The 221,702-nt window shown below is 37.0% G+C and carries 207 protein-coding genes, 2 tRNA genes, 1 other RNA gene, 1 pseudogene, 1 riboswitch and 6 other annotated features; of the genes and pseudogenes, 173 read left to right on the top strand and 38 right to left on the bottom strand.

Annotated features, from left to right (window positions below; genetic code table 11):
- Positions 1-359: 359 nt before the first annotated feature.
- Positions 360-674 carry a PepSY domain-containing protein gene (locus ACE1TG_RS02285; protein ID WP_375050726.1) on the bottom strand — a complete coding sequence of 105 codons (315 nt, stop codon included), beginning with the start codon at positions 672-674 and terminating at the stop codon, positions 360-362.
- Positions 675-867: 193 nt separating this feature from the next.
- Here ACE1TG_RS02285 and ACE1TG_RS02280 point away from each other — a divergent pair, with 193 nt between their 5' ends.
- From ACE1TG_RS02280 to ACE1TG_RS02270, 3 genes are all read left to right on the top strand, one after another.
- Positions 868-1,935, top strand: a complete 1,068-nt coding sequence (locus tag ACE1TG_RS02280) for a M42 family metallopeptidase (protein ID WP_375050725.1) — start codon at positions 868-870, stop codon at positions 1,933-1,935.
- A 69-nt stretch (positions 1,936-2,004) separates the two neighbouring features.
- Positions 2,005-2,523 carry a DUF84 family protein gene (locus ACE1TG_RS02275; protein WP_375050724.1) on the top strand — a complete coding sequence of 173 codons (519 nt, stop codon included), beginning with the start codon at positions 2,005-2,007 and terminating at the stop codon, positions 2,521-2,523.
- A 212-nt stretch (positions 2,524-2,735) separates the two neighbouring features.
- The gene (locus ACE1TG_RS02270) at positions 2,736-4,436 is read left to right on the top strand and encodes an IS1182 family transposase (RefSeq protein ID WP_375050723.1); all 1,701 of its coding nucleotides are present in this window, start codon (positions 2,736-2,738) and stop codon (positions 4,434-4,436) included.
- A gap of 35 nt (positions 4,437-4,471) precedes the next feature.
- On the opposite strand, the gene ACE1TG_RS02265 is transcribed toward ACE1TG_RS02270, so the two are convergent.
- Entirely contained in the window at positions 4,472-4,912 is a 441-nt protein-coding gene (locus tag ACE1TG_RS02265; RefSeq protein ID WP_375050722.1) for a YtoQ family protein, read from the bottom strand.
- A 161-nt stretch (positions 4,913-5,073) separates the two neighbouring features.
- Between ACE1TG_RS02265 and ACE1TG_RS02260 the strand changes: the two genes are divergently transcribed.
- From ACE1TG_RS02260 to ACE1TG_RS02220, 9 genes are all read left to right on the top strand, one after another.
- Positions 5,074-5,613: a hypothetical protein gene (locus ACE1TG_RS02260; protein ID WP_375050721.1), complete on the top strand. Its 540-nt coding sequence runs from the start codon at positions 5,074-5,076 to the stop codon at positions 5,611-5,613.
- 181 nt (positions 5,614-5,794) lie between these two features.
- Positions 5,795-6,112, top strand: a complete 318-nt coding sequence (locus ACE1TG_RS02255; protein WP_375050720.1) for a thioredoxin family protein — start codon at positions 5,795-5,797, stop codon at positions 6,110-6,112.
- A 19-nt stretch (positions 6,113-6,131) separates the two neighbouring features.
- Entirely contained in the window at positions 6,132-6,938 is an 807-nt protein-coding gene (locus tag ACE1TG_RS02250) for a DUF1444 domain-containing protein (protein ID WP_375050739.1), read from the top strand.
- A gap of 15 nt (positions 6,939-6,953) precedes the next feature.
- Positions 6,954-7,556: a YtpR family tRNA-binding protein gene (gene ytpR, locus ACE1TG_RS02245; protein WP_375050719.1), complete on the top strand. Its 603-nt coding sequence runs from the start codon at positions 6,954-6,956 to the stop codon at positions 7,554-7,556.
- Positions 7,557-7,755: 199 nt separating this feature from the next.
- Positions 7,756-9,972 (top strand): DNA translocase FtsK, encoded by a 2,217-nt coding sequence (locus ACE1TG_RS02240; RefSeq protein WP_375050718.1) that lies wholly within the window; start codon positions 7,756-7,758, stop codon positions 9,970-9,972.
- Positions 9,973-10,056: 84 nt separating this feature from the next.
- Entirely contained in the window at positions 10,057-11,178 is a 1,122-nt protein-coding gene (locus ACE1TG_RS02235) for a nicotinate phosphoribosyltransferase (protein WP_375050717.1), read from the top strand.
- Positions 11,179-11,298: 120 nt separating this feature from the next.
- Positions 11,299-12,615: a UDP-N-acetylmuramate--L-alanine ligase gene (murC, locus tag ACE1TG_RS02230; protein ID WP_375050716.1), complete on the top strand. Its 1,317-nt coding sequence runs from the start codon at positions 11,299-11,301 to the stop codon at positions 12,613-12,615.
- Positions 12,616-13,307: 692 nt separating this feature from the next.
- Positions 13,308-13,715, top strand: coding sequence for a DUF948 domain-containing protein (locus ACE1TG_RS02225; RefSeq protein ID WP_375050715.1), 408 nt, complete (start codon positions 13,308-13,310; stop codon positions 13,713-13,715).
- Between the two features lie 24 nt (positions 13,716-13,739).
- Positions 13,740-14,165, top strand: a complete 426-nt coding sequence (locus tag ACE1TG_RS02220) for a YtxH domain-containing protein (protein WP_375050714.1) — start codon at positions 13,740-13,742, stop codon at positions 14,163-14,165.
- A gap of 456 nt (positions 14,166-14,621) precedes the next feature.
- On the opposite strand, the gene ACE1TG_RS02215 is transcribed toward ACE1TG_RS02220, so the two are convergent.
- Complete coding sequence (locus tag ACE1TG_RS02215; protein ID WP_375050713.1) at positions 14,622-16,754, bottom strand: cell division protein FtsA; 2,133 nt, start codon at positions 16,752-16,754, stop codon at positions 14,622-14,624.
- A gap of 145 nt (positions 16,755-16,899) precedes the next feature.
- Here ACE1TG_RS02215 and ACE1TG_RS02210 point away from each other — a divergent pair, with 145 nt between their 5' ends.
- The 4 genes from ACE1TG_RS02210 (at position 16,900) to motS (ending at position 20,760) form a co-directional block, all read left to right on the top strand.
- A complete protein-coding gene (locus ACE1TG_RS02210) occupies positions 16,900-17,973 on the top strand; it encodes a bifunctional 3-deoxy-7-phosphoheptulonate synthase/chorismate mutase (RefSeq protein ID WP_375050712.1) in 1,074 nt (357 codons plus the stop codon).
- Between the two features lie 131 nt (positions 17,974-18,104).
- A complete protein-coding gene (gene ccpA, locus ACE1TG_RS02205; RefSeq protein ID WP_375050711.1) occupies positions 18,105-19,100 on the top strand; it encodes a catabolite control protein A in 996 nt (331 codons plus the stop codon).
- A gap of 66 nt (positions 19,101-19,166) precedes the next feature.
- Positions 19,167-19,991 (top strand): flagellar motor protein MotP, encoded by an 825-nt coding sequence (gene motP / locus ACE1TG_RS02200; protein ID WP_375050710.1) that lies wholly within the window; start codon positions 19,167-19,169, stop codon positions 19,989-19,991.
- Positions 19,981-20,760, top strand: coding sequence for a flagellar motor protein MotS (motS, locus tag ACE1TG_RS02195; protein ID WP_375050709.1), 780 nt, complete (start codon positions 19,981-19,983; stop codon positions 20,758-20,760). The genes motP and motS overlap by 11 nt, the downstream gene beginning before the upstream one ends.
- Positions 20,761-20,798: 38 nt before the next feature.
- On the opposite strand, the gene ACE1TG_RS02190 is transcribed toward motS, so the two are convergent.
- From ACE1TG_RS02190 to ACE1TG_RS02175, 4 genes are all read right to left on the bottom strand, one after another.
- Positions 20,799-21,965 (bottom strand): acetoin utilization protein AcuC, encoded by a 1,167-nt coding sequence (locus ACE1TG_RS02190; RefSeq protein WP_375050708.1) that lies wholly within the window; start codon positions 21,963-21,965, stop codon positions 20,799-20,801.
- Positions 21,962-22,612, bottom strand: a complete 651-nt coding sequence (locus ACE1TG_RS02185; RefSeq protein ID WP_375050707.1) for an acetoin utilization AcuB family protein — start codon at positions 22,610-22,612, stop codon at positions 21,962-21,964. Before ACE1TG_RS02185 ends, ACE1TG_RS02190 begins: the two co-directional genes overlap by 4 nt.
- On the bottom strand, positions 22,613-23,266 hold the full coding sequence (locus tag ACE1TG_RS02180) for a GNAT family N-acetyltransferase (RefSeq protein ID WP_375050706.1): 654 nt from the start codon (positions 23,264-23,266) through the stop codon (positions 22,613-22,615).
- Between the two features lie 127 nt (positions 23,267-23,393).
- Positions 23,394-26,519 carry a transglycosylase domain-containing protein gene (locus ACE1TG_RS02175; protein WP_375050705.1) on the bottom strand — a complete coding sequence of 1,042 codons (3,126 nt, stop codon included), beginning with the start codon at positions 26,517-26,519 and terminating at the stop codon, positions 23,394-23,396.
- A 118-nt stretch (positions 26,520-26,637) separates the two neighbouring features.
- Positions 26,638-26,838, top strand: a binding site (T-box leader).
- 71 nt (positions 26,839-26,909) lie between these two features.
- Here ACE1TG_RS02175 and tyrS point away from each other — a divergent pair.
- Together tyrS and ACE1TG_RS02165 are read left to right on the top strand one after the other, a co-directional pair.
- Complete coding sequence (gene tyrS, locus ACE1TG_RS02170) at positions 26,910-28,181, top strand: tyrosine--tRNA ligase (RefSeq protein WP_375050704.1); 1,272 nt, start codon at positions 26,910-26,912, stop codon at positions 28,179-28,181.
- Between the two features lie 221 nt (positions 28,182-28,402).
- Positions 28,403-30,298, top strand: a complete 1,896-nt coding sequence (locus ACE1TG_RS02165) for a heavy metal translocating P-type ATPase (protein ID WP_375050703.1) — start codon at positions 28,403-28,405, stop codon at positions 30,296-30,298.
- Positions 30,299-30,407: 109 nt separating this feature from the next.
- On the opposite strand, the gene rpsD is transcribed toward ACE1TG_RS02165, so the two are convergent.
- Positions 30,408-31,010: a 30S ribosomal protein S4 gene (rpsD, locus tag ACE1TG_RS02160; protein WP_375050702.1), complete on the bottom strand. Its 603-nt coding sequence runs from the start codon at positions 31,008-31,010 to the stop codon at positions 30,408-30,410.
- A gap of 591 nt (positions 31,011-31,601) precedes the next feature.
- Between rpsD and ACE1TG_RS02155 the strand changes: the two genes are divergently transcribed.
- A complete protein-coding gene (locus ACE1TG_RS02155) occupies positions 31,602-33,479 on the top strand; it encodes a diguanylate cyclase domain-containing protein (RefSeq protein ID WP_375050701.1) in 1,878 nt (625 codons plus the stop codon).
- Positions 33,480-33,520: 41 nt separating this feature from the next.
- On the opposite strand, the gene ACE1TG_RS02150 is transcribed toward ACE1TG_RS02155, so the two are convergent.
- Entirely contained in the window at positions 33,521-34,003 is a 483-nt protein-coding gene (locus ACE1TG_RS02150) for a GAF domain-containing protein (protein WP_375050738.1), read from the bottom strand.
- 116 nt (positions 34,004-34,119) lie between these two features.
- Between ACE1TG_RS02150 and refZ the strand changes: the two genes are divergently transcribed.
- The 7 genes from refZ (at position 34,120) to ACE1TG_RS02115 (ending at position 42,365) form a co-directional block, all read left to right on the top strand.
- Positions 34,120-34,731: a forespore capture DNA-binding protein RefZ gene (gene refZ, locus ACE1TG_RS02145; protein WP_375050700.1), complete on the top strand. Its 612-nt coding sequence runs from the start codon at positions 34,120-34,122 to the stop codon at positions 34,729-34,731.
- Between the two features lie 326 nt (positions 34,732-35,057).
- Positions 35,058-36,749, top strand: coding sequence for a septation ring formation regulator EzrA (gene ezrA / locus ACE1TG_RS02140; RefSeq protein ID WP_375050699.1), 1,692 nt, complete (start codon positions 35,058-35,060; stop codon positions 36,747-36,749).
- Position 36,750: 1 nt separating this feature from the next.
- Positions 36,751-37,059, top strand: a complete 309-nt coding sequence (locus tag ACE1TG_RS02135) for a hypothetical protein (protein WP_375050698.1) — start codon at positions 36,751-36,753, stop codon at positions 37,057-37,059.
- Between the two features lie 204 nt (positions 37,060-37,263).
- The gene (locus ACE1TG_RS02130; RefSeq protein WP_375050697.1) at positions 37,264-38,403 is read left to right on the top strand and encodes a cysteine desulfurase family protein; all 1,140 of its coding nucleotides are present in this window, start codon (positions 37,264-37,266) and stop codon (positions 38,401-38,403) included.
- A gap of 6 nt (positions 38,404-38,409) precedes the next feature.
- Positions 38,410-39,612, top strand: a complete 1,203-nt coding sequence (gene thiI / locus ACE1TG_RS02125) for a tRNA uracil 4-sulfurtransferase ThiI (protein WP_375050696.1) — start codon at positions 38,410-38,412, stop codon at positions 39,610-39,612.
- A gap of 774 nt (positions 39,613-40,386) precedes the next feature.
- Positions 40,387-40,590 carry an alpha/beta-type small acid-soluble spore protein gene (locus tag ACE1TG_RS02120; protein ID WP_375050695.1) on the top strand — a complete coding sequence of 68 codons (204 nt, stop codon included), beginning with the start codon at positions 40,387-40,389 and terminating at the stop codon, positions 40,588-40,590.
- 167 nt (positions 40,591-40,757) lie between these two features.
- Positions 40,758-42,365, top strand: coding sequence for an amidohydrolase (locus tag ACE1TG_RS02115; RefSeq protein WP_375050694.1), 1,608 nt, complete (start codon positions 40,758-40,760; stop codon positions 42,363-42,365).
- A 436-nt stretch (positions 42,366-42,801) separates the two neighbouring features.
- On the opposite strand, the gene ACE1TG_RS02110 is transcribed toward ACE1TG_RS02115, so the two are convergent.
- The gene (locus tag ACE1TG_RS02110) at positions 42,802-43,602 is read right to left on the bottom strand and encodes an NAD kinase (protein ID WP_375050693.1); all 801 of its coding nucleotides are present in this window, start codon (positions 43,600-43,602) and stop codon (positions 42,802-42,804) included.
- Positions 43,603-43,737: 135 nt separating this feature from the next.
- On the opposite strand from ACE1TG_RS02110, the gene ACE1TG_RS02105 reads away from it, so the two are divergent.
- From ACE1TG_RS02105 to ACE1TG_RS02080, 6 genes are all read left to right on the top strand, one after another.
- Positions 43,738-44,310: a DUF2953 domain-containing protein gene (locus ACE1TG_RS02105; RefSeq protein ID WP_375050692.1), complete on the top strand. Its 573-nt coding sequence runs from the start codon at positions 43,738-43,740 to the stop codon at positions 44,308-44,310.
- A gap of 22 nt (positions 44,311-44,332) precedes the next feature.
- Positions 44,333-44,866 carry a GerW family sporulation protein gene (gene ytfJ, locus ACE1TG_RS02100; RefSeq protein ID WP_375050691.1) on the top strand — a complete coding sequence of 178 codons (534 nt, stop codon included), beginning with the start codon at positions 44,333-44,335 and terminating at the stop codon, positions 44,864-44,866.
- An 89-nt stretch (positions 44,867-44,955) separates the two neighbouring features.
- Positions 44,956-45,456 carry a thiol peroxidase gene (gene tpx / locus ACE1TG_RS02095; protein ID WP_375050690.1) on the top strand — a complete coding sequence of 167 codons (501 nt, stop codon included), beginning with the start codon at positions 44,956-44,958 and terminating at the stop codon, positions 45,454-45,456.
- A 119-nt stretch (positions 45,457-45,575) separates the two neighbouring features.
- A complete protein-coding gene (locus ACE1TG_RS02090; protein WP_375050689.1) occupies positions 45,576-46,562 on the top strand; it encodes a class I SAM-dependent methyltransferase in 987 nt (328 codons plus the stop codon).
- Between the two features lie 20 nt (positions 46,563-46,582).
- Positions 46,583-47,770: an acetate kinase gene (locus tag ACE1TG_RS02085; protein ID WP_375050688.1), complete on the top strand. Its 1,188-nt coding sequence runs from the start codon at positions 46,583-46,585 to the stop codon at positions 47,768-47,770.
- A 12-nt stretch (positions 47,771-47,782) separates the two neighbouring features.
- On the top strand, positions 47,783-48,298 hold the full coding sequence (locus tag ACE1TG_RS02080; RefSeq protein ID WP_375050687.1) for a MogA/MoaB family molybdenum cofactor biosynthesis protein: 516 nt from the start codon (positions 47,783-47,785) through the stop codon (positions 48,296-48,298).
- A gap of 34 nt (positions 48,299-48,332) precedes the next feature.
- Here the strand turns inward: ACE1TG_RS02080 and ACE1TG_RS02075 are convergent, their stop codons facing one another.
- Positions 48,333-48,767 carry a universal stress protein gene (locus ACE1TG_RS02075; RefSeq protein WP_375050686.1) on the bottom strand — a complete coding sequence of 145 codons (435 nt, stop codon included), beginning with the start codon at positions 48,765-48,767 and terminating at the stop codon, positions 48,333-48,335.
- A 133-nt stretch (positions 48,768-48,900) separates the two neighbouring features.
- Here ACE1TG_RS02075 and ACE1TG_RS02070 point away from each other — a divergent pair, with 133 nt between their 5' ends.
- The 3 genes from ACE1TG_RS02070 to ald all read left to right on the top strand — a co-directional run bounded on the left by ACE1TG_RS02070 (position 48,901) and on the right by ald (position 51,142).
- Positions 48,901-49,053: a hypothetical protein gene (locus tag ACE1TG_RS02070; protein ID WP_209479404.1), complete on the top strand. Its 153-nt coding sequence runs from the start codon at positions 48,901-48,903 to the stop codon at positions 49,051-49,053.
- Between the two features lie 109 nt (positions 49,054-49,162).
- Positions 49,163-49,921, top strand: a complete 759-nt coding sequence (locus ACE1TG_RS02065; RefSeq protein WP_375050737.1) for an SDR family oxidoreductase — start codon at positions 49,163-49,165, stop codon at positions 49,919-49,921.
- Positions 49,922-50,023: 102 nt separating this feature from the next.
- Entirely contained in the window at positions 50,024-51,142 is a 1,119-nt protein-coding gene (gene ald, locus ACE1TG_RS02060) for an alanine dehydrogenase (RefSeq protein ID WP_375050685.1), read from the top strand.
- A gap of 135 nt (positions 51,143-51,277) precedes the next feature.
- On the opposite strand, the gene ACE1TG_RS02055 is transcribed toward ald, so the two are convergent.
- Positions 51,278-52,375, bottom strand: a complete 1,098-nt coding sequence (locus ACE1TG_RS02055) for a M24 family metallopeptidase (protein WP_375050684.1) — start codon at positions 52,373-52,375, stop codon at positions 51,278-51,280.
- 158 nt (positions 52,376-52,533) lie between these two features.
- Here ACE1TG_RS02055 and ACE1TG_RS02050 point away from each other — a divergent pair, with 158 nt between their 5' ends.
- From ACE1TG_RS02050 to ACE1TG_RS02025, 6 genes are all read left to right on the top strand, one after another.
- Positions 52,534-53,046: a DUF4178 domain-containing protein gene (locus tag ACE1TG_RS02050; protein ID WP_375050683.1), complete on the top strand. Its 513-nt coding sequence runs from the start codon at positions 52,534-52,536 to the stop codon at positions 53,044-53,046.
- A 12-nt stretch (positions 53,047-53,058) separates the two neighbouring features.
- Positions 53,059-53,730 carry a PspA/IM30 family protein gene (locus ACE1TG_RS02045; RefSeq protein ID WP_375050682.1) on the top strand — a complete coding sequence of 224 codons (672 nt, stop codon included), beginning with the start codon at positions 53,059-53,061 and terminating at the stop codon, positions 53,728-53,730.
- Positions 53,731-53,931: 201 nt separating this feature from the next.
- Positions 53,932-54,576, top strand: coding sequence for a DUF4247 domain-containing protein (locus ACE1TG_RS02040; RefSeq protein ID WP_375050681.1), 645 nt, complete (start codon positions 53,932-53,934; stop codon positions 54,574-54,576).
- A 15-nt stretch (positions 54,577-54,591) separates the two neighbouring features.
- Positions 54,592-54,987 carry a DUF350 domain-containing protein gene (locus ACE1TG_RS02035; RefSeq protein ID WP_375050680.1) on the top strand — a complete coding sequence of 132 codons (396 nt, stop codon included), beginning with the start codon at positions 54,592-54,594 and terminating at the stop codon, positions 54,985-54,987.
- Positions 54,988-55,428: 441 nt separating this feature from the next.
- Complete coding sequence (locus ACE1TG_RS02030) at positions 55,429-56,979, top strand: polyamine aminopropyltransferase (protein WP_375050679.1); 1,551 nt, start codon at positions 55,429-55,431, stop codon at positions 56,977-56,979.
- A 71-nt stretch (positions 56,980-57,050) separates the two neighbouring features.
- Positions 57,051-57,731, top strand: a complete 681-nt coding sequence (locus ACE1TG_RS02025; protein ID WP_375050678.1) for a metal-dependent hydrolase — start codon at positions 57,051-57,053, stop codon at positions 57,729-57,731.
- A gap of 341 nt (positions 57,732-58,072) precedes the next feature.
- Here ACE1TG_RS02025 and ACE1TG_RS02020 read toward each other — a convergent pair whose 3' ends face one another.
- Positions 58,073-58,870, bottom strand: a complete 798-nt coding sequence (locus ACE1TG_RS02020) for a prepilin-type N-terminal cleavage/methylation domain-containing protein (protein ID WP_375050677.1) — start codon at positions 58,868-58,870, stop codon at positions 58,073-58,075.
- 60 nt (positions 58,871-58,930) lie between these two features.
- On the opposite strand from ACE1TG_RS02020, the pseudogene ACE1TG_RS02015 reads away from it, so the two are divergent.
- From ACE1TG_RS02015 to ACE1TG_RS01955, 13 genes and pseudogenes are all read left to right on the top strand, one after another.
- Positions 58,931-59,023: pseudogene (locus tag ACE1TG_RS02015) on the top strand (type II secretion system protein); the annotation flags it as partial.
- 24 nt (positions 59,024-59,047) lie between these two features.
- Positions 59,048-59,353 (top strand): hypothetical protein, encoded by a 306-nt coding sequence (locus tag ACE1TG_RS02010; protein WP_375050741.1) that lies wholly within the window; start codon positions 59,048-59,050, stop codon positions 59,351-59,353.
- Complete coding sequence (locus ACE1TG_RS02005; protein ID WP_375050676.1) at positions 59,350-59,781, top strand: hypothetical protein; 432 nt, start codon at positions 59,350-59,352, stop codon at positions 59,779-59,781. The genes ACE1TG_RS02010 and ACE1TG_RS02005 overlap by 4 nt, the downstream gene beginning before the upstream one ends.
- Positions 59,781-61,415: a GspE/PulE family protein gene (locus ACE1TG_RS02000; protein ID WP_375050736.1), complete on the top strand. Its 1,635-nt coding sequence runs from the start codon at positions 59,781-59,783 to the stop codon at positions 61,413-61,415. The genes ACE1TG_RS02005 and ACE1TG_RS02000 overlap by 1 nt, the downstream gene beginning before the upstream one ends.
- A gap of 12 nt (positions 61,416-61,427) precedes the next feature.
- Complete coding sequence (locus ACE1TG_RS01995; RefSeq protein ID WP_375050675.1) at positions 61,428-62,468, top strand: type IV pilus twitching motility protein PilT; 1,041 nt, start codon at positions 61,428-61,430, stop codon at positions 62,466-62,468.
- Positions 62,469-62,471: 3 nt separating this feature from the next.
- Positions 62,472-63,668, top strand: a complete 1,197-nt coding sequence (locus ACE1TG_RS01990) for a type II secretion system F family protein (RefSeq protein ID WP_375050674.1) — start codon at positions 62,472-62,474, stop codon at positions 63,666-63,668.
- 47 nt (positions 63,669-63,715) lie between these two features.
- Positions 63,716-63,800, top strand: a riboswitch (cyclic di-GMP riboswitch).
- A 56-nt stretch (positions 63,801-63,856) separates the two neighbouring features.
- On the top strand, positions 63,857-64,210 hold the full coding sequence (locus ACE1TG_RS01985) for a prepilin-type N-terminal cleavage/methylation domain-containing protein (RefSeq protein ID WP_375050673.1): 354 nt from the start codon (positions 63,857-63,859) through the stop codon (positions 64,208-64,210).
- A 111-nt stretch (positions 64,211-64,321) separates the two neighbouring features.
- On the top strand, positions 64,322-65,077 hold the full coding sequence (locus ACE1TG_RS01980) for a prepilin peptidase (RefSeq protein ID WP_375050672.1): 756 nt from the start codon (positions 64,322-64,324) through the stop codon (positions 65,075-65,077).
- Between the two features lie 36 nt (positions 65,078-65,113).
- Positions 65,114-66,007 (top strand): type IV pilus biogenesis protein PilM, encoded by an 894-nt coding sequence (gene pilM / locus ACE1TG_RS01975; RefSeq protein ID WP_375050671.1) that lies wholly within the window; start codon positions 65,114-65,116, stop codon positions 66,005-66,007.
- Positions 66,008-66,016: 9 nt separating this feature from the next.
- On the top strand, positions 66,017-66,562 hold the full coding sequence (locus tag ACE1TG_RS01970; protein WP_375050670.1) for a hypothetical protein: 546 nt from the start codon (positions 66,017-66,019) through the stop codon (positions 66,560-66,562).
- Complete coding sequence (locus ACE1TG_RS01965; protein ID WP_375050669.1) at positions 66,555-67,100, top strand: hypothetical protein; 546 nt, start codon at positions 66,555-66,557, stop codon at positions 67,098-67,100. The genes ACE1TG_RS01970 and ACE1TG_RS01965 overlap by 8 nt, the downstream gene beginning before the upstream one ends.
- Positions 67,101-67,192: 92 nt before the next feature.
- A complete protein-coding gene (locus ACE1TG_RS01960; protein WP_375050668.1) occupies positions 67,193-67,420 on the top strand; it encodes a hypothetical protein in 228 nt (75 codons plus the stop codon).
- A gap of 72 nt (positions 67,421-67,492) precedes the next feature.
- The gene (locus ACE1TG_RS01955; protein WP_375050667.1) at positions 67,493-68,800 is read left to right on the top strand and encodes a DRTGG domain-containing protein; all 1,308 of its coding nucleotides are present in this window, start codon (positions 67,493-67,495) and stop codon (positions 68,798-68,800) included.
- 39 nt (positions 68,801-68,839) lie between these two features.
- Here the strand turns inward: ACE1TG_RS01955 and ACE1TG_RS01950 are convergent, their stop codons facing one another.
- On the bottom strand, positions 68,840-69,130 hold the full coding sequence (locus ACE1TG_RS01950) for a YtpI family protein (RefSeq protein ID WP_375050666.1): 291 nt from the start codon (positions 69,128-69,130) through the stop codon (positions 68,840-68,842).
- A 173-nt stretch (positions 69,131-69,303) separates the two neighbouring features.
- Between ACE1TG_RS01950 and ACE1TG_RS01945 the strand changes: the two genes are divergently transcribed.
- Positions 69,304-70,251 (top strand): DHH family phosphoesterase, encoded by a 948-nt coding sequence (locus ACE1TG_RS01945; RefSeq protein ID WP_375050665.1) that lies wholly within the window; start codon positions 69,304-69,306, stop codon positions 70,249-70,251.
- A gap of 31 nt (positions 70,252-70,282) precedes the next feature.
- Here the strand turns inward: ACE1TG_RS01945 and ACE1TG_RS01940 are convergent, their stop codons facing one another.
- The 3 genes from ACE1TG_RS01940 to ytrH all read right to left on the bottom strand — a co-directional run bounded on the left by ACE1TG_RS01940 (position 70,283) and on the right by ytrH (position 71,448).
- Positions 70,283-70,480, bottom strand: coding sequence for a YtzJ family protein (locus tag ACE1TG_RS01940; protein WP_375050664.1), 198 nt, complete (start codon positions 70,478-70,480; stop codon positions 70,283-70,285).
- A 132-nt stretch (positions 70,481-70,612) separates the two neighbouring features.
- Positions 70,613-71,116, bottom strand: a complete 504-nt coding sequence (gene ytrI / locus ACE1TG_RS01935) for a sporulation membrane protein YtrI (RefSeq protein WP_375050663.1) — start codon at positions 71,114-71,116, stop codon at positions 70,613-70,615.
- Positions 71,116-71,448 (bottom strand): sporulation membrane protein YtrH, encoded by a 333-nt coding sequence (ytrH, locus tag ACE1TG_RS01930; RefSeq protein ID WP_375050662.1) that lies wholly within the window; start codon positions 71,446-71,448, stop codon positions 71,116-71,118. The genes ytrI and ytrH overlap by 1 nt, the downstream gene beginning before the upstream one ends.
- Positions 71,449-71,591: 143 nt before the next feature.
- Here ytrH and dnaE point away from each other — a divergent pair, with 143 nt between their 5' ends.
- The 8 genes from dnaE to ACE1TG_RS01890 all read left to right on the top strand — a co-directional run bounded on the left by dnaE (position 71,592) and on the right by ACE1TG_RS01890 (position 82,432).
- Positions 71,592-74,963 carry a DNA polymerase III subunit alpha gene (dnaE, locus tag ACE1TG_RS01925; RefSeq protein ID WP_375050661.1) on the top strand — a complete coding sequence of 1,124 codons (3,372 nt, stop codon included), beginning with the start codon at positions 71,592-71,594 and terminating at the stop codon, positions 74,961-74,963.
- 171 nt (positions 74,964-75,134) lie between these two features.
- Positions 75,135-76,343, top strand: a complete 1,209-nt coding sequence (ystJ, locus tag ACE1TG_RS01920) for an NADP-dependent malic enzyme (protein ID WP_375050735.1) — start codon at positions 75,135-75,137, stop codon at positions 76,341-76,343.
- Between the two features lie 25 nt (positions 76,344-76,368).
- A complete protein-coding gene (locus ACE1TG_RS01915; RefSeq protein ID WP_375050660.1) occupies positions 76,369-76,995 on the top strand; it encodes a FadR/GntR family transcriptional regulator in 627 nt (208 codons plus the stop codon).
- A gap of 120 nt (positions 76,996-77,115) precedes the next feature.
- Positions 77,116-77,979 (top strand): acetyl-CoA carboxylase, carboxyltransferase subunit beta, encoded by an 864-nt coding sequence (accD, locus tag ACE1TG_RS01910; protein ID WP_375050659.1) that lies wholly within the window; start codon positions 77,116-77,118, stop codon positions 77,977-77,979.
- Positions 77,976-78,932, top strand: a complete 957-nt coding sequence (gene accA, locus ACE1TG_RS01905; protein WP_375050658.1) for an acetyl-CoA carboxylase carboxyl transferase subunit alpha — start codon at positions 77,976-77,978, stop codon at positions 78,930-78,932. Before accD ends, accA begins: the two co-directional genes overlap by 4 nt.
- Positions 78,933-79,132: 200 nt before the next feature.
- On the top strand, positions 79,133-80,092 hold the full coding sequence (gene pfkA / locus ACE1TG_RS01900) for a 6-phosphofructokinase (protein ID WP_375050657.1): 960 nt from the start codon (positions 79,133-79,135) through the stop codon (positions 80,090-80,092).
- 22 nt (positions 80,093-80,114) lie between these two features.
- Complete coding sequence (pyk, locus tag ACE1TG_RS01895; protein WP_375050656.1) at positions 80,115-81,875, top strand: pyruvate kinase; 1,761 nt, start codon at positions 80,115-80,117, stop codon at positions 81,873-81,875.
- A 167-nt stretch (positions 81,876-82,042) separates the two neighbouring features.
- Entirely contained in the window at positions 82,043-82,432 is a 390-nt protein-coding gene (locus tag ACE1TG_RS01890; RefSeq protein WP_375050655.1) for an FxsA family protein, read from the top strand.
- A 6-nt stretch (positions 82,433-82,438) separates the two neighbouring features.
- Here the strand turns inward: ACE1TG_RS01890 and ytvI are convergent, their stop codons facing one another.
- Positions 82,439-83,548, bottom strand: a complete 1,110-nt coding sequence (gene ytvI / locus ACE1TG_RS01885; protein WP_375050654.1) for a sporulation integral membrane protein YtvI — start codon at positions 83,546-83,548, stop codon at positions 82,439-82,441.
- Positions 83,549-83,843: 295 nt separating this feature from the next.
- On the opposite strand from ytvI, the gene citZ reads away from it, so the two are divergent.
- The 23 genes from citZ (at position 83,844) to ACE1TG_RS01770 (ending at position 107,243) form a co-directional block, all read left to right on the top strand.
- Complete coding sequence (gene citZ / locus ACE1TG_RS01880) at positions 83,844-84,959, top strand: citrate synthase (RefSeq protein WP_375050653.1); 1,116 nt, start codon at positions 83,844-83,846, stop codon at positions 84,957-84,959.
- Between the two features lie 153 nt (positions 84,960-85,112).
- Positions 85,113-86,384 carry an NADP-dependent isocitrate dehydrogenase gene (gene icd / locus ACE1TG_RS01875; protein WP_375050652.1) on the top strand — a complete coding sequence of 424 codons (1,272 nt, stop codon included), beginning with the start codon at positions 85,113-85,115 and terminating at the stop codon, positions 86,382-86,384.
- Between the two features lie 169 nt (positions 86,385-86,553).
- A complete protein-coding gene (mdh, locus tag ACE1TG_RS01870; RefSeq protein ID WP_375050651.1) occupies positions 86,554-87,492 on the top strand; it encodes a malate dehydrogenase in 939 nt (312 codons plus the stop codon).
- A 226-nt stretch (positions 87,493-87,718) separates the two neighbouring features.
- A complete protein-coding gene (locus tag ACE1TG_RS01865; RefSeq protein WP_375050650.1) occupies positions 87,719-88,195 on the top strand; it encodes a MaoC/PaaZ C-terminal domain-containing protein in 477 nt (158 codons plus the stop codon).
- 248 nt (positions 88,196-88,443) lie between these two features.
- Positions 88,444-89,136: a response regulator transcription factor gene (locus tag ACE1TG_RS01860; RefSeq protein WP_375050649.1), complete on the top strand. Its 693-nt coding sequence runs from the start codon at positions 88,444-88,446 to the stop codon at positions 89,134-89,136.
- Positions 89,136-90,500, top strand: coding sequence for a two-component system histidine kinase PnpS (gene pnpS, locus ACE1TG_RS01855; protein WP_375050648.1), 1,365 nt, complete (start codon positions 89,136-89,138; stop codon positions 90,498-90,500). Before ACE1TG_RS01860 ends, pnpS begins: the two co-directional genes overlap by 1 nt.
- 381 nt (positions 90,501-90,881) lie before the next feature.
- Positions 90,882-91,007, top strand: coding sequence for a hypothetical protein (locus ACE1TG_RS01850; RefSeq protein ID WP_375050647.1), 126 nt, complete (start codon positions 90,882-90,884; stop codon positions 91,005-91,007).
- A 69-nt stretch (positions 91,008-91,076) separates the two neighbouring features.
- A complete protein-coding gene (gene polA, locus ACE1TG_RS01845) occupies positions 91,077-93,719 on the top strand; it encodes a DNA polymerase I (protein WP_375050646.1) in 2,643 nt (880 codons plus the stop codon).
- Positions 93,720-93,733: 14 nt separating this feature from the next.
- On the top strand, positions 93,734-94,561 hold the full coding sequence (gene mutM, locus ACE1TG_RS01840) for a DNA-formamidopyrimidine glycosylase (protein WP_375050645.1): 828 nt from the start codon (positions 93,734-93,736) through the stop codon (positions 94,559-94,561).
- A gap of 13 nt (positions 94,562-94,574) precedes the next feature.
- Entirely contained in the window at positions 94,575-95,180 is a 606-nt protein-coding gene (coaE, locus tag ACE1TG_RS01835; RefSeq protein ID WP_375050644.1) for a dephospho-CoA kinase, read from the top strand.
- Between the two features lie 185 nt (positions 95,181-95,365).
- Positions 95,366-96,397: a glyceraldehyde-3-phosphate dehydrogenase gene (locus ACE1TG_RS01830; RefSeq protein WP_375050643.1), complete on the top strand. Its 1,032-nt coding sequence runs from the start codon at positions 95,366-95,368 to the stop codon at positions 96,395-96,397.
- A gap of 160 nt (positions 96,398-96,557) precedes the next feature.
- Entirely contained in the window at positions 96,558-96,938 is a 381-nt protein-coding gene (gene speD, locus ACE1TG_RS01825) for an adenosylmethionine decarboxylase (RefSeq protein WP_375050642.1), read from the top strand.
- Positions 96,939-97,808: 870 nt separating this feature from the next.
- A complete protein-coding gene (locus ACE1TG_RS01820) occupies positions 97,809-98,210 on the top strand; it encodes a cytosolic protein (RefSeq protein ID WP_375050641.1) in 402 nt (133 codons plus the stop codon).
- A gap of 25 nt (positions 98,211-98,235) precedes the next feature.
- On the top strand, positions 98,236-98,706 hold the full coding sequence (gene nrdR / locus ACE1TG_RS01815) for a transcriptional regulator NrdR (RefSeq protein ID WP_375050640.1): 471 nt from the start codon (positions 98,236-98,238) through the stop codon (positions 98,704-98,706).
- 46 nt (positions 98,707-98,752) lie between these two features.
- Positions 98,753-100,087 carry a replication initiation and membrane attachment family protein gene (locus ACE1TG_RS01810; RefSeq protein WP_375050639.1) on the top strand — a complete coding sequence of 445 codons (1,335 nt, stop codon included), beginning with the start codon at positions 98,753-98,755 and terminating at the stop codon, positions 100,085-100,087.
- Between the two features lie 11 nt (positions 100,088-100,098).
- Positions 100,099-101,031, top strand: coding sequence for a primosomal protein DnaI (gene dnaI / locus ACE1TG_RS01805; protein ID WP_375050638.1), 933 nt, complete (start codon positions 100,099-100,101; stop codon positions 101,029-101,031).
- 429 nt (positions 101,032-101,460) lie between these two features.
- Entirely contained in the window at positions 101,461-102,318 is an 858-nt protein-coding gene (gene ytxC, locus ACE1TG_RS01800; RefSeq protein WP_375050637.1) for a putative sporulation protein YtxC, read from the top strand.
- Between the two features lie 65 nt (positions 102,319-102,383).
- Positions 102,384-102,605 (top strand) — a binding site (T-box leader).
- Positions 102,606-102,741: 136 nt separating this feature from the next.
- Complete coding sequence (gene thrS, locus ACE1TG_RS01795) at positions 102,742-104,688, top strand: threonine--tRNA ligase (protein WP_375050636.1); 1,947 nt, start codon at positions 102,742-102,744, stop codon at positions 104,686-104,688.
- Positions 104,689-104,844: 156 nt separating this feature from the next.
- Positions 104,845-104,970, top strand: a sequence feature (ribosomal protein L20 leader region).
- A 142-nt stretch (positions 104,971-105,112) separates the two neighbouring features.
- A complete protein-coding gene (infC, locus tag ACE1TG_RS01790) occupies positions 105,113-105,616 on the top strand; it encodes a translation initiation factor IF-3 (protein WP_375050635.1) in 504 nt (167 codons plus the stop codon).
- Between the two features lie 21 nt (positions 105,617-105,637).
- Complete coding sequence (gene rpmI, locus ACE1TG_RS01785) at positions 105,638-105,835, top strand: 50S ribosomal protein L35 (protein ID WP_209479354.1); 198 nt, start codon at positions 105,638-105,640, stop codon at positions 105,833-105,835.
- Between the two features lie 64 nt (positions 105,836-105,899).
- On the top strand, positions 105,900-106,256 hold the full coding sequence (gene rplT, locus ACE1TG_RS01780) for a 50S ribosomal protein L20 (protein ID WP_375050634.1): 357 nt from the start codon (positions 105,900-105,902) through the stop codon (positions 106,254-106,256).
- Between the two features lie 61 nt (positions 106,257-106,317).
- Positions 106,318-106,587 carry a DUF1294 domain-containing protein gene (locus ACE1TG_RS01775; RefSeq protein ID WP_375050633.1) on the top strand — a complete coding sequence of 90 codons (270 nt, stop codon included), beginning with the start codon at positions 106,318-106,320 and terminating at the stop codon, positions 106,585-106,587.
- A gap of 80 nt (positions 106,588-106,667) precedes the next feature.
- Entirely contained in the window at positions 106,668-107,243 is a 576-nt protein-coding gene (locus ACE1TG_RS01770; protein ID WP_375050632.1) for a TVP38/TMEM64 family protein, read from the top strand.
- Between the two features lie 479 nt (positions 107,244-107,722).
- On the opposite strand, the gene ACE1TG_RS01765 is transcribed toward ACE1TG_RS01770, so the two are convergent.
- Both ACE1TG_RS01765 and ACE1TG_RS01760 read right to left on the bottom strand, forming a co-directional pair.
- Positions 107,723-108,118: a TIGR02328 family protein gene (locus ACE1TG_RS01765; protein WP_375050631.1), complete on the bottom strand. Its 396-nt coding sequence runs from the start codon at positions 108,116-108,118 to the stop codon at positions 107,723-107,725.
- 14 nt (positions 108,119-108,132) lie between these two features.
- A complete protein-coding gene (locus tag ACE1TG_RS01760; RefSeq protein WP_375050630.1) occupies positions 108,133-108,525 on the bottom strand; it encodes a sigma-w pathway protein ysdB in 393 nt (130 codons plus the stop codon).
- 116 nt (positions 108,526-108,641) lie between these two features.
- Here ACE1TG_RS01760 and ACE1TG_RS01755 point away from each other — a divergent pair, with 116 nt between their 5' ends.
- Together ACE1TG_RS01755 and ACE1TG_RS01750 are read left to right on the top strand one after the other, a co-directional pair.
- Positions 108,642-109,127, top strand: coding sequence for a dUTP diphosphatase (locus tag ACE1TG_RS01755; protein ID WP_375050629.1), 486 nt, complete (start codon positions 108,642-108,644; stop codon positions 109,125-109,127).
- Between the two features lie 75 nt (positions 109,128-109,202).
- On the top strand, positions 109,203-110,288 hold the full coding sequence (locus ACE1TG_RS01750) for a M42 family metallopeptidase (protein WP_375050628.1): 1,086 nt from the start codon (positions 109,203-109,205) through the stop codon (positions 110,286-110,288).
- 119 nt (positions 110,289-110,407) lie between these two features.
- On the opposite strand, the gene ACE1TG_RS01745 is transcribed toward ACE1TG_RS01750, so the two are convergent.
- From ACE1TG_RS01745 to sspI, 6 genes are all read right to left on the bottom strand, one after another.
- Positions 110,408-111,022, bottom strand: a complete 615-nt coding sequence (locus ACE1TG_RS01745) for a lytic transglycosylase domain-containing protein (RefSeq protein WP_375050627.1) — start codon at positions 111,020-111,022, stop codon at positions 110,408-110,410.
- 65 nt (positions 111,023-111,087) lie between these two features.
- Positions 111,088-111,759, bottom strand: coding sequence for an ABC transporter ATP-binding protein (locus ACE1TG_RS01740; protein ID WP_375050626.1), 672 nt, complete (start codon positions 111,757-111,759; stop codon positions 111,088-111,090).
- Positions 111,752-112,870: an ABC transporter permease gene (locus ACE1TG_RS01735; RefSeq protein WP_375050625.1), complete on the bottom strand. Its 1,119-nt coding sequence runs from the start codon at positions 112,868-112,870 to the stop codon at positions 111,752-111,754. The genes ACE1TG_RS01740 and ACE1TG_RS01735 overlap by 8 nt, the downstream gene beginning before the upstream one ends.
- The gene (locus tag ACE1TG_RS01730) at positions 112,867-114,087 is read right to left on the bottom strand and encodes an ABC transporter permease (protein WP_375050624.1); all 1,221 of its coding nucleotides are present in this window, start codon (positions 114,085-114,087) and stop codon (positions 112,867-112,869) included. The genes ACE1TG_RS01735 and ACE1TG_RS01730 overlap by 4 nt, the downstream gene beginning before the upstream one ends.
- A gap of 18 nt (positions 114,088-114,105) precedes the next feature.
- The gene (locus ACE1TG_RS01725) at positions 114,106-115,683 is read right to left on the bottom strand and encodes a hypothetical protein (RefSeq protein WP_375050623.1); all 1,578 of its coding nucleotides are present in this window, start codon (positions 115,681-115,683) and stop codon (positions 114,106-114,108) included.
- Between the two features lie 131 nt (positions 115,684-115,814).
- Positions 115,815-116,036: a small acid-soluble spore protein SspI gene (gene sspI / locus ACE1TG_RS01720; protein ID WP_375050622.1), complete on the bottom strand. Its 222-nt coding sequence runs from the start codon at positions 116,034-116,036 to the stop codon at positions 115,815-115,817.
- A 160-nt stretch (positions 116,037-116,196) separates the two neighbouring features.
- On the opposite strand from sspI, the gene ACE1TG_RS01715 reads away from it, so the two are divergent.
- The 3 genes from ACE1TG_RS01715 to pheT all read left to right on the top strand — a co-directional run bounded on the left by ACE1TG_RS01715 (position 116,197) and on the right by pheT (position 120,742).
- On the top strand, positions 116,197-116,934 hold the full coding sequence (locus ACE1TG_RS01715; RefSeq protein WP_375050621.1) for a TrmH family RNA methyltransferase: 738 nt from the start codon (positions 116,197-116,199) through the stop codon (positions 116,932-116,934).
- A 332-nt stretch (positions 116,935-117,266) separates the two neighbouring features.
- The gene (gene pheS / locus ACE1TG_RS01710) at positions 117,267-118,316 is read left to right on the top strand and encodes a phenylalanine--tRNA ligase subunit alpha (protein WP_375050620.1); all 1,050 of its coding nucleotides are present in this window, start codon (positions 117,267-117,269) and stop codon (positions 118,314-118,316) included.
- Positions 118,316-120,742: a phenylalanine--tRNA ligase subunit beta gene (pheT, locus tag ACE1TG_RS01705; RefSeq protein WP_375050619.1), complete on the top strand. Its 2,427-nt coding sequence runs from the start codon at positions 118,316-118,318 to the stop codon at positions 120,740-120,742. The genes pheS and pheT overlap by 1 nt, the downstream gene beginning before the upstream one ends.
- 279 nt (positions 120,743-121,021) lie before the next feature.
- On the opposite strand, the gene rnhC is transcribed toward pheT, so the two are convergent.
- Positions 121,022-121,951 (bottom strand): ribonuclease HIII, encoded by a 930-nt coding sequence (gene rnhC / locus ACE1TG_RS01700; RefSeq protein ID WP_375050618.1) that lies wholly within the window; start codon positions 121,949-121,951, stop codon positions 121,022-121,024.
- A 145-nt stretch (positions 121,952-122,096) separates the two neighbouring features.
- On the opposite strand from rnhC, the gene zapA reads away from it, so the two are divergent.
- The 12 genes from zapA to uvrC all read left to right on the top strand — a co-directional run bounded on the left by zapA (position 122,097) and on the right by uvrC (position 135,702).
- The gene (zapA, locus tag ACE1TG_RS01695; RefSeq protein WP_375050617.1) at positions 122,097-122,360 is read left to right on the top strand and encodes a cell division protein ZapA; all 264 of its coding nucleotides are present in this window, start codon (positions 122,097-122,099) and stop codon (positions 122,358-122,360) included.
- A 3-nt stretch (positions 122,361-122,363) separates the two neighbouring features.
- Positions 122,364-122,918 carry a CvpA family protein gene (locus ACE1TG_RS01690; protein ID WP_375050616.1) on the top strand — a complete coding sequence of 185 codons (555 nt, stop codon included), beginning with the start codon at positions 122,364-122,366 and terminating at the stop codon, positions 122,916-122,918.
- A gap of 116 nt (positions 122,919-123,034) precedes the next feature.
- Positions 123,035-124,753, top strand: a complete 1,719-nt coding sequence (polX, locus tag ACE1TG_RS01685; protein ID WP_375050615.1) for a DNA polymerase/3'-5' exonuclease PolX — start codon at positions 123,035-123,037, stop codon at positions 124,751-124,753.
- Between the two features lie 29 nt (positions 124,754-124,782).
- On the top strand, positions 124,783-127,128 hold the full coding sequence (locus ACE1TG_RS01680) for an endonuclease MutS2 (protein ID WP_375050614.1): 2,346 nt from the start codon (positions 124,783-124,785) through the stop codon (positions 127,126-127,128).
- A 23-nt stretch (positions 127,129-127,151) separates the two neighbouring features.
- On the top strand, positions 127,152-127,559 hold the full coding sequence (locus ACE1TG_RS01675; protein WP_375050613.1) for a DUF350 domain-containing protein: 408 nt from the start codon (positions 127,152-127,154) through the stop codon (positions 127,557-127,559).
- A gap of 182 nt (positions 127,560-127,741) precedes the next feature.
- Positions 127,742-129,436, top strand: coding sequence for a long-chain-fatty-acid--CoA ligase (locus ACE1TG_RS01670; protein WP_375050612.1), 1,695 nt, complete (start codon positions 127,742-127,744; stop codon positions 129,434-129,436).
- 131 nt (positions 129,437-129,567) lie between these two features.
- On the top strand, positions 129,568-130,149 hold the full coding sequence (locus tag ACE1TG_RS01665; RefSeq protein ID WP_375050611.1) for a fatty acid metabolism transcriptional regulator FadR: 582 nt from the start codon (positions 129,568-129,570) through the stop codon (positions 130,147-130,149).
- A gap of 112 nt (positions 130,150-130,261) precedes the next feature.
- The gene (locus ACE1TG_RS01660; RefSeq protein WP_375050610.1) at positions 130,262-131,035 is read left to right on the top strand and encodes an enoyl-CoA hydratase; all 774 of its coding nucleotides are present in this window, start codon (positions 130,262-130,264) and stop codon (positions 131,033-131,035) included.
- Positions 131,036-131,055: 20 nt separating this feature from the next.
- The gene (locus ACE1TG_RS01655) at positions 131,056-131,829 is read left to right on the top strand and encodes an electron transfer flavoprotein subunit beta/FixA family protein (protein WP_375050609.1); all 774 of its coding nucleotides are present in this window, start codon (positions 131,056-131,058) and stop codon (positions 131,827-131,829) included.
- 27 nt (positions 131,830-131,856) lie between these two features.
- Positions 131,857-132,828, top strand: a complete 972-nt coding sequence (locus ACE1TG_RS01650; RefSeq protein ID WP_375050608.1) for an electron transfer flavoprotein subunit alpha/FixB family protein — start codon at positions 131,857-131,859, stop codon at positions 132,826-132,828.
- 613 nt (positions 132,829-133,441) lie between these two features.
- On the top strand, positions 133,442-133,756 hold the full coding sequence (gene trxA, locus ACE1TG_RS01645) for a thioredoxin (RefSeq protein ID WP_092492390.1): 315 nt from the start codon (positions 133,442-133,444) through the stop codon (positions 133,754-133,756).
- A gap of 167 nt (positions 133,757-133,923) precedes the next feature.
- Positions 133,924-135,702, top strand: coding sequence for an excinuclease ABC subunit UvrC (gene uvrC / locus ACE1TG_RS01640; RefSeq protein WP_375050607.1), 1,779 nt, complete (start codon positions 133,924-133,926; stop codon positions 135,700-135,702).
- 44 nt (positions 135,703-135,746) lie between these two features.
- Here the strand turns inward: uvrC and ACE1TG_RS01635 are convergent, their stop codons facing one another.
- Positions 135,747-136,187, bottom strand: coding sequence for a YslB family protein (locus tag ACE1TG_RS01635; protein WP_375050606.1), 441 nt, complete (start codon positions 136,185-136,187; stop codon positions 135,747-135,749).
- 658 nt (positions 136,188-136,845) lie between these two features.
- Between ACE1TG_RS01635 and ACE1TG_RS01630 the strand changes: the two genes are divergently transcribed.
- From ACE1TG_RS01630 to ACE1TG_RS01615, 4 genes are all read left to right on the top strand, one after another.
- Positions 136,846-137,466 carry a succinate dehydrogenase cytochrome b558 subunit gene (locus ACE1TG_RS01630; protein WP_375050605.1) on the top strand — a complete coding sequence of 207 codons (621 nt, stop codon included), beginning with the start codon at positions 136,846-136,848 and terminating at the stop codon, positions 137,464-137,466.
- Between the two features lie 29 nt (positions 137,467-137,495).
- Positions 137,496-139,244, top strand: coding sequence for a succinate dehydrogenase flavoprotein subunit (sdhA, locus tag ACE1TG_RS01625; protein WP_375050604.1), 1,749 nt, complete (start codon positions 137,496-137,498; stop codon positions 139,242-139,244).
- Between the two features lie 20 nt (positions 139,245-139,264).
- Positions 139,265-140,029: a succinate dehydrogenase iron-sulfur subunit gene (sdhB, locus tag ACE1TG_RS01620; protein ID WP_375050603.1), complete on the top strand. Its 765-nt coding sequence runs from the start codon at positions 139,265-139,267 to the stop codon at positions 140,027-140,029.
- Positions 140,030-140,189: 160 nt separating this feature from the next.
- Positions 140,190-140,648: an acyl-CoA thioesterase gene (locus ACE1TG_RS01615; RefSeq protein WP_375050602.1), complete on the top strand. Its 459-nt coding sequence runs from the start codon at positions 140,190-140,192 to the stop codon at positions 140,646-140,648.
- Between the two features lie 16 nt (positions 140,649-140,664).
- Here ACE1TG_RS01615 and ACE1TG_RS01610 read toward each other — a convergent pair whose 3' ends face one another.
- Complete coding sequence (locus ACE1TG_RS01610; RefSeq protein ID WP_010651078.1) at positions 140,665-140,889, bottom strand: helix-turn-helix domain-containing protein; 225 nt, start codon at positions 140,887-140,889, stop codon at positions 140,665-140,667.
- Positions 140,890-141,135: 246 nt separating this feature from the next.
- Between ACE1TG_RS01610 and ACE1TG_RS01605 the strand changes: the two genes are divergently transcribed.
- From ACE1TG_RS01605 to ACE1TG_RS01525, 17 genes are all read left to right on the top strand, one after another.
- A complete protein-coding gene (locus tag ACE1TG_RS01605) occupies positions 141,136-142,617 on the top strand; it encodes a potassium/proton antiporter (protein WP_375050601.1) in 1,482 nt (493 codons plus the stop codon).
- A 705-nt stretch (positions 142,618-143,322) separates the two neighbouring features.
- Positions 143,323-143,775, top strand: a complete 453-nt coding sequence (locus ACE1TG_RS01600; RefSeq protein ID WP_375050600.1) for a MarR family winged helix-turn-helix transcriptional regulator — start codon at positions 143,323-143,325, stop codon at positions 143,773-143,775.
- Positions 143,776-143,797: 22 nt separating this feature from the next.
- On the top strand, positions 143,798-144,610 hold the full coding sequence (gene racE / locus ACE1TG_RS01595; protein WP_375050599.1) for a glutamate racemase: 813 nt from the start codon (positions 143,798-143,800) through the stop codon (positions 144,608-144,610).
- Between the two features lie 265 nt (positions 144,611-144,875).
- Positions 144,876-145,961, top strand: a complete 1,086-nt coding sequence (locus ACE1TG_RS01590) for a GerMN domain-containing protein (protein ID WP_375050598.1) — start codon at positions 144,876-144,878, stop codon at positions 145,959-145,961.
- A 616-nt stretch (positions 145,962-146,577) separates the two neighbouring features.
- A complete protein-coding gene (gene rph, locus ACE1TG_RS01585) occupies positions 146,578-147,342 on the top strand; it encodes a ribonuclease PH (protein ID WP_375050597.1) in 765 nt (254 codons plus the stop codon).
- Positions 147,342-147,935: an XTP/dITP diphosphatase gene (locus ACE1TG_RS01580; RefSeq protein WP_375050596.1), complete on the top strand. Its 594-nt coding sequence runs from the start codon at positions 147,342-147,344 to the stop codon at positions 147,933-147,935. The genes rph and ACE1TG_RS01580 overlap by 1 nt, the downstream gene beginning before the upstream one ends.
- A 21-nt stretch (positions 147,936-147,956) precedes the next feature.
- A complete protein-coding gene (locus ACE1TG_RS01575; protein ID WP_375050595.1) occupies positions 147,957-148,469 on the top strand; it encodes a metallophosphoesterase in 513 nt (170 codons plus the stop codon).
- Between the two features lie 430 nt (positions 148,470-148,899).
- Positions 148,900-148,973: transfer RNA gene (locus ACE1TG_RS01570), tRNA-Gly, on the top strand.
- 3 nt (positions 148,974-148,976) lie between these two features.
- Positions 148,977-149,050 (top strand) — tRNA-Arg (locus ACE1TG_RS01565).
- A 136-nt stretch (positions 149,051-149,186) separates the two neighbouring features.
- On the top strand, positions 149,187-150,167 hold the full coding sequence (locus tag ACE1TG_RS01560) for a DUF3196 family protein (RefSeq protein WP_375050594.1): 981 nt from the start codon (positions 149,187-149,189) through the stop codon (positions 150,165-150,167).
- Between the two features lie 141 nt (positions 150,168-150,308).
- Positions 150,309-151,595 carry a trigger factor gene (tig, locus tag ACE1TG_RS01555; protein ID WP_375050593.1) on the top strand — a complete coding sequence of 429 codons (1,287 nt, stop codon included), beginning with the start codon at positions 150,309-150,311 and terminating at the stop codon, positions 151,593-151,595.
- 480 nt (positions 151,596-152,075) lie between these two features.
- Complete coding sequence (gene clpX / locus ACE1TG_RS01550) at positions 152,076-153,353, top strand: ATP-dependent protease ATP-binding subunit ClpX (protein WP_375050592.1); 1,278 nt, start codon at positions 152,076-152,078, stop codon at positions 153,351-153,353.
- 261 nt (positions 153,354-153,614) lie between these two features.
- Positions 153,615-155,945: an endopeptidase La gene (lon, locus tag ACE1TG_RS01545; protein ID WP_375050591.1), complete on the top strand. Its 2,331-nt coding sequence runs from the start codon at positions 153,615-153,617 to the stop codon at positions 155,943-155,945.
- Positions 155,932-156,519 carry a ribosome biogenesis GTP-binding protein YihA/YsxC gene (gene yihA, locus ACE1TG_RS01540; RefSeq protein ID WP_375050590.1) on the top strand — a complete coding sequence of 196 codons (588 nt, stop codon included), beginning with the start codon at positions 155,932-155,934 and terminating at the stop codon, positions 156,517-156,519. Before lon ends, yihA begins: the two co-directional genes overlap by 14 nt.
- 322 nt (positions 156,520-156,841) lie before the next feature.
- Positions 156,842-157,657, top strand: a complete 816-nt coding sequence (locus tag ACE1TG_RS01535; RefSeq protein WP_375050589.1) for a transporter substrate-binding domain-containing protein — start codon at positions 156,842-156,844, stop codon at positions 157,655-157,657.
- A 60-nt stretch (positions 157,658-157,717) separates the two neighbouring features.
- Positions 157,718-158,380: an amino acid ABC transporter permease gene (locus ACE1TG_RS01530; protein ID WP_375050588.1), complete on the top strand. Its 663-nt coding sequence runs from the start codon at positions 157,718-157,720 to the stop codon at positions 158,378-158,380.
- 14 nt (positions 158,381-158,394) lie between these two features.
- Positions 158,395-159,135, top strand: coding sequence for an amino acid ABC transporter ATP-binding protein (locus ACE1TG_RS01525; protein WP_375050587.1), 741 nt, complete (start codon positions 158,395-158,397; stop codon positions 159,133-159,135).
- A 297-nt stretch (positions 159,136-159,432) separates the two neighbouring features.
- Here ACE1TG_RS01525 and ACE1TG_RS01520 read toward each other — a convergent pair whose 3' ends face one another.
- Positions 159,433-159,915 carry a LiaI-LiaF-like domain-containing protein gene (locus ACE1TG_RS01520; RefSeq protein WP_375050586.1) on the bottom strand — a complete coding sequence of 161 codons (483 nt, stop codon included), beginning with the start codon at positions 159,913-159,915 and terminating at the stop codon, positions 159,433-159,435.
- Positions 159,916-160,133: 218 nt separating this feature from the next.
- Here ACE1TG_RS01520 and hemA point away from each other — a divergent pair, with 218 nt between their 5' ends.
- The 8 genes from hemA to ACE1TG_RS01480 all read left to right on the top strand — a co-directional run bounded on the left by hemA (position 160,134) and on the right by ACE1TG_RS01480 (position 169,348).
- On the top strand, positions 160,134-161,507 hold the full coding sequence (hemA, locus tag ACE1TG_RS01515) for a glutamyl-tRNA reductase (RefSeq protein ID WP_375050585.1): 1,374 nt from the start codon (positions 160,134-160,136) through the stop codon (positions 161,505-161,507).
- Between the two features lie 18 nt (positions 161,508-161,525).
- The gene (locus ACE1TG_RS01510; RefSeq protein WP_375050584.1) at positions 161,526-162,344 is read left to right on the top strand and encodes a cytochrome C assembly family protein; all 819 of its coding nucleotides are present in this window, start codon (positions 161,526-161,528) and stop codon (positions 162,342-162,344) included.
- 28 nt (positions 162,345-162,372) lie between these two features.
- Complete coding sequence (gene hemC, locus ACE1TG_RS01505) at positions 162,373-163,302, top strand: hydroxymethylbilane synthase (RefSeq protein WP_375050583.1); 930 nt, start codon at positions 162,373-162,375, stop codon at positions 163,300-163,302.
- Positions 163,302-164,075 (top strand): uroporphyrinogen-III synthase, encoded by a 774-nt coding sequence (locus ACE1TG_RS01500; protein ID WP_375050582.1) that lies wholly within the window; start codon positions 163,302-163,304, stop codon positions 164,073-164,075. Before hemC ends, ACE1TG_RS01500 begins: the two co-directional genes overlap by 1 nt.
- 6 nt (positions 164,076-164,081) lie before the next feature.
- Positions 164,082-165,062 carry a porphobilinogen synthase gene (gene hemB / locus ACE1TG_RS01495; protein WP_375050581.1) on the top strand — a complete coding sequence of 327 codons (981 nt, stop codon included), beginning with the start codon at positions 164,082-164,084 and terminating at the stop codon, positions 165,060-165,062.
- Between the two features lie 24 nt (positions 165,063-165,086).
- On the top strand, positions 165,087-166,376 hold the full coding sequence (hemL, locus tag ACE1TG_RS01490) for a glutamate-1-semialdehyde 2,1-aminomutase (protein ID WP_375050580.1): 1,290 nt from the start codon (positions 165,087-165,089) through the stop codon (positions 166,374-166,376).
- An 886-nt stretch (positions 166,377-167,262) separates the two neighbouring features.
- Positions 167,263-168,252: a stage VI sporulation protein D gene (gene spoVID, locus ACE1TG_RS01485; protein WP_375050579.1), complete on the top strand. Its 990-nt coding sequence runs from the start codon at positions 167,263-167,265 to the stop codon at positions 168,250-168,252.
- 76 nt (positions 168,253-168,328) lie between these two features.
- A complete protein-coding gene (locus tag ACE1TG_RS01480) occupies positions 168,329-169,348 on the top strand; it encodes a hypothetical protein (protein ID WP_375050578.1) in 1,020 nt (339 codons plus the stop codon).
- On the opposite strand, the gene ACE1TG_RS01475 is transcribed toward ACE1TG_RS01480, so the two are convergent.
- Positions 169,345-169,533 (bottom strand): hypothetical protein, encoded by a 189-nt coding sequence (locus ACE1TG_RS01475; RefSeq protein WP_375050577.1) that lies wholly within the window; start codon positions 169,531-169,533, stop codon positions 169,345-169,347. The two genes, ACE1TG_RS01480 and ACE1TG_RS01475, sit on opposite strands and share 4 nt — an antisense overlap.
- Before the next feature lie 117 nt (positions 169,534-169,650).
- Positions 169,651-169,972 (top strand) — a binding site (T-box leader).
- 57 nt (positions 169,973-170,029) lie between these two features.
- Here ACE1TG_RS01475 and ACE1TG_RS01470 point away from each other — a divergent pair.
- Positions 170,030-172,675 carry a valine--tRNA ligase gene (locus tag ACE1TG_RS01470; protein ID WP_375050734.1) on the top strand — a complete coding sequence of 882 codons (2,646 nt, stop codon included), beginning with the start codon at positions 170,030-170,032 and terminating at the stop codon, positions 172,673-172,675.
- A 556-nt stretch (positions 172,676-173,231) separates the two neighbouring features.
- Here the strand turns inward: ACE1TG_RS01470 and ACE1TG_RS01465 are convergent.
- The gene (locus tag ACE1TG_RS01465; protein ID WP_375050576.1) at positions 173,232-174,101 is read right to left on the bottom strand and encodes an ATP-grasp domain-containing protein; all 870 of its coding nucleotides are present in this window, start codon (positions 174,099-174,101) and stop codon (positions 173,232-173,234) included.
- Complete coding sequence (locus ACE1TG_RS01460; protein ID WP_375050575.1) at positions 174,098-175,003, bottom strand: ATP-grasp domain-containing protein; 906 nt, start codon at positions 175,001-175,003, stop codon at positions 174,098-174,100. Before ACE1TG_RS01460 ends, ACE1TG_RS01465 begins: the two co-directional genes overlap by 4 nt.
- An 84-nt stretch (positions 175,004-175,087) precedes the next feature.
- Here ACE1TG_RS01460 and ACE1TG_RS01455 point away from each other — a divergent pair, with 84 nt between their 5' ends.
- The 28 genes from ACE1TG_RS01455 (at position 175,088) to yajC (ending at position 200,894) form a co-directional block, all read left to right on the top strand.
- Positions 175,088-176,362 carry a bifunctional folylpolyglutamate synthase/dihydrofolate synthase gene (locus ACE1TG_RS01455; protein WP_375050574.1) on the top strand — a complete coding sequence of 425 codons (1,275 nt, stop codon included), beginning with the start codon at positions 175,088-175,090 and terminating at the stop codon, positions 176,360-176,362.
- 129 nt (positions 176,363-176,491) lie between these two features.
- The gene (locus ACE1TG_RS01450) at positions 176,492-178,219 is read left to right on the top strand and encodes a sensor domain-containing diguanylate cyclase (RefSeq protein WP_375050573.1); all 1,728 of its coding nucleotides are present in this window, start codon (positions 176,492-176,494) and stop codon (positions 178,217-178,219) included.
- Positions 178,220-178,877: 658 nt separating this feature from the next.
- The gene (locus ACE1TG_RS01445; RefSeq protein ID WP_375050572.1) at positions 178,878-179,816 is read left to right on the top strand and encodes an SPOR domain-containing protein; all 939 of its coding nucleotides are present in this window, start codon (positions 178,878-178,880) and stop codon (positions 179,814-179,816) included.
- A gap of 197 nt (positions 179,817-180,013) precedes the next feature.
- Complete coding sequence (gene radC, locus ACE1TG_RS01440; RefSeq protein ID WP_375050571.1) at positions 180,014-180,703, top strand: RadC family protein; 690 nt, start codon at positions 180,014-180,016, stop codon at positions 180,701-180,703.
- 247 nt (positions 180,704-180,950) lie between these two features.
- Positions 180,951-181,991, top strand: coding sequence for a rod shape-determining protein (locus ACE1TG_RS01435; protein WP_375050733.1), 1,041 nt, complete (start codon positions 180,951-180,953; stop codon positions 181,989-181,991).
- A gap of 12 nt (positions 181,992-182,003) precedes the next feature.
- Positions 182,004-182,885: a rod shape-determining protein MreC gene (gene mreC / locus ACE1TG_RS01430; protein WP_375050570.1), complete on the top strand. Its 882-nt coding sequence runs from the start codon at positions 182,004-182,006 to the stop codon at positions 182,883-182,885.
- Positions 182,885-183,424 carry a rod shape-determining protein MreD gene (mreD, locus tag ACE1TG_RS01425; protein WP_375050569.1) on the top strand — a complete coding sequence of 180 codons (540 nt, stop codon included), beginning with the start codon at positions 182,885-182,887 and terminating at the stop codon, positions 183,422-183,424. Before mreC ends, mreD begins: the two co-directional genes overlap by 1 nt.
- Before the next feature lie 31 nt (positions 183,425-183,455).
- Positions 183,456-184,142, top strand: a complete 687-nt coding sequence (gene minC / locus ACE1TG_RS01420; RefSeq protein ID WP_375050568.1) for a septum site-determining protein MinC — start codon at positions 183,456-183,458, stop codon at positions 184,140-184,142.
- A complete protein-coding gene (gene minD / locus ACE1TG_RS01415) occupies positions 184,135-184,932 on the top strand; it encodes a septum site-determining protein MinD (protein WP_375050567.1) in 798 nt (265 codons plus the stop codon). Before minC ends, minD begins: the two co-directional genes overlap by 8 nt.
- 220 nt (positions 184,933-185,152) lie before the next feature.
- Complete coding sequence (locus ACE1TG_RS01410) at positions 185,153-185,920, top strand: peptidoglycan DD-metalloendopeptidase family protein (RefSeq protein ID WP_375050566.1); 768 nt, start codon at positions 185,153-185,155, stop codon at positions 185,918-185,920.
- Complete coding sequence (locus ACE1TG_RS01405) at positions 185,907-186,773, top strand: site-2 protease family protein (RefSeq protein WP_375050565.1); 867 nt, start codon at positions 185,907-185,909, stop codon at positions 186,771-186,773. Before ACE1TG_RS01410 ends, ACE1TG_RS01405 begins: the two co-directional genes overlap by 14 nt.
- A gap of 69 nt (positions 186,774-186,842) precedes the next feature.
- Positions 186,843-186,918: a sequence feature (ribosomal protein L21 leader region), on the top strand.
- A gap of 14 nt (positions 186,919-186,932) precedes the next feature.
- Positions 186,933-187,241 carry a 50S ribosomal protein L21 gene (rplU, locus tag ACE1TG_RS01400; RefSeq protein WP_375050564.1) on the top strand — a complete coding sequence of 103 codons (309 nt, stop codon included), beginning with the start codon at positions 186,933-186,935 and terminating at the stop codon, positions 187,239-187,241.
- A gap of 12 nt (positions 187,242-187,253) precedes the next feature.
- A complete protein-coding gene (locus ACE1TG_RS01395; RefSeq protein ID WP_375050563.1) occupies positions 187,254-187,583 on the top strand; it encodes a ribosomal-processing cysteine protease Prp in 330 nt (109 codons plus the stop codon).
- A gap of 14 nt (positions 187,584-187,597) precedes the next feature.
- A complete protein-coding gene (rpmA, locus tag ACE1TG_RS01390; protein WP_209479285.1) occupies positions 187,598-187,888 on the top strand; it encodes a 50S ribosomal protein L27 in 291 nt (96 codons plus the stop codon).
- A 469-nt stretch (positions 187,889-188,357) separates the two neighbouring features.
- Complete coding sequence (locus ACE1TG_RS01385; protein ID WP_375050562.1) at positions 188,358-188,885, top strand: Spo0B domain-containing protein; 528 nt, start codon at positions 188,358-188,360, stop codon at positions 188,883-188,885.
- Between the two features lie 14 nt (positions 188,886-188,899).
- Positions 188,900-190,180, top strand: coding sequence for a GTPase ObgE (gene obgE, locus ACE1TG_RS01380; RefSeq protein WP_375050561.1), 1,281 nt, complete (start codon positions 188,900-188,902; stop codon positions 190,178-190,180).
- 43 nt (positions 190,181-190,223) lie between these two features.
- On the top strand, positions 190,224-191,075 hold the full coding sequence (pheA, locus tag ACE1TG_RS01375) for a prephenate dehydratase (protein ID WP_375050560.1): 852 nt from the start codon (positions 190,224-190,226) through the stop codon (positions 191,073-191,075).
- A gap of 786 nt (positions 191,076-191,861) precedes the next feature.
- Positions 191,862-192,926: a SafA/ExsA family spore coat assembly protein gene (gene safA, locus ACE1TG_RS01370; protein ID WP_375050559.1), complete on the top strand. Its 1,065-nt coding sequence runs from the start codon at positions 191,862-191,864 to the stop codon at positions 192,924-192,926.
- Between the two features lie 19 nt (positions 192,927-192,945).
- Complete coding sequence (locus ACE1TG_RS01365; protein ID WP_375050558.1) at positions 192,946-193,881, top strand: phosphotransferase; 936 nt, start codon at positions 192,946-192,948, stop codon at positions 193,879-193,881.
- Positions 193,882-193,913: 32 nt separating this feature from the next.
- On the top strand, positions 193,914-194,657 hold the full coding sequence (nadE, locus tag ACE1TG_RS01360) for an NAD(+) synthase (RefSeq protein ID WP_375050557.1): 744 nt from the start codon (positions 193,914-193,916) through the stop codon (positions 194,655-194,657).
- Positions 194,658-194,725: 68 nt separating this feature from the next.
- Positions 194,726-195,274 carry a YhcN/YlaJ family sporulation lipoprotein gene (locus ACE1TG_RS01355; RefSeq protein ID WP_375050556.1) on the top strand — a complete coding sequence of 183 codons (549 nt, stop codon included), beginning with the start codon at positions 194,726-194,728 and terminating at the stop codon, positions 195,272-195,274.
- Positions 195,275-195,754: 480 nt separating this feature from the next.
- Positions 195,755-196,486: a YebC/PmpR family DNA-binding transcriptional regulator gene (locus ACE1TG_RS01350; RefSeq protein WP_375050555.1), complete on the top strand. Its 732-nt coding sequence runs from the start codon at positions 195,755-195,757 to the stop codon at positions 196,484-196,486.
- A 104-nt stretch (positions 196,487-196,590) separates the two neighbouring features.
- On the top strand, positions 196,591-197,196 hold the full coding sequence (ruvA, locus tag ACE1TG_RS01345) for a Holliday junction branch migration protein RuvA (RefSeq protein WP_375050554.1): 606 nt from the start codon (positions 196,591-196,593) through the stop codon (positions 197,194-197,196).
- A 14-nt stretch (positions 197,197-197,210) separates the two neighbouring features.
- Entirely contained in the window at positions 197,211-198,212 is a 1,002-nt protein-coding gene (gene ruvB / locus ACE1TG_RS01340) for a Holliday junction branch migration DNA helicase RuvB (protein ID WP_375050553.1), read from the top strand.
- Entirely contained in the window at positions 198,209-198,409 is a 201-nt protein-coding gene (locus tag ACE1TG_RS01335; RefSeq protein WP_375050552.1) for a DUF2905 domain-containing protein, read from the top strand. The genes ruvB and ACE1TG_RS01335 overlap by 4 nt, the downstream gene beginning before the upstream one ends.
- Positions 198,410-198,428: 19 nt before the next feature.
- The gene (gene queA / locus ACE1TG_RS01330) at positions 198,429-199,457 is read left to right on the top strand and encodes a tRNA preQ1(34) S-adenosylmethionine ribosyltransferase-isomerase QueA (RefSeq protein ID WP_375050551.1); all 1,029 of its coding nucleotides are present in this window, start codon (positions 198,429-198,431) and stop codon (positions 199,455-199,457) included.
- A gap of 15 nt (positions 199,458-199,472) precedes the next feature.
- A complete protein-coding gene (gene tgt / locus ACE1TG_RS01325) occupies positions 199,473-200,612 on the top strand; it encodes a tRNA guanosine(34) transglycosylase Tgt (protein ID WP_375050550.1) in 1,140 nt (379 codons plus the stop codon).
- 18 nt (positions 200,613-200,630) lie between these two features.
- On the top strand, positions 200,631-200,894 hold the full coding sequence (gene yajC, locus ACE1TG_RS01320) for a preprotein translocase subunit YajC (RefSeq protein ID WP_375050549.1): 264 nt from the start codon (positions 200,631-200,633) through the stop codon (positions 200,892-200,894).
- Between the two features lie 90 nt (positions 200,895-200,984).
- Here yajC and ACE1TG_RS01315 read toward each other — a convergent pair whose 3' ends face one another.
- On the bottom strand, positions 200,985-201,368 hold the full coding sequence (locus ACE1TG_RS01315; RefSeq protein ID WP_375050548.1) for a TIGR04086 family membrane protein: 384 nt from the start codon (positions 201,366-201,368) through the stop codon (positions 200,985-200,987).
- Positions 201,369-201,507: 139 nt separating this feature from the next.
- Here ACE1TG_RS01315 and ACE1TG_RS01310 point away from each other — a divergent pair, with 139 nt between their 5' ends.
- Complete coding sequence (locus ACE1TG_RS01310) at positions 201,508-202,809, top strand: ArsB/NhaD family transporter (RefSeq protein ID WP_375050547.1); 1,302 nt, start codon at positions 201,508-201,510, stop codon at positions 202,807-202,809.
- Between the two features lie 322 nt (positions 202,810-203,131).
- Here the strand turns inward: ACE1TG_RS01310 and spoVB are convergent, their stop codons facing one another.
- Positions 203,132-204,685, bottom strand: a complete 1,554-nt coding sequence (gene spoVB / locus ACE1TG_RS01305; protein ID WP_375050546.1) for a stage V sporulation protein B — start codon at positions 204,683-204,685, stop codon at positions 203,132-203,134.
- A 122-nt stretch (positions 204,686-204,807) separates the two neighbouring features.
- Between spoVB and ACE1TG_RS01300 the strand changes: the two genes are divergently transcribed.
- From ACE1TG_RS01300 to dtd, 7 genes are all read left to right on the top strand, one after another.
- Entirely contained in the window at positions 204,808-205,110 is a 303-nt protein-coding gene (locus tag ACE1TG_RS01300) for a post-transcriptional regulator (RefSeq protein ID WP_375050545.1), read from the top strand.
- A gap of 49 nt (positions 205,111-205,159) precedes the next feature.
- Positions 205,160-207,430, top strand: coding sequence for a protein translocase subunit SecDF (gene secDF / locus ACE1TG_RS01295; RefSeq protein ID WP_375050544.1), 2,271 nt, complete (start codon positions 205,160-205,162; stop codon positions 207,428-207,430).
- 189 nt (positions 207,431-207,619) lie between these two features.
- The gene (locus ACE1TG_RS01290; RefSeq protein WP_375050543.1) at positions 207,620-207,940 is read left to right on the top strand and encodes a LapA family protein; all 321 of its coding nucleotides are present in this window, start codon (positions 207,620-207,622) and stop codon (positions 207,938-207,940) included.
- 57 nt (positions 207,941-207,997) lie between these two features.
- Complete coding sequence (recJ, locus tag ACE1TG_RS01285) at positions 207,998-210,328, top strand: single-stranded-DNA-specific exonuclease RecJ (protein WP_375050542.1); 2,331 nt, start codon at positions 207,998-208,000, stop codon at positions 210,326-210,328.
- Positions 210,318-210,830 (top strand): adenine phosphoribosyltransferase, encoded by a 513-nt coding sequence (locus ACE1TG_RS01280; protein ID WP_375050541.1) that lies wholly within the window; start codon positions 210,318-210,320, stop codon positions 210,828-210,830. Before recJ ends, ACE1TG_RS01280 begins: the two co-directional genes overlap by 11 nt.
- A 194-nt stretch (positions 210,831-211,024) precedes the next feature.
- Entirely contained in the window at positions 211,025-213,226 is a 2,202-nt protein-coding gene (locus ACE1TG_RS01275; RefSeq protein ID WP_375050540.1) for a RelA/SpoT family protein, read from the top strand.
- A gap of 62 nt (positions 213,227-213,288) precedes the next feature.
- Positions 213,289-213,744: a D-aminoacyl-tRNA deacylase gene (dtd, locus tag ACE1TG_RS01270; RefSeq protein ID WP_375050539.1), complete on the top strand. Its 456-nt coding sequence runs from the start codon at positions 213,289-213,291 to the stop codon at positions 213,742-213,744.
- Positions 213,745-213,935: 191 nt separating this feature from the next.
- Here the strand turns inward: dtd and ACE1TG_RS01265 are convergent, their stop codons facing one another.
- Positions 213,936-214,991 (bottom strand): N-acetylmuramoyl-L-alanine amidase family protein, encoded by a 1,056-nt coding sequence (locus tag ACE1TG_RS01265; protein ID WP_375050538.1) that lies wholly within the window; start codon positions 214,989-214,991, stop codon positions 213,936-213,938.
- A 93-nt stretch (positions 214,992-215,084) separates the two neighbouring features.
- Here ACE1TG_RS01265 and ACE1TG_RS01260 point away from each other — a divergent pair, with 93 nt between their 5' ends.
- The 4 genes from ACE1TG_RS01260 (at position 215,085) to ssrS (ending at position 219,171) form a co-directional block, all read left to right on the top strand.
- The gene (locus ACE1TG_RS01260) at positions 215,085-215,258 is read left to right on the top strand and encodes a hypothetical protein (protein ID WP_375050537.1); all 174 of its coding nucleotides are present in this window, start codon (positions 215,085-215,087) and stop codon (positions 215,256-215,258) included.
- A 65-nt stretch (positions 215,259-215,323) separates the two neighbouring features.
- Positions 215,324-215,542, top strand: a binding site (T-box leader).
- A gap of 271 nt (positions 215,543-215,813) precedes the next feature.
- Positions 215,814-217,103 (top strand): histidine--tRNA ligase, encoded by a 1,290-nt coding sequence (gene hisS / locus ACE1TG_RS01255; RefSeq protein WP_375050536.1) that lies wholly within the window; start codon positions 215,814-215,816, stop codon positions 217,101-217,103.
- On the top strand, positions 217,096-218,862 hold the full coding sequence (aspS, locus tag ACE1TG_RS01250; RefSeq protein WP_375050535.1) for an aspartate--tRNA ligase: 1,767 nt from the start codon (positions 217,096-217,098) through the stop codon (positions 218,860-218,862). The genes hisS and aspS overlap by 8 nt, the downstream gene beginning before the upstream one ends.
- 123 nt (positions 218,863-218,985) lie before the next feature.
- A non-coding RNA gene (gene ssrS / locus ACE1TG_RS01245) (6S RNA) lies at positions 218,986-219,171 on the top strand.
- Positions 219,172-219,367: 196 nt separating this feature from the next.
- Here ssrS and ACE1TG_RS01240 read toward each other — a convergent pair.
- Together ACE1TG_RS01240 and ACE1TG_RS01235 are read right to left on the bottom strand one after the other, a co-directional pair.
- Positions 219,368-220,021 carry an RsfA family transcriptional regulator gene (locus tag ACE1TG_RS01240; protein WP_375050534.1) on the bottom strand — a complete coding sequence of 218 codons (654 nt, stop codon included), beginning with the start codon at positions 220,019-220,021 and terminating at the stop codon, positions 219,368-219,370.
- Between the two features lie 182 nt (positions 220,022-220,203).
- Positions 220,204-221,472 (bottom strand): replication-associated recombination protein A, encoded by a 1,269-nt coding sequence (locus ACE1TG_RS01235; RefSeq protein WP_375050533.1) that lies wholly within the window; start codon positions 221,470-221,472, stop codon positions 220,204-220,206.
- Positions 221,473-221,702 lie beyond the last annotated feature (230 nt).

The raw sequence follows: 221,702 nt of genomic DNA, 5'->3' as shown, positions 1-221,702 counted from the left end.
CTTATTATGACGTTGCATCTTAGTCATAGGGAACACCCCAACGTTTAATCAGAAAAGCTCTATCAGTGGAGGCAGAATACGTAGACTCCTATGGGAACAGCACGTTCCGAAGACCCCGGAAGAAGCGTTCTGTGCTTCTGAGGAGGCTGAGGTCGTGCCCATGGAAAGCGAAGTATTCTGCCGGAACGAATTTAAGCACTCAACTATCATTAGAATAATAAAATATCTTCACTATGTCGAGGTTTATATCAATTACGTATTAGATTTAGCCATTGAAAATGAACGTTCCAAACAACTTATCCTGTTATTATTCGTCTTTAAAGTAGAAATTCTAGTTATGTCCCAGCCTCTTTTATTTCTTATGCTGTTTGTACGGCACCAATTACAGCGCCTGTTTCTACATCTACATAAAATTCATATTGTTTATTTTCTCCATCGATGTTTCGGGTCACTCCGCCACGATAGGCATTATACAATAGTCCGTTTTTCTCGACTTCTTCTGGTTTCATATAAATCCATGAGCCACTTATAGGACCCTGTTTTTTAAATGTTTCCTTTGCTTGTTTCAAAGCTTTTTCCGGGGTTATTTTCTGGTATTGATCGATTTGTTGCTTTGCAAGATATCCTACTGCAACACCCAAACCTGCTGCAAGAGCTGCTTTTTTTACATTCATTTTATCTTCACCTCTTGAAATTAATTTCTTTATATTAGTAACTAGAGTCTAATTTAATAATAAGTATAACTTAAATAAATTAAAATAGAAACTAATAAACAAATGTAGTTGATTGGTGGAAAGAAGAAGTCATTTTCCGTTATACTTATTATATTACATTACATAAAAAATAAATACAGATGGAGGAATACAGATGAATCAGGAAACAACAGAATTATTCAGAACACTCACAGAATTACAGGGAGCATCTGGTAATGAACATTTAGTCCGTAAATTAATGAAAGAAGAACTTGGGAAATATTCTGACGAGGTAATCCAGGATAATCTTGGTGGCGTTTTTGGGGTGAAAAACGGTGATGGACCTCGCGTTATGGTAGCAGGCCACATGGACGAGGTTGGTTTTATGGTAACACAAATTACCAAAAATGGAATGATCCGCTTTCAAACACTTGGTGGATGGTGGAGCCAGGTGCTACTAGCTCAGCGTGTTCAGGTTATGACAGAGAATGGACCTGTGACTGGCGTAATTGGATCAACTCCTCCACATAATTTAACGCCAGAACAACGGAAAAAACCAATGGAAATCAGTAACATGCTTATCGATATTGGGGCTGATGATCAGGAAGATGCGGAAAGAATCGGTATTAAACCTGGACAGCCTATTGTACCAATTTGCCCGTTCACACCAATGGCTAATGATAAAAAAATTCTTGCTAAAGCGTGGGATAACCGTTATGGCTGTGGTCTTTCTGTTGAATTATTAAAAGAACTAAAAGATGAAAAGCTTCCAAATCAATTGTTCTCAGGTGCAACAGTTCAGGAAGAAGTAGGTCTGCGTGGTGCCCAGGTAGCAGCAAATATGATTAAGCCGGAAATTTTCTATGCACTTGATGCTTCACCAGCTAATGATATGTCAGGTGATGATAAAGAATTTGGACAACTAGGCAAAGGTGCTTTGCTACGTATATTTGATCGCACAATGATAACACATCGTGGTATGCGGGATTTCATTTTGGATACGGCAGAATCTAATAATATCCCTTACCAGTATTTTGTTTCACAGGGTGGAACTGATGCAGGTCGTGTTCATTTATCAAATGACGGTGTGCCATCCGCAGTTGTTGGAATTTGCTCCCGCTATATTCATACGTCCGCTTCGATGATTCATGTGGATGATTATCAGGCTGCAAAAGAATTAATTGTTAAACTTGTTAAAGATACTGATAAGAATACAGTAGAGACAATCCAAAAAGCTAATTAATTTTTAAACTATGGAGCTGCTATCACATGTGATAGCAGCTTCAATTTAATAGATCGTGAGGTGTTTTCAATGGATGTGATCATTGGATCAAAAAACCCTACAAAGATAAAGGCAGTTCAGGAAGTCTTTTTAACCGATATCGTTACTGGTTATGATGTACCTTCAAAAGTGAGTGCGCAGCCCCTCTCGGACTCTGAAACAAGGGATGGGGCGATCAACCGTGCAATGCAATGTCTGGAAACTACTTCAGGTGAAGTTGGAATTGGTCTAGAAGGCGGTGTTATGCAAGTAAATGACCACCTTTATTTATGTAATTGGGGAGCGTTAGTTACAAGAGAAAATGAGATCTTTACAGCAAGTGGTGCTCGGATTTTATTGCCCAGGGAATTTAATGATAAGCTTCAGGCTGGAGCTGAGCTAGGTGACATAATGGACGCATACGCCAAGCGAAAAGATGTCCGAAAAAATGAAGGTGCCATCGGTATATTTACCAATGAACATATCTCCCGAAAAGAAATGTTCGTCCATGTTGTTAAGCTTTTATACGGCCAGTGGGAATACGAAATGAAAAGCAGCAGCAGTAATTAGCTAGCTGGTATCAGTAGAAAATAAGTGTCTGCGGACAGCGTCATATCCCCATCCATTGAGCAGAGGCTGGGACAAAACCCAGTAAATTAAAAAATAAGCGTGGTCTTCACCAACAGGTGAAAAGCCACGCTTATTTTTGTGTTTTAATAAACAAAAAGGACACCTTCTGATAAAATTAAAGTAACCACACAATAATCATCGGAGGTGTCCTTATGTTTAAACATTATAACATGAATCAAGTGGTTTTGCCGTTAGATTTGGAAATAAAACTTCAAGAAAACGATATTGCTTACGCTGTGAATGACTTAGTGGAAAATATTCCAGATGTTGCATTCGCTAACTTTTTGCGTGACACTGGTTGTCCAGCTTATCATCCGCGCATGATGATGAAAGTTATTTTATGTGCTTACACACAATCTGTTTTCTCCGGCAGAAAGATCGAGGGATTACTGAACGATAGTATACGTATGATGTGGCTGGCTCAAGGATATGAGCCAAGTTATCGAACCATCAATCGTTTCCGTGTTCATCCGGAGGTGAAGGAATTATTGCGTCAGTGCTTCGTGCAATTTCGCTGCCAACTTGTACAGGAGGAACAGATTGACGAAGAAGCGATTTTTATTGATGGCACCAAGATTGAGGCGAATGCCAATAAATATACATTTGTTTGGCGTAAAGCGACTGAAAACTACAGTTCAAAACTAGTAGAGAAGTCCAACCAAATGTATGATGAATTGTTGGAAAAGGAGATTATACCAGAAATAGAACGGGAAAGTTCTGAAGAACTAACCGCTGAAGAACTCACAAAAGTTGTTGAAAAGTTGGATGAGAAGGTTCAAGCATACGATAAGCAAATTGAAGCAAGTGAGTATGGCAGCGAACGGAAACAACTTCGCTCCGAACGCAAAGCACCGAAGCAATACCGCAAACAGTTCAGGGATTTTGTCGCGCGCAAACAGAAATATCAACAGGATATGGAAATTTTTGGAGAACGCAACAGTTACTCAAAGACAGATCATGATGCCACATTTATGCGCATGAAAGATGATCATATGAGGAATGGCCAGCTGAAAGCGGGTTATAATGTGCAGCTTGCCACAGAAGGTCAATATGCGCTCGCTTATGATTTATTTCCAAACCCGACAGATACACGTACATTTATCCCATTTCTGGATCAAATCGAGGAACGTTACTTTAAGCTGCCTAAGTATATCGTCGCTGACGCAGGCTATGGCAGTGAACAAAATTATGAAGATGTCATCGAGAATCGGAAACGCACACCGCTGATTACGTATAACCAATACCGCAAAGAAAAGAAAAAGAAGTTTAAGAATAACCCATTTCATGCAGTCAATTGGGAATATAACGAGGAAAATGATTATTTTATCTGCCCAAACGGCCAAAAATTAACGTTCCGTTACATATCCAATCGAACAGACCGATATGGTTATACAAGAACATTTAAAGTTTATGAGTGTGAAGACTGTTCTGGTTGTCCACTACGTTCCCAGTGCACCAAAGCTAAGGAAGGGAATAACCGGAAAATTTATTATAATGAGAAATGGGAAAACCAAAAAGCATATACAAGACAACAGCTTTCGGAGAAAGAAACTGGTGAAATTTACGGGAAACGTAAAATTGATGTGGAACCAGTCTTCGGCTTTCTGAAGGCTAATTTGTGTTTCACGCGTTTCTCCGTGAGGGGAAAAGAGAAAGTGAAAAATGAAATAGGATTTGCATTCATGGCAATGAATTTGAGGAAGTACAACGCCATGAATACAAATCCAACTATACCTAATCATAATAACTTAAACCAAAATGGTTCCAAACATCAAAAATTGATGATTGGAACCATTTTTAAGTTAATCTTGGCTGGTTATGTCCCAGCCACGTCAAATTGCACTGCAATTTGACGCTCCATTTGGTTTCAACTTAGAAACTACAATTATTACTCATAAATATATTGCAATACGTCTAAAGCTTGATCGACGGTCTCGACTGTTACATTTGCCTTGTTGGAAAGCTCTTTCAATGGATGTACTAGTGATTCTGGCCTGATAATTATTGTTGGTTTATCCATTGATATTGCTGCACTGGCATCCATCGCTGTATTCCACTGTTTATACTTTTCACCAAACAATGCAATAACAACATCAGATTTTTGCAATAAAACCTGAGTTCGAAAATTATTAATACTTGATGCTGCATCATCTTTATAAATAGTCGCTGGTTGTTTACCAATTATTTTTTCCCCCACATTGTCTGAACGCTCGTGATTTGTTTGTGGTCCAACAAATGTAAGTGGAAGATTATTTTCCTTAGCTTTTGATTTTACCGTTTCTCGCCAATCATCGTGAATCTGACCTGCCAAGTATACAGTTAGATCCATAAATACCCCTCCAAATCTGTTTATTATCTCAATTCTATATTATCTGTTTTTTTTGACAACGCAAATAAAGTGACTTACTGGAAAATAATTACCTTGAAATTTATTAAATTCGTAGTATTATAAAAAGAGGTAAAAAGTACTAGATCCAGGGGGAAAAAACATTGCGAAATTCAATATGGAATATTACGATAATTTCATTGCTCTTCCTTGTTGCACTAACTGGTTGCAGTATGCAAACAGAGGAGGAGGCAATTAAGGATGCAAAGGAATCTGCCAAAAAAATATTCAATTCGGACGAAAAAATTGAAACAAACCATAAACTGGACTCTTTTTCAATGTATTTGCCAAACAGTTTGGATGTAGAAGAAACAGATAAAAGTAATGTTATTTTAAAAGATGGTGACCAAACATATATTGTTTTTTATAATAATCTGGAGGATCCGTTAAGTAAGCTAAGCTATAAATCCGCAGCATCAAAAAGTAGTGAAGCGTTGCTTTTAGAGACATTTGAAGATCAGAATAAGTTCGGTTATATTCGAATACTTCCTCATAGTGAAGACGAATATGAATTACAAGTAGGTGTCGGTGGTGCAAAAATTACCACTTATACTTCCAGAGGAAATTTAGATAATGATTCAGAAGAACTTATGAAAATTGCCGAATCCATTGCAGTTCAGCAGACAAGCACTGTTCAAAAATAAAATCTGTAAAATATAAAAGAGTCAGCCAATTGAAATATTTCATTGACTGACTCTTTTCTTTGCGGAAGTTAATAATAATAATAACTTATCTTTGTTACCATAACTTCTGGGTAAGATTTTCAGTCAAGTTAATTGAATCACAGTAGAAACAAAGATATGATAGCAATGGAGGCTGATAACTTTGAAAACGTTAGAAACAGTTAATGAATTTAATGATCTGATAAATAAAGATAATATTATTGCTCTATTTTCTGCTGACTGGTGTCCGGACTGCAGAGTAATTGAACCGGTCCTACCGGAAATTGAACAGGATTTTCCGGAGTATACATTTGTTTTGGTTGACCGGGACCAGTTTATTGAGATATGCCAGCAATATGATGTGTTTGGAATTCCGAGCTTTATTGCGTTTAAAGGTGGTAAAGAAGCTGGCAGGTTTGTTAGTAAAGACCGTAAAACGAAGGAAGAAATTATTGAGTTTATCGAAGGGGTACACGGTTAAAAAGGAGAGTTTCACTACGATGAAAATGACTAGTCTTAAAATGAAGAAAATACTTGATGAAAGGTTTTCCAATCCCGAATTCAATACATCCTATAAGAGGGACGAAGATTCCTATCGTGTTGAGTGGAAGGAATCCAGGCGAGGAATGACAATTACACTGCCAAATGTTGTATCGAAATATAACAAGCGGGGCGAAACAGCTATAGACGAACTTGAAGATCATGTACTGGAAGCATTACGCATTATGAACGAAGAACACACTTTGACTGGGATGGAAAAAAATATTTATCCTGTCATTCGTGCAACATCATTCGCAACAGAAACTAACGCTGGCACTACATTGGTATCTAAGGAACACACTGCAGAGACTCGTGTTTATTATGCACTGGATTTAGGTAAATCCTATCGGTTAATTGATGAACCAATGCTCGAAAAAGAGCAATGGACTTACGATAGAATTGATGAAATTGCAACATTTAACATTAGATCACTGTCCAACGATTTTAAGAAAGATACGGTAGCTGATAATGATTTTTATTTCGTTGCAACACAGGATGGTTATGATGCAAGTAGAATTCTTAATGAAGCGTTTCTGGAAGAAATGCTTGCAAATAGTAAAGGGCAACTTGCTGTAGCTGTACCACACCAAGATGTATTGATTTTTGCTGACATACAAAATAAAACAGGTTATGATATATTAGCACAAATGACAATGAAGTTTTTTGCAGAGGGTAGTATTCCAATAACGTCATTGCCATTTATATATGACGATAAAACATTGGAACCAGTGTTTATTATGGCGAAAAATCGACCAGAACAGAAATAGAAAGGAATGAGTCAGATGGATGTATTTTATAATCCAAAGGGTGTTGGAGATGTCTTAATCGTTCCATTAGAAGATGGGAACCGCTATGAGGTTAAACACGATACTATTGGTGATATCACACGAATCACTGATAAAAACGGAGAAGTTATTGGTTATAATATCTTCCAGGCATCAAAGCATTTAGCATTAGAGAGTACTGGAAAAATCACAATGACGGAAGAACTATTAAATCAATTAAAAAAATTGTTTAATAAAAATAATCTGGCGGATTCACTTGAGTTTGATTTGAGCCCTAAATTTGTTGTAGGCTATGTTAAAGATAAATCCCCACATGAGAATGCTGATAAATTAAGTGTTTGTCAGGTTGATGTAGGGGATGAAATGCTGCAAATCGTATGTGGTGCACCAAATATTGATACAGACCAAAAAGTTGTTGTAGCAAAAGTCGGAGCAACTATGCCGAGCGGGTTAAAGATAAAACCGACAGAATTACGAGGGGTTCCATCGAATGGTATGATATGCTCACAGAAAGAATTAGGCTTGCCCGATGCACCAAAAGAGAAAGGAATTTATGTTCTCGAAGATACCTATGAAACAGGCGAACCGTTTATATTCTAAAAAAGGAGCAACCTAAGTCGATTGACAAGGGTTGTTTTTTTCGGCAGTTAAGAAAGTATAACTACTTTCTTACTGCATAAGTACAAATATTTTCAGCCATGAAAGCTTGGCGATAAGCCAAATTTTAATGCTACAATTTTACACAAAAACTGATAGAATAAATTATAGTGTTAATTTTTACGGAAATGAGTGAATTTATATGTGGGATCGTTGGAAAAAGAAAATAACTAATTTTCTCTTTGTAGAAACAGAGGAAGAAACTAATCAGTCACCAAAAAACCGAGATTACCGTAAACAGGATGTTCAAGCAAAAGTGATGTACCAATATCCTGATAAGAATTCATTTCGGTTTCCTGTTATCCCTGATCAACCCAAGGAAAAAAGAGTAGTAGAGACACCGGCATTTGAAAGAAAAAGAAATAGAAATAGAAATAAAACTTCATCTAAATCTGAACAGCAAAATTCCGAACAGCAAAGTCCTATACTTGAAAGGAAAAAGAAGGTGAATAAGCCTGAGTCAGGTGCGCCGTTTGAACCTAGTCAGGTTCCTTCACCGATATACGGATTCCAGCATCGAAAAAAGGATAAGGAGATAGAGGATGTCCCTGCATACAAACGAAAGCAATCAGATGTGCCAGAATTTAGTGTGGAACAAGATAACGAACCATTAATTAAAGATACTAGTGTGGAACAAGATGACGAACCATTAATTAAGAATACATATGCAAGTGATACAAATTCGTTTGAAAACACAAAACATGAAGAACCTACAACAGATCCGAAACCTGTCCATCAGGACTCCGGTCAGCCAAAAGAGGATATAACTCAACAAAACCAACAGGAACGTTCTGATAAACAAATCAAACGAAAACATTCAAGGAATAAAAAAGAGACTAATAATAAACCGAGCCCACCACCTTTTAATGTTATGATGTCAGCAAATGATAAACAGAGACAGTTGAATAAGCGGAACTTTAATAAAGACTCCAGCAAAGACACTGCAGCTAAATTACATGACAATACAGTGCCATACCATTTATTAAACGATCCAGTTCATAAGAGTGAGAAGGATCAGTTATGGATGAACAGTCAACAGGAACTTTTAGAAAAAACGCTGAAGCATTTTAATGTGAGGGCGAAAGTTGTTAAAGCAACACAAGGTCCATCGGTGACTAGGTTTGAAGTGCAGCCGGAACTGGGCGTTAAAGTAAGTAAAGTTAAAAATTTGAGTGATGATATTAAATTGAATATGGCTGCAAGAGACATCCGGATTGAAGCACCAATACCAGGCAAGAATACAATTGGAATTGAAATCCCTAATCCAAAGCCACAAATAGTCGGTTTACAGGAGATTTTTGAGACAGATAACTTTCAAAAAGGCGAATCACCATTAACAATTGGATTGGGATTAAGTATAGAAGGGAGCCCCCTGATCACCAATATCCAAAAAATGCCCCATGGATTAATTGCCGGGGCAACTGGGTCAGGAAAGAGTGTATGTATTAATACGATTTTAATCAGTCTCCTTTATAAAGCAAATTACCAAGATGTAAAGTTTCTGCTGATAGATCCTAAAATGGTTGAATTGGCACCGTATAATGGGATACCACATCTTATTTCACCTGTTATTACGGATGTTAAAGCTGCTACAGTTGCTCTGAAATGGGCTGTGAATGAGATGGAGGATCGATACGACAGATTTGTTCAGGAAGGCGTTCGCGATGTAGAGCGCTTCAATCAGAAAATGGTTAGGCAGAATCGTCCGGAAGAGAAAATGCCGTTTATTGTTATTGTAATTGACGAGTTGGCAGATTTAATGATGGTATCACCTCAGGATGTAGAGGATGCGATATGTCGTATTGCTCAAAAGGCACGCGCATGTGGAATTCACTTGCTTCTTGCAACACAAAGACCTTCTGTTGATGTTATCACTGGGTTAATTAAGGCAAATATACCTACAAGAATAGCATTTAGTGTATCCTCTCAGGTAGATTCCAGAACAATAATGGATACGAGTGGTGCAGAGAAGCTTTTAGGAAAAGGTGATATGCTGTTTGTCGAAAATGGTGCTGGTAAAAGCCTTCGACTGCAAGGTGCCTTTGTTTCAGACGAGGAAATCGAACGTGTTACAGACCATGTACGTCAGATAGCTGAACCAAGTTATGAATTTGAGCAGGAACAGTTATTGGAGCAGCTTGTAACGGATGATCACGAAGACGAACTGCTTCATGATGCAATTGAGTTTGTTGTGAAGCAGAATAGTGCGAGTACATCCTTACTGCAGCGTCATTTTAAAATTGGATATAATCGGGCAGCACGGCTAATGGACTCCATGGAAAGCAGCGGAGTAATCGGTGGTCAAAATGGTAGCAAACCGCGTGAGATTCTAGTATCTGGCGTACAAACGGAAAATTAAGCACTTGTTTAGTTACAGTTGTTTTTATATGATAGGAGAGTATGCAGTCACGAAACTTTATTATGAATACGAGGGGAAGCCGTTATGAAGGAAATTTCACAGAAACTGAATGGGGATATTAAACGCTTAACAAACAAAACATTTAAGTTTGATGAACGAATAAAAGAGGGTTGGTTTTCAGCGGTTTACTTTCTGAAGACAAAAGAAATGGCAGAAAAGAAACTACCATATAATCGTGTCACTATGCAATTTTTTCAGAAAAGCAGTAATGCTGTTTTATGTGGCACTGATGAAGCTATTGCTTTAGTTCACACGTTTGCAGATGAACCAGAGACACTGGAGATTCATTCATTAAAAGATGGAGATAAGATTAGTCCGTATGAAACTGTTCTGACCATCACCGGTGCATATCAACAGTTTGGTTTTCTAGAGGGTATTATTGATGGTATTTTAGCTAGAAGAACATCGGTAGCTACAAATGTATATAATGTCGTAAAAGCAGGCCGTACTTCTGGAAATCAAAAACCGATTATCTTTATGGGAGATCGTGATGATCACTTTACCCAGCAGGCTGGTGACGGCTATGCAGCGTTTATTGGAGGCTCTACAGCACAAGCAACACATGCTATGAATGAATGGTGGGGTAAAGAGGGGATGGGAACTATGCCTCATGCCATGATTCAAATGTTCCGCGGTGATGTAGTTGCAGCTTCACGTGCATATATCGAAATGTTTCCAGAAGATGATCTTGTGGCTCTAGTTGATTATAACAATGATGTGATTACCGACTCGCTAAAAGTTGCTAAAGCTTTTGGTGACGACTTAAAAGGTGTTCGTCTTGATACATCAAGAACACTTGTCGATAAATATTTTTTACGGAATCACCACTTAATGGGTACTTTTGATCCGCGAGGCGTGAATCCTGAATTAATTTTTGCACTTCGAAAAGCACTTAATGAAGAGGGCTTTTCACATGTAAACATTATGGCTAGCGGCGGCTTTACTGAAAAAAGAATTAGTCATTTCGAAACCCTTGGCGTTCCAATAGATATGTATGGGGTTGGTGGAAGCCTGTTAAAAATTAATATTGGTTTTACAGGTGATAATGTGTTGTTAAACGGTACTCAGGAAGCAAAAGAGGGGAGACGTTACCGACCGAATTCCCGACTTGAATCAGTGGAATATCATATGCAAAACAAAGAATAAGTAATAATTTATTTCACTCTTCTTAAACATTTGCTATAATGATTAAATAGCTGTTAAGATTCCTGCGAGATAAAAATTTTAGATAGCTGTTTGTACACATATATCTGGAGGTTCTTTTTTATGACAACTTACCATTTTATTGGTATTAAGGGGACCGGAATGAGTGCACTTGCACACATCCTTCATGATTCTGGTGAAAAAGTGCAAGGATCTGATGTAGATAAGCGCTTTTTTACGCAAGAAGCATTAGAGAATAAAAACATTCCAATCTACCCTTTCTCAGAAAGTAACATCAAAGAAGGCAACACCATAATAGCGGGCAATGCTTTTTCGGATGATCATGTAGAGATCAAAGAAGCAAAAAGATTAGGACTTACTTTTTATAGATACCATGAGTTTTTAGGAGAATGGTTAAAACAATATACAAGTATCGCTGTAACTGGTGCTCACGGAAAAACGTCTACTACTGGTCTGTTAGCTCATGTACTTGATGAGACATATCCTATTTCATATCTGATAGGTGATGGGACAGGGAAAGGCCATGTAGACAGTGAATATTTTGTATTTGAGGCGTGTGAATATCGCCGTCATTTTTTACGTTACGAGCCTGATTATGCGATTATGACAAATATTGACTTCGATCATCCTGATTATTTTACGAGTGTTGACGATGTTTTTGATGCATTTCAATCGATGGCTGATCAAGTAAAAAAAGGAATTATTGCTTGTGGTGATGATGAACAACTGCAGCAAATTCAAGCGAAAGTTCCAGTAATGTATTATGGCTTTTCCAGTACGAACGATTTTCAGGCACAGAATGTAAAAGAAACAGAGAACGGCACTGAATTTGATGTGTTTGTACGTAATACGTATTATGAAACATTTGAGATCCCAATGTTTGGTGACCATAATATCTTAAATGCTTTATCTGTAATTGCTATTTGCCATTACGAAGATATGAAAGCGAAGGATATTAAGTCTATTAGCACTTTTCAGGGTGTTAAACGCAGGTTTACCGAGAAAAAAGTTGGAGATCAGGTTTTGATTGATGATTACGCACATCATCCAAAAGAGATTACAGCAACAATTGATTCTGCTCGAAAAAAGTACCCGAATAAATCTATTGTAGCGGTATTCCAGCCGCACACTTTTACTCGAACTAAAACATTTTTACAAGAATTTGCTGATAGTTTAAGACTGGCTGACAACGTTTATTTATGTGATATTTTTGGATCGGCTAGAGAAGATAGTGGGAAATTGACCATACACGATTTGCAGGAACTGGTGGATGGCAGTACTGTTTTAGATATATCACATACGGATGTTTTAATGAACAACTCTAACAGTGTACTGATTTTCATGGGTGCTGGAGATATTCAGAAATTCCAGGAATCCTATGAAGAACAATTGGCAAATGTTAAATTAAGAAAAGCCTAGATGAGCCATAAATTTTTAGGCTCTTTTTTTTGGGTGATTTTCAAATGACTATCACTTTGCATTGAGGACCGATACTTGAATGTTATGACACAGCAGCTGCGAAAATACGCTTGGCTTTCTGGGGGCTTTGACTGATCCTCCTTGTCTTTGCTTTCATGGCCACTGGTTATTCAGGGGGAATTAATAGTATGCTTAAATTGACAGGACTTTAAAATAATGTAGATGATGTATTGCCATTCGAAATGAGGATCTGCTATATACACGAAGTGAATCCTCATTCCGTTAAAAAATGGATTTTTCAACAACAGGGCTTTTCTCTCCCAGAACTGACCTCATCACGGACCTTAGAAAGAGTCGAATGTTATGCTTTTTGTAAAGCTAGAATGCTTAAAGGGTTAAGTAAATAAAAAAGAAAATATTGCTTTTGGCAGTGATAAGTCTAATTTTTTTCAAAAAATAAAGGATTACATGTCATATTTGTCGAAATACTAACTAGAAACCTTTATAGTGAATAGTAAGGTGATATTGTGTTGAGTCATTGATAATCTAAGTACATTAGAATATGTTTAACTGAAGTTATTTAGGGTATATTCTAAGAAGAAACTTCTTATTTTGTGTTGCTTTTATACTAATGTATACTCTCCAAATCACTATTATTGAAGTCTATATAATTGAAGGAGTTGACCACCCATATGGAGAATTTATTGTACATTGCTGCAGTTATAGTCGCAGTAGCTTTTGCAGTGCTTGTAATCTATCTCGCAATGACCTTGAAGGCGACACAGCGAACGTTAAATAATGTTACTGATACATTAGGAAGTCTAGAAGAACAAATGCAAGGAATTACTACCGAAACAACCGAACTGTTAAATAAAACGAATAAGCTTGCTGAAGATGTTAACCAGAAATCATCAAAATTGAATAGTTTATTTGACGGAGTTAAAGGTGTTGGAGAGACAGTTAGGGATTTTAATGGCTCGTTACGTAAGTTGTCCAATAGTATATCGGATACAGCCTCACAAAATCAGGAGAAGGCTTCACAGGCAATAAAATGGGGAAACACAGTAATTGATTTTTGGAAAAAGAAAAAAAATAAATAAAGACAATTTAGAGGAGGAAATATCATGGGAGATAACAATAATAATAACAACAACAATAACATCAACAGTAAAGACTTTATGATTGGAACATTTATCGGTGGAATAGTAGGAGCTTCAGTAGCCTTACTTTTAGCACCAAAGTCAGGTAAAGAGTTAAGAGGAAATATTAATGAAGGTGCAACGGAACTAAAAGGCCGTGCCTATGAATGGAAAGATGTTGCTTCGGAAAAAGGATCAGAATGGAAAGATAAAGCATATGTAAAAGGTTCTGACTTACGAACAAAGGCGTCGGATTCCAAATCCAAGTTAACACAGAAAACGCAAGAACTAACAAAGAATGTTCAAGATAAATGGAAAGCAAAAACAAGTAGTGAAGAGGAAGCGGAAGAAGCAGCTGAAGAAGTTGCAGAAGCGATAGAAGAAGCAACTGAAGAAGTAGAGTCCAAATAAAAATAATCCACAAAAAGCTAGTGTATTCCACTAGCTTTTTTAGTTAAGAAACCAGCATGGCTGCCGAATGCTTATTGGAATGAATTTGTAATTGAATAAAAAATGAGTTCACATATAGCAAATTTGAGGTATTGCGGACATCAGGGACCTTATTTAGCGCAAATCCCTTCTATTTAACCATGATATATATACTGTGTCCGGATAACTTCGAAAAGGTCACTTTATAAATAGCGTCTCCTGTGTACGTTATTAAGCCTTTTATAGAAGTTAAAGGATCCCCATTGCTTCCTCATTACCTATCATGAAAATATTTTTTAATCCAGCTAGTGAAGTATTTTCTTATCAAAGTATAGATACTTTGTTACGACATAATTAATAATAGTACATTCACTATGACGGCCAAGTTTTCTAAAGCATAAGGGACTCTAAGAAAACCTCTTAGAGTCGCTTTAGTGTCTAGGTTTCCCAAACTATTTGAAGCTTGTCACCATGCTTAATAGATTCATAGAATGTTGTTGGCTGATTGTTATTATATAGCTGAAAATGACCAGTAGCATTAGCCATATCTATATCGACGTATCGAAATACATCCTGGAAAATAAACTCTTGCTGTGTTCGATCTTTTATTTCCAAGTGGTCATTAATCAATAATTCTGTATCTAAATCGAGTTCGATTTGATTACGTGAAACAGTTATTTGTTGCTGTTTAATTAAAACAGGTTTCTCATTAAATGTTACATTGATTGTGTTCCAATATTCTCTATTCAGTTGTATTAATAAATCATGGACTACAGGATGTTTAGCTGTTGTAATAGTAAGTTGATCATTTTGTTTTAAAGGTTGTGTGCGACTTACTTTTTTATCATTTAAGTAAATATGTGATTCACCTTTGTCAATTATCACTTTTCTGTTGTTTACAGAAACTGAAAATGGCTGAGTATATTGAAGTTTGTCCGTACTTTCGGATGCTAAAAAGTCTTGTATCGTGTTCGGCTGTTGCATAACTATTTTATCATTATCCTGGATAATATAGTTTTTTGGTTTTACTTGACCATTTACATAAAAAGTGTTTTCCAGTTTGCAGCTTCTATTATTGAAATTAATAAAGAAAGATACGCCTTCTCCGATAAGCTGTTCAATTGTAATTTGTGGTTCTTTTCCATCATCTCCTTTTGAAATTATAATCTCATTACCATTATGAATAACATCATCAACTTGTGCTTCATTTCCGTTTAAAATGATGACAGGGGGCTTCCCATATCCACCGGGCAAGGTTATTTCCTGACCATTAACAGTAACAATTGAAGCTATTCCGGGCTTTCCATATAGCTTTTTAAGGTCCAACCCAGCTTGTACAAGGCAGTCTCCAATGGTTAATTGCTTCATTTCAAACATTCTGATTGTATGTTCATTTACTGTCACAGTAATATAATGGACTGGGTTTTGTTTTGCAGCGATGGCAATTCCAATAGGTGTTACAAAGTCTGGACCTGGTGGTAAATTTTCTGTTTTTACAAGATTTTGTATTGCATCAATCCCCCTTGTTGCTACACGGTTTTCAGGGAGTTGCAGCTTATTTGCTAGAGCAGTAGTTATGTTAGGTGTTAAGCTTCCGCCTCCAACAAGCATTACAGCCTTAGGTGATTTTGAATTTAATTCAAGTATTTCTGCTGTTACGGAATCAGCAAGTTTCTCAAGACTCTGTTTTATGTCTTTAACCATTGTTTCGTATGTAATAGCAGTTTCAAAACCTAATATATCCTGAACAGTATCTTGTCCATTTTTTACAATGTTCTTTTTCGTTTGTTCGGCCATCGGAAAATCCAATAGGTATTGATCACTGATTGCTTCAGTTATTTCGTCTCCAGCCACCGGTACCATCCCATACGCCACAACTGTTCCCTTGTCCGTAATGGCGATATCACTTGTACCTGCGCCAATATCAATTAAAGCAACATTAAGTCTGCGCATGGATTCAGGTATTAACACATGAATGGCTGCTATTGGTTCTAATGTTAATGCTTCCATTTCCAATTCAGCTCGTCCAAGGGCTGCCAATAGAGATTCAACCACTACTTTTGGCAAAAATGTAGCAATTACTTCAGCAGTTGCCTGGTCTCCGCTTTGGTCAATAAGTGAACCAATCTGTTCGTTATCAAGCTTGTACTCCAATACAGAGTAACCCACACAATAATAGTTCGTATATTCATTGTTATTATCTATTGCAGCAAGCTTCAGTTGTGCAGCCTGAACAGCACTTAATTCCAGGTGTTTAATTGTATCATTATCTGTGATAGGGTGCTGGTCTAATTTTAGCGCTGCTTCTGCCTGACATGTTTTAAGCGCACGGCCAGCAGCTGCGACAGACACTTGATGTAACTTCCCATGATCTGACTCCAGCTTTTCCTTAACATCCCGAATAACCTCAGACACAGCAATTACATTATGTATTTGTCCATCACGCATGGACCTTTCATCGTGTTCTTTCATATAATAATCGATTAATGCAAATTTATCATCCTGTATTTCTAGTAGAATACCAGTGACCGATCGTGTTCCAATATCAAGCGCAAAAATCCTTCCACCCATATTAATTATTCCTTCCCGTTTGTATTACTGGAAAAGTTAGAAATTATTGATGACAATGAACTAACTTTTCGTTATAATTATCTCTAATTATTAAAATGTACCATATTTTTAAAGTATAATAAACTGTGTTCAGGAGGGGTTAAATATGAGCCATAACGAAATGGATGAATTACGTCGTCAATTAGATGATGTAAACACGGAATTACTGGATTTAATTACAAGCCGTGCAAAAATTGTACAACAGATAGGTAAAATTAAGCATAAGCAAAGTATTAAACGATTTGATCCGGTAAGAGAACGAAAAATGCTTGATGAGCTAACTGGTAAAAATAATGGCCCATTTGAAGATTCTACGATTGAACACATTTTTAAAGAAATTTTTAAAGCAAGCCTTGAACTCCAGGAAGATGATCATAGAAAAGCTTTACTTGTATCCAGGAAAAAGAAACCTGAAGATACAATCATCGATATTAAAGGTGAAAAAGTCGGCGATGGGAATACGCATTATGTTGTAGGTCCGTGTTCTGTTGAAAGTTACGAACAAGTAGCTGAAGTAGCGAAGTCTGTGAAAAGTAAAGGACTTAAACTATTACGAGGTGGAGCATTTAAGCCTAGAACATCACCATATGATTTCCAGGGTCTTGGGTTGGAAGGCCTTCAAATTTTGAAAAAAGTTGCAGATGAGTATGATTTAGCGGTCGTTAGTGAAATTGTAAATCCGGCACATATGGAAGAAGCAATGGATTATATTGATGTTATTCAAATTGGTGCACGTAACATGCAAAACTTTGAATTATTAAAAGCTGCAGGCGATGTGAATAAACCTGTTTTATTAAAACGGGGGTTATCAGCAACCATTTCTGAATTTATTAATGCGGCTGAATATATTATTTCAAGAGGTAACGGTAATATCATATTATGCGAACGTGGAATCCGGACATATGAAAAGGCAACTAGAAATACATTGGATATTTCCGCAGTTCCGATTTTAAAGCAGGAAACACACTTACCGGTTATGGTTGATGTAACGCATTCTACAGGTCGCAGGGATTTACTGCTCCCGACGGCAAAAGCAGCTATGGCAATAGGTGCTGATGGGATTATGGCAGAGGTACACCCGGATCCAGCGGTAGCACTGTCTGATGCAGCCCAACAAATGGATATTCCGATGTTCGACAACTTTATGAAAGAACTCGAATCATTTTCAACTCGTAAATAGATTCTTTTAAGGCTGGTCTTATGAAGATCAGCCTTAAGTTTCGCTGGTTTTTTTTTGTAATTTTTTTCATGGTGGGGTATCATATATGGAAAAGAGATCGTAATGGGATTTTTATTAGGAGGCATTAGAGCATGAATATAACAATATATGATGTAGCAAGAGAAGCAAATGTATCAATGGCAACCGTTTCACGAGTGGTAAATGGGAATCCAAATGTTAAGCCAGTAACACGTAAGAAGGTTTTGGCAACTATTGAACAGTTGGGTTATCGTCCAAATGCTGTAGCACGTGGACTTGCAAGTAAGAAGACAACAACAGTAGGTACGATTATTCCTGACATTTCAAGTATCTTTTTTGCTGAATTGGCGAGAGGGATAGAGGATATTGCAACAATGTACAAGTATAATATGATTTTGAGTAACTCGGACCAAAACAAGGATAAAGAACTTCAGCTAATAAATACGATGCTGGAAAAACAAGTAGACGGTATTTTATTTATGGGCGGTAATATAACGGACGAGCACGTAAAGCAGTTTGAAAGCTCTTCAATCCCAGTAGTATTAGCCGCAACTTATGATGAATCAAACAGAATTCCATCCGTAAATATTGACTATGAAGCGGCAGCATTTGAAGCAACGTCCTTTTTGATTGATAAAGGGAATGAGAAAATTGCATTTATTTCAGGGCAGGATGATACGCTTATAAATCAGCAAAAATACAATGGCTATCTGCGGGCGTTTAAGGAAAAATCGAATCCCATTGATGATGAGTATATCTTAAGAGGAGATTACTCTTATGATTCAGGTCTGGAGGCCGTCGAGCAATTGCTTTCGTTAAATAAAAAGCCTACAGCGGTATTTGTCGCGTCAGATGAAATGGCCCTAGGGGTTATCCATGGAGCACAGGACAGAGGGTATAAAGTTCCGGAAGATCTTGAAGTATTTGGCTTTGATAATACCAGACTTGCAACAATGGTACGTCCAACACTTTCAACAATTGTCCAGCCTATGTATGACATTGGTGCTGTTGCAATGCGTTTGTTGACAAAATATATGAATAAAGAAGAAGTAGAGGAGAAGAAAGTTGTTTTACCGCATCGAATTGTGGAAAGAACTTCAACAAAATAAATATAATGCCGATATAAACAACAGGTTATAGGAAGTTTTGCGAACAAGTTTTTAGGGAGCGAGATTATGAGGAAAAGAGATATACTAACTCCGATCGGTATTACATTGGGATTTATTATGATAATGCTGGCCATTCTTTCAAAAGGTGGCACGCAGGGGATGGGGTCCTTTCTTGACATTGCCTCCATCTTTATCGTAATTGGTGGACTATTTGCGTCACTATTTATTAATTTTAAATTAGATCAAATTAAGCTTACTTCTAAAGTTATGAAGGAAGTATTTCACCAAAGCGATCAACGACTTCCTGAATTAATCGGGTTATTTATACGTTTGTCTGAGCGTGCACGCAGAGAAGGTATATTAGCTCTTGAAAACGAGCTAGAAGAAGTAGATGATGAATTTATTAAGAAAGGTATCCTTCTTGCAGTTGACGGGATTGAGCCAGAGGTTATAAATGATATTCTGAATGCAGAAATAACTGCAATGGAAGATAGGCATTATAAAGGTCGAGCGATTATTGAAAAAGCCGGGGAATATGCACCAGCCTGGGGGATGATCGGAACATTAGTAGGGCTTGTTCTAATGCTAAATAGTTTAACAGACCCGACAACTTTGGGACCGAATATGGCTGTAGCACTGTTGACAACACTTTATGGAACTGTTCTAGCTAACCTTGTATTCATTCCGATGGCAAATAAACTGGAAACAAAAACGGAAGAAGAAATGTTTATTAAACAGGTAATCATCGAAGGTGTTATAGGTGTTCAATCAGGGCAGAACCCACGTATTTTGGAGGAGAAATTAGGTGCATTCCTTCCAAAAGAAACGAAGAAAAAAGATGAAGTTGATGAGGAAACTGCTTACGCAGGAGAGAGCGTAAATGAAGCGTAGGAGCACAAGGAGAAAGAGTAATTCCGGGGCACCTAAATGGATGGTTACATATTCGGACATGGTAACGCTTATTTTGGTCTTTTTTATACTGTTATTTTCCATGTCACAAATAGATCTAGTGAAATTTGAGGCTATTTCTGAATCGTTTAAGAATCGGATGATATTTGAATTCTACCCATCTCCAGTACCGATGGAGAATCCAACAGAAAACACGAGCAATCAGGAGAGCGGTAAGAATTCGAATGAATTTGAAAATCCAACCCAGATAGAAAATATTAATGACCGAGATGACACACCTGAAGAAGCTGAAGATTCCTTGGATAAATTGATGGGGGATGTTGGGCAATATTTGGACAATAACAGTTTAAATAATGTTGTTTCAGCAAGCAGAACTGAACGTGGGGTTGTATTGGTTTTGCAGGAAAGTATATTATTTGATTCTGGAAAGGCAGTAATTGTTGATTCGGGAAAACCTTTCTTAGATAAAATTGCGAAGCTTCTCTCCAATATACCTAATCATGTAAAAGTGGAAGGGCACACCGATAATCGACCCATCTCTAATTTTCGATATCCGTCAAATTGGGAATTATCCGGTGCACGCGCTAGTAGTGTAATACGCTACCTGATTAATGAAAAAAATTTCGATAACTCACGCTTTACTGCTGTTGGTTATGGGGCCACAAGACCTATAGTGCCAAACACTTCAGCAATAAACTGGAGTAAAAACAGACGAGTAGAAATGGTTATTATGGAAAATAATACAGAATAAATGAAAGGGAGATGATTGTAATAAATCATCTCCCTTTATTACTTGTTGTTTTGTATATTCTTTGCGTATTTTAAGGCACTTTGAAGTACTTTTTCATTTTTTTCAGTAATATCTGCTTTTCGTGGGATTATTGGCACAATACTTTTGCTATCATGCCAGTAATCAGGTAATGTAACAGGTGACTCTTTTTGCCACTTGGATTGCCAAGCAGAAGGCAGATCACCCTTTTGAACATCACCTGTTTTCATAACGCTCCATATTTGAGCCCATGCACGAGGAATAACTCTCCACATATCATATCCGCCACCACCTAGTGCAATCCAGCGTCCATTACAATATTGATGTGCTAACTCATGTGCTAATAAAGGAATTTTTTCGAAAATGCCCATCGTAGCACACAGATGTGTCAGCGGGTCGTATATGTGTGCATCTGCACCATTTTGTGTCAGGATGACATCAGGCTTGAAATACTCAACAATTTCCCGGAAAGCGGATTCATATAGATTGATAAATGATTCATCTTCGGTAAACGCATCGATCGGGATGTTAAAAGAAAATCCATGTCCTTCTTTTATTCCTCTTTCGTTAACGTTTCCTGTGCCAGGGAAAAGGTATCTGCCTGTTTCATGGATAGAAAAAGTACATACATTTGGATCATCATAGAATGCCCATTGAACACCATCTCCGTGATGTGCATCCGTATCTACATATAATACTTTCAAATCATATTTTTCACGAATGTATTTAATAGCTACTGCACCGTCATTATAAATACAGAAACCACTTGCTTTTCTTTTGAACCCATGGTGGAGTCCGCCACCTAAATTTAAAGCATGATCTGACTGCCCTTGTAACACGGTATCTATTGCAGTTAAGGTACCGCCGACCAAATAAGTTGATGCTTCATGCATACCGTCAAATATCGGCGTGTCTTCTGTTCCAATCCCAAATTCTAATCCTTCATTTGCCTGCAATTTTCCATTACTTGCTTTTTGAACAGCCTGGATATAAGATATGTCATGAAAAAGTGCAAGTTCATCTTCAGTAGCCTTGCGTGGTTCAATTATATCCTTATTAGTTAAAATGTTTATATCTTCTAATAATTCCTTTGCTAATAATACCCTTTTTTGATTAAATGGATGATCCGAATGAAATTGGTAGTTTAAAAATTTATTAGAGTAAACAAATGACGAGTTACAAGTCATACTTTTGGCCCCACGATATTGTTTGGCCACATCAGATCATAGCCAGCCTCTCGTAAGTCCTGCACAACTGGCATAGGATTCATGGTCTGAATACGGAAAACGAGAATTTTAAAATTCGGATCATCGTTATAAGGATATATTAAAACGGATGTAATATTAGTTTTGCGGGCACCAAAAATAGCTGCGACCTCTGGTAATATCCCTGGCTTATGTGGTACTTTTATTTCAATTTGTGAGCTTTGAAGGTTTGTACCTGTGAGCTGAATAAACGTATGAAGCATGTCTTTTTCAGTAATCATTCCAACTAATTTATTTTCTCTGACTACGGGTAAGCACGCGAATTCTTCATCGTAAAAAACTCTAGCAATTTCTTCAACAAAATCAAGTGGATGAACGGTTATGACATCCTGCGTCATAATCGACTGAATTTCATTTTCAAGTTCACTTTGGTCTGCATCTTGATTTAAAATAGATGGTGAAGCATCACGTACATCTCGATCAGATACAATCCCAATTACATAATAGTTATCATCAACGATTGGAATGTGTCTAATACGATTCTCATGAAGTAATTTTAATGCTTCGGCAATTGTTGCAGTTTTCGTCAGTGTAATGACTTCTTTTTTCATAATTTCCTCTACGAGCATTTATAATCTCTCCCTCATATTACGATATTGATGACGCTGTAAAAACCGAAGTTTATCAAACTGTTTAATTGATTCTTCCGGTACATTTTTCCCGATTCGAACCATTAGACAATTAGCCGGATGTGATATGATTTCCGGGTCATCCGTTGGGGCAGGAAGGAGTCCGCCTGCAGCCATCATTTTCTCCATTACTTTACGATAATTCCATATACTCAATCTAGTGCCTTCAAGATCCCAATGCCAATAATACTCGGTTGATATTAGGATATAATTCTCCATATAATCATCCATTATGGATACTTTTAATATGCCTGAGGCAATACCTGATCCACGATATTTTGGAATAATCTCAACTGCACCAAGTTCAATAAGGTCTTCCATATTAAACTCAGACCACCGTTCAAGTGGATCGGGATGTAAGTATGTTACATAGCCAACGATGGTGTCTTGGGTTCTTGCAATGATAATTCTTCCCTCTGGAAAGTCTGCAATACTTGAAATAGCTTCAAATTGTTTGGGGGCAGGTCGAAAAGCAGTTAATTGTTCATGGAAATGATACTTTCTTAATTCTGTGGATGAAAGCGGTCCTTCGATGATGACTGGGCCATTTGGAGTGTCGCGTGTGACAGAATGATACGTTTTAATATGATCCATTTTTTTCACCGCCTTGTTTTAAAGAAGTATTCTTTATATCTTTCTATTATACAGTAATATTGATGGCATTTTTAGTAAAAACTCAAAGAAAAACAGACGACGCCTTCATAGCGTCGTCTGATGGTTATTAGCCTGATCCCTCATTTGGTTTTTTATTAGCTTTGACAGTGAATGGGACAGGCTTGCTCGGTTTTCCATCCACAATTGCAGTTACTTTCCCCTTGTATTTTTTTCCATTTGGTTGAATATCTGGGAATGACTGACTCTTCTCTTGAGTTGTTTCTTTTTTATTATAACTTTCACCTGTTAACGTTATTTCGAACGTTGCCTTCTCACTATGGTTCCAAGAAACTGTGATTTTTTTGTTTTCATAATTCGCCGAGACATTTGTGACAGGTTCAACGGCTTTATCTTCCTTGTCAGGTTTATCACCCTCTGGTTCCTCAGGCTCTTCAGGCTCAGAAAAGTCACCAACAACAATTTCTTTGGATGCAGATGATTCTAATCCGAAGTAATCAACCGCTTTTACATGATAAACAGCCTTGCCTTTGGAAATACCAAAGCTATTCTCAGTTGTGTTACCAACGAGGCTAAAGCTATCTTCAGGACTATTTGCACGGTAAATACGGTAACCTACAACATCTTTACTGCTGGACTTTTTCCAGGTTATCTTATTTCCGGATCCTGCAACTGACGTAGGAGCAGAAGGTTTCTTTCCATCGTCTTCTATTGTACCGTCAGAGACTTCAGACTCTGGTAAACTGATTTTTTCCCACTTTTCACGATTGGTTCTTGGAAAAAGTTGGGTTAAATCATCCAGTTTGTCATAGCCCTTTCGTTTAAGAAATTCTGGGTTGAAGGTTATTCCATCTCCCTCAGTAAATTCTTCGGGTGTATTTTCCCCAGCTATAACTGCTTTACCATTTACCATTACATATGTTCCTTTTACAAGACTGTCATCTTCTTCGGTAGGCACATATTTGGCATTAAACAAGTCGCTTTTTATTAAGCCGGCTTTTTCACATAAATCTGATGGAAGCATACCCGATATTGCACAATAGCTCCGTGATACAATTCCACCTGGACGCTCGAAATTCTTTTTAGGTGCAACTAATTCTGGATTGACATCAGAAGCTGCGTTAATCAACTTTGCCCATAGTTTTACATTTCTGCTGCTGTACCCTAATGAGCAGCTTGGGCATTCAAGTGATTTTCCAATCTCATAACCCATCCATGTTCCAAAAGTTACATTTGGATTGGTTGCGACAAACCACGTATCTTTTTTGTCTTGTGATGTACCAGTTTTCCCAGCCCAATCTACTCCACTATACTTCAATTGGGAATTTAAATATGCTGCTGTTCCACCGCTAATTACATCACGCATCATATCAAGAGTTAGATAGTTAGTTTGTGGTGAATATACATCTACAGGTTTACTTTTATGTTCATAGATTACTTCACCATCAGTTGTGGTTATTTTTTCAATCATGTAAGCATCGACGGCTTTACCATTGTTGCCAAACGTACTGTAAGCATTTGTGTTTTCCTCAATTGAGATTCCATTGGTGGTACCACCGATTCCCAAAGAGAGGTTAGCATATTCATTTTCACCTAAGGTTGTAATTCCCATAGGCTTTAAAAATTCACTAACAGGATCCTGCGATCTGATTTGGTCATAAATTCTGATTGCAGGTATATTATAGGAATTTTTAAGTGCCTTTCGAGCAGAAACTAGACCATGATAGCCACCTGCATAGTTTCTAGGTGTATAGGAACCTCCAGGTGTGGAATAAGTTGTTCTGACATCAGCTAGTGGTGTCCCAGGTTGTATAACTCCTTTTTCCATTGCTGGAGCATAGGTGAGTATTGGCTTCATGGTACTGCCATTCGAACGAATTACATCTGTTGCATAATTTATTTGATCTTTCTCAGTATACTCACGGCCACCAACAAAGCTAATGATTCTGCCTGAACTGTTTTCAATTAGAATTCCACCTGTTTCGATAGGCTGGGTTATTTCTTTCTTTTCACCAGTCTCTTCATTTATAACAACTTTACCAGTCCAATCCGGACCATATGTGTCGTAATTTTTGATGACCTTTTTAAACGCATCATGTGTTTTTTTATCAATTGTTGTATGGATTTTGTAGCCATTTTTACGCAATGCACGGTCAGCTAATATTTTATATTCTTCCATTAACTTCTCGTCATTGTTCAGGTCTTCCATTGAGTACCCATCTTTTTTGGCAATATGTTTTAGTATTTTTTCTTTTGCCCGTTTTTCAGCACTAAAGGTTAAGTATGGATATTTTTCAATTGGTGATTGAGACTCTTCGATGAAATCAGCTACTATATCGTAACCTAATGCCTTCTCGTATTGCTTTTTTGAAATAGTATCTGATTCATACATTCTGTTTAGAACGGATTTCATCCGATTAATTCCAGGTTGCATCCCCTCTTTACTTTTTAAACCACCGCTGTTTTTGAAGGGGGTATACCTTGATGGACTCTGCGGAAGTCCTGCAAGGTAGGCTGCCTGTGGCAGATTAACCTCAGATGCATCAATACCAAATATTCCTTGTGCAGCGGTTTGAATTCCAGCGATATTCCCCCCAGAAGCATCTCGGCCATATGGGACAATATTTAAATATGCCTCAAGGATTTGATCTTTTTCAAAAAAACGTTCCAAACGCAGTGCTAACAATATTTCCTTTGCTTTACGTTCAAATGATACCTCATTCGTTAGAATCTGGTTCTTAATAAGCTGTTGTGTTAGCGTACTTCCTCCTGTTTTGACTGCTGCATTTGTCGCTTCCTGTACTAGTGCACGGACTATTGCTTTTGGAACAATCCCTTTATGGTCATTGAAATACTCATCTTCAGTTGCAATAACTGCATTCTTCAAGGTATCGGAAACATTTTCCAATTTAACTTCTTCTCTATGTATATCAGAACGGACGTTACCGAAATACTTATTCCCGGCAAAATACAATTTTGATGTTTCCTCATAATTATATATATCTTTTTCCATGCTGGCATAGCTCCGTACTGGTTCATCTTTGACAAGTGAAGCAAAGTAACCTGCACCTACACCACCTGCGAATAATAGACCAACAGCACCTACAATCACAAAAAATAATATTACATTCCAAAACACATCATATGTAATACGTGATGATTTTTGAACTTTTCCAGTTCCCCAAATTGTCTTTATTTTTTCTTTATATTTTTTAAATAATTGTTTATAATCCATAGTAAGACCTCCTAAATTCCAACATCAATTATAGCATAATCAATGTACTAGGTATAGAAGGAATTATGTGAATATATTGCGTTTGCCATCAGAATGTGATATGAATAAGTAATAATATTAAAATACATTGAAAGATCGAAGTAGCTTTGCAAATCAATTTTTAAGAGAGCTAACGGATGCTGAGAGTTAGCATATATTTGCTGGTGAATTACAATCCGGAGTTTCTTCCTTTAAAAAGAAGACGGTGACATCATCGTTAACAATTCCAAGGTGGCATGTGCAACAAGGGTGGTACCGCGAGCGTCAACTCGTCCCTTATTTATATTAGGGATGGGTTTTTTTATTTGCAGTTAAGAAAATATTAATAGTAAAAGATGGAGAGTGAAGAGAGTGGATATTTTAAAGGATTTGGAACAGCGTAATTTGATTCATCAAACAACTGACACCGAGGGTTTAACCAAGCATTTGGAAGAGAATCAGGTAACATTGTACTGTGGGTTTGATCCGACTGCTGACAGCTTACATATTGGACATTTGCTGCCTATCACAATGTTAAAAAGGTTTCAGAAAGCTGGACATCGACCTATAGCATTGATTGGTGGCGGAACAGGAATGATTGGTGATCCAAGTGGTCGTTCCACTGAACGTTCACTGAACGAAGCGACAGTTGTAAAAGGTTACAGTGAAAAAATTAAACAGCAATTAGCAAAATTGCTTGATTTTGATAGTGGGTCAAATGCTGCGGTTGCCCGTAATAACCATGACTGGCTTAGTAGCATGACTGTTATTGACTTTTTGCGGGATGCGGGGAAACATTTTGGTATCAATTACATGCTTGGTAAGGAATCTGTGTCAGCGAGAATTGAACAGGGGATATCTTACACAGAGTTCAGTTACATGATACTTCAATCTTTAGACTACCTAAAATTATACGAACAGGAAAATTGCACCATGCAAATTGGCGGCAGCGATCAATGGGGTAATATAACTGCTGGTATGGAACTGATTCGCCGCTCCAGAGAAGAAATGGACGAAGAAACGAAAGTGTTCGGCTTAACTGTTCCTCTGATAACAAAGGCTGATGGTTCCAAGTTTGGTAAAACAGCAGGTGGTTCTATTTGGTTAGATCCGGAAAAAACAACACCATATGAATTTTATCAATTTTGGTTTAATGCTGATGATTGTGATGTAATGAAATTCTTATATTACTTCACATTTATCGATAAGGAGGAATTGGACCAGTTACAAAAAGAAGTAGAGAACACCCCTGAGAACCGTGTGGCACAAAAACGGTTAGCAGAAGAGATGACTCGCGAAGTGCATAGTCAGGAAGCGCTGGAACAAGCGCAGAAAATATCAGCATCACTATTCAGTGGAAATTTAAAAGAATTATCTGCAGAAGATATTAAGCAGGGTTTTAAAGGTGTTCCAGCCCACGAAGCTTCTAAAGAAGAAATAGGTTTAATTGATCTTTTAGTTAACGCTTCTATATCATCATCAAAGCGACAAGCTAGAGAAGACATTAAAAATGGAGCAATTTATATAAATGGTGAGCGTCAGCAGGAGTTGCAGTACGTTGTAAGTGAAGAAGACCGTATTGACGATATGTTTACCATAATAAGACGCGGCAAGAAAAAGTATTTCCTTATAAGCTATAAATAGATCGTTTCACAATTTATAATGGGGATGTTTAAGAGTGCAAACACCCAAACAACATTCAATGCACACGCTATTTCATAATTGAAAATGGCGTGTGTATTTTTGTGCAATTAGTAATTTATTTAAAGAAAATCTCCTAATCTTGATGGCGGTCAATTTCCTTAGACAGAAAGAACTCTATAATAAAGGTATCAAGAAGATGATGATTAAAGGAGAGTAAAAAAATGATTAAAACAATAAATCAACACAAAAATCATATTACAGCAATTACCGCAATTCTCATTGTATTTGGTTTCACTTCTGAAATTATGGGAAATGCAGGCGTTAAGGATATAACGTTAATCATTGCGACAATTGTTGCTGGTGTTCCGATTTTTATGAAAGCCTTTCAGGCGCTTCGAATGAAGGCTTTCAGTATTGAATTGCTGGTTACTATCGCAGTCATTGGTGCTTTAATTATCGGTGAATACGTTGAATCAGCTGTAGTTACTTTTCTATTTTTATTTGGGGCATTTTTGGAAGCACGAACATTAGAGAAAACACGTTCATCCTTAAAAAAACTGGTCGATATGGCTCCACAGGAAGCTGTTGTAGTCCGTAATGAGAATCATGTCACAGTACCAGTTGAAGAAGTAGCGGAAGGGGATCATGTTATTATTCGTTCTGGTGGAAGTATTCCTGTTGATGGAAATATTATGTTCGGTCGTGCATCGTTAAATGAATCAGCTGTTACAGGTGAATCGATACCCGCATCCAAGAAGTTAAATGACAAGGTTTTTAGTGGGACTATTGTGGATAATGGTTATATTGAGATTGTTGCTGAAAAAGTTGGCAATGATACCACTTTTTCGAAGATTATCGAACTGGTGGAAGAAGCACAGGAGTCAAAATCAAAAACAGAGAAGTTTCTTAACAAGTTTGCCAATGTTTATACACCAGCAGTTGTTATACTATCAATTGCGGTCTATATATTGACAAGAGATCTACATTTAGCTATCACATTCTTAGTTGTTGCCTGTCCCGGAGCCCTGGTGATTGGAGCTCCTGTATCAAACGTCGCTGGTATTGGAAATGGTGCCAAAAATGGTTTCCTGGTTAAAGGTGGCGAAGTAATGGATACCTTTTCCAAGGTGGACACTCTAGTTTTTGACAAAACAGGCACACTAACAAAAGGAAAGCCGGAAGTTACCGACATTAAATTATTTAACTATCAGGATACAAATGAATTATTGCGTTTAGTTGCACAAGTGGAAACAATTTCGGAACATCATTTAGGTCAAACTATTGTAAAAGAAGCAAGTAATAGAAAGATAGATTTTAGAGGAGAACTTAAAGAAGGAAAAGTCATAAAAGGAAATGGAATTTCTGCAAAAGTTAACGATCAATCGCTTACTGTGGGAAATCGTCATTTAATGAATTCCGAAAATATTGAGGTGCCAGCAGAGGTTGCAGCGTATGCCGTGAACTGTGAAATGGCAGGTAATACTGCAATATATGCAGCAGTTGATGGAAAAGTAGCAGGTGTTTTCTCTATAGCTGATCAAATTCGGGAAGATGCTCCAAAAGCTTTAGCTGAAATGAGGAAAAACGGTATTAAGAAAATCGTTATGCTTACAGGTGATAACAGGCACACTGCTGCATTAGTTGCGAGTAAATTAGGATTAGATGAGTACCAGGCGGAATTATTACCAGAAGACAAAGTAATCTTCGTGAAGAAATTACAAAATGAAGGGCATGTCGTCGCAATGGCGGGGGACGGTATCAATGATGCACCAGCAATTGCTGCGGCTGATATCGGATTGGCAATGGGTGAAGGTGGTACAGATGTTTCTATGGAAACTGCCGATGTTGTCTTAATGGCAGATAGTCTTATGCAATTCTCACATGGCTATTCACTATCTAAAGCAACCGTTAGCAACATGAAGCAAAATACATTCTTTTCAGTGGGGATTGTAGTTGTTCTCTTAGCCGGTGTACTAGCAGGAACCGTACATCTTGCATCCGGTATGTTTATCCATGAAGCAAGTGTATTGCTTGTAATCTTAAATGCAATGCGGTTAATCCGCTTTAACCATAAAAGAAGAAGGGAAGAAGTAAATTTAAAGATTTCGCATGCATAAAGAAACTCTATCTTAGATAGTGAAAGGGGAGGATGAAGACGAATAGTATGCATGCACAAAGAAAAACTCCAAAACCCTTACTATATCAAGGGGTTTGGAGTGTCGTTTTTTAACGAGAGTAAAATTCAACGATAAGTGGTTCGTTGATTTCAGCTGGAAGTTCAGAACGCTCTGGGTAACGAGTGTAGCTTCCTTCCATTTTATCTGCGTCAAAAGAAAGGTATTCTGGAACGAAGTTATTTACTTCAATTGCTTCTTTAATAATATCCAGATTCTGTGACTTTTCACGTAGTCCGATTACCTGACCTGGCTTTAGGCGATACGATGGAATATCAACGCGCTTGCCGTCAACGGTTACATGACCGTGGTTTACTAGCTGACGAGATTGTCTGCGTGTACGAGCAAGTCCAAGGCGGTAAACAAGGTTATCTAGGCGAGATTCAAGTAAAAGCATGAAATTTTCACCATGAATACCTTTCATATTACCAGCTTCTGTAAAGAGATTACGGAATTGACGTTCATTTAATCCATACATGAAGCGAAGTTTTTGCTTTTCTTGTTGCTGTAAACCATATTCAGAAATTTTTCTGCGTGAATTTGGTCCATGTTGACCTGGAGCGTAAGGACGTTTATCTAGTTCCTTACCAGTTCCAGTTAATGAAATGCCGAGACGACGTGATTTCTTCCATATTGATCCAGTAAATCGTGCCATTAGACATTTCCTCCTTTATTAGTTTATTAGCATAAAATAAACAGTGTGTTCCAAATCCGCTATACATTTTATTTTCATGTACCATCGCTCCAGCAGCAGAGAGTTACACGATACACCTCATTTTTGAGGAATAAAATGACATAAACGTAGGTTCACGTAAGCTACCTTTTATTTTACACAAAGAATAGTATATAAGCTATAACAGTGAAAGTCAATAAAAACTTGATTAATTCACTAATAGCAGCTTTGTTCTTGGTTATTATCTAAAAAATTATTGCTGACTGCAGTTACTGCAGTTCAGTGTTGAAAAATAAATTAAGTGCTGTGATACCTCACTGTCCTGAAATACACCTCTTTTTCTCATACGAGTCTACGTGATTTACTTCGTTAGCTTGGTTATTTCCCGCTTCAAGCAGTCGACTCCCGCGGAAAGCGACTGTCCGAGGCTCAAAAACATTGGTCCAGTCCGTAATCATACCAATTATTTGTTAGAAAACAGCTTTTTTATTAAAACTGTATAGGAAATTGTCAGATGTTTCGATATAATATAGAAAAATCTAAAGAACGACGATATGATAGGTGATACTATAAATGATAACTCAAAAAGATTTACAAGAGAATCTAAGGAGTACATACTTTGAATTGATCTCTGATATTGCACATTTTTCATATGATGAACTTTTATCAACAGTTACGAATAGTTTGGCAACTATGTTGAATACAACGCATGCAGCAATCTATATATATAATAACTGGAATAAAAAGTATGAAATAAAGACGAATTCTAATGAAGTAAGATTATTAATGAAAAGTAAAGTAGATTTTCGTGATATTAACCAACAGCTTTTGCGATCTGACAGTGCAAACGGGCAATTAATTTTTAGAGAGAAAAATGAATTACTTTATTCTGTCATTATACCACTGGTTCCGAAATTTGGGTCTTCTGGTTTTGTATTTCTTTCTTATCCGAAAAATGTAGACACCCTATATGATGATAGTGTTAAGTTAATTAAACGGGAAACAGAGCAGTTATTAAAGCTGGTTAATTATTATAAGTTAAGTGAAAACAGTGTAAGTAAGAGTAAATTTTTATTTGATATGTCTACACGTTTATATTCCATGACTATTAAAGAGGATATTTTGAAAGATATTATTCAATCTTTACTTAAACAATACCCTGCATTTACATATTATTTATTATTATCCCAAGATTATGAAGCGGAAAGTTCGCTGCCCATTAAAACAATTGAATATAGTGACGCTGCCACGAAGCGAGTAAGTACACAGGCATTTCTATCCGGAAAAGTGCAGCTGGAAGATCGTGTGAAGGATAAAAATACTAGTATATATGCTCCTTTAAAAGGAAGGCAGGGGGTTTACGGGGTATTGCAAATTATTACACCGCACGCTGTTGATTTCACAGAGGATGAAATTGAATTCATTACGCAATTTGCAAACACAGCTGGTGCGGCGATCGAGAATGTAACACTATATCAGCATTCTAAACATCTTGTATCCGATCTGAAGTTAATAAACGAAGCTACACATACACTTAATTCGAATTTAAGGCTTACTGAAATTATTGCTATTGTACGAAAGCAGATAATGGAAGCGTGTCGTGCAACACAGGTAGGCTTTATTTATGTTGACGATGAATCTGATTATGCATACAGTATTTTGGCAGGCAGTACAAGTTACTTTGAAACTACAAAAGGCGAACTATTTGCTGAAGACATACTTATTCAGATGAAGGCAAATGCTGACCCGATGTTCAGTGGCGATTTTAAACGGGACATTCCGTATTGTTCTATTATGGCAATACCGATGAGACAATCCGGTAAGGTTTATGGGGCAGTAATAATTTTGCACGAGGATAAATACTTCTTTTCCTTTGAAAACTATAAGTTAATGCAATCCCTTGTTCAGCATTCTACCCTGGCGCTGACTAATTCTATTTTAAAAGATAAATTGGAAGAATCGGTAATTACTGATTATCTTACTAAGTTATATTCAAGGAACCATCTTGACGAAAAGCTGAAAGCACATATGCAATCAGATGAAAAAGGGGCATTAATTCTATTTGATATTGATGATTTCAAAAGAATAAATGATATATATGGGCACTATATTGGTGATGAGGTAATTGTCCAAGTAGCGAATATTATCAGAACCCAATTAGGACACGAGGACATCCCTGCCCGATGGGGTGGAGAAGAATTGGCTATTTATCTGCCCAACGCCAGTATTGATGATGGTGTAGTGCTGGCTGGTCAAATACGGACGCAAGTAGAAAGTTTCACCGAGCCTGGAATTACACTATCCTGCGGTGTATCATCTTGGATTGATAAGAAGCGGGATTCTGTAAGTGATGTCTTTATTCGTGCAGACAAAGCACTATATGAAGCGAAAGAGATTGGAAAGAACTGTGTTGTAAAGGAAAAAGAGTTAAAAAAGCATCCTAATATATAAACAAAAAGTGGCTGAATCATATTCTTCAGCCACTTTACTTTTTACCTGACTAATTCTTCTAATATTTCCGCAAACCTTTCGATGTAGGTTTGGTCTGTTTCATCAAATCGGTTCGTTATCGGACTATCAATATCGAGAACACCATAAATTTCATCATTTACAATTAATGGTACTACAATTTCCGATTTACTTGCACTGTCACAGGCGATATGACCTGGAAATGCTGTAACGTCTGCAACTCTTTGGGTTTTTCTTTCTTCTATTGCGGTTCCACAGACCCCCTTGCCATATGCAATTCGAATGCAGGCAGGTAGTCCCTGAAATGGACCAAGCACTAATTCATTTTCTTTCCATAAATAAAAACCGACCCAGTTTACTTCATCTAGAAATTGGTTTAATAATGAAGATGCATTCGATAAAATAGCAATATCATCTTGTTCACCCTCAGACAAAGCGGTAAGTTGTTTTAATAATAATTCGTAATCTTTAGCTTTATTTCCGGAATAGGCTGTTGCTTGAAACATATTCATTTCCCTTTCAAATGTGTATATTTCGACAAATAACATAATTAATTGTCGAGAGAAAAATGCAGGATAAATCCTCACTTTGTCGTAAAAGAGATGTAAGGAGTTGAAAACTGATGAAGAAAAATCCAACTAAACAAAAGGTTGTTGATGCAGCTTCTATATTATTTTTTCAAAATGGCTTTCATGGAACGTCAGTAAGAGACATTGCAGATAAAGCAACTGTCAACGTTTCGCTGATCAGCTACTATTTTAAGAGTAAACAGGGACTCTTAGAGCATGCTGTTACACAATACTACGAGTCTTATTTGAAAGCGATCGAAACAGCTATGTTGCATAATGAGTCCATTTCACCATTGGAACGTTTGAAAAGAATGATTGCAACAATTATACATTACAAACAGAGTAATCATCAATTCTCATGTTTCATCCATCGTGAGCTTTCACTGGACTCAGTGTTTGTGCGTGAAATGACGGTAACATATCTTGCTAAAGAAAATTATTTTATAAGCAACTCATTCTATGCCATTTTCCCAAAACAGAAAAAGAATAATCTGGATAGTCGATTTCTGTTAATGCAGCTGAAAGGAATGTTAATTACTCCGTACATATTACAGAATGAATGGAAAAATCAGGTGGTTGGGACAGATTCACATAATCAATTTGCAGATAATTATATTCGAACGATTGAGAAATGGTTAGATTACGTTGTCTCGCAAAATAACTAGTAGTAAACTAATAATATGTAAAAATGGCAAATAATTAACGCCATTTTTTATTTTTGTTAATAAAATTTGTCAAATCCTTAATTTATTTGAAATTTTTTAGCCAAAAATGTAAATTACATGGTATCATATGTATAATAATGAGATAATTATACGCTTTTTGAGTGTTAATTTATGAATATTTTTTCTTCAAACTTGGCTTATCCCAAGCTTTAATATAGATTAGCCTTAGTTTGCACTTATGCAGTAAGAAAGGATTTACTTTATACTTTCTTATCTGCCAACGAAAGGCTATCCTCTTATTCAGGAATGCAGTTAGGAGGCATTTTATGGCATATATCATAGGAATTATTCTAGTAATCATTGCACTAATAATTGTAGGGCTTATTTTACGAAAACGGGTATATGATGTTGTGGACCGATTGGAAGCATGGAAAATGGACATAATGAATCGGAATATCGCATCCCAGCTTGGGCGTATTAAAAGTTTAAATTTGTCTGGTGAAACACAAGTGAAATTTGAATCGTGGAAAGAACGATGGGAATATATCATAACAAAAGAGCTGCCTGATATTGAAGAATATTTATTTGATGCGGAAGAAGCTGCAGATCGGTACCGGTTCTCCACCGCTAAAAAAACATTGAGAAAAGTAGAACAGACATTGCAGTCAATTGAAACAGATATTGAAAAAATGCTTGAAGAACTAGATGAACTGATGGAATCTGAGGAAACAAGCCGAAAAGAAATTGAACAAATACAGCCTGATATTAAGGAACTGCGCAAAAAGCTTTCACAAAATCGTTATCAATATGGTAAGGCAGAAGTACGTTTTGATGTTGAGATAGATGAACTTGAACAACAACTTAATCAATATCATGACTTAGTTAGTTCAGGTGATTACTCCGAAGCACATCAGCTTGTTGAAGATCTCAAGCAAAAGTTGGATGAACTGCAATCACGCATTGATGCATTTCCAATGATTTATAAAACATGTAAGCATGATTTGCCAGCCCAGTTGGACGAACTTTTTAAAGGGTTAAGAGATATGAAGGAAGACGGTTACCGAATTGAACATCTTGGTTTTGAAAAAGAAGTACATAACTATCAGCGCCGTCTTTTGGATTGTGTGAATACCCTTGAAAAAGGAGATACTGCTGAAGCGAACATAGTAATAGAAGAAGTAAATGAAAGAATAGCGGAAATGTACCAATTACTTGAGAAGGAAGCTATTGCCAAAAGTTATGTCGAATCTAAGCTGCCAAGTTACCAGGAAGCATTGGATAGCCTAGAGGAAGATTTTCATATAACAAAAGAAGAAGTAGAAACGTTAAAGAAAACCTATTACTTTGAAGACAGTGATATGGAAAAGTACCTGTCATTGGAAAAGTCTATATTAAGATTAAGAAATCAGCTTGAAGAACTTTCAGCTGATATGGAAAGTGAAAACAATACACATTCTGATTTGCGCGTAGAATTGGAGAATGGACTCCAGCAAATTGAAGATTTGCAGCAGAAACTTGATGAATTTAAGAATCATATACAAAATTTAAGAAAAGACGAGTTGGAAGCAAAAGAGAAGTTAACAGATATGAAAAATGAACTGTATCATATCAATCGCAGGCTAAATAAAAGTAATATCCCAGGCGTTCCTGGAGCTATTTGGAATATCATGGAGGAAGCATCTGAAAAGAATGCCCGTGTACTTCAATTACTGGATAAACAGCCATTGGATATCGCAGAAGTTCAGCACGCATTATCCGACGCGAAAGCTGCGGTTGATCACGTAACAGAACAAACAGAATTGATGTTGGATCAGGCATATTTAACAGAACAAGTTATCCAGTACGCAAATAGATATCGGAGTCAATATCCAATTCTTGCTGCTAAGTTGTCCGAATCTGAACGTCTGTTTCGTTCCTATGAATATGATCTTGCTATAGAACAGGCAGCTAAAGCTGTTGAAGAAATTGAGCCAGGTGCATTAAAACGCATAGAAGCATATCAAAAGGCAGCAAATTAATATGCGTTTAGGCTATAGAGGGGTTCTGCTGCTCCTGGGTACAGGTACAATATGTGTTTGGGGAATTGCCATATTCATGTTTTTCACAGCTCAAAATAGCCCGGTGATTGCAAATGAACATGCAGCTTCTAGAAGCGTCATAATAAAAAAAAGTGCATTGTTTACGCAACCAGAAAGAAAAGCTGATAAAGTGTATGCAATGAAAAAGAAACAGCAATCTCCAACGACGAAGCTTGGTAGTGTTAGGCTTACGAATGAAGACAATAGAGTATCAATTGATGTGTTACTCGAGATGTTAGAAGAAAAATAATTGCAAAGGTTATTTATGGGAATGCTAATTCTTAACACTATAAGAAGAACTAATATTTATGATATAAGTGAAACTTTGTTTTTCGCTTTTAAAACTTGGTGAAAGCCAAGTTTTTCTAATGGAAGTAAGACTTTCCTACTTCATAAAGGAATGTCAAGTATTTATAAGTTGGTTTTCGCTTATCAAATCTAAGGAGTATTTAACATGATTTATTTAGATAACAGTGCAACAACTAAACCTGCTCAATCCGTTCTTGATAGCTTTTATCAAGCAACTGAACGATTTTTTGCTAATCCATCCAGTATTCATCAACTTGGTGGTGAGGCTGAAAAATTATTAATTAAGTCAAAGGAGCAAGCATCACAACTCCTCAATGTTCAACAGAATGAAGTCATTTTTACTTCTGGAGGAACGGAGGGGAATAATCTTGCGATAAAGGGTATTGGGCTTAAGCACCAAGGACGTGGAAAACACATTATCACAACTGAAATTGAGCATCCATCTGTTTTTGAAGCATGCAACAGTATGGAGGATTTAGGATTCACAGTAACGTATTTACCTGTAGATAAAAATGGTGTAATCTCTATAAAGGATTTAACGAATTCAATTCGAAATGATACGATTCTGGTCAGCATCATGCATGTTAATAATGAGCTGGGATCAATTCAACCAATTAAGAAAATCGGAGAAATTCTCAAAGAATACCCAAAGATATTTTTCCATGTAGATAATGTTCAGGGAATGGGAAAAATACCTTTAGAACTCACAAACAGTGGAATTGATTTATGCGCCATTTCAGGACATAAACTCCATGGGTTAAAAGGAACTGGGATTTTATATGTGAATAAAAAGACTACAATGTATCCGTTGCTACATGGTGGCAATCAGGAACATTCTCTTCGCTCCGGAACTGAGAACCTTGCTGGTGCAGTCTCGATTGTAAAAGCATTAAGGTTAATAAAAGAGCGGGAAAAGACAGAAGTTAAAGCCATGTATCAGCTACATGAGTATCTCCGGGAAAAACTGTCTGTAATGGATGGTGTGGTAATCAATACACCAGATGATGCAGCGCCACACATTATGAACATTTCTGTGCCGGGATTGAAGCCTGAAGTGATTATTCATATGCTTGGAGAAAAGCAAATATATATTTCAACCAAATCAGCCTGTTCTTCCAAACAGGCTGACGAGAGTAAAATATTAGCAGCTTGCGGTTATGACATAGATCGTTCAACATCTGCACTTCGCATCAGCATGTCGTATGATACTACAGAAAGTGAAATTAATACGTTTTTAATTGAATTAGAAGAAGCAGTAAATCAACTAAAAGCAGTAATGGAGTAGATAACTATGCAATATGATCATATTTTAATACGATACGGGGAAATGGCGCTTAAAGGTAAAAATAGAAAAAAGTTTATCGTTCAGCTACAAAGTAATATTCGCAGAAAGTTAAAGGCCTTTCCAGATGTACAAGTAAAACGTACACAAGGGAGAATGTTTGTCTTATTAAATGGCCATGAACCTGACCCGATTATAGAAAAGTGCAGTGAAGTTTTTGGAATTCAAAGCCTTAGTCTGGCAGTAAAGGTTCGTAACGATGAAGATGAAATTAAACAAGCAGCACTATGGGCGCTAAATAATAGTGAAAATGTCAATTCGTTTAAAGTGTCCGTCAAGCGAATTGATAAGAACTTTCCTGTTCGATCACAAGATATGAACCAGGTGCTGGGTGGGCATCTTTTATCTAATACAACTGGCTATACCGTTAATGTTCACCAGCCAGACCTGGAAATCAAAGTTGAAATCAGAACCGAAGCAACCTATATAACTTCTAGTATAATTCCAGGGCTTGGCGGATTACCGGTGGGTACATCAGGAAAGTCTTTGTTGCTTTTGTCTGGTGGAATCGACAGCCCTGTATCGGGATATCTTGCTATGAAACGCGGTGTTCAACTAGAGGCTATTCATTTTCATTCACCACCATTCACAAGTGAACGTTCGAAACAAAAAGTGATGGACTTAGCAGAGAAACTGACGGAATATGGAAATTCAATTAAAGTTCACGTAGTTCCTTTTACTAAATTGCAACAGCACATTTTTCGGGAGATGCCTGACGGGTATGCAATGACAATTATGCGTCGAATGATGTTACGTATTAGTGAGCAAGTGTGCAGGAATGAGTCTATATTATCGATGACAACCGGCGAAAGTCTTGGACAGGTAGCAAGTCAAACAATGGAAAGTATGAATGCAATAAATGAAGTAACCAATTATCCAATCATCAGACCATTAGTTTCAATGGATAAGAATGATATTATTAATATTTCCAGAAAAATTGATACGTATGACATTTCAATACGTCCTTATGAGGATTGCTGTACAATTTTTGTTCCAAAGTCACCAAAGACGAAACCTACTAGAGAAAAAGTAAATATGTTTGAGTCACAGGAAGACTTCTCTGCATTGATAGAAGAGACAATAAGTGGCATTGAAGTTGTTAAATTAACTAATCAATCAGATGCGAAAAAGGAATTCGAAGATCTTTTATAGACACTGTTTTCTAAAAGATTGTAGCAAACCCAGCAGAGGAAATACACGTAGACACTTGTGGGAGCTTTAGCCTAGATGAGGCTACGTAGTGACGTAGGAGCAAGGAGGCTTATCAGCCGCCCTAAGTAGTGCGCGAAGTTGTTTCCGGAGCGCCATAATAGCACTCAAACTTTTTAAAAAGTATTTTGCATTTTATATCAACTGCGAGATAAGAAGCAACTAAGCTTACGAATTACGATACAGTTTTGAGAGAGAAATATGTAATAACATTAGAAATCGCATAATAATTAGCTTACATTTCGCCTGTATTGTGTAGAACCCATTTTTAACGGAATGAGGATCCGGTTTACTGAGTTGGCGGATCCTCATTCCGTTATTTCCTTTAAAACCCTCGTTTTAAGCTTGGGTTCGGATCCTCGTTCCGCTATTTGTCATTTCTATATCAAATTTGGCTGATTTTCTGCTTTTAACGGAACGAGGATCCGTTTCACCCTCCCGAGAGCATCTTTTCTGCTAATTAGCGGAATGAGGATCCACTTCAACTATTTGCCGAATCCTCATTCCAAGTGTCAATACATAATTCCCTTACTGTATAATCCTACCAGTCAATGTAAATTCGGATATTAAAAACTAAGAAATATTGTTTTCTACCCTAAAACTAAACTCGTTAGCATAGGAAAAGAGCACTCATAAAATTTATCTTAACTAACAACAAATACCAGTTTAAAAACCCTTCTTGCTACACAATATAGGAGTATCAAGGAGGTGATGAACATGGCTAGAAACAATAGTTCAAACCAATTAGTTATACCTGGTGCACAACAAGCATTAGATCAAATGAAAACTGAGATCGCTCAGGAATTTGGAGTTCAACTTGGTCCTGACTCAACTTCTCGCTCTAACGGATCTGTTGGTGGAGAAATCACAAAACGTCTTGTTCAGTCTGCTGAACAACAATTTGGCGGAATGTCACAATAACAATATCATAATAATGGCTAGGGGCTATCCTTTAAGGGTAGCCCTTTTAAGAATGACTTTACCTTTACGCTTAGCTACGTTTCCTAATTTCTCTTTCTTGATTTTTCTGCTTTAAGTAGGTAAAGTGCTTATAAAAGAGTAGAATTTTGTGGATGGGAGTATTTAATATGGGAAGACTTTGGTTCGGTGGTTCAGTTTATACTATGGAAAATGAAGGCGATGCTGTTGAAGCTGTCTATACAGAGAATGGCTTCATAAAAGCTGTTGGTACTTATGAGAGATTATATCATGATTTCTATGACAAAATTGAGAATGAAGTTAATCTGAGAGGTAAAACGATGTTGCCGGGTTTGGTCGACAGTCATATGCATATAATAGGGTACGGTGAAAAGTTGTTGCATTTGGACCTGTCACAAATGAAGTCCCCAGAAGAAATAAAAGAGGCACTTCTTAATCGTACTGCTAACTTATCAGAAGGGGAATGGCTAATTGGAGAAGGTTGGAATGAAAACCAGTGGGATAATCCAGAAATTATTTCAAAAAAAGAACTGGATGAAATTTGCCCAGATAACCCTATGATGTTGACCCGTGTATGCAGACATGCGCTTTTAGCTAATACGAAAGCAATGGATATGTCTTACATAAATGATCAGACTCCAGATCCTCAAGGGGGAATTATCGTAAGAGATGAAAATGGTGATACTACTGGATTATTTCTTGATACTGCACAGGAATTAATTAAACAGGCAATGCCTGATGTATCACAGGAATTTTTACAGCAACTAATAAAAATAGCTGTCGATGATTTACTGGCAAAAGGTCTAGTAGGTGGACACAGTGAAGATCTTAATTATTATGGCGGTTTTCTAAAAACATACAACGCCTTTTTAAATGCAATTAACGGGAAAGACAAAAAATTTAAGGCACACCTGCTTGTCCATCATGAAGTTATGGAAAATATGATTAATCAGAACTTAGGATACTTGGATGGAACAGAATACATTGAACTTGGGGCTGTGAAGATATTCTCAGATGGAGCTCTTGGTGGTCGAACAGCATGGCTGACACAAGAATATACGGATGATCCTGATAATTATGGAGTAGCAATTCATAACACTGATTACTTGGAAGAAATTGTACGATCTGCCAGGGCACATGGTCTTCCAATAGCTGTTCATGCTATTGGCGATCAAGCTGTTGATGAAATAACAAAATTAATTAAAAAATATCCACTTCAAAATGGAGCCCGCGATAGGATAATCCACGGTCAAATTTTAAATGATTTTTCTTTGAAAATGCTTCAGGAATTGCCAGTGGTCGTTGATATTCAGCCGGCATTTGTTTCATCAGATTTCCCTTGGGCTGTCGACAGATTAGGTGAGGATAGGATTAAATCAGCATATGCCTGGAAAACGATGCTGGATAGTGGCGTGCTTTGTGCCGGCAGTTCAGATGCACCGATTGAGGATGCAAACCCATTACAAGGAATTCAGGCAGCAATGCTGCGAAAATCATATTATGATGGCGAGGTATACCAGCCAGAGGAAAGACTGTCCTTATTTGAATCGGTTCGTTTATATACGGTTGGTAGTGCAAGTGCAATTACACAGGAAAATAATCGTGGGCTCATTATTGATGGTTATACCGCAGATTTTACCATATTGGAAGAGGATATTTTCCAGGTTGACCCAGAGCGTATTCACGAGATAGAAGTTGCAATGACAGTTGTTGATGGTGACATCGTATATACTAATAATGCAGGATATGATGTTTAGAAGGTCATTTTTAATGTTGGATTTAATACGCAGATGATATAAACTGCGAATTAGTGAAGATTTTCTTTGTTCTAATGATGGCTTAGAGCTTACATTCGTTTCGGCAGAATACTTCGCTTTCCTTGGCACGACCTCAGCCTCCTTGCCCCGGCAAGGGGTATGCCGACGTTGTCCGCAAAGGACGGTTTTAGTCGGCCTTCGTTTAGTTGCTTCTTCCCGGGGTCTTCGGAACGTGCTGTCCCCATAGGAGTCTACGTATTCTACCTCCACTGGTGGAGATTTCTTTACTAGAGGCAGGAGTTTTCGCCATGGTTTAGTAGAATATTATCTAATCAGCAACAAATAAATCCGAACTAATTCGAATTCTATTTCAAGAATTTTGAATCATAGTTCGGATTTTATTTTGACTAAAACACTTTTGTCCTGGCCACTTTTTTTATAAAAATGTTCTCTTTACACGGTCCCAATAAGAGTTGTTCTTAAGTTTCACCGTTTTTATTACTTTGTCACTTAAGGTCACCGTTAAATCTTTTATATTTCGAATGGAATAGGCCTCGTTATCCAAGCCAATAACAGGATAATCGTTACCATCCTGAATGATATCTAATGTAAGCTTTCGATCCTTACTTAATACAAAGGAAGAGCCTAATGTACGATAGCGGTTATTATTAAGTGAAGCGAGCTCTGATACTTGAAAACATGGAATTTTCGGATCAATTATGGCACCCTGTGTTGATTTATTGTAACCAGTACTGCCTGTAGGAGTTGCGACAATTAGTCCATCTCCCCTAAATGTCTCAAACTGCATATCATCAATATAAACATCAATTACAATTGTTTTGATGATGGTGGAACGAATACTAACCTCATTTAAGCAATAAAATGAAGTTTCCCCATTAACCTGTACATTTATAACTGGAAACCGACGTACCTCCATCTCCTCATGAACCATTGAATGAAGCATTTCGTCAAAATTATCCATGTTAAAATCACAATACAGTCCTGACTCGTCAGACTGCGTTATTCCGGTATAAAGGCAATCCTGCCTGAAACCTGTTTTTCGAACAGCCTGTAAAAAAGCACCATCGCCGCCAATACTGATAATAACGTTAGCTTGTTTGTGATTATCAACAATAGTAAAGTTATTTTTTTGAGCCAGTTCTATTAGTGGCTGTAACTTATCTTCGAGGTCATTATTTTTTTGATAAAAGAAATAAATGTTTTTCCGATCAGGCATCGTTATCATACCTCCATTATTAGCAATTCTTGTTTTTTAAGAATATCATTTTTGTTTATTATTTCCTAGCAGATTGAAAGTGTATGAGTAAAAAAGGAAATTTGTAGCAAATTAATAATGTGGGGTGAGGAATTTATGTTTATCTTATTACTGATAGGCTTCATTTTAGTGATTATTTTACTGTTATTTTCAAAAATCAAGGTGATTAATACGGTTATTGTAAATCAGGATAAACAAACAGTTTTAATAGTTGTTTATTTCTATCGTATAAAATTAATGGATAGGATGATTGACTTATCTGATCAATCTTATGAGGAAAAATCAATTCGCGAAACACTGAAATTATTACATAATTATAGTGAAAACTTCCTTCAAAAGATGAATGATGTAAATGATGTGGTTACTATAATGCTTGGGCGAATTTATTTTCATAAACTTACATGGAGTACGCATTTTGGAACTGGAGAAGCAAGTGCTACTGGTATGGCTTCAGGAGGAATATGGGGAATGAAAGGGATAATATTAGGGATAATTTATGCAAAGAGCAATCTGATATGTGATCCATCTATCTCTGTTGTACCACTTTTTAATCAAAAATATATTGAATCAAAATTTGATTGCATTGTATCAGTGAGGATAGGGCAAGCTATATACGGAATTATTAAAGTGATACGCAAATATCCGTCCAAAAAAGAAGTGATTGTCTAAGTTTTTTAAAGGAGGAAATAATATGGATGAACATCCAATTCAGGGCCTAATGACAACAGCAATGGAAAATTTAAAAGATATGATCGAAGTCAACACGATTATCGGCGATCCGGTTGAATCTCCGGATGGGAGTGTAATTATCCCAGTTTCAAAAGTGGGATTCGGTTTTGCTGCAGGTGGGAGCGAATTTGGTTCAGGTAGTTCAGGACAAAGTAAGAGTGATTCAGGCAGTGGGGGCTCATTACCATTTGGGGGAGGTAGTGGCGGTGGTGTATCCATTACACCGGTTGCATTTTTGATTGTTAGTCCAAAAGGAATTAAGATGGTTCACTTAGATGAGAACACACATATTTATGAGAAGATGCTTGATTTTGCTCCAAAGGCAGTTGAGAAAATTCAGCAAATTTTAAAAGAGTCAGCTCAGTCCTCTAAAAATAAGCAAAAATCTGGTCGAGGTCAGCAACATTCAGACCAGCGCAATTCAAATCAAAACCAGGATAATCAGCGGCAACAGGATCAGCAGCAATCAGAAGATCAAACAAGATATGATATATAAAGGTTTTGCTCGATTAAAATAGTGGACATTGAATGGTAATAAATTCATAATGAAGTGTGCAGGGAAAATTATATTAGGAGGAATGATTTATGGCTAACGTTACATTTAATCAGGATCCTGTCACACTTCTGGGCAATGAAATTTCAGTAGGTGATCAAGCACCAAACTTTACTGTCTTATCTAATGATCTTAAAGAAGTGAAGTTGGAGGATTATCAGGACAAAGTAAAATTAATCAGTGTCGTACCATCTATCGATACTGGCGTATGTTCTGATCAAACACAACGGTTTAATAAGGAAGCAGAAGATATAGGTAATGTGCAAGTACTTACAATTAGTATGGACTTACCATTTGCTCAGGCTCGCTGGCGTGAAGTGAATAAAGTTAATGAGCTTGAAATGTTATCCGACCATCGCGATGCAAACTTCGGTGAAAATTACGGTGTATTAATAAAGGAACTACGATTATTGTCACGGTCAATTTTTGTAGTTGATTCAACTAACAAGGTTACATATGTGGAATATGTAAGCGAGGTAACGAATCATCCAGATTATGATAAAGCGTTGGAAGAAGCTAAAAAAGCAAAATAATATAGAATTTAAACTCTCCTGTTACTCGTTAGCAGGGGAGATTTTTGTACATATATATAGCTGATTTGTTACACTAGAAATGCTTTAGATAGATGGATTGAACGGAGGACTTATTAATTATGGAAAAAATGAATGTAGAAGTTTTATTTGAAAAGATAGATAATGCTACAGATACAGTACAACAGCATGCAAACGAAACATATTTGGATAGTCTAGCCATGACATTGGAAGTATTTTTCCACGAGCATGTTTCCGAGGAAATAGATGATGTATTAAAACATAAACTTCAATCGACTATAAAGGATATTAATATACACACATATCAAACAGAAGAAATTCGTAAAGCAGTACAATTGGCAATCCTCAAAGGAATGAAAGGGACAACGCAGCAACAGCATTTAATGACACCAGAAACAGTTGCTCTATTTGTTGGCTATTTAGCAGAGAAGGTAACTAATGGAAAAGAAACGCTACGCGTGTTTGATCCCGCCAGCGGTACAGGAAATTTACTTACTACAGTATTAGGTCATTTAAAGAACACCGAAGAAACGTTTGCCAGTGAAGTTGATCCTACATTAATTAAACTTGCTGTACTGAATGCAAATTTACAAAAGCAAGAAGTGGAGTTTTTTCATCAGGATAGTTTAACACCATTCCTGTTGGACCCAGTTGACTTAATTGTAGCTGATTTACCTGTTGGCTATTATCCTGATGATGTACGTGCGAATGATTTCGAACTAAAAGCAGATGAAGGTCATTCTTATTCCCATCATTTGTTTATTGAACAAAGCATGAATTATATGAAAGATGGCGGTTATTCCATTTTCGTTATTCCTGACTTTCTGTTCGATAGCGATCAATCGGATAAACTGCATGCCTTCATACAGGAGTATGCGCATATTATAGGTGTCTTAAGGCTTCCGGAAAGTATGTTTAAGTCAGAGAAGAATATAAAGAGTATTCTTATTTTGCAGAAGAAAGGTAAAGGTATCACAGCTCCAAAACAGCCATTGTTAGTTAAGCTTCCTTCATTTAAAGATACAAAAGCGATGAACGATATTTTAGGGCAAATGAATACATGGTTTTCAGCCAATATAAATAATTAGCTACAGGAGTTGAATTCACAATGCAGAATATTTTAGCTATTAATGCTGGCAGTTCATCTTTGAAATTTCAGTTAATACGGATGCCAGAAGAAAAGGTCTTAGCCAAAGGCCTTGTTGAACGAATCGGTTTGTCGGATTCTGTATTTACAATGGAAATAGGTGATAATAAAGAGAAAGTGTCAGCAGATATTGCTAATCATCAAATTGCCGTTGAATACTTAATGGACAACTTAAAAAGCTCGGGTGTTATCCAATCACTACAGGAAATTAATGCGGTTGGTCATCGTGTAGTGCATGGTGGGGAGAGGTTTAGTGATTCGGTACTTATTACTGAGGAAGTAACACGTATTATTGATGAGGTATCTGAATTAGCGCCGTTGCATAACCCGGCAAATTTAACTGGAATTCGTGCATTTCAAAAAATACTGCCTGATGTTCCAATGGTGGCAGTATTTGATACGGCATTTCACCAATCGATGCCTGAGAAATCTTATTTATATAGCTTACCGTATGAGTATTATGAAAAGTACGGTATTCGTAAATATGGTTTTCACGGAACTTCCCATAAATATGTCTCACAGCGAGCTGCGGAAATGTTAGGTATGCCAGTTGAACAATTACGATTGATCTCATGCCATCTAGGTAATGGTGCTAGTATTGCTGCTATTGATAAAGGCAGATCAATTGATACGTCAATGGGTTTTACACCGTTAGCTGGCGTAACGATGGGTACGAGGTCCGGTAATATTGATCCTGCTTTAATCCCATATATTATGGAAAAAACAGGAAAGTCTGCATTTGATGTAATTAATATTCTAAATAACAAAAGTGGAATGCTGGCGTTGTCAGGGTTTTCCAGTGATTTAAGAGATATTGAACAACAGGCAAACGAAAATGATCGTGCAGAACTTGCATTGGAAGTATTTGCAGCCCGTATACACAAGTATTTAGGCTCTTATGCGGCTAGAATGTCAGGAGTAGATGCTATTATTTTCACAGCTGGGGTTGGCGAGAATAGTGATACGGTCCGTGAAAAAGTGTTAACAGGATTAGAGTTTATGGGAGTATATTGGGATCCTGCATTAAATAAGATTCGTGGTAAGGAAGCATTTATAAACTATCCTCATTCTCCAGTGAAAGTTATTGTGATTCCTACTAACGAAGAAGTAATGATAGCCAGGGATACTGTTCGACTTTCAAAAGTATAGGAGGGAATTTGGATGGCAGTTCATGAGCACAAACAAAATAAGCATTTTGTTAGTTGTATGGTTCTAACGATAAGTGATACTAGAAATACGATGACTGACAAAAGTGGTGATTTGATGGTAACTTTATTGGAAAGGTCTGGACATCAAATTGTAGAGAAAGAAATAATTCCAGATGAAAGTGCAATTATAAAGGAAATCACTAGTTCAGGTATTGAGGATCCTAAAGTTGATATTATATTAATAAACGGAGGAACTGGTATTGCTTCTCGTGATGTGACAATTGAATCCATTCAACCATTGTTTGAAAAAGAATTAACCGGTTTTGGTGAGCTATTTCGAATGTTAAGCTTTCAGGAAGATATTGGTTCTGCGGCTATATTGTCTAGAGCTATTGCAGGTGTGAGGAAGAATACAGTCATCTTTGCTACACCGGGGTCAACTGGTGCAGTAAAGCTTGCCATGGAGAGACTGATTCTCCCTGAATTGTCACATATTGTCCATGAGATTAAAAAGGATATAAATGGTTAGAGATAATAACGCCTACAAAAGAGTCTGGCGTTATTTAGCGAATAACTAGTACGTCACAGCTGGCATACCTCGTGATGCTTTCCGAAACACTGCCAATTAAGAACCGTTCAACAGCACTCATACCAGTAGCACCACAAATTATTAAATCTGAATTAAAACTGACAGCGATGTCTTTAGCGATTTTTACCTTTGGTGATCCATATTCTACACATCTGACTAAATTGGTTACGCCTGCCGTTTTTGCATTTTCTACATAAGTATCCAGCAGTTCTCTTGCATATTCTTCTGCACGTTCAGCTAACGTTCTGTCATAAGCTTCAGCTGTAGCGAAGGTTCTTGAATCAACTACATGAGCCAGAATGATCCGTGCATCATTTCGTTTTGCAATATCCAAGGATTTTCGAAATGCCTTTTCAGAAGCCTCAGAACCATCAACAGCAACTACAATATTTTTGTATTCGAAATCCATATTACTCACTCCCCTTGTTATTATGTATATACCCTCTCTACTAACAACTATAACCCTTTTTAATACAGTTGGAAATAAAAATCTCCAGTAATGTGTCACGAACGTGCACATACTAAAAATGGAGGTGATTTTATTGTCAAGAAAAGAAAAATTCTTTGAAGATAAAAAAGGTGTCTCAACAGTGAAAAATCAATTAATCGAAAGTTATCAAAGCGGGGTTATTGAAGATAAAGAAAAACTCTCCAACAACCGAGGGATTCACAAGTACAATAATCAAAAAAATTAGTGCAGTTTTCAATCCATCTCAAAAAAAGGGATGGATTGATTTAGTTCTTTCCATTAGTATATTATGGTATAATTCCAATCATGATAAGTAGTTCAAGGAGGAACAGATGATGGGACATGCACTAATCACAGCAGGTACATCAGGATTAGGAAGAAAAGTGATCGAAGAATTTTTAAAAATGGGGCATTATGTTACGACAACATACCACAGCAATTATGAGAAAGCACAAGAAGTTAGACAGGAACTGGCACAATATAATCACTTATTACATATTGAGCAAGCTGATGTAACCAGTAAAAAAAATATTGAAAGTCTTGTGGAAAAAGCTGTAACACGGTATGGGGGTATAGATTACCTTATTAACAATGCTGGTCCTTTTATTTTTGAGCGAAAAAAGTTACTTGATTATACCGATGATGAATGGCATAAAATGATACAGGGAAATCTTGATGCCGTTTTTAATTTATTAAAACTGACCGTACCATATATGCGAAAACAGCGCTTTGGAAGAATAGTTAATTATGGCTTTCAGGGGGCTAACAGCGCATCAGGCTGGCCATATCGTGCTGCTTTTTCGGCAGCTAAAAGCGGGTTGGTTAGTTTGACTAAAACAGTTGCATTTGAGGAAGCGGAATATCAAATCACATCCAACATGGTCTGCCCAGGCAATATAGTTGGTGATATGAAAGAAGCGAGTATTGCACAAAGCAGACAGGTGCATGATGACGCAACCCCTGTCGGCAGGTCGGGAACAGGGGAAGATATTGCACGTACAATCATGTATTTATGTGATGCAGATTCGGACATGATTACTGGATCAATTTTTGATGTTACTGGAGGACTGGATGTAATTCATCGATACCGTTGATTGGATTATGGTGCTTTTTTGAGTAGTATTTGTTACAATGAACGTGTTTGTAATTACTATATTTATACATTTTAGGCAATTAAATAAAGGAGGGTATTTTCATTGAAAATTGGTGTACCTAGAGAACTGAAAAACAGTGAAAACCGTGTAGCAATGACACCCGCTGGGGTGCTTACGCTGGAGAAAGCTGGACATACGGTTTATGTAGAAACAGAGGCAGGATTAGGTTCTGGTTTTACCGATGAACAATATGCTGAAGCTGGAGCGGTTATTGTTCCCACGGCAAAAGAAGCTTGGGCACAAGAAATGGTCATGAAGGTGAAAGAGCCTCTGCCAGAAGAATACGACTATTTTTATGAAGGTCTGATTTTATTTACTTATTTACATTTAGCAGCAGAACCTGAATTAACAAAAGCATTAATTGATAATAAAGTTGTTGGAATTGCGTACGAAACAGTCCAACTGGAAAATAATTCATTACCTCTATTAACACCGATGAGTGAAGTTGCTGGCAGAATGGCTTCGCAAATCGGCGCACAATTCCTGGAGAAATCAAAAGGTGGAAAAGGTGTACTGCTTGCCGGGATCCCAGGTGTGAAACGTGGAAAAGTAGCGGTGATTGGCGGTGGAGTAGTTGGTACTAACGCTGCCAAAATTGCGATGGGCTTAGGAGCTGATGTTACCATTATTGATTTAAGCCCAGAACGATTACGTCAATTGGATGATATTTTTGGATCATCTATAAATACAATGATGTCTAATCCGTTAAATATCAGTGAAGCAATTGCGGAGTCTGATCTTGTTATTGGTGCTGTTCTAATTCCAGGTGCCAAGGCACCAAAACTAGTTACAGATGAAATGGTACAAGCAATGTCTGAAGGATCAGTCATTGTTGACGTTGCCATTGATCAAGGCGGCATATTTGAAACAAGCGACCGTATCACAACACATGATAACCCAACCTACACAAAGCACGGTGTACTGCACTATTCTGTTGCAAACATGCCCGGAGCAGTACCACGTACGTCAACAATTGGATTAACAAACGTTACTGTTCCATATGCACTTCAATTAGCAAAAAAAGGTTATCAAAAAGCTTGTTTAGATAACGAAGCATTATTAAAGGGAATTAATACGTTAGAGGGGTATGTGACATATCAAGCCGTAGCTGAATCTCATGACCTGCACTATGATGACGTTTATACGTTACTGAATAAATAAAAATTTAAACGAGTGGCTGGGACAAAAGGGGCTTAGTCAAGGTAAGTAAAATCCGAACTATGATTCAAAATTCTTGGAATAGAATTCGAATTAGTTCGGATTTATTTTGCATTTCTTGGTGGTAAGCCAAGTATGCTAGCCGATAATCTGAAATTCTTTAGGATATTTCGTTAGTGTCTCGGGTCCATTTCGGGTCATGAATATCATGTCCTCAATTCTCACTCCGCCAGTATTTGGTACATAGATCCCTGGCTCAATTGTATAGGACATCCCCTCTTGCAGTGGGAGCTTGTTGTTACTGTGCATGGAAGGATATTCATGTGTTTCTATTCCCAAGCCATGTCCGATTCTGTGTGTGAAATATTTGCCGTATCCAGCTTGTTCAATATGGTTTCGTGCTGCTAAATCAATTTCCCCAACAGGTGTCCCAATATTGGAAGCTTCGATTGATTTTTTTTCAGCTTCTAACACCGTGTTATAGATTTTTTCTTGTTCTGGTGTAATGGATTTATATGCAACTGTTCTGGTTGTATCAGAACAATACCCTTCAAAAATCACACCGAGATCAAATAAAATCATATCCCCCTTTTCAATTTTCTTCATGGAGGGAGTTCCGTGTGGAGAAGCTGTTTTAGTGCCCGATAAGGTCATCGTTGAAAATGACATATGCTGGATACCCTGTTTCTTTAACTCATACTCTATGTTTGCAATAACTTCGAGTTCACCCACTCCTTCACTTATTGCCTTCACTCCAGTTTCAACTCCGAAGTCAGCGAGGGAAGCAGCTTGTTTTAGTAGTGTGTATTCTTTTTTGCTCTTAATAGCCCTTAAGTTTGCCAATATCTCCTGTGCATCTGAAACAACTGCTTCAGGGAGTACTTCCCTTATTTGATGGTACCAATCCAGAGTTAGCTGGTTATGTTCAAGGCTAATTGTTTGAGGAATACTATTGTTCCGTTTAAGAAAATCTTGAAATAGCCCCCATGGATTTTCATGGTCCTGATATCCAATTATTTCATAACTCCAGCCTGCACTTTTTGCATCTTCTACTTCCATTGAGGGCACTATTAATAATGGATCATGATATTGACTGACATAAACAGCTATAACACGTTCATGTGGTTCTGTATAATAGTTGCTTAAGTAGTAAAAGTTTGCCTTGGATGTGACAAGCATACTATCAAGGTTATGCTTTTGTAGTTCGTCCAGTAATGTATCTAATCTGTTCGTCATAATTGCACCTCTTTTTCATTGATACTTCTATTATAACAAAAGTAAATATTGTTAAAACGTGTTACAATATAAATTAAAGTTTATTTGATGAAACTATTTTTAAATTGAACCGTATAACATAAAGAATAACCAGTTTGATTGGTATGTGAGGTGAGGCTATGGGTTTATTTTCAAAGCTTTTTTCAAAAAAAGAACAGCAGCGTCCTGCCCCAAAGGAACGAACAACACTGTCCATTGCAGTGGGTGATATTGTGACATATGACCTCAGAGACTATGAAGTAGTAGGTAAGATTACGTATCGGGATGGAAGTTATGAATGGTATGGCTATCAGTTACTGGAAGGTAGGGATACTATCTGGTTATCGGCGGAAATGGACGATGAACTGGAACTTGGTATCTATAAAAAAATACAATTTCCAATCTCTACTCCTTATCCAAAGGAATTAACTTACGATAATCAAACATACTATCTTGAGGAAAAAGGAACTGCAACAGTACAAGGTGAAGGAAGAAGCTCTAATCTTAAAGGTGCTCAGACAAACTACGCAGATTACAGTTCAGATGAAGGAGAGCATTTTTTAAGCTTCGAATCATGGGGAACAGAAATAGAAGCGAGTTATGGTTACCCAATTGAGTCATATGAATTAAAAATATTAGCTGGAACAAAATAGAGGAGGATAAATATGTTTAAATTTTTCAAACGTGTGTCAACTGTAGTAGGTTCGGAAATGAATGCAATGCTTGATAAGGCTGAAGATCCGGTGAAAATGCTGGATCAGTTTATGCGGGATATGGCTGAAGATATTCGTGAAGTTGAAACATCTGTCTCCAAACAAATTGCTAACGAAAAAATGCTGAAACGAAAAGCAGATGATGCTCTGGCAATGGTCGATAAACGCCAAAAGCAAGCGGAGCAGGCTATTGAAGCAGGTAATGAAGACCTCGCTCGTCGTGCACTTCAGGATAAAGGTGACCATGAAGGCCAAGCAACAATGCTTAATGAATCATGGGAACGTGCGAAAAATGATTCAGATGTATTACGAGATAAGTTAGATGAAATGAAAAAAGAATATCAGGAAATGAAATTGAAGAAAGATTCGTTAAAAGCACGTGCGGAATCAGCTAAAACGAGAACCAAGATGAACAGAACAATGTCTTCAATTGGTAATGATGAATCTAAACAAGGGTTTGAAAGAATGGAAGAGAAGGTCATGCAGTTTGAAGCAGAGGCTGACACAAGTGAGGACCTATCTCAGGAAAGCCGTACATTGGATGATGAATTTGAAGACTTAGAAGATAAGAATAACGTTGATGACGAACTTGCAGCGCTTAAAAAGAAAATGAATAAAGAATAACAAAGAGTGAGAAAATGGGACAGACTCTTTATTGGAGTTAAAACTTGGAGGTAAGCCAAGTTTTAACAATTAGAGTTGTCCCTAAAATTTGTGAGCAGTTAAGAAAGTATAAGTACTTCCTTACTGCATAAGTGCAGCTAAGGCTTTCGCCAATAAGCCTTGGCGAAAAGCCAAGTTTGCTAAGAAAGGGGTGAATACTTGGTGAGAAAGTGGCTCATATTTACAGGCCTAATATTAATCATGCTTATTATGACATCGTGTGCACCGTTAGGGCCTTTTTCAGATAGAGGAATGCAGGAAGAAGTTATTATCACGAAAGACGATGTTCCGCAAGAGCCTGATAAAGAATCTATCGTAAATGATTTGAACTCGAATAATAATAATGAAATAGATGATATGATTGAAGCAAATTTTCCGTTAATGGATGTTGTATCGAATGAATCAAATAAAGCAGAGATTTATGCAACTAACCGATTTGATTTGTCAGAGTTATCATCTGTTTTAACCTCAGCCAAGAAACCTGAAAACGAGAGTGAAGTTAAAGATGATCAGCAAATACTGATATATGATGATTCTTTCTTAACATTAAAGGAAAGTGAAGATGATAAAGATGTACTGCTTATTGAAGTTGCAAGCGATGAATTCGTCAGGCAAAATTATTCACCAAGTTTTTTAAGTACATTTTTTGCAATGAGTATTTTAAACAACACCTTTGGTTCAAGTAATTGGGGTTGTAGATCAGACAATTGTTATGGGGGTTATACCGGTAAAGGTTACTACCCAAATGGTGCACCAAAGCGTGGAGGTTCGATATTTCGTGGTGGTGGACCAGGTGCAGGAAAATAAAAGGAGTGTGTTAGAATGGGACCATTTATAGCAACGTTTGTTTATTTTGCAATCTCTATTGTAATTATATTGATTGGCTTAGTGCTTTTTGCAAACATAACAAGAAAATATAAGGATATGGATCAGGTTAAAGAAGGCAATCAGGCTGTAGCATTATCCATTGCCGGAAAAATCATGGGCATCGGCGTCATACTTGCATTTGCGATTTATAATAGTGATGTTATTTATGAAACAGTAATTTGGGGTGCGTATGGTGTAGTACTGCAAATGGTTGCTTATGTTTTATTTGAACTATTCACCCATAAATTTTCAGTTGAAGAACAGCTGTTAAAAGATAACCGGGCAGTCGGTATAATCTCCATGGCTGTTTCAATCGGGCTAGGATTTGTAATTGGTGCATCCATTACATAGAATTCACTAAAGCGACCAGCATGAAGCTTGGTCGCTTTATATTTTTTTGTTTAGGAAATTATAAAATTTAAGTGCTGTGGATAACTGGACATCAGAATCAGCGACGTCCAGCTCCGACGTACAGGACGTACTAGTGCCGGTGATGCCACAGGACGTGGCGTTCTCACCGGCCAGCGCCTAGCGCCTAGTGGACTTCCCTCCCCGTGTCTACGATAAGAAATAAAGGATGTTCGACTAAAACCACCACATCCTGTGGCAACGTCGAACTACCCCACGTCCTGTGGGGCAGCTTACGTTCTTCGTGTATCCTTTATCTCACACGGGAAAAGGAAGATCGACTAACACCGCCGCTTTGCGCGGCAACGTCGACCCACCCGCAGCGCTGAGCGCAGTCCATACGGCGCTGAACAGGCGCTTGCACTTTTGTACTGGAGTGGTAATATGAATGAAAAATCCATTCGGCAAAGCAATTTTATATACTGGGCGTCTGGAATTGTATCTATTTGTGGCATAATCTTTGAGGTGTTGTTTGGTGCGTTAGGGTCATACATATTAGGTGATGGCGTTAAACAATATACACTGACAATTTCCCTGTTCTTAACCGGTATGGGGATAGGTGCCAGTATAAGTGAAAGAGTTACGAAAAACTTAATCATATCATTTGTCTATATTGAGTTTGGTGTAGCAATTCTCGGAGGGTTCTCCAGTTTTACAATGTTTGGGATAACAGCTTTTGCTCCTGCGGGCACGGATGCTTTTTACTTGTATGTAATTACATTGTTAGTGGGTGCATTAACTGGGGTTGAATTACCAATACTTATACGGAAGGCAAATGAGATTGGTGTTACGCTAAATAGAAGTACAGCAAGGGTATTATTTTCAGACTATGCCGGTGGTCTTGTTGGTGGACTGTTATTTGTATTTTTGCTCCGCCCTCAATTTGGTATGGTTAAATCAGCATTTTTAGTCGGTTGTATTAATTTGGCAGTCGCATTAATTGTTTTATGGTTATTCCGTAAAGAAATACGGCGGTTTGCTGTACATGCTGTTATTGGAGTAAGCATTGGTATATTGCTTGTCATCGGGTTGTTTTTTGGAGAAGCAATGGCGTTTAGTTTTGAACAAAAATTATACAAAGATCCAATAATATATATGCAAGAAAGCAGCTATCAAAAAATAATATTAACACAGGATCAGGGTGATACACGTTTATATTTGGATGGATCACTGCAATTTAGCTCAACTGATGAATACCGTTATCATGAAGTTCTCGTTCATCCTACAATGGAATATGCAAAAAATCCTGAAAATGTATTAATTCTAGGTGGAGGAGATGGAATAGCTGCAAAAGAAGTGCTTAAATATGAAAGTGTTAAGAATGTTTCACTCGTCGATCTTGATCCAGCAGTTACAGCACTAGCTAACTCCAACCGGCAGATCCTTCAATTAAATGAGGGCTCATTACGTAGTGAAAAGGTAGACATTATTCATAAGGATGCTTTTCAATTTCTAGAGAATAGCGAGAAATGGTATGACGCTATTATAGTCGACCTGCCGGATCCCAATAATGAAAGTTTGAATAAGCTTTACACAAAAGAATTCTATTCACTGATTCGTAATCATTTGCTTCCAGGCGGCGCTGCTATGATTCAGGGAACTAGTCCTGTCTTTGCAACAAAGGTCTATTGGACTATTTCAGAAACAATAAAATCGACCGGGATGTATATAGAAAATCTTCACGCAGATATCCCAAGTTTTGGGAATTGGGGATTTGTGATGGCAAGCAGAGAACCAATTAAGCTTGATACGATTACCATTAATAAATCTACAAGGTTTCTGACAACTGATATGCTGACAAGCTTGGCTGAATTTGGGAAAGACGAAGACAGTCAGATTGTTGACGAAGATGGGGAAATATTTGATTTGGAAATTAATACGTTAATTGATCCAAATTTAATTCAATTATATGAGAATGCATGGAAAAATTATTAATCGGGTAAAGGAATATGAAAAGCTCTATCGAATGTATAGGGTGTAGACTAATTGTAAAAGGAGCGATAATTGTGAAAGTATCCTATCATGGACATTCAGTTGTCCGAGTTGAAACAGAGGACGATACTATTTTAATTGATCCATTTATTTCGGGGAATGAAGCATGTGACTTGGATCCGTCCACCATTGAAACAGACATTATTCTGTTAACGCATGGTCACAATGATCATGTTGGTGATACATTTGAAATTGCTAAGCGAAATGATGCATTAGTTGTCGCACCGAATGAACTGGCCGGATATCTCGGTTCTAAAGGATTGAACACACACCCAATGCATATTGGTGGTGCCCATGAGTTTGACTTTGGAAAAGTGAAGTTTACGCAAGCCTTTCACGGATCATCCTATACAGAAGAGGATGGAACCATTATTTATACAGGGATGCCGGGTGGTATTCTCCTTACCATTAACGGAAAAACAATCTACCATGTAGGCGATACGGGGCTATTTAGTGACCTGAAGCTGATTGGTGACATGAATGATATTGAGATTGCATTCGTTCCAATTGGTGATAATTTTACAATGGGACCTGAAGATGCCTTAATTGCAGCTGATTGGATTAATGCAAAGACGGTTGTACCGGTTCATTATAATACATTCCCGGTAATAGAACAGAATCCTGATTCATTTGCTGCTAAAGTGAAGACAGGTAAGGGATTAGCGATGAAGATAGGGGATTCAGTAAATCTGTAAATCAACATGAAACGTGGGCTGTGGATAGCTCACGTTTTTTCGTTTTCAAGAGTGATCAATTTCATCATTCATAAATAAAGTAGTAATTCTGAACTATCTGTGATTATGCTAACCCTTTGATTTTCACTGCAGGCGGATGCTTCTCAGAGGTCTGGATTGAGCCTCCTTGTCCCGGCAAGGGTATGCCGACGTTGTTCGCAAAGGACGGTTTTAGTCGGCCTTCATTTAGTCGCGTCTCAAGGCTCATGCTCATTCCGCTTCGCTTCAAAATAAATGATATTTATGAAATTGACTCGAGTAAGTTAATATCTTAAATATTTTTAGATTATGACACTATTAATCTAAGTCTGATTGCAACTAAAATCTATATCATAGTCACTTTCTGATTTACCATCTGGAAAGTGTATTTCTCCTTTAACACAAAGGTTTCCCGCTTTATTATTTCCGCCTTTTCCAACTATAGAAACGTTATCACTAATGTAAAGATTCTTTTCTACTACTACACTAACTTTATTTTTTATTTCAATATTTCCAGCTATCCATGCACTGCCGTAAATAGTACAGTCTTGTTTAAACATTACTTTCTCATTATTATCAGGATTTCTAAATCGAGTGTTTTGGTTATAGTCACAGTTAGCAGTCTTTCCATCCTCAGTAAACTCGTATCTTTCATCTTCGTCAGTTTTCACATTTATTATATATTCGGAATTATTTCTCCAAGTTGTTTTAATTGTCAAAGACTGATCAGAATCATTAACCGTTGTTATTTGTATCGGTAGAACTTCTTGCTTCGTCATTCCTATTATGCAATTATTATTTACTTGTTTCGTTTCTTGTTTATCATCTAAAAAAGTAATTACTTGTTCTACATCTAATCCATCAATTCTCTGATAGCAAATATTAAATTTTTCTGCATTTTCAACTTCATCACTTTTTTCAGTATATTCGCTCCGTAATTCACTAACTAAAACATTAGTTTCCTGGTTTAAAGAGATTTGTCCACTTGTATTATCCTCACTATTAATCATTTGAATAATTACAGTAGAAGATAATAGTATGACCACAGCAAATAAACTAAGTGCTGCTAGCAACTCTACTAAAGTTATGCCTTTTTCAGTTGAAAATTGTCGAAGTTTCATGTCTACACTTCCAATAAATGCTATAATAGGATAAAAGTCACGAGTAAGGTGTGAATTCTATTGTATACTAGATTTAAAAAAATAAATAGTAGCGGATTTACCCTTGTTGAAATTATAGCATCAATTGCGATTTTGGGAATGGTTATTGCGGTGTTATTACCTATTTTTCCACAAATAATGAGTTGGTCACAAAAAACAGATGATGAATTAGTGGCAAGTAATCTTTTAAGTGAAGTAGCGAACGAAGCAAAAGACATAAATGTTGTCGACTTATTTGGAAAAAATGTCACCAAGTGTGAGAATGGTTCAACTGAAGACGTAATTCTTAGAGAATATCAGTTAAACAGTGATAAATACAATGCCAAACTTAATGTTTGTAAAGAAAAAGATGTGAATTTATATCGTACTCATATTAAAATATATGCTACTGATGATAGATTAGCTAGTGAATCGTACACTTATATTCAAGGTGATCCAAAGTGATTAATTATAAAAGTGAAAATGGTGCGGCACTTGTACTTACATTGATGATCATTACATTATTTTTTATTTTCATTCTGACCCAATTTTACCAGATTACAAATACAACAAAACAAGTTACGACTATGGAAAAACAAATAGACGCCCGACTCGTCGCCGAAATGGGTGTTGATTACTATAGAGATGCTGTTCAAAACTATGTAGAAGATGCAGGACTGACAGAACCAGGTGACGTAAACATAGCTGAAATTACGCTACCGCAAAACCCAGTTAAATGGGATTCAGGGAAACGTAAATTTTTGATTAAAGATTCTTATATAAAAGAGAGGACAGAAGACCAGTTAACCGTTAAATTTATAAGTGTTGGTACAGCACTTAGTAAACAAAAGAAGATTGAGGATACCATTATCATTACATTCGAAAGTGAGTGATGACTTTGATAGCACGTAAGCGCCTTGGGGACCTTTTACTAGAGGCAGGTCTTGTAACTGAGAATCATATAAACCAAGCACTGGAACATAAAAAGGAAGATCAAAAACTTGGTGATGCTTTACTTGAACGTGGGGTAATTACTGAACGCCAATTGATCGAAGTCCTGGAATTTCAATTAGGAATTCCGCATGTTTCGTTATACCAATACCCAATCGATCAGTATGTACTAGGTTATGTATCAAAGGAAATGGCGCAGCAAAATTATATTATGCCTCTAAAAGTCGAGGATAATGCTTTGACAATAGCAATGAAGGATCCAATGGATTATTACATTATTGATGATTTAGAAATGGCGACAGGATTTAGCATATCACCAGTAATTGCAGCAAAAGACGATATTCTATTTGCCATTAATAAATACTATTATAAGAATGACTCTAAGCTAGCAGTAGAGACTAATGCTGAAAATGATGATGAGGCGCCAGTAATTAAGCTTCTTGACCAATTATTACATACAGGAATTCAGCTTAAAGCAAGTGACATCCATATAGACCCGCAAGAGAAGAATGTAAACATACGTTATCGAATAGATGGCAGACTGCAAACCGAAAAAATATTACCGCAGCAAATGCAAAATGCTTTAATTGCTAGAATTAAAATATTGGCAAACTTAAATATAACGGAAACAAGACTGCCACAGGATGGAAGAATTAAAACGAATGTAGGAGAAACACCGGTAGATTTACGGATATCCTGCCTTCCTACAGTTCATGGTGAAAAGATTGTAATTCGAATTCTGGACCTTAATAACGCGTTGATGCAGTTAAGTGAGCTGAATTTTTCAGAAGATAATTATAAGAAATATAAGCAGTTAATTACACAGCCATCAGGACTTGTCTTACTAACAGGACCAACAGGATCAGGAAAAACCTCAACATTATATGCGTCAATTAATCAGCTGAATCAGGAGAATGTGAACATTATTACGGTTGAAGATCCTGTTGAGTTCCAGCTGGAGGGCATCAATCAAGTTCAAGTTAAAAGTTCTATTGGGCTCACTTTTGCAAACGGGTTACGCTCAATATTAAGACAGGATCCGAATATTATTATGGTTGGTGAAATTCGCGATCAGGAAACAGCGGAGATTGCTATTAGGGCCTCCTTAACAGGCCACCTAGTATTCAGTACAGTCCATACCAATAGTGCAATTGATACGGTACCGCGATTAATTGATATGGGGATTGAGCCGTATTTAGTTGTTTCATCCTTATCGGGTATAGTTGCACAGCGGTTAGTTCGTAAAATTTGCCGGGATTGTATCACGGAACGAGGGCTAACTGAAATGGAGAAAGAAATTTTTGATCAAAATGGTATTGTAGCTGACTCTGTTTATTACGGAAAAGGGTGCAGCAGCTGTCACCAGCAAGGCTATCGCAGCAGAATAGCGGTACAGGAAGTGCTGGTAGTTGATGAAAAAATTAAAAGTATGCTGCTGAATAATGAATCTATAGCAGAAATTCGTTCCTATGCAAAACAGCAAGGCATGAGTTTTCTGATTCAGGACGGATTAGAAAAAATTAAACAAGGATTGACTTCCATGGAAGAAATTATGCAAGTTTCAATTAATATTTAGGGTGGTATTCAAATGAGTGAACAATTTGAAAAATGGTTAACAAATGCTTTCCACATGCAAGCATCTGATGTGCATTTAACAATTGGAAAAGCCCCTATATTTCGCATTAATGGTAATTTGATTGAGCAGGATCAACCAGCTCTCAGGCCTTCTGATACGCAAGAAATTGTTAAGGCGATTATTCCGAATGATCTTTTGCAACGACTGGAAGAGAAACGTGAGCTTGATTTCTCTTATGGAATTAGTGGGGTTTCAAGGTTTCGGATAAATGCATTTTATCAACGCAGTCAGCTGTCATTGGCAATTCGAATTGTTCCAACCAGCATTCCATCAATTGAGGAATTGCATCTCCCAACGATTACCAAGGATATTATGCATAAGTCACAAGGACTAGTGCTTGTAACAGGGCCAACTGGAAGTGGAAAGAGTACGACGCTTGCTTCCATGATTCATCATATGAACCAAACAATGCATAAACATATTATTACTTTAGAGGATCCAATTGAATATATGCATAGACACAACAAGTCAGTTATTGATCAACGTGAGATTGGTTTTGACACAAATAGCTTTGTTAATGGACTTAGAGCAAGCCTGCGACAAGACCCTGATGTCATTTTAGTTGGTGAAATGCGTGACTTGGAAACTATCTCAACGGCAATTACCGCCGCGGAAACGGGACATTTAGTTTTAGGTACCCTACATACAACAGATGCAGTATCAACAATCGAACGAATTATTGATGTATTTCCATCTGAACAGCAAATGCAAATCCGCATCCAATTATCATCCATCTTAAAAGCTGTTATCTCCCAGCGATTATTAGTTACAAAGGACAATATGGGGCGGCGTGCAGCAACTGAAGTACTAATTAATACACCTGCTGTTAAAAACTTAATCCGCAATGAAAAACTGCATCAAGTTCAGAATGTGTTGCAAACATCGAAAGAACAGGGCATGCACACGCTTGAAATGGATCTCAAACGGTTACTGAAAGAAGACCAAATTCCTTATGAAACGGCTGCTCCTTTTATGCAGGAAAGGGGTTTTTAATGGATGAACTATCAATATAGTGGAAAACTTGCATCTGGTCACAAAACAAAAGGAAAGATAGAGGCTGATTCAAAAAAAGATGCGCTAATACGGTTAGAGAAGGATAGTATAATCGTAATCAAAATAGATGAAACGAAATCGTGGAATAAGGAATTATCTATTAATAGAAGCATTAAGAATAAGGATTTCGTTATTTTTCTAAGGCAATATGCAACATTAATTCATGCTGGTATATCGATTTCAGAAGCTACGAAGACGATGGCGAGGCAAACGGATAATAATGCATTAAGGCAAGCACTGACAGCCATTGATAAACAACTTGATCAGGGTCAGGCCCTTTCAAAAGCAGTCGAAAGTCACCCGAAAGTCTTTCCTTCACTACTCGTCAACATGATCCGGGCGGGGGAGGCAAGTGGCAAACTTGACGACATATTAAACCAGATGGCTGATTATTATGAGAAAGAATATCGTAATAAACAAAAAGTGGTTTCTGCATTACTTTATCCTGGTGTTGTAGGAGTTATCACACTATTATTAAGTATGTTCTTGCTCGTATTCATTGTTCCGCAATTTGTTGGAATGTTTAATTCCTTCGGTGAAGAGATTCCGGCTTACACTCAGTTTATTTTAAGTTTGAGTGATTGGGTTAGTGCTTTTTGGTGGGTACTTATTGCTGTAGCATTGTTAGGTATTGCAATTTATAAGTCTCTGTTGAAGAATGATAAGTTTTCTTACCGTGCCGATAAGCTAAAAATAAAGTTTCCTTTTATAGGTGTGCTTGCACATAAAGGTGTCTTGGTTCGTATGACACAAACGTTGAGTACTCTAGTAAATAGTTCCGTACCAATCTTACAATCAGTCGAAATTACCGAAAAAGTCGTTGGAAATCGTGTGATTCAAGATGTATTAAAGCAATCCAGGAAGTCGATGGAAGTTGGCGAATCGATCGCTAATCCAATGAAAGAACACTGGGCATTTCCGGCACTAGTTGTTCAGATGATTCAAATTGGTGAAAAGACGGGTACCTTAGATCATATGCTTTCAAAAGCTGCAGCATTTTACGAAGAAGAGGTAGAACAATTGTCGAATCGGATCAAAACACTAATCGAGCCACTTATGATTATTGTGCTGACAATAATCGTAGGCAGCATCATTACCGCAGTTGTTATTCCAATGTTTTCTTTGTTTGAAAATATTTAGCAAACAAGGTAGATATTTGTCTGAAAATATATTATAGTGAATATAGGAATATAGTAGGATGCGATGATAAATTACCTGTAGTTTGGGCACTTTGGTAGTTTGGAGTAAGTAGTGCAACCGGCCAGCTAAGTTTAATAGACTTTTTATCTTATATATTAAGAGAGGCGGGGATTTTTATGCTAGAACGCATGAAAAAGATGATAAAAAAAGAAAAAGGGTTTACCCTTGTTGAACTGTTGGCGGTTATTGCGATATTGGCGATTATTGTTGCTATAGCAGTACCGACGGTTGGGAATGTTATAGGTGAATCTGAGAAAAAGGCACATGATGCAAATATAGAATTGATTGAAAATGCAGCAAGGTTAGCGGATGTTAGTGGTGATTATGATACGGATGGAAGTATATCGGTATCACAACTAGAGGACAAAGGGTATCTAGATGAAGTTCCTACAGTTCCAGGAACAGAAACCGAATATTCTGGTAAAGTTACTAAAGATGGAAATGGGAATTTTGAATACGATGGAGATGAAAGTGTTGACTAAAAACAACATAATTTAAAATGATTTTAAATATAACCTACGCCTTGCACCAATACTTGCAGGGCGTATTCTTCAATATATATTCTTCTAGCTTTACAATAAGGAGCCACACGAATGGACATTTTACTAATACTATTTTTTTTCCTCTTAGGCCTAATCTTCGGCTCATTTTTCAATGTAGTTGGATTACGCCTGCCAGAAAATATCCCCTTCGCAAACGACCGGTCAATTTGCCCCCACTGTAACCATCAATTGTCATGGTATGAGAATATACCGATTATTTCATTTGCCATCCAAGGGGCTAAATGTAGACATTGCCGAAAAAAGATTTCGTTTATATACCCTATAATTGAATTGTCTACTGGTATTTTATTTGCATTGAGCTACTCATTAATAGGATTAAACCTAGAAATTATTACGGCGTTACTTCTAGTTTCGATGCTTATGATTATATTGGTATCCGACATCACATTTATGTTAATTCCAAACAGAGTGCTTCTTTTCTTTCTGCCACTATTCATCATCATTCGTATCGCACAGCCTTTGGATCCGTGGTGGTCATCCATTCTTGGTGGTATAATTGGAATCACACTCCTTGCATTAATAATAATTGTCAGTCGTGGTGGAATGGGCGCGGGAGATATGAAATTGTTCGGCATCTTAGGCATTATTTTGGGAATTGATAAGGTGCTATTGGCATTTTTTCTTTCGTGTATGATTGGTGCAATAATAGGAATGATGCTGCTCTTCTTTAAGGTAATTGACCGTAGGCAGCCCGTTCCATTTGGTCCATATATAGTTGCTGCAACCCTAATTACATATTTTTACGGTGAAAGATTAGTAAACTGGTATTTCAATTTATTTTTGTAAGCAGGTGATAGTTTGGGAATTTTCAATAATGGTAGAGTGAACATTGTAATTACAAATAGAGTTTTACGGTATTCGTATCATAAAAGTTCTTCTATAAAAAGCTTAGTCAAACATGGTGAAGTGGAACTGCCTGAAGGGACAATTAAAGACGGAATAATTACCAGTAAACAATCTCTGCAAAAAGTTGTTAATCGGTTAGTTAAGAAAAATAAATGGAAAAGAAAGAAACTTTATTTTTGTATGCAGGATGATACAGTTGTCATTCGTCAGCTTCAAATTCCGGCAACACTGACAAAAGTTGAGGCGATTGGCTATGTAAAGACACAGATTGGCAACAGTTTATATCTGCCATTTGGTAATCCAACACTTGCAATTGAGTTTCTGGAGGAAGATGGTGAAAACAGAGACATTCTCTTATTCGCTTACCCGAAGGATAAAGTAGAATCATTTAAAGAAATCTTTGATGAGGCAGCTCTTAAATCAGTTGCAGCTGATCTTACTTCGTTATCGGTTTATCGGTTTTATTATTATTTATTCCAGGAATCGGACATTAATCATGTACTTCAAATTCACTGGAATCACGATGCACTCGTTTTGACTGCTTTTCAAAATCATAAAGCAATTTTCACCCGTTATATGAAACTACCAACTAACACGGATCAGTCTGAATTGGACGAGACTCTAGGAAAACAAATCATTGATGATTATATTATAGAAATTAATCGGTTTATCGATTTTTACCAGTACTCTTTAACGAAAGGGTCAGCAAGAATAAGTTTATTGCTTTTGGCTGGTGATTTTCCATTTCTTGATGATGTTAAAAAAGCTTTATCTGAAGCTGTTACAATAAAGTTATATAAGTTTCCTGAAGGGAAATTACAGGTGAAGTATGCTGATGTCCTTGGTCTGGCACTGAAACAGGATTCGTAAAGGGGAGTAATGATGAACACAGAAATTAATTTGCTTGAAAATCAATCTAAAAAACATATTGCTCCCCTTGTATTAGGCGTTGTGGGTATTATACTACTTGCTAGTGTAATTACTGTACTTTTGTATCAAAAATATTACTATGAGAGTCAAATAGAAGACCAAACAAATAAAGTATCACAATTAGAAACACGATTACTGGAAAAGCGGGATGAGTTTGCCGGGGAAAAACAGCTCCAGCAACTACAGCAAGATATATCAACGCTAAAAGGTGAGATGGTTCCCAATGTAGCCTTATATAATCAAATGCTTAACTTCCTGTCGTCGTCTGAACAGTTACTAAGTTATAATTTTACAAGTGAGAATCAGCTTATTATCGATACAAAATTTTCTACACTTAAAAATGTCTCAAATTTTGTAAAAGTAATATTAGGACAAGACTATGTCTCAGATACTGAACTAACCAGTGTGAGCAAAATGGATACCTCATATCAGGCAACATTAACTATTAGTTTGGATAGTGAAACTTTAGTGAAGGAGCTTGGTGAAAATGATTAAACAATGGACAAAGATTCATACATATTGGTTACTAGGAGTTTTATTAGCTACTTTTATTGTTTACGGGGTTTGTTATTTCACTGTAATTGCTCCATTGCAGTCTAAAGTGAGTACTCTTGATAAAAAGGTCTCTATGTATGAAAACCAATTTAAAAAAACAGAAAGCCAATCAAAAGAGAGTCCGAGTGAGGAGTTGTCAGCTCTTGCTCTACAAGTACCGAGGGAAAGTTCACCTGATGATGTATTACTAAACCTACAAACTATTGCGAGTGACACGAATGTAACAATTGATTATATTGAATCGGCTAATCAATCAGCAAATCAGGCAGCGGTTCAGCAGGAAGAAGAAGAAGCAACGGAATTAAACGAAAATTCATATTCACTAGATGCTACAGCATCAAAACTTAGTGATATAAATTCTTTCTTGGCTGAAATGACTGATAGCAAAAGGCTAATGATCATAGAATCAATTAATTTACAACAGGATGCGAAACAGGTTTATTTAACAGTATCATTTAAAACCTTTTACACAGGATAGTCTTTTATAAAGGCTATTCTTTTTAATTCTATGAATAGTAACTGTTCTTATCAATCTCAAATTATCATAAAGTATTTTGAGGAGGGAAATATATGCGCCAATATGCGATATTACGATTATTACTAGCTGGTTTTTTACTTTACTTTGCATGGCCAGTTATTCCAAGTGCGGCATCACAGTTGGAACTTGTTTTTTGGGGAGGATGGCTTTTGTTCTTAGTTCTGGTAGTCGGAGCTAATTTTGCAACACTTTTACACATCACCAAGCCTCCAGTTATGGAACAGGAAAGAGTAAGACGTCGACAAACGCTTAATCATTGAGGTTTCCGTGTATCAACTGTATACTAAACAGTATAGATATTGACTAGTACAGTTGAAAGTCGGTGAACGGAAATGGCAACTAAACATGAACAGATTCTGCAACATATATTATCATTAGAAATCGGCCATAAAATCTCTGTGAGACAAATAGCTAAAACGTTAAATGTTAGTGAAGGGACGGCATACCGAGCAATAAAGGATGCTGAGAACCAAGGCCTGGTTAGTACCATTGAACGTGTTGGCACAATTCGAATTGAGCGTAAGAAGAAGGAAAATATTGAAAAATTAACATTTGCTGAGGTAATCAATATTGTAGATGGACAAGTCCTGGGTGGTAGGAAAGGGTTACACAAGACATTAAGTAAATTTGTTATTGGTGCGATGCAGCTTGATGCAATGATGCGCTATACAGAAGCAGGGTCACTATTAATAGTTGGTAATCGTGTGAAAGCTCATGAATTGGCTTTAAGTGAAGGAGCTGCTGTATTAATAACTGGCGGGTTTGATACGAATGATGATATCAAACTCTTAGCTGATGAAAAAGAATTACCTATCATGTCTACCAGCTATGATACATTTACGGTTGCTGCGATGATCAATAGGGCTATTTATGATCAATTGATTAAAAAGGAAATTGTGTTTGTAGGTGATATTTATACACCGTCTGATAAATCGTATTATTTATATGCTAAAGATAACTTGAAGCGGTGGTATGAATTAAATGATCAGTCTACCCACACCAGATATCCAGTGGTGGATGAAAAAGAACGGGTAATTGGAATGATAACGTCAAAAGATATAATAGGAAGGGATCAAACGACATTAATTGAGAAAGTTATGACCAAAAACCCGATTGTTGTTCAGGATAAAACATCGCTTGCCTATGTTGCCCATATGATGGTATGGGAGGGAATAGAAGTTGTCCCCATTGTGGATCCATCTCAAAGACTTAAAGGTGTGGTGTCCCGTCAGGATGTATTAAAGGCCTTACAGCAAATTCAACGCCAGCCACAAGTTGGTGAAACAATCGATGATGTTGTTTCAAGGAATTTGCAAGCAATTGAGGGAGACGAAACAATTTTCCAGGCACATGTTACCCCGCAGATGACAAATCAACTTGGAACACTTTCAAACGGAGTATTTACTGCATTGATGACAGAAGCCAGCAGCCGAGTGTTGCGTCATATAAAAAAAGGCGACCTGGTAGTTGAAAATCTTACTGTTTACTTTATTAAACCAGTGCAAATAGATAGTAATTTAATAATTAAACCTGAATTGTTAGAAGCCGGGAGAATCTATGCTAAAATAGATATAGAAGTTTATAATGAAAAGAAAATGGTTGGCAAAGGACTGTTAATGGCACAATTAATTGACCGTTAAATCAAAAAGCTGACTAGTTTTTAGTCAGCTTCTCCATTATTAAGCATTTATTCGTTTCCATTCTTTGCTGTAATGTTTTGTCTCTCTAAAACCCAGATTAAGTTGCAGCCCGCCCAGAATTAAAAATACTATTCCGATAAACAATGAGATTTGTGTTTGATAGAATATGTATTGGTTAATGCCAAAGAAGAATAGAAAGCTTCCAAGACAAATACGTGATTTTGCGTTTAAATATGCTTGGGTTAACTTATCGCCAGTCTTTACTATTGCGACTTTATAGTATACATAAAATACAAGCGAGAGCACGATAATAATTGGAAAAATAATCATATAATCTACTCCTAAATTTAATGTCTTTATTTATTGTAGCTTGTTTTTAAGCGTTAAGGAAGTATAAACCTTCATATATTATGTGAATAGAAAATTTGGTTAATCGCGAAGCCTTTATATTTATTAGCCTTAGTTGAACTTACCAGTAATCTGTCAAGATAGGAGCCAAAAAAATGAGTTTAGAAAAAATAATTCAATCTATTAAAGAATATGAAACCATCATAATTCATCGTCACGTACGTCCAGACCCGGATGCATACGGGTCACAAGCAGGATTGAAGGAATTAATTTTACAGGCATTTCCAAAGAAGACAGTTTATATTGTTGGTGAAGAAGAGCCTTCATTAAATTTTTTGGTCAGAATGGATCGAATAAGTGATGATACATACAAAGATGCACTTGTAATTATCTGTGACACTGCAAATGCAGTCCGTATATGTGATCAGCGATATGAACTTGGTTCAATGTTAATTAAAATTGATCATCACCCAAATGTTGATGAGTACGGAGATATAATTTGGGTGGATACAACCGCAAGCTCCACTAGTGAAATGATTTATGACTTGTATTTGTATGGCAAAAATGAAGGGTTTAAGCTGAATGATCAAGTTGCCCGTCTTCTATATGCAGGAATTGTTGGTGATACGGGAAGATTTTTATTTCCTAGTACATCGAAAAAAACATTTCAGCATGCAGCTGAGTTAGTTACCTACAACTTTGATCGCTCAAGTTTATATGATGGTATGTACAGTATAAAAGACAACATTGCCAGACTGCGGGGATATATTCTGCAGCACTTTCAGTTAGCTTCTTCAGGTATGAGTACGATAAAGCTGACAAGACAAATCCTGGATGAATTTAAAGTTGACCCGTCAGATACCGGTCAATTGGTGGGGATTCTTGGCGATATTGAAGGGATTAAGGCGTGGGCATTCTTTATTGAAGAAACAGATCTTATACGTGTTCGATTACGTTCAAAGGGCCCAATAATTAACGAGATTGCCGGAAAATATAATGGCGGTGGCCACCCTATGGCAGCAGGGGCATCTGTGAGAAGTTGGGATGAAACGGAAAGTGTTATACAAGACTTGGAGAAAGCATGCTTAGCTTATACAAAATAAAAACAAAAGTGCTGAGATTAGCACTTTTGTTTTAACTGCTCTTGCTTTCTGGCATTGGTATAAACCAGCAACCTATATTTGTTTGATCATAATGTACGTGAAGATTATCTCGGTCAATAGAACGTTTCATTAGTCGAATCAGTTCTTCTGATTCGGCAAATGCTGAGCGACCTTCTTTTAATTGGGCAATTTTCTCATCGCGAATGTGCCTGGGATTCATAATAAGCATTGTAAACCAGCTCCTTTCAATAAAATTATTATATGAAAGTGGTTTTTAAAATGACTTTACTTCTATTTTAATTGTATTATGTTCCTGATGAAATTGCCACAAAATTTATGATATTTCATAAAATGTTCATAGTTAGTTGGAAATTTCTGCTTCGACTGTTATTTTTACAGTTGGTGAAATGACTAATGTATGAACTACAAACTTATATGTGAAATCATCTACCTTAAAATTTTTATTCTGTATGGTTGACTTCAATAGTTCGGAACTTTTCGATACTATTATTACATCTTGTCCGATGATTTCTTCAATTTCTTTTTTCATTAATTCTTCCAAATCGTGTATTATTAATCTATCCAGACGAAGTTCATCCTTGTTCGTAATCTCTATCTCAATTGAATCGACTGTTAAGGCTTCTTTTGATTTCTCGTCCAGATCCTTTTTATCCTTTAATAAAGCTTCATTTTGATTCTCCAGTTCATTCACCTTTGATTGAAGATCTCTGTTTTCTCCCAATAATTGCTCATACATGTACCCATGCATATAGACAAAAATAAAATAAGCTATTATTGCGCCAATGAAGGTACCAACAAGAAATCGCTGCCACCCTTTTCTCTTATGATATGGTGGGATATGCATTACCCTACATCCTCCTGTATTAGCCATCCAATTAAAATCATAGCTGTTTTAACGCCACCCATAGCAGATAAAATGAGTAAAATTTGTTTTACCATGTCAAGGGTTGAGTTATCATAGATTCCTTTTTCAAAATTGGCGATTGCATCGAATGTGCCGCCTATTGCAGCAACAATTGCCCAGATTCGTAAACTTTTCGCAATACGGCTGATCGAGGTAAATGGAGCATCACCTGTAGCAAACGACCCCATACTTCCTATAATTGCTCCACCGATAATTACGCCAAATGCTATAAAAAAACAATGTATAAATTGAGCTATGAATCGTTCCTCCATTATTTACGCTCCTTATGAATTTACTCCTAACATTGTATGATTGGTGCGGACAAGATATGTTACGATGCACTTTGGGATACAGTTGAAATTTGATGCAGATTCAGACTAATTTAGCTATAATAATGGAAGAGAGGTGGGATAGTATGTCATTTACGCATTTACAGGTACGAAGTGGTTATAGCCTCATGAATAGTACCATAACAATTAGTAAACTGGTTGATAAAGCACGTGAACTGCAGTTTGATGCACTGGCACTTACTGACGAGCAAGTTTTATATGGCACTATCCCTTTTTATAAGGCCTGTAGAGCAAATGGGATTAAACCTATAATTGGAATGACGGTGGAAGTTGCTTTTACTGAAGATGAAACAGAAACATGTGTCCTCTTGGCTAAAAATAACCAAGGTTACAAGCACCTTACTAAAATTAGCACACACATACAATTATCCAACAAATCGAGTATTGGTAAATCAGATCTCGAATTCTATAGCAATGATTTGATTTGTATTTTACCGGCTGTAAACAATACAATAGAATCACTTTTACTAACTGAAACACACGATATGGTGAAGGCTTATTTAGAGTCAGCATGGAATATGTTTCATTTGGATGACTTTTATATTGGCATTCAGAATCATGGGCTGGAAAAAGAAAGAAAAATTAATAACTCACTTAAGTCTTTCCATGAAATTTACCGTATTCCTGTTGCGGCCTGGAATGACGTTCGGTATCTGGATGAGAAAGATGATATTGCATATGACTGTTTACAAGCTATGAAAATGGATAGAGGGTGGTCACTACAAATTACTGACCCTGCTATTAAACAGCGCCATTTACGGTCAAAAGCAGAAATGGAACAGCTTTTTGGATCGTTTTGGCCAGAAGTGCTTACTGCAACTGATGTAATTAAAGATAAGTGTAACGTAACATTTGACTTTGAAAGAAGGATGCTGCCATCCTATCCTGTTCCGGATCAATTGGATGCTCATACATATCTTGAGAACATGTGTTGGATAAACGCAGAACAAAAATATGGTTCTATTACGAATGAGATTGCTGAACGTTTACGATATGAACTCAATACTATTCAGTCAATGCAGTTCAGTGATTACTTTTTAATTGTGTGGGATTTCATTGCATATGCAAAAATGAATGATATTTTGGTAGGACCTGGACGCGGGTCTGCTGCAGGATCTGTAGTTGCTTATGTACTTGGAATTACCGAAGTAGACCCTATAAAATATGACTTATTATTTGAACGTTTTCTAAATCCTGAGCGTGTAACAATGCCTGATATCGATATCGACTTTTCTGATCACCGACGTGATGAAGTGATTGATTACGTACGAAATAAATATGGCGATGAACACGTTGCGCAGATTATAACATTTGGAACGTTTGCGGCCCGTTCCTTATTACGTGAACTTATTAAAACAATAGGAATTGATCAGCAGGATGCCTATTTTATTTTAAAAGAAATTCCTGTCCAAGCTAAAAGTCCCATTGTAGAATATGTAAAAGGTTCAACTGATTTGCAGCAATACATAAAGCAGTCAGCTAAATTAAAAGCACTTTTTGCCGTAGCAACCAAGCTTGAGGGACTGCCAAGGCATATTTCGACCCATGCTGCTGGTGTGGTAATTAGTGATGAGGCTTTAGTTGAAGATGTGCCACTAACATTAGGGGCGAATGATACAGGTTTAACTCAATTTCCTATGAATGACCTGGAAGCGATTGGTCTATTAAAAATGGACTTTCTGGGGCTGCGTAATTTAACATTACTGGAGCGGATTATTAAGACAATAAAATATGAATCGAAGCAAACTATCAAGTTAACTGAAATACCAAATGAAGATCCAAGCACATATGCATTGTTGCAGAAAGGGAAAACGAATGGTGTATTTCAGTTAGAGTCGCAGGGGATGAAACAGGTATTAACAAGACTTAGCCCAACTTCCTTTGAAGATATCGTAGCTGTTAACGCATTATATAGACCTGGTCCAATGGAAAATATTCCAGTTTACATTGATCGAAAACATGGACGGGAGAATATTGATTATCCACATCCGGACCTTGCTCCTATTTTAGAAAAAACATATGGTGTACTAATCTATCAGGAGCAGATTATGCAAATTGCCCACCAGATTGCTGGATTTTCTTTAGGACAGGCAGACATTTTACGCAGAGCTGTAAGTAAAAAACAACAATCTATTATGGAACAGCAACAAGAGGCTTTTATTCAGGGATGTTTAAAAAATGGTTACCGGAAAGATGTCGCTATTGAAATATTTAATTGGATTGTAAAGTTTTCAAATTATGGTTTTAACCGGAGTCATGCTGTTGCATATAGCAGGATTTCGTATCAGCTTGCCTATTTAAAAGCACATTATCCTGCGTGTTTCTTTGCAGAGCTGTTAAGTTCGGTTGCTAGTCAACAGGATAAGTTGCATTTGTATATGAAGGAATTAAAAGAAATGAATATAACATTAGCCCCGCCTGCAATTAATAAAAGTTTCGGTAAATATATTGTCGAGCAGGATAGTGTGAGAATGGGCCTGCACTCAATTAAAGGTATCGGAAATCAAGTTATTAAAGAAATTGTCAGCGTTAGAAAAGAAGGTCCGTTTAAAAGTCTATTTGATTTTTGCTTACGTGTTTCTCCAAAGGCAGTAAATAGAAAAACACTTGAGACGCTCATCATGGCTGGGACTTTTGATGAAATTCATTGGAACCGTGCAAGTCTTTTAGCATCGGTTGATCAGGCTTTGGAACAAGGGGAGTTATTCAAGGAATTTACCGATCAATCAAATCTCTTCCAGGAAAAGCTTGACTTGGAAGCTGATTATGTTGATATAGAGGATTTTAGTTTAATGAAAAAACTAAGTGACGAAAAGGAATTGCTTGGTATTTATGTTTCCAGTCACCCTTTGAAAAAGTACCGCAGTATTCTGACATCAAATGAACATGTATCCGTGACTAGGGCTCAAAAATTGGTTGGAAAGAAAAACCTCAAAAGTGCAGGTATAGTTCAGGCTATTAAAACGATTCGTACCAAACGTGGAGAATCGATGGCATTTGTCACAGTTGGTGATGAAACAGGTGATATGGAGGCAGTTATTTTTCCAGATTTATACCGTGATGTCCACCGGTGGCTGTCCGAAGAATCAATTATTACGTTTACCGGTAAGATAGAAAAAAGAAATAATAAGATACAATGTATCATGGGTAAGATTGAGGAGTTTGACGAGGAAGCATGGGAATTAAATCAAAAACAAAGGTTATTTATTAAACTAACCGAGCAAAATAATGAGAATGCATTGACAACTATTAAAAAAATAGCAAATGAATACAGAGGTGGAACATCTGTCATTGTTTATCATCAAATGAATAAGTCAACATATCAATTATCAAATGATTACTTGATTGATCCTAATAATCAGTGTTTAGTATTATTACGAAACCATTTTGGTGATGATAATGTAGTACTGGATGAACTTCAAGGGAATGACAGTTAATTGTTTTCTGATGGTTGTCTGTCACGTATCTTTCTCCTTTACACAAATTTCCCATCTGTTATAATTAAATAGTTAAGTGGTCAGACCACCTTATGAATAAACATACAACAACAATTTCTACTACATAAAGGAGTGATCTGCGTGTCTAACTTAAGAGACGAAGCACTGCATATGCACAAAGTAAATAAAGGGAAGATATCAACGGAATCAAAGGTACCAGTTCGTAATGCAAGAGATTTAAGTTTAGCATATTCACCAGGTGTTGCAGAACCATGTAAAGAAATTTATGACCGTAAAGAAACAGTATACGATTATACTATGAAAGGTAATATGGTGGCTGTTGTAAGTGATGGTTCGGCTGTGTTGGGATTAGGTAATATAGGTCCAGAAGCTGCAATGCCTGTAATGGAAGGGAAGTCAGTACTCTTCAAAAGTTTTGCCGGTGTTGATTCTTTTCCAATTTGTTTGGCATCAAATAATGTGGAAGAAATTGTTCAATCCGTCAAACTTATGGAACCGACATTTGGCGGAATTAACTTAGAGGATATTGCTGCACCAAATTGTTTTATTATTGAAGAAAGACTAAAAAAAGAGATGAACATACCAATATTTCATGATGACCAGCATGGTACAGCGATCGTGACTGTTGCCGGTTTAATTAATGCACTCAAATTAATAGGCAAATCATTCTCTGATATTAAAGTTGTAGCGAATGGTGCTGGAGCCGCAGGTATTGCTATTATAAAATTATTATACAACTTTGGCGTTCGTGATATGATTATGTGTGATTCTAAAGGGGCTATTTTTGAAGGCAGATCCTATGGAATGAATGATGTAAAAGATCAGGTTGCAAAAATGACCAATAAAGATAATAAAGAAGGTTCATTGGAAGAAATGCTAGAGGACGCAGATGTATTCATTGGTGTTTCTGTTGGTGGGTTATTATCACAGGACATGATTAGAAAGATGTCTGATGATCCGATTATTTTTGCAATGGCGAACCCTGATCCTGAGATCATGCCACATGAAGCAAAAGAAGCAGGTGCGAAAGTAATTGGAACAGGGCGTTCCGACTTTCCAAATCAGGTAAACAATGTGCTTGCATTTCCGGGAATATTTCGGGGGGCATTAGATGTCAGAGCAACTCGCATTAATGAGAAAATGAAAGTTGCGGCTGCAGAAGCGATAGCCTCATTAATAACTGGAGAAGAATTAAATGCCGATTATGTAATTCCAGCTCCTTTTGATTCAAGAGTAGCTCCTCTTGTAGCATCCAGTGTGGCACGTGCAGCAATGGAGTCTGGTGTAGCAAGAATTCATGTTGACCCTGAAAGTGTGGCCGAAAAGACGAGAAAGCTGACACATATTGATGCGAAATAATATTAATGTTTAAAAGGAGTGATTCATGGCTGTGTCCATGTCACCTAAACAAAAAGTATATCAAGATGTTTTACAGGAAATTCGCAAGTATATTGACAGCAACGATTTAGAGCCTGGGGATAAACTTCCATCTGAACGCGAATTAGCTGATAATTTACAAGCAGGCAGGTCCTCGGTTAGAGAAGCACTTCGAGCAATGGAGCTGTTAGGACTGATTGAAACAAGACGTGGGGAAGGCACTTATTTAAGCACATATCGCCCATATCAAACAGTAGAATTGCTATCATCATTTATCTTACAAGAAAACAATACGAAGAAGGATCTTTTGATTACGAAAAAAGTGATGGAAAAAGAAGTAGCTAAGATTGCATATCTTAGTATTAATGACAGTGATATCAATCAGTTACAATCTATTACCCACAATAGTGAGTTAGATCCTATTGAGAAACATGTTGCATTCTTTAACCATTTGTTTACAAAAGCGGATAACCTGTTGCTCGCAAAAGTGTGGCAGCTAATGGACGAGTTTTCCTATACGATTACTAAACTGTCTTATGATAAAGCATTTTACAAGGAACTTATTCAACTTTATAAAACAAAAAACTATGAGATGATAGAAGAGTTATTTGATAAGTTGGCAATTAGAAAATAATTATTTAGTCGACGATTTATGACACCTTTTTCAGGTGTGGTTCGTTATAGTATATGAAAACGACATGAAGGTTTTACTTCCTTTTTGTTGTCAGGGTTTGTTAGAAAAGGAGGAATCACCTTGCTTAAGGATTTTTTTGGCAAGAAGAAAAAAAAGTATGCTTCTATCCCGAGTGAACAAGGTAAACTCGAGGTACCAGAAGGATTAATGAAGAAATGCAGCGGATGTCATAAAATTTATTATCGTAAAGAAATGCATAAAAATGTAAATGTCTGCCCTAATTGTGACTATCATCATTCATTATCAGCCTGGGAACGTATCGAAAGTCTATTTGATGAGGGTACGTTTGAAGAGTGGGACGAACAAATGACAACTACTAACCCACTAGATTTTCCGGAATATGAGGAGAAAATAGAAAAAGACAGAGTAAAGACGGGGCTTAATGAAGGTGTGGTAACAGGTAAAGGCTTAATTGATGGACAACCTGCAGCGTTTGGCGTAATGGACGCAAGCTTTCGAATGGGAAGCATGGGCTCCGTAATGGGAGAAAAAATTGCTCGTGCAATTGAGAATGCTAAAAATGAGTCCCTGCCTTTGATTATATTTACTGCGTCTGGTGGTGCCCGTATGCAGGAAGGTGTACTAAGCCTAATGCAAATGACAAAAACGTCTGTAGCGATAAAGCGATTCTCTGAAGCAGGCGGATTAATGATTTCGGTAATGACACACCCAACTACTGGCGGAGTTTCTGCAAGTTTTGCCTCATCGGGTGATTATAACCTTGCAGAGCCTGGAGCATTAATCGGGTTTGCTGGTCGGCGAATCATCGAACAGACTATTCGTGAAAAGCTGCCAGATGATTTTCAAACGGCAGAATTTTTATTAAAGCATGGCCAATTGGATAAAGTTGTTCATCGCCATGAAATGAAATCTCTTTTAACTACCTTACTCATGATGCATGGAAAGGGTGGTGAAAACGCTTGAAACAAGTACTCGATTTTGAAAAGCCAATTGTAAACCTCAAAGAAAAGATTGCTGAGTTAAAAGGATTTACAGAAGATAGCGAAATAGATTTAACAGAAGAAATCACTACACTTGAGAAGCGACTGGAGATATTGGAAAATGATATTTATGGTAATCTGCAGCCATGGGACCGAGTACAAATGGCAAGGCATCAGGAACGGCCAACGACGTTAGATTATATTGAGGAAATATTTACCGACTTCGTTGAATTTCATGGAGACCGTTTATATGGGGACGATGCAGCTATTGTTTCTGGAATAGCACTTTATCAAGGGAATCCAGTAACCGTGATAGGTCATCAGCGTGGAAAAGGCACAAAAGAAAATATACACCGAAATTTCGGTATGCCACATCCCGAAGGATATCGGAAAGCATTAAGACATATGCGTCAGGCAGAGAAGTTTAACCGTCCGATTGTTAGCTTCATTGACACAAAAGGGGCATATCCCGGAAAAGCAGCAGAAGAACGTGGGCAAAGTGGAGCGATCGCCCATAACTTAGTGGAAATGGCTGGACTTACTGTGCCGATTATCTGTATTGTAATTGGTGAAGGTGGAAGTGGCGGAGCGTTGGGATTGGGTGTTGGAGATCATATTCATATGCTTGAAAACTCAACGTATTCGGTTATTTCACCTGAAGGAGCAGCTGCTTTATTGTGGAAGGATGCAGGTCATGCCCAAAAAGCAGCAGAAACGATGAAAATAACCTCCTATGATCTGAAAAACCTTGGTGTTATTGACCAGATTATTGACGAGCCAAAAGGTGGTGCGCATCGTGATGTGAAGCTCCAGGCTGAAAATATTAATCATGTGCTAAAGAAATCCCTCAATGACTTAAGTGTGATTGAGTCTGGTGAATTACTTGAGAAGAGATGGGAAAAATATAAAAAAATTGGTGAGTATAAAGAAATATAGACGATTAGTGAGGTTGACAATTGTCAACCTTTTAGTCATTATTTTTGCTTAAGTAATTGCTGATTTGTCTATTTTTAACAGTTAAGAAGTATAAATACCTTCTTACATGCGTAAGTGCAACCAAGGCTTATCATTTTTAAGCTTTGCGATAAGCCAAGTTTTCAAAAATAAACGATGCAAAATGTGAGGTGAAAGAAAGAATGAAGAAAATTGGGGTACTAACGAGTGGTGGTGACGCACCAGGAATGAATGCTGCTATCCGTGCTGTTGTTAGAAAGTCTATCTTTCATGATATGGAAATATATGGCGTTAAGAATGGTTTTCAAGGTCTAATAGACGGTAATATTGATAAAATGGATATTGGATCAGTGGGAGATATAATACAACGTGGGGGAACTTTATTACGTTCTGCGCGTTGTGAAGAATTTAAAACAGATGAGGGTCAGCAAAAAGGTATTGAACAGCTGAAGAAGCATGGCATCGAAGGATTAATCGTTATTGGTGGTGACGGCAGTTTCCGAGGTGCTCAAAAGCTAAGTGAGAAAGGATACCCTTGTATAGGTGTCCCGGGCACAATCGATAACGATATTTCTGGAACGGATTTTACGATTGGATTTGACACTGCATTGAATACAATAATTGAAGCAATCGATAAAATACGCGATACCGCAACATCACATGAACGTACATATGTTATCGAGGTCATGGGCAGAGACGCAGGAGATCTCGCATTGTGGGCTGGACTTGCAGATGGTGCCGAAAGTATTCTTATTCCCGAAAAATCAGACGACTTTCAAGATGTAGTTTTACGTCTTAAACGCGGTCATGAACGAGGAAAAAAACATAGTATCATCATATTGGCTGAAGGTGTTGGAAGCGGCTTTGCATATGGCAAACGTATCCAAGAGGAGACGAGTCTGGAAACAAGAGTGACTGTTTTAGGTCATATTCAGCGTGGTGGATCTCCAACAGCATCTGACCGGGTGCTGGCAAGCCGGCTTGGAGCAAAGGCAGTGGACTTATTATTATCTGGTAAAGCAGGAAGAATGGTTGGTATTCAAAACAATCAGATTGTTGACCATGATATTCTAGGGATACTATCTGAAAAACATACAATAAATCAAGATATGTACCAATTATCGAAAGAGTTATCTATCTAACAGCAGTAAAGGAGGAAGTAAAATGCGAAAAACAAAGATTGTTTGTACGATCGGACCTGCTTCTGAATCGCCCGAAACATTAGAGCGATTAATTGAATCAGGTATGAATGTTGCACGTTTGAACTTTTCTCATGGTGACTATGAGGAACACGGGCGCCGCATTAGAAATATCAAAGAAACATCAGAGAAGCTTGGGAAAACAACTGCTATTCTATTAGATACAAAAGGTCCTGAGATTAGAACAGGTTCTTTTGAAGATGGAGAAGCTGAGTTAACTGAAGGCAGTACTATATATGTATCAATGAATGAAATAGCAGGTAATTCAGAACGTTTTTCGATTACTTATCAAGGGTTAATTGATGATGTGCACGTTGGCTCAAAAATACTATTGGATGATGGACTAATTGAATTAGAAGTATTAGAAATTGACTATTCAAATAAAGAAATTAAAACAAAAGCATTGAACTCAGGTACGATAAAAAATAAAAAAGGTGTTAACGTTCCAAATGTAAAGGTTAACCTCCCCGGTATAACAGAAAAAGACGCGCAGGATATTGAATTTGGAATCGAGCAGGGTGTGGATTTTATTGCTGCATCATTTGTTCGCCGCCCATCAGACATACTGGAAATAAGAGAACTGCTGGAAAAGCATGATGCTACACAAATTCATATCATTCCTAAAATTGAAAACCAGGAGGGTGTAGACAATATAGAATCTATCCTTGAAGTAAGTGACGGTTTAATGGTTGCCCGTGGAGACTTGGGAGTTGAAATACCACCTGAAGATGTTCCTTTAGTTCAAAAGGATTTAATTAAAAAATGTAACACAGCAGGTAAACCGGTAATAACTGCGACACAAATGCTTGATTCGATGGAACGCAACCCCAGACCTACTCGAGCTGAGGCATCAGATGTGGCCAATGCAATCTTTGATGGCTCGGATGCAATCATGTTGTCAGGTGAAACTGCTGCAGGAAGCTATCCAGTAGAATCGGTTCAAACAATGAGCAATATTGCATTAAAAGCGGAGTCAGGCCTGGATCATAAAATGATATTAACAAATCGTTCAAAATCCGTTGATATGACTATAACAGATGCAATTAGTCAGTCAGTAACGCATACAGCTATGAATTTGTCAGTTGGTGCGATCTTAACCCCAACTGAAAGTGGACATACTGCACGAATGATATCAAAGTATCGTCCGAAGTCACCAATAGTTGCGGTAACTTTTTCAGAATTAGTTAACCGTCAGCTTGCACTAGTTTGGGGTGTCTATTCAATCAAGGGACAAAAAGCACGCTCCACTGATGAAATGCTGGATATTGCAGTTGACAGAGGGTTAAGCACAAATCTCTTTGAGCGCGGCAGCAGGGTACTTATTACAGCTGGTGTTCCAGTTGGCGAAAGTGGTACAACTAACTTAATGAAAGTGCATGTGATAGGTGATGTTATGGCTAAAGGTCAAGGGATTGGTCGAGGTAACGCATTTGGTAAAGCAATTGTCGCCAAAAATTCGAAGGAAGCTATAGAAAGACTAGATGAAAATGACATACTTGTGACGTACGGAACTGACAGAGATATGATGGAAGCAATTGAAAAAGCAAGCGGAATTGTAACGGAAGAAGGCGGTTTAACTTCCCACGCTGCTGTTGTGGGGTTAAGTCTTGGAATCCCAGTAATTGTTGGCGTCAAAGATGTATTCAGTCTAATTGAAGATGGTGAAGACATTACAATAGACGGCGCAAAAGGTGATATATACAAAGGACATGCAAGTGTATTATAATGAAGTGTTAGATTGTTAAAAAGAAGGGAATTTCCCTTCTTTTTTCGCAGATAAGAGACTATAACTCCTCTCTTACTGCTTAAGTGCAACTAAGGCTTAACTATATTTAGGCTTTGCGATAAGCCTAGTTTACTAATAATCAGATGCTGGAAGAAAGGATGAAATTTATGCGTTGGTTGTTACTGGCACTTCTAATATTACCTGCAATGGAAATTGGAGTGTTTATTTGGATAGGTGGTATTATAGGTCCTTGGTGGGTTGTTGGTTTAATTTTACTTACCGGTGTTGTAGGAGTAACAATTGCTAAAAAGCAGGGGATTGATACTTGGAATCGTGCACAGCAGTCAATGAGCAATGGTCAGGTTCCTGCTCATGAAATAGTAGATGGTATATGTATTTTTGTCGGAGCTGTTTTTCTTTTCTCGCCTGGCTTTATAACAGATGCTGTTGGGTTCACATTAGTGTTACCTTACACGAGAGGACCATTTAAACTAATGCTTCAACGATTCTTCCAGGATCGGATGAATAGAGGAAAGATCATCTATCGGAAATGGTAGTATAGCCTATGATCCTTTTATAAACGCTCCTAGTTGATTAAAAACGCCTGCTTGATAAAAGGCGTTGCCAATAATCAGGATAATGGGTCCAATAAATAAACCTAAAACCCCCCAAATTTGTATGCCTGCAAACAAAGCAACAAGTGCTGCAAGTGGGTTTAAACCTATATTGCTGGATAATATCTTTGGTTCGATAAGTTGCCGTTGAACTACAACAATCATATATAAAATTGTTATAGAAATAGTTAGTGAGTAGTTTGCTGTTAAAAACAGATAAAGAATCCATGGTATAAAGATTACTCCAGTACCAACAAGCGGGAGAATATCCACAAGTGCAGCAATTAATGCAATTGTTAGTGGATATTCAACTTTAAAAATAACCAGTCCAACAAATATGATAAATGCTGTTATCGAAATGAGTAATAATTGCGCTTTGAAAAATCCGAACATAGCTTTTTGCAAATGATTCCAAACGTTCTTACCTGTTTCGTGTAAGGCTACGGGAATCATTTTTTTAAATGATTGAACAAGATTGTTCCAATCATTTGTGAGGATAAAAGTTGCAATTAAAGTGAATATGATTACCGTAATGGATCCAGGCAATAACGTTAATGTGACTGGAATCTGCAATAAAAGATTCTGCAGAAAGTTTGTTCCCAATGAGGCAAACTGACTAATGATTTGCTTTAAATTTTCACTGATTGTTGCTTGCTGGGGTGGACTCAATGTATGAAAAAGTGAAGTAAGTTTATGATATAAGGGTAAGAGGTATTGATTTATTAAGTCCTCCATTATAAAGACAAATGTCCGAAAGTGGGCTGGGATATTTTCTGCTAAATATGTTGTACCTTGAATCAATTCTGTAATGATAAAAATAATTAATCCGATTAAAAATAACATGGCAAAAGCCATCGTTAAAATAGTGGCAATTACACGTGGTATTTTTATTCTTTCTTCCAGAAATGTTACGCAAGGGTTCATAAATAATGATAGAACGATTGCAATCAGGAATGGATAGAAAGATGGAATTGTATATTGAAGGATTAAATATACAGCTATAAAGGTAAATATTACTATAAAGAATCGTAATAGCTGATAAAGTTTATGCTTGTACAATTTAACCCCTCCATATTCATTTTCATACGTTATTATCTTACATATGATAAAGAATGAAAAAATAGACATGGAACAGTTAATTTGGGTGGTAAGACAGATAACGCACTTAATAAAAAGATTGCTTATATAAAAATATTGGTGAATTTAATCGGTTTCAATTCACATTAAGTTCATAATACTTTATAATTGTCCGTGGGGATGACAATGTTATTTTGTAAGAATATTGTCAAATGTAATTAATAGTTAATTTATCCTAAATTAGTGAACAATTTATAGAAAAAGGAGAGGGTTTGTTATGACAACCACTAAAGGGCTTGAAGGAGTTGTCGCAACTCAGTCGTCGGTTAGTTCTATTATCGATGATCAACTGACATATGTTGGTTATAGAATCGATGATTTAGCAGAGAACTCAAGTTTTGAAGAGGTAGTTTATTTGCTGTGGAACCTAAAATTGCCAACAAAGTCAGAGCTTGACACTTTTAAAGCTGATTTAGCATCCAATATGGAATTGCCTGAAGCTGTTATCGACCATTTGCGTTCATATGATTTATCCACAGTGCACCCAATGGCTGCACTGCGTTCTGCAGTATCAATTCTTGGATTATTTGACGAAGAGTCAGATGTGATGGAAGAAGCAGCCAATAAGCGAAAGGCATTGCGTCTGCAAGCTAAAATTGCAACTATTGTTACTGCGTTTGCTCGTATCCGTAAAGGAAAAGATCCAGTAAAACCAAAAAAAGATTTGGGCTTTGCAGCTAATTTCCTGTATATGTTAAATGGTGAAGAAGCAAAAGATGTTGAAGTAGAAGCAATTAATAAAGCTTTAGTACTTCATGCTGATCATGAGCTTAATGCATCAACATTTACTGCACGTGTGTGTGTAGCAACATTATCAGATATTTATTCTGGTGTGACGGCAGCTATTGGTGCATTAAAAGGTCCATTACATGGTGGTGCTAATGAGCGTGTTATGAAAATGTTGACGGATATTGGCGAAGAGGAAAACGCAATTCCGCATATCAAAGAAAAGATAGCAAACAAGGAAAAAATTATGGGAATGGGACATCGTGTATATAAAAATGGTGATCCAAGAGCGAAACACTTGAAACGTATGTCAAAAGAACTTACAAAAACAAGTGGGCAGTCAAAATGGTATAATATGTCTGTGAAAATTGAAGATTTCATTAAAGAAGAGAAAGGTCTTCCGGCAAATGTTGATTTTTATTCAGCCTCTGTTTACCATAGCTTAGGAATTGATCATGACTTGTTCACACCAATTTTTGCAACTAGCCGTGTTTCTGGATGGTTGGCTCATATCCTAGAACAGTATGATAACAATCGTTTAATCCGTCCTCGAGCTGAGTATGTGGGTCCTAAAACTCAGGATTATAAACCGATTGAAAATCGCTAGAACTTACTAAAGAAGAGGAACTGTACGTTAAAGACCTTTCAATTAGTAGCACGCCTGTACCATACAGGTTGGCAGTCAACAATGCTATTACCATGGAAAAGTATATTTGTGATAAAATAACAATGTATGAAGATGACTAGGAGGTATTTTTTTATGACACAAGGAGAAAAAATTACAGTTGAGAACGGAAAGATGAACGTTCCAAACCGTCCAATCGTTCCATTTATTGAGGGAGACGGAACTGGACCGGATATTTGGGCTGCAGCACGTAAAGTAATTGAAGCATCTGTTAAAAAAGCGTATAACGGTGAAAAAGAAATTGAGTGGACTGAAGTATACGCTGGTCAAAAAGCTTACGATAAAACTGGCGAGTGGCTTCCGCAAGACACACTTGACATGATTGATAAATATAAAATTGCAATTAAAGGCCCACTAACAACACCAATCGGCGGCGGAATTCGTTCGTTAAACGTTGCTTTACGTCAGGAATTGGACTTATTTACTTGTTTACGTCCCGTACGCTATTTCAACGGTGTTCCATCACCGGTTAAACGTCCTGAAGATGTTGACATGGTTATTTTCCGTGAAAACACGGAGGACATTTATGCTGGTATCGAGTGGCAAAAAGGATCAAAAGAAGCAAAGAAAGTAATTGACTTTTTGAAAAACGAGATGGATGTTAATAATATCCGCTTTCCGGAAACTTCAGGAATAGGTGTGAAACCAATATCTGAAGAAGGAACAAAACGTTTAGTCCGTTCAAGCATCGAGTATGCGTTAAATGAAGGACGTAAAAGTGTTACTCTAGTACATAAAGGTAACATCATGAAGTATACGGAAGGTTCATTTAAGGCTTGGGGATATGAAGTTGCTGAACAAGAGTATGGCGACAAGGTATTTACTTGGGCTGAATATGACCGTATTGTTGAAAAAGACGGTAAGGATGCAGCAAACAAAGCACAGGATGATGCTGTAGCTGCAGGAAGATTGCTAGTAAAAGACGCAATTGCCGACATTTTCCTTCAACAAATCTTAACTCGTCCTAAAGAGTTTGATGTTGTTGCTACAATGAATCTTAATGGTGACTACATTTCTGATGCTTTAGCAGCACAGGTTGGCGGAATTGGAATTGCTCCAGGAGCAAACATCAACTATGATACTGGTCATGCAATTTTTGAAGCTACACATGGTACTGCACCTAAATATGCAGGAATGGATAAGGTTAATCCGTCCTCGGTAATTCTTTCTGCTGTATTAATGCTTGAACATCTGGAATGGAGAGAAGCTGCAGATCTTATTACAAAAGCAATGGATAAAACAATAGGCTCTAAAGTTGTAACATATGATTTCGCTAGAATGATGGATGGTGCAAAAGAAGTTAAAACATCTGAATTTGGTGATGAACTAATTAAGAACATGGACTAATAATAGTAGTTGTAGTGCCCGGTCAGGTTTTTACCGACCGGGTACGGCTATTGTTTAGTCTATGGTTAGTTAAGGATGTGCAACAAAGGTTTTCGCCATTAGTACTTGGCGACAAGCCATGTTTTCTAAACTCTTTAATTTTAAATTTCTTATTGGAAGGGGAATAACAATGGCTATTAAACGTAAAAAGATTTCTGTTATCGGCTCTGGTTTTACTGGAGCTACAACTGCTTTAATGTTGGCGCAAAAAGAACTAGGGGACGTAGTATTGGTTGATATTCCGGATATGGAAGATCCAACAAAAGGTAAAGCACTGGACATGCTTGAAGCTAGTCCTGTACAGGGATTTGATGCAAAGATTACCGGGACTGCAAAGTATGAAGAAACAAAAGACTCGGACCTTGTAATCATAACAGCTGGTATCGCCCGTAAACCTGGTATGAGCCGTGATGATTTAGTGAATACAAATGCTAAAATAATGAAATCTGTCGCTGGTGATATTGCCAAATATGCTCCAGAGTCTATTATTGTTGTACTGTCAAACCCTGTAGATGCAATGACATATACGGCATTTAAAGAATCTGGTTTCCCTAAAGAACGTGTGATTGGTCAATCAGGTGTACTTGATACAGGCCGTTTCCGTACATTTGTTGCCGAGGAACTTAATCTTTCAGTAAAGGATATAACAGGATTTGTTCTTGGAGGGCATGGCGATGACATGGTTCCATTAATCCGCTATTCCTATGCAGGCGGGATTCCATTAGAAAAATTAATTTCAAAAGGGCGTCTAGATGAAATCGTTGCACGTACGCGTAAAGGTGGCGGGGAGATTGTTGGCTTACTTGGTAACGGGAGTGCATATTATGCACCAGCAGCTTCTTTAACTGTAATGGCAGAAGCAATCCTGAAAGATCAACGCCGTGTACTTCCATCCATAGCCTACTTAGAAGGTGAATATGGTTATAAAGACATTTACCTTGGTGTGCCTACGATACTAGGCGGAAGCGGAATTGAAGATATCATCGAGTTAGACTTAACAGAAGAAGAAAAATCTGCATTGGATAAATCAGCACAATCAGTTAAAAATGTTCTTGATGTTTTAAAATAAGGTAAAAAGCTTCTTTTTTCTTTAATTGTAAAAAGAAGCTTTTTTGTAGTCGTTAAGAAACCAACATAGCTGTCGAATGCGCAGCTACCATCTATCATGAAAATGAATTTGTAATCAAATAAGAATATCGTCATGAAAACTTTGCGATAAGCCCAGCTCTTTAATATGGCGAAGATATTTATTTTTTGATATAATAGTAAACGCTTACATTTGTGGAGGTGATGACGTGATTGGTAAAAAAAGAAAGCTTGGTAAAAAAATTAATGATTTAGAAATTGGTGATTCCTACACAGCATCACATATCATAGAGGATAGAGATCTGCTATTATATTTAGGATTAACAAACGATGCAAATCCATTATATATTCAACATGATTATGCGTCGCAGACACCGTATCAACAACCGATTGTACCTTCAGTTATGTTATTTGGAGCGGTCTCTTCAATTGTGTCAATGCATTTACCGGGACCGGGGAGTCATATTACGCAACATGAAATGACATTCCCAAAACCTGTTTTTCACTATTCGGAAGTAAAAATAACATTGGAAGTTATTGCAATTGATCAGGATCATCATCAAGTTACATTATCTGCAGTTGGCTATGACAATGAAGGTGATGACGTTTTACATGGCAAGCTTCATGTATGCCCGTCATATGAGCCTGAATCCATAACAGGTGCTTCCCTTGAAAATTTCTTTTAAACGGGTAAATACTATCACTAGACTAGTGGTAGTATTTTTTGTTAACTGTTCATGCTAACGAATATATTCGCTGAAAAAGGAATATATCGACCAGAAAGCAAATGTTAGAAGATAATCACACAGTTTACCCTGAACTTAACAAAATACAAAGCTTTGTAAATTTTTCTTTACATGCTAATGTATTCACAATGCAGTTAGTTCAATGTATGATTAAACTATCATAGGTTTTATAGAAATGGGGACTATTGATGGGGAAAAGAATTCTTATTGTCGATGACGAAGCATCAATCGTTACATTATTAAAATTTAATGTGGAACAAGCAGGTTTCGAAGTAGATGAAGCATATAATGGTCTGCAGGCTATCCAAAAAGCAGAGGGAGTAAGTTATGATCTCATTGTTCTGGACTTAATGCTTCCGGAGATGGATGGAATGGATGTCTGCAAACACTTACGTAATAATAAAATTGATACACCTATTTTAATGCTTACAGCGAAAGATGATGAATTTGACAAAGTTTTAGGATTGGAGTTAGGTGCAGATGATTATCTGACAAAACCGTTTAGCCCTAAAGAAGTTGTTGCTCGTATTAAGGCTATCTTAAGACGATCACAAAAATCCGAAGAGACTGCTTTTAAGTCAATTCAAATTGGGCAATTATTTATATATCCTGACCGCTACGAGGCAGAAATGAATGGTGTTACATTAACATTTACCAGGAAAGAATTCGAACTTTTATATTATCTTGCCGCACATAAAGATAAAGTTTTATCAAGAGACCAGTTGCTAGGTGCGGTGTGGAACTATGACTTTGTTGGCGATACACGGATTGTTGATGTTCATGTAAGTCATTTACGTGAAAAGATTGAACCAGATACAAAAAAACCCGCATATATTAAAACAGTACGAGGTCTGGGGTATAAATTGGAGGAACCAAAGTAATGAAAGTTATATTTTCAAGACCTTTATTTGCATACATTATGGTCCTTCTGATACTGGTGTTCGTTTCTGGAGCTGTTTTAAGTCAACTTACAAATGAATATATAATTCTTGGTTCTATCTTAACAGTGGAATATATAATTCTATTGTTAATTATGCTCCATGTTTACGACAAATATATGAAACCAATAAAAAAGGCATCCAATACGATTGATGAACTCGTAAAAGGGAATTATCGCGCACGTATCCACCATACTTCAAGTGGAAGTGCTGCTGAACTGAGTAATAAAATTAATATTTTAGCAAGGAATCTGAGTGAATTTTCCATTCAAGAGCAAATGCAGGAGAAACAATTGTCAACTGTAATCGATAATACACAAAGTGGACTGGTACTTCTTGATGAAAAAGGGTATATCCACTTGGTTAATCGGAAATTTATTTCGATGTTTGGAGGGAAGCCCCAAAAGTATAATGGTTTTCTTTATTATGAAGTACTGGATAATGAGAAAATTCATAAAACCGTACAGCAAACATTTTTATATGAGGAAAACGTAAAGGAATCGTTTACGCAAGTATTTGAAGCGGATAAGAAATACATAGAAATTGTAGGCGCCCCAATATTCAACGAACGTAACATGTTAAAAGGGGCTGTCCTAGTGTTATATGATATAACACATTTGAAAAAGCTCGAACTGATGCGAAAAGATTTTGTTGCAAATGTATCTCATGAGCTTAAGACACCAATTACCTCAATAAAGGGGTTTGCTGAAACGTTACTGGATGGGGCGATGAATGATAGAGAAACACTGGAAAATTTCTTAACTATCATTAACGAAGAGAGTGAAAGACTTCAAGGATTGATAGAAGATTTATTAACGCTCTCAAGGCTGGAAAAAGATGAATTCATGTTAGTACGAACAACCCTCAACATGAGTGAAATAGTTGATGAGGTGTTACCTATAATCAATCAATCTGCTAAACAAAAGGGTATTTCGTTAACAGCAGAAGCAGGTGATAACATCACAATACAGGCAGATAAGGAAAGGGTTAAACAAGTAATGATTAACCTGCTTACAAATGCTTTAAGTTATACATCAGAAGAGGGTGAAGTTCGGCTGGAAATTACAGATACTGAAGATATAGTCCATATTCAGGTTTCAGATACTGGTATCGGAATTAGTCAAGAAGCCATCCCAAGAATATTCGAACGGTTCTACCGTGTCGACAAAGCGCGAAGCAGAAATACTGGTGGAACTGGATTGGGTTTAGCGATAGTAAAGCATATTGTTGAAGTACATGAGGGAAAAATTACGGTTGATAGTGAACTGAATAACGGTTCAACGTTTCATGTATATTTGCCAAAATAACTGCAGTTGTCGCTTAAGGTAGGTGGGCAGCTTTTTTCTATATGTTGCGACATTATGTTGAAAAATAATTAAGTATTGTGATCCCGTTTTGGAAATACACTCCGTGAACCTTAGGGCAACGCTTCAGATTCCCCTGAAGCAAAAACCGCTTACTGCGAGATCTTCAGCTGTTGCTTTTCCCGCTGGAGTCTCCGTGGATTTCCTTCGCTGGGTTTTAGTATATTCCAACTGCGTGGTTAGAGAACCACTTTAGATATTATGTCTCGTTGACCCATTTTAGGAAAAACCCCCTACCCCCTATAAAAAGTAATTTAAAGAAACAAACAGGTCCCCTATTTGTTATACTATTGGCATAAAGTGTTTCTTGGAGGAGATTGTGATATGGAAATAGGCAATATTGGTGTTATTATTATAATAGTTATTGCATATTTACCTGTTATTTATAACATGCAGAAGCGAATCCGAAAGTTGGAAGATGAATTACAAGAAATGAGGAAACGAATGTAACTTTTTTATTTTCGAACGTACCATGATAAAATGTGTTTAATTAATTCACGGTATAATTGGAGGATTATAATGTCAAACAAACTTGTCTTAATTGATGGAAATAGTATTATCTATCGCGCCTTTTTTGCTTTACCATTACTAAATAATGATAAAGGTGTCTATACAAATGCTGTTTATGGATTTACAACAATGCTGCTTAAAATTCTTGAGGATGAAAAGCCAACGCATATGCTGGTTGCGTTTGATGCTGGGAAGACGACATTTCGTCACGAAACATATAAGGAATATAAAGGCGGCAGGCAAAAGACTCCACCTGAACTATCAGAACAGTTTCCTGTATTAAAGGAAGTACTGGATGCATTTCAGATTCCGCATTACCAGCTGGATCAATATGAAGCAGACGATATAATCGGAACACTTGCAGGACAGGGAAAGAACAATAACTGGGATGTAACGGTTATTTCCGGTGATAAGGATTTGTTGCAGCTAGTATCAGATGAAGTTACTGTTAGCCTTACGAAAAAGGGATTAAGCGACGTTGAATCGTATACACCATCGTTTATGAAAGAAAAGATGGAGATTAACCCAGATCAGATTATAGATCTTAAAGCATTAATGGGTGATAGTTCAGACAATATTCCAGGAGTTCCGGGAGTTGGTCAAAAGACTGCAACAAAACTAATAAAACAATATGAAACTCTTGAAAATGTTTATGAACACGTGGATGAAGTCAGTGGCAAGAAATTAAAAGAAAAGTTAGTTGCCCATAAAACTGAAGCATTTATGAGTAAAGAGCTCGTTACAATCAACTGTGATTCCCCGATAAAAGTATCTACCGATGACCTTACATATGAAGGGTATCAGCAATCAGATGTAAGTGCCATTTTTAAAGATTTGGGATTCCTTTCCTTGTTAACCAGACTCACTGGCGAAACTACTGAAGAAGATAATAATAATCAATCCCTTAGCGAAATTAATTACACCATTCTTAACGAAGTAGCTGAAGGAACTTTTACAGAGAGTAAAGCTGCACTAGTAGTGGAAATGCTTAGCGACAGTTACCACCAAGCTCCAATCGAAGGATTTGGAATTGTAGATGACTCTAATGCTTATTTTATCCCAACGGAAGTGGCCTTGAACTCAAAAGTATTTAAAGAATGGGCAGAGGATGCAAATAGATCGAAAGTTGTTTTTGACGCAAAGAAAACATTGGTTGCACTATTAAATGGAGGAATTCATATTAAAGGAATTACCTTCGATATGTTACTAACCTCATATTTGCTCAATCCATCTGAAAATAATCATGATATCCCTGCAATAGCACATCGGACAGGCGAAACGGATGTTTTATTTGATGAGGAAGTATACGGAAAAGGTGCGAAAATGAAAGTACCGGAACAGGATATACTTGCAGAACATGTTGTCCGAAAAACCAACTTACTTTTTAATGTAAAAGATAAAATGGAAGAACAATTGAAAGCTAACGAGCAATTTGAGCTTTTAAAAGAGCTGGAAATGCCTTTAGCTCTTATTTTAGGCGAAATGGAGCATAATGGTGTCGAGGTTGATGTAGAAAAACTAGAGGACATGGGAGTTTCGCTTAAGGAACGCTTAAAAACTATTGAAAAAGAAATATATGAACTTGCAGGTGAGGAATTTAATTTAAACTCTCCTAAACAACTGGGACCTATCTTATTCGAAAAGCTGGAACTTCCTGTAATCAAAAAGACAAAAACAGGTTATTCTACTGCTGCTGATGTTCTGGAGCAGTTAGAATCCGAACATGAAATTATTCCAAAAATACTTTTGTACAGGCAGTTAGGTAAACTGCAATCGACCTATATTGATGGATTGTTAAAAGTAGTGGATCGTGACACTAATAAGATTCATACACGCTTTAATCAGGCTTTAACACAAACGGGCAGATTGAGCTCAATTGATCCTAATCTGCAAAATATTCCTATTCGGCTGGAGGAAGGACGTAAAATTCGACAGGCATTTATCCCTGCAAAAGAGGACTGGGTAATGTTTGCAGCTGACTATTCGCAAATAGAGCTACGCGTACTTGCACACATTGCAAAAGACGAAAAATTAGTTGCTGCGTTTAAAAATGACCTTGATATCCATACTCAAACTGCGATGGACGTTTTTCATGTGGAAAAGGATGATGTGACAGCAAATATGCGCAGGCAGGCTAAGGCAGTTAACTTTGGTATTGTCTATGGGATAAGTGATTATGGACTATCTCAAAATTTAGGGATTACTCGTAAGGAAGCAAAAAAGTTTATCGAGCGTTATTTTGAAAGTTATCCGGGTGTTAGAACATATATGGATGAAATTGTTCAGGAAGCAAAACATCAGGGCTATGTTACAACATTTATGATGCGCAGAAGGTATCTTCCGGAAATAACGAGCAGAAATTTTAATCTTCGCTCTTTTGCTGAACGAACTGCCATGAATACACCAATTCAAGGTAGTGCAGCTGATATTATTAAAAAAGCGATGATTGATTTACACCAGAAGATACTGGACGAGAATTTGCAAGCACGTATGCTTTTGCAAGTACATGACGAATTAATTATAGAAGCACCAAAGAGCGAAATTGAAAAATTAAAAGAAATTGTCCCAGCTATAATGGAAAATACTGTAGATTTGTCTGTCCCGCTTAAGGTAGATTATGCATATGGGGATAGCTGGTTTGATGCAAAATAAGGAGAATCAGGAACATGCCGGAATTACCAGAAGTTGAAACAATCAGAAATACATTAAAACGCTTTGTTATAAACAAAACCATTGCAGATGTTTCAGTTCTTTGGCCAAATATTATAAAAAGACCTGATGATACGGAGCAATTCAAGCATATAGTAACTGGACAAACAATCCATGACATAAAACGTAAAGGGAAATTTTTGTTATTTCAGTTAGATGAATCTGTGCTTGTCTCTCATTTACGTATGGAAGGTAAGTACAGTGTGCACCCATCTGAAGAACCAATGATAAAGCACACACATGTTGTATTTGGCTTTACCGATGGGGAAGAGCTTCGTTATAATGATGTGCGTAAATTTGGAACCATGCATGTTTTTAATAAAGGTGACGAACTCAATCATAAGCCACTGAATCAATTAGGTCCTGATCCGTTTGATGAAAAATTTACACTTGATTATTTTTATAAAAAACTCAAAAAGACTGAGCGCGTTATTAAAGCAGCATTACTGGATCAAAGTATTGTTACTGGATTAGGGAATATTTATGTAGACGAAACGTTGTTCAGAGCAAATGTTCATCCTTTGAAAAAGGCAAGCAGGTTATCCAAAAAGGAAGTCAAAGCAATACAAGAACAAGCTATTCTTACACTAAAAGATGCAGTTGCCCAGGGAGGTACGACAATCCGCTCCTATGTAAATGGACAAGGCGAAATGGGGATGTTTCAACAGGAACTATTTGTTTATGGACAGGAAAATCAGCCATGTAAACAATGTGGAAGACCAATAGTAAAAATGAAAATTGGGGGACGTGGTACACACGTTTGCATTTCCTGTCAAAAATATTAAGTGAGGTATATCAATGGCACTAATAATTGGTTTAACTGGAAGTATAGCCAGCGGAAAAAGCACCATATCGTTAATGTTTGATGATTTCAATATACCAGTAGTTGACGCAGATAAATTATCACGTGAAGTTGTAATGCCAGGAGAGAAAGCGTATGAGCAAATTACAGATACATTTGGAAATGAAATATTGCGTGATGATAAGACGCTTGATCGAAAAAAATTGGGCAAGATTATTTTTAATGATGAGACAAAACGTAAACAATTAAATGGAATTGTCCATCCTGCTGTAAGAGAAAAGATGCTGGAACGAAGAGATAGCTATGTAGAGGCTGGAGCTGACTGTGTTGTACTTGATATTCCATTGCTGTTTGAAAGTAAATTAACCGGTTTTGTCGATAGAACAGTTGTTGTATACGTGGACGAAGAAGTCCAAGCGCGGCGGCTAATGGAACGTGATGAATATTCAGAGGAAGAAGCTTATCAACGAATTAACGCCCAGATCCCTGTAAAAGAGAAAGCAAATCTTGCTGATGCTGTAATTGACAACAATGGAACGAAGCAAGAGTCATATAGACAGCTGGAAGCCCTTTTAAGAAAATGGAATGTAAATGAGTCTTAATAGATAGATAATCCTTAATTGCACTATGCTATAAGATAGGAATTATGTTTTCTTAACTGCGAAAGAAGCCTAGGAATAAATTTTCCTAGGCTTTTATCAACTTTTAAGCACATTTTCATATAAATATGTTATACTATTTATGATAAAAAACTAAAAGAGTATAACATATTATAGGAGGACTACAAATGAGTAAAACCCGAATTGCAATTAACGGATTTGGACGAATTGGGCGCATGGTCTTTCGTCAAGCTATTACAGATAATCAGATAGAGGTTGTCGCAGTAAATGCAAGCTATCCTCCAGAAACACTTGCACATTTGATAAAGTATGATAGTGTTCATGGTATTTTTGACAAAGAAGTGAAAGCGCTTCATGAAAGTTTGGAAGTTGATGGGAAGGAAATTATTTTAACAAGTGCACGTGAACCCGAGAGATTACCGTGGAAAGAATTAGATATCGATGTAGTTGTAGAAGCAACAGGAAAATTTAAAACAAAAGAAGATGCTGGTTTACATTTACAGGCAGGAGCTAAAAAGGTTATCATCACGGCACCGGGTAAACAGGTTGACAAAACAATTGTAATGGGTGTGAATCAGAACACATATAATCCAAAAGAGGATAATGTAATATCCAATGCCTCATGCACGACCAATTGTCTTGCACCAGTAGTAAAGGTATTAGATGACAACTTTTCAATTATAAACGGCTTAATGACAACTGTTCATGCGTTTACAAATGATCAACAAAATCTAGATAATCCGCACAAAGATTTACGAAGAGCGAGGGGTTGTACACAATCCATTATTCCAACTTCTACAGGGGCTGCCAAAGCTTTAGGGGAAGTAATACCCAGCCTGAACGGTAAACTTCATGGTATGGCGCTTCGGGTTCCAACACCTAATGTCTCGTTAATTGATTTGGTTATTGATGTAAAAGAGTTCGTCTCAATTGAAGGGGTTAACAAGGTATTTAAAAAAGCTGCTGAGAATGAACTTGCAGGAATAATTAAATATAGTGATGAACCACTTGTTTCAATAGATTATACATCAACAGGTTTTTCTGCAATTATAGATGGACTATCAACGATGGTTATGGAAGATAACAAGGTTAAGGTATTGGCTTGGTATGATAATGAATGGGGCTACTCAAAACGAGTAATTGATCTGACCAGATATGTTGGGAACTATATTAACCAACCTCAAATGAAAATTTCTTAGATATTGCAAGTAAATAGAAATAAGTTTATACTTTTCCATAACTTCTATAGTAAATGATACCTGCTTAAAGGGTTAGAATCTTATTGAACTTACTTCCCTCAGTAGCGGAATATAGCTGCAAATAGAAGATACTCAACTTGTATTAAGGTGGAATCATTAAATGGACACAATGGGAAGACATGTTATTGCTGAATTATGGGATTGTAATATAGATATCTTAAATAATATGGATCAAATTGAGAAAATCTTCGTTGATGCAGCATTAAAGGCTGGAGCGGAAGTACGTGAAGTTGCCTTCCATAAATTTGCGCCACATGGCGTTAGTGGTGTAGTAATAATTGCAGAATCGCATTTAACAGTCCATAGCTTTCCTGAACATGGCTATGCAAGTATTGATGTTTATACATGCAGTAATACCATTGATCCAAATGTAGCCGTAGATTATATTATACAAGCATTAGAGGCCGAGACATTTGAACATGTTGAAGTAAAAAGAGGTAAGGGGCCTGTTAAGGTGCAGCCATTTCAAAAAATGTTATAAATAGAATGGAGAGAAGGATTGACCGAATTTAATGGTTAATCCTTTTTTCGCAGTTAGGAAATTATCAATTCTTACTTAACTGAGTCGGTTTCATAAATTTATTATCATCATTCAATTTTCGCATCTATAAAATAATCTCAAACAGCCATCTTGATATTTTTTAATTGTTGCCTTGACAGCATTAATAGAAATTTTTTGTACACATAATATATAAACTGCGAACTAACATGCTAAGTGCTATGACACCGCTTCGGAAATACACTTGGCGCACCTACGTCGCTGCGTAGTCTCATCTAGGCGCAAGCTCCCACAGGAGTCTCCGTGTATTTCCTACGCATGGTTTTGCTTACAAGAACTTTAAAAAAAGATTTTATACCACTAAACTAGCAGTTGGAATATGCGAGACTCCTGTGGGACAGCGATCCAAAGAGACCCCACAGGGAGCGTTCTTTGCGAGCGAGGCAGACTAAGTACATCACGTCCTGTGGCAACGTCTGCACTAGCACGTCCTATGCGTCGGAGGCTCGTGGTGAGCCCTAGGTGCGCGAGTATATTCCAGCTGCGTCGTTAGGGATACTCACTAAATGATACAACTTGGTAACTTTAATTTAGTTCGCAGTTTCTGTCTAATACATAACGTTGGTCCAAGTCAATTCAAGTAGTGTGTCTGCCTTTCTTATCCCTTCAAAGACTGCTTTTTTATTGACTTATGAAAATAATTACAATGAAGGCTAACTGTATTAGGAATTGATGATATGTCAGTTTTTGATAATTAGTCGATTTACAAAAAACATGTTAAAATAAATAGATATATAGTATACAATTTAGAAGTTTATACATATGTACTAATTTTCGGATGGGGTGTACGAAATGTCGTTTCGTCAAAAGACTGCAAAATATTTCAGTAATCATGCTGAAACAAATGAGAATCATGTTGATCCGTCGCTCCAAACACATTACTATAAAACAACAAGAGATAAAGGATTAAGCATGCTGGAGAATTATTTTAATAATAACGGAAACTATCGCATCAATGCTATCTCCAAGGATCACGGTGAAATTAGTGCTACTATAATTAAAGGGAAAAAAGCATTTATTGTTGCGACTGTAATTATGGTGAGACCTCACCAGACAGCGATTGATTTTTCTGTTACAACTGAGTCAGTATTTCCGTTTGATTTAGGTTATAGTACGAAAATTATCCAGCAACTATATCAGCAAGTAAATAAAGAGCTGCCTATCATTAATAATACGAATAGTCAGAGTCGGTAGCAGAAAATGAATGGGGTTGAACGACATGAGATGTTCAAATTGCCACTATAAAAGTACAAAGGTTTTGGATTCACGGCCAATTGAAGAAGCTCGCTCGATCCGCAGGCGCAGAGAATGCGAACAGTGCGGGTTTCGCTTTACAACATTTGAACGGATTGAAGAGGTCCCGTTAATTGTTGTGAAAAAGGATGGCACAAGACAGGAATACAGCCGCGAAAAATTAATACGCGGTTTGATTAAAGCATGCGAAAAACGTCCGGTTCCACTAGAAAAAATTGAAGAAATTGCCATTGATGTTGAAAAAGAATTGCGTAATACTGGTGTATCAGAAATAGACAGTAAAGAAATAGGAGAAATGGTAATGGATCGGCTTTCAGATGTTGACGAAGTCGCCTATGTTCGATTTGCATCAGTTTATCGGCAATTTAAGGATTTAACTGTATTTTTAGATGAATTAAAAGACTTAATTAAAACAGATAAGAACGAAAACACCTGAATAACCAGTTCAGTGTCATGTTTGGAGAAGAGAAAGGGTTAGAATAATGAGTCATATCGGAAAAATTTTGCCAATCGAAGGGTATCGTGTTTTGTTTAAAGGAAATTTGCCAGTTGATTATGCAAAGTCGTTAACTCACTTGTACCAGCCATTAATTGGTATACAAGCATTTTCGTTATATCAAACCCTATTGAACGAACTTGAATTTCAACATGGGTCATCAGTCCAAACACATCATACACTAATGAACTATATGAACCTGCCGTTAGATGATATTTATCGAGCCAGGTTAAAACTCGAAGGCATTGGACTACTTAAAACGTTTCAGAATCAAACTGATGAACGGAATTCATATATTTATGAAATACAAAGTCCTTTTTCTCCAGCGAATTTTTTCACAGATGAAATGCTGGCCCAATTACTATACCATCATATTGGTGAAACTAAATTTGAATTATTGAAAGAATACTACACCGAACATGGAAAAAGAGAAGGTGCTAACATAACAGCTTCTTTTAATGAAGTTTTTAAAACGTTTCAGCCATATCTGGAAGGGATGGAAGTGATTGATGATCAAGACCAATCAGTCACAGAGGCTGCAATTGATTTTACATGGATGGAACAAATGCTTAAGCAGCGCATGGTTCCGGCTAATAGAGTGTTGACTTCGGAAAACAGAAAGTTAATATCCCAAATGATGACTTTATATGATTTAGCAACCTATGAAGTAGAAAAATCTGTATTATGGGCGTTAACGGATGAAAATTCGCTTAATCGTAACGAGTTTAAAGAAGCTTGCCATGATTTATTTAGGAATAAACACAATCAAACAGATATTAGGCTTACGGAAAAAGAAGTACACTCAACAAATGAGACTGTTAGTAATCCAACAACGAAAGAAGACCAGCTTATTACTGAACTGGAAAAGATATCACCAAAGCAGTTGCTCGAAGATTTATCGAGTGGTGGTCAGGCATCTGCTCAGGATATGAAGGTAATTCGTGAAGTTATGACAACTCAAGGTCTCCCTTCTCCGGTGATGAATGTACTTATCCACTATGTTTTACTGCAATCAAATATGAAGTTGTCGAGAGCATATTTAGAAAAGATAGCAAGTCATTGGTCACGCGCTAACCTGAAGACAGCTAAGGAAGCAATGGCATTTGCTAAGAGTGAAAAAGGCCGATACCAAAAAGGACAAGCCAATAAATCAAATTATAAAAAGCCCCAATCCAATGAGGTTGTTCCTGACTGGTTCAAAGAACGGAAAAAGAAGAAGCAAGCTAACTCAAATCAGTCTGGTACCGATACACAAAAGGAATGGGAAGAAACAGCTACATTACTGCGAAAGTACTCCAAAAAGAAGAATAATCATTTATAAGGATGATAAAAATGAAGCCGGTTCAATCGAAATTAAAAAAATGGATGCAAGAAAATAAAAATTTTAAGGACAACTATATACGAATTAAGCAGGAAGTTTTAAATGATCCTGAAATAAAAGAATTTTTGTCATATCATCCTACATTACCGGAAGAAGAAATTGAGAAAAATCTTATAAAGTTGTATGAATATAAATCCCAGTCCAAGCAGTGTGATAAGTGTCAATCCTTTGAACAATGCCAAAATATGCTACAAGGCTATTCGCCTGTTTTACATGTTAAGGATAATGAAATTCATCTATCATATGAAAAGTGTCACCTTCGATTGGATTATGAAAAACAACAGCAGCAACAGCAGTTAATTGAGAGTTTATATATGCCCAAGGAAATACTGGATGCTGCTATAAGTGATATTGATCATGATCCTGAAAGAGGTAGTGGAATCAGGCAGTTACTCCTTTTTCTGGAACAAACGAAATCAGGACTCCCTGCTAAAGGCATTTATTTTTACGGCCCTTTTGGTGTTGGAAAAACATACCTGCTTGGAGCTCTGGCAAACGCATTAAAAGAATATAATATATCATCTATGCTAATTTATATGCCAGAGTTTGTTCGGGAAATAAAGAGTTCAATTAAAGATGATTCGATAAATGAAAAGATAAATTACTTTAAAAAAGCAGATGTACTCATCTTGGATGATATTGGGGCCGAAACACAATCAGCTTGGTTCCGGGACGAGATACTAGGTTCTATTTTACAGTATCGAATGATGGAAAAGTTACCAGTATTTTTTACATCTAACTACAGCCTGGAACAATTGGAAGACCAGCTTGGCCGATCTAATCGCGGTGGAGTTGAAACAGTGAAAGCGGGTCGCATTATCGAGCGGATAAAACAAGTAAGTAAAGAAATTTCACTATCAGGAGAAAATCGCCGCGACACTTAGAATATCACTAGACTAGCATGAAAAGGTTTAACCTTTTATGCTAGTTTTTTTAGTAGTTAAGAAACCATCATGATTGCTGAATATGCAGCATTAACTATAACTAAAATTATTTTTCATATATAAAATTTTGAGGTTTGCGGATACAAGGTAACCTTATTTCACACAAATAGAGTCAAATAACCAAAGTATAAGAGGGAAATCAAGCTACTTCTTATAAAGACAATCGTTTCTCAGCGTCATTTAGTGGCATAAATTATAATTTATTTTATGCCTCTTTTCACTGGTGAGATACGATTATAACTGTGAAGGAATAAGATAACTTCACGGGTACTTGCCTTCCATTGATTACTAACTTTACTAGTTTTATGGGATTATACATTTTTTCACATGTATGTCCATATAATGTAACAGTTTGGTTCTTGGGTGAGGGTGATTTATTTGCTGGAAGTTTATTTTGGATCGGATAAAGAAGTAATTAGTTTTTGTGAGCATTTATTTCAGTATAACAAACAGATTGAATTGCATTGGAAAACTAGTGAAGAATGGGGGAATCATTTAATACTTGATTATCAGGCACCTGGTAATGAATCAATGGAATCCATAGCAAAATCAATGGTTGAAGTATTTGTGACACATCGGTTGACAAACATGATAAACGGGATAATTAAAGACTGTTATTATTATACAAGCACGGATGAAATAGAGCGCATATTGGATATAACCCACTGGATATTCTCCGGTGATGATGCTGATAGTGCTAATGTTAGGAAGAATAAGGATCCAAGTCAATTGCTGGAGTCATTATTTATAGCTAACATTAAGAACACTGAAACAGTTCATTATGATTCAATTGTAAAGTTTCAATTGAAGGTATTTAAAGACCAGCTTATTAATTTTGTCGGGCTGGCAATTGATGAATTTAAACGAGAGGAGGAACATCAGGCGTTTGTTGATATGCTCCGGGAATACGTTGTTAAAAGGGAGCCGTCTTACAATACCATCCATATACTGCAAGGAGAGCAATTTTCTTTTTATAAACCGAGTGGGAAGCGATTTACGAAGCTTGAACTGAGAATGCTCATGCAAAAAGAGCCACTCTATATTGTAGGATTGGATGCTGACGAGTTGAATTTAGCGCCATTAATTGCGATGGCACCAGAAAAAATAAAAATTTATGGTGACCATCCTTCTGAACCAAAAACATTAACTGTAATCAACGTCTTTCAGGAAAGGGTTGAATTTCAGCCTGTCAGCAGCTTTCCATTCCCATATTATTTAAAAAAATAATTATTAAAGCTTGATTTTATTGTCAACAGAAGCTATAATACGATTTATATATAATTTTAACGAATTTAAAAGTAATGATAAGGACAAAATCATTTGGTTTTTGGATAGATAAGAGAAGGAAGTCGTTGGCTGAAAACTTCCATAGCCATGCAAATGATTACCACCTTTAAACTCTGCTATTGAACAGAAGTAAATAGCAGCGTAGAGTCTGCGTTAAAGATTTATGAGCCGCAAACGACTGCGGGAAATAGGGTGGAACCACGATGTTACCAACGCTCGTCCCTTTGCTTAAATGCAGAGGGATGGGTGTTTTTAATTTTGGCTGTTTTCTAGTTGTTTGTTGTTAGTATCGAACTGTGTAGCTAAGAGAGCAAAGCCATATTAGAAAATATTCAAATAGAATACATACAAGGAGTGTTACTAATGGCTGAAATAACGATAACTTTCCCAGATGGAGCAAACAAACAATTTCCCATAGGTACAACTGGCGAACAGATTGCGAGTTCTATTTCGTCGGGACTAAAAAAACAAGCACTGGCGATTAAACTGGATGGAGAATTATATGATTTAAGGCGTCAACTCCAACAAGGTGGTGCAATCGAGATCGTTACATACAAGAGTGACGATGGAATTGACATTATGCGCCACTCAACAGCACATTTATTGGCCCAAGCTGTTACAAGGTTATATGATAATGTCAATTTCGGGGTAGGTCCTGTAATTGAAGAAGGATTTTATTATGATATGGATATGGAACATACGTTAACACCTGAGGATCTTCCCAAGATTGAAAAGGAAATGAATCGAATTATTGAGGAAAACCTGGAGATAGAACGAGTCGAGGTTTCACGGAATGAAGCAAAGCGTATGTTTAAGGAAATTGGCGACGACCTTAAGCTTGAGTTGATTGATGCTATTCCAGAGGATGAACAAGTTACAATATATAAGCAGGGGGAATTTTTTGATTTATGCCGCGGAATTCATGTTCCTTCAACAAGTAAGATCAAAGCATTCAAACTGTTGAATATCTCTGGAGCATATTGGCGTGGTGACAGCGATAACCAGCAGCTGCAGCGCATTTATGGAACAGCTTTCCAAAAGCAAGGACAGCTTGATGAACATTTACGCATTCTCAAAGAAAGAAAAGAACGTGACCATCGTAAACTTGGAAAAGAATTGGAAATCTTTACGGTCTCACAAAAAGTTGGACAGGGGCTGCCATTATGGCTGCCAAAAGGAGCAACAATCCGCCGTACCATTGAGCGCTATATTGTAGACTTAGAAGAGCGTTTAGGCTATGACCACGTGTATACTCCTGTGCTTGGAAGTGTTGATTTATATAAAACAAGTGGACACTGGGATCACTATCAGGATGACATGTTTCCAACAATGGAAATGGATAATGAAGATTTAGTACTTCGTCCAATGAACTGTCCGCATCATATGATGGTTTATAAAAACCAATTATACAGCTACCGTAATCTGCCAGTCAGAATTGCTGAACTGGGTACAATGCATCGTCATGAAATGTCTGGTGCTTTGGCAGGGCTACAGCGTGTTCGTGCTATGACACTTAACGATGCACATATCTTTGCCCGTCCAGATCAGTTAAAAGCAGAATTTATTCGTGTTGTTGAACTAGTGCAAAAAGTATATGAGGATTTTGGAATCAACGATTATTATTTCCGCCTTTCTTATCGTGATCCAGAAGATAAGGAAAAGTACATTGATAATGATGAAATGTGGGAGAAAGCACAGGCTATGCTTAAAGAAACCATGGAAGAAATGAAGGTTGATTATGTAGAAGCTGAAGGCGAAGCTGCATTCTATGGTCCGAAGCTTGATGTCCAAGTGAAAACGGCTTTAGGTAAAGACGAAACGCTGTCCACTGTTCAGCTTGATTATCAGTTGCCTGAACGATTCGATTTGACGTATATAGGTGAGGATGGTAATGAACATCGACCAGTGGTTATACACCGTGGTGTTGTATCAACAATGGAAAGATTTGTTGCTTTCCTCATAGAAGAATATAAAGGAGCGTTTCCAACTTGGCTGGCACCAGTACAAGTGAAAGTTATTCCGGTGTCACCTCAAGTCCACATGGATTACGCAAAAAAAGTGGAAGAAAAATTAAGATTCCAAGGTATTCGGGTTGCAGTGGATGAACGCGATGAAAAGATTGGCTACAAAATAAGGGAAGCACAAACACAAAAAGTCCCATTTGCTTTAGTTCTGGGAGATAATGAAATTGAAGAGAATACAGTAAATTTCCGCCGTTATGGTGAGAAAGAGTCTGAGACAATTGCTTACGATAAGTTTGAGAAATTAATCACAGATGAAGTATCAACCAGGGAATTACGCAGAAAATAAAGTTTATATCAAAGTACTTCGTTTTCCAGGTCTACTAGGGTTTATAACCTGGTAAATTTGTGATAAATAATGGTTAAGCGTGTATTTTTTCATCATCTTGTTGACAGAATAGGAAATACATGCTATTCTATTAAAGTTGAATAAAATTAAATGATCTGAGACAAGTAGAAGCACCCGCTTCTCACCTGATTGACGCATTCGTGCAGTTGACTGGTTTTAACTCTTTTAATAGACTAATGGAGAAGTGTGGGTGCAGTATTGTACCTACACTTTTTTGCAGTTTAGAAAGTACAAAACTTTCTTATTGCATAAGTGCGATTTACGCTATAAGGACTGGCGATAAGCCAAGTTACTAAAATTTGCTTGTCAATATTGGATCTGTAACACTACAATTATTTGGAGGTGGCTGGCTATTAGCAAAGAGATGAATGTTAATGAAAAAATCCGTGCTAGAGAAGTAAGACTTATCGACTCAAATGGTGATCAGCTTGGAGTGAAATCTCGTAATGAAGCATTAGATATCGCTCAAACCAGGAATCTTGATCTGGTTCTTGTTGCACCGAATGCAAAACCACCAGTATGTCGAATCATGGATTTTGGGAAATATCGCTTTGAACAGCAAAAGAAAGAAAAAGAAGCACGTAAAAAACAAAAAGTTATTAATGTAAAAGAAGTACGATTTACTCCTGGAATTGGAGAGCATGATTTTAACACCAAGTTAAAAAATGCTAGAAAATTCCTTGATAAAGGTGATAAGGTAAAAGCATCTGTTCGCTTTCGCGGACGTGCGATTACACACAAGGAGCTTGGTCGGGAAGTTCTTGACCGCTTTGCGGACGAAGTAAAAGATATTGCTACAATCGAATCCAAACCAAAAATGGAAGGTCGTAGCATGTTCATGATGCTTGCTCCAGTAAACGAAAAATAACAACTCAAGGAGGAACTTAACATGCCTAAAATGAAAACCCATAAAGGTTCTCAAAAACGTTTCAGCAAAACCGGTTCAGGGAAGCTAAAACGTTCACACGCTTATACAAGCCATATGTTCGCTCATAAATCTCAAAAGCAAAAACGTAAACTGCGTAAATCAACAGTTGTTTCTGCGAGTGATTTCAGACGAATCAAAACAATGCTTCCGTACAAATAAGCATTGAGACACCGAACGAGAAAGACATTACACTATTTTTTATTTGTATTAGGAGGGAATTATTATGCCACGTGTAAAAGGTGGAACAGTTACGCGCAGACGTCGTAAACGCGTACTAAAACTTGCTAAAGGTTATTATGGTTCAAAGAGTGCTCTATTTAAAACAGCAAAACAACAGGTTATGAAATCAGGTCAATATGCATATCGTGATCGCAGACAGAAGAAACGTGATTTCCGTAAACTATGGATTACACGTATTAATGCTGCTGCACGTATGAATGATATTTCATACAGCAAATTAATGCATGGATTAAAAGTAGCTGGTATTGATGTTAATCGTAAAATGCTGTCAGATATTGCAATCAATGATGAAAAAGGGTTTGCAGAATTAGCTGAAAAAGCTAAAGCAGCTACTAAATAAAACTACTAAACGCCAAATCCAGATGAACTGGGTTTGGTGTTTTTATATCAGAGGTGTAAAGATGAATGAAATAAATATTATTATCCTATTTCTTATTGGTGTTAATGGGTTAGCTTTTATGTTAATGAGGATAGATAAACAGAAGGCGATAAGACATAAATATCGGATACCTGAACGTACATTTTGGGGAATTGCGATTTTAGGTGGAGCCTTTGGGGCGTTATTAGGGATGAAGCGTTATCGGCATAAAACGAAACATCGCTTATTTATCTTAGGAATGCCAACGTTAATTGTCATTCACATAATTCTATTGGTGTATATAACATATTAGATGTCATAAAGGCTCGTCTCTTGTCATATACATGTACTAATATGATTACCAAGTGCATGCTCTAACGAAGGAGGTTGGGTATGGAGCTATTTGGCAATTATTTACTGGCATTTATTGAAACGGGTGGATTATTTGCCCCGATTTTATTTATAGGTTGTCATTTATTAAGGCCATTATTTTTTCTTCCGGTTGTATTTATTTGTATCTCAGGTGGAATTCTCTTTGGAGCTTTTGCAGGAACACTGTACTCAGTCATCGGTATTACATTATCCAGTATCATTTTTTATGGTGTAATTCGTTGGATGCCAAAAACCTTTAATAAGCTGGTAAATCTGAAACGTAAAATAATTGGCAATAATTCCAAGCTTACCACATCCCAAATCGCAATATTGCGACTCGTGCCTTTCATTCACTTTCATTTGTTATCCTTATGCTTAATAGAGATTTCTGCAAACTTTAAGGATTACACCAGGTCATCATTATTTTCAAACATTCCGTTAGCCTTCGTTTATACATCCGTTGGCAAATGGATATCCAGTTTATCCCCTATGTATATCCTCATATTCTTAGTCGCATTGCTACCACTAATTTACATTTTAAGAAGAAAAGAAATTATTATTAAATGGAACGATTTTTTCCAGGTAAGTACACAATAAAGGAATCGCAATCAACTCATAGTTTAGGTCTGTCATATAAGATATATAATGAGACGTAGCTTTTTGCTGCTTTTCCTATTTTTAATGAAGGCTGAGTGCTTCGATTCGTTCCGGCAGAATACTTCGCTTTCCATGGGCACGACCCCAGCGTAGGAAATACACGGAGACTCCTGCGGGAAAAGCAACAGCTGAAGATCCCGCAGGAAGCGGTTTTTGCTTCCGAGGAAGCTGAAGCGTTGCCAACGGAAAGCGAAGTGTATTTCCGCAGCGGCTTCATAGCATTTAATACTTTCTACAAAAGATTTTAACTACGTCGCATTTTATATCATATACGCACCGTTAATCCAAAAACTCAAGTAGTGTATATTGAGCCTTTCTTATTCCTTCAAGGTTTATGCGGTCACTTTACGCTGCGATAGGTGAATAATAATTTTATATTAAAAATAGCTCACTATGCAGAGGATATGCCGCACGGTGAGCTATTTTTCATTCAACTTGATATAGATTCCTTTTTGCTGGAGATTATTTATACATTCATTTAAATATTCCAGATTGTGTTCTGGATATATGTTACCTGTATTGATTTGACCTCTTGTACATTTCATGGCTTCAAGGCTGGAATAGCGAATTGCTGATTTCCCGCGATATGTTGGTTCTTCCCATAGTGGCTGAACATTATATCCTCTTCGTTTCATTTCCTGGATTACTTTTAAATGATACAGAAAAAGCATATATGGTGAATAATTGAATACGTAGTTAACAGTGGAATGCGTTTTTCCCCAGCCATTACCTCTTAGTGCACAACATTCGCGGTGCTGTCCCAGTAATTGTTGTCCAGGAAGAAATGGGATAAGTTCTTCGTGCCATAATCGCATCGGAATTTCCCCTTCTATTCGATAATGGTTAAAAGCAATTTATTTATAGGATGCTTCCATTCAATTTTTGCATATGGATATCGAATTAATAACTCTTTTTCTATAAAATAGAGGTCGTCTCTCCTAATTCCACCTAATTCTCCGGGGTCACGTGCAAATACGCTAATATTAACTACTTCAAATGAATCTTCTGTAGTGCCAAGATATTTTTCCCCTTCAAATAAACAGTTTTTATAGACAAACTGGATATTTTTTTTACTATTAGTCGGTTCATCTATTATATAAAAATCGTCTTTAGACTTGGCAATTTGCATCCTTCGTTCCGGATTACGATAATATTGAAATATCGTATAGACGAGGAGAACGAGAGCTATGAGAATAAGTAATCGAAACAAAATGACAATCATATCGAATCGTCTCCCTGTAGAGTGATAGTATCTTGTACGTTTGGGATAGAAACAGGTTTCACTATTTACAATAATTTCGTGTTACAATCGACAAAAAGAGAAAAGAGGTAATCGAAATGGACTGGTCAGCATTATACAAGATGCAAAAACAATTGGACAACTATATTGAATCACAGCATGATCTAACAGGCAAGAATTTATTCGAGGAGAAGCAATTGGCGTTACTTGTTGAATTAGGGGAATTAGCGAATGAAACACGCTGCTTTAAATTCTGGAGTAAAAAGCCTAGAAATGAAGAAGACGTAATCCTGGAAGAATATGTTGATGGGATACATTTTATTTTATCATTAGGATTGGAAAAAGGGTATGAGTATATATCAGCAAGAACAGAAAATTCTTCAACCAGTGAAACAGAACAGTTTAACCTTGTATTTTCTGCATGTGTTTTATTTAAACAACAACCTACACGAGAAAATTATGAGTTACTTTTTGAATATTACTTACAGTTAGGTGAATTGCTGGGATTTGATGAAAAGGCAGTACAGAATGCGTACCTGAAAAAAAATGAAGTTAATTATGAGCGACAGGATCAGGGATATTAAGCTGAAAACGTTTTATTATTTCTGTATTTGCGGTTATAATAAAATAGGATAATAATGAAGGAGGAGTTTTTACATATGGCAAAATTAGACGAAACGAATACAATGTTAAAAGATTTAACAGATGCAAAAGGAATTCCAGGTAATGAAAAAGAAGCAAGAGAAGTGATGGAAAAGTATATTACACCATATGCTGATAAAATTTATACCGATAATTTGGGTAGCTTGATTGCGGAGAAGACTGGCGATACGAATGGCCCTAAAATCATGGTTGCCGGTCATTTAGATGAAGTTGGATTTATGGTTACTCGTATCGATGATAATGGCTTCGTTTACTTTCAGACAGTTGGAGGCTGGTGGAGCCAGGTAATGCTTGCGCAACGTGTTACACTTATGACATCAAAAGGTGATGTAACAGGAGTAATTGGTTCAAAGCCACCACATATCCTTTCGGCTGAAGCACGTAAAAAGCCAATCGAGATAAAGGATATGTTTATCGATATTGGAGCATCAAGTAAAGAGGAAGCACGGAAATTTGGTGTGCGTCCTGGTGATTCAGTTGTACCTTATTTCGAATTTACCCAATTAAAAAATGATAAGATGCTGTTAGCAAAAGCATGGGACAATAGAATTGGCTGTGCAATTGCAATTGAGGTGCTTAAACAGTTAAAAGATGAAAAGCATCCTAATATTGTTTATGGAGTTGGAACGATCCAGGAAGAAGTCGGGTTACGTGGTGCACGTACTTCTGCACATGCCATAAAACCGGATATTGGATTCGCCGTCGACGTTGGTATTGCCGGGGACACTCCTGGTGTTTCTGACAAAGATGCAGACAGCAAGCTTGGGGAAGGACCGCAGATTCTCTTATATGATGCATCAATGATTTCACATAAAGGTGTACGCGAATTCGTCGTTGATACAGCTGATGAAAACAATATCCCTTATCAATTTGCAACAATCGCCGGTGGTGGTACCGATTCTGGATCCATACATTTAACCGCGAATGGAGTTCCATCTCTATCAATAACGGTGGCAACACGCTACATTCATTCACATGCTGCTATCCTGCACTGTGATGATTTTGAAAACGCAGTAAAATTGATTGTTGAAACAATTAAAAAATTAGACAACGATAAAGTGAAGGAAATTGTTTTAGGTTAAGCCTGTTTTTAAGATAACTTGACTGTTAATATTTAACTGCACAGATGGAAAAACAAGAGACTTTACTAAAACAAACTACGAATAAAGAAAAGCTGAGGAGCGACCGCTCTTCAGCTTTTTTATACAATATAGGAATTCATTACTTTTTTTACATAGTTCTGTGTTTCGTCAAAAGGCGGAATACCTTGATGTTTATCTACATTCCCCGGTCCTGCGTTATAGGCAGCAAGAGCCAGTTCGATATTTCCGTTGTATCGGTCAAGCATCTGACTTAGATATTTCGTTCCACCTTCGATATTCTGTTTGGGGTCATATGGATTGGTGACGCCCAGCCCTCTTGCAGTAGCAGGCATTAATTGCATTAAACCTTGCGCACCAGCATCACTTTTGGCATTTGCATTATAATTTGATTCGGCTTTTATGACGGAATGAATCAAGTTCGGATCTATTCCATACTTTTCGGCAGACCTGGAAATATATGAATCAACTATTACAGGTGAAGTAGCATTCTTTACTGTTAATGGGGAAGTGGTTTTAGGTGGTATAAACGGCTGAGTCTGCATATTCCCCTGCATAAAGTTATTGTTATTGGTGGTTCCATTGTTTATCTGCTGCTGCAACAATTGTTTAAACGCCAGTTCAATCATAGGGGAGTTAGTTGAGCTGTTCCTCGAAGACGTTAATACTGACATAGCCTGTTGTTGAATTAGTGATTGCAAACTTCGAATATCCATAATAAAATTCCCCCCAAATTAATTACATTAAGTGTACATGTTTATCCAAAATATCACAATATCTTTTATAATTTTATTGGCTCTTTCCCATAATCCTGTAATACTTGATGATAAAAAGGGTCGTTTCCAATACAATATATTCGTTCGCATAAACTATTGATCTCGTCCATGTCATGTGATGTATAAATAATCATTTTACCGTGATTCTTTGCAAGCTCATATAAGTATGAACCAATTTCTTTACGTGATTTCAGATCAATTCCTACTGTAGGCTCATCCAAAAGTAATAGCATTGGCTCATGGATTAAACTTATCGCTAAATTTAATTTCCGTTTCATGCCACCTGAGAGAGTTTTAACAGATTCATCCCATTTTTCGAGCTTCATATCTCTGCAAAGCTGTCTCAGCTCTTCTTTACTTTTATTCTTCCATGATAGTTTCTCGAAGAAAACCATATTTTCTTTAACCGTGAATTCTTCCCATAATGCAATATCTTGTGCAACAAAACCGATATTTTTACGAAGTTGCTTTTTGTTTTTCTGGTAGGCTTCATTATACAACGAGATAGAACCCGACGTTGGCTTGGATAACGTTGCCAAGATTTGCAGCATGGTTGATTTGCCTGCACCATTTTCACCTACTAGTCCAATGATTTCACCTGGTTTAGCAGTGAATGTAACCGAATTTAGTATTTGTTTTTTTCCATATTCCTTGGATAGGGACTGGACTTTAAGCATTGTATTTCTCCTTTCTAACAATCCAAACAATCGTTAAGAGAATTACCATAAGAGACCATAGACTTACAAATTCTCCGTTCAGTAACGGTGAAATTGGATTAAATAAATTAAACCAAGACCAATTCGAGACTACTCCAGAGGGGAGAACTGCACCACTGCTGATGGTGACAAACAGTGTTATTCCAAATGACATAGAATAATATAAAAATGCCGTTTTAAAAAGATGTGCAAGTAAAAAGGCAGCTAGACTAATTAAAATCCGGTAAATAACTAGATTAAGAAAGTTGATCCACTCTCCAAATGCAAGATACAGCGTAATAACGGTTAATAGATCGACAATAAAAAACAGGACGCTATAAAGTATAATGTTTTGTAACATATATGATTTTATTGTCCAACGAGTGAATGCAAAGCGTATTCTGGTGTTCGATTGTTTTTCTTTAATAACCCAGTCAAACAGTAGTAGCGTTGAAAGCATGCTGCATATTGACCATAACCCCCATACAGTAAACAAAGCTGTATCTTCACTTGTTTTCACGGGTGAATCATTAAACGAAAAAGCTGTATTTAGGAGATTCTCATCTTGTTCGATTTCATTACTTTTGGCCACAATCTCCTCAAACGTCCATCCTTTGTTTTCCTTATATTGCTGTTCAAGTTCTTTTACAACGAATGCAGCTTTTGACCTCCCAGTTTCCTGCTGTACATAGGACAAAACTATTTCTTTAACTGGTGAATAGGCAAAAGACAGGTCGGACTGATAGCTTGTAATTAATTGATTACGACTATTTTCAAGAATTTTTTCCTCAAAGCCATTATGAATAATAAATACACTATCCAATTCATGTTTTCTTAACTGATAAAGTGCAACTTCTTCAGACAGTTCCTTTATTTTGGCAAATGGTATTGTTTTAATCTCCTGTACCAATTCATTTGATGCCTTTGTTTCTTCCTCCAGGACGATACCAACTGGAACTTTCGAATCTTCCTGTAAAACATCAGTAACTGTTAGGATACCTGTTGTTGCAATAAGTGGGAATAAAAGCCAAAACACTAGACTTGTAAATTGTTTTTTCCAATGCATGAAGCGGGTTACTAGGATACTGTTCATGTATTAACACGCTCCCTCCACATTGATATCCCTAACAGTAGAAGCGCACTTGCTGCCGTCAGAAGTGTAAGTGGTACATAATCAGCATAAAACCTGCCGTTTATAATTACTTCCTGAAGCCAGTGAAAGCTTTCAAAGGAGAAACTGTATGGTAATAGTTCTTGTACATATATTGGAAAGTATAGAGTGGGTATAATTGCTCCGCTTACTACTAATGACAAAAATGTATACAATGACTGTGCAAGCAAACGTACTTTTTGACCACTAATTACCGTTTCCAGAATAGCTAATCCAAATAGGAACGCAATGTTATAAAGAATTATTATGATTGCTATTCGTAAGTAATCTTCACCGAATAAAGTGATTTCCATTAAATTAGTGAATATGAACAATGTGATACCCGCACAGATGCATGTTACTATGCAAGTGGATGATATTTTTGCTAATAATTGTCTTATCTGAGTTACCCCATATAGTCGCATACGATCCATTATGCGATATTCTTCATCTTTTGTGAAAAACGAATAAAATGCCAGCAGCCAGATTGTAATAATCGTAAACCAGCCTGCAAGCCCATAATAGTGAATGGGGGAATTGGTTGCATTATTAGTAATTTTTTCCTCATCTATGATCTTGTCTTTACCTACTGTATATACTAAAAAGTTGGTAAATTGATTAAATAGCATATCTTGACGTACTTCATTATCAATGGTTAATTGTTTTGCATAATAGTTTATTGTTAGTATATTCGCCTGTGATGAGCGTATATGCCGTGCGATACTATCGAGCAATTCTTTAACTACATAGCTTTCTGTCCGTCGGTTTGGATTACCTGTGATATGTAATGATACTTGATTTCCATTATATAAACTTTTTGTAAAACCTTCAGGGAAGGTTACATAGGCACTTAACTGATTCTCAATTTGTTCGGTTGCTTGCTTTTTTGTCACCTTTTTAATTTGTATGTAACTGCCTAATTGTGATGATTTGTCGATCATGTCTAAAACCATTTCAGTTTCTTCTGATTTATCCAAATCGACTAATCCTACATAAATGGGTTTCTGATCTTCGGGTGAAACAATGGAGACTGCAATGACAGCAATTAGTGTTATGAGAATGACTGGAAAGAGTAAAAGCAGAGGAAGTGTCAGCCACTTCCTCTGCAGTTGCTTAAAATTATTTTTGGTAAATAAAAACAGATGTTTTATGAAGTGCATACATCCACTTCCATTCCATTAAAAGCCATTTAGGTTCCCGCCAGTCCCCATTAATCCGAAGATCCATTGCTGGAATTTAGGCGTTACTTCCATTTCGACGTATTGATTCAGTTCATCAATACTCATGTTCCCGATGTTCTTAACTTCCTTGTCGCTATCTAATTCAACCGAATTAATTAGCTTTGCACTTTTCTCGATGTGGAGGCTAATCATATCCGGTCCAATATCTGGTGTTTCAATCGAAAAATCGTGTTCAGATGACATTTGATCATTGTTATAAGAAGCAGTACCAGACCATGTTAAACTACCACTATCTCTGGCGTCACTATAGGAAAATACCCGTTCAAATTCTCTGTTACCATCGTGTAATGTTCCAGTACCATTATATGATAGTTCTGTTTCACCAAATGAAAGTTTAATAGAATCAGAAACTTCATCACTAGTTGTCTCCAAGTCACCCGTAAGCATCATGTTGTGACTACCATTCTGATCGGTTGCTTCAAATTCGTAATTAAACGTTTGGTTTTGCTCTTGGAGTAGTTGCGTCCCATTAACAGATAATGTAACCAGTTCCTCGTTTGTTGGACCAAGTTTTATTGAGAAATCCCGCTTTACGATTAATTTATCTTTCACCCAGATTGTTGATTGAATACCATCTGGAATTTTAAAATCTGTTAAATTTGCCCGAGTATCCTTTATAGCTGTTTCAAACTCTTCAATAAATTGATCAATCTGTTTTTGAACATCAGGTGTCATGCTTGAAGAAGTTATACCGGCGCCAAACTGTTGAACACCAATCTGTTCACTAATAATTTCTTTAAGTCTATCATCATTTTCCATTTTTTTAAGTACTGTATTCAAAAGTTCTTTTGTTTGTTTTTCGGAAAGATGCATGGTGATTTTCTGCGTATCCATAGCATTCGAGTTAACGTTAACTGTTTCATCTACTATTTCAAATGCCTTCTCAGGCAGACTTTCATATATCATTTCCAAATATTCTTCCTGAATATATTTTTGGTCTTCTTTGCTAAGAACTCCGGTTGATCCTTCAAAAAAAGCATTAAAATCAAGTTTCTCATCACCCGTGAATGTTTTTGGATCAACTTCTTTTAATAACTTGCCTAAATCTTCACCGTTTAACTGAACTAACTCCTCAAGAAATGGTAAGCCCAGCATTACACGGTCTTCTGTCAGATAAAAATTAATATCTCCTACTTCAAGTTCACCCATGCTTGCTTTGATTTCCGATGCCAAATGCTTTTTATCTTTATCCATAGCAGTAGTTAAAGTAAGTGTTGCATTATTAATAAATTGGGCTGGACCCATACCCCCAAAGCCACTCATTGCATTGGGATCATTATATTCACCGGAAAATTCCAGTGTTGTCTCTGTTGGATTTTCCTCACTTTGTTCATACCAGCTTAATTCCGGCTGATATCGTGTTTCTGCTTTATCCTGCAGAAATTCTGCTGAATCTTTTTCGGCTAGAAAATATTGCTGTTTGGCAGATAAATCAAGTAGGACATATGCTGCGACACTACCGCCAATTAACAGAACAGCTACAATTGAAATAACTATAATTTTTTTCGAACTCATCTATAATCTCTCCCCCTATGTACAAGCTTCTTTTAATATATGTATTATTTTCATATAAGTTTACCATAAAAAAATGTAAATGTAGTTATAAATTAACAAAAAAACGGATGCTTGTCTGCATCCGTTTTAATTTAACTTGTAGTTGCTTGCTTTACTCCTTGTTCAAGTGCGTCAATCATTTCCTGTTTATCCTCTTCATTGGATTGATTCCAAATCAATTCAAATATGACCCCTAAACCAGGCAGCATTTTTTCTTCACCATCTTGAATTGCATCAACAATGGTTGCTTCTAATTGTTCCTGATTATTTGACGCAATATTGGATAATATTGCTTCTCTTAAATTCAAATCCATAAAAACACCTCTCACAATTATTTTAACTATAGATAGTTTGACCGGTATAGGATAAAATATGTATGATGATAGTAGAAAACTTGGCATAGCGTTAATGGCATTCTTAGAAACCGTTTTGTGTTTTGGCAGTTAAAATTAATTGGAATGGAATTGAAATGTTATGATTACTTCAGTACAAAATGAAAAAGTTAAACAATGGAATAAATTGCATAGTCGTAAAGGCCGTAAAAAATCAGAGACTTTTTTAATTGAAGGTTTTCATTTGGTTGAAGAAGCCCACAAGAGTGAATGGGAAATTGTCGAGATTATCGTCCAGGAAGATAGACAATATCCAAATTGGTTCGATGATTATATAGTTACCAAAGTAAATGAAAAGGTCCTCCAGCATATTGCTCGTACAAAGACACCTCAGGGAGTATCTGCAATTATAAAAATGAAAGAACCAGAAGCAATAATTGGAAATTCTCTATTATTAATCGATTCAATTCAAGATCCAGGAAATTTAGGTACGGTTATCAGAACAGCGGATGCAGCAGGATTTGATGCGGTGATGCTGGGTGATGATACGGTTGATATGTATAATGATAAGGTTATCCGTTCCACACAGGGATCGTTATTCCATTTGCCAATTTCACAGGTAAGTATTAAAGAAAAAGTACCACAGTTAAAGGCAGAGGGATTTAGTGTATGGGCTTCTGCATTATCGGATGCAATCCCATTCGATAAACTTGAAGTGCCAGAAAAAACTGCCCTTATTATTGGAAATGAAGGTGCAGGAATTCAAAGTGAAATTGTTGATTTAGCCGATACCGTTGTGAAAATTCCAATATATGGAGAAGCGGAATCACTTAATGTAAGTGTTGCAGCAGGCATATTAATGTATTATATTAAGATGTAGAAGTTGCATAATATTTAGATGTTCATTATAATAAAATAAATTTAACATAAAAGCTAAGAAAGAGCCCGTAATAGTTAGGAAGCGGTAAAAGGGAAGAGATGTCCTGGACTGAAAGCATTTCTACTGTGATAACTGTTATATTTCACTCTGGAGCTGGCACTCGGGACCTTGATTAATCAAGTAAAGGTGTACCGGATGAAAAATCCGTTATTAAGATTAAGTTGGATGCATTAAGTGTGTCAACAAGGGTGGTACCGCGAAACTTTAGCCTCGTCCCTTTTTAGGGATGGGGCTTTTTTGTATTTAAAAAGTGTTATACAGGAGGAGTAATTATGAAAGAGCAATTGGAGGCTATTCAAGCTGAAGCATTGGATAATGTAAAACAGGCAAGTAATTTAAAGGAACTCCAGGATATTAAAGTAACTTATTTAGGCAAAAAAGGGTCTTTAACGTCTGTCTTGCGTGGTATGGGGAAACTTTCTAAAGAAGAACGGCCGGTTGTTGGTGAAATTGCCAACAAAGTACGTGAATCTATTACAAATGAAATTGAGCACAAGAGTGAAATTTTGGAGCAAGCAGCATTAGATGAGAAACTTCAGCAAGAAGCACTTGATGTGACTTTACCAGGGCGGCCAGTTCAAGTTGGCGGGCCTCACTTGTTAACACAAATTGTAGAAGAGATTGAGGACTTATTTATTGGGATAGGATTTGAGGTAAGAGAAGGGCCGGAAGTTGAAACAGATTATTATAATTTTGAAGCGCTAAATCTTCCTAAAGGTCATCCAGCGCGTGATATGCAAGATACTTTTTATATTACCAATGAATTATTGCTTCGAACCCACACATCACCTGTTCAAGCGCGAACAATGCGACAGTTCAATGGTGATCAAACTGTTAAAATGATATGTCCCGGAAAAGTATATCGTCGTGACACGGATGACGCAACACACTCACACCAGTTCACCCAGATTGAAGGACTATACGTGGATAAGAATGTCCGTATGAGTGATTTGAAGGGAATATTAGATAAATTTGCTAAGAAAATGTTTGGCGATGATCGGAAAACCCGACTACGCCCAAGCTTTTTCCCATTTACTGAACCATCTGTTGAAATGGATATATCATGTAAAGTTTGTAACGGATCTGGCTGTTCTGTTTGTAAAAAGTCAGGTTGGATTGAAATTTTAGGCGGTGGCATGGTCCATCCTAGAGTACTGGAAATGGCCGGATATGATTCTAAGGAATATACTGGTTTTGCATTTGGAATGGGCCCTGAAAGAATAGCTATGCTGAAATATGGTGTTGATGATATTCGTAATTTCTATACAAATGATGTACGTTTTCTAAGACAATATCATCATGCAAAAGGAGGTACCTTGTAATGCTAGTATCATTAAACTGGTTAAAAAATTATGTAGATATAGAAAATATCTCACCTGAAGAACTTGCAGAAAAAATTACGAAAACTGGTATTGAAGTAGATGGTATTGAATATATTGCAGAAAAAAGTCAAGGCGTAGTAGTTGGTCATGTTGAATCATGTGAAAAACATCCCAATGCAGATAAATTGAATCTTTGTCAGGTTGATATAGGTGATGAGAAATTACAGATTATCTGCGGGGCACCAAATGTTGCGCAAGGTCAAAAAGTTGCAGTAGCTAAGCCTGGTGCAGTTTTGCCTGGAAACTTTAAAATTAAAAAGGTTAAACTACGCGGAGTAGAATCAAATGGGATGATTTGTTCACTTCAGGAGCTTGGTATTGACGAAAAATATGTACCGAAAGATATCGCGGAAGGTATTTTTGTTTTTCCAAATGATGTATCGATAGGTGAAAGTGTTGAGCCACTATTAAACTTAAATGATGCCGTATTAGAATTTGATTTAACTCCCAACCGCGCTGATTGCCTAAGTATGTTAGGGGTTGCGTATGAGGTTGCAGCAATACTGGATAAAGACGTAATGTTACCAAGTGAAGAGGTTAATACAAGTGAAGAAAAAGCGAAAGATTATGTTTCTGTTGAAGTGGCAGATCCTGAGCTAAATCCATATTACGGGGCATTTGTCGTTAAAGATATCAAAATAGAACCATCCCCGTTATGGATGCGAAATGCATTAATGGCAGCAGGCATTCGTCCTATTAATAACATAGTGGATATTACCAACTATGTATTACTTGAATATGGTCAGCCACTGCATGCATTTGATTACGATTTATTAAATTCCGGAAAAATTGTTGTGAGGCGTGCGGAACAGAATGAAAAGCTTATTACACTGGATAAGGAAGAAAGAAGCTTATCAGATGATCACTTAGTTATTACAGATGGAAAAGATCCTGTCGCAATGGCTGGTGTCATGGGTGGAGCCAGCACGGAAGTTAACAATGAAACGACAACTATTTTGCTGGAAGCAGCATATTTTGCACCTGCTTCTGTTCGAAAAGCAGTGAAAGATACAGGGTTACGCAGTGAATCAAGCACTCGTTTTGAAAAGGGAGTAGATCCCAATCGGGTAAAAGAAGCAGGCCTTCGTGCGTGTCATTTACTGGAGAAGTACGCTGGTGCAACGGTACTTTCTGATGTTGTTTCTTTTGATGAATTGGACCGCTCTGAAAAGGTAGTTGAAGTTAGTACGGCAGAGATCAATAAACGTCTTGGAACTCAAATTAGTACAAATGAAATTGGGGTTATTTTAGATAAACTGCAATTCCCATATGAACAGATTAATCATCAATTGGTTGTAACTATTCCAACCCGTCGTGGAGATATTACGATTTTTGAAGATATGCTTGAGGAAGTTGCTCGTATTTACGAATATGACAATCTTCCATTTACATTACCAGAAGGCTCCTCACAGGCAGGTGGATTAACTGACAGACAGCAATTAAAGCGAGATGTAAAAGGTTACTTGCAAAGTGCAGGGTTAATGGAGACGATAACTTATTCCTTAACAAGTGATGAACACGTGTATAAGTTATTAGATCCGAAGCAGCAGGAACAGAAACCAAACCCTGTACAGTTGGCTATGCCAATGAGTGAGGACCATAAATATTTAAGACTAAGTATATTGCCAGGGTTGCTTCAGACATTAGCGCACAACCATGCACGAAATCAAATGAATCTTTCGTATTTTGAATTAGGGAATGTTTTTATCTCAAACGAAGAAACACTCACAAAGCAACCAGACGAAATGATTCGGGTTGCAGGAGCAGTTACAGGATTATGGCTGTCTCATCAATGGCAGCAAGAGAAGAAGCAAGTGGATTTCTATCTTGTTAAAGGAATTGTAGAGGGTCTGTTTGACTTTTTGAATATACAAGTAACCTTCGAACAGGCTAAACTCCAAGACATGCACCCAGGGCGTTGTGCAACATTGAAAGTTAATAATCATGCTGTTGGATTTATCGGTCAAGTGCATCCGAAGCTTGAAAAGTCAATGGATATTAAAGAGACTTATGTTTTTGATATTGATATGGAAGCAGTATTAGCTGTCTATAACAACACACCAGGATATAACCAAATTCCTAAGTATCCATCTGTTTCCAGAGATATTGCGTTTATTGTCGATAAGGACACTCAAGCAGGTGATATCAGGCAAACGATAGAAGAAACTGGCGCGCCCTTGGTTAAGAATGTTCAAGTGTTTGATGTATACAAGGGTGAGCATTTACCAGAAGGCAAAAAATCAATTGCTTACAGCCTGCTTTATCAGGATCCTGATAAAACATTGAAAGACGATGAAGTCGAACAATCCTATCAGGAAATAGTCCGTACAGTTAATAATAAATTTGATGCCTATGTAAGGTCATAAAGGCGCGAGTAAGCATTAGTGGTTCAGTTTTGGAGTACAAATAATTTGTACCCTTAATTGAACTGCTTTTTTTATTATTAAGGATATTACCACCTTTACCATATATTGCTAGCCTCTTTATCATACCAAAATTGGGTCGATATCCGGTATTTTCAGTTGATATCCCGAAATTGCGGTCGATACCTAGTATTTCCAGTTGATATTCCATCAACATAAAAAGAGCATCAAATTGATCTGCAATTCAATGCTAAATCGGTGCTGCATTCTAACTCACCTGTTCTAGAGATAACTTTTTGCTTTTTTTGTATTGGCAAAGTGTGTTTTTGCGTAAGAGTGCAGGGCTTTTTCACCCTTGGACTTGATGATACGTGCGATGGTTTGATCAACTTTTTTGGAAGCCCCTTTTGGCAGTGTGATTCCAGTTTTGGCTGACAGTTTATCCATTTCACTCAGAAAGCTGGTTCTGGCAATAATTGATCCTGCGGCAACTGCTATGGAATAACTCTCGGCTTTTGTCATGAAATACGTATTATCCGCAAGTTTCTGCTTCTCCGTTGCAATATGTTTTTTATAAACAGCCGGTTCACAAAATTGATCAATCAGAATGCCATCTGCTGAGTTTGTACCTATCTTATTAAGCAGATTATTTATGGCGTGATGATGAAGCATCGCCTTCATTTTTCCCTGTGTCCATCCCTGCTTTTGCAGCTTATTGTATTTTTCGTTATGTAAAATTAATAGGGAATAGGGTAAATCGAGATTAATAATATCTTTGGATATTTTTCGAATCGTTGAATCTGTTAAATTTTTCGAATCCTTCACACCCAACACCTTGAGCAACTCAATTTGCTCCTTTTTTACAAATACTGCAGCTACAGTTATTGGTCCAAAATAATCTCCTGTACCTGCTTCATCTGAACCTATATGGTTACTGTTGAATAATGTATCTGGTGGAGAATAGGTATTTAATTTATTTGTTTTTGGAGCAGCTTTTGGTGACTCTTTTGCTTTATTTGTCCATTTCTCTGCCTCAACAGCTGGAGCATTCCCTTGGAACATTACTTTCCCTGACTTATATGCAGTTATTACTGCATTAGAAGTTTTAGCACGAAAAATAGCTCCTTGAGGTGTTGATTGGAGCGCATTGGCGTAAAAGCGTTTCATTTCTTCTATTGTATTTTGTGGTATAACGTATACATTCTGTGGCATAAGATCCTCCAACTATATTATCTATTAACTATAGCAAATGTCGGGCATAAATGAAAAGAATGATTTCCTATCGCCAACAGTTTCCTCAATGGCAAACTTTGTGTTAATATATAGTGGACTATTTTTCAATTAGGAGGGTATTCGTGTGACCCAGGATGATAAAACACGTATAACAGTTGAAATACATAATAAATCTTATACAGTTGTTGGCGAAGAAAACGCTGATCACGTTCGTCTGGTTGCAAGTCTAGTAGATCAGAAAATGCGTGATATTCATGGGGTGAACCAACAGCTCACTACTTCTGAACTTGCCGTTCTTACAGCTGTAAATACGATGAATGATTATATGAAATTAAAAGAAGACTACGCAACTTTACTAGGATCAAAAAACAAGGAAGAGGATAAATAGCATATGGTTGATATTATACTAATTGCACTATTAATATTTGGATTTTTTATTGGATTAAAAAGAGGTTTTATTTTACAAGCATTTCATTTACTAGGATTTATTGCAGCATTTATACTAGCAGCCTTATACTATGACCAGCTTGCTCCACGACTTGCATTATGGATTCCCTATCCTGAATTAGAAAATAGTGGTGCATGGGCTGATTTCTTAGAGGCATTGCCCATTGAAGGTGCTTTTTATAACGCAATAGCTTTTGCAATTATTTTTTTCGCTGCCAAGATAATTATGCAAATAGTAGCATCTATGCTTGATTTTGTAGCAGACTTGCCAATTTTAAACTCTGTAAACAAATTACTGGGTGCAGTATTGGGATTTGTAGAGATATATCTCTTAATTTTCGTGGTATTATATGTTTTGGCATTAACACCATTAACAGAAATACAATCCTGGATAAACAGCTCGTCTGTAGCATTATTTATTATTGAACACACACCAATTTTATCAGAACAGATTAAGACATTATGGTTTGAACACGTTGATGATTTACTTAAATTTTAATTGAATAATCGAGACTGATTCAACGTATTAGGGTTGTCCTTGTATGTCATGTACAATAGATATAGCCTTTTTATGGATCAGTCTTTTTTCATAGTAAAAATAGTAGGTGATATATAATGACAATTAACAAAAAAGATGTAATCAAATTACTTGAAAAAGTTGCTATATATTTGGAACTTAAAGGGGAAAATTCTTTTAAAATTTCCGCTTATCGAAGAGCAGCACAGGCCCTCGAGCGTGATGACCGCTCTTTGACAGATATAGAAGACTTCAAGAAGATTAAGGGTATTGGAAAAGGGACAAGTGCAGTTATTGATGAATATATTGAAAATGAATCATCTGAAACGTTAAACCAGCTAGAAAAGGAAGTACCAAGCGGGTTAATACCGTTACTGAACCTTCCAGGTCTTGGTGGGAAAAAGCTGGCCAAGTTTTACCAGGAGCTAGGTGTTACTGATTCGGATTCGCTTAAGGAAGCTTGTGAAAGTGGAAAAGTGGAAAGTATGGAAGGTTTCGGAAAAAAGTCAGCCGACAAAATACTTGCTGCTCTGGAGGATGCAAACACCCGTCCGGAACGTCTGCCAATAGCATTTATGCTGCCGATTGCTGAAAGAATTGAAATGTATCTAGAAGGTATACAATCTATACAGGATTACTCGCGTGCTGGAAGTTTACGGAGAATGCGGGAAACTGTTAAAGATATTGATTTTATTATAGCATCGGAAAATCCGGCAATTGTCCGTGATGCACTACTTGAAATAAATCATATAAAAGAAGTAATTGCTAAAGGTGAGACAAAAGTATCCGTTACATTGGAAGATGTGTATGATGTGAATGTTGATTTCCGAATTGTAGCACCAAGAGAATTCGCCTCAACTTTACACCACTTCACTGGGTCAAAGGATCATAATGTTGCAATGCGACAACTGGCTAAATCCAAAGGTGAAAAGATAAACGAATATGGAGTTGACATTGAGGAAACAGGAGAAACCATAACATTCCAGGATGAGAAGCAATTTTTCGAGCATTTTGGATTACAGTTTATTCCACCAGAAGTACGAGAAAATACTGGTGAAGTGGATGCGTTCCGTGAGCACGTACCATTAATCAATCTGGAAGATATTCGCGGAGACTTACACATGCATACGACATGGAGTGACGGTGCACAATCATTAGAAGAGATGGTTAATCGTGCTCGTGAAAAGAATTATGAATATATTACAATAACGGACCACTCTAAGTTTTTGCAGGTCGCTAATGGATTAAATGAAACAAGATTGCGTAAACAAAAAGAAGAAATAAATAAGTTGAACGAAAAGTATGAGGATATCCACATATTTGCAGGTGTCGAAATGGATATTTTACCCGATGGTTCATTAAATTTTGATGATGAATTTTTACAGGAAATGGACTTCGTAATCGGTGCAATTCACTCAAGTTTCAATCAGTCACAGGAGAAAATTATGGAAAGGTTATATGCTGCGCTTGATAACCCGCATGTATCACTAATTGCACATCCTACGGGAAGACTTATTGGTCGCCGTACGGGGTATAACGTTGATGTTGATAAGTTAATACAACGTGCAAAAGAAACTGGAACAGCACTGGAAATCAATGCGAATCCAAATCGTTTGGATCTCTCTGCTGAATGGGCTCGCAAAGTCCAAAATGCTGGAGTCAAAATCGCTATTAACACGGATGCGCATAACTATAATATGCTTGATCATATGGCATATGGTGTACGTACAGCACGTAAAGGCTGGATTAAAAGGGGAACTGTATTAAATACCTGGTCAAAAGAGAAACTAATTGACTTCATGAATCGTACTAAATAAATGGGAAGAAGTAAAAGGAGCAAGTCTTTATGAATGAGCGTATTCTACACGTACTTGAATTTAATAAAATAACCGATCAATTAAGTAAACAGGCGGCTACTTCGATAGGGAAGGACTTTTGTTCCAGTTTAAAACCCTCCATAAATATAGACGAAGTTAAAGAAATGCAGGCAGAAACAGATGAAGCCAGTCAAATTTTAAGATTAAATGTAACAATTCCATTAGGTGGGATATTTGATATACGCGCTAGTATAAAACGAAGTGTCATTGGTGGTGTGCTGCGTCCTCTGGAATGTCTGGAAGTTGCAAACACCCTTTATGCGGCGCGTCAAGTTAAAAGCTTTATGGAAAAAATAGAAGAAGATATACCTATTCTAAAAAATCTTGGCACACAGATTATCTCGTTACGTGATTTGGAAACCCATATCAATAGCTGTATCGATGATAACGGACATATGATGGACAGTGCCTCGGTTAAATTACGCAGTGTCCGTTCTTCCATTCGGACATATGAAAGCAGATTACGTGATAAACTGGATAGCTACACAAAATCGAAAAGTAATATGCTGTCAGATGCAATTATTACGATTCGAAATGACCGATATGTTTTACCAGTAAAACAAGAGTACCGAGGATCTGTTGGTGGAATTGTTCACGACCAATCCGCTTCAGGTGCAACTTTATTTATGGAACCAAAAGCTGTAGTTGATCTTAATAACCGATTGCAGGAAGCAAAGGTTAAGGAAAAACAGGAGATCGACAGAATTTTGCGTGAGTTAAGTGATCATATCGCAAGTAATGAGGATTCTTTATATGAAAATGTAACGGTTCTGGCCAAGATTGACTTTATGGTTGCCAGGGCAAAATTAGGATTGCAAATGAAGGCAGCAATGCCAAAAATGAACGATAATGGAATTATAAAAATGACACAAGCGCGCCATCCGCTTATCTCAATGGATGAAGTGGTTGCTAATGATGTGGAATTGGGAGAAGATTATACATCAATTGTTATCACGGGACCAAATACAGGTGGTAAAACGGTAATTTTGAAAATGATAGGCTTATGCACATTAATGGCCCAGTCAGGGCTCAGAATTCCGGCGTTCGATGGCTGTGAAATGGCTGTGTTTGAGGATGTCTTTGCGGATATCGGTGACGAACAATCAATAGAGCAAAGTCTAAGTACTTTTTCTTCGCACATGACCAATATTGTCTCAATCCTGCAGCATGTCAATCACAAGTCATTAGTGCTATTTGATGAACTTGGAGCTGGCACAGACCCCCAAGAGGGCGCGGCATTGGCAATGTCTATTCTGGATGAAGTGATTTCACGTGGTTCACGTATTGTTGCAACAACACATTATCCGGAGTTAAAAGCATACGGGTACAACCGGGAGGATGTTGTTAATGCTTCTGTTGAATTTGATGTACAAACATTAAAACCCACTTATCGGTTACTGATAGGTGTACCGGGACGCAGTAATGCCTTTGAAATTTCCAAGCGACTGGGTCTTGACGATAAGGTTATCAATCATGCCAAGAGTCATATCGGTATTGATTCTAAAAGTGTGGAGAACATGATAGCCTCGCTTGAGAAATCACAGCGTCAAGCTGAATCAGACTATCAGGAGGCACATGATACCTTACTTGCCAGTGAACAATTACGCAAAGATATCGAAAAGGAATGGAAACATTTCGAGGAAAAGCGTGAGGCATTGTATAAAAAAGCAGAGGAAAAAGCAGAAAAGTCGTTACAGAATGCCAGAGAAGAAGCTGAAATGATTGTTGACGAATTACGAAATATGAAAGCCGGTTCACAATTAAAAGAGCATGAATGGATTGAAGCTAAAAAAATGCTTGAAGAGGCTCAGCCTAATCTGTCCAGTAAAAAAAATGACGATCCAACTAAAGAACAAACCGCAGCCAAACAAGGTTTGCAGGCTGGTGATGAAATTAAGCTATTATCGGTAAATCAGCAAGGAACCGTTCTGGAGAAAGTCACAGATAATGAATATCTTGTTCAGGTAGGGATTATGAAGGTAAAAGTAAAACGGAATGAATTACAGCTCGTAAACAAGAAAAACACGGTTGTTGAAAGACCTATGGCGACAGTAAAGGGATCGAGTTATCATGTGAAAACAGAGCTTGATTTACGTGGTCTGCGATTTGAGGATGCGTTAGTCAACTTGGAAAAATATATTGATGATGCAATACTTGCCGGCTATCCTAAAGTATCCATTATTCATGGAAAAGGTACCGGTGCGCTTCGAAAGGGAGTGAAAGAATTTACGCAAAGACACCCTAGTATAACTGCGGCTAGGCCAGGATCACAAGGTGAAGGCGGAAGCGGTGTAACAATTTTGGAACTGAAGTAATAGAAAAAGGGGGAGTACTACAAGTGGCGGGCTTTTGGGAGATTATTTTTGTGGAAACTGCTGCAAGATACAGCGTCGTTATTCTTTGTACAATCGTGTTTTTAGCAGTGTTTGAACTTGTTACCTCATACCATAATTGGGTGGAAATTAAGCGCGGAAATTTTGCTGTAGCTATGGCAACCGGAGGGAAAATTTTTGGAATAGCTACCATTTTCCGTTATTCGATTGAACATAATGATACGCTTATCGAGAGTATTGGCTGGGGTGTTTTTGGATTTTTATTATTACTTATTGGATATTTTATTTTTGAATTTTTAACACCGACTATCAAAATCGATGAGGAAATTGGAAAAGGGAACAATGCAGTCGGATTTATCTCGATGATGATTTCTGTTGGATTAGCTTTCGTCATCGGCGCAAGTATTGGATAAGGGAGAGAGAACATTGGAAACGCTAGCCAAAATATTAATTGTAATTGCAGTTATTTTTGTAGTAATTGGAATCATATACTTAATTTAATAAGAAATTTGAAAAAAATAAATAAATAAAATTTCAAAAAATACTAATTAATCGGTATAATGGAGTTAATAGATAAAAAGGAGGAGTAAAATATATGGAGAAAAAACGTTGGCATGTCCATTATCCAAAAGAGATTCCAACTACAATTGAATATGACGAAAAGCCGTTACATTCATTTTTGGCAGCAACAGCTGAATTATACCCTGAAAAGAAAGCGCTTCATTTTATGGGTAAGGAAATGACGTTTACAGAAGTATATTTACAGGCCAGAAAAATGGCCAAATACATGCAGTCCCTTGGCCTTGAAAAAGGTGACCGGGTAGCAATCATGCTTCCAAATTGTCCACAGGCAGTAATAAGTTACTACGGGGCATTAATGGCTGGAGCTGTAGTCGTTCAGACCAACCCTTTATATAAGGAAAGGGAGCTTGAATACCAACTAAACGATTCCGGTGCAACATTTATCGTTTGTCTGGACATTTTATTGCCTCGCGTTACAAATGTCCGGGGTAGCACATCGCTTAAACATACAATTGTTACATGTATTAAGGATTATTTACCGTTTCCAAAGAATCTGATTTACCCTTTTATCCAGAAAAAGCAATATAACCTGGTTGTAAAAGTTGAACAATCAGAAGATACGCATGTTTGGCAATCAATTATTGAAAATGGGAATGATGACTACAGCCCAGTTGAAGTTAATTCTAAAGAAGACCTTGCACTGCTTCAATATACAGGTGGTACAACCGGACATCCGAAGGGAGTTATGCTAACTCATTACAATTTGGTAGCTAATGTACAAATGAGTCAAGCATGGCTATATAAGGCGGAATCAGGAAAGGAAACTGTCTTAGGCGTTTTACCATTTTTTCATGTATACGGAATGACTACCGTGATGAATATGGCCATTATGTTTGGGTCTAAGATGGTGCTTCTGCCGAAATTTGATGCTGAAGAAGTACTTAAAACAATTCATAAACAAAAGCCAACTATGTTTCCAGGCGCGCCAACAATTTACGTAGGACTATTAAATCATCCCAATTTAAAAAAATATGATCTATCATCGGTTGAAGCCTGCATAAGCGGATCTGCTCCATTGCCATCGGAAGTACAAGAGCAGTTTGAAAAAGTAACCGGCGGTCGTTTAGTGGAAGGATATGGATTAACCGAATCGTCTCCTGTCACCCATGCTAATTTTGTCTGGGATAACCGTGTTAACTCTAGTATTGGGGTGCCATGGCCAGATACGGATTCAGCAATATTCAGGGTGGAAACTATGGAAGAAGCTGAAGTAGGGGAAGTAGGAGAAGTTGCAGTTAAAGGGCCACAGATCATGAAAGGGTATTGGAACAACCAGGAAGAAACAGACAATGTTCTAAAAGATGGCTGGTTGTTTACTGGTGATTTGGGCTATATGAACGAAGAAGGTTATTTCTATATTGTTGACCGCAAAAAAGATATGATAATTGCTGGTGGATATAATATCTATCCTAGAGAAGTAGAGGAAGTATTATACGAGCACGAAGCTGTCCTAGAAGCAGTGGTAGCTGGAATTCCTGACCCATATCGCGGAGAAACAGTAAAAGCGTATGTTGTGCAAAAATCAGGTTACCAGATAGAGGAAGAAGAATTAAATGCACATTGCAGGAAACACCTAGCAGCTTTTAAAGTGCCAAGAATTTATGAGTTTCGTGATGAGCTGCCAAAAACCGCAGTAGGTAAAATACTACGGAGGAAGTTAGTAGATGAAGAAAAAGAAAAGATGCAGGAAAAAAGTAAAACAATTTGAGCGAAACGCTCTCTTTTTGTATAATTATTGTACAGGCTTTATATTGACATTATAGAAGTAAATTTGTACAATTATGATGAATGACCATTCATTCAGTTTGTAAGCAAGAGGTATATGCTAAGGAGATTATCATGAATAAAAACAGACCGAAGTACAAACAAATTATCGAGGCAGCTGTTGAAACAATCGCGGATAACGGGTATCATGCATCGCAGGTATCAAAAATTGCCAAAAAAGCTGGGGTAGCTGATGGAACAATCTACCTTTATTTTAAAAATAAAGAAGATATTCTCGTGTCTGTTTTTGAAGAAAAAATGGGGCAGTTTATCGAACAGATTGCATCCAGTACCAATGATAAACAAAATGCAGATGAAAAACTGCGAACGCTAATTGAAATGCATTTTCTGCAGCTTGCAAATGATCATCACTTAGCCATTGTAACGCAATTGGAATTGAGACAGTCAAATACAGCATTACGGATGAAGATAAATGAGGTTCTAAAACCGTATTTAGTTGTAATTGATGATATAATCGAAGAGGGTATGGAAGAAAAAATATTTCGGGATGATTTAAATATTCCTCTTGTCAGGCAAATGATTTTTGGTACCCTGGATGAAATAGTTACAAACTGGGTAATGAAAGAACAGAGGTATGATTTAGTTAAACAGACTTCGGATGTCCATGCATTAATTACAAATGGACTTTCTGTTTAGAAAACCAGGCTTATCGGTAATATAAAAGACGAAAAGCTTAGTTGTACTTATGCATTAATAAAGAAAGCGGTTATATTTTCTTAATTGCTAAAAACAGCAGAGGAGGATTGACTTGGGGACATTAGCGTATGAAAGTCAGAACAACGTTGCAATTTTAACCATTCAAAGTCCACCAGCCAATGCGTTATCTAGCAATCTATTACGTGATTTGGGTGAAAAGCTGGACGAAATTGAAAACGATAACACGATTAAAGCAATAATCTTACGAGGAGAAGGAAAGTTTTTCTCAGCAGGTGCGGATATAAAGGAATTCACCTCCCTGCAAAATGCGTCTGACTATCAAGCCTTAGCAGAAAAAGGTCAAGAGCTGTTTAACCGAATTGAACACTTTTCTATACCAGTGATTGCTGCTATACATGGGGCAGCACTGGGTGGAGGATTAGAACTTTCCATGGCATGTCATATACGAATAGTTACAGAAAGCGCAAAATTGGGATTACCTGAATTAACATTGGGGATTATTCCAGGATTTGCCGGAACGCAGCGCTTGCCGCAATATGTCGGAACAGCTAAAGCATATGAAATGATCTTAAGCGGTCAGCCAATTAGTGGAACAGAAGCTAAAGCATTCGGCCTTGCAAATCAGGCTGTAAAAGATGAGGAAGTTTTTGAAGTAGCGACTAAGCTTGCTGAAACAATTGCAGCTAAAAGCAAACCAACAATCAATAATATTATGGAATTGATTCCTTATTCAAAAACAGAACAGTTTTCACGAGGGGTCCATGAGGAAGCACAAGCATTTGGCAAGATCTTTGGTTCAGAGGACGCAAAAGAAGGTGTGCAGGCTTTCATAGAGAAGCGTAAACCTAACTTCCAAGATAAATAGATTAAAGGAGGATATCACAAATGAACATATATGTATTGTTAAAAAGGACATTTGATACAGAAGAAAAAATTGCAGTTTCAAATGGGAGAATTGAAGATGATAGTGCTGAATATATCATTAACCCATATGATGAGTATGCTGTAGAAGAAGCAATCAAACAAAAAGATGCTCATGGTGGTGAGGTGACAGTTGTTACGGTAGGCGACGAGGAGTCTGAAAAGCAACTGCGTACTGCGTTAGCAATGGGTGCGGACAAAGCAGTGCTAATTAATACGGAAGATGATCTTGAAGATGGAGATCAGTATACAACAGCAAAAATTCTGCAAACTTACTTTGAAGATAAGGAAGCAGACCTAATCCTAGCGGGAAATGTTGCAATTGATGAAGCGAGTGGTCAAGTTGGGCCAAGGCTAGCAGAAAGTCTGGGAATTCCTTTTATTACTACGATTACTGCATTGGAAATCGATGGGGAAACAGTAAAAATTGATAAAGATGTTGAAGGTGACGTCGAGAAAATCGAGACAAGTCTTCCAGTACTTGTAACATGTCAGCAAGGTCTGAATGACCCAAGATACCCTTCACTTCCAGGGATAATGAAAGCGAAGAAGAAGCCATTAGAGGAATTGGAAATTGATGACCTTGACTTGGAAGAAGAAGATGTTGAAGCAAAAACAAATACAGTTGATATATTCCTGCCACCAGAAAAAGAAGCTGGCAGAGTTCTTGAAGGTGAGATAGACGAACAAGTTCAAGAACTGGTTTCCTTACTAAAAAATGATGCAAAAGTACTGTAAACCTTTACTACAGAAAGGAGAAAAGACATGAGTGATAAGTTACTAGTTATTGGCGAAGCAAGAGACGGCATGTTACGAAATGTAACATTTGAAGCAATCGCAGCAGCGAAAAAAATAAATTCTGATGGGGATATTGTTGGTGTACTGTGTGGTAATGATGACTTGAGTAACCAAGCACAGGAAATGATTTATTATGGTGCAGACCGTGTTGTTACGGTTCAGCATGATGAATTAAAAACATATACATCGGAAGGATATGGTCAGGCAATACTTCCTGTTATTAATGATGAGTCACCAGATGGAATAATAATGGGCCATACAGCAATTGGAAAAGATCTAACACCTAAGCTAGCAAGTAAATTCGAAACTGGCTTAATTTCAGATGCGACGGAAATAGAGGTCGAAGGTGATAAAGCAGTATTTATCCGACCAATATATTCTGGTAAAGCATTTGAAAAGAAAACTATTTCAAGTGGTTTAACATTTGCTACAATCCGTCCTAATAATATTCCTGCATTAGAGCGTGATGAATCCCGTTCTGGTGACGTGAGTTCAAAAGACGTGGAAATAACTGATATTCGTACCATAATTAAAGAAGTTATCCGCAAAGCTTCAGAAGGCGTAGACCTATCAGAGGCAAACGTTATTATTGCAGGTGGCCGTGGTGTGAAAAGTGAAGAAGGTTTTAAACCATTATATGAATTAGCTGATGTATTAGGTGGAGCGGTTGGAGCTTCACGTGGTGCATGTGATGCGGAATATTGTGATTACGCACTTCAAATTGGTCAAACCGGGAAAGTTGTAACACCTGATTTATATATTGCTGTAGGTATTTCTGGTGCAATTCAGCATTTGGCTGGTATGTCTAATTCAAAAGTAATCGTAGCTATTAATAAAGATCCTGAAGCAAATATCTTTAATGTAGCTGATTACGGTATCGTTGGAGACTTATTTGATGTAGTTCCAAAGCTAATAGAAGAAGTTAAGAAGTTAAAATAGTTTTTTAAAAGACCTGATCAAAGCTTTGGTTAGGTCTTTTACTTCGTACTCGAATAACATTTTTGTATATGGCTGTTGTTTTCAAAAAGTTGCTTTTTCCATACAATAAGTTTAAGACAGAGTTGATAGAAAATGCGAACTAGTGAAATTTGTACGTTTCTCAAACAACGCAGCTGGAATATGCTCCCTTTCCGTGGGCAAGTGCCGAGCCTCCTCAGCTCGTACCTCGCCTGCGGGGTCTCGCCTAGCTTGTTCTTCCCACAGGAGTCTCGCATATTCCAACTGCTAGTTTAGTGGTATAAAATCTTTTTTTAAAGTTCTTGTAAGCAAAACCAAGCGAAGGAAATACAAGTAGACTCCTGTGGGAGCTTGCGCCTAGATGAGACTACGCAGCGACGTAGGAGCAAGGAGGCTCATCAGCCGCCCTAGGTGCGCGAAGTGTATTTCCGAAGCGGTGTCATAGCGCTTAGCATGTTAGTTCGCAGTTTATATCAAAAACGAAGATTAATTAGCAGCCAATGTACGAAAAGAATATAGTGTATAAGCAAACTATTCGCAAGGAAATACTAACGATGATATACTCAACTTAAAGATTGATTGAGGAGGAATGAAAATGGCAATTGTACATGTTACAGATCAGAATTTTACTAAAGAGACATCTGAAGGTCTAGTGTTAGCTGACTTTTGGGCTCCGTGGTGTGGACCTTGTAAAATGATTGCACCAGTATTAGAAGAAATTGATGGTGAAATGGAAGATAAAGTTTCAATTGTAAAACTAGATGTGGATGAAAACCAGGAAACAGCTGGTAAATACGGTGTTATGAGTATCCCAACTTTATTACTTTTTAAAGATGGCAATGTCGTTGACCAGGTTGTTGGATTTCAACCTAAGGAAGCACTTGTTGAACTAGTTAACAAACATGCATAAGTGAGTGTTAAATAGTATAATAAACAGTACCGTGAATCCCTTGTTGCTTTTTTGTAACAGGGGGTTTCTTTATACTACTGAAAATACATATGAATACGATATATTCTATAGGAAAGTCGGATACTCAAAAAGCTAGTTGAACACATATAACAAGGGATGAATTTACTATGAATCAACAAATAAGTGAAAAGTTAGCTGTTCTTCCATCACAGCCTGGATGCTATTTAATGAAGGATAAAAATAATACTATTATATATGTAGGTAAATCTAAGTTATTACGAAATAGAGTCAGATCTTATTTTACTGGGGCGAATGATAAAAAGACACAACGTCTAGTTCTCGAAATAGTGGATTTTGAATATATCGTGACCACATCTGAAATAGAAGCATTAATTCTGGAAATGAATCTAATAAAAAAATATGACCCAAAATATAATGTGTTATTAAAAGATGATAAATCATATCCTTACTTGAAGATTACCGCAGAAAGGCATCCAAGACTGCTGATTGTACGAAAAGTAAAAAAAGATAAAGGAAAATATTTCGGTCCATACCCAAACGTACTTGCTGCCCGGGAAACCAAAAAACTTCTTGATCGATTGTATCCATTGCGCAAATGCAATAACCCACCAGGTCGTGTTTGCTTATATTATCACATGGGTCAGTGTTTAGCGTGTAGTGAACATCCTGCTTCAGAAAGTACTTATAAAGAAATAACTCAAAGTATCACTACTTTTCTTCACGGTGGCCACAAAGAAATAAAAAGTGATTTAAAAACAAAAATGCATGAAGCAAGTGAGCAGCAAAACTTTGAACGAGCTAAAGAGTTGCGCGATCAAATTCAGCATATTGAAGTCGTAATGGAACAACAGCGAATGACATTAAATGATCAAGTAGACCGTGATATATTTGGTTACAGTTATGATAAAGGCTGGATGTGTATCCAAGTGTTTTTTGTGAGACAGGGGAAATTAATTGAACGAGATGTGTCGATATTCCCGTTCTTTGATGATCCGACTGATACTTTTATTAGCTTTATAGGAAGGTTTTATTTGCACCAGCAACATCTGAAGCCAAAACAATTACTAGTGCCCATTGGAACGGACACTAAATTACTAAGTGAATTACTAGAAATAGATGTACACACTCCATTTCGGGGCAGAAAGAAAGAGCTTGTTGAATTAGCCGTGAAAAATGCAACAATCGCACTAGAAGAAAAATTCTCAATTATAGAACGTGATGAAGAAAGAACTATTTTAGCTGTAGAAAAGTTAGGTGAAGCTCTTCATATTGAGATGCCCCACCGCATTGAAGCATTTGATAACTCTAATATACAAGGAACCGATCCTGTTTCAGCGATGGTTGTTTTTACCGATGGCAGGCCAAACAAAAAAGAGTATCGTAAATATAAGATAAAAGATGTGAAGGGGCCTGATGACTATGAAACAATGCGTGAAGTAATCCGTCGTCGCTATAAAAGAGTACTAAAGGAAAACCTTCCATTACCAGATTTAATTATTGTAGATGGAGGTAAAGGGCAAATTAGTGCAGCACTTGATGTTTTAGAAAATGAACTGGGATTAGATATTCCTTTATGTGGTTTGGCGAAAGATGACAAGCACAAGACAAGTGAACTACTTTACGGGGTTCCACCAGCAATTATACCGTTGTCCAGACAGTCTCAGGAATTTTACCTTGTTCAGCGCATACAGGATGAAGTGCACCGGTTTGCAATTTCTTTCCATCGACAACTACGTGGAAAGAGTTTATTTCAGTCGGAATTGGATAAGATTCCAGGTGTGGGAGAAAAGCGAAGAAGGTTGTTGTTAACGCATTTTAAGTCAGTGACGGAGATCAAGAATGCTTCATTACCGGACTTAACAAGACTAGGTTTACCAGCAAACATTGCTGAAGTAATATTAGACCACCTGAATAATGAGAAATAAGAAGCGAAACAACTTATATATTGTTTCGCTTCGGCAATAATTTTTTAAAAATCTGTAAAGACAATAGAGAATTCTACTTGATGAACTTTTTTATGTATTTCTTCAGTACATTCACATGGTATCTCTTTAATAATTTGAATTGCTTCAGCTAAAAATCCAGCTTCCAAACGAAAATCAGTTTCGAAGGGTGCATTTAATCGATACACTACAGAGTCAGACATTAGTTGGAAGATAAGTTCTTTCTTTTTTTCCTTAACAAGTTCCAAATTGCCCCAACCCAATTTGTCAAACGCGAAAATGATATCCGTTATGGATTGAATTTCTAGTTTTCTAGCAATATTTTTGCCCATGAAATACAGAAGCGTACTTGATTCTGTCCCTAATATCTCAGGTAAACCTATATATCGAAGTACGTCATACCCGGCACCAGATGTATGGAGTTCATCTAAAAGTGAAACAGACATGGACTTGTGTTCATTTGACATTGATGTCATCCTTTCCTATCAGTAACCAACTCACAAATACTCTGGTCACGATGTTCGAGATTATCTTAGTAGTAGTTTGCTAGTATTATTATCTATATAATTTGGTTATTGTGCAAGCATCAAAATAAAAAAATTTAGGATGTTTTATCAAAGATTGTCGATATTGATATAAAAATGCGAGGTAATGTGAGAAACTAATTTGAGTGCTTTGGCACCGTTTCGGAAATACACTTTGCGCACCTTTTTTAGCCGGCACCCCGCAGGAGTCTCCGTTGGGATTTGCTCAATTTATTTATCCTGATGAATAAGATGGATAATAGCAAGATTTAAATCCATTAATTCCACTGCGTGGGCAGTGAGCCACACTAAATAGTACAATCGGTTATCTTAGTCTGTGTCACAGTATCCTACTAGATAATTCATTGCATTTAAAAAATAACAAAAACAGCTAAAACTAAAGTATAAATAATCAAATAATGAGATATGTCACATAAAAAAATAAAGTGCTTCCTTTTCTTGACGCTTCATACAGTTAGAAGTACAATAAATATGTCATAAATTGTACATTTTTGGACAATAACTATGTTAGTGCTTTATTGTCATAAAATCTTGTGCATTACTAAGAATAACATAACATAATAACTGAGGGGGGTAACACATGGCAGAACATCGTGAGTTTTTTTATCGTAGACTCCATTCCCTGTTAGGGGTAATACCAATTGGAATTTTCTTGGTTCAACACTTGGTTGTAAACCATTTTGCTGTATATGGAGAAGAAAGTTTTAATAAAGCAGCAGGTTTTATGCATGACCTACCATTTAGGTTAGTATTGGAAATTTTTATTATATTTCTTCCAATCTTGTTCCATGCAATCCTAGGTGTTTATATTGTATTTGTTACAAAAAACAACACAAAACGATATGGTTATTTCCGTAACTGGATGTTTTACTTGCAACGTGTAACCGGTATAATTACTTTTGTTTTTATCGCATGGCATGTTTGGGAAACACGTGTGCAGATTGGCATGGGCAACGCAGAATTGGACTATAGTCTAATGGAAAATATTCTTTCTAATCCTGTAATGTTTTGGTTTTACATCTTGGGTGTAATCTCTACTACATTCCATTTTGCTAATGGACTATGGAGCTTTTTAGTATCTTGGGGCATTACACAATCACCGAAGTCACAAAAGATTGTTACATATGCAACATTGCTCGTCTTTTTGGCTATCAGCTATATCGGTGTAAGAGCATTAATTCAATTCGCTTATGGAGTTTAATTTAAGAATAATAGGAGTGAGTAAATATTATGAGTAATCGTAAAGTCGCGGTTGTAGGCGGCGGTTTAGCCGGTCTTATGGCAACAATCAAAGCAGCTGAAGATGGTGCTGTAGTAGACCTGTTTTCTATTGTGCCTGTAAAACGTTCTCACTCTGTATGTGCCCAGGGCGGTATAAACGGTGCAGTAAACACAAAAGGTGAAGGAGATTCACCTTGGAAACACCTTGATGATACGGTATATGGTGGCGACTTTCTCGCAAATCAGCCACCTGTAAAAGCAATGTGTGACGCAGCACCGGGTATAATAAATTTACTGGACCGTATGGGAGTAATGTTCAATCGTACTCCTGAAGGTCTTCTTGATTTCCGGCGTTTTGGTGGTACAAGTGTACACCGTACAGCATATGCAGGAGCAACTACAGGTCAACAATTATTATATGCACTTGACGAACAGGTTCGACGTTATGAAGTTGAGGGATTAGTAAACAAGTATGAAAACTGGGAATTCCTTGGAGCTATTATAGATGATGATGGTGTAGGAAAAGGGATTGTTGGACAGAACATTAAGACACATGAAATAAAATCCTTCCCATCGGATGCAACAATAATGTCTACTGGTGGTCCTGGAATAATCTTTGGTAAATCTACAAACTCAATGATTAATACAGGATCTGCAGCAAGTACCTTGTACCAGCAAGGTGCAAAGTATGCTAATGGAGAATTTATTCAGATTCATCCCACTGCTATTCCAGGGGATGATAAATTACGTTTAATGAGTGAGTCAGCGCGTGGTGAAGGCGGTCGTATTTGGACATATAAAGACGGTGAGCCATGGTACTTCCTGGAGGAGAAATATCCTGCTTACGGAAACTTAGTTACCCGTGATATCGCAACCCGTGAAATATTTGATGTATGTGTAAATCAAAAGCTAGGCATTAACGGAGAAAATATGGTTTACCTTGATTTATCACATAAGGATCCAAAAGAATTGGATGTTAAACTTGGTGGTATCATAGAAATTTATGAAAAATTTGTCGGTGAGGATCCCCGCAAAGTTCCAATGAAAATATTCCCTGCAGTACATTACTCTATGGGTGGACTTTGGGTTGATTATGATCAAATGACAAGTATACCAGGTATATTTGCAGCGGGTGAATGCGATTATTCACAACATGGAGGTAACCGTCTAGGTGCTAACTCATTGCTATCTGCAATATACGGTGGCTCTGTTGCAGGCCCAAATGCAATCAAATATATTGAGGAACTTGAAACACATGTTGAAGATATGTCACCTGAGTTATTTGAGAATAGGGAAAAAGAGGAACAGGAAAAGTTTGAAAAGCTTATGAAAATGGAAGGTGATGAGAATGCTTATCAGCTTCATAAAGAGCTTGGAGAGCTAATGACAGATAACGTTACAGTTGTACGTCATAATGAAAAACTTAAAGATACGATTGAAAAAATTAAGGATCTCCAGAGAAGATGGGAAAACATTAATATGGACGATACATCCCGCTGGAGTAACCAAGGTGTTATGTTTACTCGGCAGTTAAAAAATATGCTCCATTTAGCACGAGTTATTGCTCTTGGTGCTTATAAACGTAATGAAAGCCGTGGCGCGCATTATAAACCGGAATTTCCTGAAAGAAATGATGAAGAGTGGTTGAAAACGACGATTGCAACATTTGATGAGTCAGAAAACGCTCCGGTTATAACATATGAAGAAGTGGATACTTCTCTTATTGAACCGAGATTAAGGGACTATTCTAAAAAATAATTGAGGGGAGAAAGATATGCATGGCTGAACAGAGTACAGTTACATTTATCATAACTCGACAAGATAGCCCGGATTCACCTTCTTATCAGGAGACATTCAACGTACCATATAAAAAAAATATGAATGTTATTTCAGGTTTGATGGAAATTCGCCAAAACCCTGTTAATGCGAATGGTGAAAAAACAGCACCTGTATACTGGGATATGAGCTGTCTTGAGGAAGTTTGTGGAGCTTGTTCAATGGTAATAAACGGGACAGCGCGTCAATCATGCGCTACACTAGTAGATAAATTGGAGCAGCCAATTCGCCTGGAACCAATGAGCACCTTCCCGGTTGTTCGTGATCTTATAGTGGATCGCGAGCAAATGTTTGATGCATTAAAACAGATTAAGGCGTGGGTACCTATTGATGGAACCTATGATCTTGGACCTGGACCTCGTATGCCCGAGAAAAAACGTCAATGGGCATATGAGCTCTCTAAATGTATGACTTGTGGTGTGTGCTTGGAAGCATGCCCAAATGTTAATGACAAATCTGACTTCATTGGACCTGCAGCACTTTCGCAAGCAAGATTGTTTAATGCTCATCCAACTGGAGAGATGAATAAAAGCGAACGTTTAGATGGATTAATGGAAGACGGAGGTATTTCTGGGTGTAGTAATGCACAAAACTGTGTACAAGTATGTCCAAAAGGTATTCCGTTGACAACATCAATTGCTGCAATGAATCGTGACACAAACATTCAATCTTTCAAGAATTTCTTTGGTAGTGACAACGCGCATTAATTCTATCAAACTATGAAAATACCATGGCCCTTACCTAACGCTGGTAAGGGCCATTTTTCAGCAATATTGATACTTTCTTTGCTCATAAGTGCAACAAAGGCTTATCTACATTAAGGCAAATCGATAAGCCAGTTTTCTAAACAGGAAGGAGAAGTTTTATTTGAAAACTGTTTCATATATTGAAGATTTAACTAAATGGCAATCTGAATTTTCCTTTTACATACCCGTTAAAATCCGCTTCTCAGAAACGGACATGTTTGGTCATGTGAACAATGTATCGGCATTCATTTACTTTGAAGAGGCACGTATTGAATTTTTAAAGTCTGTTGGTTTATTTCAAAATGAAAATAGTAATGATGAAGGCGTACCTATTGTTGCAGATTTACAATGCGATTATCATAAGCAACTGTATTTTAACGAACAAATATGGCTTTATGTAAAAGTGAATTATATCGGAAACACATCACTTGATATCCATTACATGGCATTAAATGATAAAAATGAATTGTGTTTAACCGGTCGAGGAAGATTAGTGTATATAGATCCTGAATCGGGAAAACCAATTCAGCTCTTGGATTCTATGAAGGAAAAATTATTAGCAAAAACCGACTTCCAGTAATGAAAGTCGGTTTCTTCTAGAGCTTTAATTCCCCCATGCGAAGGAGCTCTACTACAGCTTGTGATCGCCCCTTGACTCCTAACTTTTGCATAGCATTTGAAATGTGGTTTCGGACAGTTTTCTCTGATATAAACAATTCCTGGGCAATTTCCTTTGTTGTTTTGTCTTGTACTAAGAGCTCGAATACCTCTTTTTCACGTTTGGTTAATAATTGCTTCGGTTTGTACTCGTTGTCCTTCAAATGTTAACCCCTCCTTGCTGTCATAGAGCTGCAGAATGAGAGGAAATTATTTAGTCACTATAGTTTATGAAATAAAGTTCAAACGGTGAGTACAATTATGTGAATTTTAAATCTTAATCATTTCTCTTTAGATGGATATTTATATATAGAATTTATTATTTTGTTATACTATTAATAGAAGTTATGTGACTCCATAATTTTTCCTCATTAACCTTCATCCTTTTTCATAATTAAAAGGAGGCTATCATGTTACATGAAATTTTGGAATCAAACCAATTCATATTACTAATGGCATTATTACTAATCATAAGTGTTCTTGTTACCAAGTTCTCTACACGCTTAGGAGTTCCTTCCCTTGTTCTTTTCATCGGTGTCGGTATGCTGGTGGGTAGTGACGGTTTAAACATTATATACTTTGATAATGCCACAATAGCGCAATTAATAGGTATTGTTGCACTTATAATTATTTTATTTGAAGGTGGTTTACAGACACAATGGACAAAGATAAAATCTGTATTGCCATCCGCGCTGACTATGGCAACGTCGGGTGTACTGATTACTACAGGGGTTGTTGCAGCTGCTTCTAAATATATGCTTGGTATTTCCTGGCTAGAGGGTTTGCTATTAGGGTCTATTGTGGGATCTACTGATGCTGCTGCTGTATTTGCTGTATTAAAGGATAAAAATATCAAAGGGAATATTAAATCGACGCTTGAAGCTGAATCGGGATCAAATGACCCAATGGCAATGTTTTTGACGCTTTCATTTATTCAGTTAATTACACAGGACCAAGCAGGGATAGGCTCATTAATATGGTCATTTTTCTGGCAGATGGGGATTGGGTTATTATGCGGGCTGATAATTGGAAAAGCTGGCACTTTGTCAATTAACCGTATTAACTTGGATTCAAGTGGACTGTATCCTATATTTGGCCTTGCATTCGCATTTTCTGCATACAGCATAGCTGCATTGGTGGATGCCAGTGGATTGCTTGCTGTTTATGTTGCTGCACTAATTATTGGTAATTCAGAATTAACCTATCGCCATTCTATTCTTCGATTTAATGAAGGGTTTGCTTGGATGGCGCAAATTGTTATGTTTGTTATATTAGGGTTATTTGTTTTTCCAGCTGAACTGTTCCAATGGAATTACCTTATTAATGGATTGTTAGTGTCAGTTGTTTTAATATTTGTTGCACGGCCAATTGCTGTATTTCTGAATTTAATGAAATCACAATATAATGTTAAGGAAAAAGTATTTTTATCATGGGCCGGTTTACGTGGAGCGGTTCCAATTGTATTATCAATATTTCCTATGCTGGCAGAAGTTGAGGGAAGTCAGGTAATGTTTAATGTTGTATTTTTTGTTGTCTTAACATCTACACTGATACAAGGGTCTACTATTACATATCTGTCCTCCAAATTAGGGTTGGAAAGTGAAATCAAAGAAAAACCGGTACACTCTTTAGAATTAATTTCAATGGGAAAAACCAATGTGGAGATGGTTGAATATGATGTAACAAGTAAAAATGAAATTATTGGTAAAACCCTTGAAAGTATGGCGCTGCCGGATAATGCATTAATCAATGCAATTATACGAGATAATGAAATTATTACACCTAACGGGCAAACAGTAATAAAAGAGAATGATACGCTTTATATATTGGTATCCCGAAAGAGTAAGCGGAATTTAATAAAACTATTAGAAGAAGACACTGACAGTGCATAAGTATCCAACTTTCGCAGCGTAAAATGAACACATAAACCTTGAAGGAATTAGAAAGGCTGAAGAGACACTACTTGAGTTGACTTTGAATTAACGGTACGTATTTGATATAAACTGCGAACTAACACGGAAAATGGTTGAGTGCTCTGACACCGCTTCGGAAATACACTACGCGTACCAAGGGCGGCTGATGAGCCTCCTTGCTCCTACGTCGCTGCATAGTCTCATCTAGGCGCAAGCTCCCACAGGAGTCTCCGTGTATTTCCTCCGCTAGTATTTGTTCATTATAACTTGATAAAATAACAAAATATACATTGTGATGGATAAAGTGGAAAAATTTTAAAAACCATTTAAACTAGCAGCTGGAATATGCGAGACTCCTGTGGGAAGAACAAGCTAGGCGAGACCCCGCAGGCGAGGTACGAGCTGAGGAGGCTCGGCACTTGCCCACGGAAAGGGAGCATATTCCAGCTGCGTGGTTAGAGAAACTTACAAATTTCACTAGTTCGCAGTATATATCTTATGTGAACAAAAAACTTTCATCAGTGTTGTCAAGACAACAATTAAAAACGTTCTGAGTTTATCAAAGATAGCTGTTTGAAATTATTCTATAGATGCGAAAGTTGAGTACCTATAAATGAAAAAAATAAAAATATGCTCGAATTATGTTAAAATAAGTCTAAGGAAACATATTGGGGGGTTACCCGTTTGGAAAATGATTTATCAAGAGAAGCAGTAGCAAATGTAGAAAAGAGACTTCGTTATATATCAGGTGTTATCAAACAGAATGGCCGGAAAATATTAAATAATTACCCAATTACATCACCACAATTTATTGCATTACAATGGTTGATTGAGGAAGGCGATTTAACAATTGGGGAGCTTTCGAATAAAAATGGGTTAGCATTTAGTACTACAACTGATCTAGTAGACCGCATGGAGAAAAATAACCTGGTTGAAAGGATAAGAGATGCAAACGATCGCAGGGTTGTAAGAATTCATGTTTTAAAAAAAGGCAACTCCATTATTCAGGAAGTAATTCAGAAACGGCAAGCCTATTTGGGAGAGGTTTTATCAAACTTTTCAATAGAACAAACGGATTCGTTAAATGATTTATTGACGTTTTTATATGAACAAATGCAATCGGTAAATGAAAAATAACAACATAGAAGAGGCGATTTTTTTGAATCAGGCAATAGGGGTTATTGATTCTGGTGTGGGAGGTTTAACAGTTGCAAATGAGCTAATGCGGCAGCTGCCAAGAGAAAATCTTATTTATTTAGGTGATACATTAAGATGCCCATATGGTCCAAGATCAAAAGAAGAAGTAAAAAAGTTTACGTGGGAAATGGTTGATTTTCTACTTCAAAAAGATATAAAAATGCTTGTCATAGCATGTAATACTGCAACAGCTTTTACACTTGCTGAGCTTCAAAAGGAATTGGATATACCGGTTATTGGTGTCATCCAGCCTGGTGCCAGAGCAGCAATTAAATTTACTCATAACAGTCATGTTGGGGTGGTCGGTACAGAAGGAACTGTAAGAAGTAATGCATATACAAATGCGTTACAGAGTATTAAGGCAGATATTCATGTAAATGCATTGGCATGTCCGTTGTTTGTCCCAATGGTTGAACAAGGAATTTTATCTGGTACACACGCTGAACAAGTGGTGGAAGAATCACTATACCCAATGAAAATGAATAATCATATCGATACATTGATCCTCGGGTGTACACATTATCCTTTAATTAAAGAAACAATCCAATCCATTATTGGTGATCATGTTACAATTATATCTTCCAGTGAGGAAACAGCTCGTGAAGCAAGTACTATTCTGGAATTTCATAATCAGTTAAATAAAGGTAATCATATACCGGATCATAAATTCTACACAACCGGTGAGTTGGAGATTTTCTCTAAAATAGCTGAACGTATTTTTATGAAATCAGTTGATAAATTCCACTCTGTTACGATACAAAAAGCATTTATATAAAAATCAATCAGAATCCCATTTTTAATGGAGATTCTGATTTTTTTCTGGGCAGTTAAAAAATTATAAATCCTTACATGCTTCATAATTACAACAAAGGTTTATCTATATGAAGTCTTGGACTCCAGAGTATAAGGGGTACTAAGAATTCAAAATACGCTTTTCATAAGAATCCCTTTAACGAATGCCAATTTTTCTAAAAAGGTTGGTCTAATTTTACGATATGCTCGTATATATAATAGTACAAACCATCGTAGGAGGGAATAGCATGCAGAAGCGCAGTACATTACTTTTAATTATAACGGTGTGTCTTTCTATTATATTGACTGGATGTTTCCAAGGAGAACAATCAATTGATAATGAAGAAATGGATCCACCTAAAGATGCTGAGGCTGTAAATGATTTGGAAAATGTATCAGATGAATCGGACTCAGAGGATGTTGATGAGGAAACCGATGGCGAAGCGGCACCAGAAACAGTTGGAAGAGAATTATATTTAATTGATTCAAATGGTATGGTTGCCTCACAAACATTGCAATTACCACAGATTGAATCCAAGGAGGTAGCAACACAGGCACTCCAACACTTGGTAAAAGGGGGACCTGTAACATCCTTATTACCAAATGGATTTCAGGCAGTTTTACCAGCAGGAACACAAGTTAATAGCTTAAGTCTTGAGGAAAATGGAACGTTAGTAGTAGATGTGTCCGAGGAGTTCAAAAATTATGAGAAACAAAACGAGGTAAAGGTCCTTCAGGCAATGACATATACATTAACGCAATTTGATAGTGTAGATAATATCAAACTGCGGATTAACGGAGAGGCGCAAACTGAGATGCCCGTTAATGGAACTCCTATTGGTGAGGGTTATTCAAGAGTGAACGGGATTAACCTTATTGAATCTGATAGTGTTGACTTGATGGCCAGTAAGCCTGTTACGTTATACTATCCATCTGTACATGATGACAATCAGTATTTTGTTCCGGTGACACAGTATATTAATGTTGAGAACCAGGATCTATATGGTTCGGTAATTAGAGCATTACTGGAAGGCCCAGGTGTTGAAGCTAATGTACAGCATGTTTTCAACAATCAGACAGAACTTACAAGTAACCCAAGTTTAAGAGATGGTGTGCTTGAATTGGAATTTAGTGAGGAAGTACTTCAGGATGGGGAACAAGCAGTGATATCAGATGAAGTAATGGAAACATTAGTACGCACCTTAACAGAAGATCAATCTGTGGAGGCTGTACAAGTGAAAGTTGAAAATGTCGAGACATTGTTTAATGAAAATGGAGAACCATATACGACTCCAGTTACAAAGCAAACATTTTCGAAAACTGAAAAATTATAATTAAAGGGCTGTGATAAGCAGCCTTTTTTGTTTGTGCAGGAGAATCATTAGCGTTGCATAAAATTTTTAGATAAAAGTCAAGAAAAAATGCTATATATAATAATCGACAATAATGGCAATTATTACTTTAAAAAACAATAAAAAAATCCTTATAATTAGGTATTTGTAGTCCTTATCCAAATATATCTAATTATAAGGAGAAAATATGAACAAAGATAAGGATGACACAAAAACCACAATTAATAAAGTCATTGATAGAGCAAATATAAGCATGTGTTTTGCCAATATCCTTAGGCTATGTATCGTCAAACAAAAGCTGGGGTCAAAAATCATCGACTAAGACCGCCGCTTTGTGCGGCAACGTCGACCTACCCGCAGCGCTGATCACAGTCCATACGGGGCTGAACAGGCGCTTATGCTTTTGTTCTTGGCAGTTAACAAATTATATATCATTTTTACTGTGTAACTAAGGTTACGCGGTGTGCCTGGTTTTCTAAACAATCCACGCTCTGCAGAAACCGAAGTGTCTGAAAGTATGTATTATCGTGTTTCTTTCGCAGAAAATATGTTAGGATAATTCTATCGTAAGTGTAGGAATAAGGAGGAATACGTTTAAGTGAGAATTGATCAAAGAGATAACAATGAATTACGCCAAATAACAATTATACCAGATTTTGTTAAACATCCTGAAGGGTCTGTACTTATTCAGGCAGGAGGCACTAAGGTTATTTGTAATGCAAGCATTGAGGACAAGGTCCCCCCATTTATGCGAGGCCAGAAAAAAGGATGGATTACGGCTGAATATGCTATGCTCCCTCGAGCAACAAACCAACGAAACATCAGGGAGTCTTCTAAGGGTAAAGTAAGTGGGAGAACGATGGAAATACAACGATTAATTGGTCGAGCCCTACGTTCAGTAGTTGATTTGGATCAGATTGGCGAGCGTACAGTTTGGGTGGATTGTGATGTTATCCAGGCTGACGGTGGTACAAGAACTGCTTCTATCACAGGTGCATTTGTCGCTGTAGTCCTAGCTTTCGGCAGATTAATTGCAGATAATAAAATTGAAAAAATGCCTGTAACTGATTTTCTCGCAGCGATATCTGTTGGCGTATTGTCTGATGGTACGGAAGTAGTAGATTTGAACTACGGTGAAGACTCAGAAGCTCTTGTTGATATGAACGTGGTAATGACAGGTGCCGGAGAATTTGTTGAGATACAGGGCACTGGGGAAGAGGCAACATTCACCAACAGCCAATTACAGGCGATGCTAGGACTCGCTAATGATGGAATGCTCAAAATTAATACCATACAAAAACAAATACTGGCAGAATTAGCTGATAAAATAGGTGAAACAAAAATAAATGGAGACGATTCATAATGAAAGAAATAATCATAGCAACTAAAAATCCTGGGAAAGCAGAGGAGTTTAAAACATTCTTTGCAAAATTTAATATTAAAGCAGTTTCCTTGCTGGACTTGTCTCAGTCAATAAATGACATTGAGGAAACAGGGGTGACGTTTGAAGAGAATGCTGCAATAAAGGCAGAGCAGATAGCAAAGTTAATGAATAAGCCGGTATTAGCTGATGATTCAGGTTTGATGATTGATGCATTGGATGGCAGACCTGGTATATTTTCTGCAAGATATGCAGGTGAACCTAAAGATGATAACGCAAATATAGCAAAAGTATTAGCTGAGCTAGAGGATACGAAAGAACCTGATCGTACAGCTCGTTTTGTTTGTGTGTTGGCAGTAGCGTCGCCAGACATGGATACTGTTTTTAAAAAAGGTTATTGTGAAGGTAAAATCTCTGTTTCTCCAAAAGGTTCAAATGGATTTGGTTATGACCCTATTTTTATACCTAAGAACTGTACAAAAACGATGGCAGAGCTATCTTCTGATGAAAAAAACAATATTAGTCACCGGAGTAATGCCATTAAGCAGCTGGAAGATTGGATTGAAACTATATAGGTGATAATGTGAGGTGTTATTATGCCGAGTGTTTTAATTGTAAGTGATAGTCATGGTTCTACAAATGAACTAAACAAAATTAAAGAGCGACATGATTTAAAGTATATGATACATTGCGGGGATTCAGAATTAGATATGGATGCTCCAGAGATGGATGGCTTCATAAAAGTTGCAGGAAATTGTGATTTTGATTCTAGATATCCATTAGAACAAACAAGCTTAATCGAAGGTCTTCGCTTCTTTGTTGCACATGGACACCATTATCAAGTGAAAACAAATTTAATGACAATAGCGTACCGCGGAGAAGAAGAAGATGCTCAGGTAGTATGTTATGGTCATACACACATTGCTATGGCTGAAAAAGTTGGAAATCAACTGGTGATTAATCCTGGCAGTATTCTACTGCCTAGGGTAAGGGCTGAACAAACATATGCTATCTTAGAATGGGATAACTTAGATGAAGTCCAGGTGAATTTTTATACAGTTGAAGGTGATTTTATGGAAGACCTTTCGCTTAATATTGCTTTCAAGTAACACTTGTTGGCAGTTAAGAAATCACCATGGATGCTGAATGCGCAGCCAGCATCTATCATGGAAATTATTTTTCATATCACAGATTTGAGGATTTGCGGACACCAGGGACCTAATATCATACAAATACAGTCAAATAACTATGATATATGTGAAATAAGAGCTTATGTGTCCGGATAACCTAGAGAAAGTTACTTATATATAAAAATAACGTCTCCTGTGTCCGCTAAAATCGTCTAAAGGCGGGGAATGCCAAGTTTACTATCTTTTGATTGAGGAGAATAATTAGACTGGATGAAAAACATTTATATCTATTGACAAATATTTTCAGAGTGCATATAATAATTCTTGTTCGTTTAAATATCCTTATGTAATTTAGGTAGTTGTAAATTTTCAATCACAAACGAATAGTTTTGGTAAAACTTTATAGTATGCGGGTGTAGTTTAGTGGTAAAACTTCAGCCTTCCAAGCTGATATCGTGGGTTCGATTCCCATCACCCGCTCCATGTGTCCCAGTAGCTCAGTAGGATAGAGCAACAGCCTTCTAAGCTGTGGGTCGCAGGTTCGAATCCTGCCTGGGACATCATCTGGAGAAACCTATCAACAAATTCATAGGTTTCTCTTTTATTATCTTAGGAGTTTAATTTTCGAATAACCGGGTATGTATATTTATTATGGGAAAAACTAAAATAAAATCAGAAAGGAGTGAATAGAAAAACATGCAGAGCAATAAGGAAAATGTAATTCTTTTTCCCAAGTGGCGAACAGCTTTAGAAGAAGAAAGTTTGAACGCAATTAAGGAGAAGAGATATGAGGAAGCATTAACAAAGCTTGATAAGTTATTAAGTTATCATGTTGATAATCATGAAATTGTGATAGGCAAACTGATTTGTCTCATGGAAATGGATCGTTATGAAGAAGCACAGGACTTATGTGAAGCGTTACTGAAACATAAAGATGAAAATTATTATCATTACTTACATATTTACTTAACAATATTGTTCCAGACCAGTCAATATGAATTGTTAATGGAACAAGTAGAATTTGAATTTGAGTCAGAAACGGTTCCGGAAGTGATTTACGAACAATTTCAGCAACTTTATGATATGAGTAAGAATATGAAGAATGAAATACGTAATGAAAAGTCTTCCGAATACATAGGAGAATTATTAAAGGCTGTTGAACAGGAAAATCATATCCAGCAATGGCGTTTAGTTGAAAAAATGCGTAAAATAAATGCTAACCCGACAGACTCAATCAGAAAGTTACTTATAGAAAACTATGTCCACCCGGTAACCAAAACAGCGATATTTAAGTGGCTGCAGGAAAAAAATATTTCAGACGAGGTAACCGTAAACAAGCTTAATAAAGAATTGACTATAACACCGGTGAATGTACCCGACATCAACTCACATAAAACAATGAAACAGACTCTTCTATTAATTAATGAACTGGAACAAAAGAACCCATCATTGTTTCAATTAGTTGAAAGGCTTTTATACCGATATGTATATGTAAGGTATCCAATCATGCCAAATGATAAGGACATCATTCATATAGCTGAAGCATTATCGAATATTGGTGAAGAATATTTGGACATACATACAGAAGATAATAAGCATTTGGATGAACAGGTTAAAAGATATATAGATGAAATCAAAATGTGCGAAGCCTTATACTTAACGATCATTGAAGCATAGTCTGCAAAGTAGGCCTAATGCTTGAAAGCACTAGTAATTATGTTATAATGAGATGGTTGTAAACTTGATCATTATATATATTTATTTATATTGATGAACGTGAAATTTAAAAGGAATATTAGATTTTGGAGGGAATTTTTTATGTCAGCAAAATGGGAAAAACAAGAAGGTAATCAAGGGGTACTAACAATAGAAGTAAGTCCTGAAGAATTTGACCGCGGCTTGGATCAAGCATTCAAAAAGGTTGTGAAAGATGTTCAAATTCCGGGCTTTCGTAAAGGAAAAGTACCACGTAAAATATTTGAAAATCGCTTTGGTGTAGAATCATTATATCAGGATGCTGTTGATATTATTTTACCAGACGCTTATATGAAAGCTGTTGAAGAGACTGGTATTGAGCCAATTGAACAACCTGAAGTTGATATCGAAGAAATTGAACGAGGAAAAGAACTTATTTTCACTGCAAAAGTTACTGTTAAGCCAGAAGCAACTTTAGGTGAATATAAAGGCCTGGAAGTTGAAGGACAATCTGTTGAGGTTACAGACGAAGATGTAGACCATGAAATCGAACATCAGCGTGAACATCAAGCAGAACTGATTATCAAAGAAGAAGGTACAGTAGAAGAAGGCGACACGGTCGTTATGGACTTTGAAGGTTTCTTGGATGGAGAAGCATTTGAAGGTGGTAAAGGTGAAGATCACTCATTAGAAATTGGATCCGGTCAGTTCATTCCTGGATTTGAGGAACAATTAGTTGGTAAAAAATCAGGTGAAGAGACCGAAATTGAAATTACCTTCCCTGAAGACTACCATGCCGAACAATTAGCTGGTCAAAAAGCAGTATTTGAAGTGAAAATTCATGATGTTAAAACAAAAGAATTACCGGACCTTGATGATGAATTTGCAAAAGATGTTGACGAAGAAGTAGAAACACTTGAAGAGCTAAAAAGGAAGAAAAAAGAAGAATTGGAAGCACAAAAGAAACAAGATGCTGACAACCAGATGCGTGAATCACTAATTGAACAAGCTTCAGAAAATACAGAGGTAGAGATTCCAGAATCAATGGTAAATACCGAACTTGACCGTATGCTCAAAGAGTTTGAACAACGTTTGCAACAGCAAGGTATGACAATGGATATGTATTTCCAATTTTCAGGACAGGATGAAGATGCATTGAAAGAACAAATGAAAGAAGATGCCAAAAAACGTGTCAAAACTAATTTGACATTAGAAGCAATTTTCAATGCTGAAAATCTTGAAGTAACAGATGAAGATGTAGAGGCAGAACTAGCAAATATGGCTTCCATGTATGGAGCTGAGGTTGAGCAATTGAAGCAAATGTTAGGCGGAAACGGTGACGCTATTAAAGAGGATCTTAAATTTAAAAAAGCTCTTGATTTCTTAGTTGAAAATAGTAAAACAGTATAATCACTTTGCTTGAGAATAGATTAGATGATGAACATTAATGAACAAGGTGCGAACAAATCGCACCTTGTTTTAACGTTGCAATCATAACTATGTTCCTCTCCCGCATTGCATCGAGACTGATATGTTTTGCAGTTAATACATTTTTACTGCATAAGTGAAACAAAGGCCTAATGATAAGCCCTAGTTTATCTAAACTTTATTTGAAAGTGATAAAATTTGTTATCTATCGTATTTAACTAACATACGATAATTAAGGACAGAATATATAGTTGTTTTTATATTTCGATTTTAGTTAACAATGTAACATAAAGCATAAGTAGTTTAATTTGACTTTTTAAAAAAATTCTCCATAATTAAATGATAAATAAAGGAGACAGTTATCGTTTTGTTTTCTGATTTTGATTTGATATGATGACAGTGAAAGTTAAATTATTAAAAGATGAAGATGAGAAAAGATTTAAACTTTTAGGAGTGAAATGCATGTTTAAATTTAATGAAGAAAAAGGACAATTAAAATGTTCATTTTGTGGGAAAGGTCAAGATCAGGTTCGTAAGTTAGTTGCCGGACCTGGTGTTTATATATGTGATGAATGTATTGAACTTTGCACAGAAATAGTTGAGGAAGAACTCGGTACGGAAGAAGAAACCGAGTTTAAGGAAGTACCTAAACCAAAAGAGATTTGTGAAATTCTTAATGATTATGTAATCGGTCAGGAAAAAGCCAAGAAGAATTTATCTGTAGCGGTTTATAACCACTATAAACGAATTAACACACCTAAAAACTCAGATGATGTAGAGCTTGCAAAAAGTAATATCGCAATGCTAGGACCGACAGGCAGTGGTAAAACGCTACTTGCACAAACACTGGCCAGAATTTTAAATGTTCCTTTTGCTATGGCTGATGCAACGTCACTTACTGAAGCTGGATATGTTGGCGAAGATGTTGAGAATATCTTATTGAAGCTTATTCAATCTGCAGATTATGATGTGGAAAAAGCAGAAAAGGGTATCATTTACATCGATGAAATTGATAAGGTTGCACGTAAATCAGAAAATCCATCAATTACACGTGACGTGTCTGGTGAAGGTGTACAGCAAGCACTGTTAAAGATTCTTGAAGGAACTGTTGCAAGTGTTCCACCACAAGGCGGACGTAAACATCCTCATCAGGAATTCATCCAGATCGACACGACTAACGTGCTATTTATAGTTGGTGGCGCTTTTGATGGTATTGATCAAATTATTAAACGCCGTCTTGGTAAGACAGTAATTGGGTTTGGGTCTAACGAAGAACAACAAGATCTTGAAATGGGTGAACTCCTACAAAAAGTATTACCAGAAGATCTGTTGCGTTATGGTCTTATTCCTGAATTTATCGGAAGAATACCAGTTGTAGGAAGTCTTGAACCATTAGATGAAGAAGCGCTAGTTGAAATATTAACAAAACCTAAAAACGCACTGGTAAAACAATATGTAAAATTATTCCAAATAGATGATGTTGAACTTGAGTTTGAAGAAGAAGCTCTTATTGAAATAGCCAAAAGAGCAATTGAACGAAAAACTGGTGCTAGAGGTTTACGATCAATCATTGAAAGTATTATGCTGGATGTTATGTTTGAATTACCATCACGCGAGGACATAGAGAAATGTATTATTACAAGGGATACAGTTCTTCAGGAAAATGGAAGTCCAAAACTTGTGCTGGTTGATGGTACTGTCAAAGAAGGAAATGAAAAGCTTCCTAAGGAAAGTGCATAATCCATTTGGGTAAGTAAATAATATGAGACTGACTGGCTTATGATCATCTTCAATAATACTTTATTGAGGTTCCAAATCGTTTGCCAAATGTCAGTCTCTTTCTTATTGTTTAATGTGATTAGTATTTCAACATCAGGCAATACTAAATACAGTCATTATTAAGGGTTTTTTTCGTTTACAAATGGGAAAGTTTTCTATAAACTTTAAGCAATAATCAAAAATACATAATCATTATCAGTACATATTATGGAGGTACAAACTATGACAAAAGATACAATTCAGCTTCCCCTCCTTCCATTACGCGGATTACTCGTTTTTCCATCGATGGTATTGCATTTGGATGTTGGGCGTGATAAATCCGTTACAGCATTGGAAAAAGCAATGATGGGTGACCAGACAATCTTTCTTGCTGCCCAGAAAAAGGTGAGTTTAGACGATCCAGAGCCAAAAGACATATATAGAGTTGGTACAATAGCAAAAGTAAATCAAATGTTGAAACTGCCAAATGGAACAATGCGCGTCTTAGTAGAGGGACTTCGTCGTGGGGAAATTATTCAATTTAACGAGGAAAGCGAAGAATTTAATGTTGAAATTAAAGAGATTGAAGAGCAGCATGTTGAGAAGAATGAAGAAGAAGCACTTATGCGTTCACTACTCGGGCAATTTGAACAATACATAAAGGTATCTCAGAAAATCACAAAAGAAACATTAGAAACGGTTTCAGATATTGATGAACCAAGCCGATTTGCAGATATTATTACGTCACACCTATCCTTGAAAATTAAAGATAAGCAGGACCTTTTAGAAACAGTAAATGTAAAAGAAAGGCTACAGCAATTAATAAAATTAATAACAAATGAGAAAAAAGTACTTGATTTAGAAAAGAAAATCGGTCAACGTGTTAAAACATCTATGGAGAAAACACAAAAAGAATATTATTTGCGAGAGCAATTAAAGGCTATACAGAAGGAACTTGGCGAAAAGGATGGAAAGTCTGGAGAAGTTGGCCAGTTACGAGAAAAAGTTGAGGAATCAGATATGCCTGAACGCATCGTCGAGGTTGCAATGAAAGAACTAGATCGCTTTGAAAAGGTACCGCAAAGTTCTGCCGAAAGTTCAGTTATCCGGAACTATGTCGAATGGCTACTGGCATTACCATGGACGGAAAAAACCAAAGATACAATTGAGATTAATAATGCTCAAAAAATATTGGATAGAGATCATTACGGATTGGAAAAGGTGAAGGAACGTATTCTTGAATATTTAGCTGTACAAAAACTGACTGAGTCTATTAAAGGGCCAATTCTTTGTCTTGTGGGTCCTCCAGGAGTTGGGAAAACTTCACTGGCCAAGTCTATTGCAAGTTCGATAAATCGAAATTTTGTTCGTGCTTCACTTGGTGGTATAAGAGATGATGCTGAGATACGAGGTCATCGCCGTACCTATATTGGTGCTTTGCCAGGAAGAATAATACAAGGAATGAAAAAAGCTAAAACTGTCAACCCAGTATTTCTGCTAGATGAAATAGATAAAATGTCCAATGATTTTCGTGGCGATCCATCTGCGGCAATGCTGGAAGTACTTGACCCAGAACAAAACAGTAATTTCAGCGATCATTTTATTGAAGAAACATATGACTTATCGAATGTACTTTTTGTTGCAACTGCGAACTATGTTAATAATATTCCAGGACCGTTGCTGGATCGTATGGAACTTATTTCTATTTCTGGATATACCGAAGTTGAAAAGCTGCATATTGCTAAAGAACATCTATTATCCAAACAGCTTAAAGAAAATGGACTGACGAAAAATAATTTGCAGATTCGTGATGGCGCTTTATTGAAATTAATCCGTACGTATACGCGAGAAGCGGGTGTGCGAGGATTGGAACGTCAGCTTGCTACTCTATGCCGGAAAGCAGCAAAAATTATTATTTCTAAAGAGAAAAAGCGAGTTGTAGTTACGGAGAAAAGTATAGAGGAATTACTAGGAAAACCTCTATTTCGTTATGGTGTAATGGAACAGGAAAATCAGGTAGGTGCAGCTACAGGGCTTGCATATACGGCAGCTGGAGGGGATACTCTGTCAATTGAGGTTTCCCATTACCCAGGCAAGGGCAAACTTACACTTACAGGCAAACTTGGTGATGTTATGCAGGAATCAGCACAAGCAGCTTTCAGTTACATTAGGTCACGCGCAAAAGAATTAAGTATTGATCCTGATTTTTATGAAACATATGATATTCATATCCATGTTCCTGAAGGTGCGACACCAAAGGATGGCCCTTCTGCAGGAATTACAATGGCTACAGCCCTCGTCTCCGCATTAACAGGAAGAGCAGTTAAAAAAGAAGTTGGTATGACTGGAGAAATAACATTACGCGGGCGTGTTTTACCTATCGGTGGGTTAAAGGAAAAATCCTTAAGTGCTCATAGAGCAGGGATCAAAACAATTATTATTCCTGAGGAAAACGAGAAGGACATCGAGGATATTCCAGAAAGTGTTCGAAGTGGTCTTACATTTATTCCGGTAAACCATCTGGATCAAGTATTAAAACATGCGCTTACGGAGGAGAAAAATGAAAGTAACTAATGCAGAAATTGTAATTAGTGCAGTTAGTCAAAAACAATACCCAAACGACCAGCTTCCAGAGGTTGCACTTGCTGGTCGTTCAAATGTTGGAAAGTCATCATTTGTTAATAAGCTAATTCATCGCAAGAATTTAGCACGTACTTCTTCAAAACCAGGAAAAACACAAACATTAAATTTTTATAAGATAAATGAAGCATTTTATTTTGTTGACGTACCTGGTTATGGTTATGCCAAGGTCTCCAAAAAGGAACGAGAAAAATGGGGAGGCATGATGGAGGAGTATTTTGAAACGAGGGATACGTTAAAAGCTGTTTTATTAATTACAGATATCCGTCACGAGCCAACTAAAGACGACGTGCAAATGTATGCTTTTTTAAAGCACTTTGAGTTACCAGTAATTGTAATTGCAACCAAACTGGACAAAGTCCCTAAAGGCAAACATGCTCAACATTTAAAGCGAACAAAACAAACGTTACAAGTGGACCCAGAAGACACTGTGATTCCTTTCTCTGCAGAAACTGGTCAAGGAAAAGATGAATCATGGAGTGCGATAAGAAGCTATATTAATATTTAATTATTTGACAGCAGCAATAAAAAAAACTCTTTCCTCCAGTGAGCAGGGAAGAGTTTTTTAGTGCGACTAAGGCTGTTGCACTAAGGGTTATTTTCAGAAAATTTAAAAGATAAAGAGAGTATTTAAAAGAATTATACCGTATAGATAAGTATAAACGAGATATAATTTCTACAGTATATTAAATGTTCATATGGTTGTCTATATGAAGATTTTTGCCATTCATTCATTTATCACAATGTTGATATAATTTACATATCAGTATGCTGCTACTATTGACGCGGGTTATTAGTATGAAAAATAGAGAGGGAAGGATGTTTAGTTCATGAAAAAACTGAAAATTACAGTATTTTTCGCTTTAATAATTATGTTTTTAGCTGCATGTGGAGGAGGGAATGATGGGGCTAATAGTGGTGATTCTTCTTCAGGTGAAGGAAGTGGATATAATTTGATTGAAGAAGGGAAACTTAATTTTGCTTCATCAGGGGAATTTAAACCTTTCAGTTATATGGAAGATGGAGAAATGGTCGGGTATGACGTTGCAGTTGCTAATGCGATTGCTGAAAAATTAGGATTGGAAGCAGTGCCGAATAAATCAAAATTTGCAGGTATTGTAACAGGTGTTAAACAAGGGCGTCACGATATTGCTGTTGCAAGTCATACGATTACTGAAGACCGATTAAAAGAAGTTGATTTTTCAGAACCTTATTATTACTCAGGTCCAGTAATTTATACTAGACCTGGTAGTGATATACAGTCAGCTGATGATCTTGATGGAAAAGAAATCTCCGTTTCCAGAGGCTCTACTTACGTTGAAATGGCACAGGAATATACTGATAATATTCCACAAGTTGATAGTGATGTTGTAGCTCTTCAATCATTAGCAAAAGGACATCACGATGCTGTAATAACTGATGCAATTACGGGAAGTACAGCAATTGAAAATGGATTGGAAATTGAGGCGAAGGAACAATTAGGTGTGAGCAAGCAAGCAGTAGGCGTTGCCAAAGATAATGATAAATTACTAAAAGATATTAATCAAGCATTGAAAGAATTAAAAGAAAGTGGAAAACTTGCAGAGTTATCCAAAGAGTATATCGGCGCAGATATAACACAGGAACCAGATAATGCAAGTGAATAATAGTATGCAAATGTGCGCATAATTATGCGCACATTTGTGCCTTAAAAGGAGTTGACATATTTGTCTGCAATTACGCATTTTATTGAAGTTTTTACAGGTAGTTTTGATTTATTTTTAAAAGGTCTTTGGCTGACATTTGAATTATCTGCAGCTTCATTACTGATTGCATTTGTAATTGGTTTATTTTTTGCTATACTTAAAATTTCAAATATAAAGATTCTTCAATGGATAGCTGATGCGTATATTTGGGTTGTTCGAGGAACTCCTCTGATTGTACAAATCTTCGTTCTTTATTATGGCCTTGCAGAAATTTTCCTTATTCCAATGTTCTGGGCTGGTGCAGCGGGACTTGCTTTTCATAGTGGTGCATACATTGCTGAAATTATTCGTGGTGCGATTCAGTCAATTGACAAAGGGCAGAGAGAAGCTGGAAGGACGCTTGGGATGACTAGTGGTCTTACAATGCGAAGAATTATTTTACCACAGGCCTTCCGTCGTGCTGTACCGTCACTCGGGAATCAATTTATTATTGGTATTAAGGATTCTTCGCTTGTCTCATTTATTGGTATGCAGGAATTGTTTGGGGTTGCCAGTACAATGGGTTCGAATAACTTTGATTACCTTCCGTATTATCTTACTGTAGCAATTTATTATTTATTTATTGTACTGATTCTGACATTACTGGTAAACATGTTAGAAAAGAAACTGGCACAAAGCGATTAAGCAGGAGGGATAATATGAGTGAAAAACAAGAAATGATTAGAGTTGAAAAGTTGAATAAATCTTTCGGAGATTTACATGTTTTAAAGGATATTGATTTGACAGTTAAAGAAAGTGATGTTGTCGTGCTGATTGGTGCAAGTGGTTCCGGAAAAAGTACCTTATTACGCTGTTTAAACTTTTTGGAAATGAAGAATAACGGAATAATAACAATTGAAGGCGAGCAAATAGAAGAGAGCACACATGATTTAAATAGTGTACGTCAGCGGGTTGGCATGGTGTTCCAGCATTTTAATCTTTTTCCCCACAAGACAGTGATTGGAAATGTTATTGAAGCTCCTATTCATGTGAAAGGAATGATTAGGGAGCAAGCTATTAATGAAGGGAAAAGGATGTTGGACAAAGTTGGATTAGGTGACAAGTACAATGTATACCCCTCCACACTATCAGGTGGCCAGAAACAGCGTGTCGCAATCGCAAGGGCATTGGCAATGAAACCAGATGTTATGCTGTTTGATGAACCAACATCAGCATTGGATCCAGAATTAGTTGGTGAAGTATTATCGACAATGAAGGAACTCGCTGATGAAGGGATGACTATGGTTGTAGTTACACACGAAATGGGCTTTGCGCGTGAGGTTGGTGATTGGGTATTCTATATGCATGATGGCAAGATTGTAGAATATGGTCCGCCTAATGAATTGTTTGACAATCCAAAAGAAGATCGAACACAAGCTTTTTTGAGTTCAATTTTATAAGTGAAAAGAAAGAAGCTGAGGCGTTACCCATGGAAAGCGTAGTGAATTTTTCCGTAGCGGCGTCATAGCATTCAGCTATTTTTCCACGTTACTTCGCATTGTATATCTAATCGCCAACATTAGAAAACTATGGCACTCACCAGCCTTTTGTTTAATGCCATAGTTGCACTTATGCAGTAAGAAAGTAGTTATACTTTATTAACTGCAAAAAATCCGAACTAATTCGAATTCTACTTCAAGAATTTTGAATCATAGTTCGGATTTTAATTTGGCTGAAACACTCCTCTTGTCACAGCCTTATTTTTTCTTTTTCAGCCAATAAATACCTATACCAATTAATATTACAGGCCAGAATTTCTCAAGAAACGCTGTCAGTTCATAAATCCAATTAAATGCAGAAGGTAATCTTATCGAAAACATGAAGAGAATCGATAAACCGGTTAATATCAGTCCAGTCGCGAAACCTTTTTTAGTTCTTAAGGCTCGAACAATAAAAGCTATGCCCACAATCATTGGGTATACTGCCCAGTGATCTATCCAAAACTGGTAGTATTCTATTCCATGAAAGTGAATACCTAAGCCTAATACAATTGTCCCGCTGAATAAATGCTGATAATCTTTGGATGTATAACTATGAATAAGTAATGCGAGTCCAATTATAATAAGAAATGTTGGCCATGAGTAGAAATCAGTTATTATGGGAATTCTAAGTTCTCTTAGCAAAAAATAAACTCCAATACCAATTAATATATATGCTGCAAACGAATTTTGTCGTTTCATTGTAGGACACCTCTTCCAGGATTCGATTAAATAGGCGAAATTCTTGCTTCTCATGTTCACGTATGGTAGAGTACAAACGAGTTATGAGTTATATAACAATATACGAATATCCTAACATATTGTTTCAAATTCTGTTCACATTTATGAAAAATGTGTGGAATTACCTATGTTATAATTGAATTATTGAGTAATGTTTAAAGCTTTTGGGGGTAGTTATCGTGCACATACTTAAAGTTGGGTTTAATTACAAATCAACCCCTGTCGAAACGAGGGAAAAGCTAACTTTTTCTGAAGATAATCTCGACCAGGCTATGCTTCTTTTGAAAGAGCAAAAAAGTATATTGGAAAATGTAATTGTTTCCACTTGCAATCGTACAGAGATATACGCGGTTGTTGATCAGCTTCATACAGGGCGCTACTATATCAAACAATTCCTAGCTGATTGGTTTCAAATAGATAAGGAAGAATTTACTTCTTATTTGCGGATATCGGAAAGTGATGGAGCAATTGAGCATCTTTTACGTGTGTCTGCAGGCCTTGATTCCATGGTCTTAGGTGAAACACAAATACTTGGACAGGTGAAACAATCGTTTTCAACTGCCCAACACATGAATACTACTGGCACGGTTTTTAATGAATTATTTAAACAGGCGATTACGTTTGCAAAACGGGCCCATAAAGATACAGCGATAGGACAGCATGCTGTGTCTGTTAGCTATGCAGCTGTTGAGCTGGCAAAGAAAATATTTGGTGATTTAGAACAGAAGCATGTTGTTATCCTAGGCGCCGGGAAAATGGGTGAACTAGCTGCCAAAAATCTTCATGGATCTGGTGCAACAAAAATCACAGTAGTTAACAGAACCTATGAAAAAGCTGTAGCACTGGCTGAAAAGTTTCAGGCCAATGCAGCTCATACAGATCGCTTACATGAGCTAATTAATGATGCCGATATTTTAATCAGTTCAACAGGATCCGATTCAGTTGTATTGACAAAAGATGTTATTGAGCCAATACAGAAGAAACGTAAAGGCAGACCACTATTTCTAGTGGATATTGCTGTACCTAGAGATTTGGATCCTGAAATTAGTGATTTAAATAGTGTGTTTTTATATGATATTGATGATTTACAGGGGATAGTTGATAAAAACTTAGCTGCTAGAGAAAAAGCCGCAGAGACTATAGAGATTATGCTTGAAGCTGAAATCGTTGCTTTCAAAGATTGGCTGCAAACACTTGGAGTTGTTCCTGTGATTTCTGCACTACGACAAAAGGCGTTATCTATTCAGGCAGAAACGATGAAAAGCATCGAACGAAAAATGCCGGATTTAACAGCTCGCGAGAAAAAAGTGCTAAACAAGCATACAAAAAGTATTATAAATCAGCTTCTGAAGGAACCTGTAACACAAGCAAAAGAGTTAGCAGCTGAAGAAAACCGGGACGAGTCCTTGGATCTTTTTATAAATATTTTTGGAATTGAAGAGGAAGTTCAAAAGGAACTATCGAAACAAACAAAAAAAAATGAAAGTTCAACAAAAATAAAACAAAATGAAGAAGTATCCTTTCCTGTATTTGAAAGAACATCACCACAGTAAGATGAAAGGATTCCCATTATGTTCGAAATAAAATGGCTATATGAAATTATTCTTATTATCTACGGACTGAGTTTGTTTGGGTACTTTATTGATTTTATACAACATAACCGGAGGGCAAACAGAATAGCCTTCTGGTTACTTAGTATGGTTTGGATTATTCAAACCGCTTTTTTATTCAACCAGATATTCATCGAAAAAAATTTTCCGATATTCACATTATATGATGGCTTATACTTTTATGCATGGGTGCTCGTCTCTTTTTCGTTAATTATAAATAAACTTTTTCGGATTCATTTCATTTTATTTTTTACTAATTTGTTGGGTTTCTTTGTACTACTACTATACATTTCAACAAGTGCACAGGAACATATGCAAGGCCAAGGGATTCAACTAGTAAATGAAATACTGATCACACATATCACGTTAGCCATTGTCTCTTATGGTTTTTTCACCATATCCTTTCTCTTTTCTATCATGTATATAGCGCAATATCGGTTTCTAAAAGAAAAAAAAGGATTGCGATGGATGTGGAGATTTGGTGATCTGAATAGGCTGGATTCGTACTCTTTTAAAGCAGTGACAATCGGGGTTCCATTATTAACTATCGCGATTATTCTAGGCGTTGGGTGGGCATATGTATCGAATGCCGAATTTTATTGGTTTGATTTGAAAACAATTGGTTCCATACTGGTTCTAGCTGTTTATGTCATTTATTTATTGTTACGGCTTGTAAAAGGCTATCAGGGAAAAGCGATTTCAGTCTATAATACAGCAGCATTTCTAATCTTATTAATTAACTTCTTTTTGTTTAACATATTATCGAATTTTCATTTCTAAGCAGCGTCATATTTAGGAGGATGCCAAAATGCGTAAAATAATTGTTGGGTCAAGGAAAAGTAATCTTGCATTAACCCAGACGGAATGGGTAATTGACCAGCTGAAAAATGCAGGGGTTAAAAATGAATTTGAAGTGAAGAAAATTGTAACAAAAGGTGATAGGATACTTGATGTCACCTTGTCTAAGGTCGGTGGGAAAGGCCTTTTTGTAAAAGAAATTGAACAAGCTATGTATGATAAAGAAATCGATCTTGCTGTACATAGTATGAAAGACATGCCATCACAAATGCCTGAAGGTCTTACGATTACATCTGTTCCAGAAAGAGAAGACCATCGTGATGCATATATAGCAAAAGGCAATGTCGCATTAAAAGATTTACCCAAAGGTGCTATTGTAGGAACCAGTAGTTTACGCAGATCTGCACAGATTCTTGCAGAACGACCAGACCTTGAGGTTAAATGGATTCGCGGAAATATTGAGACAAGAATCCGTAAATTGGATGACGAAGACTATGATGCAATTATTCTTGCTGTTTCAGGACTGAAACGAGTTGGCTTAAGTGAAGAGCTTATAACAGAATATTTAGAGCCAGAAGTGTGCGTTCCTGCAGTTGGACAAGGTGCTTTAGCAATTGAGTGTCGTGAGGACGATAATGATTTAAGAGAGTTATTAGACAAGATTAATGACGAATATACAACAAAAACGGTTACAGCTGAAAGAACATTCTTACATTTACTTGAAGGTGGCTGTCAAATTCCGATCGGGGGTTATGCTTATTTGCAGGGGGATGAAATGGTCTTAACTGCATTGGTCGGAACACCTGATGGTACAACAATTTTAAAAGAAGTTGTACGTGGAACAGATCCTGTAGCAGTTGGCAAAGAAGCAGCTGATAAACTGATAAGTCAAGGTGCAAAGGAGATTGTCGATCAAGTAAAAGAGGAGCTTGACGACTAATGTCAGTAACTTTACATGAAAAAAGAATCTTAATTACTCGTGAGGAGAGTCAAGCAAAGGAATTTTCCGAAAAAGTTATACAGTATGGCGGAAAACCGGTTGAAATACCTCTCTTGAAAATTTCATGTAAGGATGACCCTGAAAATAAGCAACTGCTTCAAAAATTACATCACTATAAATGGATTTTTTTCACTAGCGCAAATGGGGTTGCTTGTTTTTTTCAACTTATTAGCCAATACAGTTGGTTACACAAAGTATTGGAAAACACTAGGTTTGCGACCGTTGGCCATAAAACTGCGCGAATATTGGAATCATATGGGTATAAGTCAGATTTTATTCCATCGGTTTATAATGCTGATGCCATGGCAAGAGAATTTACGGACCATCATACAGTAATGGATGAACCGCTTCTGATTGTCCGGGGAAATAAATCCAGAGAAGTTCTGCCTGACTGGTTTACAAAACATAAAATCGGTTATGAGACTATAGAAGTATATGAAACAATATACAACTCTCGCGTAAAAGATGAGTTAAATCAATTGTTAAATAATAATAATATGGATTTCATTACATTTACCAGTCCATCTGCGGTAGAAGCTTTTATTGAAATGAGTGGCAGTCATATACTAAAGAACCAGGTATATGTTTGTATAGGAACTACGACTAAACAGCGTGCTTTAGAATTAGGTATTAAAAATACTATAGCACCAGAGCTATTTACGATTGATGGAATGCTCAAGCGTATGAGTGACTATATAGCAGGGAAGGGATAGGTTTTAATGGTAAAAGAATTGAATTTTAAACGACATCGACGATTACGATCTTCATCCGCAATGCGATCATTGGTACGTGAAAATCATTTAAAAATGGATGACTTTATTTATCCGCTTTTTATTGTTGAAGGAGAAAATATTAAAAATGAAGTATCCTCCATGCCAGGTGTGTTTCAGATTTCACTTGATTTTGTAAAAGATGAGATGAAAGAATTACGTTCCCTTGGGATAAAGGCTGTTATGATTTTTGGTGTACCGAATGAAAAAGACGAGCAGGGTACTGGGGCGTTTATTGAAACTGGAATCGTACAGGAGGCAACTCGACGCATAAAAAAGGAAGTTCCGGAAATGCTTGTAGTTGCTGACACTTGCCTGTGTGAGTATACATCCCACGGACATTGTGGTGTTATCCATAACCAGGACGTTGATAATGATGAATCACTAAAACTTTTAGCTAAAACAGCTGTATCACAGGCAGAAGCAGGTGCTGATATAATTGCACCATCCAACATGATGGACGGTTTTGTAATTGTTATCCGCCAGGCACTTGATGAGGCTGGATATACAAATATCCCTATTATGTCTTATGCAGTTAAGTATTCATCTGCCTTTTACGGACCGTTCCGAGATGCTGCTGATAGCACTCCGCAATTTGGGGATCGTAAGTCTTATCAAATGGATCCGGCAAATCGACTTGAAGCGTTACGTGAAGCAGAGTCAGACGTAGACGAAGGTGCCGATTTCCTAATTGTTAAACCAGCATTATCATACTTGGATATTGTACGCGATGTTAAAAATACTGTTAACACACCGATTGTTGCCTATAATGTTAGTGGTGAGTATGCGATGGTTAAAGCAGCAGCAAAGAATGGCTGGGTTGATGAAAGAGAATTGGTGCTTGAAAAGATGACCGCAATGAAACGTGCGGGAGCAGATTTGATTATATCTTATTTTGCCAAAGATGTAGCAAAATGGCTTAATGAATAAATATAAAAGTTGAGGTGATTAATCGTGAATAACTTTGATAATTCAAAGGATGCATATAAAGAAGCAGTGGAACTAATGCCAGGTGGAGTAAATTCACCTGTTCGGGCGTTCAAATCAGTTGGTATGTCACCGATATTTATGGAACAAGGAAAAGGTTCTAAAATAACGGATATCGATCAAAACGAGTACATTGATTATGTATTGAGCTGGGGTCCATTAATTTTAGGACATGCTGATGATCGGGTTGTTTCCAAATTAAAAGAGACCACAGAAAAAGGCACAAGTTTTGGTGCACCAACCATAATAGAGAACAAACTAGCACAATTGGTAATTGACCGTGTACCATCAATTGAAATGGTACGCATGGTAAATTCAGGCACAGAAGCTACTATGAGTGCTTTGCGAATTGCAAGAGGATATACAGGGAGGGATAAAATCCTGAAATTTGAAGGGAATTATCATGGTCATGGTGATTCACTCCTGATCAAAGCGGGTTCTGGTGTTGCTACACTAGGCTTGCCAGATAGTCCTGGTGTACCTGAATCAATCGCTCAAAATACAATTACAGTGCCTTATAATGATGTAGAAAGCGTGCGCTACGCATTTGAAACATATGGTGATGAGATTGCCGCTGTTATCGTTGAGCCAGTTTCGGGTAATATGGGCGTTGTGCCACCACAAGAGAGCTTTTTGCAGGAACTGAGAAGAGTAACTGACGAAAATGGCTCTCTACTCATATTTGATGAGGTTATGACAGGATTCCGTGTTGGATTCAACTGTGCACAAGGTTATTTTGGGGTTACCCCTGATATGACTTGCTTAGGCAAAGTAATAGGGGGTGGACTTCCTGTTGGAGCATATGGTGGCAAACGTGAAATTATGGAAAGCGTAGCACCGACAGGGAGTATTTATCAGGCAGGTACATTATCAGGTAATCCGCTTGCTATGACTGCTGGTTATGAGACATTAAGTGCTTTAGATAAATCATCGTATGATGAAATTAATAAAAAAGTGGATAAATTGGTCGAAGGTTATAAACAAGCTTCAATCGATTTTAAGATTCCACTTCAAATTAATCGCGCTGGATCAATGGTTGGCTTTTTCTTTACGCACGAACCAGTATTTAATTATGAAACAGCTCAAAATTCTAATCTTGATTATTTTGCACAATATTACCGGGCAATGATTGAAGAAGGAATCTTTTTGCCACCATCTCAGTTTGAAGGGTTGTTTTTATCGACTGCCCATACTGATGAAGATATTGACAAGACATTACAAGCTGTACGCAATGCCTTCTCAAAAATTGAAAAGTAAACTTAAAAAAGCTTTACTAATGTTGGAGACACCACCAGTAAGAAGCAGAGTATATTGAGTACCGAATTACAAAGTAATTCGGTGCTCTTTTTTGTATTTTCAAATAAACGCAAATTTTTATGTGAAATTGTTTTTTCTTATTAATTCAACTTCGCAGCGTAAAATGAACTCATAAACCTTAAAGGAATAAGAAAATCTGAAGATACACAGTTGACCTTGGATCAACTGTACGTATTTGATATAAAATGCGTACTAGTGGTTGTGTGCATTAACACCGCTATGGAAATACACTTCGCGCACCTAGGGCGGCTGTTGAACCTCTTCGTGCTGACGCACTCAGATGTCTCATCTAGGCCTTTCCTCCCCCAGGAGTTTAGGTGTATTACCTGCGCTAGGATTTGCTCATTATAACTTGATAAAATAACAAAATGTACATTGTGATGGATAAAGAGTAAATCCTTTTAAACCATTTAGAGTAGCAGCTGGAATATGCGAGACTCCTGTGGGAAGAACAAGCTAGGCGAGACCCCGCAGGCTCGGCACTTGCCCACGGAAAGGGAGCATATTCCAGCTGCGTTGTTAGAGAAACTTACAAACTCACTACTTCACATTTTATATCTTATCTGTACAAAAATACTTTTATCAATGTTGTCAAGTCAACAATAAAAAACGTTCTGAGTTTATCAAAGATAGTCGTTTGAGCTTATTCCATAGATGCGAAAGTTGAGTTATAAGAACACAAATTGAATTTTACACACTTAAACTGAACTGCTTACTAAAGGGAATGGCTTTTTTAATTGGTATAAGCATATCCTCTGTTTACATTTCATATAGTTGAATTAAGACATATAAGTATATGGAATATGTGTTGAAGGGAGGAAGTCATTTGTCAAACAATCGGGAAGTATTCAGCTTTGAACTAAATGAATCGCTTTATTTTGAAGAAGGACAGGAAGTTGCAGAAATGCTGGGAATTTCTTTAGACCCGGAAATTTCTATCCAGCCATTTAATGATTTTATTTCAATTCGAGGAGTCATTGAACTTCAAGGTTCATATCAAAAGGAATTATATTCAAGTGCAGGAGATAAAGATACATTAGATTTTGATGATTACCACTCAAGACGATATGTTGAGAAAGTAGTAGAACTGGATGACGGGAAATCAGAATTCACACATCGGTTCCCTGTTGAAATCTCAGTTCCAACATACCGAGTTGCAGACTTAAATGATGTGACGGTCGACATTAATTCCTTTGATTATGAAATACCAAATCAGAGTCAACTTAAATTAACCTCTAGAATTGAAATACATGGGATAAGCGATCAAACAGAGAGTTCATTAGAAAATGAATCAGAAGTAGCTAATGAATTCTTGCCACCACGAGAAGACGAAACGTTTGAGTTCGATATTAAGACGGAACAAGAAACTTCTGAATCAGAGGGTCAGTTTATACCGGAAAACGCACCCACCTTATCCACGGAGGTAGACGAGTCACCATCAGAAAAAGAACGTTGGAAAAATAAAAAGTCACAATCACTTGCGGAATTTTTTAACAAAGAACCGGTGGAAAATTCACCTGAGGAAGAAAGTCCAGACGAATCATCATTAAACTTTACAGATTCAGATTATCTGGATGAAAGTGATGAAAGTCGATCAGTTGATACCAAGGATGTCAGTTATTTAGCAGATATGTTCAGAAGTGATGATGATGATCGATATGCCAAGATGCGATTGTGTATTGTTCAGAACAACGACACAGTAGAAACAATTGCAAAACGTTATGAGATCCCTGCACTACAATTAGTGAAACAGAATAATTTAAGTGATGATAGTCTTGAAGAAGGTCAATTATTGTATATTCCTTTTAAGAAGTAATAACAGACAGATAAAATACATACCCCTTGCTTCTAATAGTAAGGGGTATGTATTTGGAAAGTTGGTGAAATGTAGTGTGAGTGAAACAATTCATAAGATATCCGGGGAATACGGGATTTATCCATATAAAATTGAGCGAATATCGAAACGGCTATTTCGTATCAGTGATGGTAATCATTATTATGCATTAAAACAAAGTTTACTGAATGAAAATAATTTGGATTTATGGGAATATGTTTATCATCAAGCATATTCCCAAAACATCACTAGTATACTGCCTGTCTACTTAACAAAGCAGTCAAGATTATACGTACAATATGATCAATCCTACTATTATTTAACGCCGTGGTTAACATCTAATAAACTAGATCATCAGCAAATAATTAATAACTTATATAATGCAATTGGTGAGGTACATGGAAAGACAAAGCGGACACAATTAATTGAGGCGAATACTGTCGTTAATACATTTAATGAGTATCAGAAGAACTGTGCAGAATTATATAGAAGACAGTTGTATTATGTTGAGCTGTTTGAAAAGAATCGGTTTATGTCTCCATTTGAATTATTAGTTTGCACGCAATTTCGAATGATGGACAATGTCCTCTCCACGCTAAATAGTTGTATAGAAAGATTTATAAGTGAAATTCAAAATGATCAGGAGTGGAATTATAGTCTATGTCATGGAAATTTGGATCTCACTCATATACTTCTTCATAATGATTCGTATATAATAAATTGGGAAAGGGCAAATTATGATAATGCTATTGCGGATTTGTCAATTTTATTTAAATATCTTGTGCGTAACTATGATCAATCGTCATCACAATTAACAGATTCATTTTCAGTATACACCAGCAAGAATATACTAAAAAAGAGTGAATTGTATCTACTCGCTATCTACTTATTGAATCCATTCCCCTACATAAATCAAATTCAGGATTATATTGATAATCCATCGAATGATACGATGATTAATCAGGTAAAGAGACTTCAATATTCAGCCCGGCAAATGTTGTTTGGCTTAAAATGGTTTGAGTTTATTGAAGAGAGTACACCAGTAACTGGTGAAGATAAAGACAGTAAAGATGGTTAAATCCATTCCAAATAAAAGGCAATAAACACCCCAACTAATACACCAAGCAAAAATACATCAAATGAAGTTGGAAATAGCATAGTCCTTATTAATTGAAATATTAAAATAGGTAATGTTACTCGTTCAATTACAATAATACAATTTCTTGCCCATGGAGGCAGTCTGTATCGGTAATATCTAGCCACACTTATCACCTCTTAAGTATTTTTTTAATATAATATGTATATATATAGTGGTTTTGTGCAATTCATAAGATAATAGTTGATTTTATTTTCAGTAACCGATAAAATGAGTAATAATATGTAAATGTGATGATAGGGAAGAGTACAAGATAATTACCTGAAAGAGAGGGAATGATGGTGGAAATTTCCCAGGTATAATTATTTGGAAGGTCGCCCTTGATACAGCTCCTTTGAATTAAAGATAAGTGTTCAAATAGTCGCCAAATTAGAAGCAAAGAGGTAGGATCAACGTAGAGATGTACCGCTTACTATTTGTTGATTTTTGAACCACCTTAAAGTAGAAGAGAGCCGGTTTTTGACCGTTATCAATGAATGAAGTGCACAAGTATAACTGCTTGTGAACGAAGGTGGTACCACGGAATATATCCTTTTCGTCCTTTATTGGATGGAGAGGATTTTTTTATTTGTATTTACTATACAAAAGAGGGAGGATTTAATGATGAGTGATGAGGCTAAAACAACGATGTCATCAAAGTACAATCCACAGGAAATTGAAAAAGACCGGTATCGCTTTTGGGTGGATGGTAAATTCTTTGAAGCAACCGGAGATGAAGATAAGGAACCATTTACGATTGTTATTCCACCACCAAACGTAACTGGTAAGCTGCATTTAGGTCATGCATGGGATACGACGATGCAGGATACTATTTCTAGAATGAAGCGGATGCAGGGCTATGATGTACTATGGCTGCCAGGAATGGACCATGCAGGTATTGCAACACAGTCCAAGGTTGAGGCGAAACTGAAAGAACAGGGTAAAAATCGCTATGATTTAGGCCGTGAAAAGTTTCTTGATACTGTTTGGGATTGGAAAGAGGAATACGCTGACTTTATTCGTGCCCAATGGGAAAAGTTAGGTTTAGGACTTGATTATTCACGTGAGCGATTTACGATGGATGATGGCTTGTCAAACGCTGTACGTGAAGTGTTTGTTACGTTATATAAAAAAGGTTTAATTTATCGTGGTGAATATATTATTAATTGGGACCCTAACACCCAAACAGCACTTTCTGATATTGAAGTTATCTATGAAGAAGTTCAGGGTAAATTTTATCACATGCGTTACCCGATAAAAGATAGTGATGAAATAATTGAAATTGCAACGACACGACCAGAAACGATGCTTGGGGATACAGCTGTAGCCGTGCATCCAAGTGACGATCGATATAAGCATTTGATTGGTAAGACGGTTGTATTGCCATTGGTTGGCCGTGAAATAGAAATAGTTGCTGATGAATATGTTGACATGGAATTGGGCTCAGGAGCTGTCAAAATTACACCTGCACATGATCCAAATGATTTTGAAATTGGAAATCGACATGATTTGGAACGAGTGTTGGTTATGCATGAAGATGGATCGATGAATGAAAACGCTGGTAATTATGAAGGACTAGACCGTTTCGAGTGCCGAAAACAAATTGTTAAAGACTTGCAAGAGCAGGGTGTTCTGTTCAATATTGAAGAACGAGTACACCAGGTAGGGCATTCAGAACGCAGTGGAGCCGTTGTTGAACCATATTTATCAACACAATGGTTTGTAAATATGCAGCCTTTGGCGGATGAAGCGATTGAACTTCAGCAACGAGGTAAAAAAGTTAATTTCGTCCCAGATCGTTTTGAACGCACATATCTGCACTGGATGGAGAATATTCGTGATTGGTGTATTTCGAGACAATTATGGTGGGGACACCGAATTCCTGCATGGTACCATAAGGAAACAAATGAACTGTATGTTGGAAAAGAGGCACCTGAAGATCCAGAGAATTGGGAACAGGACAATGATGTACTTGACACGTGGTTCTCCTCAGCATTATGGCCGTTCTCAACAATGGGGTGGCCTGATCTGAATGCTGAAGATTTTAAGCGTCACTTTCCGACAGATGTTTTAGTGACTGGTTACGATATTATCTTCTTTTGGGTTGCACGTATGATATTCCAATCGAAAGAATTTACAGATCAAAGACCATTTAAGGATGTGCTGATTCATGGTTTGATTCGTGATGCTGATGGGCGTAAAATGAGTAAATCACTCGGCAATGGTGTAGATCCAATGGACGTTATTGAACAATATGGAGCAGATTCACTGCGTTATTTTCTGTTGACAGGTTCAACACCTGGTCAGGATTTACGGTTCCACTGGGAAAAAGTTGAAGCAACTTGGAATTTTGCGAACAAAGTGTGGAATGCATCACGTTTTTCACTTATGAATATGGAAGATTTCACTTATGAAGATATTGATTTAAGCGGTGAAAAGTCATTAGCTGATAAATGGATATTGACTCGGCTAAATGAAACGATTGAACAAGTTACCAAAAATACAAACAAATATGAGTTTGGCGAAGCAGGGCGACATTTATATAATTTTATCTGGGATGAGCTTTGTGACTGGTATATTGAAATGGCTAAACTGCCGTTGTACGGTGATAACGAAAGTGAAAAACGAATGACGCAATCTGTTCTTGCATATGTATTAGATCAGACGATGCGCATGCTTCATCCGTATATGCCATTTATAACAGAGGAAATATGGCAGCAGCTCCCACATCAGGGAGCGTCAATTACAGTTGCTCCATGGCCAGAAGCAAAACCGGAATTTCATAATGAAACAGCATCAAAAGAAATGAAAAGACTTGTTTCAATTATTAAGTCCATTCGAAACATCCGGGCAGAAGTTGATACACCAATGTCCAAGCAAATTAAATTGTTAATCCAGGCAGAGGATGAAGCAACTGTTTCAGAACTGGAAAACAACCGTAATTACTTGGAACGATTCTGTAATCCAAGTGAATTAACAATAAGTACTAACGTTGATGTTCCAGAAAAAGCAATGTCAGCTGTTATAACAGGTGCTGAGCTATTTCTTCCATTAGCAGGATTAATTGATTTTGATAAAGAAATTAAACGCTTGGAGAAGGAACTGGATAAGTGGACAAAAGAAGTCCAACGGGTTCAGAAAAAACTCTCGAATGAAGGATTTGTGAGTAAAGCTCCACAAACAGTTGTAGATGAGGAAAAACAAAAAGAACAAGACTATTTGGAGAAACAAGCAAAGGTCAAAGCACGATTGAATGAGTTAAACTCATAAAAATTTTGAGGCTGGGACCAATGCTATAGTCCTATTAAAATCCGAACTATGATTCAAATTCTTGAGAGAGAATTCGAATTAGTTCGGATTTACTTTTATTGTTAATTAGATATAAACTTCGACGTAATCCAGAAAAAATCTGAGTGCTATGAAACCGCTTCTTAAAATACACTTCGCGCACCTAGGGCAGCTGATGAGCTCCTTGCTCCTACGTCACTTCGTAGTCTCATCTAGGCACAAGCTCCCACAGGAGTCTACGTTTATTTCCTTTGCTGTTGACTGGAGTAGGAATTGCTATAGTATAAATATGTGATAGGACTACACTGGTCTGGGTGAGCGGAGGGCGGTGACTCCCGCGGGAATAGCACGTGTCCTAAGACCCCGCAGAGTAGTTTTCTCGAGGAAACTTAGGTCGTGCCCGCGGGAAAGCATCCGCCCGTATCTAGAGTGTATAGATTTTATTCCAGCAGTTACTTTGCTTTTTTTATCAACAACGTATTAGATTCAACCATTGATAATGGGCGATCTAAACTATTCGTTATTAAAGTTTAGATTTTTAGTTATGTCCTAGCCTCTTTGTTATATGGGTTATATATTTTTTTAGTATATTTATATCCGATACAGCACTTAGTGTTCTAGAACCAACAACATCTTCTATTTCATTAAGCTGTAGTTTGCCTTTTGTATCAAGTAAAAAATCAATTCCAACCATTCCAAAATCAAAGGCGTTTATTATCTTGTTCAGTAAAGTTAACTCATGATGATTTAATGGATACCATGTAGCAGATCCGCCTAATTTGAAATTAGACCTGAAGTCACTCCTACTTTCCCTCAGAACAGCTCCAATAATTTGGCTGCCGACAACAAAAACCCTTACATCTTTACCTAACTGGATATTTTTAGATGATTGAATAATGAGCTCAGATGCAAAAATATCATCAGCAATACACCTTTCCCATTCCTGCTCATCCTTGATCATATGCACTTGCCTGCCACCCCTTCCACTTGTACCCTTTACAATAAATGGAAGGGGCATGCCAGGCATTTGTACGCAGTTTTTTTTCTTCATAAAGATTGTATCAACCATTGGAATGGATAATTTGTTCATATAGTAATGTGTTAATGCTTTATTGTTACAAATTGCTGATACTTGAGAGGAGTTAAAAACATTGATTCCCATCGATTCGAGTACCATATTCAATAATGGTTCAACTGTTCTTACTACAGCAAAGTCTGGTAAATGAACCTGCTGATTATTATAGAAGATCGTTTGTTTATTTTGGTATATACCAATCGTTAATTCCTCTCGCAAGACTAATTTAAGTGTTACTCCTTGTATAGCAGCCTCATCTATGAACCAATTAATATATGCTGTATTTTGTTCAGAATCTTGTTCACTATAAATGAGCCATCCCACTAAGTTCATTTTGTATCCTCAATTCTTAATGTGTCAATTATGTAATCAACCATAAATTCAGCAGCATTGATTCCAGTACAATCAAACATATTACGAATATGTGCATTTGAGTTTATTTCACAAATTACAGGCTTATTGTTGGCACCGAATAATAAATCAACACCGGCAAAGTCGGCACCAATCGCTTTTGTAGCAGCTACCGCAATATTGACCTCCTCAAGAGTAGGCTGATAGTTAGTCATTGTTCCTCCTGCAGTAACATTTGCTCGAAAGTCATTCGAAGCATGTCTTGTCATTGCTGCAACTACCTCATCACCAACTACCTGCAGGCGTATATCTTTTCCGTAACTTGTAGAAATAAATTCCTGGAGCATAAACGGTGTTCCGTGAAGCTCAGAAATTTTTTCAAACGCCTCTTCCATTGAGTGGACTAAATAAACTTGTTCCCCAAATGACCCGAATGCCTCTTTAATAATCATCGGAAAACCTAATAAGTTGATAGAATCACGAAAGTCTTCAGGGTTGAACGATTCTGACCTTACAAATGCCATCGGTGCAACAATGGTCTTGGGTATAGGTAAGTGTTTGTTGGCGAGTGCTTGATAAGTTGCGATTTTGTCATCACTTTTTTCAATCGATGTTCCACTATTGAATACCCGGATACCCAAGAGTTCGAATTGCTTTGCTAAATAAATGTCCTTGTCTGTGAACATCACAAAGGCAGGTAAATCCTTGTTTTCTTTAATCAAATCGAGTGAATCAGTAGATAAATATGATAAAAGTTCATTGTTTTTATAAATATCTGTATGTATATTCTGTTTTAGTGCAGCTTCCTGAAGCCATTCAGCGAAATCGAGAAATTTGTTGCCAGGTAAGTATCCGTTATAAATTATCCATCCATTTAAATTCAATTCATGATTTCCTTTCTCATGGGTTATTATTATTGATATACTAATTTTGTTGACTATGAAATTAAAGAAAAGCGGTGTACATAAATGTTTGAACACTTTCAGCAGGTAGAAAGGTTTTTTCAAAGCAGAAAGAAGTATGGAATGAAACCCGGATTAGATCGAATACATAAACTCTTGGAGTTACTTGATAACCCACAGGAAAAAATCCAGGCGATTCATGTCGCTGGAACAAATGGAAAAGGCTCAACTGTACAATATATTAAAAACGCATTAATTTCCAATGGTGTACATGTTGGAATTTTTACCTCACCAAGTCTCAACGGTCTAAGAGGGCATATTTTCAATGATAAGGGCATGATTCCAGAAACGGAATTCACATACATAATTAGTGAGATTCATCCATTTATTCAACAGCTGGATTCAGAAAGTAACCACCCAACGGAATTTGAAATTATTACAGCAGCAGCTTTTCTGTATTTCAAGAAATATGCTGATTTTGCATTAATTGAAGCTGGAATGGGCGGTAGAGAAGATACAACTAATTGTTTTAACCCCATTTTGTCCATTATAACAAATGTGGATCAGGATCATATTGCTTTTTTAGGTGAATCACTTAAATCAATCGCATATCATAAGGCAGGAATTATTAAGGAAAATACACCAGCAGTAATTGGGGAAATGTCAGATGAAGCGATGTCCGTTATATCGGTAGAAGCTTCTCTGAAAAATGCCCCATTATATCAACTTGGAAAAGCATTTGATTATTCAATTATTCATAATGTATCAGACTTTCAGGCATTTAATTGGGTTTCAGGTAATGATAAGTTTAAAGTATTAATACAAACAAATGGCAAATATCAAGTAAAGAATGCTTCTTTAGCAATTATGGCGTTAAAGGTATTAGAATCTAATGGATTTACTTTAGATCTGGACAAAAGCCTTAACGGACTTTATCAAACTCAAATACCAGGCAGATTTGAAACAATCCAAACAAATCCTGTTGTGGTATTGGATGGAGCCCATAACCCTGCAGGTGTACGAGCCTTTACCGATACGATGACATCAGTTTACAAAAATCGGGAAAAGCACCTTATTTTTGCAGCTTTTAAAGATAAGGACCTCACTTATATGCTTAATCATTTAAGTAATTATTTTTCGTCCATAACGCTAACAACATTCGAACATCCCAGAGCTGCTTCTGTAGAAGAACTCCAAGAAGTAATAATTCACCCAGATGTACGAGTTAATCATGATTGGAAGGAGGCTATAAAGGAGATCCCGGATCAGAATGATAAAGTATGTTATTTCGTTACAGGTTCTCTACATTTTATTGCTAATGTAAGAAATATTTTGAAATAGAAGTAATAATATAGTAATATATAATTATCAGAAAGTTTTTAATCTATGAGTCTTTAGTAGTGTTATTTAAAATAAAGGAATGTATCATTTGTTAAAAAATTTAACAATGATAGGAGATGTAAAATCCGAATGGTATCTAAAAGTAAAATGAAGCTAATATGGATACTATGGTTTATCTTATGGCCAGCAATACTATGGTTTTCATTTAACTACTATTACGTAAATATGGAAGATCAGTTAACTGATATACTGTTATTTGCTGTTTTTATGTGTATTGTTGCCTGGTTTCCTTTAACAATAAATAACAATCCGGTTTTCTTTGTAAACGGGATAAGTATAGCAGTCTTTCTAACATTTGGTCTTTTTGTTGAGATTATTTTAACTCAAATAGCAATTGTTATTGTGCTGGCCAAAACAGGTGTTGGAAAGAAAGATAATTATCGTTATCCACTAAATATGGTGATGTTCTCACTTGTATCTGTAATTGGTGCAGGTGTATTTGTTCATCTAGGTGGTAGTCATCAAACGATTTTAACCCAAAGCGATGAGCAAGTTTGGGCAATATTTGGATATGCGTTTACTATCTTTATCGCAAATCAGTTTTTCAACAAATTAATAGATAAAGCATTCTATAAAAGAAAGGTAAAAATTTTTGATGAAGGTTTAAGGTGGGAATTCATCTCATCATTACTAATTATACCAGTAGGGTTTGTATTATTTGTACTCTATAGTGAAATTGGGCGTGCAGGGATTTTCTATTTAGGAATACCATTTGTATTTATTTCCGTGATTTTAATGCTTTTATATTCTTACAAAGAAATTAATCGCTACCTCGAAAAAACAGGAGAAATTGGTCACCAATTAACAAACCGGATGGAATTAAGTTCAGTATATAACGTTTTTATTAATGAAATTAGTGATTTATTGCCAATTGATTATGCCTATATTTATATAGTAGATGATAATAAATTAAAATTGGAACAATTCTATGACTTAGAAAACAATACAGAGGCATCTTTTAGTTCGCTGAAAAGAAATGAAGCATTTAGCGGTAAAGTTTGGGCAACAGGAAAACCCCTTTTGTATAAGCGGGCTTCAGATTGGGCAACGGTGAAAAGCAGTAAAATCCCTTCAAATACTGAGAGTGTATTGTCACAACCAGTTGAATACGGCGAAGATATTGTTGGTGTTGTGACAGTAGAATCTAAACAGAAAAAAGCATTTGAGAAACTTCATTTTCAAATAATGGATATTTTAACTAATTATTTAGGAGTTGCAGTCGAAAATGCGAAAAACTATGAGCTTACTAAATCTCAAAGTGAAAGAGATGGACTAACTCAGTTATATAACTTAAGGTACATGGAAGCCTTATTGGAAGATTACAATAAAACCTTAGATCAAAAAGAGTTTAGCAAAGATTGTTCCTTGCTTTTGCTGGACATAGATCATTTTAAAAAAGTGAATGATATGTATGGTCATGAAGCTGGAAATGAAATATTGTGTCAGATTGCGGAATGTCTGAGGAGTTTAATAGGGGGTAGGGGAGTAATTGCACGCTATGGCGGAGAAGAATTTGTAGTATTTCTTCCTAACTGTGGATTAACTGAATCCTCCGAAATTGCTGAATCGCTGCGAACTTCAATTGCTGATAACCCATTCATCGTTCATAAGCATATTATTAATAATACGAGTCCATTAAAAGTATCTATTACAACGAGTATTGGAATTTCCGTATTTCCTAATCACTGCGAAACACTAATTGAATTAATTCGTCATGCTGATCGGGCTATGTATATAGGAGCAAAGAGGAAGGGCAGAAACAGGGTTGCTATTTACGAAGACCTCAAAACTTCCTGATTGTTTACTGTGCTATGAACATAATCCAAATGCTTGCTTTGTTGCTTTTCCCAAACTATGATTCTCAGACATAGATGATGAAACTGCGACACAGAGTGAGAGTAACCGATTCGTAGTATCTAGTGTGGCTCTCTGACCATGCAGTTGGAATATTCTCGCGCACCTAGCGTTCCCTTAGACGCATTGGACGTGCTAGTGAAGACGTTGCTACAGTGCGTGTGCCATACTTAGTCTGCCACGATCACGAGTGACGCTCACTTTGGGGTTTCTTTGCCCCGTTCTCCCACGGGAGTCTCTCAATTGCCAACTGCCAGTTTAAGATATAATCAGCAAACCCAGATTCGAAAATCTCGGCGACTTCCGCGGGTAAGCAATAGCTGAAGATCCAGCACGGTTTTTGCTACCGAGGAAGCTAAGCGTTGCCTAAGGTTGCACGAAATGTGTTTCCGAAGAGGAGTCATTGTATACAAATTATTTTTCCACATTACTTCACAGATTTTATAAATCACAACACAGTCTAAAATCAAATGGTCATCTTTATTCTGTAGAAAATACTCAGTTTATGTTGAACGTTTTTTTGAAAGAGTGACAACAATCGTCTTACTTTTTACTAGTCATGTGCTAGAGTGAAACAAACTCGCACATGGAGGGGAAATGGTTGGGAAAAGATAATAAAATTACAGTATGGATGGGTGGAAAGAAGACAACGCTAAAACGAGATGATCATGCAGATGAAAGTTACTCCCTAAAGGAGTTTAACAAAGACTATTCTGCTGCTACGCTGGAAAATACTACTGGTGATGAGGTACCAACTTTTGTTAGAAGACATAGTGATGAAAGCAATAACGAACAATATTTCGGTCAAAAATCGAGATTCAGCGTGTTTAAACCAATAATACTTGCTTCGGTTTCTGCAATCATAATTGGGTCCATTTTAGGTTTCTTTATGTTGAACATGTTTGTTGATATTGATAAAGGCCTTAGCCAGCAGAATTATACTGTACCTGCTGCAGTTGATGACGAGGAAGCAAATAAAGAAGATAGTGATAATGAGTCTGCGTCTGATGAAGTTATTTCATCTACCCCAATTCAATCAGTGGATGCTTTTGTATTACAGGCAGGGAAATTTGAAGGTGAAACAAATGCTAATGAAATGAAAAGTAAATTTAATCAGGCTGGGTTTTCTGCAATGATCTGGAATAAAGAGAATTATTATTATGTTTTGGCAGGAATAGCGAGCTCAAAGAATCAGGCAAATCAACTGGCTAAAGAATTTAACGATCATCAATTAGAAGTTTTTGTAAAGAACTGGAATACAGAATCTAGTGACATGAAACTAACAGATGATGAGGTCAGCTGGTATAAGTCTTATAATAAACAATGGACTGAATCATTAATTTCATTGAGTAAGGATGAAAAGCTATCAGAAGATGGCTGGGCTAATATAGTAAACACAATTCCTGATGATTCAGAAAACATTGGTAAATTTACTGCTTTTTTAGAAAAAGAGGTTTCTGACCTCGTTAAAGCAAACAAATGGGAAGAACAGCAGCTGTTATTAAATTTATGGTATCAATTTAATCTTTTGGTGAATTAACTATACAGGGGTTAAAAAAATAAAACAAATAGGCGCTTTTACATTTTAGCCTGATTTAATAAGGGTGAAAATAAATTTTTGTGTAGAGGAATTTGAAAAATAAAAGGTCGAATAAGTCTGAAAATGGTGTTTTGTTAAGTTGTTCAGGTTTGAATAAATAGATAATATGAACTTATCTTAACGAAGGAGGACTGTTGATGACTTCATCGACTATTATGATTAAGGATGTACCTAAGGAAGATCGTCCGCGTGAGCGGTTACTTAAATTAGGTTCAAGTCATTTATCTAATCAGGAGCTGGTCGCAATACTGCTTGGAAGTGGAACAAGAGAAGAATCCGTAATGACATTATCTAACAGGGTCTTAATGCACTTTGAGGGGTTAAACCTGCTTAAAGACGCTACCATTGAGGAACTGACAGCAATTAAAGGTATTGGAGAAGCTAAAGGTGTATTACTGCTTTCTGCAATGGAGTTAGGGAGAAGAATGAACCAATACAAACCGAATGAACGATATATTGTTCGGTCTCCAGAAGATGGAGCAGACTATGTAATGGAGGAGATGCGAAACCTGAATCAGGAACATTTTGTTGTATTATTTTTAAATACTAAAAACCAAATCATTCATCGTCAAACCATTTTTATTGGAAGTCTGAATGCTTCGATTGTACATCCGCGAGAAGTATATAGAGAGGCTGTCAAACGTTCTGCAGCTTCTATCATCTGTGCACACAATCATCCCTCCGGAGACCCCGCCCCATCCCAGGAAGATATACATGTCACACGACGTTTAGTTGAATCAGGAAAGATGATAGGTATAGAACTTCTGGACCATTTGGTCATTGGTGATCGTAAATTTGTGTCTTTAAAAGAAAAAGGATACTTATAAAACACTATCTATTTTTTAATTTTTTTCGTATAATTGTATAGAAGTAAAAGTTGGCGCCAGTTTCCGGATTTTTATGAAATTGGCGCTTATTATAATTATTTATACGTTTAAAGCTGTTTACTTTAAGTTATAAAAATGTTTAAAATTATGAGTTGAGGTTATATTGCAGCACTAAAGTTAAGTTGAAATAGTGAAGTTACTTATACATACAACTTACGAATTTTGTTATTTGGAAAGGAAGATTCTTTTGGGTGGATTTAGTTTATCTCAGGACTTAGGAATAGATTTAGGTACGGCAAATACACTTGTGTTTGTAAAAGGAAAAGGTGTTGTAGTTCGCGAACCAACAGTAGTTGCGAAGAATATTCAAACAGGAGAAATCGAAGCTGTGGGAAGTTCAGCGCGAAATATGATTGGGCGGACTCCAGGTAATATTTCTGTTGTCCGGCCAATGAAAGATGGTGTGATTGCCGACTATGATACGACAGCGGTTATGATGAAATATTATATAAAAAAAGCCATGCGAAATCGATCCATGTTTGCAAGGAAGCCAAACGTAATGATTTGTGTTCCATCAGGTATCACCATGGTGGAGGAACGTGCAGTAATTGATGCTACAAAGCAGGCTGGTGCGAAGGATGCCTTCCCTATTGCGGAACCATTTGCAGCAGCTATAGGTGCAGGATTACCTGTCTGGGAACCAACAGGCAGTATGATTGTTGATATTGGTGGTGGAACTACTGAAGTTGCTGTTATTTCCCTTGGAGGAATTGTGACGAGTCAATCGATTCGAACAGCAGGGGATGACATGGATGAGTCGATCACCAACTATATTCGCAAACATTATAATTTAATGATAGGTGAGCGTTCTGCAGAATCAATTAAAATGGACATTGGAACTGCAGGAGAAATAACCGAGGATATCGAAATTGATATAAGAGGTCGTGATTTATTAACAGGCCTACCGAAGACAATTTCGATAACAGCAAAAGAAATAGCTGTTTCATTAAATGATACAGTTCAGGCAATTATTGAAGCGGTCAAAAACACATTGGAGAAAACCCCTCCTGAACTAGCTGCAGACATAATGGATCGCGGCATAGTTTTATCCGGTGGGGGGGCTCTTTTACGAAACTTAGATAAAATTATTAGTGATGAGACAAAAATGCCTGTTTTTGTTACAGAAGACCCTCTGGATAGTGTAGCAATCGGGACAGGTAAATCCTTGGAATACATTCAACACTTCCGTTCCCATCCGAATGTATCATCTCGTCCAACTATCGAGTAAGCAGGTGTTTTCATGCCAATTTTTCGTAAAAAAAGATTATTCATTTTATTAATTGGAATTATCATTCTCGTTGCAATGATTGGTTTTTCCTTAAGGGATAGAGATAATCTTTCGACACCAGAGCAGTTTTTAAAAGATACGGTTGGATGGGCCCAAAATATTATACACACTCCGGTGAATTATGTAACAACTATATTTAAAAATATTGACGACATGAAAAATACGTATAGTGAGAACCAGCTACTGCGAGAAAAGCTAGCTCAATATAAAAGCTTGGTCTATGAAGTACAAGAGTTAAAAGAAGACAATATCGAACTGCGTGAAACACTAAAGAAAACAGAATCTATTCAAGACTACAATCCGATTCAGGCCACTGTAATGTCAAGATCTCCTGAACGGTGGATTGAGCAGGTAACGATTAATAAGGGAAAACAAGATGGTGTGAAAGAAAATCTGGCCGTCATTACCGCAGATGGCATGGTGGGGAAAATACAGACTGTATCGCAATTTACATCAACAGTTAAACTACTTTCTGGTTTTGATCAATTTAACCGAATTTCAGCAACTATTTCTCAGGAAGACAGTAAAGATATTTTTGGACTAATCGAAGAGTTTGATGATGAATCAAATAATTTGTTGTTTAAAATTATCGAGGAATCTGATAAGGATATTAAAAAAGGAGAATTAGTTGTATCTTCTGGAATGGGTGGCGTATTTCCTGCTGGATTACCAATTGGTACTGTGAAAGAAGTTAAGCCTGACCAGTATGGTTTAACACGAACTGCACTAATTGAACCAGCCGCAGACATGTATGAAATAAATAATGTGATTGTCGTTGATCGTGCTCTAACTGAAGATAAAACACCCAACGATACCGGGGAGGACAAAGAGTAATGAAGCGAATAATTATTCCTCTCATCCTCTTTTTATTACTCGTTTCAGAAGGTGTCGCATTGGAATTATTACCTGTTTCGTTAGTGAAGGATGACTTAGCTATAGTTCCCCATTGGGTCTTTGTATTTCTGTTATTCTTGGCTATCTTTTATGATAGAGAGAACACATACTTTTCTGTCTTGTATGGATTATTGTTTGGATTATTAATTGATATTGTCTACACAGGGGTTTTAGGTGTTTATATGTTCTCCTATGCCTTGGTAATATATATCATTCACGGGCTTACCAAAATGCTTCATGCAAATTTCTTTGTAAGCGTGCTGCTAGGAATGATAGGGTTAATCTTGTGTGAGGTTTCTATTAATGCTATTTATACTGTAGTTGGGATATCGGACATGATATGGAAGGATTATTTTATTTATCGAATGGTACCAACTGTAATTGCCAATATTCTATTTTTAATCGCATTATATCCGATTATGATGAAACGACTTAACAGCTGGAGAAATGAACAGTTATCTACAAATAATACATTTTAATGTCGAGGTAAATTATTGAGGTGAGCTTATTGTGCTTGATAGGAAACAAATGATAACCATTAAAGGTACAAAGGACGGACTAACGTTATTTATTGAAGATCAAGGTTCATTTGAGGCGGTTATGGATGAACTTAGTGATAAACTAGCAGAAAATAATCCCAAACAAGATGAACCGGTGGTATCTGTTACTGTGAAATTGGGTAATAGATACCTGAATGATCAGCAAAAAGAGCAGCTTAGTGAATTAATTGGTAATAAAAACCGCTTCTTTATACAGTCATTTGACTCTGAAGTTATTCGCAGAGATGAGGCATTGAACTGGAAAGAGGATAGTGATATTAAATCAATAAATAGAATAGTAAGGTCGGGACAGGTTTTGGAAATAGTTGGAGATCTACTTCTTATAGGTGATGTGAATCCTGGTGGTAAAGTAGTCACTACAGGCAATATTTTTATCATGGGCAGTCTGAGAGGAATTGCACATGCCGGATTAAATGGTGATCGTGAAGCAGTAATAGCTGCTTCCTATATGAAACCAAGTCAGCTCCGTATTGCAGATTATATCAGCCGTGCTCCAGATTATGAATCTGAAGGTGTTTATATGGAATGTGGTCTGATTGATGAGAAGCAGGACAAGATTGTTATTGACCGACTACAAGTTCTTTCACATAAACGAAAAGATATAAGCGGTTTTGAAAGGAGAATGCAGAATGGGTGAATCAATAGTTATAACTTCTGGTAAAGGAGGCGTTGGTAAAACAACCACAACTGCAAATATCGGCACTGCTTTGGCTTTAATGGAAAATAAGGTTTGTTTGATTGATACAGATATTGGTTTAAGAAACCTTGATGTTGTTATGGGACTTGAGAATCGTATAATCTATGATATTGTTGATGTTATTAACGAACGTTGTAAACTTAAACAAGCATTAATAAAAGATAAACGATTTGATCATTTAACATTGTTACCTGCAGCGCAAACGAGTGATAAGACGGCAGTAACAACTGATGGTATGCAGAAAATTATTGAGGAACTGAAACAGGAGTACGATTATATTATTATTGATTGTCCGGCTGGAATAGAACAGGGATTCCAAAACGCAGTAGCAGGCGCTGACAAAGCAATTGTAGTAACGACACCTGAAAAATCAAGTGTTAGAGATGCAGATAGGATTGTTGGCTTGCTGGAAAAAGAAGATATAGAGTCTCCTAAACTAGTAATAAATCGCATACGTAATCACATGATGAAAAGTGGAGATATGCTGGACATAGATGATATAATTCAAATTCTATCCATTGACCTTATAGGTATTGTAATTGATGATGATGAAGTTATTAAAGCATCAAATCACGGAGAACCTGTTGCTCTTCAGTCAAACTCAAAGGCATCAATTGCTTATCGGAACATTGCACGGCGAATATTAGGTGAGACTGTTCCGCTTCAGTCACTTGAAGATGAAAAAGGCATGTTTCAAAAGGTGAAAAGTTTCTTCGGCATGCGCTCATAACAATTAATATAAACATGCAATAAGCCCTGCGCAGGTTTTTGCATGTTTTTTAGCAGGTAAGAATGGGTCAACACTTCCTTTAGTGCATACGTTCAACAAAGGCTTTAAGCTATTTGACTACTTGATGTGTTCCTACTACGTCATCACACTATTATTCTTAACATAACTTTCGCTTTTTGCACATAGACTTGTACAAAAGCATGTGAGGGTTGTGAGGATAATGGATAAAGGGATTAAAAAAGTAAGAAAATCAATTAATCAACGGAAAAAAATGCGAGGCTTAAATCCAAGAGATACACATTCAAAGCCATATTTGCCTTCCTTTCCACAAGAAGAAGAGAAACATGGTTATTTCCCTATTTTCACCGACAACACTGGTACATCAAAAAATACCAGTCAGCGTATTTCCGGATTTGCTGTGAAGGGAATTCTTTCCGTAATGCTATTTTTGGGTACAGCCCTGCTATTCCAAACTGATGCAGAGTTATTAACAGGTCCCAAAAAGTGGACAGGCAATGCTTTAACAGAAGAATTTCCATTTGCTAGTGTAAATCAATGGTATCAGGAAACCTTCGGAGCACCTATGGCATTGACACCAAGTAAGGATCAAGACGAAGATGAAGAAAAGTCTCTTGCTTTACCAGTTTCTGGAAGTGTCTCGGAATCCTTTCAAGCAAATGGGACTGGGATTATGATAGCACCAGAAAAAGCATCGAATGTATCATCTCTGCGAGGAGGAGTAGTTATTTTTGCAGGAAATGATACAGAGACTAATAAAACAGTAATTGTCCAACATGCCGATAGCAGTAAAACAGTATATGGCTATTTAAGTTCGATTGATGTTCACTTGTATCAGTTTGTAGATAAAAATCAAATGTTAGGAAAAATTGAGCCATCTACTGAGAATGATATGGTTTATTTCGCTATTGAAAAAGAAAATGAATATGTGGATCCTGTACAGGTGATTAAAGTTGATGACTCTCCGTAACTTATTTCCTGTAATCCACATTCATCCAATATTATTTATATTTATTATTGTTTCATTTTTGACTGGTACATTCATAGAGTTGATGGTTATATTAGGAATCGTATTATTTCATGAACTTGGCCATTTTACAATGGCTAAAGTGTTTAAGTGGCGTATTAGAGGTATTATGCTATGGGTTTTTGGTGGTGTAATGGATACCGATGAGAATGGAACAAAGCCCTTGGTAGAGGAAGTTCTGGTTACTATTGCAGGGCCAATTCAGCATTTATTTATCTATATGCTACTATTACTTTTGTCTGCAAATAGTATCGTACCATCTTCGATTATTGAGTTGGCATTCTTTTATAATAGTGCAATACTACTATTTAATTTATTACCAATATGGCCATTAGATGGTGGTAAGCTAATATTCCAGATACTTTCAACATTATTACCTTATCGTAAGGCATATGATTATGTTATTATTTTTTCAATATGTACTTGCAGTTTATTTTTAATCGTGCAATTACTTTTCATACCTTTTACATTGAGTGCCTTTATTCTATTTTTATTTTTGCTTATGGAGAACAGGTCAGACTGGAAACAGCGTTATTATGTATTTATTCGTTTTTTGCTTAGGCGTTATCAAGGTGAGACATATATAAAAGGTGTTCACCCAATGGAAGTTTCCCATGATAGTTTTTTAATGGATATTTTCAGTAATTTTCATCGGGAAAAGAGACATCCTATATATGTGACATTTCCTGGAGATATTCGTGAAACGATAGATGAAATGGATTGTTTGCACAGCTATTTTCATGAAAGGAACTACAGTAAGCCGATCGGAGAAATTACAGGTTATCTGTCAGGATGATTTTCTAACAAGTCAGCTTGACAAATGTTTCTTAAACATGATAACATCAATACGTTAAACATCGTAGCACCAGTGCTACAACCGCGCAGAATAGGTTATAAACTTGAAGTGTCGGGTACCTGTGATGGCGAGTCTTAGTTAATTAGGGAGGTGCAAGATATGTACGCAATTATTGAAACAGGCGGTAAACAAGTAAAAGTTGAAGAAGGACAAGAAATTTATGTTGAAAAAGTAGAAGCAGACGCAAACGAATCTGTTACTTTTGAAAATGTTCTTTTCGTAGGTGGAGATGATGTTAAAGTAGGTGCACCATATGTGAGCGGTGCAACAGTAACGGCAAAAGTTGAGAAACACGGACGTCAGAAAAAGATAACTGTTTTTAAATATAAGCCAAAGAAAAACTATCATCGTAAACAAGGTCATCGTCAGCCATACACAAAATTAGTTATTGATAAAATTAATGCATAAAGGTTTTGGCCTATGATTAATGTAACTGTATATCGAAATAATAATCAAATTACTATGTTTGAATTATCCGGACATGCAGATAGTGGCCCATATGGCTATGATTTAGTTTGTGCAGGTGTTTCGGCTGTATCATTTGGTGCAGTTAATGCAGTTATGGAACTGTCTGAAGCAGAGCTTGAGATCGAACAGGGAGATGAAGGTGGTTATCTTTGTGTAACTGTTCCTGGTCAGATGGATAAGGCTGTTTCGGAAAAAGTTCAACTCTTGTTCGAAGGAATGCTTATTTCATTGGAAACTATAGAACGTGAGTATAGCAAGTTTGTTACAATTCAACGAAAATAAGGAGGTGCAACAACATGTTACGTCTAGATTTACAGTTTTTCTCTCAGAAAAAAGGTGCTGGAAGTACTAAGAACGGTCGTGATTCAGAATCAAAACGTCTTGGTGCAAAACGTGCGGATGGCCAGGTTGTTACTGGTGGATCTATTTTATTCCGTCAACGCGGGACAAAAATTTATCCTGGTGTTAACGTTGGCCGCGGCGGAGATGACACTTTATTTGCAAAAATCGATGGTATCGTTAAATTTGAACGCTATGGTCGTGACCGCAAAAAAGTAAGTGTATATCCAGTTGCCAAGGAAGCTTAATAGGTGATTTAAAACTCCAGCCAATTCTATGGTTGGAGTTTTTTTAGGCAGATCAGAAACCAATATGGGTGCCGAGTGTGTAGCTACCGTTACATGAAAATACTGTAGCCGAATTAGAGATGTGTTTTAACAAATATAAGTTTCTACGGACACCAGGAACCTTATTTGGAAGTAACCCACGAAAATGGTGTCAGAACCTTATTTGGCACAAACACCTTCTATTAACCATGATATAGGTGAAATAAGAGCTCCTGTGTCCGCTCGTTAAGTCTTTTATAGCAATGAAAGCCCCCTCCCTCCGCAACATGCAGTCACCTACAATTATGAAAATGAATTGGTAATCAAGCTATGGAGGTATTTTCATAAGATAGTGTAATTACTTTCTTATTGCCTACCTGTAGCTGTCACCATTTGGCGACAAACTAATCTCTTAAATGGTATACTTTATTTAGTATTGGGGGAGAGAAAGATGGAAGAAAAAGATGTTATAAAAGTTCTGCGCCGTAATCGCCATGATTTATTGAACCATCTGCAGATTATTCAAGGCTATTTAAGTATGGGTAAAACAGATAAAGTGCAGTCGAAGATAACGGAATATTTGCAGCTGCTGGATGAGGAACGGAAACTTGTTAATTTAAATGCTCCGTTGTTTGCATTATCTTTAATTCAATTTGATTCTCTACATACCAATTTCCGATTGACATATCATATACATACAGATAATAATGACTTACAGCATCTAGATGAAGTGCTGGAAAGCAGCACTAATCAGCTGATGAGCCAGATTAAATATATGTCTGATAAAACAGAGTTATATGAAGTGCATTTACAAATGTATGAAGAATCTTCTTCATCTATGATAGAATTAAAACTTACTGTTAATGGTAATTTGCCTAGTATTGAAAAATTAATGAAAAATATAGAAAGTATGGGTCAGAAGGTAGAGGTACATCAGGAGCCGTATGGTATCGTGTGTACTATCAGCATCCCATGCTAATGAGGTGAGCAATAATGTTTGTAGATCAGGTTAGTGTATATGTTAAAGCAGGTGATGGGGGAAATGGCCTTGTTGCATATCGGAGAGAAAAATATGTACCTTTAGGTGGACCAGCCGGTGGTGATGGTGGTAATGGCGGCGATGTTGTTTTCAAAGTTGATGAAGGACTTAACACGTTAATGGATTTCCGGTATAACCGCCATTTTAAAGCAAAGCGCGGGGAGAATGGGATGAGCCAAAATCAGCATGGTAAAAATGCGAATCCATTAGTAATAGCTGTCCCACCTGGCACAACGGTGGTTGATGAGGATACAAAAGAGGTGATTGCCGATTTAACCACACATGGTCAAGAGGCTGTGATTGCTAAAAGTGGCCGTGGCGGACGTGGTAATTCCCGTTTTGCTACTCCAAGAAATCCTGCACCAGAGATTGCAGAGAATGGTGAGCCTGGGCAGGAACGTAATATTAAAGTAGAATTAAAATTACTTGCAGATGTCGGGTTAGTGGGATTCCCAAGCGTTGGGAAGTCAACATTGTTGTCAGTGGTTAGTGCTGCTAAACCTAAGATTGCTGACTATCACTTTACAACGTTAGCACCAAACCTTGGAGTCGTTGATACAGCAGATAACCGAAGTTTTGTGATGGCAGATTTACCTGGTTTAATTGAAGGTGCTCATGAAGGAATCGGGTTAGGTCATCAGTTCTTGCGTCATGTCGAACGTACTCGCGTTATTTTACATGTGGTTGATATGTCCAGTTTTGAAGGAAGAGATCCATACGATGATTTCGTGAAAATAAACCAGGAATTAGCAGAATATGATAAACAGTTAATGGACAGACCACAAATTATTGCAGCCAATAAGATGGATATGCCTGGTGCCGAGGGAAATTTACATGAATTTAAAGCAAAGTTAACAGATGAATATCCTGTCCATTCTATCTCCGCCTTAACGAAAGATGGATTGCGAGATATATTGTTTGAAATTGCAGATACATTAGATAAGATACCGAAGCATTCGAATGTGATAGAGGATGTTGATGAAAAGGTTGTCTACCGGTATAAAAAAGAAGAAACTCCATTTACGATTACGCGAGATTCTGATGGTGCATATGTGTTATCAGGTATTAAAATAGAAAAGTTATTTAAAATGACTGATTTCACCAAGGATGAAGCGGTTCAGCGTTTTTCCAGACAAATTCGTGGAATGGGTGTAGATGATGCTTTACGGAAACGTGGGGCTAAAGATGGTGATACCATTCGAATAATGGATTTTGAGTTCGAATTTATTGAATAGGCATTTTAAATTATGGCATCGGCGATTCAAGGGGGATTAGAATATGGTGAAAATAGGTTATTTAGGACCGCGTGGAACATTTACAAAGTTAGCAGTGGATACTGCATTTAATGGGGAAGATAAACACAGCTTTGATACGATTCCAGAATGCATTGATGCTGTTCAGGAAAATCGAATTGAAATTGGTGTAGTGCCTCTGGAAAATGCCATTGAAGGTACAGTACAGTTAACAGTTGATTATCTCGTACATCAGGTGAGGTTACCAATTATTGCTGAAATTGTAGTACCAATTCAACAGCATTTACTTGTATCATCAAATTTCTCAGGTGACTTATCAAATTTGGAGGAAATTCATTCACATAGTCATGCAATTGCGCAGTGTCACCAGTTTCTTCATAAGAACATGCCAGAAGCAACAATGAATTATGTCTCTTCTACTGGAAAGGCTGCAGAAATAGTTAGCAAAAGTGATAAAAACATTGCTGCTGTTGGTAATAAGCTGGCAGCGGAAGAATATGGTTTAAGGATTTATCAGGAAAATATTCATGATTACCCAAATAATCATACAAGATTTGCAGTGTTGGCAAAAAATGAAGACATCGTTAAGATAAAACATGATAAACAAGCTGAAAAGACCAGTTTATTAATAACATTGCCAAGTGATTATGCTGGTGCACTTCATCAGGTACTTTCTGCGTTTGCTTGGCGAAAAATGAACCTTTCAAAAATAGAGTCAAGACCGATGAAGACAGGCCTAGGAAATTATTTTTTTATTGTAGATGTGAATCAGCCATATGATGACGTACTTTTTCCAAGTGTACAGGCTGAATTGGAGGCTTTAGGCTGTAATGTAACAGTTTTAGGTACTTATCCAGTTTATCAAATGAATATCTAATATTTGCCGTTTACCCTTTTAAATAGGGTAAACGGTTTTTTAATTCGGTTTTTTCGCAAGTTTTGTTTAATGGCTTAGGTAGATTAGACTGCGCAATGGAGGTAGAACACGTTGACTATTGAAATGTATGTATCTGAAGTCCCTGGAAGAAGAGTCCTTAGCGTTATAAATAATCCTGGGCCGTGCCGATGAAGTATTCTGCTGGATAGCATGAATGTTAAATCGGCAGAATTATACAATAAGATGTTGAAGCTTTCTCACTCGGAATAAGGGATCCGCCAAACAATCAAAGTGGATCCTCATTCCGCTAAATAGCAGAAAAGATGCTCTCGGAAGGGTGAGACGGATCCTCGTTCCGTTAAAAGCAGAAAATCAGCCAATTTTTGAGGCAGAAAAGTCAAATAGCGGAATGAGGATTCAAACCCAAGCCTAAAAAGAGGGTTTTCAAGGAAATAACGGAATGAGGATCCGCCAAACAATCAAAGTGGATCCTCATTCCTTTAAAATAAGAATTCTTTCAACAAAAAAGCCGAAATGTATGTTAATAATAGCATTCTTTCCCAAGACTGAACCAACTACTATTAGAAGTCAGTCTTAATTTATTGTAATTAGATAAATGAAAATTTTGGTATCCATTATAAGGGTAACAAAGGTTTTTGCTATTAAACCGTAATAATAGGTCAAGTCTTCTAAAAAATTTATTTCAACTTTTACAATTTCATTGCATATGTTGTTAATGAGTGATTTGCCCAGTTTTAAATTGAAACGAAGGGAGTATGGTTTGATTTGAAAATTCACATTGTACAAAAGGGCGATACATTATGGGAAATAGCTAAAAACTATGGTGTAGATTTCAACCAGTTAAAACAGCTGAATCCTCAATTATCCAGCCCTGATATGATAATGCCTGGTATGAAAATTAAAATACCCAGTACATCAAAGCCAGTTAAAAAAGAAACAATGCAGATGAAAGAAACTCAAAAGCCGAAAACACAGCAACCGTACAAAGACACATCTCCAAAGCCAATACCAGTGATTAAAGAAGACGATGAGAAAAAGCCAAAAAAAGTACAACCGAAAATGCCAATGCAGCCAAAAATGCAACCGATAATGCAGCCTATGATGCAAATGCCAACGATGGAACAGGAAATGAACAACTATACCACTATTAACTTTCCTGAGATGCCTCCATATCCGAGTCCAGAGGAAAAACCAGAAAAGATGCAATATATGCCAATGCAACAGCCGATGATTCCAGTCTATTGTTTCTGTCCACCACCTCCAATGCACCACGCAGTTCCAAATGCAATGGGGAAGAAGGATTGTGGATGCGGCGGTCCGAAACCTATGGTAAGTCCAATGCAAAGTAATCAAATGCCGATGGTAAGTCCAATGCAAAATAATCAAATGCCGATGGTCAATCCGGCGTATGATAATCAAATGCCCATGGTGAATCCAGCGCAATATAATCAAATGCCTATGCAAAGTCCAATGCAGTACCCAAATCAGTACCCAAATCAATATCCAAATCAGGGGCTTGGGCCAACGAATAACCCGTACCATTATGGAAATATGGAATCAATTGAATCTTCACCTAGTATGGATATGCCGGTAAAACCAGCACAGAACCCCTATATGAATAATTACAGCCCATTAGATAAACAGGTTCCAACGCAGACTATGGGAGCACAACAAGGATTTCATTCACCAAATATGCCACCACAATCGCAACCATATTTTGCAAATGCTGCTAATAATAATATGCCATATCCGTCACCACCAGGCTTTGAAGAAAATTCGATGTTTGATTTCCGAGAAGATGAAGATGAGGACAATTCAAAAAGTGAGTAAATTTATTCGAGGAGACGAGATGAATTTTGATCATCTCTCTTCTTTTTTATCTGAAGATGGAAAGTTTAATACGAGAAGCATGACAACAATTAATCGCAATGTTTTTTATTTGAAAGCATTTAACGGAAGAGCATTTATTTTAAAAAGACATAATAAAAAGGATCGAATGGAGCAACAATGGAATTTTTTTGAACAGATAAAGTCTCCTGATATAATTTCATTTGAATACTTTCCAAACCAAAAGAAATTTGTTTATGATGGATCACACTATTGGACAATTTCCCCATATGTCAAGGGAAGGAAATTAAACTATCTAGTGGAAAAAGACCGAACGGAAAGTCTGAAAACGTTGAAAATATTCCATGAGCAAGCGAAGGGGATAAATATATTAAATCCCTTAAAGAAAGATACATTTTACTTACGGTGGTATAAAAGATTGCAGTTATTCAAGGAGACTGATCATATTTTTCGGGAATATCATTTTGATTCATTATTTGAGGACATCGTACAAACAACAGAAACTCATTTGCGGTTTGTTTCTGGATTCCCGTGGGACAGGATTGAGCGACAAGCAAAAATCGATGGTAAATGGATCCATGGAGATGTCGCTTCACACAATTTTATTCGTAGCCAAAAAGGCATATATATCATCGATTTTGATCTTCTTTTATGTGCACCAGAGCTATACGACTATATTCAGTTAGGGCAACGCTTTCTGCCTTATATAAACTGGGATTTAAATAAGTTACTTTCTTACAATATGGTTGAGGAGAAATATATAAAAGCTTGGTTATTGGCCATATTGATACCTAGTGATGTTCTTAGGGAATGGATTCACTTTTTATATCATACTTCAGGTAATTCCATTCATAATTATTTAACTGAATTGGAGATGGACTGGATGAAAAGACAATCTTTTTTAAATAGTGCTAAATTAATGCTAAAATCAATGTAGATATTTTTACTTCAGATAAAGGAGCGAATATGATGGAAAAAATAGTAGACGAAATAGTGAAATGGTTACAGGAACGCGTAAAAGAAGCTGGGGTAAATGGATTGATGGTTGGTGTTAGCGGTGGTCTTGATTCAGCGGTTGTAGCGCACCTGATTCAGCGAGCATTCCCTGATAACTCACTGGGTGTTATGATGCCATTAAATAGCAATCCTAAAGATATGGTTCATGCAAAAAAAGTAATTGAAAGCTCTGGAATAAATGAACTTACTGTTGATTTGACAGAAACACATCAGGTAATGTATGGAAATATTAAGAATCAATTAAAACAGAAAAATGAATTCAAAGAGAAAAATGCCCAGCTTGCAGGAGCTAATCTTAGGGCACGGTTACGCATGAGTTCGTTATACGCGGTTGCAGCTAATTATAATTATCTTGTGGTCGGAACAGATAACGCAGCAGAATGGTACACAGGTTATTTCACAAAATATGGTGATGGTGGGGTAGATATTTTACCAATTGTTGAATTTACGAAACAGGAAGTAAGAGAAATGGCAAGTTATTTAGGTGTACCGGATGAAATTGTTCATAAGGATCCAAGTGCAGGACTTTGGGAAGGACAAACAGATGAAGCTGAGATGGGTACAACATATGATAAGATTGATGCCTATTTAAAAGGTGAAAAAATTCCGGAAGCGGATAAAGAAGTTATTGAAAGAATGCACAGACGCACTGCACATAAGCGGAATCCTGTAAAACAATTCAATATTTCAAAATAGTAATTCCCTTTATTTAACTGTTTAAAAAAAACTCTCTTATACAATCTAATGGTAAGGGAGGTTTTTTTATGTGGATAAAAAGGGTAACAATAATTTCAGTCATTAGTATTGCTTTAGTTGGGTGTGGGACAGAAGAAGAAACGCAAAATAATCCTGAAAATATGAATTCACAGCCGATTAATTATGAAACAAAAGAAGAGCAAAAAGAACGAACCGGTAATAAAGAACAAAATCTTGGCGAAAAAGGCGGATATCCTCAAAGTGAACAAACTGAGATGAATGATGGTGACGCTAACGCCCAAAGTGATAAATATACGAATCAGACATCTATTTCAATAGCAAAAAAATTAAAAGAACGAAAGGAAGTTATTCAAGCCCAGGTTGCTGTATCTGGTAATAAAGTAATTGTTGGAGTCATAATAAGCCCAAGCTCTCCTTCAAACATGAGAGAGATACTGAAAAAGGAAGTTCATGAAATGGTGCCAAACAGGGAAGTTGAAGTATATACGGATGACATCTACTGGGATCGTATGCGAAATAAAGATTCAAGGCTGGACCAACTCAATGGTGATATGAACGAATTTCTCAATGAATTTTTTAACACTACAAGAGATTAAAGTCTTTGCGAATGCAAAGGCTTTTTATTTTTGTAAAGGAAATTATAAAATTTAAGTGCTCGTGTATCCTTTTCGTTTTCCAAGCATAAGATTCATCTTGACTTTCGCCATCATTGGCGATAAATCAAGTTCATCTAATCTCAGGGAAAAGGAAGATCGACTAAGACCGCCGCTTTGCGCGTCAACGTCTACCTATCCGCAGCGCTGAGCACAGTCCATACGGCGCCTGAATAGGTGCTTGCGCTCTTTAGCAGTTGAGAAATACATTCTTGCTGTGGTGAAAAAACAGGTATTCTAATCCCTCTTTTTACTAATATCGATTCCCATCCCGTATAGGTGGCATTGTTTTAGAAATATATTTTGTTTTAAGTGACACTTTTTTTATCCGGAATTCGATTATAACAGTAGAACCAGCACTTTAATGATTCAGCTATTTTTGGTATAGTTAAAAAGGGAAATATACAGAGAGGAGAATGTCCTATGGCTGGTCATTCTAAATGGAAGAATATTCAAAAGAGAAAAAATGCACAAGATGCTAAAAAAGGGAAAGTATTTATGCACCATGCTAAAGAAATTTATACGGCAGCCAAACAAGGTGGAGGAGACCCGGAAATGAATGCCTCCCTAAGAATGGCAGTTGACAAGGCTAAGTCAGATAACATGCCGAACGAAAATATTGAACGAGCGATTAAGAAAGCTACGGGAGCTTTGGATGGAGCAAGCTTTGAGGAGATAACGTACGAAGGGTATGGACCAGGTGGTGTTGCAGTTATTGTTAATATTTTAACGGATAATAAAAATAGAACCGCTTCTGAAATAAGGCATGCTTTTAAGAAAAATAATGGGAATCTGGGTGAAAATGGAAGTGTTTCCTTTATGTTTGATCGAAAAGGATATATTGTTATTACAAATGAGGACGGAACAATTGATGAAGAAGAAATCACATTGGAGGCCATTGAAGCAGGTGCAGACGATATCATCACAGAAGAGGGCGCATATGAAATAATGACATCACCAGAGAATTTTAAGGACGTGTGTGAACATTTACGTGAAAATGGATATCAATTGGAGAGTTCAGAAATCACCTTTATTCCACAAACATATAGTTCTCCTTCTGAAGATGATGAGAAAAATATGCTGAATCTGATTGAGATGCTTGAGGAAAATGAAGATGTTCAAGATATCCACCACAATTTAGAGGATTCTGAATAAGGGTAATAAAACTTCTATTCTTGCGTTATGAGAATGGGAGTTTTTTCTTCCTTATGTGTATACTTATGTTAGAATAGGTGCAGGAATGTAAAGGAGAAGGTCGAATGATTGCATACATAAAAGGGACATTATCAACGATTCAAGAAGACGCAGTAATTGTGGACGTACAAGGAGTTGGGTATGAAATTATTTGTGCTAACCCTTTTTTATTTCAGTCTGAATTAAATAATGAGTTAACGATAAATACTTACCATTATGTGCGAGAAGATACACAGGTATTATATGGATTTAAAAATGAAGATGAAAAGTATCTGTTCACAAAGCTTATTTCCGTTTCAGGAATTGGACCAAAAGGTGCGTTGGCAGTTCTAGGAAGTGTTGATGTAGCAGGTTTTGTTGGAGCTATTGAGCGAGAGGATGACAAATTTCTGACAAGTTTTCCTGGAGTAGGCAAAAAAACAGCCAGGCAAATTATTCTTGACTTAAAAGGTAAACTAACCTCCATGGTTTCCGTATCTGGTGAACATGAAATAGTAGATACAAGTAACCAAAGAACAAGTGATAGTATAAATGAAGCTCAGGAGGCATTGAAATCGTTAGGGTACACAGAACGTGAAATTAAAGCTGTCGTTCCACAATTGCAATCAGAAAATAGTGGGAACACAGATGACATTATTCGAAAAGCGCTTGCATTACTAATGAAAAATTAACAAGGGGGGATAATATGGATGAGCGAATGGTCACAGGTGAATTACAAAACGAGGATTCTACTGTTGAGCTAAGTCTCCGCCCTACAAGAATAAACCAGTATATCGGTCAACAAAAAGTTAAAGAAAACTTGAGTATTTTTATTCAGGCAGCAAGAATGCGCGAAGAACCGCTTGATCATGTACTGTTATATGGACCGCCGGGACTTGGTAAGACGACCTTGGCAGCAATTATAGCAAATGAAATGGGCGTACAGTTCCGATCCACTTCTGGTCCTGCGATTGAACGTGCTGGGGATTTGGCAGCTATTCTGTCATCACTCGAACCTGGTGATGTGCTTTTTATCGATGAGGTGCACCGGCTGCCACGAGCTGTTGAAGAAGTGCTGTACCCTGCAATGGAAGACTTCTTTCTCGATATCGTAATTGGTACAGGTCCTAGTGCGCGATCAGTTAGAATTGACTTGCCGCCATTCACGCTTGTAGGTGCAACAACACGTGCCGGTCTATTATCTGCACCACTTCGGGATAGGTTTGGTGTCCTTAGTCGGTTGGAATTTTACGAGGCTAAAGATTTATGTGCAATTGTCGAACGAACTGCGGATATATTTGAAACGACAATAACCAAGGAAGCAGCTGGAGAAATTGCGCGGAGATCAAGAGGGACACCAAGAATCGCAAATCGGTTACTAAAACGAATTCGCGATATCTCACAGGTGAAGGGTGAACAGGAAATCAGTTTAAAAACGACTGACCTTGCACTGGAAATGCTGCAGGTGGATGATGCTGGGTTAGACCATATAGATCATAAATTACTTAAAGGTATTATAGATGGATTTCAGGGTGGCCCAGTTGGATTGGACACGATTGCTGCAACAGTTGGAGAAGAATCTCAAACAATTGAAGATGTGTATGAACCGTATCTGCTGCAAATTGGTTTTATACAGCGTACACCAAGGGGGAGGCTTGTAACCCCAAAAGCTTACCAGCACTTTGGAATAGCAAGGAATGATGCATGATGAATGCAGGGAAATTATTTATTATTCTTGGAATTGTATTTGTAGTGATTGGATTAATTTGGACATTTATCGGCAGGCTTCCTGGTGATATTAGTTTTAAGAAAGGAAATTTTTCTTTTCATTTTCCAATCATGACATCTATTGTGGTAAGTATCATTTTGACGCTTATTTTTTATATCATGGGAAAATTTCGTTAGACGGAGTAAGGAGAGCATCATGAACATAGAGGATTTTGATTTTAATTTACCGGAAGAATTAATTGCACAAACACCACTAAAGGACCGTGCATCATCCCGGTTGTTAGTTTTAAATCGGGAGACAAAAGAAATTGAACATAAGAATTTTACCGATATCAAACGTTACCTTAAGAAAGGTGATTGTCTTGTATTAAACGACACACGAGTTTTGCCTGCGAGGCTTTATGGGGTGAAGGAAGATACTGGTGCCAAAATAGAGGTGCTGCTCCTCCATCAGCAAGAAAGGGATGAGTGGGAAGTACTGGCAAAACCAGCAAAAAAGATTAAAGTGGGGACAACTCTCGTATTTGGTGATGGTAAACTTCGCGCCACATGCACGGCACTTAAGGATCATGGCGGGCGTATTTTTCATTTTTCATATGAGGGTATTTTTTACGAAGTTCTCGATGAGCTAGGTGAAATGCCATTGCCTCCATATATCAAAAAAGAGCTATCTGAAAAAGAACGATACCAGACCGTATATGCAAAAGAAGAAGGATCAGCTGCCGCCCCTACTGCAGGATTACACTTTACAAATTATCTGTTGGACGAGTTGAGAGAAATGGGTGTAACGATTACGTTTATTACATTACATGTTGGACTGGGTACATTTCGTCCGGTCAGTGTAGATAATATTGATGACCACACAATGCATGCTGAGTTTTATCACATGACAAAAGAGACTGCAGATACGTTAACGGAGGTTAAACAATCGGGTGGAAGAATTATTTCCGTTGGTACAACTTCTACAAGAACTCTTGAAACAATTGCCAGAGATAATAACGGACAATTTGCTGAATCAAGTGGCTGGACTGATATATTTATTTATCCCCCATATCAATTTCAGGCAATTGACGGACTAATCACCAATTTTCATTTACCTAAATCAACTCTGATTATGATGGTAAGCGCACTCGCTGATCGGGAGAGCATTCTAAATGCATATAATGAAGCTGTTAAGGAAAAGTATCGATTTTTCAGTTTCGGTGATGCGATGTTAATCTTATAAAAAGGAACGAATACAATGACAGCAGTTACGTATGAACATATTAAAACATGTAAACAGACAGGTGCAAGACTCGGGAAAGTACACACACCGCATGGATCTTTTGATACACCTACATTTATGCCAGTAGGTACATTGGCTACAGTAAAAACCATGAGTCCTGAAGAACTAAAGCAAATGAATGCAAATATTATTCTATCTAATACATATCATCTATGGCTAAGACCTGGTGAAGATATTATTAAAGAAGCTGGTGGTCTTCATAAATTCATGAATTGGGATGGGGCGATATTAACCGATTCAGGCGGATTCCAGGTTTTTAGTTTAAGTAAAATGCGCGATATTAAAGAGGAAGGCGTACATTTTCGAAGCCATTTGAGTGGAGAGAAGCTTTTTCTGTCACCAGAAAAAGCAATGGAGATCCAGAATGCACTTGGCTCGGACATTATGATGGCATTTGATGAATGCCCGCCATACCCTGCAACAGAGGATTATATGAAAGCCTCGGTTGAACGAACGTCACGTTGGGCTGAGCGCTGTTTGAATTCACATCAGCGCCCTTCTGACCAAGGTTTATTCGGAATTATCCAGGGCGGAGAGTATGAAGCATTGCGTAAGCAGAGTGCAGCTGATTTAACGTCGATGGACTTTCCTGGATATGCTATTGGCGGACTTTCTGTTGGTGAACCCAAAGATGTTATGAATCGCGTTCTGGAATTTACGACACCACTTTTGCCTAGCAATAAGCCACGGTATTTAATGGGCGTAGGATCACCTGACTCCTTAATTGACGGTGCCATCAGAGGGATTGATATGTTTGATTGTGTACTGCCAACACGTATTGCCCGAAATGGAACATGTATGACCTCCAACGGGAGACTTGTCGTAAGAAATGCTAAATATGCACGGGACTTTAGTCCAATCGATGAGAATTGCGATTGTCATGTTTGTAAAAATTATTCACGAGCATATATCCGACACTTGGTTAAATGTAATGAAACGTTCGGATTCAGACTTACTACTTACCATAATCTCTATTTTCTGTTAAAATTAATGGAGCAAGTACGAGCAGCTATTAGTGATGATCGTCTTGGTGATTTTAAAGAAGCATTCTTTGAACAATATGGTTTGAATCAACCGAATGCAAAAAACTTTTAGTAAGGGAGGGAATCTATAATGAATACGTTACTATCTTTAGCACCAATTATTCTAATGTTTGTTATTTTTTATTTCTTGCTTATTCGTCCACAACAAAAGCGACAAAAGCAGGTTAAACAAATGCAATCTGATCTTCAAAAAGGAGATGCAGTAATAACAATTGGTGGCTTTCATGGTGTTGTTCATGCTATCGATGAGAGCACCGTTATTATTCAATCAGGTGATGGTATTAAACTTACTTATGATCGTACAGCCATTCGCGAAGTAAAAAGCGAACAATAATAAATTGCCGCACTGATACTTTATGATTATACATAAAGGACATAAAAGAAGCTGGTACATTATGTACTAGCTTCTTTTTTAATAGATAAATTAATTGTTATTTTCTCCTGCTACAAAATTAACCCCAATAACTCCACCGATAACAGCTGCTAAAATAAATCCAATATGATGGATTGATTGCTCCATCGAGAAAGCCTGCTGATAACCAAGATATTGCACGAGAAAGGTGAAAAGAGTAAATCCAATCCCCGTAACTGAGCCAATGATCCAGCCTTTTTGCTTACTTTTAACTCCAGCAACCAAACCACCAATAAATAAGCAGATTAAACCAATAGCTAATGTAACCCATGATAAAGTCGTTTCCTCCATTGTTGTAAAGCGCAGTAAGAATGCCAGGATAATACTAGTTAAGAGAATTAAACCAAGAATTATAATCCAGCCATACAACAGGGCCGTAAATTGTTGTTTCTTCATGATACTAATCCCCCTTTCCTTTGTTTGTCCATGTACTTTCATTCTATTCAGCTAATAAAAAAATAGACTGAAAATATTTTAGAAATCTCAGCATATAGTTGTAAGAAGAGATTATATTTATAATGAAAGAGGATGCTGCATGGAAGTAATACTAGCGACTGTCATTTTTATAATTAGTTACATTTTCATTATGACTGAGAAGATTAATCGTGCTGTCGTTGCGCTATCTGGCGGTGCATTACTGTTATTAACTGGTATTTATAGTGCCAATGAAATGTTTATGCATTACATTGACTGGAATACTATTGCCTTATTATTTTCGATGATGCTGCTTATTTCGATAACGGACAAGACAGGGTTGTTTTCGTTTATTGCTATTCGTTTTGCACAAAGAGTACGTGGTTCACCAATACCGTTATTTGTTGGCGTAAGTATCCTAACAGCTGTAGGATCAGCATTACTCGATAATGTTACAACGGTGTTGATTTTTGTACCAATCATTCTTAAAATAACGAAACAATTAAGCCTCCCAGCGTTTCCGTATCTTCTTATCATAATTTTCAGCTCTAATATCGGCGGTACTGCAACACTTATAGGAGATCCGCCAAACATAATGATTGGACAAGCTGTCGACCATCTTACTTTTTTGTCGTTCGTCAACCATCTGGCACCACTGGCTATAATTATCTTTATTATAATGGTGGCATTAATGGTGATGCTGTTCAGAGGTACATTAACTGCACAGAGTACAAACATTGATGAATTAATGGCTATGGATGCTTCATCTTTTCTGGTGAAGTCACCTATGTTATATCAATCTGTTGTAGTGTTAATTCTTACATTATCGGGTTTTATGCTTCATTCATTTCTGCATATTGAACTGACGATAATAGCACTTAGTGGGGCGATACTACTTTTGCTGTTAACAGAGAAGGAAATTGAAACAGAGCATATTTTTGCAAAAGTTGAATGGGTAACATTGTTTTTCTTCATTGGTCTTTTTACATTGGTTGGGGGACTTGAAAAGGTTGGAATTATTGACGAAATGGCAAGAGCTATCGTTCTTTCAACTGAAGGTGATTTCTCAAAAACTGCTATTCTTATTTTATGGGTTTCCGGGTTATTTTCAGGCATTGTCGATAATATACCGTTTGTTGCAGCAATGATTCCTGTAATAGAGGAATTTGAGAGTTATGGTATGGTTTATTTAGATCCCATATGGTGGTCACTTGCGTTGGGAGCATGTTTGGGTGGGAATGCAACATTGGTTGGAGCCTCGGCAAACGTTGTAGTTGCAGGATTAGCTGAAGGCGCGAATCAAAAAATTCCATTTATTCGATTTATGTTGTATGGAATACCATTTGTCCTGTTTTCGCTTATCATATCGACTATTTATATTTACGTTCGCTATCTAATCCCGTATATGTCACAAGGACTATAAGCAACATAACGCTTTAGAAAAAGTGTTATGTTGTTTTTGTTTTTAAAAATGTTTTATGGGGTTATGGTATGTTTGTACTTAAACTGGCAGTATTATAAGAGAATGAAGTATTGCCACTCGTTCAATCGAAACAAGGACCCGCCAAACAATCATCTAAGTGAATCCTCATTCCGCTAAATAGCAGAAAAGATGCTCTCGGAAGGTTACAATGTTAATCCAGGTGTTAAAAGCCAATCAATTTATTGTATCAATAAAACAGGATCGCGAAACGTTATGCGCTTTATACTCCTAAATAGTGTTTTTATTTTTGGAAAACGACCTTTTAATGTACCCATTTCTGGAGAATTGGTATTTGATTTAACTCTTCTTTTGTAATGAATTTTAAAATGAAGAGCAGAGCAATGTATACTATCGTTAAAAATAGTATGATAATTATAAATAGGAAAAGGTTTGAATCAAGTCCGGCGTAGATACCTTTAAAGAAGTTCCCAGCCATATATGTAAGTGATAATAATAAGCCCATCTTTATTAAATCTTTAAAAGGTATCGAAAAGCCGATTTGTTTATACAGGCTGCCCAGATGCAATAATGTTACTAGGACCACGCCAACGGACATTGCAATAGCAACTCCCATGATTCCAAATTCAGCATTGGATGCCAATAGAAATAGAACAACAAATTTACATGCTGCACCAATCAAACTATTCCACATTGCAGGTTTAGCTAAATCTAACGCTTGTAATGCCGCTTGTAATGGTGCCTGGATATAGAGTAAAATGAAAAAAGGTGCCATTAATATGAGGAATCTGCTGGCGTTTCCAGTTCCGTACATATATGTGAGTATTGGCACAGCAAATAATGAAAGTACAATAGTTGCTATTGCGCCTGATGCAAATGAAATTCGGATGGATTGATGAATTCGGTAATGAATCAGCCTATTATTCTTAGTCGCCTCTGCTTCTGAAATAGAAGGGACTAAGGCGATTGACAGAGATTGTGTAATAAATGTTGGTAAAAATAGTAATGGCAATACATACCCTGTCAACTCTCCATACTGTTTTGTCGCCATTGAGCTTGATACCCCTGCAAGCAGCAGGCTTTGCGCTACAATTATTGGCTCAAGAAAGTAAGAAAAGGAACCGATTAAACGACTGCCGGTACTTGGTAAGGCTATTGAGAATAGTTCTTTTAATGTGTTCTTACTTGAATTTACGTATTTAAAAAAGCGGTGTCGGATACTTACTATTTTCATTCGTTTAAATAAGTGAATCATAAAAAATAAGGAGGCAAGCTCACCAAGAATTACACTGAACATTGCTCCAGCTGCAGCAAATTCAACGCCATAAGGGAGTAATAATTTAATAAAGAATGCTACACAGGTAATCCGGACGATTTGCTCAATTACTAATGCGTAACTTTGTGGTTTCATATTTTGTCGGCCTTGGAAGTAGCCTTTAAGCACGGAAGAAATTGCTACAATCGGAACTATTGGGCTTATTGCAATTAGTGGATACATTGTCCGTTCATCAGTTAAAAGAGTTGTGGCAATAAATGGTGCGGCAGCGATCATGCCAATGGTGAAAATGACACTTGATATACCTGTTACAAGTAATGATACGACAAGAATTTTTTTGATTTTATGTGTATCATTTCTTGCATCAGCCTCTGATACCCGTTTTGAAATTGCAACAGGAAGGCCGAGTTGTGTTAATGTTATCACAAGGAATAGAGTTGGCAGTGCCATCATATAAAGACCTACACCTTCTTCACCCATAAATCTGGCTATAACAAGGCGATTGATGAAGCCTAATAATCGTGTAATCATACCTGCTACTATTAAAATTAACGTGCCTTGTAAAAATGTTTGTTTGGTCAATATTGCCGACCTACCTTCTCAAAAAATAATTTTTCATATACAATGATATATATGCAAAGAAGTGGGCCAACCATGACAAGCATTATTATATAGTTTGGTTTGTCTACAGGGAGGGGAATCGCGTGGAAGTTATAAAAAATGTAAGAGAGTGGAAACCTGATGTATTGTTAGCTTTAGAGAGTAAGGTAAATGAATTCAAGTTAATGGGCTATGCACAGGCATCAAATGATAATATATGGAAATGTTTAGAAGAAAAGGTATGGAAAGGCAATCCACCGAAACGTTTATTTGAGGTGATTCAAGATATCTTCCATCTTTCATCAAATATTTACATGAGTTATTTAACGGTTAATGCATATCAGGATAATGATTTAATGGCTTCTATTAATGCTTTAACTAAAGGGGATTTGGAAGAAGCTGAATAGGTTTTACATAATGTATTACCCGAGTGACATAAAGGGAGGCAATCGGAAGATGAAAAACAGAGGCAAGATCGTTGCCTTTTTTCTAATCGTACTAATATTTGCAGGGACGATTGGGTCAACGATAACAGGAATTGCAAAAGATGTTAATCTGGGCTTGGATCTTCAGGGCGGGTTTGAGATTTTATATCAAGTCGAACCTATTGCAGAAGGTAAAGAGACAGATAGAGAAGTACTTGAGAATACAGTACGAATACTTAATGAACGTGTAAATCGTTTGGGAATTAGTGAAGCAAATATTAATATTGAAGGTGAAGATCGAATTCGGGTACAGCTTGCCGGGGTGGAAAACCAAGGTGAAGCAAGGGAACTGTTATCCACATCAGCACGTCTTACGTTGCGGAATGTTGAGGATGAAGTTCTACTTGATGGATCGGATATACAAGAAGGAAGTGCCAAGCAGGATTTCAATCAGAAAACGAATCAGCCTATCGTTACCTTACAGTTAAAAGATGCTTCGAAATTTGGGGAAATAACATCTAAATTAAAAGATAAACGAGACCCTGAAACACCTTACCTTGATAATCTCCTTGTAATCTGGATGGATTATCAAAAAGGGGATTCATTTGCAGAAGAGGTGAAGAAGGAAGATCCAAAATATGTTTCAGCTCCTAAAGTAACTGAAACATTAAATACAACGAATGTTATGATAAACGGTGATTTCACCGTAGAATCGGCTCAACGCCTAGCTGATATTATTAATGCAGGTTCATTACCGGTAAATATGACAGAATTGTATTCTAATACTGTAGGTGCCCAATTTGGCGAACAAGCACTGAATAAAACTGTATTTGCAGGTATAATCGGTGTTAGTTTAATCTTTTTATTTATGATTGCATTTTACCGCTTTCCTGGTTTAATCGCTGCAATCAATTTGAGCATTTACATTTATTTAATTTTATTAGTATTTGAATTAATGAATGGTGTGCTAACATTGCAGGGAATTGCCGCTTTAATCCTTGGTGTCGGTATGGCAGTTGACGCGAATGTTATTACATTCGAACGGATTAAAGAAGAAATACGGGAAGGTAAGTCAATATTTGCGTCGTTTAAAGCAGGTACGGCTAATTCATTACGGGCAATTATTGACGCTAATATAACAACGATGCTCGCTGCTGCTGTTTTATTCATTTTCGGTACAAGCTCAATTAAAGGGTTTGCAACAATGCTGATTCTTAGTATTCTAGTGAGCTTCCTGACAGCAGTTTATGGTACCAGGTTATTAATGAGATTATGGGTAAAAACCAAATTTCTGAAAAACCGCCCAGGCTGGTTCGGAGTTAACAAGAAGAACATTAAAGACATTGCCGATACAAGCGAAGTAGAACCTAAAATCTTTAATCGGGAAGTTAATGTTGTCCAACATAGAAAAAAATTCTTTATCGCATCTGCTGCAATGGTTATACTTGGTGGGATTTCTTTAGGTATTTTTCAATTAAACCCTGGAATTGACTTTACAAGCGGGTCAAGAATTCAGCTTGCAGCAGAAGATACTTTAGACACAGAGGCAATTAAAAACAGTTTGGAAGAGCTGAATCTGGAAGCCAAATCTGTTGTTCCAGCAGGTGATAACGGCGAAAATGTTATTCTTCGTTATGATGAGGTAATTGATGAAGATAGAATATCGGAAGTACAGAACTATTTTCAAGAAAATTACAATGCAAAATCTAGTGTGAGTGTCGTTTCCCCAGTTGTGGGCGAGGAATTAGTTAAAAATGCACTATATGCACTTACAATTGCGTCGATCGGCATGGTTATTTATGTCACACTTCGATTTGAGCTATTTTTTGGTTTAACAGCGATAATTGCGTTAATTCATGACGCTTTCTTCGTTCTAGCAATATTTAGTCTAACAAGAATAGAATTTGATGTTACGATTGTTGCTGCAATCCTGACTGTTATCGGTTACTCAATCAATGATACAATTGTAACCTTTGACCGAATTCGGGAAAATCTGCGTATGAAGAAACGCGTTAAATCGTTTAAGGAACTTGCCAGCATAGTTAATAAGAGTTTGGTACAAACATTTACACGCAGTATAAATACCACAGTAACGACAATGATTGCTGTATTAGCATTCCTATTCCTTGGAGCACAGCCTATTACTGGTTTTGCAATCGCGCTAGCGGTAGGGTTGCTAGTAGGTACGTACTCATCCTTGTTCCTTGCGTCACAACTATGGTTAGTATGGCGTGGAAGAAACATTAAGGATAAGCCAGTCGTATTTGCTAAAAAGAAAAAAACAGAAGGACCACAAGTGTAATAGAACTAAAGACCCCTGTTGATTTAACTTCAGGGGTCTTTATGTATGGTTAACAATATAGAAAACAGGGTATTTTAGCAGGTAAGTAAGTGTAAATAATGTCATATTGCATAAGTGTAACTAGACTATGCGCTATAATGGATTGGTGACAAGCCAAGTTTTCTGACTTATTAAAGGGAGGAATTAGAATTGAGAGGACAATCATATGTTATTCTAGCAATTATATTTGTTATTATTGTTGCGATTTTTGCAGTAATAAATGTCGATCCTGTTGAAGTTAATTACTTATTTGGAACTGGTGAGGCACCATTAATATTAGTCATTCTGTTCTCCGTATTGATGGGTGGAATTATTACAGCTGCTGTTGGTTTAGTGAAAATGATCCATTTGCAGCGTGAACAAAAATCACTCCAAGCTGAGAATAAGCAGTTAAAAGAAACGGCAGGAGAAAACCAACTAATTGATGATGATAACAATCAAGAAAATCCGGATGGGAAAAAGAATCTATAAACGTTAATTGCGACCCTTGGTTTACTCTTGTATAATGGATTAGTCAGGGGTGAATTTATGTTACAAAGTAAAATGAACTGGAAATTTTCAAATGCGCAAACAGAATCAATAGATTGGGATTCAAATGAAATTTCTCCACTTATTAAAGAACTTTTAATACAGAGAGGAATTACTTCTGCTGAAGCGGCAAAAGAATTTTTGTCACCTGATTTAGAAAATTTATATCATCCGCAAGGCTTTTCAGATATATCAAAAGCAACAGAACGAGTACATAAAGCAATAGCTAATAAAGAAAAAATTCTAGTATTTGGTGACTATGATGCAGATGGAGTCAGTTCAACAACAGTTTTGTTAACAACGTTACAGGAACTTGGTGCTGACTGTGATTATTATATACCAAACAGATTTACAGAAGGTTATGGCCCGAACGAAGATGCATTTAAAACTGCATCCGATAATGAAATAAGCTTAATTATAACTGTCGATACGGGAATAGCATCTATTCATGAGGCAACTGTTGCGAAACAGCTTGGTATTGACTTAGTGATAACGGATCACCATGAACCACAAGAACAGTTGCCTGAGGCGTTTGCGATTATTCACCCAAAATGCTCCCCCGATTATACGTTTAAAGAATTGGCAGGTGTGGGTGTTGCCTTTAAATTTGCTGAAAGCTTATTAGGCTATTTTCCAAAGCATTTACTTGATTTAGTTGCTATAGGTACAATTGCTGATCTTGTACCATTAAAAAGTGAAAACCGTATTTTGGCATCCTATGGTTTAAAAACGCTATCAGCAACTAATAGACCAGGGTTGATTGCTTTAAAAAAGGTATGCAATATCAACGGGGATGTCAGTGAAGAGGATGTTGGATTCTTGATTGGACCAAGGCTTAATGCGGTCGGCAGATTACAAGATGCAAATCTTGCAGTACAGCTCCTTATGTCTGAGGATCAGGATGAGGCAGAACACATAGCAGAAATGGTCCAATCCATTAATCAGGAACGTCAAAAAATAGTTAGTGATATTGTAAAAGAAGCAGATCAAATGGTAGGTTCACTTGAAGAACAAGGCGTAATTGTTGTAGCAAAAGAAGGCTGGAATCAAGGTGTGCTGGGCATTGTAGCATCAAATCTTGTGAGAAAATATGACAGACCAGCAATTGTGCTGACAATTCTACCAGAAAAAGAACAAGTAAAAGGTTCTGCCAGAAGTATCCCTGCCTTTGATTTATTTTCCAGCTGTATGGAAATCAGAGACATGTTTACTCATTTTGGTGGACATTCACAGGCAGCAGGTATGACCTTACCATTAGAAAATCTTCAGTTACTGCAAGCGGAACTAAACAAAATCATTAATCAGCAGCTTACTAAAGAAGACTTTTCTCAGGAAATTGAAGTAAGTAAAACAATAGCCATTCCAGAAATAAATGAAGAGCTGGTAAATGAAATTAGACAGCTGGCACCATTTGGTATGGATAACCCAAAGCCGATCTTCCATTTGAATGATATCCCTTCTGATATACGGCAGATTGGAAATATGAAAAAACACTTAAAAATGCAATTCAAGCATGAAAATCACTTGCTTGATGGAATAGGATTTAGCTTAGGTGGTTTATATGACCATATTTCCCCACAAACACCCTTGTCAGTAGTTGGCGAGTTAGGTATTAATGAGTGGAATGGTAATAAAAAGGTGCAAATAGTTATTCGGGATATGAAAATTGAGGAAAGACAAGTCTTTGATCATCGAGGGAAAAAACGTTTTGATATCACACCTTATGTTAATAATAATACTAGTCATTTAGCAGTACATCATACACTCCTGAATGAAAACAGCATTGTTCCTGATGAAGTGACATGTATTAGGTATGATGCAGACATTAGCCTGCTTGACGAAGTCAGTACACTCTATCTTTTTGAAATGCCGACAAATCTGACTATACTTCAGGACTTGGTATGTAAAACAAATCCGTCAAACATCCATGTATGTTTTCAATTGGAAGATAGTGTGTTTATGAAAGCTTTTCCTTCACGCGAGGATTTTAAATGGCTATATGCTTTTGTAGCTAAACGAAAACAAGTTAATTTGCAAAAAGAGCTGCCGATGATCATGGATGCAAAAGCATGGACGAAGGATCGAATTTTATTTATGTCCAACGTGTTTTTTGAATTAGAGTTTGTTAATATAGAGAATGGTATTATTCAATTAAATACAGATCCTATGAAGAAAGATTTATTAGAGTCGCCATCATATCAAGAACGCCTAAATCAGGCTGAGGTTGAAAAGATACTGTACTATTCAACCTATGAAGAATTAAGAATGTGGTTTTCAAATTGCATAAAAGATGGGGAAATGCCCAAGGAGGAAGTAACACATGGACTATAAAAAATACATTAAAATTGTTCAGGACTGGCCAAAAGAAGGGGTTCAGTTTAAAGATATTACACCACTTATGGATGATGGAAAAGCATTTAAATCAGCTGTCGATGAGATAGTTGAATTTGCAAAGCAGAAAAATATTGACCTTGTGGTGGGGCCGGAAGCACGTGGTTTTATTATTGGCTGCCCAGTTTCTTATGCATTGGAAACCGGTTTTGCTCCAGTCAGAAAAGAAGGGAAATTGCCAAGAGAGGTTATTAAAGTTGATTATGGGCTGGAATATGGTGAAAATGTCCTTACCATTCATAAAGATGCAATTAAGCCAGGTCAGCGCGTATTAATTACGGATGATTTACTTGCAACAGGTGGTACAATAGAGGCAACAATAAAATTGGTAGAAGAATTGGGTGGAATAGTTGTAGGCTGTGCATTTCTGATTGAACTTTCCTACCTTAATGGGCTGGAGAAACTTGAAGGCTATGATGTATTAACATTAATGAACTATTAATATTCTCACAAAAAGTTTTGGGTCTGATTGAACTAATGTACTGTTCGTCAGACCTGTTATTATCCTATTTTTATTCCATCGTGTAATAGAAAAACAGAACAATTCCAATGATATTGACTGTTTTTCCTTTACATTTATACAAAAATTTTCGATACTATTAGAAAGTATTCTCTAACCCGAATTTAGGTGATTATATGGCAAAAGAAGAAATATTGACAATAGAAGATGTAATCAATGAGGCTCGCCGCTATCTTACTGAAGAGGATGCTATGTTCCTTCGTCGTGCATATGAGTTTGCAGAAGAGGCACACAAGGAGCAATATCGAAAATCTGGTGAGCCTTACATTATACACCCAGTTCAGGTGGCTGGAATTTTAGTTGAACTTGAAATGGATCCAGAGACAATTGCTGGGGGTTTTTTACATGACGTATTAGAGGATACAGACATTACCGTTGAAGAAATGGAAAAACACTTTAGTACTGAAGTTGTAATGCTTGTTGATGGTGTTACCAAACTCGGAAAAATTAAATATAAGTCAAAAGAAGCTCTGCAAGCAGAAAACCATCGGAAAATGTTTGTAGCAATGGCTAAAGACATTCGGGTAATTCTGATTAAACTTGCTGACCGATTGCATAACATGCGGACACTTAAACATTTGCCTCCCGAAAAACAACGGAGAATTTCAAATGAAACATTGGAGATATTTGCACCTTTAGCGCATCGTTTGGGTATTTCTACAATCAAATGGGAGTTGGAAGATACAGCATTACGTTATTTAAATCCACAGCAATACTATCGAATTGTTCAGTTGATGAAACAAAAACGTGATCAGCGCGAAACGTATATAGATGATGTTATGAATGAGGTTACAAGCCAACTGAAAGATGTAAATATTGAGGCAGATATATCAGGAAGACCAAAGCATTTATATAGTATATATACCAAAATGGTAAAGCAAAACAAACAATTTAATGAAATATATGATTTATTAGCAGTACGTATAATTGTTGATAGTATTAAAGATTGTTATGCAGTTTTAGGTATTATTCATACATGCTGGAAACCAATGCCTGGCAGATTCAAGGATTATATTGCAATGCCAAAGCCGAACTTATATCAGTCATTGCATACAACCGTAATTGGACCTAAAGGTGATCCGCTTGAAGTACAAATTCGTACGAAAGAGATGCATGAAATAGCTGAATTTGGTATCGCTGCTCATTGGGCATATAAAGAAGGACGTCAGCTGGCACATGATAAAAAGTCATTTGAAGAAAAGTTGACTTGGTTTAGGGAAATACTTGAATGGCAAAATGAAACACATGATGCAGAAGAATTTATGGAATCTCTAAAGGTCGATTTATTCTCTGACATGGTATATGTATTCACTCCAAAAGGAGACGTTATAGAGCTGCCATCAGGGTCCGTACCACTTGACTTCGCCTATAAAGTTCATACCGAAATAGGTAATCAAACGATTGGTTCTAAGATAAACGGAAAAATGGAGCCTCTCGACTATAAATTGAAGAACGGGGACATTATTGAGGTAATGACTTCAAAGCATTCTTATGGCCCTTCACAGGATTGGCTTAAGATTACCCAAACATCTCAGGCAAAAAATAAGATCAAGCAGTTCTTTAAGAAACAACGACGGGATGAAAACATTAGCAAGGGTAAAGAAGCTGTTGATAAAGAAATTCGTGCATTAGGAATTGAACCAAAAGATGCGCTGACACAGGAGAACTTAAAGCGAGTAAATGAACGGTTTAATTTCATCAATGAAGATGAAATGTATGCGGCTGTTGGCTACCAAGGAATTACTGCTGCATTAATTGCTACACGGCTAACCGAAAAAATCAGACGGACTAAATTAAAAGAACAGAACCTGGAAGAAACACTTGAAGAAGTTAAAAGTGAAGAGCCAAGTAAAAAGGTACAAAAACGAGATTCAGGTGTTAAGGTGGAAGGTGTCGATAATTTATTAGTACGGTTATCGAAGTGTTGTAATCCTGTCCCTGGTGATAATATTATTGGATATATTACAAAAGGGAGAGGGGTATCTGTTCATCGATCAGACTGCCCAAATGTCCAAACAGAAGATGCAAAGCAGCGTTACCTTCATGTTGAATGGGAAGGCGCACAAACAGATAAAAAGCAATATCATGTTGACCTCGAGATATCAGGGTATGATCGCCGCGGCTTATTAAATGAAGTATTGCAGGCAGTAAATGAAACAAAAACGAATATAACACAGGTGAACGGTCGATCTGATCGAAATAAAATGGCTGTTATTCATATAACAATTCTAATTCATAACACGAATCATCTAAGAAGAATTGTGGAACGCATAAAGCAAATAAAAGATGTTTATACAGTAACAAGAACGATACAATAGTATTCTCGTATGACCTCAGCAGTTGATATAAGCTGCGTGATAAGAAAAAGGAGTATCAAATTATGAAAGCAGTCATTCAACGTGCAAACAATGCCAGTGTATCCGTAGAAGAAGATGTTGTTGGGAAAATTGATAATGGGTTTGTTGTTTTACTTGGTGTAACACATGAAGATACAGAAGAGGATGCAGCCTATTTGGTCAACAAGCTTGTAAATCTTCGAGTATTTGAAGATGAAAACGAAAAGATGAATCTATCCTTAAAGGATGTATCTGGACAGGTACTATCTATTTCACAATTCACATTATTCGCTGACACCAGAAAAGGAAGAAGGCCAAATTTTCTTGATGCAGCAAAACCGGAACACGCGAATAAATTATATCAGTATTTCAATCAGTTAGTTGAACAACAGGGAGTTCGAATTGAAACAGGTGAGTTTGGTGAAATGATGAACGTACAACTAACAAATCAAGGACCTGTTACAATTATCTTGGATAGCAATGACAAGAAAAAAGAATGAATAGCATTAAGGTAAGAGCAGTTCAATTTAGGAATGCAAAATCGCAATTTCCATTTCTAATTGAACTGCTCTTTTATATGAATGGTCATCGGAAATAAGGGTCCTCATGTCCTCATAAATAAGCAAAAGTATCTTTTTTACACAAATAGCGCACCTCATGTCCGCTAGCTACTATTATGCAATAAGATTTCTTATTTATTTGTAAAGTATTGATTTAATCCATTTACAATACCTGTTACTAGTTTTTTCTGATATGCATTTGTTTGAAGGAGTTGCTCTTTTTCCGGGTTGGAAATGAATCCTAACTCAACAAGTATCGATGGTTTAAAAGTTTGTCTGATAACGTGAAAATCTCCAAATGTAGCTCCACGGTTTCTTGCACCGGTTTCCTTTGCTATACCCTGAAGAACATCCTTAGCTAGTTTTTCATTTTGATCATCATAAAAATATGCTCCGATCCCGGTTACATTAGGCATTTCGGGAAAACTGTTGTAATGAATGCTTATGAAAGCATCTGTATCCAAAATGTTGGGAAGGCTTGTCCGGCTGCCTAACGAAATAAATTCATCGCTTTTTCTTGTCAATACTACGTTTGCTCCAAGAGCTGTGAGTTCCTGTTTTAGTTCTTGCGATGTTTTATATGTAAAGTCTTTTTCGTATGTTCCGCTTGCGCCAATTGCACCTACATCTCTTCCACCATGTCCTGCATCTATTACTATCGTTTTACCATTCATGCCACCAAAAGAAGACGTTCTTTCTTTTTTTACAAGTTGTTTAAATACATAGCCGGTTATATCGTCATTTTCAATCTCGTACCATTCATTACTTTCTGAGAGAACCTTGAATTCAGTACCTTTATTAGCAAAATCGGTTATGTCATAACTGGTTGAAGGTCCTTCGCGAAGTTGGGTGTTATCATGTTGAATTGTAATCGTTTCTTCAGTGGCTGGTTCCATATCACTTTCATTCGTACTTTCAGAATCCGTATTACCTGAGATGTCTATATACTCGTTCGTAACCCACCCAGTACCTTCAGTCAATTGAATTTCTACCCATCCTTCTTGTTGCTGTAAAATTGGATAAACTTCATCAGTATGTACTTGACCGATCTTATCGAAATTGGTTCCAGGTCCTGTTCGAACGTTTAGATTGTCTGTCTTTACTATTGCTTCGTTGGCACTTACCAAACTCGCGAAGGTCAGAAACAATACACTAAATAATAACACCGTTGTCTTCTTTATATGCAATGAAGTTCCCCCTTTGAATAATATATTACCTTTATATTAATAAAAATTTACTATTTAGGCAAAACTAGAATAACATAGGGAGGTATTTTAGTTATGCGATTTCAGGAAAAACATTGGAATTCAAATATGAGCAAAGATATTTTTGGAGCAAACTTTCATCGTTTTATGGAAGTTGAAGACCAGTTAAATCACATGGAAATAGCTGAGGAATTAGGTATCTCTCTAGGTGAGGTTAAAAAGTTAAAGAAAAAGATAACTCGTACTTGACAATGTTTGTTGGAAACATTAATATAATAGTCATTCATAATCAATTAAATTAATGATAGATGTATAAATAGCCAGTGATGGAAAAAGTAATGAGAAGTATGTGAAAAGAGAGAAAATGTCATAGGCTGAGAACATTTTCACATGATACTCTGATGAAAGACATTCCTTAGGTTCTATATCGAATACACAGTAGGTATAGACGTTTTGCAGGCGTTAACTGTGAAGAGCGGGTGCTTTAAGAGCATCAACTAGGGTGGCAACGCGGGTTAACTCTCGTCCCTTATTTTTATAAGGGTCGGGAGTTTTTTATATTTTTTTAATGTAGCGCTCTTTTCGCAAGTTTTGTTTTTTTGAACCTCTGCCTCCACTGGAAGCGGTTTTTGCTTCCGAGGAAGCTTGAGTGTGGCCCTAAGGTGCGCGAAGTGTATTCCCGAAGCGGTGCCATAGCACTTAGCATGTTAGTTCACAGTTTATATCAATTACGATATGATTTCATTACTTTAATAAAGCAACAATCTTTAGAAACCAGCTAAAAATAATGAGGGGGTATTACAGATGAGCATAAAAGCTCCGCGAGGTACGGTAGATACTTTACCGCAAGAGGCGAAAAAATGGCAGTTTGTTGAAGATCAATTAAAAGATGTGTGTGGAAGGTTTCATTTTGATGAAATCCGTACACCGCTGTTCGAACATACAGAGTTATTCCAACGTGGTGTTGGCGATTCTACCGATATTGTTCAAAAAGAAATGTATACATTTGAAGATCGTGGAGGAAGAAGTCTGACATTACGGCCTGAAGGTACTGCGTCTGTTGCGCGTGCTTTTGTTGAAAATAAGTTATTTGGGAATCCGAGTCAGCCAGTTAAACTCTATTATTTTGCTCAAATGTTTCGTTACGAAAGACCACAAAAAGGAAGAATGCGACAATTAAACCAATTTGGTGTAGAAGTACTAGGGAGTGCTGACCCAGCGGTAGATGCTGAAGTTATTGATTTAGCAATGATGTGTTATCAGGAGCTAGGTTTAAAATCGTTAAAGTTAGTTATTAATTCATTAGGTGATAATGAAAGCCGAAATAATCACCGCCAGGCTTTGGTCAATCACTTTTCACCATACAAGGCTGAGCTTTGCAGTGATTGTCAAGTTCGCTTAGACCAAAATCCATTACGTATTCTGGATTGTAAGACTGACAGTGATCATCCTGCTATGCAAAATGCACCTTCGATATTAGATTATTTAAATGAAGAATCAAGAAATTACTTCGACCAGGTTCAGAATTATTTAACAAAAATGGGAATTGAATATGAAGTTGATAAAAATCTGGTACGTGGACTTGATTATTATAACCACACAGCTTTTGAAATAATGAGTGAAGCGGATGGATTTGGTGCGATTGCAACATTGGCTGGTGGCGGAAGATATAATGGTCTAATTGAAGAGTTGGATGGACCGAGCACACCAGGTATTGGCTTTGGAATGGGAATGGAAAGATTGATGATGGCTCTTGAAGCTGAAAATAGGGGAATGTCAATTGATGATCGCTTAGACTGTTTTATAGTTGCGGTAGGTGATGAAGCTGAAAAAGAAGCGGTTCGTCTGTTACATGAATTACGTAGAAGTGGCATTCAGGCAGATAAAGATTATCAAGGTCGAAAAATGAAAGCCCAATTTAAAGCTGCAGATCGTTTTAAGGCAAAGTATGTGCTAATTCTTGGTGAAGATGAAATAGAAAGAAAAATTGTTAATGTTAAAGAATTAGATACAGGCGAACAATTGGAAGTACCTATAGAACAACTAGTTGAAAAGATGCATGAAAAGCTCCTGGGAGGAATTGAAAATGAGTGAACGAATATTAGCGGGAACGCTGCGTGAAAAAGATATTGATCAGCCGGTATTATTAAAAGGGTGGGTTCAAAAACGTCGGGATTTAGGTGGATTAATTTTCATTGATTTACGTGATAGATCTGGAATTGTACAAGTCGTTTTTAATCCCGATAATTCCAAAAAGGCTTTAGAAATTGCTGAAACAGTTAGAAGTGAATATGTCATCCAAGTTGAAGGGAAAGTTGTTATTCGTGATGAAGGTACAATTAACCCCGTGATGGGAACAGGAAAGATCGAAGTAATGGCAACAGGCATAAGTATTTTGAATAAAGCAAAGACACCGCCATTTCTTATCGATGACGAATCTGATGTATCGGAAGACCTCCGTTTAAAATATCGTTACTTGGATTTACGCAGAAGTGCTTTACAGGATACATTTAAGTTACGTCATCAAACAACACAAGTCGTTCGTAACTTTTTAAATGAAGATGGATTTCTTGAAATGGAAACACCGATTTTAACTAAAAGTACTCCAGAAGGTGCAAGAGACTATTTAGTGCCCAGCCGTGTGCATAATGGGGAATTTTATGCACTGCCACAGTCACCCCAGCTTTTCAAACAATTAATTATGATGGGGGGATTCGAAAAGTATTTTCAAATTGCACGTTGCTTCCGGGATGAAGACTTGCGGGCTGACCGTCAACCAGAATTCACACAGATAGATATTGAAACATCTTTCATGACTAGTGATGAAATAATGGAAATGACTGAAAATATGATGAAAAATGTGATGAAGGATGTTAAAAATATCGATATCTCGCTGCCATTACAACGGTTGCCGTATAATGAAGCTATGGAGCGTTATGGATCAGATAAACCAGACACGAGATTTGACATGGAGTTACTTCATGTAACAGATATTCTGGCTGATTCTTCATTCAAGGTATTTCAAAGCGCAATCGAATCAGGTGGGAAAGTTTGCTTATTAAATGTAAAGGAACAAGCAGCTAATTATTCCCGCAAAGACCTTGATAGGCTAACTGATTTTGTGAAAGTATATGGGGCCAAAGGTTTACCATGGCTTAAGGTAGAAGGCGATGAACTGAAAGGGCCAATTGCCAAATTTCTAACAGATGAAGAGAAGTCAGGAATTGTTAATCGAGCGAGTGCTGCTGATGGAGATTTACTATTGTTTGGCTCAGATAAAACAGCAATTGTTTATGACAGTTTAGGAGCTTTACGATTAAAGCTCGGAAAAGAATTGCAGCTCATTGATGAAAGTAAGTTTAATTTCCTTTGGGTTACAGATTGGCCGTTACTGGAATATGATGAAGGTCTGGAGCGTTATTTTGCCGCTCATCATCCTTTTACAATGCCTGTTGAGGAGGATCTTGATAAACTCAGTAAAGATCCGGGAAAAGTTCGAGCAAATGCGTACGACCTTGTATTAAATGGGTATGAATTAGGTGGAGGATCATTACGTATTCATAAGAAAGAGCAACAAGATAAAATGTTTGAAGTATTGGGTTTCACAAGTGAAGAAGCAACAGAACAGTTTGGATTTTTACTTGATGCATTGGAATATGGTGCACCACCCCATGGTGGTATTGCATTAGGATTGGATAGAATTGTTATGCTATTAGCAGGAAGGTCAAACCTCAGGGATACCATTCTATTTCCTAAGACCGCTTCAGCTTCAGATTTATTAACGGACGCACCCGATGAAGTGAGTGATGAACAGCTGGATGAGCTGTCTATTCAAATTAAAAAGAAATTATGATCAGTTTTAAAATTTGTAGTAAAGATGTAACAACTGTAATATACACTTCATACTGATGAATATTGAAATTAGCATATCTGTATGATAAACTAACTTTACAAACAATAAATCATAATTAAATTATCAATCCTGATGTGTACGTCTTGTATAAATGTTTTGACCGAACATCTATATAATTGGGAGCTTGTATCGTTTCCATGTTGCATGCATGCCTCGTCTAATCGAGGACGCATAAGAAATATGGAACAGAGCACCCACCTGCTGAAAGCGGGATCAAAACTAGAAATGGACGGCACTATTGGGATTGATAGAATACATATTATACCTTAGTTTACCGTTAAAAGGGGTTCTTAGAAAGTGGATTTTACTTTCATAGAATCCCTTGTACTTTGGGGTGGCAATGCTTATTGGTGTATACTTTAGTTGGAATTATGCAATAAGAGCTTATTTATATATGAACAGCAAAGTCGCATGGGCTTCTTAATAGAATCCTCATGCGACTTTTTTATTGGTTCGTTCCATTTGCAACCTGTTGGAGGTTACCATTCTTATCCATTCTGAATGCGGGTGATTGTATAGTTCCTTGGTCATCCAGAACAGTCATTTTTCTTGCCCGATCCATAATTTGCATAAATACTTGATAGTCTTCCTGTACTGTTGCAAATTGTTTTTCAGTGCTTTCTAGTTTCTTTTCTAGATTGCTTACATGTTCTTTTAACATAGCGTTCTCTTTTTGCATTTGTTCTAACGATAGTTTTGATTGATTGGAAGCATAGTAATCTTTTTTGACTTGTTTTAAATAACGAATGACTGTATCCATTGTGATAGATGTCTCATCCATTGTTTGTGCGGGTTCTTCTTCGTCGTTGGCAGTTTGCATAACTGGTATTACTGGCTGACGTGTCTTAGTAGTTTTAACTGCATTTGCACGCTTTTTCTCTTTCCGTTGCCGCTTTGCAAGATCAATAGCATTATCATATTTTTCTCTAACCTCGGCATTCCAGCGGAACCCGCAAGCGGCAGACGTACGATTTAATTTATCGCCTACCTCTTCAAACGCATTTAATTGAGTACTGCCTTCTCTGATATGACGCAGAACAGTTTCTGCTAACAATAGGTCATCCTCATGTGACCAGGCATCTTGTCTTACTTTAACCAAATTGTTCAACTCCTTTTTCAATAACAGCCGCTGTATATTACATAGATTATTATCTTTATTGTCTATTGTGACCGATTGAAAGAGGAATTATACCTCTATTACCCATATTATCTAGTATTTTTTTAGTGGAATAAGTAAGACAAAGGCTGGCACGATAAAAGCCCGGTGATTAGCCAAGCTATCTATTCAGATTGAATTTTATCATATACCTGCATGAGAGCTCGTTCAAATTTACCGGAATTTTTAGGTTTGTAGTATTCTTTGTTTTTTATAGATTCAGGTAAATACTGTTGTTTGATCCAGCCGTTTTCATAGTTGTGCGGATATTTATATTCCAAACCTCGTCCCATCTTCTTTGCGCCTTGATAGTGCGAGTCTTTTAAGTGTGCAGGTATGTCACCGCTTTTACCACTGCGTATATCTGCTAGTGCATGGTCAAGCGCTTTATATGCTGTATTTGATTTAGGAGATAAAGCAAGTTCAACAATCGCAACTGATAATGGTATGCGTGCTTCAGGAAATCCGAGCCTTTCAGCGGCCTGAACTGCTGCAATCGCTCGTGGACCTGCCTGTGGATTTGCTAGGCCGATGTCTTCATACGCACAAACAATCATGCGCCGTGCAATACTTTCAAGGTCACCTGCTTCAATCAACCTTCCCAAATAATGGAGTGCTGCGTTGGCATCACTTCCGCGAATGGATTTCTGAAATGCAGACAATACATCATAATGCGCATCACCATCTTTGTCGTGTGAAAAGCTTTTCTTCTGCATACACTCTTCAGCTATATCGAGTGTTATAGCAGTCTTCCCCTCGTTATCCTCAGGGGTAGATGATACAGCTAACTCAAGCCCGTTTAATGCAGATCGCATATCACCATTTGCAGCAAAAGAAAAATGCTCCAGTGCGTCATCCGTTACGGTAACTGACTGAGAACCTAATCCATTGGTATCATCTTCAACGGCTCTTCGGATTGCTATTTTCATATCATCTGCTGTTAAAGGGTGTAACTCAAATAAATGACATCTGCTTCTAATAGCAGGATTAATAGAATGATAAGGATTACTGGTTGTGCAGCCGATCAGTGTCACGATGTTGCTTTCAATGTGTGGAAGTAGAAAGTCCTGTTTTGCTTTATCAAGTCGATGTACTTCATCAAGTACTAATACGACGTGACCCGTCATTTTTGCCTCTTCAACGACAATCTCCATATCTTTTTTCTTGTCAACAACTGCATTAAGCATCTTAACAGGTAAATTTAGGCTTTTTGCGAGCGCTACCGCCATTGAAGTCTTTCCTGTTCCAGGCGGCCCGAATAAGATCATAGATGCTAACTGTTCAGCCTGAATCATCCTATTCAGTATTTTTCCATCGCCCACAAGATGTTCCTGCCCGATAATCTCATGTATATGAGCAGGTCTCATGCGATAAGCAAGTGGTTTATGTTTCATTCTAATCGTCCTTTTTTATAGAATAATTGATCGTGTATAAAAGCGTAATTCCAATTGTGTTAAAATGCAAGAATCATACTATTCATGCTATAATATCATGTATTACAAATTATAATTAATCTATAATATAAATTAATAGCTTTTTCGGTAGATAAGACAGCATAAATCCTTTCTTTCTGCCTAAGTGTAACTTAAGCTTATCTATATTAGCCTGGCGAAAAGCCAAGTTT

Source organism: Virgibacillus sp. JSM 102003, assembly GCF_041949995.1.
Taxonomy (GTDB): domain Bacteria; phylum Bacillota; class Bacilli; order Bacillales; family Amphibacillaceae; genus Lentibacillus.
This window is presented reverse-complemented; position numbering and strand designations above follow the sequence as displayed.

What these genes read in the sequence shown, in the direction of transcription:
- mutM (WP_375050645.1), top strand. Translation starts at nt 93,734, where the DNA reads ATGCCGGAATTACCAGAAGTTGAAACAATCAGAAATACATTAAAACGC.
- ACE1TG_RS01955 (WP_375050667.1), top strand. Translation starts at nt 67,493, where the DNA reads ATGGCAACTAAACATGAACAGATTCTGCAACATATATTATCATTAGAA.
- ACE1TG_RS01745 (WP_375050627.1), bottom strand. Translation starts at nt 111,022, where the DNA reads ATGGATATTCGAAGTTTGCAATCACTAATTCAACAACAGGCTATGTCA.
- ACE1TG_RS01350 (WP_375050555.1), top strand. Translation starts at nt 195,755, where the DNA reads ATGGCTGGTCATTCTAAATGGAAGAATATTCAAAAGAGAAAAAATGCA.
- citZ (WP_375050653.1), top strand. Translation starts at nt 83,844, where the DNA reads ATGACAACCACTAAAGGGCTTGAAGGAGTTGTCGCAACTCAGTCGTCG.
- rplU (WP_375050564.1), top strand. Translation starts at nt 186,933, where the DNA reads ATGTACGCAATTATTGAAACAGGCGGTAAACAAGTAAAAGTTGAAGAA.
- sdhB (WP_375050603.1), top strand. Translation starts at nt 139,265, where the DNA reads ATGGCTGAACAGAGTACAGTTACATTTATCATAACTCGACAAGATAGC.
- ACE1TG_RS02030 (WP_375050679.1), top strand. Translation starts at nt 55,429, where the DNA reads ATGAATGAAAAATCCATTCGGCAAAGCAATTTTATATACTGGGCGTCT.
- sdhA (WP_375050604.1), top strand. Translation starts at nt 137,496, where the DNA reads ATGAGTAATCGTAAAGTCGCGGTTGTAGGCGGCGGTTTAGCCGGTCTT.
- ACE1TG_RS02285 (WP_375050726.1), bottom strand. Translation starts at nt 674, where the DNA reads ATGAATGTAAAAAAAGCAGCTCTTGCAGCAGGTTTGGGTGTTGCAGTA.
- ACE1TG_RS01740 (WP_375050626.1), bottom strand. Translation starts at nt 111,759, where the DNA reads ATGCTTAAAGTCCAGTCCCTATCCAAGGAATATGGAAAAAAACAAATA.
- ACE1TG_RS01630 (WP_375050605.1), top strand. Translation starts at nt 136,846, where the DNA reads ATGGCAGAACATCGTGAGTTTTTTTATCGTAGACTCCATTCCCTGTTA.
- ACE1TG_RS02000 (WP_375050736.1), top strand. Translation starts at nt 59,781, where the DNA reads ATGACTTTGATAGCACGTAAGCGCCTTGGGGACCTTTTACTAGAGGCA.
- rplT (WP_375050634.1), top strand. Translation starts at nt 105,900, where the DNA reads ATGCCACGTGTAAAAGGTGGAACAGTTACGCGCAGACGTCGTAAACGC.
- ACE1TG_RS01940 (WP_375050664.1), bottom strand. Translation starts at nt 70,480, where the DNA reads ATGCTTATTATGAATCCCAGGCACATTCGCGATGAGAAAATTGCCCAA.
- rpsD (WP_375050702.1), bottom strand. Translation starts at nt 31,010, where the DNA reads ATGGCACGATTTACTGGATCAATATGGAAGAAATCACGTCGTCTCGGC.
- sspI (WP_375050622.1), bottom strand. Translation starts at nt 116,036, where the DNA reads ATGGATTTGAATTTAAGAGAAGCAATATTATCCAATATTGCGTCAAAT.
- ACE1TG_RS02235 (WP_375050717.1), top strand. Translation starts at nt 10,057, where the DNA reads ATGAAGGAAATTTCACAGAAACTGAATGGGGATATTAAACGCTTAACA.
- ACE1TG_RS01915 (WP_375050660.1), top strand. Translation starts at nt 76,369, where the DNA reads ATGGCTGTGTCCATGTCACCTAAACAAAAAGTATATCAAGATGTTTTA.
- ACE1TG_RS01310 (WP_375050547.1), top strand. Translation starts at nt 201,508, where the DNA reads ATGGAAGTAATACTAGCGACTGTCATTTTTATAATTAGTTACATTTTC.
- ACE1TG_RS02270 (WP_375050723.1), top strand. Translation starts at nt 2,736, where the DNA reads ATGTTTAAACATTATAACATGAATCAAGTGGTTTTGCCGTTAGATTTG.
- ACE1TG_RS01730 (WP_375050624.1), bottom strand. Translation starts at nt 114,087, where the DNA reads ATGCACTTCATAAAACATCTGTTTTTATTTACCAAAAATAATTTTAAG.
- ACE1TG_RS01365 (WP_375050558.1), top strand. Translation starts at nt 192,946, where the DNA reads ATGAATTTTGATCATCTCTCTTCTTTTTTATCTGAAGATGGAAAGTTT.
- uvrC (WP_375050607.1), top strand. Translation starts at nt 133,924, where the DNA reads ATGAATCAACAAATAAGTGAAAAGTTAGCTGTTCTTCCATCACAGCCT.
- ACE1TG_RS01590 (WP_375050598.1), top strand. Translation starts at nt 144,876, where the DNA reads ATGCAGAAGCGCAGTACATTACTTTTAATTATAACGGTGTGTCTTTCT.
- refZ (WP_375050700.1), top strand. Translation starts at nt 34,120, where the DNA reads ATGAAGAAAAATCCAACTAAACAAAAGGTTGTTGATGCAGCTTCTATA.
- rpmA (WP_209479285.1), top strand. Translation starts at nt 187,598, where the DNA reads ATGTTACGTCTAGATTTACAGTTTTTCTCTCAGAAAAAAGGTGCTGGA.
- thiI (WP_375050696.1), top strand. Translation starts at nt 38,410, where the DNA reads ATGCAATATGATCATATTTTAATACGATACGGGGAAATGGCGCTTAAA.
- ACE1TG_RS01470 (WP_375050734.1), top strand. Translation starts at nt 170,030, where the DNA reads ATGAGTGATGAGGCTAAAACAACGATGTCATCAAAGTACAATCCACAG.
- ACE1TG_RS02190 (WP_375050708.1), bottom strand. Translation starts at nt 21,965, where the DNA reads ATGACTTGTAACTCGTCATTTGTTTACTCTAATAAATTTTTAAACTAC.
- ACE1TG_RS01395 (WP_375050563.1), top strand. Translation starts at nt 187,254, where the DNA reads ATGATTAATGTAACTGTATATCGAAATAATAATCAAATTACTATGTTT.
- ACE1TG_RS01850 (WP_375050647.1), top strand. Translation starts at nt 90,882, where the DNA reads ATGGAAATAGGCAATATTGGTGTTATTATTATAATAGTTATTGCATAT.
- minD (WP_375050567.1), top strand. Translation starts at nt 184,135, where the DNA reads ATGGGTGAATCAATAGTTATAACTTCTGGTAAAGGAGGCGTTGGTAAA.
- ACE1TG_RS01275 (WP_375050540.1), top strand. Translation starts at nt 211,025, where the DNA reads ATGGCAAAAGAAGAAATATTGACAATAGAAGATGTAATCAATGAGGCT.
- dnaI (WP_375050638.1), top strand. Translation starts at nt 100,099, where the DNA reads ATGAAGCCGGTTCAATCGAAATTAAAAAAATGGATGCAAGAAAATAAA.
- ACE1TG_RS01315 (WP_375050548.1), bottom strand. Translation starts at nt 201,368, where the DNA reads ATGAAGAAACAACAATTTACGGCCCTGTTGTATGGCTGGATTATAATT.
- ACE1TG_RS01405 (WP_375050565.1), top strand. Translation starts at nt 185,907, where the DNA reads ATGACTCTCCGTAACTTATTTCCTGTAATCCACATTCATCCAATATTA.
- queA (WP_375050551.1), top strand. Translation starts at nt 198,429, where the DNA reads ATGAACATAGAGGATTTTGATTTTAATTTACCGGAAGAATTAATTGCA.
- ACE1TG_RS02275 (WP_375050724.1), top strand. Translation starts at nt 2,005, where the DNA reads ATGGATGTGATCATTGGATCAAAAAACCCTACAAAGATAAAGGCAGTT.
- icd (WP_375050652.1), top strand. Translation starts at nt 85,113, where the DNA reads ATGACACAAGGAGAAAAAATTACAGTTGAGAACGGAAAGATGAACGTT.
- ACE1TG_RS01605 (WP_375050601.1), top strand. Translation starts at nt 141,136, where the DNA reads ATGTTACATGAAATTTTGGAATCAAACCAATTCATATTACTAATGGCA.
- yajC (WP_375050549.1), top strand. Translation starts at nt 200,631, where the DNA reads ATGAATACGTTACTATCTTTAGCACCAATTATTCTAATGTTTGTTATT.
- speD (WP_375050642.1), top strand. Translation starts at nt 96,558, where the DNA reads ATGGACACAATGGGAAGACATGTTATTGCTGAATTATGGGATTGTAAT.
- ACE1TG_RS01690 (WP_375050616.1), top strand. Translation starts at nt 122,364, where the DNA reads ATGGTTGATATTATACTAATTGCACTATTAATATTTGGATTTTTTATT.
- nadE (WP_375050557.1), top strand. Translation starts at nt 193,914, where the DNA reads ATGGAAAAAATAGTAGACGAAATAGTGAAATGGTTACAGGAACGCGTA.
- obgE (WP_375050561.1), top strand. Translation starts at nt 188,900, where the DNA reads ATGTTTGTAGATCAGGTTAGTGTATATGTTAAAGCAGGTGATGGGGGA.
- ACE1TG_RS01735 (WP_375050625.1), bottom strand. Translation starts at nt 112,870, where the DNA reads ATGAACAGTATCCTAGTAACCCGCTTCATGCATTGGAAAAAACAATTT.
- ACE1TG_RS01985 (WP_375050673.1), top strand. Translation starts at nt 63,857, where the DNA reads ATGAAAAAGATGATAAAAAAAGAAAAAGGGTTTACCCTTGTTGAACTG.
- ytrH (WP_375050662.1), bottom strand. Translation starts at nt 71,448, where the DNA reads ATGGAGGAACGATTCATAGCTCAATTTATACATTGTTTTTTTATAGCA.
- ACE1TG_RS02075 (WP_375050686.1), bottom strand. Translation starts at nt 48,767, where the DNA reads ATGGATTTCGAATACAAAAATATTGTAGTTGCTGTTGATGGTTCTGAG.
- ACE1TG_RS01890 (WP_375050655.1), top strand. Translation starts at nt 82,043, where the DNA reads ATGCGTTGGTTGTTACTGGCACTTCTAATATTACCTGCAATGGAAATT.
- ACE1TG_RS01665 (WP_375050611.1), top strand. Translation starts at nt 129,568, where the DNA reads ATGAATAAAAACAGACCGAAGTACAAACAAATTATCGAGGCAGCTGTT.
- murC (WP_375050716.1), top strand. Translation starts at nt 11,299, where the DNA reads ATGACAACTTACCATTTTATTGGTATTAAGGGGACCGGAATGAGTGCA.
- ACE1TG_RS01535 (WP_375050589.1), top strand. Translation starts at nt 156,842, where the DNA reads ATGAAAAAACTGAAAATTACAGTATTTTTCGCTTTAATAATTATGTTT.
- secDF (WP_375050544.1), top strand. Translation starts at nt 205,160, where the DNA reads ATGAAAAACAGAGGCAAGATCGTTGCCTTTTTTCTAATCGTACTAATA.
- ACE1TG_RS01355 (WP_375050556.1), top strand. Translation starts at nt 194,726, where the DNA reads ATGTGGATAAAAAGGGTAACAATAATTTCAGTCATTAGTATTGCTTTA.
- pfkA (WP_375050657.1), top strand. Translation starts at nt 79,133, where the DNA reads ATGAAGAAAATTGGGGTACTAACGAGTGGTGGTGACGCACCAGGAATG.
- ACE1TG_RS02050 (WP_375050683.1), top strand. Translation starts at nt 52,534, where the DNA reads ATGGGTTTATTTTCAAAGCTTTTTTCAAAAAAAGAACAGCAGCGTCCT.
- ACE1TG_RS02215 (WP_375050713.1), bottom strand. Translation starts at nt 16,754, where the DNA reads ATGGGTGGAAGGATTTTTGCGCTTGATATTGGAACACGATCGGTCACT.
- ACE1TG_RS02165 (WP_375050703.1), top strand. Translation starts at nt 28,403, where the DNA reads ATGATTAAAACAATAAATCAACACAAAAATCATATTACAGCAATTACC.
- ACE1TG_RS02265 (WP_375050722.1), bottom strand. Translation starts at nt 4,912, where the DNA reads ATGGATCTAACTGTATACTTGGCAGGTCAGATTCACGATGATTGGCGA.
- ACE1TG_RS01260 (WP_375050537.1), top strand. Translation starts at nt 215,085, where the DNA reads ATGCGATTTCAGGAAAAACATTGGAATTCAAATATGAGCAAAGATATT.
- ACE1TG_RS01760 (WP_375050630.1), bottom strand. Translation starts at nt 108,525, where the DNA reads ATGATTGTCATTTTGTTTCGATTACTTATTCTCATAGCTCTCGTTCTC.
- ruvA (WP_375050554.1), top strand. Translation starts at nt 196,591, where the DNA reads ATGATTGCATACATAAAAGGGACATTATCAACGATTCAAGAAGACGCA.
- ACE1TG_RS01750 (WP_375050628.1), top strand. Translation starts at nt 109,203, where the DNA reads ATGGCAAAATTAGACGAAACGAATACAATGTTAAAAGATTTAACAGAT.
- ACE1TG_RS02240 (WP_375050718.1), top strand. Translation starts at nt 7,756, where the DNA reads ATGTGGGATCGTTGGAAAAAGAAAATAACTAATTTTCTCTTTGTAGAA.
- clpX (WP_375050592.1), top strand. Translation starts at nt 152,076, where the DNA reads ATGTTTAAATTTAATGAAGAAAAAGGACAATTAAAATGTTCATTTTGT.
- ACE1TG_RS01990 (WP_375050674.1), top strand. Translation starts at nt 62,472, where the DNA reads ATGAACTATCAATATAGTGGAAAACTTGCATCTGGTCACAAAACAAAA.
- nrdR (WP_375050640.1), top strand. Translation starts at nt 98,236, where the DNA reads ATGAGATGTTCAAATTGCCACTATAAAAGTACAAAGGTTTTGGATTCA.
- motP (WP_375050710.1), top strand. Translation starts at nt 19,167, where the DNA reads ATGAGGAAAAGAGATATACTAACTCCGATCGGTATTACATTGGGATTT.
- ACE1TG_RS01500 (WP_375050582.1), top strand. Translation starts at nt 163,302, where the DNA reads ATGTCAGTAACTTTACATGAAAAAAGAATCTTAATTACTCGTGAGGAG.
- pnpS (WP_375050648.1), top strand. Translation starts at nt 89,136, where the DNA reads ATGAAAGTTATATTTTCAAGACCTTTATTTGCATACATTATGGTCCTT.
- pheS (WP_375050620.1), top strand. Translation starts at nt 117,267, where the DNA reads ATGAAAGAGCAATTGGAGGCTATTCAAGCTGAAGCATTGGATAATGTA.
- hemC (WP_375050583.1), top strand. Translation starts at nt 162,373, where the DNA reads ATGCGTAAAATAATTGTTGGGTCAAGGAAAAGTAATCTTGCATTAACC.
- ACE1TG_RS01410 (WP_375050566.1), top strand. Translation starts at nt 185,153, where the DNA reads ATGGATAAAGGGATTAAAAAAGTAAGAAAATCAATTAATCAACGGAAA.
- ACE1TG_RS01510 (WP_375050584.1), top strand. Translation starts at nt 161,526, where the DNA reads ATGTTCGAAATAAAATGGCTATATGAAATTATTCTTATTATCTACGGA.
- ACE1TG_RS02065 (WP_375050737.1), top strand. Translation starts at nt 49,163, where the DNA reads ATGGGACATGCACTAATCACAGCAGGTACATCAGGATTAGGAAGAAAA.
- ruvB (WP_375050553.1), top strand. Translation starts at nt 197,211, where the DNA reads ATGGATGAGCGAATGGTCACAGGTGAATTACAAAACGAGGATTCTACT.
- ACE1TG_RS02150 (WP_375050738.1), bottom strand. Translation starts at nt 34,003, where the DNA reads ATGTTTCAAGCAACAGCCTATTCCGGAAATAAAGCTAAAGATTACGAA.
- ACE1TG_RS01580 (WP_375050596.1), top strand. Translation starts at nt 147,342, where the DNA reads ATGAAAGAAATAATCATAGCAACTAAAAATCCTGGGAAAGCAGAGGAG.
- ACE1TG_RS02055 (WP_375050684.1), bottom strand. Translation starts at nt 52,375, where the DNA reads ATGACGAACAGATTAGATACATTACTGGACGAACTACAAAAGCATAAC.
- ACE1TG_RS01235 (WP_375050533.1), bottom strand. Translation starts at nt 221,472, where the DNA reads ATGAAACATAAACCACTTGCTTATCGCATGAGACCTGCTCATATACAT.
- ACE1TG_RS01960 (WP_375050668.1), top strand. Translation starts at nt 67,193, where the DNA reads ATGCGCCAATATGCGATATTACGATTATTACTAGCTGGTTTTTTACTT.
- ACE1TG_RS01830 (WP_375050643.1), top strand. Translation starts at nt 95,366, where the DNA reads ATGAGTAAAACCCGAATTGCAATTAACGGATTTGGACGAATTGGGCGC.
- hemB (WP_375050581.1), top strand. Translation starts at nt 164,082, where the DNA reads ATGGTAAAAGAATTGAATTTTAAACGACATCGACGATTACGATCTTCA.
- ACE1TG_RS02155 (WP_375050701.1), top strand. Translation starts at nt 31,602, where the DNA reads ATGATAACTCAAAAAGATTTACAAGAGAATCTAAGGAGTACATACTTT.
- ACE1TG_RS01965 (WP_375050669.1), top strand. Translation starts at nt 66,555, where the DNA reads ATGATTAAACAATGGACAAAGATTCATACATATTGGTTACTAGGAGTT.
- polA (WP_375050646.1), top strand. Translation starts at nt 91,077, where the DNA reads ATGTCAAACAAACTTGTCTTAATTGATGGAAATAGTATTATCTATCGC.
- ACE1TG_RS02280 (WP_375050725.1), top strand. Translation starts at nt 868, where the DNA reads ATGAATCAGGAAACAACAGAATTATTCAGAACACTCACAGAATTACAG.
- tgt (WP_375050550.1), top strand. Translation starts at nt 199,473, where the DNA reads ATGACAGCAGTTACGTATGAACATATTAAAACATGTAAACAGACAGGT.
- ACE1TG_RS01765 (WP_375050631.1), bottom strand. Translation starts at nt 108,118, where the DNA reads ATGCGATTATGGCACGAAGAACTTATCCCATTTCTTCCTGGACAACAA.
- ACE1TG_RS02250 (WP_375050739.1), top strand. Translation starts at nt 6,132, where the DNA reads ATGAAAATGACTAGTCTTAAAATGAAGAAAATACTTGATGAAAGGTTT.
- ACE1TG_RS01860 (WP_375050649.1), top strand. Translation starts at nt 88,444, where the DNA reads ATGGGGAAAAGAATTCTTATTGTCGATGACGAAGCATCAATCGTTACA.
- aspS (WP_375050535.1), top strand. Translation starts at nt 217,096, where the DNA reads ATGAGTGAACGAATATTAGCGGGAACGCTGCGTGAAAAAGATATTGAT.
- ACE1TG_RS01635 (WP_375050606.1), bottom strand. Translation starts at nt 136,187, where the DNA reads ATGTCAAATGAACACAAGTCCATGTCTGTTTCACTTTTAGATGAACTC.
- ACE1TG_RS02180 (WP_375050706.1), bottom strand. Translation starts at nt 23,266, where the DNA reads ATGGATCATATTAAAACGTATCATTCTGTCACACGCGACACTCCAAAT.
- ACE1TG_RS01680 (WP_375050614.1), top strand. Translation starts at nt 124,783, where the DNA reads ATGAATGAGCGTATTCTACACGTACTTGAATTTAATAAAATAACCGAT.
- ACE1TG_RS02020 (WP_375050677.1), bottom strand. Translation starts at nt 58,870, where the DNA reads ATGAAACTTCGACAATTTTCAACTGAAAAAGGCATAACTTTAGTAGAG.
- ACE1TG_RS01725 (WP_375050623.1), bottom strand. Translation starts at nt 115,683, where the DNA reads ATGAGTTCGAAAAAAATTATAGTTATTTCAATTGTAGCTGTTCTGTTA.
- ACE1TG_RS02080 (WP_375050687.1), top strand. Translation starts at nt 47,783, where the DNA reads ATGGCAGTTCATGAGCACAAACAAAATAAGCATTTTGTTAGTTGTATG.
- ACE1TG_RS02105 (WP_375050692.1), top strand. Translation starts at nt 43,738, where the DNA reads ATGTTTATCTTATTACTGATAGGCTTCATTTTAGTGATTATTTTACTG.
- ACE1TG_RS02110 (WP_375050693.1), bottom strand. Translation starts at nt 43,602, where the DNA reads ATGCCTGATCGGAAAAACATTTATTTCTTTTATCAAAAAAATAATGAC.
- ytpR (WP_375050719.1), top strand. Translation starts at nt 6,954, where the DNA reads ATGGATGTATTTTATAATCCAAAGGGTGTTGGAGATGTCTTAATCGTT.
- ytfJ (WP_375050691.1), top strand. Translation starts at nt 44,333, where the DNA reads ATGGATGAACATCCAATTCAGGGCCTAATGACAACAGCAATGGAAAAT.
- ACE1TG_RS01970 (WP_375050670.1), top strand. Translation starts at nt 66,017, where the DNA reads ATGATGAACACAGAAATTAATTTGCTTGAAAATCAATCTAAAAAACAT.
- mreC (WP_375050570.1), top strand. Translation starts at nt 182,004, where the DNA reads ATGCCAATTTTTCGTAAAAAAAGATTATTCATTTTATTAATTGGAATT.
- ACE1TG_RS01655 (WP_375050609.1), top strand. Translation starts at nt 131,056, where the DNA reads ATGAACATATATGTATTGTTAAAAAGGACATTTGATACAGAAGAAAAA.
- ACE1TG_RS01820 (WP_375050641.1), top strand. Translation starts at nt 97,809, where the DNA reads ATGTCGTTTCGTCAAAAGACTGCAAAATATTTCAGTAATCATGCTGAA.
- ACE1TG_RS02225 (WP_375050715.1), top strand. Translation starts at nt 13,308, where the DNA reads ATGGAGAATTTATTGTACATTGCTGCAGTTATAGTCGCAGTAGCTTTT.
- polX (WP_375050615.1), top strand. Translation starts at nt 123,035, where the DNA reads ATGACAATTAACAAAAAAGATGTAATCAAATTACTTGAAAAAGTTGCT.
- ystJ (WP_375050735.1), top strand. Translation starts at nt 75,135, where the DNA reads ATGCACAAAGTAAATAAAGGGAAGATATCAACGGAATCAAAGGTACCA.
- rpmI (WP_209479354.1), top strand. Translation starts at nt 105,638, where the DNA reads ATGCCTAAAATGAAAACCCATAAAGGTTCTCAAAAACGTTTCAGCAAA.
- thrS (WP_375050636.1), top strand. Translation starts at nt 102,742, where the DNA reads ATGGCTGAAATAACGATAACTTTCCCAGATGGAGCAAACAAACAATTT.
- trxA (WP_092492390.1), top strand. Translation starts at nt 133,442, where the DNA reads ATGGCAATTGTACATGTTACAGATCAGAATTTTACTAAAGAGACATCT.
- rnhC (WP_375050618.1), bottom strand. Translation starts at nt 121,951, where the DNA reads ATGCCACAGAATGTATACGTTATACCACAAAATACAATAGAAGAAATG.
- ACE1TG_RS02175 (WP_375050705.1), bottom strand. Translation starts at nt 26,519, where the DNA reads ATGGATTATAAACAATTATTTAAAAAATATAAAGAAAAAATAAAGACA.
- ACE1TG_RS01455 (WP_375050574.1), top strand. Translation starts at nt 175,088, where the DNA reads ATGTTTGAACACTTTCAGCAGGTAGAAAGGTTTTTTCAAAGCAGAAAG.
- ACE1TG_RS01385 (WP_375050562.1), top strand. Translation starts at nt 188,358, where the DNA reads ATGGAAGAAAAAGATGTTATAAAAGTTCTGCGCCGTAATCGCCATGAT.
- ACE1TG_RS01715 (WP_375050621.1), top strand. Translation starts at nt 116,197, where the DNA reads ATGATTACTTCAGTACAAAATGAAAAAGTTAAACAATGGAATAAATTG.
- ACE1TG_RS02045 (WP_375050682.1), top strand. Translation starts at nt 53,059, where the DNA reads ATGTTTAAATTTTTCAAACGTGTGTCAACTGTAGTAGGTTCGGAAATG.
- ACE1TG_RS01525 (WP_375050587.1), top strand. Translation starts at nt 158,395, where the DNA reads ATGAGTGAAAAACAAGAAATGATTAGAGTTGAAAAGTTGAATAAATCT.
- pheT (WP_375050619.1), top strand. Translation starts at nt 118,316, where the DNA reads ATGCTAGTATCATTAAACTGGTTAAAAAATTATGTAGATATAGAAAAT.
- lon (WP_375050591.1), top strand. Translation starts at nt 153,615, where the DNA reads ATGACAAAAGATACAATTCAGCTTCCCCTCCTTCCATTACGCGGATTA.
- ACE1TG_RS02130 (WP_375050697.1), top strand. Translation starts at nt 37,264, where the DNA reads ATGATTTATTTAGATAACAGTGCAACAACTAAACCTGCTCAATCCGTT.
- pyk (WP_375050656.1), top strand. Translation starts at nt 80,115, where the DNA reads ATGCGAAAAACAAAGATTGTTTGTACGATCGGACCTGCTTCTGAATCG.
- ccpA (WP_375050711.1), top strand. Translation starts at nt 18,105, where the DNA reads ATGAATATAACAATATATGATGTAGCAAGAGAAGCAAATGTATCAATG.
- recJ (WP_375050542.1), top strand. Translation starts at nt 207,998, where the DNA reads ATGTTACAAAGTAAAATGAACTGGAAATTTTCAAATGCGCAAACAGAA.
- ACE1TG_RS02090 (WP_375050689.1), top strand. Translation starts at nt 45,576, where the DNA reads ATGGAAAAAATGAATGTAGAAGTTTTATTTGAAAAGATAGATAATGCT.
- mreD (WP_375050569.1), top strand. Translation starts at nt 182,885, where the DNA reads ATGAAGCGAATAATTATTCCTCTCATCCTCTTTTTATTACTCGTTTCA.
- ACE1TG_RS01560 (WP_375050594.1), top strand. Translation starts at nt 149,187, where the DNA reads ATGCAGAGCAATAAGGAAAATGTAATTCTTTTTCCCAAGTGGCGAACA.
- tpx (WP_375050690.1), top strand. Translation starts at nt 44,956, where the DNA reads ATGGCTAACGTTACATTTAATCAGGATCCTGTCACACTTCTGGGCAAT.
- dnaE (WP_375050661.1), top strand. Translation starts at nt 71,592, where the DNA reads ATGTCATTTACGCATTTACAGGTACGAAGTGGTTATAGCCTCATGAAT.
- ACE1TG_RS02185 (WP_375050707.1), bottom strand. Translation starts at nt 22,612, where the DNA reads ATGCTCGTAGAGGAAATTATGAAAAAAGAAGTCATTACACTGACGAAA.
- ACE1TG_RS01775 (WP_375050633.1), top strand. Translation starts at nt 106,318, where the DNA reads ATGAATGAAATAAATATTATTATCCTATTTCTTATTGGTGTTAATGGG.
- ACE1TG_RS01755 (WP_375050629.1), top strand. Translation starts at nt 108,642, where the DNA reads ATGGACTGGTCAGCATTATACAAGATGCAAAAACAATTGGACAACTAT.
- ACE1TG_RS02120 (WP_375050695.1), top strand. Translation starts at nt 40,387, where the DNA reads ATGGCTAGAAACAATAGTTCAAACCAATTAGTTATACCTGGTGCACAA.
- ACE1TG_RS02135 (WP_375050698.1), top strand. Translation starts at nt 36,751, where the DNA reads ATGCGTTTAGGCTATAGAGGGGTTCTGCTGCTCCTGGGTACAGGTACA.
- ACE1TG_RS02010 (WP_375050741.1), top strand. Translation starts at nt 59,048, where the DNA reads ATGAGTTGGTCACAAAAAACAGATGATGAATTAGTGGCAAGTAATCTT.
- ACE1TG_RS01280 (WP_375050541.1), top strand. Translation starts at nt 210,318, where the DNA reads ATGGACTATAAAAAATACATTAAAATTGTTCAGGACTGGCCAAAAGAA.
- yihA (WP_375050590.1), top strand. Translation starts at nt 155,932, where the DNA reads ATGAAAGTAACTAATGCAGAAATTGTAATTAGTGCAGTTAGTCAAAAA.
- ytrI (WP_375050663.1), bottom strand. Translation starts at nt 71,116, where the DNA reads ATGCATATCCCACCATATCATAAGAGAAAAGGGTGGCAGCGATTTCTT.
- motS (WP_375050709.1), top strand. Translation starts at nt 19,981, where the DNA reads ATGAAGCGTAGGAGCACAAGGAGAAAGAGTAATTCCGGGGCACCTAAA.
- ACE1TG_RS01950 (WP_375050666.1), bottom strand. Translation starts at nt 69,130, where the DNA reads ATGATTATTTTTCCAATTATTATCGTGCTCTCGCTTGTATTTTATGTA.
- ACE1TG_RS02210 (WP_375050712.1), top strand. Translation starts at nt 16,900, where the DNA reads ATGAGCCATAACGAAATGGATGAATTACGTCGTCAATTAGATGATGTA.
- hisS (WP_375050536.1), top strand. Translation starts at nt 215,814, where the DNA reads ATGAGCATAAAAGCTCCGCGAGGTACGGTAGATACTTTACCGCAAGAG.
- ACE1TG_RS01670 (WP_375050612.1), top strand. Translation starts at nt 127,742, where the DNA reads ATGGAGAAAAAACGTTGGCATGTCCATTATCCAAAAGAGATTCCAACT.
- ACE1TG_RS01520 (WP_375050586.1), bottom strand. Translation starts at nt 159,915, where the DNA reads ATGAAACGACAAAATTCGTTTGCAGCATATATATTAATTGGTATTGGA.
- ACE1TG_RS01770 (WP_375050632.1), top strand. Translation starts at nt 106,668, where the DNA reads ATGGAGCTATTTGGCAATTATTTACTGGCATTTATTGAAACGGGTGGA.
- ACE1TG_RS02220 (WP_375050714.1), top strand. Translation starts at nt 13,740, where the DNA reads ATGGGAGATAACAATAATAATAACAACAACAATAACATCAACAGTAAA.
- ACE1TG_RS01450 (WP_375050573.1), top strand. Translation starts at nt 176,492, where the DNA reads ATGGTATCTAAAAGTAAAATGAAGCTAATATGGATACTATGGTTTATC.
- dtd (WP_375050539.1), top strand. Translation starts at nt 213,289, where the DNA reads ATGAAAGCAGTCATTCAACGTGCAAACAATGCCAGTGTATCCGTAGAA.
- ACE1TG_RS01810 (WP_375050639.1), top strand. Translation starts at nt 98,753, where the DNA reads ATGAGTCATATCGGAAAAATTTTGCCAATCGAAGGGTATCGTGTTTTG.
- ACE1TG_RS01575 (WP_375050595.1), top strand. Translation starts at nt 147,957, where the DNA reads ATGCCGAGTGTTTTAATTGTAAGTGATAGTCATGGTTCTACAAATGAA.
- coaE (WP_375050644.1), top strand. Translation starts at nt 94,575, where the DNA reads ATGGCACTAATAATTGGTTTAACTGGAAGTATAGCCAGCGGAAAAAGC.
- ACE1TG_RS02035 (WP_375050680.1), top strand. Translation starts at nt 54,592, where the DNA reads ATGGGACCATTTATAGCAACGTTTGTTTATTTTGCAATCTCTATTGTA.
- pheA (WP_375050560.1), top strand. Translation starts at nt 190,224, where the DNA reads ATGGTGAAAATAGGTTATTTAGGACCGCGTGGAACATTTACAAAGTTA.
- ACE1TG_RS01335 (WP_375050552.1), top strand. Translation starts at nt 198,209, where the DNA reads ATGATGAATGCAGGGAAATTATTTATTATTCTTGGAATTGTATTTGTA.
- ACE1TG_RS01945 (WP_375050665.1), top strand. Translation starts at nt 69,304, where the DNA reads ATGAGTTTAGAAAAAATAATTCAATCTATTAAAGAATATGAAACCATC.
- ACE1TG_RS01650 (WP_375050608.1), top strand. Translation starts at nt 131,857, where the DNA reads ATGAGTGATAAGTTACTAGTTATTGGCGAAGCAAGAGACGGCATGTTA.
- ACE1TG_RS02085 (WP_375050688.1), top strand. Translation starts at nt 46,583, where the DNA reads ATGCAGAATATTTTAGCTATTAATGCTGGCAGTTCATCTTTGAAATTT.
- ACE1TG_RS02115 (WP_375050694.1), top strand. Translation starts at nt 40,758, where the DNA reads ATGGGAAGACTTTGGTTCGGTGGTTCAGTTTATACTATGGAAAATGAA.
- radC (WP_375050571.1), top strand. Translation starts at nt 180,014, where the DNA reads ATGACTTCATCGACTATTATGATTAAGGATGTACCTAAGGAAGATCGT.
- ezrA (WP_375050699.1), top strand. Translation starts at nt 35,058, where the DNA reads ATGGCATATATCATAGGAATTATTCTAGTAATCATTGCACTAATAATT.
- tig (WP_375050593.1), top strand. Translation starts at nt 150,309, where the DNA reads ATGTCAGCAAAATGGGAAAAACAAGAAGGTAATCAAGGGGTACTAACA.
- infC (WP_375050635.1), top strand. Translation starts at nt 105,113, where the DNA reads ATGAATGTTAATGAAAAAATCCGTGCTAGAGAAGTAAGACTTATCGAC.
- ACE1TG_RS01995 (WP_375050675.1), top strand. Translation starts at nt 61,428, where the DNA reads ATGAGTGAACAATTTGAAAAATGGTTAACAAATGCTTTCCACATGCAA.
- ACE1TG_RS01465 (WP_375050576.1), bottom strand. Translation starts at nt 174,101, where the DNA reads ATGAACTTAGTGGGATGGCTCATTTATAGTGAACAAGATTCTGAACAA.
- mdh (WP_375050651.1), top strand. Translation starts at nt 86,554, where the DNA reads ATGGCTATTAAACGTAAAAAGATTTCTGTTATCGGCTCTGGTTTTACT.
- ACE1TG_RS01980 (WP_375050672.1), top strand. Translation starts at nt 64,322, where the DNA reads ATGGACATTTTACTAATACTATTTTTTTTCCTCTTAGGCCTAATCTTC.